At 62.8% G+C, this 222808-nt stretch carries 191 protein-coding genes, 1 tRNA gene and 5 pseudogenes (1 of these 197 running past the window's edge); 102 read left to right on the top strand and 95 right to left on the bottom strand.

Features of this window, described 5'->3' with window-relative positions; translation table 11 throughout:
• Nucleotides 1–32: 32 nt before the first annotated feature.
• Nucleotides 33–440, bottom strand: a complete 408-nt coding sequence (locus CKW37_RS32535) for a hypothetical protein (RefSeq protein ID WP_143502059.1) — start codon at nt 438–440, stop codon at nt 33–35.
• A 50-nt stretch (nt 441–490) separates the two neighbouring features.
• Nucleotides 491–799: a hypothetical protein gene (locus CKW37_RS20960; RefSeq protein ID WP_095158023.1), complete on the bottom strand. Its 309-nt coding sequence runs from the start codon at nt 797–799 to the stop codon at nt 491–493.
• A gap of 163 nt (nt 800–962) precedes the next feature.
• On the opposite strand from CKW37_RS20960, the gene CKW37_RS20955 reads away from it, so the two are divergent.
• Together CKW37_RS20955 and CKW37_RS20950 are read left to right on the top strand one after the other, a co-directional pair.
• Entirely contained in the window at nt 963–1292 is a 330-nt protein-coding gene (locus tag CKW37_RS20955) for a helix-turn-helix domain-containing protein (RefSeq protein ID WP_095158021.1), read from the top strand.
• A 210-nt stretch (nt 1293–1502) separates the two neighbouring features.
• Complete coding sequence (locus CKW37_RS20950) at nt 1503–2522, top strand: replication initiation protein (RefSeq protein WP_095158019.1); 1020 nt, start codon at nt 1503–1505, stop codon at nt 2520–2522.
• A gap of 97 nt (nt 2523–2619) precedes the next feature.
• Here the strand turns inward: CKW37_RS20950 and CKW37_RS20945 are convergent, their stop codons facing one another.
• The 12 genes and pseudogenes from CKW37_RS20945 to CKW37_RS20905 all read right to left on the bottom strand — a co-directional run bounded on the left by CKW37_RS20945 (nt 2620) and on the right by CKW37_RS20905 (nt 12226).
• On the bottom strand, nt 2620–2937 hold the full coding sequence (locus tag CKW37_RS20945; protein ID WP_095158017.1) for a hypothetical protein: 318 nt from the start codon (nt 2935–2937) through the stop codon (nt 2620–2622).
• A gap of 185 nt (nt 2938–3122) precedes the next feature.
• Nucleotides 3123–3500, bottom strand: coding sequence for a hypothetical protein (locus CKW37_RS32530; RefSeq protein ID WP_143502057.1), 378 nt, complete (start codon nt 3498–3500; stop codon nt 3123–3125).
• Nucleotides 3501–3537: 37 nt separating this feature from the next.
• The gene (locus CKW37_RS32525; RefSeq protein WP_143502055.1) at nt 3538–4125 is read right to left on the bottom strand and encodes a hypothetical protein; all 588 of its coding nucleotides are present in this window, start codon (nt 4123–4125) and stop codon (nt 3538–3540) included.
• A 125-nt stretch (nt 4126–4250) separates the two neighbouring features.
• Entirely contained in the window at nt 4251–4790 is a 540-nt protein-coding gene (locus CKW37_RS20940) for a type 4 pilus major pilin (RefSeq protein ID WP_095158015.1), read from the bottom strand.
• Between the two features lie 164 nt (nt 4791–4954).
• Nucleotides 4955–5380, bottom strand: coding sequence for a hypothetical protein (locus CKW37_RS32520; protein WP_143502053.1), 426 nt, complete (start codon nt 5378–5380; stop codon nt 4955–4957).
• 98 nt (nt 5381–5478) lie between these two features.
• Nucleotides 5479–7671, bottom strand: a pseudogene (locus CKW37_RS20935) (transporter substrate-binding domain-containing protein); the annotation flags it as partial.
• A gap of 7 nt (nt 7672–7678) precedes the next feature.
• Entirely contained in the window at nt 7679–8305 is a 627-nt protein-coding gene (locus tag CKW37_RS20930; protein ID WP_095158039.1) for a response regulator transcription factor, read from the bottom strand.
• Between the two features lie 229 nt (nt 8306–8534).
• Nucleotides 8535–9866, bottom strand: a complete 1332-nt coding sequence (locus CKW37_RS20925; protein ID WP_095158013.1) for a deoxyguanosinetriphosphate triphosphohydrolase — start codon at nt 9864–9866, stop codon at nt 8535–8537.
• Nucleotides 9867–9928: 62 nt separating this feature from the next.
• On the bottom strand, nt 9929–11092 hold the full coding sequence (locus tag CKW37_RS20920) for an EAL domain-containing protein (RefSeq protein ID WP_095158011.1): 1164 nt from the start codon (nt 11090–11092) through the stop codon (nt 9929–9931).
• Between the two features lie 100 nt (nt 11093–11192).
• A complete protein-coding gene (locus CKW37_RS20915; protein ID WP_095158009.1) occupies nt 11193–11537 on the bottom strand; it encodes a hypothetical protein in 345 nt (114 codons plus the stop codon).
• Nucleotides 11534–11902 (bottom strand): phage holin family protein, encoded by a 369-nt coding sequence (locus CKW37_RS20910; RefSeq protein ID WP_095158007.1) that lies wholly within the window; start codon nt 11900–11902, stop codon nt 11534–11536. Before CKW37_RS20910 ends, CKW37_RS20915 begins: the two co-directional genes overlap by 4 nt.
• Before the next feature lie 9 nt (nt 11903–11911).
• Nucleotides 11912–12226: a YqjD family protein gene (locus CKW37_RS20905; protein WP_095158005.1), complete on the bottom strand. Its 315-nt coding sequence runs from the start codon at nt 12224–12226 to the stop codon at nt 11912–11914.
• A gap of 311 nt (nt 12227–12537) precedes the next feature.
• On the opposite strand from CKW37_RS20905, the gene CKW37_RS20900 reads away from it, so the two are divergent.
• A complete protein-coding gene (locus tag CKW37_RS20900; RefSeq protein WP_095158037.1) occupies nt 12538–13746 on the top strand; it encodes an ammonium transporter in 1209 nt (402 codons plus the stop codon).
• Nucleotides 13747–13752: 6 nt separating this feature from the next.
• Here CKW37_RS20900 and CKW37_RS20895 read toward each other — a convergent pair whose 3' ends face one another.
• Nucleotides 13753–15711 (bottom strand): monovalent cation:proton antiporter family protein, encoded by a 1959-nt coding sequence (locus CKW37_RS20895; RefSeq protein WP_095158003.1) that lies wholly within the window; start codon nt 15709–15711, stop codon nt 13753–13755.
• A 168-nt stretch (nt 15712–15879) separates the two neighbouring features.
• Here CKW37_RS20895 and CKW37_RS20890 point away from each other — a divergent pair, with 168 nt between their 5' ends.
• The 4 genes from CKW37_RS20890 to CKW37_RS20875 all read left to right on the top strand — a co-directional run bounded on the left by CKW37_RS20890 (nt 15880) and on the right by CKW37_RS20875 (nt 18006).
• Nucleotides 15880–16116: a glutaredoxin family protein gene (locus tag CKW37_RS20890; RefSeq protein ID WP_095158001.1), complete on the top strand. Its 237-nt coding sequence runs from the start codon at nt 15880–15882 to the stop codon at nt 16114–16116.
• 117 nt (nt 16117–16233) lie between these two features.
• A complete protein-coding gene (locus CKW37_RS20885) occupies nt 16234–16665 on the top strand; it encodes a D-Ala-D-Ala carboxypeptidase family metallohydrolase (protein WP_095157999.1) in 432 nt (143 codons plus the stop codon).
• Between the two features lie 94 nt (nt 16666–16759).
• The gene (locus CKW37_RS20880; RefSeq protein WP_095157997.1) at nt 16760–17071 is read left to right on the top strand and encodes a transcriptional regulator; all 312 of its coding nucleotides are present in this window, start codon (nt 16760–16762) and stop codon (nt 17069–17071) included.
• A gap of 50 nt (nt 17072–17121) precedes the next feature.
• On the top strand, nt 17122–18006 hold the full coding sequence (locus CKW37_RS20875; RefSeq protein WP_095157995.1) for a pseudouridine synthase: 885 nt from the start codon (nt 17122–17124) through the stop codon (nt 18004–18006).
• A gap of 14 nt (nt 18007–18020) precedes the next feature.
• Here CKW37_RS20875 and CKW37_RS20870 read toward each other — a convergent pair whose 3' ends face one another.
• Entirely contained in the window at nt 18021–18803 is a 783-nt protein-coding gene (locus CKW37_RS20870) for a helix-turn-helix transcriptional regulator (RefSeq protein WP_095157994.1), read from the bottom strand.
• Nucleotides 18804–18917: 114 nt separating this feature from the next.
• Here CKW37_RS20870 and CKW37_RS20865 point away from each other — a divergent pair, with 114 nt between their 5' ends.
• On the top strand, nt 18918–19820 hold the full coding sequence (locus CKW37_RS20865; RefSeq protein ID WP_095157992.1) for an EamA family transporter: 903 nt from the start codon (nt 18918–18920) through the stop codon (nt 19818–19820).
• Nucleotides 19821–19877: 57 nt separating this feature from the next.
• Here the strand turns inward: CKW37_RS20865 and CKW37_RS20860 are convergent, their stop codons facing one another.
• Together CKW37_RS20860 and acnA are read right to left on the bottom strand one after the other, a co-directional pair.
• Nucleotides 19878–21443, bottom strand: coding sequence for a PAS domain-containing methyl-accepting chemotaxis protein (locus CKW37_RS20860; protein ID WP_095157990.1), 1566 nt, complete (start codon nt 21441–21443; stop codon nt 19878–19880).
• A 608-nt stretch (nt 21444–22051) separates the two neighbouring features.
• Complete coding sequence (gene acnA, locus CKW37_RS20855; RefSeq protein ID WP_095157988.1) at nt 22052–24751, bottom strand: aconitate hydratase AcnA; 2700 nt, start codon at nt 24749–24751, stop codon at nt 22052–22054.
• Between the two features lie 248 nt (nt 24752–24999).
• On the opposite strand from acnA, the gene rlmM reads away from it, so the two are divergent.
• Nucleotides 25000–26064 (top strand): 23S rRNA (cytidine(2498)-2'-O)-methyltransferase RlmM, encoded by a 1065-nt coding sequence (gene rlmM, locus CKW37_RS20850; RefSeq protein WP_095157987.1) that lies wholly within the window; start codon nt 25000–25002, stop codon nt 26062–26064.
• 27 nt (nt 26065–26091) lie between these two features.
• A complete protein-coding gene (tusA, locus tag CKW37_RS20845) occupies nt 26092–26334 on the top strand; it encodes a sulfurtransferase TusA (protein WP_095157984.1) in 243 nt (80 codons plus the stop codon).
• Between the two features lie 4 nt (nt 26335–26338).
• On the opposite strand, the gene CKW37_RS20840 is transcribed toward tusA, so the two are convergent.
• Nucleotides 26339–27730, bottom strand: coding sequence for an MATE family efflux transporter (locus tag CKW37_RS20840; protein ID WP_256587816.1), 1392 nt, complete (start codon nt 27728–27730; stop codon nt 26339–26341).
• A 159-nt stretch (nt 27731–27889) separates the two neighbouring features.
• On the opposite strand from CKW37_RS20840, the gene pdxB reads away from it, so the two are divergent.
• A complete protein-coding gene (gene pdxB / locus CKW37_RS20835) occupies nt 27890–29035 on the top strand; it encodes a 4-phosphoerythronate dehydrogenase PdxB (RefSeq protein WP_095157980.1) in 1146 nt (381 codons plus the stop codon).
• Between the two features lie 188 nt (nt 29036–29223).
• On the opposite strand, the gene CKW37_RS32990 is transcribed toward pdxB, so the two are convergent.
• On the bottom strand, nt 29224–29397 hold the full coding sequence (locus tag CKW37_RS32990; protein WP_177431578.1) for a PA1571 family protein: 174 nt from the start codon (nt 29395–29397) through the stop codon (nt 29224–29226).
• Between the two features lie 246 nt (nt 29398–29643).
• On the opposite strand from CKW37_RS32990, the gene CKW37_RS20830 reads away from it, so the two are divergent.
• From CKW37_RS20830 to CKW37_RS20820, 4 genes and pseudogenes are all read left to right on the top strand, one after another.
• A complete protein-coding gene (locus CKW37_RS20830) occupies nt 29644–31404 on the top strand; it encodes an ABC transporter transmembrane domain-containing protein (RefSeq protein ID WP_095157978.1) in 1761 nt (586 codons plus the stop codon).
• 215 nt (nt 31405–31619) lie between these two features.
• Nucleotides 31620–32312 (top strand): annotated as a pseudogene (locus tag CKW37_RS33725) (methyl-accepting chemotaxis protein); the annotation flags it as partial.
• Nucleotides 32313–32477: 165 nt separating this feature from the next.
• The gene (locus CKW37_RS33720; RefSeq protein ID WP_371864319.1) at nt 32478–33245 is read left to right on the top strand and encodes a methyl-accepting chemotaxis protein; all 768 of its coding nucleotides are present in this window, start codon (nt 32478–32480) and stop codon (nt 33243–33245) included.
• Between the two features lie 384 nt (nt 33246–33629).
• On the top strand, nt 33630–35213 hold the full coding sequence (locus CKW37_RS20820; protein ID WP_095157974.1) for a malate:quinone oxidoreductase: 1584 nt from the start codon (nt 33630–33632) through the stop codon (nt 35211–35213).
• Between the two features lie 109 nt (nt 35214–35322).
• On the opposite strand, the gene CKW37_RS20815 is transcribed toward CKW37_RS20820, so the two are convergent.
• The 3 genes from CKW37_RS20815 to CKW37_RS20805 form a co-directional block, all read right to left on the bottom strand.
• On the bottom strand, nt 35323–35691 hold the full coding sequence (locus CKW37_RS20815) for a glycine zipper domain-containing protein (RefSeq protein ID WP_095157972.1): 369 nt from the start codon (nt 35689–35691) through the stop codon (nt 35323–35325).
• 136 nt (nt 35692–35827) lie between these two features.
• Nucleotides 35828–35904: transfer RNA gene (locus CKW37_RS20810), tRNA-Pro, on the bottom strand.
• 140 nt (nt 35905–36044) lie between these two features.
• Nucleotides 36045–36266, bottom strand: a complete 222-nt coding sequence (locus tag CKW37_RS20805; RefSeq protein ID WP_095157970.1) for a YgdI/YgdR family lipoprotein — start codon at nt 36264–36266, stop codon at nt 36045–36047.
• 194 nt (nt 36267–36460) lie between these two features.
• On the opposite strand from CKW37_RS20805, the gene moaB reads away from it, so the two are divergent.
• Nucleotides 36461–37000 (top strand): molybdenum cofactor biosynthesis protein B, encoded by a 540-nt coding sequence (gene moaB / locus CKW37_RS20800; protein WP_095157968.1) that lies wholly within the window; start codon nt 36461–36463, stop codon nt 36998–37000.
• Nucleotides 36984–38210 carry a gephyrin-like molybdotransferase Glp gene (gene glp, locus CKW37_RS20795; RefSeq protein WP_095157966.1) on the top strand — a complete coding sequence of 409 codons (1227 nt, stop codon included), beginning with the start codon at nt 36984–36986 and terminating at the stop codon, nt 38208–38210. Before moaB ends, glp begins: the two co-directional genes overlap by 17 nt.
• A gap of 96 nt (nt 38211–38306) precedes the next feature.
• Here the strand turns inward: glp and CKW37_RS20790 are convergent, their stop codons facing one another.
• A complete protein-coding gene (locus CKW37_RS20790) occupies nt 38307–39545 on the bottom strand; it encodes a glycosyltransferase family 4 protein (protein WP_095157964.1) in 1239 nt (412 codons plus the stop codon).
• A 304-nt stretch (nt 39546–39849) separates the two neighbouring features.
• On the opposite strand from CKW37_RS20790, the gene yegS reads away from it, so the two are divergent.
• On the top strand, nt 39850–40749 hold the full coding sequence (gene yegS / locus CKW37_RS20785; RefSeq protein ID WP_095157962.1) for a lipid kinase YegS: 900 nt from the start codon (nt 39850–39852) through the stop codon (nt 40747–40749).
• Here the strand turns inward: yegS and CKW37_RS20780 are convergent.
• From CKW37_RS20780 to CKW37_RS20770, 3 genes are all read right to left on the bottom strand, one after another.
• Nucleotides 40733–41386 (bottom strand): response regulator transcription factor, encoded by a 654-nt coding sequence (locus tag CKW37_RS20780; protein ID WP_095157960.1) that lies wholly within the window; start codon nt 41384–41386, stop codon nt 40733–40735. The genes yegS and CKW37_RS20780 overlap by 17 nt on opposite strands.
• Complete coding sequence (locus CKW37_RS20775) at nt 41383–42288, bottom strand: sensor histidine kinase (protein WP_256587814.1); 906 nt, start codon at nt 42286–42288, stop codon at nt 41383–41385. Before CKW37_RS20775 ends, CKW37_RS20780 begins: the two co-directional genes overlap by 4 nt.
• A gap of 502 nt (nt 42289–42790) precedes the next feature.
• Nucleotides 42791–43228 carry a histidine kinase gene (locus CKW37_RS20770; RefSeq protein ID WP_095157958.1) on the bottom strand — a complete coding sequence of 146 codons (438 nt, stop codon included), beginning with the start codon at nt 43226–43228 and terminating at the stop codon, nt 42791–42793.
• A gap of 384 nt (nt 43229–43612) precedes the next feature.
• Here CKW37_RS20770 and CKW37_RS20765 point away from each other — a divergent pair, with 384 nt between their 5' ends.
• Nucleotides 43613–44548: a chemotaxis protein CheV gene (locus tag CKW37_RS20765; RefSeq protein WP_095157957.1), complete on the top strand. Its 936-nt coding sequence runs from the start codon at nt 43613–43615 to the stop codon at nt 44546–44548.
• 73 nt (nt 44549–44621) lie between these two features.
• Nucleotides 44622–45425, top strand: coding sequence for an MOSC domain-containing protein (locus tag CKW37_RS20760; protein ID WP_095157955.1), 804 nt, complete (start codon nt 44622–44624; stop codon nt 45423–45425).
• Between the two features lie 96 nt (nt 45426–45521).
• Here the strand turns inward: CKW37_RS20760 and CKW37_RS20755 are convergent, their stop codons facing one another.
• Nucleotides 45522–47447 (bottom strand): transglycosylase SLT domain-containing protein, encoded by a 1926-nt coding sequence (locus tag CKW37_RS20755; RefSeq protein ID WP_371864317.1) that lies wholly within the window; start codon nt 47445–47447, stop codon nt 45522–45524.
• A 205-nt stretch (nt 47448–47652) separates the two neighbouring features.
• Between CKW37_RS20755 and CKW37_RS20750 the strand changes: the two genes are divergently transcribed.
• Nucleotides 47653–49572 (top strand): ATP-binding cassette domain-containing protein, encoded by a 1920-nt coding sequence (locus tag CKW37_RS20750; protein WP_095157952.1) that lies wholly within the window; start codon nt 47653–47655, stop codon nt 49570–49572.
• A gap of 42 nt (nt 49573–49614) precedes the next feature.
• On the opposite strand, the gene CKW37_RS20745 is transcribed toward CKW37_RS20750, so the two are convergent.
• Nucleotides 49615–50058 (bottom strand): universal stress protein, encoded by a 444-nt coding sequence (locus CKW37_RS20745; protein ID WP_095157951.1) that lies wholly within the window; start codon nt 50056–50058, stop codon nt 49615–49617.
• A gap of 109 nt (nt 50059–50167) precedes the next feature.
• Between CKW37_RS20745 and CKW37_RS20740 the strand changes: the two genes are divergently transcribed.
• The 7 genes from CKW37_RS20740 (at nt 50168) to CKW37_RS20705 (ending at nt 58464) form a co-directional block, all read left to right on the top strand.
• Complete coding sequence (locus tag CKW37_RS20740; RefSeq protein ID WP_095157949.1) at nt 50168–50605, top strand: hypothetical protein; 438 nt, start codon at nt 50168–50170, stop codon at nt 50603–50605.
• Nucleotides 50606–51106: 501 nt separating this feature from the next.
• Nucleotides 51107–53254, top strand: a complete 2148-nt coding sequence (fadB, locus tag CKW37_RS20730) for a fatty acid oxidation complex subunit alpha FadB (RefSeq protein WP_095157945.1) — start codon at nt 51107–51109, stop codon at nt 53252–53254.
• A 31-nt stretch (nt 53255–53285) separates the two neighbouring features.
• A complete protein-coding gene (gene fadA / locus CKW37_RS20725) occupies nt 53286–54461 on the top strand; it encodes an acetyl-CoA C-acyltransferase FadA (protein ID WP_095157943.1) in 1176 nt (391 codons plus the stop codon).
• A 77-nt stretch (nt 54462–54538) separates the two neighbouring features.
• A complete protein-coding gene (locus CKW37_RS20720; protein ID WP_095157941.1) occupies nt 54539–54790 on the top strand; it encodes a DUF1653 domain-containing protein in 252 nt (83 codons plus the stop codon).
• Between the two features lie 100 nt (nt 54791–54890).
• Entirely contained in the window at nt 54891–57500 is a 2610-nt protein-coding gene (gene topA / locus CKW37_RS20715; protein ID WP_095157939.1) for a type I DNA topoisomerase, read from the top strand.
• A gap of 157 nt (nt 57501–57657) precedes the next feature.
• A complete protein-coding gene (locus CKW37_RS20710; protein WP_095157937.1) occupies nt 57658–58179 on the top strand; it encodes a DUF6586 family protein in 522 nt (173 codons plus the stop codon).
• A gap of 51 nt (nt 58180–58230) precedes the next feature.
• A complete protein-coding gene (locus tag CKW37_RS20705) occupies nt 58231–58464 on the top strand; it encodes a hypothetical protein (protein ID WP_095157935.1) in 234 nt (77 codons plus the stop codon).
• A gap of 57 nt (nt 58465–58521) precedes the next feature.
• Here CKW37_RS20705 and sulA read toward each other — a convergent pair whose 3' ends face one another.
• Both sulA and lexA read right to left on the bottom strand, forming a co-directional pair.
• The gene (gene sulA, locus CKW37_RS20700) at nt 58522–58995 is read right to left on the bottom strand and encodes an SOS-induced cell division inhibitor SulA (RefSeq protein ID WP_095157933.1); all 474 of its coding nucleotides are present in this window, start codon (nt 58993–58995) and stop codon (nt 58522–58524) included.
• Between the two features lie 13 nt (nt 58996–59008).
• Nucleotides 59009–59623: a transcriptional repressor LexA gene (gene lexA / locus CKW37_RS20695; RefSeq protein ID WP_095157931.1), complete on the bottom strand. Its 615-nt coding sequence runs from the start codon at nt 59621–59623 to the stop codon at nt 59009–59011.
• A 205-nt stretch (nt 59624–59828) separates the two neighbouring features.
• Between lexA and CKW37_RS20690 the strand changes: the two genes are divergently transcribed.
• Genes CKW37_RS20690 through nagZ form a run of 3 tightly spaced genes read left to right on the top strand, consistent with a single transcriptional unit; the run spans nt 59829 to nt 62133 of the window.
• Entirely contained in the window at nt 59829–60542 is a 714-nt protein-coding gene (locus CKW37_RS20690; protein ID WP_095157929.1) for a TetR/AcrR family transcriptional regulator, read from the top strand.
• A 45-nt stretch (nt 60543–60587) separates the two neighbouring features.
• Nucleotides 60588–61112: a L,D-transpeptidase gene (locus CKW37_RS20685; RefSeq protein ID WP_095157927.1), complete on the top strand. Its 525-nt coding sequence runs from the start codon at nt 60588–60590 to the stop codon at nt 61110–61112.
• 22 nt (nt 61113–61134) lie between these two features.
• Nucleotides 61135–62133, top strand: a complete 999-nt coding sequence (gene nagZ / locus CKW37_RS20680) for a beta-N-acetylhexosaminidase (protein WP_175653864.1) — start codon at nt 61135–61137, stop codon at nt 62131–62133.
• A 46-nt stretch (nt 62134–62179) separates the two neighbouring features.
• On the opposite strand, the gene CKW37_RS20675 is transcribed toward nagZ, so the two are convergent.
• The 3 genes from CKW37_RS20675 to mfd are packed head-to-tail and all read right to left on the bottom strand — an operon-like array spanning nt 62180 to nt 69513.
• Nucleotides 62180–65476 (bottom strand): DEAD/DEAH box helicase, encoded by a 3297-nt coding sequence (locus CKW37_RS20675; RefSeq protein WP_095157923.1) that lies wholly within the window; start codon nt 65474–65476, stop codon nt 62180–62182.
• Nucleotides 65477–65480: 4 nt separating this feature from the next.
• Nucleotides 65481–66053 carry a CsiV family protein gene (locus CKW37_RS20670; protein ID WP_095157921.1) on the bottom strand — a complete coding sequence of 191 codons (573 nt, stop codon included), beginning with the start codon at nt 66051–66053 and terminating at the stop codon, nt 65481–65483.
• Between the two features lie 10 nt (nt 66054–66063).
• The gene (mfd, locus tag CKW37_RS20665; protein WP_095157919.1) at nt 66064–69513 is read right to left on the bottom strand and encodes a transcription-repair coupling factor; all 3450 of its coding nucleotides are present in this window, start codon (nt 69511–69513) and stop codon (nt 66064–66066) included.
• A 169-nt stretch (nt 69514–69682) separates the two neighbouring features.
• Between mfd and CKW37_RS20660 the strand changes: the two genes are divergently transcribed.
• From CKW37_RS20660 to sthA, 3 genes are all read left to right on the top strand, one after another.
• The gene (locus CKW37_RS20660; protein ID WP_095157917.1) at nt 69683–71146 is read left to right on the top strand and encodes a glyceraldehyde-3-phosphate dehydrogenase; all 1464 of its coding nucleotides are present in this window, start codon (nt 69683–69685) and stop codon (nt 71144–71146) included.
• An 87-nt stretch (nt 71147–71233) separates the two neighbouring features.
• On the top strand, nt 71234–72256 hold the full coding sequence (locus tag CKW37_RS20655) for an FAD:protein FMN transferase (protein WP_095157915.1): 1023 nt from the start codon (nt 71234–71236) through the stop codon (nt 72254–72256).
• Nucleotides 72257–72430: 174 nt separating this feature from the next.
• Nucleotides 72431–73825 carry a Si-specific NAD(P)(+) transhydrogenase gene (gene sthA / locus CKW37_RS20650; RefSeq protein ID WP_095157913.1) on the top strand — a complete coding sequence of 465 codons (1395 nt, stop codon included), beginning with the start codon at nt 72431–72433 and terminating at the stop codon, nt 73823–73825.
• Between the two features lie 42 nt (nt 73826–73867).
• On the opposite strand, the gene CKW37_RS20645 is transcribed toward sthA, so the two are convergent.
• Nucleotides 73868–74590 (bottom strand): glycerophosphodiester phosphodiesterase family protein, encoded by a 723-nt coding sequence (locus tag CKW37_RS20645; RefSeq protein ID WP_095157911.1) that lies wholly within the window; start codon nt 74588–74590, stop codon nt 73868–73870.
• Nucleotides 74591–74617: 27 nt separating this feature from the next.
• Nucleotides 74618–75205, bottom strand: a complete 588-nt coding sequence (locus CKW37_RS20640; protein WP_095157909.1) for a PilZ domain-containing protein — start codon at nt 75203–75205, stop codon at nt 74618–74620.
• Between the two features lie 94 nt (nt 75206–75299).
• Between CKW37_RS20640 and CKW37_RS20635 the strand changes: the two genes are divergently transcribed.
• The 3 genes from CKW37_RS20635 to CKW37_RS20625 all read left to right on the top strand — a co-directional run bounded on the left by CKW37_RS20635 (nt 75300) and on the right by CKW37_RS20625 (nt 78552).
• Nucleotides 75300–76550 (top strand): lipoprotein-releasing ABC transporter permease subunit, encoded by a 1251-nt coding sequence (locus CKW37_RS20635; RefSeq protein ID WP_095157907.1) that lies wholly within the window; start codon nt 75300–75302, stop codon nt 76548–76550.
• Nucleotides 76551–76557: 7 nt separating this feature from the next.
• The gene (lolD, locus tag CKW37_RS20630) at nt 76558–77241 is read left to right on the top strand and encodes a lipoprotein-releasing ABC transporter ATP-binding protein LolD (RefSeq protein ID WP_175653784.1); all 684 of its coding nucleotides are present in this window, start codon (nt 76558–76560) and stop codon (nt 77239–77241) included.
• Between the two features lie 66 nt (nt 77242–77307).
• Entirely contained in the window at nt 77308–78552 is a 1245-nt protein-coding gene (locus CKW37_RS20625; RefSeq protein WP_095157903.1) for a lipoprotein-releasing ABC transporter permease subunit, read from the top strand.
• Between the two features lie 9 nt (nt 78553–78561).
• Here the strand turns inward: CKW37_RS20625 and CKW37_RS20620 are convergent, their stop codons facing one another.
• Nucleotides 78562–79905: a heavy metal sensor histidine kinase gene (locus CKW37_RS20620; protein ID WP_095157901.1), complete on the bottom strand. Its 1344-nt coding sequence runs from the start codon at nt 79903–79905 to the stop codon at nt 78562–78564.
• Complete coding sequence (locus CKW37_RS20615) at nt 79902–80582, bottom strand: heavy metal response regulator transcription factor (RefSeq protein ID WP_095157899.1); 681 nt, start codon at nt 80580–80582, stop codon at nt 79902–79904. The genes CKW37_RS20620 and CKW37_RS20615 overlap by 4 nt, the downstream gene beginning before the upstream one ends.
• Before the next feature lie 153 nt (nt 80583–80735).
• On the opposite strand from CKW37_RS20615, the gene CKW37_RS20610 reads away from it, so the two are divergent.
• Nucleotides 80736–81227 (top strand): plastocyanin/azurin family copper-binding protein, encoded by a 492-nt coding sequence (locus CKW37_RS20610; RefSeq protein ID WP_095157896.1) that lies wholly within the window; start codon nt 80736–80738, stop codon nt 81225–81227.
• A gap of 57 nt (nt 81228–81284) precedes the next feature.
• A complete protein-coding gene (queF, locus tag CKW37_RS20605) occupies nt 81285–82115 on the top strand; it encodes an NADPH-dependent 7-cyano-7-deazaguanine reductase QueF (protein ID WP_095157894.1) in 831 nt (276 codons plus the stop codon).
• A 47-nt stretch (nt 82116–82162) separates the two neighbouring features.
• Here queF and CKW37_RS20600 read toward each other — a convergent pair whose 3' ends face one another.
• Complete coding sequence (locus CKW37_RS20600) at nt 82163–82426, bottom strand: DUF4404 family protein (protein WP_095157892.1); 264 nt, start codon at nt 82424–82426, stop codon at nt 82163–82165.
• A 122-nt stretch (nt 82427–82548) separates the two neighbouring features.
• Nucleotides 82549–83139 carry a phosphonoacetaldehyde phosphonohydrolase-related protein gene (locus CKW37_RS20595; protein WP_095157890.1) on the bottom strand — a complete coding sequence of 197 codons (591 nt, stop codon included), beginning with the start codon at nt 83137–83139 and terminating at the stop codon, nt 82549–82551.
• Nucleotides 83140–83308: 169 nt separating this feature from the next.
• Between CKW37_RS20595 and CKW37_RS20590 the strand changes: the two genes are divergently transcribed.
• From CKW37_RS20590 to rssC, 3 genes are all read left to right on the top strand, one after another.
• Nucleotides 83309–84013 (top strand): VacJ family lipoprotein, encoded by a 705-nt coding sequence (locus CKW37_RS20590; RefSeq protein ID WP_095157888.1) that lies wholly within the window; start codon nt 83309–83311, stop codon nt 84011–84013.
• 317 nt (nt 84014–84330) lie between these two features.
• On the top strand, nt 84331–85515 hold the full coding sequence (gene rssB / locus CKW37_RS20585; RefSeq protein WP_095157887.1) for a two-component system response regulator RssB: 1185 nt from the start codon (nt 84331–84333) through the stop codon (nt 85513–85515).
• Nucleotides 85512–85994 (top strand): anti-sigma factor antagonist RssC, encoded by a 483-nt coding sequence (gene rssC / locus CKW37_RS20580; protein WP_095157885.1) that lies wholly within the window; start codon nt 85512–85514, stop codon nt 85992–85994. Before rssB ends, rssC begins: the two co-directional genes overlap by 4 nt.
• A gap of 36 nt (nt 85995–86030) precedes the next feature.
• On the opposite strand, the gene CKW37_RS20575 is transcribed toward rssC, so the two are convergent.
• From CKW37_RS20575 to CKW37_RS20560, 4 genes are all read right to left on the bottom strand, one after another.
• The gene (locus tag CKW37_RS20575; protein ID WP_095157883.1) at nt 86031–87932 is read right to left on the bottom strand and encodes an alkaline phosphatase D family protein; all 1902 of its coding nucleotides are present in this window, start codon (nt 87930–87932) and stop codon (nt 86031–86033) included.
• A gap of 90 nt (nt 87933–88022) precedes the next feature.
• The gene (tal, locus tag CKW37_RS20570) at nt 88023–88949 is read right to left on the bottom strand and encodes a transaldolase (protein ID WP_095157881.1); all 927 of its coding nucleotides are present in this window, start codon (nt 88947–88949) and stop codon (nt 88023–88025) included.
• 118 nt (nt 88950–89067) lie between these two features.
• A complete protein-coding gene (gene dusA, locus CKW37_RS20565) occupies nt 89068–90078 on the bottom strand; it encodes a tRNA dihydrouridine(20/20a) synthase DusA (RefSeq protein ID WP_095157879.1) in 1011 nt (336 codons plus the stop codon).
• Nucleotides 90079–90166: 88 nt separating this feature from the next.
• Entirely contained in the window at nt 90167–91051 is an 885-nt protein-coding gene (locus tag CKW37_RS20560; protein ID WP_095157875.1) for a LysR family transcriptional regulator, read from the bottom strand.
• Between the two features lie 104 nt (nt 91052–91155).
• On the opposite strand from CKW37_RS20560, the gene CKW37_RS20555 reads away from it, so the two are divergent.
• Complete coding sequence (locus CKW37_RS20555; protein WP_095157873.1) at nt 91156–92115, top strand: DMT family transporter; 960 nt, start codon at nt 91156–91158, stop codon at nt 92113–92115.
• A gap of 18 nt (nt 92116–92133) precedes the next feature.
• On the opposite strand, the gene CKW37_RS20550 is transcribed toward CKW37_RS20555, so the two are convergent.
• Nucleotides 92134–93753: a sensor domain-containing diguanylate cyclase gene (locus tag CKW37_RS20550; protein WP_095158033.1), complete on the bottom strand. Its 1620-nt coding sequence runs from the start codon at nt 93751–93753 to the stop codon at nt 92134–92136.
• A 389-nt stretch (nt 93754–94142) separates the two neighbouring features.
• Between CKW37_RS20550 and CKW37_RS20545 the strand changes: the two genes are divergently transcribed.
• Complete coding sequence (locus CKW37_RS20545; protein WP_095157872.1) at nt 94143–96734, top strand: EAL domain-containing protein; 2592 nt, start codon at nt 94143–94145, stop codon at nt 96732–96734.
• Between the two features lie 179 nt (nt 96735–96913).
• Here CKW37_RS20545 and CKW37_RS20540 read toward each other — a convergent pair whose 3' ends face one another.
• The 4 genes from CKW37_RS20540 to CKW37_RS20525 all read right to left on the bottom strand — a co-directional run bounded on the left by CKW37_RS20540 (nt 96914) and on the right by CKW37_RS20525 (nt 101636).
• On the bottom strand, nt 96914–98158 hold the full coding sequence (locus tag CKW37_RS20540; protein ID WP_095157870.1) for an OprD family porin: 1245 nt from the start codon (nt 98156–98158) through the stop codon (nt 96914–96916).
• A 91-nt stretch (nt 98159–98249) separates the two neighbouring features.
• Complete coding sequence (locus CKW37_RS20535) at nt 98250–99908, bottom strand: cation acetate symporter (protein WP_095157867.1); 1659 nt, start codon at nt 99906–99908, stop codon at nt 98250–98252.
• The gene (locus tag CKW37_RS20530) at nt 99905–100231 is read right to left on the bottom strand and encodes a DUF485 domain-containing protein (RefSeq protein ID WP_095157865.1); all 327 of its coding nucleotides are present in this window, start codon (nt 100229–100231) and stop codon (nt 99905–99907) included. Before CKW37_RS20530 ends, CKW37_RS20535 begins: the two co-directional genes overlap by 4 nt.
• A 490-nt stretch (nt 100232–100721) precedes the next feature.
• Nucleotides 100722–101636 (bottom strand): LysR family transcriptional regulator, encoded by a 915-nt coding sequence (locus tag CKW37_RS20525; protein ID WP_095158031.1) that lies wholly within the window; start codon nt 101634–101636, stop codon nt 100722–100724.
• A gap of 128 nt (nt 101637–101764) precedes the next feature.
• Between CKW37_RS20525 and lysA the strand changes: the two genes are divergently transcribed.
• The gene (lysA, locus tag CKW37_RS20520) at nt 101765–103003 is read left to right on the top strand and encodes a diaminopimelate decarboxylase (protein WP_095157863.1); all 1239 of its coding nucleotides are present in this window, start codon (nt 101765–101767) and stop codon (nt 103001–103003) included.
• A gap of 53 nt (nt 103004–103056) precedes the next feature.
• On the opposite strand, the gene CKW37_RS20515 is transcribed toward lysA, so the two are convergent.
• The 3 genes from CKW37_RS20515 to CKW37_RS20505 form a co-directional block, all read right to left on the bottom strand.
• A complete protein-coding gene (locus tag CKW37_RS20515; protein ID WP_095157861.1) occupies nt 103057–103575 on the bottom strand; it encodes a cysteine hydrolase family protein in 519 nt (172 codons plus the stop codon).
• Nucleotides 103576–103831: 256 nt separating this feature from the next.
• Nucleotides 103832–104269: an MAPEG family protein gene (locus CKW37_RS20510; RefSeq protein WP_095157859.1), complete on the bottom strand. Its 438-nt coding sequence runs from the start codon at nt 104267–104269 to the stop codon at nt 103832–103834.
• 43 nt (nt 104270–104312) lie between these two features.
• Nucleotides 104313–105599: an arsenic transporter gene (locus CKW37_RS20505; RefSeq protein ID WP_095157857.1), complete on the bottom strand. Its 1287-nt coding sequence runs from the start codon at nt 105597–105599 to the stop codon at nt 104313–104315.
• 142 nt (nt 105600–105741) lie between these two features.
• On the opposite strand from CKW37_RS20505, the gene CKW37_RS20500 reads away from it, so the two are divergent.
• The 4 genes from CKW37_RS20500 to CKW37_RS20485 all read left to right on the top strand — a co-directional run bounded on the left by CKW37_RS20500 (nt 105742) and on the right by CKW37_RS20485 (nt 109519).
• Nucleotides 105742–106890, top strand: a complete 1149-nt coding sequence (locus CKW37_RS20500) for a DUF1624 domain-containing protein (RefSeq protein ID WP_095157855.1) — start codon at nt 105742–105744, stop codon at nt 106888–106890.
• 177 nt (nt 106891–107067) lie between these two features.
• Nucleotides 107068–108324: a PAAR domain-containing protein gene (locus CKW37_RS20495; RefSeq protein WP_095157853.1), complete on the top strand. Its 1257-nt coding sequence runs from the start codon at nt 107068–107070 to the stop codon at nt 108322–108324.
• The gene (locus tag CKW37_RS20490) at nt 108296–108892 is read left to right on the top strand and encodes a hypothetical protein (protein WP_143502051.1); all 597 of its coding nucleotides are present in this window, start codon (nt 108296–108298) and stop codon (nt 108890–108892) included. Before CKW37_RS20495 ends, CKW37_RS20490 begins: the two co-directional genes overlap by 29 nt.
• An 87-nt stretch (nt 108893–108979) precedes the next feature.
• Nucleotides 108980–109519, top strand: a complete 540-nt coding sequence (locus tag CKW37_RS20485; RefSeq protein ID WP_095157849.1) for a hypothetical protein — start codon at nt 108980–108982, stop codon at nt 109517–109519.
• A gap of 130 nt (nt 109520–109649) precedes the next feature.
• Here the strand turns inward: CKW37_RS20485 and CKW37_RS20480 are convergent.
• Both CKW37_RS20480 and CKW37_RS20475 read right to left on the bottom strand, forming a co-directional pair.
• Nucleotides 109650–109796: pseudogene (locus tag CKW37_RS20480) on the bottom strand (TSUP family transporter); the annotation flags it as partial.
• Nucleotides 109797–109917, bottom strand: a pseudogene (locus tag CKW37_RS20475) (ArsB/NhaD family transporter); the annotation flags it as partial.
• Between CKW37_RS20475 and CKW37_RS20470 the strand changes: the two are divergent.
• The 3 genes and pseudogenes from CKW37_RS20470 to CKW37_RS20460 all read left to right on the top strand — a co-directional run.
• Nucleotides 109912–110514 (top strand): annotated as a pseudogene (locus CKW37_RS20470) (hypothetical protein); the annotation flags it as partial. The pseudogenes CKW37_RS20475 and CKW37_RS20470 sit on opposite strands and share 6 nt — an antisense overlap.
• A gap of 178 nt (nt 110515–110692) precedes the next feature.
• A complete protein-coding gene (locus CKW37_RS20465) occupies nt 110693–112147 on the top strand; it encodes a PAAR domain-containing protein (protein ID WP_095157848.1) in 1455 nt (484 codons plus the stop codon).
• The gene (locus CKW37_RS20460; protein ID WP_095157846.1) at nt 112144–112758 is read left to right on the top strand and encodes a hypothetical protein; all 615 of its coding nucleotides are present in this window, start codon (nt 112144–112146) and stop codon (nt 112756–112758) included. The genes CKW37_RS20465 and CKW37_RS20460 overlap by 4 nt, the downstream gene beginning before the upstream one ends.
• 198 nt (nt 112759–112956) lie before the next feature.
• Here the strand turns inward: CKW37_RS20460 and CKW37_RS20455 are convergent, their stop codons facing one another.
• A complete protein-coding gene (locus CKW37_RS20455; protein ID WP_095157844.1) occupies nt 112957–113742 on the bottom strand; it encodes a sulfite exporter TauE/SafE family protein in 786 nt (261 codons plus the stop codon).
• 109 nt (nt 113743–113851) lie between these two features.
• Here CKW37_RS20455 and kdpF point away from each other — a divergent pair, with 109 nt between their 5' ends.
• From kdpF to CKW37_RS20425, 6 genes are read left to right on the top strand one after another with little or no spacing between them, the layout of a single operon-like run.
• A complete protein-coding gene (kdpF, locus tag CKW37_RS33295) occupies nt 113852–114106 on the top strand; it encodes a K(+)-transporting ATPase subunit F (protein WP_095157842.1) in 255 nt (84 codons plus the stop codon).
• A 9-nt stretch (nt 114107–114115) separates the two neighbouring features.
• Complete coding sequence (kdpA, locus tag CKW37_RS20445; protein WP_095157840.1) at nt 114116–115825, top strand: potassium-transporting ATPase subunit KdpA; 1710 nt, start codon at nt 114116–114118, stop codon at nt 115823–115825.
• Entirely contained in the window at nt 115822–117876 is a 2055-nt protein-coding gene (gene kdpB, locus CKW37_RS20440) for a potassium-transporting ATPase subunit KdpB (protein ID WP_095157838.1), read from the top strand. Before kdpA ends, kdpB begins: the two co-directional genes overlap by 4 nt.
• A 15-nt stretch (nt 117877–117891) precedes the next feature.
• On the top strand, nt 117892–118452 hold the full coding sequence (gene kdpC / locus CKW37_RS20435; protein ID WP_095157836.1) for a potassium-transporting ATPase subunit KdpC: 561 nt from the start codon (nt 117892–117894) through the stop codon (nt 118450–118452).
• Nucleotides 118453–118461: 9 nt separating this feature from the next.
• Nucleotides 118462–121125, top strand: coding sequence for a sensor histidine kinase KdpD (locus tag CKW37_RS20430; protein WP_095157834.1), 2664 nt, complete (start codon nt 118462–118464; stop codon nt 121123–121125).
• The gene (locus CKW37_RS20425; protein ID WP_095157832.1) at nt 121122–121820 is read left to right on the top strand and encodes a response regulator; all 699 of its coding nucleotides are present in this window, start codon (nt 121122–121124) and stop codon (nt 121818–121820) included. Before CKW37_RS20430 ends, CKW37_RS20425 begins: the two co-directional genes overlap by 4 nt.
• A 12-nt stretch (nt 121821–121832) precedes the next feature.
• Here the strand turns inward: CKW37_RS20425 and CKW37_RS20420 are convergent, their stop codons facing one another.
• Nucleotides 121833–122897, bottom strand: a complete 1065-nt coding sequence (locus tag CKW37_RS20420; RefSeq protein WP_095157831.1) for a patatin-like phospholipase family protein — start codon at nt 122895–122897, stop codon at nt 121833–121835.
• A gap of 165 nt (nt 122898–123062) precedes the next feature.
• On the opposite strand from CKW37_RS20420, the gene CKW37_RS20415 reads away from it, so the two are divergent.
• From CKW37_RS20415 to CKW37_RS20405, 3 genes are all read left to right on the top strand, one after another.
• Nucleotides 123063–123341, top strand: coding sequence for a hypothetical protein (locus tag CKW37_RS20415; RefSeq protein ID WP_095157829.1), 279 nt, complete (start codon nt 123063–123065; stop codon nt 123339–123341).
• A 14-nt stretch (nt 123342–123355) separates the two neighbouring features.
• Nucleotides 123356–124123, top strand: a complete 768-nt coding sequence (locus CKW37_RS20410) for a CHAD domain-containing protein (RefSeq protein WP_095157827.1) — start codon at nt 123356–123358, stop codon at nt 124121–124123.
• Between the two features lie 84 nt (nt 124124–124207).
• Nucleotides 124208–125005 carry an acyl-CoA thioesterase II gene (locus tag CKW37_RS20405; RefSeq protein WP_095157825.1) on the top strand — a complete coding sequence of 266 codons (798 nt, stop codon included), beginning with the start codon at nt 124208–124210 and terminating at the stop codon, nt 125003–125005.
• Nucleotides 125006–125008: 3 nt separating this feature from the next.
• Here CKW37_RS20405 and CKW37_RS20400 read toward each other — a convergent pair whose 3' ends face one another.
• The 3 genes from CKW37_RS20400 to CKW37_RS20390 all read right to left on the bottom strand — a co-directional run bounded on the left by CKW37_RS20400 (nt 125009) and on the right by CKW37_RS20390 (nt 127889).
• Entirely contained in the window at nt 125009–125371 is a 363-nt protein-coding gene (locus CKW37_RS20400; RefSeq protein WP_095157823.1) for an Mpo1-like protein, read from the bottom strand.
• Nucleotides 125372–125508: 137 nt separating this feature from the next.
• Nucleotides 125509–126987: a methyl-accepting chemotaxis protein gene (locus tag CKW37_RS20395; protein WP_095157821.1), complete on the bottom strand. Its 1479-nt coding sequence runs from the start codon at nt 126985–126987 to the stop codon at nt 125509–125511.
• 95 nt (nt 126988–127082) lie between these two features.
• The gene (locus tag CKW37_RS20390; RefSeq protein WP_095157819.1) at nt 127083–127889 is read right to left on the bottom strand and encodes a TatD family hydrolase; all 807 of its coding nucleotides are present in this window, start codon (nt 127887–127889) and stop codon (nt 127083–127085) included.
• A gap of 165 nt (nt 127890–128054) precedes the next feature.
• On the opposite strand from CKW37_RS20390, the gene CKW37_RS20385 reads away from it, so the two are divergent.
• From CKW37_RS20385 to CKW37_RS20375, 3 genes are all read left to right on the top strand, one after another.
• Nucleotides 128055–129479, top strand: coding sequence for a transglycosylase SLT domain-containing protein (locus CKW37_RS20385; protein ID WP_095157816.1), 1425 nt, complete (start codon nt 128055–128057; stop codon nt 129477–129479).
• A 102-nt stretch (nt 129480–129581) separates the two neighbouring features.
• Nucleotides 129582–130016 (top strand): DoxX family protein, encoded by a 435-nt coding sequence (locus CKW37_RS20380; RefSeq protein WP_095157814.1) that lies wholly within the window; start codon nt 129582–129584, stop codon nt 130014–130016.
• Nucleotides 130017–130287: 271 nt separating this feature from the next.
• Entirely contained in the window at nt 130288–130596 is a 309-nt protein-coding gene (locus CKW37_RS20375) for a hypothetical protein (RefSeq protein WP_095157812.1), read from the top strand.
• A gap of 24 nt (nt 130597–130620) precedes the next feature.
• Here the strand turns inward: CKW37_RS20375 and greB are convergent, their stop codons facing one another.
• From greB to CKW37_RS20360, 3 genes are all read right to left on the bottom strand, one after another.
• On the bottom strand, nt 130621–131094 hold the full coding sequence (greB, locus tag CKW37_RS20370) for a transcription elongation factor GreB (RefSeq protein ID WP_095157810.1): 474 nt from the start codon (nt 131092–131094) through the stop codon (nt 130621–130623).
• A gap of 91 nt (nt 131095–131185) precedes the next feature.
• On the bottom strand, nt 131186–133693 hold the full coding sequence (locus CKW37_RS20365) for an ABC transporter permease (protein WP_095157808.1): 2508 nt from the start codon (nt 133691–133693) through the stop codon (nt 131186–131188).
• The gene (locus tag CKW37_RS20360; protein WP_095157806.1) at nt 133694–134377 is read right to left on the bottom strand and encodes an ABC transporter ATP-binding protein; all 684 of its coding nucleotides are present in this window, start codon (nt 134375–134377) and stop codon (nt 133694–133696) included. It lies immediately after the preceding gene.
• Nucleotides 134378–134387: 10 nt separating this feature from the next.
• On the opposite strand from CKW37_RS20360, the gene CKW37_RS20355 reads away from it, so the two are divergent.
• The 3 genes from CKW37_RS20355 to CKW37_RS20345 all read left to right on the top strand — a co-directional run bounded on the left by CKW37_RS20355 (nt 134388) and on the right by CKW37_RS20345 (nt 136412).
• Nucleotides 134388–134993 carry an arylesterase gene (locus CKW37_RS20355; protein ID WP_175653746.1) on the top strand — a complete coding sequence of 202 codons (606 nt, stop codon included), beginning with the start codon at nt 134388–134390 and terminating at the stop codon, nt 134991–134993.
• A gap of 56 nt (nt 134994–135049) precedes the next feature.
• Nucleotides 135050–135331: a hypothetical protein gene (locus tag CKW37_RS20350; protein WP_095157802.1), complete on the top strand. Its 282-nt coding sequence runs from the start codon at nt 135050–135052 to the stop codon at nt 135329–135331.
• Nucleotides 135332–135434: 103 nt separating this feature from the next.
• The gene (locus CKW37_RS20345) at nt 135435–136412 is read left to right on the top strand and encodes a L,D-transpeptidase family protein (protein WP_095157800.1); all 978 of its coding nucleotides are present in this window, start codon (nt 135435–135437) and stop codon (nt 136410–136412) included.
• Nucleotides 136413–136543: 131 nt separating this feature from the next.
• Here the strand turns inward: CKW37_RS20345 and oprI are convergent, their stop codons facing one another.
• Complete coding sequence (gene oprI, locus CKW37_RS20340; protein ID WP_037058464.1) at nt 136544–136795, bottom strand: outer membrane lipoprotei OprI; 252 nt, start codon at nt 136793–136795, stop codon at nt 136544–136546.
• 513 nt (nt 136796–137308) lie between these two features.
• On the opposite strand from oprI, the gene CKW37_RS20335 reads away from it, so the two are divergent.
• The gene (locus CKW37_RS20335; protein ID WP_095157798.1) at nt 137309–137590 is read left to right on the top strand and encodes a GNAT family N-acetyltransferase; all 282 of its coding nucleotides are present in this window, start codon (nt 137309–137311) and stop codon (nt 137588–137590) included.
• A 72-nt stretch (nt 137591–137662) separates the two neighbouring features.
• On the opposite strand, the gene CKW37_RS20330 is transcribed toward CKW37_RS20335, so the two are convergent.
• Nucleotides 137663–138736, bottom strand: a complete 1074-nt coding sequence (locus CKW37_RS20330) for a 3-deoxy-7-phosphoheptulonate synthase (RefSeq protein WP_095157796.1) — start codon at nt 138734–138736, stop codon at nt 137663–137665.
• A gap of 294 nt (nt 138737–139030) precedes the next feature.
• Between CKW37_RS20330 and CKW37_RS20325 the strand changes: the two genes are divergently transcribed.
• The 3 genes from CKW37_RS20325 (at nt 139031) to cysB (ending at nt 141617) form a co-directional block, all read left to right on the top strand.
• Nucleotides 139031–139939, top strand: a complete 909-nt coding sequence (locus CKW37_RS20325; protein ID WP_095157794.1) for a 5'-nucleotidase — start codon at nt 139031–139033, stop codon at nt 139937–139939.
• A gap of 84 nt (nt 139940–140023) precedes the next feature.
• A complete protein-coding gene (locus CKW37_RS20320) occupies nt 140024–140521 on the top strand; it encodes a universal stress protein (protein ID WP_095157792.1) in 498 nt (165 codons plus the stop codon).
• Nucleotides 140522–140642: 121 nt separating this feature from the next.
• A complete protein-coding gene (gene cysB, locus CKW37_RS20315) occupies nt 140643–141617 on the top strand; it encodes an HTH-type transcriptional regulator CysB (RefSeq protein WP_009394496.1) in 975 nt (324 codons plus the stop codon).
• Between the two features lie 285 nt (nt 141618–141902).
• On the opposite strand, the gene CKW37_RS20310 is transcribed toward cysB, so the two are convergent.
• A complete protein-coding gene (locus CKW37_RS20310) occupies nt 141903–142637 on the bottom strand; it encodes a phosphoadenylyl-sulfate reductase (RefSeq protein ID WP_095157790.1) in 735 nt (244 codons plus the stop codon).
• 146 nt (nt 142638–142783) lie between these two features.
• Here CKW37_RS20310 and thrH point away from each other — a divergent pair, with 146 nt between their 5' ends.
• On the top strand, nt 142784–143401 hold the full coding sequence (thrH, locus tag CKW37_RS20305) for a bifunctional phosphoserine phosphatase/homoserine phosphotransferase ThrH (RefSeq protein ID WP_095157788.1): 618 nt from the start codon (nt 142784–142786) through the stop codon (nt 143399–143401).
• Nucleotides 143402–143439: 38 nt separating this feature from the next.
• On the opposite strand, the gene pabB is transcribed toward thrH, so the two are convergent.
• From pabB to CKW37_RS20285, 4 genes are all read right to left on the bottom strand, one after another.
• Entirely contained in the window at nt 143440–144783 is a 1344-nt protein-coding gene (gene pabB, locus CKW37_RS20300) for an aminodeoxychorismate synthase component I (RefSeq protein WP_095157786.1), read from the bottom strand.
• A gap of 118 nt (nt 144784–144901) precedes the next feature.
• On the bottom strand, nt 144902–145882 hold the full coding sequence (locus CKW37_RS20295; protein WP_095157784.1) for an alpha-L-glutamate ligase-like protein: 981 nt from the start codon (nt 145880–145882) through the stop codon (nt 144902–144904).
• Complete coding sequence (locus CKW37_RS20290) at nt 145882–147414, bottom strand: inactive transglutaminase family protein (protein ID WP_095157782.1); 1533 nt, start codon at nt 147412–147414, stop codon at nt 145882–145884. Before CKW37_RS20290 ends, CKW37_RS20295 begins: the two co-directional genes overlap by 1 nt.
• A 5-nt stretch (nt 147415–147419) precedes the next feature.
• Nucleotides 147420–147956 carry an ATP-dependent zinc protease gene (locus CKW37_RS20285; protein ID WP_095157781.1) on the bottom strand — a complete coding sequence of 179 codons (537 nt, stop codon included), beginning with the start codon at nt 147954–147956 and terminating at the stop codon, nt 147420–147422.
• 285 nt (nt 147957–148241) lie between these two features.
• Here CKW37_RS20285 and CKW37_RS20280 point away from each other — a divergent pair, with 285 nt between their 5' ends.
• The 5 genes from CKW37_RS20280 to prpF all read left to right on the top strand — a co-directional run bounded on the left by CKW37_RS20280 (nt 148242) and on the right by prpF (nt 155187).
• Nucleotides 148242–148952: a GntR family transcriptional regulator gene (locus tag CKW37_RS20280; protein WP_095157779.1), complete on the top strand. Its 711-nt coding sequence runs from the start codon at nt 148242–148244 to the stop codon at nt 148950–148952.
• Nucleotides 148949–149839: a methylisocitrate lyase gene (prpB, locus tag CKW37_RS20275; RefSeq protein ID WP_095157777.1), complete on the top strand. Its 891-nt coding sequence runs from the start codon at nt 148949–148951 to the stop codon at nt 149837–149839. The genes CKW37_RS20280 and prpB overlap by 4 nt, the downstream gene beginning before the upstream one ends.
• A gap of 121 nt (nt 149840–149960) precedes the next feature.
• Nucleotides 149961–151088 (top strand): 2-methylcitrate synthase, encoded by a 1128-nt coding sequence (gene prpC / locus CKW37_RS20270; protein ID WP_095157775.1) that lies wholly within the window; start codon nt 149961–149963, stop codon nt 151086–151088.
• 176 nt (nt 151089–151264) lie between these two features.
• Nucleotides 151265–153850 (top strand): Fe/S-dependent 2-methylisocitrate dehydratase AcnD, encoded by a 2586-nt coding sequence (acnD, locus tag CKW37_RS20265; RefSeq protein WP_095157773.1) that lies wholly within the window; start codon nt 151265–151267, stop codon nt 153848–153850.
• A 146-nt stretch (nt 153851–153996) separates the two neighbouring features.
• Nucleotides 153997–155187 carry a 2-methylaconitate cis-trans isomerase PrpF gene (gene prpF / locus CKW37_RS20260; RefSeq protein ID WP_095157771.1) on the top strand — a complete coding sequence of 397 codons (1191 nt, stop codon included), beginning with the start codon at nt 153997–153999 and terminating at the stop codon, nt 155185–155187.
• A gap of 165 nt (nt 155188–155352) precedes the next feature.
• Here the strand turns inward: prpF and acnB are convergent, their stop codons facing one another.
• Complete coding sequence (acnB, locus tag CKW37_RS20255; RefSeq protein WP_095157769.1) at nt 155353–157953, bottom strand: bifunctional aconitate hydratase 2/2-methylisocitrate dehydratase; 2601 nt, start codon at nt 157951–157953, stop codon at nt 155353–155355.
• 405 nt (nt 157954–158358) lie between these two features.
• Here acnB and CKW37_RS20250 point away from each other — a divergent pair, with 405 nt between their 5' ends.
• Complete coding sequence (locus CKW37_RS20250) at nt 158359–158826, top strand: DUF1289 domain-containing protein (RefSeq protein ID WP_095157767.1); 468 nt, start codon at nt 158359–158361, stop codon at nt 158824–158826.
• Between the two features lie 55 nt (nt 158827–158881).
• Here CKW37_RS20250 and CKW37_RS20245 read toward each other — a convergent pair whose 3' ends face one another.
• Nucleotides 158882–159745, bottom strand: a complete 864-nt coding sequence (locus CKW37_RS20245; protein WP_095157765.1) for a universal stress protein — start codon at nt 159743–159745, stop codon at nt 158882–158884.
• Nucleotides 159746–159899: 154 nt separating this feature from the next.
• On the opposite strand from CKW37_RS20245, the gene CKW37_RS20240 reads away from it, so the two are divergent.
• The 5 genes from CKW37_RS20240 (at nt 159900) to CKW37_RS20220 (ending at nt 165370) form a co-directional block, all read left to right on the top strand.
• A complete protein-coding gene (locus CKW37_RS20240) occupies nt 159900–160505 on the top strand; it encodes a tRNA-(ms[2]io[6]A)-hydroxylase (RefSeq protein WP_095157751.1) in 606 nt (201 codons plus the stop codon).
• A gap of 171 nt (nt 160506–160676) precedes the next feature.
• Nucleotides 160677–161150: a MarR family winged helix-turn-helix transcriptional regulator gene (locus CKW37_RS20235; protein ID WP_095157749.1), complete on the top strand. Its 474-nt coding sequence runs from the start codon at nt 160677–160679 to the stop codon at nt 161148–161150.
• Complete coding sequence (locus CKW37_RS20230; RefSeq protein ID WP_095157747.1) at nt 161147–162628, top strand: efflux transporter outer membrane subunit; 1482 nt, start codon at nt 161147–161149, stop codon at nt 162626–162628. Before CKW37_RS20235 ends, CKW37_RS20230 begins: the two co-directional genes overlap by 4 nt.
• A gap of 19 nt (nt 162629–162647) precedes the next feature.
• Nucleotides 162648–163844, top strand: coding sequence for an HlyD family efflux transporter periplasmic adaptor subunit (locus tag CKW37_RS20225; protein WP_095157745.1), 1197 nt, complete (start codon nt 162648–162650; stop codon nt 163842–163844).
• Complete coding sequence (locus tag CKW37_RS20220) at nt 163841–165370, top strand: DHA2 family efflux MFS transporter permease subunit (protein WP_095157743.1); 1530 nt, start codon at nt 163841–163843, stop codon at nt 165368–165370. Before CKW37_RS20225 ends, CKW37_RS20220 begins: the two co-directional genes overlap by 4 nt.
• A 54-nt stretch (nt 165371–165424) precedes the next feature.
• Here the strand turns inward: CKW37_RS20220 and CKW37_RS20215 are convergent, their stop codons facing one another.
• The 3 genes from CKW37_RS20215 to CKW37_RS20205 all read right to left on the bottom strand — a co-directional run bounded on the left by CKW37_RS20215 (nt 165425) and on the right by CKW37_RS20205 (nt 167224).
• Nucleotides 165425–165694: a hypothetical protein gene (locus CKW37_RS20215; RefSeq protein ID WP_095157741.1), complete on the bottom strand. Its 270-nt coding sequence runs from the start codon at nt 165692–165694 to the stop codon at nt 165425–165427.
• A 307-nt stretch (nt 165695–166001) separates the two neighbouring features.
• Complete coding sequence (locus CKW37_RS20210) at nt 166002–166727, bottom strand: UDP-2,3-diacylglucosamine diphosphatase (RefSeq protein ID WP_095157739.1); 726 nt, start codon at nt 166725–166727, stop codon at nt 166002–166004.
• Nucleotides 166724–167224: a peptidylprolyl isomerase gene (locus CKW37_RS20205; RefSeq protein ID WP_095157737.1), complete on the bottom strand. Its 501-nt coding sequence runs from the start codon at nt 167222–167224 to the stop codon at nt 166724–166726. Before CKW37_RS20205 ends, CKW37_RS20210 begins: the two co-directional genes overlap by 4 nt.
• 237 nt (nt 167225–167461) lie before the next feature.
• Here CKW37_RS20205 and CKW37_RS20200 point away from each other — a divergent pair, with 237 nt between their 5' ends.
• A complete protein-coding gene (locus CKW37_RS20200) occupies nt 167462–169162 on the top strand; it encodes a glutamine--tRNA ligase/YqeY domain fusion protein (RefSeq protein WP_095157735.1) in 1701 nt (566 codons plus the stop codon).
• A 9-nt stretch (nt 169163–169171) separates the two neighbouring features.
• The gene (cysS, locus tag CKW37_RS20195; protein ID WP_095157733.1) at nt 169172–170554 is read left to right on the top strand and encodes a cysteine--tRNA ligase; all 1383 of its coding nucleotides are present in this window, start codon (nt 169172–169174) and stop codon (nt 170552–170554) included.
• Nucleotides 170555–170658: 104 nt separating this feature from the next.
• On the opposite strand, the gene CKW37_RS20190 is transcribed toward cysS, so the two are convergent.
• The 3 genes from CKW37_RS20190 to CKW37_RS20180 all read right to left on the bottom strand — a co-directional run bounded on the left by CKW37_RS20190 (nt 170659) and on the right by CKW37_RS20180 (nt 173893).
• On the bottom strand, nt 170659–172041 hold the full coding sequence (locus CKW37_RS20190) for a HAMP domain-containing sensor histidine kinase (RefSeq protein WP_095157731.1): 1383 nt from the start codon (nt 172039–172041) through the stop codon (nt 170659–170661).
• Nucleotides 172019–172699 carry a response regulator transcription factor gene (locus tag CKW37_RS20185; RefSeq protein WP_095157729.1) on the bottom strand — a complete coding sequence of 227 codons (681 nt, stop codon included), beginning with the start codon at nt 172697–172699 and terminating at the stop codon, nt 172019–172021. The genes CKW37_RS20190 and CKW37_RS20185 overlap by 23 nt, the downstream gene beginning before the upstream one ends.
• Nucleotides 172700–172873: 174 nt before the next feature.
• Nucleotides 172874–173893: a branched-chain amino acid aminotransferase gene (locus tag CKW37_RS20180; RefSeq protein ID WP_095157727.1), complete on the bottom strand. Its 1020-nt coding sequence runs from the start codon at nt 173891–173893 to the stop codon at nt 172874–172876.
• Nucleotides 173894–174225: 332 nt separating this feature from the next.
• Between CKW37_RS20180 and CKW37_RS20175 the strand changes: the two genes are divergently transcribed.
• The 5 genes from CKW37_RS20175 (at nt 174226) to CKW37_RS20155 (ending at nt 197157) form a co-directional block, all read left to right on the top strand.
• Nucleotides 174226–179514, top strand: coding sequence for a dermonecrotic toxin domain-containing protein (locus CKW37_RS20175; protein WP_095157725.1), 5289 nt, complete (start codon nt 174226–174228; stop codon nt 179512–179514).
• A 30-nt stretch (nt 179515–179544) separates the two neighbouring features.
• Nucleotides 179545–179784: a hypothetical protein gene (locus CKW37_RS20170; RefSeq protein ID WP_095157723.1), complete on the top strand. Its 240-nt coding sequence runs from the start codon at nt 179545–179547 to the stop codon at nt 179782–179784.
• Nucleotides 179785–180058: 274 nt separating this feature from the next.
• Nucleotides 180059–185656 carry an NEL-type E3 ubiquitin ligase domain-containing protein gene (locus CKW37_RS20165; protein ID WP_095157721.1) on the top strand — a complete coding sequence of 1866 codons (5598 nt, stop codon included), beginning with the start codon at nt 180059–180061 and terminating at the stop codon, nt 185654–185656.
• Nucleotides 185657–185794: 138 nt separating this feature from the next.
• On the top strand, nt 185795–191392 hold the full coding sequence (locus CKW37_RS20160; protein ID WP_095157719.1) for an NEL-type E3 ubiquitin ligase domain-containing protein: 5598 nt from the start codon (nt 185795–185797) through the stop codon (nt 191390–191392).
• Nucleotides 191393–191688: 296 nt separating this feature from the next.
• Nucleotides 191689–197157, top strand: a complete 5469-nt coding sequence (locus CKW37_RS20155) for an NEL-type E3 ubiquitin ligase domain-containing protein (protein ID WP_159985280.1) — start codon at nt 191689–191691, stop codon at nt 197155–197157.
• An 82-nt stretch (nt 197158–197239) separates the two neighbouring features.
• On the opposite strand, the gene CKW37_RS20150 is transcribed toward CKW37_RS20155, so the two are convergent.
• Nucleotides 197240–198250 (bottom strand): ABC transporter substrate-binding protein, encoded by a 1011-nt coding sequence (locus CKW37_RS20150; RefSeq protein WP_095158029.1) that lies wholly within the window; start codon nt 198248–198250, stop codon nt 197240–197242.
• A 102-nt stretch (nt 198251–198352) separates the two neighbouring features.
• Between CKW37_RS20150 and CKW37_RS20145 the strand changes: the two genes are divergently transcribed.
• The 8 genes from CKW37_RS20145 (at nt 198353) to CKW37_RS20110 (ending at nt 204866) form a co-directional block, all read left to right on the top strand.
• The gene (locus tag CKW37_RS20145) at nt 198353–199357 is read left to right on the top strand and encodes a hypothetical protein (RefSeq protein WP_143502049.1); all 1005 of its coding nucleotides are present in this window, start codon (nt 198353–198355) and stop codon (nt 199355–199357) included.
• Nucleotides 199358–199366: 9 nt separating this feature from the next.
• Nucleotides 199367–200692, top strand: a complete 1326-nt coding sequence (locus tag CKW37_RS20140; protein ID WP_095157713.1) for an endonuclease/exonuclease/phosphatase family protein — start codon at nt 199367–199369, stop codon at nt 200690–200692.
• 114 nt (nt 200693–200806) lie between these two features.
• A complete protein-coding gene (locus CKW37_RS20135; RefSeq protein ID WP_095157711.1) occupies nt 200807–201031 on the top strand; it encodes an MbtH family protein in 225 nt (74 codons plus the stop codon).
• Nucleotides 201032–201041: 10 nt separating this feature from the next.
• On the top strand, nt 201042–201761 hold the full coding sequence (locus CKW37_RS20130; protein ID WP_095157709.1) for a thioesterase II family protein: 720 nt from the start codon (nt 201042–201044) through the stop codon (nt 201759–201761).
• Nucleotides 201762–201846: 85 nt separating this feature from the next.
• The gene (locus CKW37_RS20125; RefSeq protein ID WP_095157702.1) at nt 201847–202398 is read left to right on the top strand and encodes a hydrolase; all 552 of its coding nucleotides are present in this window, start codon (nt 201847–201849) and stop codon (nt 202396–202398) included.
• Nucleotides 202399–202467: 69 nt separating this feature from the next.
• Nucleotides 202468–203136 (top strand): hypothetical protein, encoded by a 669-nt coding sequence (locus tag CKW37_RS20120; protein ID WP_095157700.1) that lies wholly within the window; start codon nt 202468–202470, stop codon nt 203134–203136.
• 17 nt (nt 203137–203153) lie between these two features.
• Nucleotides 203154–203726, top strand: coding sequence for a hypothetical protein (locus tag CKW37_RS20115; RefSeq protein ID WP_095157698.1), 573 nt, complete (start codon nt 203154–203156; stop codon nt 203724–203726).
• An 87-nt stretch (nt 203727–203813) separates the two neighbouring features.
• Nucleotides 203814–204866 (top strand): DUF1615 domain-containing protein, encoded by a 1053-nt coding sequence (locus CKW37_RS20110; protein WP_095157696.1) that lies wholly within the window; start codon nt 203814–203816, stop codon nt 204864–204866.
• A 59-nt stretch (nt 204867–204925) separates the two neighbouring features.
• Here the strand turns inward: CKW37_RS20110 and CKW37_RS20105 are convergent, their stop codons facing one another.
• The 11 genes from CKW37_RS20105 to pvdM all read right to left on the bottom strand — a co-directional run bounded on the left by CKW37_RS20105 (nt 204926) and on the right by pvdM (nt 214852).
• Nucleotides 204926–205846 (bottom strand): metal ABC transporter solute-binding protein, Zn/Mn family, encoded by a 921-nt coding sequence (locus CKW37_RS20105; protein WP_095157694.1) that lies wholly within the window; start codon nt 205844–205846, stop codon nt 204926–204928.
• Nucleotides 205843–206742: a metal ABC transporter permease gene (locus tag CKW37_RS20100; protein WP_095157692.1), complete on the bottom strand. Its 900-nt coding sequence runs from the start codon at nt 206740–206742 to the stop codon at nt 205843–205845. Before CKW37_RS20100 ends, CKW37_RS20105 begins: the two co-directional genes overlap by 4 nt.
• On the bottom strand, nt 206742–207491 hold the full coding sequence (locus CKW37_RS20095) for a metal ABC transporter ATP-binding protein (RefSeq protein WP_095157690.1): 750 nt from the start codon (nt 207489–207491) through the stop codon (nt 206742–206744). The genes CKW37_RS20100 and CKW37_RS20095 overlap by 1 nt, the downstream gene beginning before the upstream one ends.
• On the bottom strand, nt 207488–208402 hold the full coding sequence (locus tag CKW37_RS20090) for a metal ABC transporter solute-binding protein, Zn/Mn family (protein WP_177454453.1): 915 nt from the start codon (nt 208400–208402) through the stop codon (nt 207488–207490). Before CKW37_RS20090 ends, CKW37_RS20095 begins: the two co-directional genes overlap by 4 nt.
• A 16-nt stretch (nt 208403–208418) precedes the next feature.
• The gene (locus CKW37_RS20085; protein ID WP_095157688.1) at nt 208419–208988 is read right to left on the bottom strand and encodes a DUF6162 family protein; all 570 of its coding nucleotides are present in this window, start codon (nt 208986–208988) and stop codon (nt 208419–208421) included.
• Nucleotides 208985–209308 carry a hypothetical protein gene (locus CKW37_RS20080; protein ID WP_095157686.1) on the bottom strand — a complete coding sequence of 108 codons (324 nt, stop codon included), beginning with the start codon at nt 209306–209308 and terminating at the stop codon, nt 208985–208987. Before CKW37_RS20080 ends, CKW37_RS20085 begins: the two co-directional genes overlap by 4 nt.
• A complete protein-coding gene (locus tag CKW37_RS20075) occupies nt 209308–209850 on the bottom strand; it encodes a thiamine pyrophosphate-binding protein (RefSeq protein WP_095157684.1) in 543 nt (180 codons plus the stop codon). Before CKW37_RS20075 ends, CKW37_RS20080 begins: the two co-directional genes overlap by 1 nt.
• Nucleotides 209847–211049 carry a PepSY domain-containing protein gene (locus CKW37_RS20070; protein ID WP_095157682.1) on the bottom strand — a complete coding sequence of 401 codons (1203 nt, stop codon included), beginning with the start codon at nt 211047–211049 and terminating at the stop codon, nt 209847–209849. Before CKW37_RS20070 ends, CKW37_RS20075 begins: the two co-directional genes overlap by 4 nt.
• A gap of 259 nt (nt 211050–211308) precedes the next feature.
• A complete protein-coding gene (locus tag CKW37_RS20065) occupies nt 211309–212169 on the bottom strand; it encodes a formylglycine-generating enzyme family protein (RefSeq protein WP_095157680.1) in 861 nt (286 codons plus the stop codon).
• A 14-nt stretch (nt 212170–212183) separates the two neighbouring features.
• A complete protein-coding gene (locus CKW37_RS20060; protein ID WP_095157678.1) occupies nt 212184–213482 on the bottom strand; it encodes an aminotransferase class V-fold PLP-dependent enzyme in 1299 nt (432 codons plus the stop codon).
• A gap of 17 nt (nt 213483–213499) precedes the next feature.
• Nucleotides 213500–214852 (bottom strand): pyoverdine-tailoring dipeptidase-like protein PvdM, encoded by a 1353-nt coding sequence (pvdM, locus tag CKW37_RS20055; RefSeq protein WP_095157676.1) that lies wholly within the window; start codon nt 214850–214852, stop codon nt 213500–213502.
• A 170-nt stretch (nt 214853–215022) separates the two neighbouring features.
• On the opposite strand from pvdM, the gene CKW37_RS20050 reads away from it, so the two are divergent.
• Nucleotides 215023–215463, top strand: coding sequence for a hypothetical protein (locus tag CKW37_RS20050; RefSeq protein WP_095157674.1), 441 nt, complete (start codon nt 215023–215025; stop codon nt 215461–215463).
• A gap of 142 nt (nt 215464–215605) precedes the next feature.
• Here CKW37_RS20050 and pbpG read toward each other — a convergent pair whose 3' ends face one another.
• Nucleotides 215606–216532 (bottom strand): D-alanyl-D-alanine endopeptidase, encoded by a 927-nt coding sequence (pbpG, locus tag CKW37_RS20045; protein ID WP_095157672.1) that lies wholly within the window; start codon nt 216530–216532, stop codon nt 215606–215608.
• Between the two features lie 267 nt (nt 216533–216799).
• Between pbpG and CKW37_RS20040 the strand changes: the two genes are divergently transcribed.
• Together CKW37_RS20040 and CKW37_RS20035 are read left to right on the top strand one after the other, a co-directional pair.
• Nucleotides 216800–218131, top strand: coding sequence for an iron-containing redox enzyme family protein (locus tag CKW37_RS20040; RefSeq protein WP_095157670.1), 1332 nt, complete (start codon nt 216800–216802; stop codon nt 218129–218131).
• A complete protein-coding gene (locus tag CKW37_RS20035; protein ID WP_095157668.1) occupies nt 218115–219068 on the top strand; it encodes a class I SAM-dependent methyltransferase in 954 nt (317 codons plus the stop codon). Before CKW37_RS20040 ends, CKW37_RS20035 begins: the two co-directional genes overlap by 17 nt.
• A gap of 2 nt (nt 219069–219070) precedes the next feature.
• On the opposite strand, the gene CKW37_RS20030 is transcribed toward CKW37_RS20035, so the two are convergent.
• The 3 genes from CKW37_RS20030 to CKW37_RS20020 form a co-directional block, all read right to left on the bottom strand.
• A complete protein-coding gene (locus CKW37_RS20030) occupies nt 219071–219400 on the bottom strand; it encodes a hypothetical protein (protein WP_095157667.1) in 330 nt (109 codons plus the stop codon).
• Nucleotides 219401–219518: 118 nt separating this feature from the next.
• Complete coding sequence (locus tag CKW37_RS20025; protein ID WP_095157666.1) at nt 219519–219701, bottom strand: hypothetical protein; 183 nt, start codon at nt 219699–219701, stop codon at nt 219519–219521.
• 95 nt (nt 219702–219796) lie between these two features.
• Complete coding sequence (locus tag CKW37_RS20020) at nt 219797–220150, bottom strand: hypothetical protein (protein WP_095157665.1); 354 nt, start codon at nt 220148–220150, stop codon at nt 219797–219799.
• A 173-nt stretch (nt 220151–220323) separates the two neighbouring features.
• Here CKW37_RS20020 and CKW37_RS20015 point away from each other — a divergent pair, with 173 nt between their 5' ends.
• Entirely contained in the window at nt 220324–221136 is an 813-nt protein-coding gene (locus CKW37_RS20015; protein ID WP_095157663.1) for a shikimate 5-dehydrogenase, read from the top strand.
• Nucleotides 221137–221211: 75 nt separating this feature from the next.
• Here CKW37_RS20015 and CKW37_RS20010 read toward each other — a convergent pair whose 3' ends face one another.
• Nucleotides 221212–221856, bottom strand: coding sequence for a YceH family protein (locus tag CKW37_RS20010; RefSeq protein ID WP_095157661.1), 645 nt, complete (start codon nt 221854–221856; stop codon nt 221212–221214).
• Between the two features lie 94 nt (nt 221857–221950).
• Nucleotides 221951–222808: the 3' portion of a serine/threonine transporter SstT gene (gene sstT, locus CKW37_RS20005; RefSeq protein ID WP_095157660.1), read on the bottom strand. The gene runs 351 nt beyond the window's last position; 858 of the gene's 1209 nt are visible here — the last part of the coding sequence; the start codon falls outside the window, past its right edge — the gene reads right to left on this strand; it ends in the stop codon at nt 221951–221953.

Below are 222808 nucleotides of genomic sequence, written 5' to 3'. Positions count from 1 at the left end.
CTCGGCGGGTTTGCTTGCGCTTGCCGGCGTACTCAAAGTCGGAAAAGCTCATCTGGCTCATGGGCGGCTCGGATCAGGTGTTGCGGGGATTCTCGCATAACTGAAGGCTTGTTCGGAGATTCCTTAACACCGTTCGGGAGTCGAATGTTTGGATAGTTAAACAGTGGTTTTCTAAGCTGATAGAAATTAGCTGGAACCACTATATTCAATATTGCTTGGATGTTGTATTTGCCACCAACGGCAGGGGCGCCGCATTCTTTGACCATCCTTTCAATATCCGAGTGCTCTCGGCTATTTAGAAAAGCCTTATCGTCATAAACTTGCCAGCTTTTAACACTGGTCACGGTCAACGTTGGGCGATAGTAATAATATCTATCCTGACAAGCTGCATTCACTTGCCCAGCCAAAAGCACGCCAGCGGCAACTATTAAGCGCCTCATAATTGTTCCTCAATGAGGGGAAGCCCCATTTGGGGCTTCTCATCACTCGCTTAACGGCTGAAAGCACCACGGATGGCGGAGCGGATCGAAGAACTCACTTCATTTTTCAGCGTGCTGGTTGCCTCTTTAGCCATGTCAGAAGCCATAGACGACCCTTCCTGCGCTACGGCGTTCTGCACCGTGCCTTGGCTCGATTGACCACCGCCCAGTGTCTGGACAGGCTGACCGCCTTCCATTGCGACTTGCTGCGGCTGAGCCGGTTGTCCCAGGAGCGATCCGGCCTGCTGCTGCATTTCCGCACATCCAACCATTCCAGCCGCCCCACACCCCAGCACCAACGCCATAACTACCTGTTTCATAGCCTTTTTCTCCTGTCCCAGACGCCGGCCGTTGATCGGCAGGCGTAAAAACTCTACCTAAAAGGTCACATTATGAGAAGTACAAAATCATAAGGTGACTTTTAAGGGCGTTTTAAAGACCGCCACCGTGTCGTTAAGTGATTGATTCTTCAAGGGATTTCTCATGGCACGAACAGACATCGGCAAGGCGCTACGTCACTACCGCAAGCAGGCAGGTCTGACACAGGCCGAGTTCGGCGAGCTGACAGGCTTCGATCCGAAGACCATCAGCCGATTGGAGACGGGCGACCGGACGCCAAGCCTTGATGCACTTGATACATTCGCCCGTGTTTTGAAGGTCCAGGTTCGTGATTTCTTTGTCGAGACAAAGGTAGAACCGACCGAAGAAGAAATGCGTGCCTACCTACTGAACGTTATTTGTAAAGCAGATAAAGGCGAACTTTTAAAACTCAAAGCCGCTGTTGATAACGCCCTTGCATCCAAAACAGACTAATTCAATCTGAATCATAAAACAAAACCCCTTAAAGTTTGCACTTTAAGGGGTAAATGTTATCTTGCTTATAAAGGAGTAGAAATTCCGGGGCGACCAACCTTAACAATTTCTACGCTCAACACTTTGTATATTCAATATACCATTTAAAGTTGATGTAGCAAGAGCCAGTCTCGAAATTTTCTCCTGATAATAAAAATAATAGAGGAGAAAATGCACTGCAGTCAATTAACGCTCAAAAATACGCTTGAAGTATACAGGTCGAAACTTCCTAAGAAACCCTACCATACAAACAACTATTCATTTGGAAAACAAGTTGGCCCAGTAAGTTCAGCTATAAAATCCATCTACCTTCAACCTAACTCGCTCACTCACAAATATTTTATGATATTTGATTTGGATAGCGACATGAGCGTATTGGACTGGTCGGATAAAGGATTGCCAGCCCCGCACTTGATAGTCAGGAACTTAGACAACGGCCGCTCTCACCTAACCTACATCCTCAATACATCTGTTAAAACAGACGTTAGAGGGCTTTTAAAGCCTATTAAATATTGTTCGGATGTTGAGCATGGGCTTGCTGTGAGAATCGGTGCAGACATGAACTACAATGGGCTCTTAACGAAAAACCCGTTCAATACATCTGCTTTTAAGGTTTTTTCATTTCAAGATGAGCCATATGACTTAGATTATCTTAATGAGTTTGTAGATAAAGACCTTGTTAGGCACCAGAGGGAGGCTAAGAAAAAGAAGAATGTAGAGGACGGATTCGCATCTGGACGAAACTGCACCTTGTTCGAAACACTACGCTTATGGGCCTATTCGAATTGGCACAGGTTCCACCAGGTCGAGCTGCATGCCGAGATCCTTGACCAAGCGATGCTGTCCAACACTTTCGAGTGTCCATTAGGCATGAACGAGGTTAGAACTATTGCCGACAGTGTGTATCGCTTTATCACTCAGCACTTCTCAATTGAAAGGCTCAACGAACTGAAAAGCGAGCGAGCCAAGCAGTCAAGGAAAAAAAGCTCAGCGAATCTTATCTATGTAGACGGTAAGCCTTGGGAAGACGAAGGGATACCGAAACGAACCTACTATTATAGAAAAGAAAATAACGTCGATGCAGGTCGCACAGTAGAGGCCCAAGATAAGCCTTGGGAGAAATTAAATATGAGTCGTAGGACTTACTACAGAAAAAAGAGCCAAGGTCTAATTGAGGCGAGCAGTTTTTAATTTGGCACTAAAGTTGCACTTTTACTATATCAGGGATAATAGCCCAGTAGGGAAGTATCTCGGCGGGCGTTTCTCTCTCCTAATCCAATATTTTCGTCTAAACCGCAAAAATCTCCCTTCTACGGTCTATTACTTTTTGAATTTTCTCCCTGTAAGTTTTCCAGATAGGGATATCAAATGACATGCTTTGTTCAACAATTAGGCGTGCATGAGCCTTGCAATGCCCATTCAGCAGTCGCCAGGCATCCATTTTGATACTCAAATCATCTTGGTTAAATATTGCTGGATTGAAGGAAAGGAAAAACTCTAAAATCTTAACCCCTTCAATTCGGTCGGTAAGAATGACTCTTTCCAGCTCACGAATGGAGCTATTGATCTGAACTACTGCGCTTTCGTAATCACTTGCTTTATCCATTGTATTGCACTCCATTTCTACCGAATACTATACCTGACCCGACAAACTGTCAATTTTCACTCTGGCAGGGCGGGCCGGATGAGACAAAAGTTGGAATTTAACTATATCAGGGATAATAGCCCGTAGGGGAGTATCTTGGTGACGGCCACCCCTCCTGATCCAATGCGCTCAATACAATTGACTGATTAAGTGATTACTTCGAGATTATAGAATAATGATATAAATAACCCCAAAAAGCAAAATAACATTGCCGATGTAGGGTATTTCTTTACTATGCTTAGCTGATTCACTCTGTTGGGCCTATTAACTAATACGCATGCAGTTATAATCAAACAGGCAGTTGTTATCAGGCGCTCGAAATGAAATGGCTCATGCAAAGCACTTAGTCTGAGTCCAAGACCGTGATCAGGGCTGAATAACCTATCAGAAATAGCTTTGTAGGTGCTGATTAAGAAAATCAAAAAATCAAATGAACCCAAAAGAAAAAATAAAATCGCATAAAACGTTTTTGTTTTTGCATAGAAACTTGAAAGGGTGTTGTTGTTTTGTTGTGCTTGTGACATAAAATTTCGCTCCTGAGATTTGTATTAATAGCTCGAATTATATTTTCGCAATCCCATTTTTTCTTGCGCGTTTTTCGAAATATTCATCTTGATCTCTCACCAAAGGCGATTTAGTTTTATTAGAGAAGATATCGTTGTAGAGCTTATCCATTTTTTCTTTTGTTTCATGGCTTACTCCGTATTTTAATGCGTGCTCATTTAGAGAGTCATTAGCACCCTGAGCAGCCACCATCAGCTTTTTTCGTTCATCTTCTACATCACAAGACTTTATAAAAGTCTTATATTCCGCATTTTTTGCGCCAAGATGTGTTGCTATAAAGCCCGCTACTCCTGCATAGGCAACAGATAGTGCCGTAGTAAGATGAGGAGCTAAATCAGCGGTAAACCCAGTGTTATTTACAGCAGGACCGTAAGCCAATACGGCCATCATGCCAAATGTGCCTAATGCTAATGCGCCAATTGAAGAGTTTCTAACAGCCTGAAACCCTTTGCCTATTTTGTGCCACAGGTCGGCGTTTTTGTTCTGCTCTTGAAGAGCATCAAGTCTCGAACTCAAGTTATTTATTTTTTGATTGTGTAACTCGTCTAATGTTTCCTCTACCAGACGTCCTTTGTTTGTGTCCATATCTTGTATTTTTTGTTATATATAAATATTAGCATTTTTACACTGATGATTCTCCGCTGATAACCATCAACTAATCGTTCAAAAACAAAAAGCCCAACGAAGGGCTTTTGTAATTGTATGATTTGTTAGCTATTGGTGTTTGCTCTTACAAATACCAAGTCCAATGTTCCATTGCCACTGGGGCCGCACAAGGTGTTGGCGTCTGATATTTTATAGTCTTTGTCGTAATTCATTCCATTAACACTATCCCAGCCTACTGCCTTTTGCGCTCTGATAATATTGGCGCATACTTCACCTGTAGGGACTCGGTTATAGGTTACGGTGAATCCGCTGGGTGTTTCGCCCGTTATCGTAACGGCCCCACCAAAAACGTTATTGATACTTGAACCATTAGCGGATGACTTTAAGCTCTTAGGATAAATCCCAAGGTTCAACGCAAGGCTGTTCCCGCCGTCTGTCAGTTGTGCAGTATCTTCAGTGGCAAACAACTGCTCTGTTTGAGAGAAAATGGTGGATAGCTCTTTGTTTACAGTCGAGGCATTACCCGCATTTCGTGATTGTGAGTAAAGTGAGAAAACCCCGTAGAGAACGGCTGCGAAAATAGCAAACCATATTAGTGCCTCAACAAGAGTTACACCCGCAATACTTTTATTTCTTTTTATCATTGTTGTGATTTTTTGTTATATATTACATATTATCACTTATTTTTATAAATAGCCTTGTTATTGAAAATTGATATGTTAACCTGAATGTAGCTTGTGTTTTTTGTTGTTATTAAACTAAGCACTAAACCGCCGAAAGGCGGTTTCTTTATTTGGAAATGGTGCGGTTAATTCCCCTTGATATAATCCATAAGCTGTCTTGGGGTAATAATTTCTCGATTTAAAAAACCAATCAGCTCTTGTCCTCCTAACCTATTCCCCAAATCATAGTCTTTATTTCCTTGATAATTTAATGAGTCCATGGCAAAGGACAATCCATGCTTTTCACCTATGAGGGCAATATGACCACCAACAAGAAACGCCATTGTTGCTGTATGGTCTCCATAACCCTCAATTTTAAATGCTTGCATTGCGCCAGAAAAAACCCCGATAAAGTAGCCTCGGACGAAAGGGCTATGGAATAGCTCTTCAAACTCGGGTGTTCCTCCTACAGCCTTTAATTGAATATCAATGACAAAAGAGCCAGTTTCAATTGCTGTCTTTTTGAGGTCATTTTCTTTGCTTTTCTTGCTTCCAAGTTTCCAAAATGCCATTTCTCTGCATCCATATAGTAGGCGAACTTAGTCAATCATACCTCTTAGCTATGGCATCGGAAATGAGATCGAAGCTTGTGGTTTTTTCTACAAAAACATCCAATCATTGCATTCATCGGCGTGCGGATTTCGTGGCTCATGGTTGCGAGGAAGGTACTTTTGGCGCGGCTGGCGGCATCGGCCTGCTCCTTGGCCAGGCGCAGGTCGTGGACCAGTTGGCGGCGCTCGCTGATGTCCAGCCAGCCGCCGATGATGCCTTTGACTTCGCCGAGGGAGTCGCGGTACGGCAGGATCCAGTGATAGATCGTCAGCTCGACGTTCTTCATCATCAGCGGTCGGTCGAGGATCAGCGAGCGGCCTTCGTTCATGACCCGCAGGTAGTCGGCCTGGATTTTCCGCGCATCGTCCGAGCCACCCAGAGGGGCGTCGTCGATGGATTTGCCGAGGACATCCTCGGGCCCGGCGCCGAGGGCCTGCAGGTAGCTTTCGTTGCAGGTCTGCAGCAGGCCGTCGCGGTCGCGGACATAGATCGGGTGGGGCGTGCCGTTGACCATCGCGCGCATGAATTCGAGCTGGTCGTTGAGTGCGCGTTCAGCGGCCTCGCGCTGTTTGATCTGGCGGCGCATCCAGGCATTCCAGGCCAGTGACAGCAGCAGCAGGACCAAGGTGCCTAGGATCACTTTGAGGATGGTCTGCTGGTAGCTCTGCCAGTAGGAATAGGTGTTGCCGCTGTAGGCGCGCCAGCGACTGTTGATGATACCCATTTCCTCGGGGACGATGCTGGTCAGCGCTTTGTCGAGGATCGAGGCGAGTTCGTGGGCGTTGCGCGAGGTCGCCAGGGAGAACGTGGCCGAGGCATCGCTGACGGTGGAGCGGATCACCAGGTCGCGCTGGGTGGTCAGGTTGAAATTGGCGTTGATCAGGGCCATGACCATGCCGTCGACCTGACGGTGCGCCAGCAATGAGGCGGCCGCGGCGATGTCTTCGGTGGCCACCAGCTGGATGTCGGGGTACAGCTTGCGAATGTTTTCGTTGAGGATATTGCCGCGGGTGACCGCCAGGCGCCGGCCTTGCAGTTGTTCGAGGGACTGGGGCGCGTCCTTGCCGTCGCGGGTGACCAGCACGTAGGAGTTTTCCAGGTAGGGCCGGCTGATGGTCAAGGTGGCGGCGCGCTCGGGGCTGTAGGAGATCGCCGCGATCATGTCGGCATGGCCATGGTTCAACTGATCGATCATGTCGCTGATGCCGCTGCTGCGGCGGATTTCGAATTGCAGGCCGGTGCGCAGGCGAATCAGTTCGAGCAGGTCGGCGGCGATGCCCCGCAGGTTGCCGGACTTGTCGAAGAAGGTCAGCGGTGCGGCATGCTCGTCGACGGTCACCCTTACGACCGGGTTCTTCGCCAGCCAGAGTTCTTCGCTGGGCGACAATTGCAGCTTGCGGTCGGTCAGCAGGATGCTGCTGCCGGCACTCCAGCGCCGGAAGATGCTGGCGCGGGTGCTGCTGGTGACGGCTTCCAGGGTCTTGTTGACCAGCGTCAGCAGCACGGCGTTGCTCTGGTGGACGGCAAAGCCGAAACCCATGGCCTCATGCTTGGCGAAGTTGGCCATCTTGAGGTTTTGCAGGTGGCTCTGATTGAGCAGGTAGTGAGTCGACACGGTGTCGCCGAGGAAGACGTCGGCCTGGTCGAAGGCCACGGCATTCAGGGCGTGGTGGTAGGAGCTGTAGGTGCTGATGCTGGCGTGGGGGTAGGTGGCGCGGACTTCGGCGAGCGGCAGGTAGTGCGCGATCATGCTCAGGCGCAGGCCACTCAGGCCGGTATCCAGCGGCCGGGTCTCGTTTTCCCGGGTTACCAGTACCGGTTGGTCTTCGGCGTAGGGCTGGGACAGGGCCACGCCGGCAGTGGCGACGTCATAGCTGTTGGCGCTGCCCAGCAGGTCGATGTCGCCGTCCACCAGGGCTTGCAAGGCCAGGTCGCGACTGGCGTAGCGCTTGATCCTGATCGGTAGCCCGAGGGTCAGGCCCAGCAGCCCGGCGTAGTCGGCGGTGAGGCCTTCGTAGTCACGGCCGCTGGCGGTCATGTCGAACGGCGGGTAGTCCGGGGCCGAGGTGCCCAGCACCAGTTCACGGCGGGTCTGGATCCAGGCTTGCTGGGCCGGCGTCAGGGAGATGCCCAGCGGCATCTGGGTGCTTCGGCTGAGCAGCTTGTAGTGGGTCTCGCCGATGTCGTCTGCCAGCGCGGGGCTCAGGCAGGCCATGACCAGCAGCAGGCCGAGCAGCATGGACTTGAGCATGGTCGGGTCACACCAGTTCGTTGCGTTTGGCCATCTCGATCAGCTCTACCAATGAACGCGCCTTGAGTTTCTGCATCAGGCGTTTCTTGTAAGTACTGACAGTCTTGTTGCTGAGGAACATGCCTTCGGCAATTTCCTTGTTGCTTTTGCCTTGGGCGAACAGTTGCAGCACCATGAGTTCGCGATCATTGACCGACTTGAACAGTTCTATTTCTTCCTCGATTTCAACCTGTTGGCGCAACGGATAGACCGCCTGGCTGGGGAAGTAGTTATATCCGGAAAGAACCGCTTTGACGGCACTTAGCAGTTCACTCAGGTCTTCCTGTTTGCAGACGTAACCGCAAGCGCCGGACAACATGCAGCGAATGGCGAAGAGCGCCGGGGACTGTGCTGTCAGCACCAGTATTTTCAGGGGCAGCGACATGCTGTTGAAGCGCGAAAGGACTTCCAGGCCGTCGAGCCGTGGGATGCCGATATCGAGAATGACCAGGTCCGGCGGGCTTTCGCGGACCATCTGCATGGCGTCTACACCGTTATCGGATTCCCCGGCGATCCGATAACCCTCGTTCTCCAGCAGCAAGCGCAAGGCCAAGCGTATGACAGGATGGTCATCGACAATAAAAACAGAGTGCATGCTCATCTTCCAAAAGGGACTCATGTAGAGCCGGCACCATAGCCCAGATATGCAGCGTGCACTTAGATAGAGTGGGGTTGAGCTTTAATATAGGAATTTTCCTACTTTGTATTTTGCTATTTACTACAAAGTTTGTTTTTGAAGTTGCTTGGCTAATTATGGATTGGCATCAATATCGCCTGTTACCTCGATGTCCGGCCCGATGATGGGGCCGGACGGGCAGTGAGGTTCAGACCGGACTGGAACGCCCGGTCATTTCCCTGGCCATTTCGCTGGCATAGCTGTCGGTCATCCCGGCGATGAAGTCGATCATGCGCAGGAACGCCGCGTGCAGCGAGGCGTTTGGATCGGGAGCGTTGTTGCCGAGCAGGTCGAGGATGCGTCGATGCTTGAACGACGGCGTGCGTCCGCCATGCTGTTCCAGGGCGGCACCGCAGAAGGAGTTGAGGAGGATTTCCAGGGTCGTGTAGGCGCCGATCTCATGCAGCGTCTTGCGTTTGTCCTGGAAGATTTTCTTGCGCGCGATGTCCTTGGCCTGCAGCACGCAGCGTTTCGCCGGCCCTTCCATGTGTTCGACCAGATCGCCCTCCAGCGTGCCGGCCAGCAACGCCCGCTGCTGCTCGACGAACGCCCGTGCCGCGGCGTTGGTCAGGTGTTCGATGGCCTTGCCGCGGAGGATCGCCAGCTTGCGCCGCCGCGAGTCCTGCGGGCCCAGCTGGCGGTAGGTTTCCGGCAGATCGTCGCCGACCAGACCGAGGAGCAGCGACTCCACTTCGGCGTAGTCCAGCAGCTCCATCTCCAGGCCGTCTTCCAGGTCGATCAGCGCATAGCAGATGTCATCGGCCGCCTCCATCAGGTACACCAGCGGGTGCCGCGCCCAGCGCTGGTTGTCGAGCAACGGCAGTTCGAGCTTGTGGGCGATCTGTTCGAGCAGCGGCAGTTCGCTCTGGTAGCAGCCGAACTTGTGTTTCTTGTAGCCCAGCGAGTCGGCGTGGCGGGCGGTCCACGGGTATTTCAGGTACGTGCCGAGGGTGGCGTAGGTCAGCCGGGTGCCGCCGTCGAACTGGTGGTATTCGAGCTGGGTGAGCACACGAAAGCCTTGGGCGTTGCCTTCGAAGTTGAGGAAGTCGCCGCGTTCGGCCTCGCTCATCGCATCCAGCCAGCCGCGTCCGGCGGCCTGCTGGAACCAGTGGCGGATGGCGTCTTCGCCAGAGTGCCCGAACGGCGGGTTGCCGATGTCGTGGGCCAGGCAGGCCGATTGCACGACCATGCCCAGGTCGCTCGGCTCGCACCAGTCGGGCAGGGCGTCGCGCAGGGTTTCGCCAACGCGCATGCCCAGCGAGCGACCCACGCAACTCACTTCCAGCGAGTGGGTCAGGCGGGTGTGGATGTGATCGTTGCTAGTGACCGGGTGAACCTGGGTCTTGCGGCCCAGGCGGCGGAAGGCGCCGGAGAAGATGATGCGGTCATGGTCCTTGTGAAAGGGGCTGCGACCCAACTCTTCAGGGCTGTGCAGGGTTTTGCCGAGGCGTTCGCGGGTGAGCAGTGTGTGCCAATCCAAGGCCGGTTCTCCGTATCAGGGGCAGGGGCCTAGCTTCCCGTGTCGGCCGCCGGGCCGCAAGCTCAAAGTCCGGCGGCGTCGAGATCGATCAGCAGCAGGCGGCGTCCACCATCGAAGAATTGCCCGGCAGTCAGGCAGTACTGGTTGGTGGTGGCGTCGCGGTAGGTGCTGGAAAGGATCAGTCGGCGCTCGTCCCAGCCCTCGGCCAGCAGGTGATAGAAGTAAGGGCGCCAGGACCAGTTGTGGCCCAGGTAGCTGGAATCGACGTGCCAGCCCTGCTGGCGCCATTCCAGGTTCGGCGTCAGTTGGGTGCCGTGGCGGTCACACAGGAAGAAGCGCAGCAGCCAGGGGTAGGCCTGAAGGTCCGGCAGCGCTTCGATCGGCGCGTTGGTCAGTGCCCAGTCCTGCAGCCGTGGCATCAGTTCCACCAGTTGCTGGCGCCGCTGCATCAACCGCGCGCGCTCGGCCAGCTTGCCTTGCACGTACTGCTCGCGCAGTTGGGCGAAGCGCCCGGCGAAGGTCTGCGCCGGGAAGAAGCCGGGTTCGGCAGCGGCGAAGAGAAAGCCCTGCAGGTAGCGTGCGCCGCATTCCAGGGCGAAGTTCAGTTCGGCTTCCGTTTCGACGCCCTCGGCGATGATCCAGCAGCCGGTCTTCTCGGCCATCTGGGCCAGCGCCTTGACCACCTCGCTGCTCGGCCCGCCGCGGGCCGCGGCCTGGAACAGGCGCATGTCGAGCTTGAGGATGTCCGGTTGCAGCGACAACACCCGGTCCAGTTGCGAATAGCCGGCGCCAAAATCATCGATAGCAACGCGCGCGCCGGCTTCCCGGTAGTGCCGCACCACCATGGACAGGCGTTCAGGGTCGCCACCCAGCTCGGTGATCTCGAAGACCACTCGTTGCGGGTCGATGCCCTGTTGCTGCAATTGCATCAGGCTCGGCAGCGGCTGACCGGGTTGCAGTTCACTGACCCAGCGCGGCGAGATATTCAGGCTCAGGAACCAGTCTTCCGGTGCCTGGCGAAATTGTTTGAGGGCCTGTTCCCGCAGGGTCCGGTCGAGTTGCAGCAACTCGCTGGAGGGAATGTGCGGGTCACTGAAAAGGGGCCCTACCGAGCGCAATTGACCATCGCTTCGGCGCAGGCGACCCAGGGCTTCGACGCCAGCGATACGGCCTGTGGCGGTGTCGATGAACGGCTGGAAACAGGCGAGCGGTTGCTCGTCGGACACGGCGGCTCCTTGTTGAGTCAGACGCGGGACGCTCGAAAGCGCGGCGGCGGACCGGAGCCCGCCTTGAGGGCATCGTTCTGCAAGAATGCCGCCAGTTCGCTCAACGCTGGTTGGGCGGTGATTGCATGAACAGGCGAATTAGCGGCAAAAGGCTACTGGTGAGCTTGGTCAGCCGGCCGAGGTTGCCGCTGCGGGCACCTTTGCCCGTGAGAAAACCCAGCACCACCACCGCGCCGATGCCCCACAGCGGCGCGTGCTTGATGCCCAGTCCGCCCTGCAGGCCGCTTTGCAGGTTGTCGCCCATGCTGCGCAGACGAGTCAGTGGCTTGAGCGCCTGGCCCGCCTCGTGGCGGATTTCCTGGCGGTGCATTTCCATGCGCAGGCGCACCAGCGCCTTGCGCAGTTCGCGTCGATCGGTGGTTTGTGGAAGTTCTGTCAGGCTCATGGCAACAGGCGCTCCCGGTCCTTGGCAAGTTCTTCGAGGGTGCCGCTGAACGGCGAGGATTCGTCGTGCACCGCGGCTTTCAGGCGAATGGCGCAGAACACTGCGGCCAGGCTGTAGAACACGCAGAGGCCGATGATTCCGGCAAGACGGTAGCTGTCCCACAGCAACACCAGCAGCAGGGCCGACAGTGCGGTGAGCAAGAGCAGGGCGAACACCAGTGCCAGCCCGGCAAACAGCAGCAGGCTCAGCGTGCGCGCTTTCTGTTCCTGCAGCTCGATGCCGAACAGCTCAACATGGCCGTGCAGCAGGCCGAGGATGGCGGCGCCGAGGCGCCGCGAAGACGAGCCGGGGGTTTGGTTTTCCATGCCCGTTCCTCAGCGCCGGCTGGCCAGCAGGCCCACCAGGAAACCGACCCCGGCGGCGATGCCGATGGATTGCCATGGATTGCTCTGCACGTAATCTTCGGTGCTGGTCAGTGCTGCCTGACCGCGCACGCGCAGGTTGTCTTCGGTTTGTTGCAGGGTTTCGCGGGCGCGCAGCAGGCTGTCGTGGATCTGTGCGCGAAGCTCGTCGGCCTGGTCGCCGGCGAGGGTGGCGCTGTGTTCCAGAAGCTTCTCGGTGTCACGCACCAGCGCCTGGAAGTCGGCCTTGAGGATGTCCTGGGCGGTCTCTGCGGTTTTGCGGGCCATACGATTCTCCATGAGGGGTTTGGCAATTGGAATTTCGAGTGCGCGGTGCGGCTGAAGGTTCACTGCGATGTGGCTGGTACAGCATTTGCTTCGCAGTGGTGCGCCTGGCCGGGCGCCTGCGCCGTTTGCGGGCGTGGGCTGCTCTGGACGGCCGATAAACCATAACCCAATTCAAGACGAACCCAGGAAAAATCACCACGCAGCGGTCTTTCCGGCCACGGATGGGCGCCCAATTGATCCAGGTTGGTGCGCGCTGGAAGGCTTTCGAACCGCTTTGGTGCTTTTTTCCATTTTGCAGGTCTGCCGACTTCATGGAAAATTTGCAAAGCGCTGTGGACTCTCTGGTCCAGGGCTCTAATACCCTGTTCATCCTCCTCGGGGCGGTGATGGTGCTGGCCATGCACGCCGGTTTTGCCTTCCTCGAAGTCGGCACGGTGCGGCACAAGAATCAGGTCAATGCGCTGTCGAAGATCCTCAGCGACTTCGCCGTATCGACCCTGGCCTATTTCTTCATCGGCTACTGGCTGTCCTACGGCACGCACTTCCTGCACCCGGCTGCGACCCTCGGCGCCGAACACGGCTACGGCCTGGTGAAGTTCTTCTTCCTGCTGACCTTCGCCGCGGCGATCCCGGCGATCATTTCCGGCGGGATAGCCGAGCGTGCACGCTTCGCCCCGCAATTGTGCGCAACCTTCCTGATCGTTGCGTTCGTCTACCCGTTCTTCGAAGGCATCGTCTGGAATGGCAACTTCGGGGTGCAGGCATGGCTGCAGGAGCGCTTTGGCGCGGGCTTCCATGACTTCGCCGGCTCCGTGGTGGTGCACGCCATGGGCGGCTGGCTGGCGCTGGCGGCGGTGCTGCTGCTTGGCCCGCGCAACGGACGCTACCGCGACGGCCGGCTGGTGGCGTTTGCACCGTCGAACATTCCGTTCCTGGCGCTGGGGTCGTGGATCCTGATCGTCGGCTGGTTCGGCTTCAACGTGATGAGCGCCCAGACCCTGTCTGCGGTCAGCGGCCTGGTGGCGGTCAACTCATTGATGGCGATGGTTGGCGGCACCGTCGCGGCGCTGCTGGTCGGTCGCAATGACCCGGGCTTCCTGCACAACGGCCCGCTGGCCGGGCTGGTGGCGATCTGCGCGGGCTCCGACCTGATGCATCCGGTGGGCGCGCTCGCCACCGGCGCGATTGCCGGTGGCCTGTTCGTCTGGTGCTTCACCGCGACCCAGAACCGCTGGAAGATCGACGATGTGCTGGGTGTCTGGCCGTTGCACGGCATTTGTGGCGTGTGGGGCGGGATCGCCTGCGGCATCTTCGGCCAGGAACTGCTCGGCGGCCTCGGTGGCGTGAGCCTGGCCAGCCAGTTGATCGGCACCCTGGCCGGTGTGGTCGTGGCGCTGGCCGGCGGTTTTGTCGTGTACGGCAGCATCAAGCGGGTTCATGGCCTGCGCCTGAGCCAGGAGCAGGAGTACTACGGCGCCGACCTGTCGATCCACAAGATCGGCGCCACCAGCCAGGACTGATCGGCCTCAGCGGCCGGTGCGCAAACGCGACTCGCTGGCCTCGATGGCGGCCAGCGGGCCGCACAGCAGCACGGCATCACCGGCGTGCAGGCAGGTCGCGGTATCTACCGCCAGCTCGCTGCCGTTGCGCTGCACCGCGCGCAGTTCGACGCCCAGTTGCTCCAGCCCGAGATCCTCCAGCTTGCGCCCGCAAGCATAGGCGTCGGCGCCGAGATTGACCGCGTGCATCAGCACCTTGGGCTTGCCTTCGGCGTCGACCAGGTGGGTTTGCGCGCCGTGATAGAAACCGTGCAGCAAGCGGTAGCGGTTCTGCCGCACTTCGTCGATGCGCTCGCGGACCCGTGCTTCGGGCACGCCCAGCATGATCAGCGCGTGCGACGCCAGCATCAGGCTCGACTCCAGCAGTTCCGGGACCACCGCGCTGGCACCGGCGGCGCGCAGCTCGTCGCGCAGGCTGTCGTCGCGGGTGCGCACCAGGATCGGGATCTGGCTGTTGAGGTGGCGCGCGGCCTTGAGCACGGTCATCGCCACGTCGGTGTTGTCCACCGCGATCACCAGCAAGCGTGCCCGGTCCAGGCCAATCGCCTCCAGCAATTCGCCCCGGCGCGAGTCGCCGTAGTGCACGCAGTTTTCGCCGGCGGCGGCTTCCTGGACCCGCACCGGGTCATCGTCGAGGGCGATGAAGGCTTGCTGCTCGCGCCGCAGGAAACGGCCAATGGACTGACCGACACGGCCGTAGCCGCAGATCAGTACGTGACCGTCCATCGTGGCGCTCTGCGCTTCGATTTCTTCCAGGTGGACTTCTTCGTTGGGCTTGCGGTGCAGGCGCAGAGCGATGGCGGGCGCGGCGCGCAGCAGCAGCGGCGTGACCAGCATCGAGCAGAAGGTCGCGGCGAGCAGCAGGTGGCCGAGTTCTTCCGGCAACAGGTTGCTCAGTTGCATCTGCGCCATCAGCGCGAAGCAGAACTCGCCGCCCTGGGCCAGGGCCAGGCCGCTGCGCCAGGCGGTTTCCGCGTCACTGCCACGCACCCGTACCAGCGCCGCCACCACGCAACCTTTCAACAGCAGCAGACCCAAGGTCAGGCCGAGGATTTCCAGGCCATGGCTGGCGAACAGTTGCAGGTCGATGAGCATGCCGATACTGACGAAGAACAGACCCAGCAGGATGTCGCGGAACGGGCGAATATCCGCTTCGATCTGGTGCCGGTAGTTGCTTTCGCCGAGCAGCATGCCGGCGAGGAACGCGCCCAGCGCGGGCGACAGGCCGAGCAGGTGGGTCAACCAGGCGGTAAGCAGGACGATCACCAGCGCCAGCAACACGAACAGCTCCGCCGAGTGCGAGCTGGCCACCTCATGGAACAGCCGCGGCAACAGCCAGCGGCTGGCCAGCAGCAGACCGACGAACAGCACCACGGTCTTGCCCAGAGTCAGCGGCAGCGCCCAATACCAGGCCTGGCCGCCTTCGCCGGCGAACACCGGCACCAGGGTCAGCAGCAGGACCGCCACCACATCCTGGAACAGCAATACGCCGATCGCGTTCTGGCCGTGGCTGCTGAAGATCTCGCCGAGGCTGGTCAGCTCCTTGCTGACGATCGCCGTCGACGACAGCGCCAGCCCGCCGCCGAGCAGCAGCGCGGCTGTGCTGGGCATGCCGAGCAGCGACAAGACGCCGGCCAGGAGCAGGCCGGTGCAGGCGACCTGCAGGCTGCCAAGGCCAAACACCACCCGGCGCAGGGCGAGCATTTTCGACAGCGAGAACTCCAGGCCCAGGGAAAACAGCAGGAACACCACGCCCATTTCCGCGAGGTCCGGCAGTTCTTCACTTTCGTTGACCCAGTCCAGCGCCGTCGGACCGACGAACAGCCCGACACACAGGTAACCCAGCACAGGCGGCAATTGCAGGCGCCTGAACACGGCAATGACGACCAGTGACGACGCCAGGATGATCAGCAGGTTTGCAAACACACCACATACTCCATGTAAAAAACGGCAAAAAAACGACCAGAATACAGTGCTCCACGGGATTGCGAATTGATCCAGGTCAATCCGGGGTGTAGTCGTCCTGTGTGTCTCGACGGCGTTTTTTCGTGGCCCTAGAATGACGCCATCGTCCATTTTGTATCGGTATTTTTCATGCTTCCTGAATGCCAATTGTTCGGCACCCTGGGTTGTCACCTGTGCGAAGTCGCCGAAGCCTTGCTCATGCCGTTCGTCGAGCATGGGTTACTGGTCGAGTTGGTCGACATCGGCGACGACGCCCTCCAGGTGGAGCGCTACGGGTTGCTGATTCCGGTCCTGCGCCGCTGCGACAGCGGCGCCGAGCTGAACTGGCCGTTCGATGCGGACCAGGTGGTGGCTTTCCTGCGCTGAGCCGGTGATTAACATCTCGATGCACATGTGCGGGTGCATCCTTGGGGGGCGGGTTGGAGAATCCGCTGGCGCGGGTCTGTGGCCTGCGCCAATTCCCCAGCCAAAGGAGTGGCTCCGATGTTTCTCACCCCGCATTTCACCCTTGCCGAAATGACCGCCTCGCAAGTCGCCAGCCGCGAAGGTATCGATAACGTTCCTGATAGCCGGGCCATCGCCAACCTTGTGGAGACGTGCCGCAGCCTCGAAACGGTGCGCAGCCTGGTTTCGCGACCGATCCTGGTCAGTAGCGGCTACCGCAGCGAAGTGCTCAACCGCCGCATCGGCGGTTCCCGTTCCAGTGCGCATATCAACGGACTGGCCGCCGATATCATCGCCGTCTCCCTGACCCCCCGCGACCTTGCGCAACGAATCATGGACAGCGCTTTGTCGTTCGATCAATTGATCTTCGAGTTCGACGGCTGGGTTCATCTGGGCTTCGCCGAAGGCCGCCAGCGCCGCGAGGTGCTGACCATCCGCAAGGGCACCGGTTATCTGCCGGGCCTGCAATGAACCCCGGGCGTTGATTGACGCCCATGCTGCCGGCCTCCTATCCTGTATATAAATACAGTATTGGGGCCGGCTCTTTCGCGCCCGGAGAACAGCGATGGTCAACGTCGAACAACTGAAATACAGCGTCAACCACATGTCCGTCGAGCGTGTGAGTGAAGCCGTGCTGGACCTGCGCATCGACGGGCTGGTCACCGACGACCGTACGCCGTTCGGCAAGGTGCACTTCAATACCTGCTTTGCCGAGGTCGAGGCGTTGTTCCAGCGCGCCGGCTTCCACCGTCCGCTGGATGTGGTCGGCTATCAGGGCCTGGCCTACGCCCTGTACGACGCCAGCCGCTGGGAGGCGGTCGATGTGCTGCGCTGGTTGAAGACCGCGTGCGACCAGGCGGCGGTCGAGGCTGGCTGAGGTGGCGGTCATTCGCGATAATGGCCGGCCATCAGGTCGTGAGTGTTTCCATGAGTGCTTCCTTCAACCCGGCCCAGCATCAGGCCAGTACGGTTTGCCTGCCGCCGGGCAACTGGGTCAGCGTGCTGGATTGCCTGTGCGATCACTTCAAGGCGATCAGCCGGGAGCAGTGGCTCGATCGCATCGCCCGGGGGCGGGTACTGGATGCCCAGGGTCAGCCAATCGGCGTCGATCATCCTTATCGTCCGGGTTTGCGCATTCACTATTTTCGTGAAGTCCCCAACGAGAAGCCGATTCCGGTGCTGGAGCACATTCTCCATGTCGACGAGCATCTGGTGGTGGCTGACAAGCCGCATTTCCTGCCGGTGACGCCGACCGGCGAGTATGTCGAGCAGACTCTGCTGCGACGCCTGATCCGTCGCCTCGATAACCCTCATCTGGTGCCGCTGCACCGCATCGACCGGCACACCGCCGGGCTGGTGCTGTTTTCCGCCAACCCGGACAGCCGCTCGGCGTACCAGCAACTGTTCCCCACCCGGCGCATCGACAAGCAGTACCAGGCCATCGCCCCGGCCTTGCCGAATGTGAATTTCCCTCTGGTGCACAAAAGCCGCATGGCCAGCGGCGAGCCATTTTTCCGCATGCAGGAAGTGCCCGGCACGAGCAACAGCGAGACCGTGGCCGAGGTGCTGGAGAAAAATGGCGAGCTTTGGCGCTATGGCTTGTCGCCGGTCACTGGCAAGACCCATCAGTTGCGGGTGCATATGGCGGCGCTCGGTGCGCCGCTCTGCAACGACCCGTTCTACCCCGATGTGCTTCAGGGTGAGGACGATTACGCCAGACCGTTGAAGCTGCTGGCGCGGAGCCTGCGCTTCGAGGATCCGTTGACGGGCGAGGCGCGGTACTTCGAGAGCCGCTTGTCGCTGGATTGGTAGGCCCCTGACACCCGTCAGTACTGAGGCCCCTGAAAGTATCTGCTTGGGGTCTCACCAAGGGCGCTTTTGAACACTGTCGCAAAGGCGCTTGGGCTGCTGTATCCAAGATCCATGGCAACGCGCGTAACAGGTTCGCCATTCCCCAATCGAACGACGGCCGCCAACAAACACGCCTGTTGACGCCACTCAATGTAGCTAATCCCTGTATAGGTTCGGAATTGACGGGTGAATGTCCGGCGACTCATTCCAGCACGCTCTGCCATGTCGTCGATTCCGATTTCCAGGGAAGGCGCAGCAAGGAAGCCGTTACATGCCAGTGCAAGGCGCGGTTCGCCGGGAATGGGCGCATTGAGCGACAGCGCAGGCATATTGGCAATTTCATAGAGGAGCAGTCCCATCAAGTGTGCATCGCGCCCTTTTGATGAGTGATGGGCGGGAACATCAACAGCCTTCTCTAGCAGTTGCTGTACCAATGTCGAGACGCCAAAGACCTGGCAATGCTCGGGAAGTCCGACGCTTTGTGCCGCGTGCGGGCGAATGTAAGTGTTAAGCATGGTCACGGGACCACGCATCTGCATGGCATGGCTCAATCCAGCGGGCACCCAGATAGCCCGTAGCGGCGGGACGGCCCAGTTGCCTGCCTCGGTTTCGACGGTGATGACGCCGCAAGCGGCGTAGGCGAACTGTCCCCTCTGATGGCTATGCATCGGGAACAGTTCGCCGTCGGCATAGTCTTGCCTTGTCACAACCACATCACCGGGCGTGTCTTCGTAGGGATTGACCATAACTTTCATCATGGCCTGATTTTATCTTTGCATGACCTGAAATTGAAAGTGGGCCAATCGTAGGCGCGGCATAGTTCCCTACGTTTCCAGGCTACTTCCTGCCAGGACTAGAAAAGACCGCCGACCATGCAGAGAAAACATTTGCTCCTTGCTGTCCTTGTGACAGCTGTGTGGGGATTCAACTTCCCGATCACCAAGCTGGGATTGGCCCACATTGATCCGTTGCTCCTGACCGCCATTCGATTCGCGCTTGCCGCATTCCCCTGGGTATTTTTCGTGAAGCGTCCAAACGTCGCCATGCAGTGGTTGGTGGCCTATGGCTTGATTTTTGGTGTTGCCATGTGGGCGTTGATCAATCTCGGAATTGCCATGGGGGTGCCGCCCGGCAGTGCGTCGTTGTTGATTCAGTTCAGTGCGTTCTTCACGTTGGGGTGGGGGGTATTGTTGTTCCGCGAGAGTCTTACTTGGCCTCAACTTATCGGTATCGGGCTGGCTGCAACAGGGCTGGTCGGCATTCTGCTGGGCAGCCCCGGAAAAGCCACGTCTACAGGTTTCCTGTTGGTCATGATCAGCGCCGTGGCATGGAGTATCGGCAACATCATCATCAAGATTTCCAAGGTGAAGGAGATATTCGCCTTTGTCGTGTGGGCGAGCCTCTTTCCTCCGATACCGCTTCTGCTGCTGACGTGGTGGCTACAGGGGGCTGCACCCTTTGATGATCTCGCATCAGCGATGGATTCAAGCGCACTCTTTTCGCTGGCATTTCAGGTGTATGCCGCGACGCACTTTTGCTATTGGGGGTGGAATTTCCTTCTGCGTGAATATGCGGTCTCGAAGGTGGCGCCCCTGTCACTTTTGATTCCGGTATTCGGAATTGTCAGCTCGATCTTTATCGTTCATCAGGTTCCGAGCGGATGGGACTGGATATCCATCGCGCTGATCTTGTCTGCACTTGCTATTGGCATGAAGAAAGGGCGAGTGGCATTGGGGCGAGAAGTTCGGCGAAAGGCCGGGCTGGAGTCATCGTGAAATGAAAAAGGCCCGGGAAATCGCTTTCCCGGGCCTTTTCGTTTCACCGTTGCGCGCTTAGCGGTTGAAGCGTTCCACCAGCGAGTACTGGGTGGTGGCGGTGAGGGTCAGTTCTTCGCTGAGCAGGGCCGAATGCTGGGCCTGCTCGGAAGTCTGGTCGGCCAGCGCCGCGATGGTGCTGATATTGCGGCTGATTTCCTCGGCCACCGACGTCTGCTGCTCGGTGGCAGCGGCGATCTGGGTGGTCATGTCGGTGATATTGGCCACCGCCTCGCTGATGCCCACCAGCGCCTGGTCCGCTTCCATGACCCGGGCCACGCCTTCTTCGGCCTGACGGTGTCCGGCTTCCATGGTTTGCACGGCGTTGGACGCGGTCTGCTGCAGCTTGGCGATCAGGCTGTGGATCTGCCCGGTGGATTCGCTGGTGCGCTGTGCCAGTTGGCGGACTTCGTCGGCTACCACGGCGAAGCCGCGGCCCATTTCACCGGCGCGGGCGGCTTCGATGGCGGCGTTCAGTGCCAGCAGGTTGGTCTGGTCGGCGATGCCTTTGATGACATCCACCACGCCGCCGATTTCATCGCTGTCGCGGGCCAGTTGGGTGACGGTCTGGCCGGTCTCGCCCACGGCAGTGGACAGGCGCTGGATGGCGTCGCGGGTTTCCCCGGCGATGCTGCGGCCACGGTCGGTCAGGCGGTTGGCGGCCTGGGTCGCGTCGGCGGTGCGCTGTACGTGGTTGGCCACTTCCTGGGTGGTGGCGGCCATTTCGTTGACGGCGGCGGCGACCTGTTCGGTCTCGACGCGCTGGCGCTCCAGGCCCGACGAGCTGTTGTGGGCCAGGGCATCGGACTGCCGGGCTTGCTCGTTGAGGTGTTCGGCGGTGTCCTGCAGGCGGGTCAGGCAGGTTTTCAGGCGCGCGTCCTGGCTGAGCATGGCCATTTCCAGGCGAGCCTGGACGCCGCGGCTGTCGGTGAACATCTGCGCGATCAGCGGGTCGGACGTGGTCTGTTCGGCCAGGCGCAGCAGGCGCTTGAGGCCGCGTTGTTGCCAGCTCAGGCCCAGCAGGCCGAGCGGCACCGAGAGTGCGGCGGCCAGGGCGAAGCCCCAGGAGTGACCCAGCCAGATGCCGATCAGGAAGCCGATCTGGCTGACCATGATGAACGGCAGCCAGTCCTGCAGCACCGGCAGCCACTTGTCGCGGCGCGGGATGGCCGACTTGCCATCGTTGATGCGCTTGTACAGCGCCTCGGCGCGGCGGACCTGCTCGGCGGTCGGTTTCACCCGCACCGACTCGTAACCGACGATCTGGTTGTTGTCGTAGATCGGCGTGACGTAGGCGTTTACCCAGTAGTGATCGCCGCTTTTGCAGCGGTTCTTGACGATGCCCATCCAGGGCAGGCCTTGCTTGAGGGTGGTCCACATGTGGGCAAACACCGCTGGCGGCACGTCCGGGTGGCGAACCAGGTTGTGTGGCGCACGCATCAGTTCGTCGCGGGAGAAACCGCTGATCTCGATGAAAGCTTCGTTGCAATACGTAATGACACCCTTGGCATCGGTAGTCGAAATCAACCGTTGTTGGGCAGGGAAAGTCCGTTCGCGCTGGGTAATCGGCTGGTTGTTACGCATAAGCTGTTCAATCCGCAAGGCTTTCGTGTGGTATCGGCTAACGCACGAAATTATTGAATGAATATTTGGGTTTTATTGATCCCGCTCAATATTCGCTTGAGGCGGGTAAGTTATGTGAAGTCGTCACGTTCAAGTAATTTGCGCGCATTCTTTCACATTTTCGCAACATAAGTCAGTGAGTGACCGATGGTTCATAGTGGTGCGTGTCGCGGATGGGTGAAAAATACGAAGTGCAGCAGGCGCCAGTCAGGAAGCCGGGTAATGGCGACCAGGCGCTAACCGACAGGTTTTCAGCGCCCTCAAGATCGAGCGCCGCCCGCGCGGCGCATCGCGGATGAATCCGCTCCTACATTTGCTGCAACGTACCTATACCTGTCAGGCCATGGTTGACCGCCTTGGTGGTACGACACGGTATCGAGTCGACCTCAACAGCCGCCCCGCGATTCATCGTCGAAAGCCAAAGGCGGGCAACACCTCTCTGACAGGTCATGGCACGTTGCAAAAAATGTAGGAGCGGATTCATCCGCGATGCGCCGCGCGGGCGGCGCTCGATCTAGAGAGCGCTAAACAACTTCCGGCATGCACTTGGTAGCCATCACTCGCTCCTCTCAATGTGCAATCAATTGCCGCAACACGTAATGCAGAATGCCGCCCGCCTTGAAGTACTCCACTTCATTCAAAGTATCGATGCGACAAAGCACGGCAATGGTTTCCTGGCTCCCGTCCTCGCGGCTGATACGCAGGTGCAGGCTCATCCGCGGTTCGATATGCGCCCCGGTAAGGCCGAGGATGTCGATCTGCTCGCGTCCGCTGAGCTTGAGCAGCTTGCGGTCCTGCCCGGCGCTGAACTGCAGCGGCAGCACGCCCATGCCCACCAGGTTGGAGCGGTGGATGCGTTCGAAGCTTTCCGCCAGCACCGCCTTGACCCCCAGCAGGTTGGTGCCTTTTGCAGCCCAGTCGCGGCTGGAGCCGGTGCCGTATTCCTGCCCGGCGATCACCACCAGCGGGGTGCCTTCGTCGCGGTAACGCATGGCCGCATCGTAGATCGCCAGTTTTTCGCCGCTGGGGATGTGCAGGGTGTTGCCGCCTTCTTCGCCGCCGAGCATTTCGTTGCGGATACGGATATTGGCGAAGGTGCCGCGCATCATCACTTCATGGTTGCCGCGCCGCGAGCCGTAGGAGTTGAAGTCGCGTGGCTCCACGCCCTTGTCCCGCAGGTAGCGCCCGGCCGGGCTGTCGGCCTTGATATTGCCGGCGGGCGAGATGTGGTCGGTGGTCACCGAGTCCCCGAGCAGGGCCAGAATCCGCGCGCCATGGACATCTTCGATCGTCGGCGGCGGGCCGGAAATCCCTTCGAAGAAGGGCGGATGCTGGATGTAGGTGGAATCGTCCTGCCAGACGTAGGTCGCGGCCTGCGGCACTTCGATGGCTTGCCATTGCTCGTCGCCGGCGAAGACCTCGGCGTATTCCTTGTGGAACATCGCCGTGTCCACCCGCGCCACCGCCGCGGCGATTTCCTGCTGGCTCGGCCAGATATCTCGCAGGTACACCGGCTGGCCGTTGGCGTCGGTGCCCAGCGGATCGCGGCTCAGGTCGACGCGCACGCTGCCGGCCAGGGCGTAGGCCACCACCAGCGGCGGCGAGGCCAGCCAGTTGGTCTTGACCAGCGGATGAACCCGGCCCTCGAAGTTGCGGTTGCCCGACAGCACCGATGCCACCACCAGATCGGCCTTGGCGATGGCCGCCTCGATCGGGTCGGCCAGCGGCCCGGAGTTGCCGATGCAGGTGGTGCAGCCGTAGCCCACCAGGTCGAAGCCCAACTTGTCGAGATAGTGGGTCAGGCCGGCTGCGTCGTAGTAATCGGTCACGACCTTGGAGCCGGGAGCCAGCGAGCTCTTCACCCAGGGTTTGCGTTGCAGGCCCTTTTCCACGGCCTTTTTCGCCAACAGGCCGGCCGCCATCATCACGCTGGGGTTGGAGGTGTTGGTGCAGGAGGTGATGGCGGCGATCACCACGGCGCCGTCTTTCAACGTGTGTTCCTGGCCGTCGAGGCTGAAGCGGGTTTCGCCGGGTTGGTCGCCGTTGGCGCCGCTATTGGCGCGCCGCACGTTCAAGCCGAGGAAATCATCGAAGGCCTGGCTGACGCCGGGCAGGGAGACCCGGTCCTGCGGTCGTTTCGGCCCGGCCAGGCTGGCCTGGACCTCGTGCATGTCGAGCGCCAGGGTGTCGCTGAACAGTGGCTCCTGGCCGGGCAGGCGCCACAGGCCCTGAGCCTTGCAATAGGCTTCGACCAGTTCCACGGTTTCCGTCGGCCGGCCCGACAGGCGCAGGTAATCCAGGGTGACATCGTCCACCGGGAAGAAGCCGCACGTGGCGCCGTACTCGGGGGCCATGTTGGCCAGGGTGGCGCGGTCGGCCAGCGGCAGGTCGGCGAGGCCGTCGCCGTAGAACTCGACGAATTTCCCCACCACGCCTTTCTTGCGCAGCATTTGCGTGACCGTCAGCACCAGGTCGGTGGCGGTGATGCCTTCGCGCAGCTTGCCGGTGAGTTTGAAGCCGATCACCTCGGGAATCAGCATCGACACCGGCTGGCCGAGCATCGCCGCCTCGGCCTCGATACCGCCCACGCCCCAGCCGAGTACGCCAAGGCCGTTGATCATGGTGGTGTGGGAGTCGGTGCCGACCAGGGTGTCGGGGAAGGCGTAGGTGCGGCCGTCTTCCTCGCGGGTCCAGACGGTGCGGCCGAGGTATTCCAGGTTGACCTGGTGGCAGATGCCGGTGCCGGGCGGCACCACGCGGAAATTGTCGAACGCGTTCTGGCCCCAGCGCAGGAAGGCATAGCGTTCGCCGTTGCGCTGCATTTCGATATCGACGTTTTGCGCGAAGGCGCTCGGGGTCGCGTAGCGGTCCACCATCACCGAGTGGTCGATCACCAGGTCTACCGGCGACAGCGGGTTGATCCGCTGCGGATCGCCGCCGGCCTGGGCCATGGCCGCGCGCATGGCGGCGAGGTCGACCACCGCCGGCACGCCGGTGAAGTCTTGCATCAGCACCCGCGCCGGGCGGTACTGGATCTCGCGGTCCGAGCGGCGCTCGCGCTGCCAGTCGGCGAGGGCGGTAAGGTCGGCGCCGGTGACGGTCTTGCCGTCTTCCCAGCGCAGCAGGTTTTCCAGCAGCACCTTCAGCGACATCGGCAGGCGCTGCAGGTCGCCCAACTGGCGGGCGGCCTCGGTCAGGCTGTAGTAGTGATAAGGGCGGCCATTCACCGCCAGGGTCTTGAGGGTTTTCAGGCTGTCGAGCGAGGGCATTGACCAACTCCTTCTGAGTCGGTGAGCGGCCTTGCTGTCGCCGCTTCACCGGCTCTGTGACGATCCGCACGGCACGGACCTGGCTGAACAGTCAGGTTAGTCCTGTTTCATCAACCTGACCCTTTACTGGACCGGCGGGGCATGTCGCCAGTTCCGAAACTCCTTTATCATTCGCCGATTTTCACCGGGGCTGCTTGTCCCCGGTCAGGGCTGGGGCGCATCGGCTGCCAGCCGTTCTGGAGTGAGTGATGAATACCCTGTTCATGCATTGCCGGCCCGGTTTCGAGGGCGAGGTCTGTTCCGAGATCAGTGAACACGCCGCGCGTCTTGGCGTTGCCGGCTATGCCAAGGCCAAGCCGCAGAGCGCCTGCGCCGAGTTCATCTGCAACGACGCCGAAGGCGCCGAGCGGATGATGCGCGAGCTGCGTTTCAACCAGTTGATCTTCCCTCGCCAATGGGCGCGGGGCAGCTTTGTCGAGCTGCCGGAAACCGACCGCATCAGCGTATTGCTGGAGCATCTGGCGGATTACCCGGTGGCCGGCAGTCTCTGGCTGGAAGTGATGGACAGCAACGACGGCAAGGAGCTTTCGACCTTCTGCCGCAAGTTCGAAGGCCCGCTGCGCAAGGCCTTGCTCAAGGCCGGCCGTCTGGTCGAGGACGGCCCGAGCGCGCGGCTGTTGCTGACCTTCGTCAGCGGTCGGCGGGTGTTTCTCGGCGTGGCCGACGCGGGCAACTCGGCGATGTGGCCGATGGGCATCCCGCGCCTTAAATTCCCCCGCGAGGCGCCAAGCCGCTCGACCCTCAAGCTGGAAGAGGCCTGGCACCACTTCATCCCGCGCGACCAGTGGGACCAGCGCCTGTCGGATGACATGACCGGCGTTGACCTCGGGGCCGCGCCGGGCGGCTGGACCTACCAACTGGTCCGCCGCGGCATGCTGGTGACCGCCATCGACAACGGGCCGATGGCCGAAAGCCTGATGGACACCGGGCTGGTCCAGCATTTGATGGTCGACGGTTTCACCTGGAAGCCCAAGCAGACCGTGGACTGGATGGTCTGCGACATCGTCGAGAAGCCGGCGCGCACCGCGGCGATGGTCGAGGAATGGCTGGGCGGCGGGCACTGCCGCGAGGCGGTGGTCAACCTGAAACTGCCGATGAAGCAGCGTTACGCCGAGGTCCGCCGTCTGCTGGACCGCATCGAGGAAGGCTTCAAGGCGCGCAAGGTGAAGGTCTCGATCGGCTGCAAGCAGCTCTATCACGACCGTGAGGAAGTGACCTGCCACCTGCGCCGTCTCGACCTCAAGCCGCGCTGAATTCGCTTACTGATTACGGAGTCCCGAATGACCGATCTCACCCCTGATGCCGTGCTCGACGCCACCGGCCTGAACTGCCCGGAGCCGGTGATGATGCTGCACCAGCACGTGCGCGACCTCGCCGCGGGCGGCCTGCTCAAGGTCATCGCCACCGACCCCTCGACCCGCCGCGACATTCCCAAGTTTTGCGTATTCCTCGGTCACGAACTGGTGCAGCAGCAGGAAGAGGGCGGCACCTACCTCTACTGGATCCGCAAGAAGCTCGACTGAACCTTCAACGCCCCGCCCGGCGAATATGCCGGCGGGTGCTGCGCGCCAGGCGGATCGACAGCATCAGCGCCGCGCAGGTCAGGCCGGCGATCAGGCCTTGCCACAACCCGCTCGGGCCGCTGGCCGGGCCGAAGACATCGGTCAGGCCGAGCAGGTAGCCGACCGGCAGACCGATGCCCCAATACGCGAACAGGGTCAGGATCATCGTCACCCGGGTGTCCTGATAACCGCGCAGCGCACCGGCGCAGATCACCTGGATGGCGTCGGAGAACTGGTACAGCGCGGCGAACACGATAAGCATCGCGGCAATCTGGATGACCGTGGTGTCCGGCGTGTAGATCGCCGCGATCTGCTCGCGCAGCAACAGGATCAGGCTGGCCGAGAACGCGGCGAACACCAGCGCCGTGCCCAGCCCGACCAGTGAGGCGAAGCGCGCCTGGTACGGGTCGCCGGCACCCACCGCCTGACCGACCCGCACGGTCACCGCTATCCCCAGCGAATACGGAATCATGAACAGCAGCGAACTGATGTTCAGGGCGATCTGGTGCCCGGCCACCACGGTCGGGCCGAGGCTGCCGATCAGCAGGGCGATCACCGCAAAGATGCTCGATTCGGCGAATACGGCGATGCCGATTGGCAGGCCGATGCCGAGCAGGCGCTTGATCACCGCCCACTGCGGCCGGTCGAGCCTGACCAGTACGCGGCTACTGGCGTAGGCCGGGGCCCAGCGGCTCCAGGCCGCCATGCTCAGGGCCATGAACCAGCCGACGATGCCGGTGGCCCAGCCGCAACCGACACCGCCCAGCGCCGGCATGCCGAAGTGACCGTAGATCAGCACCCAGTTCAGCGGAATGTTCAGCAACAACCCGCACAGACCGATGACCATGCTCGGCCGGGTGCGGCCCAGGCCATCGCTGTAGCAGCGCAGCACGTAGTAAAGGGCGATGCCGGGGAAACCGAAGGCGATGCCTTGCAGGTAGCCCATGCTCGGGCCGATCAGTTGCGGATCGACCTTCATCAGCCGCAGGATCGGTTCGGCGCTGAGCAACATGGCGCTGGACAGCAGACCTACCACCAGCCCCAGCCACAGTGCCTGGCGCACCAGCGGGCCGATTTCGCCGTGCTGGCCGGCACCGAAGCGCTGCGCCACTTTCGGCGTGGTCGCCAGGAGGATGCCGGTCATCAGCAGGTACACCGGAATCCAGATCGAGTTGCCGAGCGCGACCGCCGCCAGATCTTCCGGGCTGACCCGGCCGGCCATCACCGCATCGACGAAGCCCATGGCGGTGGTCGCCAGTTGCGCGACGATGATCGGCGTGGCGAGGTGCAGCAGCCCGCGTGTTTCGGCGCGTATTCGGGCGGGGCGGGAGAGGGTGGTTGTAGCGGAAAGGGTCACTAGGCGGTCGTCCGGTGGCAGTGTGCGGAAAACCGGGCAGTCTACGCCCTGACGCATTGGTCAGGAAATGGGTGGGTTGGATGTGCAGGTCGATCGCAACACCTTGTAGCCCCTTACCCACTCCCGGCCCTACACTGCGCTCCCCCACAGGAGAGCACCATGCTGATAGTTGCCGACGAAAACATCCCGCTGCTCGATGCCTTCTTTGCCGGGTTTGGCGAGATCCGCCGTTACCCCGGCCGGGCCATCGACCGCGACTGCGTGCGCGATGCCGACGTGTTGCTGGTGCGCTCGGTGACCAAGGTCGACCGTGCGTTGCTGGAGGGCAGCCGGGTGCGCTTCGTCGGCACCTGCACCATCGGCACCGATCACCTGGACCTGCCGTATTTCGCCGAGGCCGGCATTCACTGGTCCAGCGCGCCGGGCTGCAATGCCCGTGGGGTGGTGGATTATGTGCTGGGCAGCCTGTTGACCCTCGCCGAGCTGGATGGCGCGGACCTGGCGTCGCGCACCTACGGTGTGGTTGGCGCCGGTGAAGTCGGCGGGCGTCTGGTCGAAGTGCTGCGCGGGCTGGGCTGGAAGGTGCTGGTCTGCGACCCGCCGCGGCAGGCGACGGAGGGTGGTGAGTATGTCGGGCTGGAGCAGATTCTCGCCGAGTGCGATGTCATCAGCCTGCATACCCCGCTGACCCGCTCGGGCGAGCAGGCCACCTGGCATTTGCTCGACGCCGAGCGCCTGGCGAGCCTGCGCGAGGGCGCCTGGCTGATCAACGCCAGCCGTGGCCCGGTGATCGACAACATCGCGCTGCGTGAGCTGTTGCTGGATCGCGAGGATGTGCTGGCGGTGCTGGACGTCTGGGAAGAAGAGCCACAAGTGGACCCGGAGCTGGCCGACCTGTGCGTTATCGCCACCCCGCATATCGCCGGTTACAGCCTCGACGGCAAGCAGCGCGGCACGGCGCAGATCTATCAGGCGTTCTGCGCCTGGCGTGGCGAGGCGGCGCAGGTCTGGCTTGCCGATTTGCTGCCGCGCCCGTGGCTGGCGCGGCTGGAGTTGCAGGGCGACAGCGATCCGGTCTGGGCGCTGGCGACACTGTGCCGGGCGGTCTATGACCCGCGACGCGACGATGCTGATTTCCGCCGCAGCTTGAGCGAGGATCCGGCGCAGCAGCGGGCGAACTTCGACCTGTTGCGCAAGGGGTATCCGGTGCGGCGGGAAATCGAAGGGCTGCGGGTACGGATCGACGGGGAGTCGGCGGCGCTGCGCCAGATTGTGCGGGCGTTGGGGGGTGTGCTGGAAAACTGACAGGTCTGCGAGCTTATCCATTCGCTGTGGCGAGGCTGCTGGCTCCTGTATCCGGCAGCGTGAGTGACGACTTCTGAAGCGACGCCGTTTTTGCGGGAGCTTGCTCGCGTAGGGCCGGAGGCGGGAGCCAGCGGTTTTCGTCAATAAAAAACCCGGCGCAGGCGCCGGGTTTCGAATGAGGTGGAGCTTCAGCTCTTCTTCGCCGGGGCGACCCGGCTTTTTTCCAGTTCGCTGCACGCTTGCTGGATCATCTGCTCGGTGATCGGGATCTCGCGCCCTTGGGCGTCGATGATCGAACCGTGCACCGGTACAGGTTGTGCCGAACGTTGCTGGGTATTCGCGCTGCTATGTTGCAAGCTCATTTCCTGTCTCCTCTTCAGGTGGCAAGCCTAGATTAAATCCGCGTGATGACCGGTCTGTTACAACTCCATCGCCGTTCACATCATGCGAGCAATCAGTCCACCAGAAAGTTCAGTGCAGAGCCAGAGGTGCTTTAGACCGATCCGGTCTATGGCCTGCGCCCCTGCGTTGTAAACCCCCGCGCTCAATGGCGGCAATGCGCCTCCCGGGTGTAGGCTGCACGGCAGATCCGACAGACGGCAGCCCTCATGTTCAATCCGCTTTCCTCGCGTCAGCGCCAGGCCCTGCAACTGGCCTGGCGTTTCGTTCGCCCGTACCGCAAACAGTCGTTGCTCGCCTTGCTGGCGCTGGTGGTGACAGCGGGCATCACCTTGTCCATGGGCCAGGGCATCCGCCTGTTGGTTGACCAGGGTTTCGTGACCCGCTCGGCCGACCTGCTCGGGCAGTCCATCGCGCTGTTCATGGCCTTGGTGCTGGCCCTGGCGGTGGGGACGTTCGCCCGTTTCTACCTGGTGTCGTGGATTGGCGAGCGGGTGGTGGCCGATATTCGCCAACAGGTGTTCGATCACCTGATTGGCCTGCATCCCGGCTTTTTCGAGCACAACCGCAGTTCCGAAATCCAGTCGCGGCTGACCGCCGATACCACGCTGCTGCAGTCGGTGATCGGCTCGTCGCTGTCGTTGTTCCTGCGCAACACGCTGATGGTCCTGGGCGGCATCGTGCTGCTGTTCGTCACCAACCCCAAGCTGACCAGCATCGTGGTGCTGGCGCTACCGTTGGTGGTGGCGCCGATCCTGATCTTCGGCCGCCGGGTGCGCTCGTTGTCCCGGGAGAGCCAGGACCGCATCGCCGATGTCGGCAGCTACGTCGCCGAAACCCTCGGCCAGATCAAGACCGTGCAGGCCTACAACCACCAGCCACGGGATCGCCAGCGTTTCGGTGAAACGGTGGAGGCGGCGTTCGCCACGGCGCGCAAACGTATCGTCCAGCGCGCCTGGCTGATCACTCTGGTGATTGTGCTGGTGCTGGGTGCGGTGGGGGTGATGCTCTGGGTCGGCGGGATGGATGTGATCGCCGGGCGTATCTCCGGTGGCGAGTTGGCCGCTTTTGTGTTCTACAGCCTGATCGTCGGCAGCGCCTTCGGCACCGTCAGTGAAGTGATCGGGGAGTTGCAGCGCGCCGCGGGCGCCGCCGAGCGTATTGCCGAGTTGCTTGCCGCGCGCAGCGAGATTGTCGCGCCGCAGGACGGTGGCATGCGTCTGCCGCCACGGGTGAGCGGCCGGCTGGAGTTGCAGGCGGTGCGCTTTGCCTACCCGTCGCGGGCCTCTCGACCTGCGATTGATGGCCTTGACCTGACCGTCGAGCCGGGCCAGACCCTGGCGCTGGTGGGGCCGTCCGGCGCGGGCAAGTCGACGCTGTTCGACCTGCTGCTGCGTTTCTACGATCCACAACAAGGGCAGATCCTGCTCGACGGCCAGCCGCTGACCCGGCTCGATCCGCAGGAGCTGCGCCGGCATTTCGCCCTGGTGGCGCAGAACCCGGCGCTGTTCTTCGGCAGTGTCGAGGACAACATCCGCTACGGCCGCGCCGACGCCAGTTTCGCCGAGGTCGAAGCCGCCGCCCGCAGCGCGCATGCTCACGAATTCATCCTGCAATTGCCCAACGGCTACCAGACCCACCTCGGCGACGCCGGCCTCGGCCTTTCCGGCGGTCAGCGCCAGCGCCTGGCGATTGCCCGGGCCTTGCTGGTGGATGCGCCGATCCTGTTACTGGATGAGGCCACCAGCGCCCTCGATGCGCAGAGCGAGTACCTGATTCAGCAAGCCCTGCCGACCTTGATGGCCGGGCGCACGACGCTGGTGATCGCCCACCGCCTGGCCACGGTGCAGCATGCCGATCGCATCGCGGTGATCGATCAGGGCAAGGTGGTGGCGGTGGGGACGCACCTGCAGTTGATCGCCGAAAGCCCGCTGTATGCGCGGTTGGCGGAATTGCAGTTCGGCCCCTGAACCGGTTTTTTACAGTTATGTGACAGCATTTGTATCGGCTGTCACATTTCTGTAGCAATCCCCTGAGAGTATCGATTTCAACTGTTGCGTAAGTGCTCGATGCAGTTTCGCTGCCGTCCCCTGATGGCAGCTTTTTTTTGCCTGTGATTCGAGGACATGGATGTCTTTGCTCGGCCATTGCCGCCGTTTCCATCCTTTGTTCCGAGATCCCGCCGATGCCTCTGCGTACCTCCCTGAGAATGCAAATCCTCGCCCTGCTTGCCGGCAGCCTGTTGGCGATGCTGCTGATTGCCCTGGTCTGTTTCCGCCTGCTGTCCGCCAGTGTCGATGGCTACAGCCAACTGGTCGGCGGTCCGTTGCGGGCGTCGCAGCAGATCGATGAAGCCAACCTGCAATTCAAGATCCAGGTCCAGGAGTGGAAGAACGTGCTGCTGCGCGGCAAGCAGCCGGCGGACCTGGACAAATACTGGCAGCAGTTCCAGGCCCAGGAGCGCCAGGTGCAGGACATCCTCGGCCAGTTGGTGCGGGAAAACGCTGGCGATGCGCCGTTGCACAACAGCCTTGTGCAGTTGAAAGACAGTCACCGGCAGTTGGGCGAGGCCTATGCCCGCGGCCGCGAGGCGTTTCTCGCGGCGGGCGCCGATCCGGCGGCGGGGGACTTGGCGGTCAAGGGCGTGGACCGTGCGGCCAGCGAGCAGATGAGCGCACTGGTCAGCCAGTTGCGCGCCGCGTCCACGGCGCAGGCCGGGGAACTCAGCGAGCAGGCGCAGCGCACCGTCTGGCTGGGCCTGTCGATCATGTTGCTGTCGGCGCTGGCGATTGGGCTGTTCAGCCTGTGGCTGGTCAACCGCAGCTTGATCGAGCCGATCCGGCGCCTGATCGAATACGTCGCTCATCTCAGCCAGGGCCGTTTCGATGCCCGCGTTGCCAGCGATCGCCAGGACGAACTGGGCCGGCTGGCGGTGGCGGCCAACACCCTGCGTGACTTCCTCGCCGACACCGTTGGCCGCCTGCAGGACAACGCCGGTGAGCTGGAAAGTGCCAGCGGCGACCTGCGCACCCTGGCGGGCGGCATGGCCCGTGGGACCGACGACCAGTTCCAGCGCACCGACCAAGTGGCCACAGCGATGCACGAGATGTCCGCCACGGCCCAGGAAGTCGCCCGCCATGCCGCGGAGGCGGCGCGGGCGGCGGATGATGCCGACCACAGCGCCCAGGCCGGCGAGCAGGTGATGCAGGCGACCATCGACACCATTTCCCGGGTAAACCGGGAAATCGCCGGTACTGCCGGGGTGATCCGGCATCTGGAGCAGGACAGCGCGCGGATCGGCAAGGTGCTGGAAGTGATCCGCGGCATCGCCGAGCAGACCAACCTGCTGGCGCTCAACGCGGCTATCGAAGCGGCGCGGGCCGGTGAGGCCGGGCGCGGTTTTGCGGTGGTGGCCGATGAAGTGCGCAATCTGGCGCAGCGCACGGCATCGTCCATCGCCGAGATCAATCAGATCATCAGCGCGGTGCAGTCCGGCGCGGTGGAGGCGGTCAAGGCGATCGAGGCGGGCCAGGCGCAGAGCGAGGAGGGGGCCGAGCAGGTTCAGCGCGCGGGCGACATGTTGAAACGCATCACCCTGGCGGTGGAGGAGATCCGCGACATGAACCGGCAGATCGCTACCGCCGCCGAGGAACAGACCAGCGTTGCCGAGGATATCTCCCGCAATCTGGTGGAAATCACCCGTATCGCCACCGACAACCAGGGCGCCGTGCAACGTACCGAACGCGCCGGCCATCGCCTGCATGAACTCTCCGGGCAACTGGGTGCAGTCACCGCGCGTTTGTCCGCTTGAACGTTTAAGCCTGGGGGAAATCCGCCACTTGCTGGCTAAACAGGCAGCAAGCCTGGCGGGATCCCGCCATGAAAACCGGCAAATATGGGGTGCGACCACACGCCTCTCCTATTAGCCGTTGGTCGAGCTGAAGTTGGCCCGCTTCCTGCTTTAGGCCGGACAGCGCGGGCCATGTCCCGTGTTTAGACCAGAGGCTGCCGCGGCAGCCACGGCAAAAGACCGCTCCCCGCTTCTCCGATACCCCAGCCATTCGCCCGTGCTGGGTCCGGCGCAACCGTCCGGGCCTTGTGCATGTTCGGCATCGTGTGAGCAAAACCATAAAACCAGGGCGTGCACCCGGGTGCGGCGGTCAGGCCAATCACTTCACTTCAATTGGATTGAAATATGAAAAAAATCCTTTTGGCGCTCCTGTGCCTGAGCGTCATTGGTTGTTCCAAGCCCAGTGAACCGGAAAAGACTGTCGATGTGCTGCTGATCGGCGGCGGCATCATGAGTGCCAGCCTCGGGACCTACCTCCACGAACTCGAACCCCAGTGGTCGATCAACATCTATGAGCGCATGGATCAGGTCGCCGAAGAAAGCTCCAACGCCTGGAACAACGCCGGTACCGGCCACTCTGCGTTCTGCGAGCTGAACTACACCAGCGAAGGCGCCGACGGCAAGATCGACATCAGCAAGGCCGTGGCGATCAACGAACAGTTCGAAATCTCCAAGCAGTTCTGGGCCTATCAGGTCGAGCAGGACGTGCTGCGCAACCCGACGTCGTTCATCAACAGCGTGCCGCACATGAGCTTCGTCTGGGGCGACAAGAACGTCGAGTTCCTCAAGAAGCGCCATGAAGCCCTGCAGCACAGCTCGCTGTTCCGCGGCATGGAGTTCTCCGAAGACCACGCCCAGATCGCCAAGTGGGTGCCGATCGTGATGGAAGGCCGCGCCGCCGACCAGAAGATCGCCGCGACTCGCATGCCGATCGGTACTGACGTGAACTTCGGCGAAATCACCCGCCAGCTGGTGGGCTCGCTGACCAAGAGCGAGAACGTCAAGCTGCACGTGCGTCACGAAGTCCGCGACATCAAGCGCAATGCCGACAACACCTGGACCGTGGTCGTCGCCGACCTTGGCAACAAGGGCGTCGAGTCCAGCGTCAAGGCCAAGTTCGTCTTCATCGGTGCCGGTGGTGGCGCGCTGAAGCTGCTGCAGAAGTCCGGCATTCCTGAAGCCGAAGGCTATGCCGGCTTCCCGGTGGGTGGCCAGTTCCTGATGACCGACAATCAGGACATCGTTGCTCGCCACAAGGCCAAGCTGTACGGCAAGGCGTCGGTCGGCGCGCCGCCGATGTCGGTTCCGCACCTGGACACCCGCGTCATCGATGGCAAGGAAGTCCTGCTGTTCGGCCCGTTCGCGACCTTCTCCACCAAGTTCCTGAAAAACGGTTCGCTGCTGGACATGTTCGCGGCTCTGACCAGCCACAACATCATGCCGATGACCCATGCCGGTATCGACAACATCGACCTGAGCACCTACCTGATGGGCCAGTTGATGCTGAGCTTCGACGACCGCATGGCGGCGCTGCGCGAGTACTTCCCGCAGGCGAAGAACGAAGACTGGAAATTGCTGCAGGCCGGCCAGCGCGTACAGGTAATCAAGAAAGATCCGGTGCACGGCGGCATTCTGCAGTTCGGTACCGAGATCGTTGCGTCTGAAGACGGCAGCATTGCCGCGCTGCTGGGTGCTTCGCCAGGTGCTTCCACCGCTGCGCCGATCATGCTCAGCGTGCTGGAAAAGACCTTCAAGGACCGCATCAAGACCCCTGAATGGCAGGAAGGTCTGAAGAAGATCGTTCCGACCTACGGTCAGAAGCTCAACAACAACCTTGAGCTGACCAACCAGACCCGTGAGTGGACCAGCTCGCGTCTGGGTCTGACCTTCATGCCGGTGTTGCCGGAAGAAGTGGCGGCTGCCCAGTAAGGCAGTTGGACCGCTTCGCGAGCAAGCTCGCTCCTACGGGGATAGGCAAATCCTGTAGGAGCGAGCTTGCTCGCGATCAACGGCAAAGCCTGATCAGCTCACTCCACAATCAGTGCTTTTTCTTCTTGTCCCCCAGGTGATTGCCCAGTGCACCACCCGCGGCCCCGCCCAAGCCGGCGCCAATCGTCGCACCGGTGCTGCCACCGAGCTTGTTGCCCAGCAACGAACCACCTGCCGAACCCAAGCCACCACCGACCGCTGCCTTGGCCTTGTTGCCTTTCTTCGCCGCTACGGCACCACCCGCCGCACCGCCGACACCGGCACCGATCGCCGCGCCAGTGCTGCCACCGATCTGCTGGCCGACCACATTACCCAGTGCACCGCCCAGGCCACCGCCCAGTGCAGCAGTGCCATCGCCCGCGACGGCGCCTTGTGCGAACAGCAGGCCCAGAGTGACGGCGACAAAAGTCTTGCGCATGAAAAACAACCTCAAGGAAAAAGCGTGCGATCAGGCACGCGAAATGAAGCACTCCGGGCTTGCCGGACCACTCCAGGAAAAAACGGGGGCGTACACGAAAAAGCCCGCGAGATGCGGGCTTGGACGATGAGCGATCTGGTCGGAGAGACAGGATTCGAACCTGCGGCCTTCTCGTCCCGAACGAGACGCGCTACCTGGCTGCGCTACACTCCGATGAGGAAAATTTTACTCAAAATATTTCCATCTACAAGCCCCGCGGAGCCGCTTCGCGCTGGAAGCTTCAAGCCGCAAGAAAGCGCGGGATGGGACGCGGTCTTCTCTTGCAGCTTGGGGCTTGAAACGTGTGGCTGCTCTTAGAGCTCTTTGACGGTGCGGATCTGGTCCTTGTTGACGCGGGTGCGCTTGCCGTCCAGTTGTTCGAACTCATAGAAGCCGGAATCTTCGTCGAAGCTCGGGGTGTCGACGGCTTGAATCTCACGGCCATCGTTGAGGGTAATGACGGTCGGCGAAGCGCAACCGGCGAGGGCGCCAATACCGAGGGCGAGCAGGAAAGCGGGAAGGGTCCGTTGAATCATGGTGAATCTCCAATAGGTGAAGGCCGGGTATTGTTCTTCAGACGCATACGGTTACAGCAAGTTCCTTGCGATCATTAGCGTAGCGGTTAATCGCGTCATTGACCGGGCGCAATACCCGGTCGGCTAGGCTGCGCGGGGCCTCTTTCCCTGTGATATAACACCGCCCATTCCCATTCTTCAACGGACCCAATGCCATGAAAGCCAAGGCAGACGCCCCCTTCGTGCCACTCAATATCGCCGTGTTGACTGTCAGCGACACGCGCACGCTGGAAACCGATACCTCCGGCCAGGTCTTCGTCGATCGCCTCACCGAGGCCGGTCACAACCTCGCTGAGCGGGTACTGCTCAAGGACGACCTGTACAAGATCCGCGCCCAGGTCGCCACCTGGATCGCCGAAGAGGTGGTGCAGGTCGTGCTGATTACCGGCGGCACCGGTTTCACCGGTCGCGACAGCACCCCCGAGGCGGTCACCTGTTTGCTCGACAAGCAGGTCGATGGCTTCGGCGAGCTGTTCCGGCAGATTTCGTTGGCCGATATCGGCACCTCCACCGTGCAGTCCCGCGCCTTGGCCGGTCTGGCCAATGGCACGTTGGTGTGCTGCCTGCCGGGTTCGACCAATGCGGTACGCACCGGTTGGGACGGCATCCTCGCCGAGCAACTGGACAACCGTCATCGCCCGTGCAATTTCGTTCCGCACCTGAAGCAGGCCGCGCCCTGTGAAAGCCGTGGCTGAGTTGCCGGCGGCCAAGCCGCTGCTGCCGGTCGAGGCGGCGCTCGAACGCCTGCTGGCGCTGGCCGAGGCGGCGCCGATTACTGAAGTCGAAGACGTCACCCTGGCGGATGCCGAGGGTCGGGTGTTGGCCAATGACCTGCACGCCACCCTCGACCTCCCGCCCTGGCCGAACAGCGCCATGGATGGCTACGCCCTGCGCGTGAGCGACTGGCAGGGCGAGCCGCTGCCGGTCAGCCAGCGGATCTTCGCCGGGCAATCGCCCGAGCCGCTGCAACCTGGCACGTGCGCGCGAATCTTCACCGGAGCTCCGGTGCCCGCGGGCGCTGATTGCGTAGAAATGCAGGAAAACGCCGAAGTGCTGGATGACCAGCGCGTGCGCTTCACCGAAGCCTTGAGCACGGGCCAGAACATTCGCCCGCAAGGCCAGGAAACCCGCGCCGGCGAGTTGGTGCTGGTGGCCGGAACCCGTCTTGGCCCGATCGAGTTGGGCCTCGCGGCCACCCTCGGCTATGGCCGAGTCACGGTGGTGCGGCGGGTGCGGGTTGCGGTGTTGTCTACCGGGGATGAGCTGGTCGAGCCGGGTCAGCCGCTGGGTCCGGGACAGATCTACAACAGCAACCGCCGCCTGCTGTGCAGTTGGTTGCAGCGTTTGGGCTGCGAAGTGGTGGATGCCGGAATCCTCCCGGACGATCTGGAAAAGACCCGGCAATGCCTGGGAGGGCTCGGTGATGTTGACCTGATCCTGTCCACTGGCGGTGTTTCCGTGGGGGAGGCCGATTACCTGGGTGTCGCCCTGCGCGAGGCGGGGGAACTCGCGTTGTGGAAGCTGGCGATCAAGCCCGGCAAGCCTCTGACGGTTGGCCAGTACAACGGCGTGCCGGTGATCGGCCTGCCTGGCAATCCGGCTTCGACGCTGGTCACTTTCGGTTTGCTGACCCGGCCTTATCTGCTGCGCCGTCAGGGCGTGCAGGAGGTCAAACCATTGCAGTTCGCCGTGCCGGCTGGCTTCGACTGGCCGAAGTCTGGCAATCGCCGCGAATACCTGCGTGCTCGCCTGGAGCAGGGCAAGGCGCTGATCTACCGCAACCAGAGCTCCGGCGTGCTGCGCAGCGCCGCCTGGGCCGAGGGGCTGGTGGAAGTGCTGGAAGGCACGACGCCGATGCAGGGGGATATCGTGCAGTTCATTCCGCTGAGTGAGTTGCTTGGCTGAGGTCGCATCGCGACGGTCTGGCGGCCTTATCGCGAACAAGCTCGCTCCAGCCTGTAGGAGCGAGCTTGCTCGCGATGCGGTGTAGCCACCCCATTTTCAGGTCAACGGCATGATCCCGCCCATCACATCCCCAATCGCCACTGGCCGACTGGCCAGCCGCGCATGAACCCCTTCCAGTTGTGCCGCCGCCACGCTCCAGTCATGCCGCTCGCGAACAAACACTCGTCCTGCCTCGGACAACTGCTGCATCCGCTGGGGCTGGTTGAGCAGTTGGGTGATGGTCAGGGCCAGGTCATCTCCCGCATCACCACCCAGGTAATGCTCGCCACAACGAACCTGCAGCCCCGAAACGCCCTCGCGGGTGGTCACCACTGGCAGTCCTGCGGCCATGGCTTCGAGCAGCTTGATCTTGCAGCCGCCACTCTGGCGCAGCGGGGCGAAGAAGATCGCTGAGTGTTTTTGCAGTTCGCGCAGGTCCGGCAGGTAGCCGACCCACTCGATGCGCGGGTCGTCCCAGCGCAGTTTCCAGTGATCCGGCAGCGCATGGCCGGCGATGGCGAGGCGTACCGCCGGGTTGCTTTGCCAGACTTGCGGCAGGATCTCGTCCAGCGCCCATTCGATGGCTTCCTGGTTGGCGCAATGCTCGAAGTTGCCGACGAACAACAGGCGCTGGCTGCGCGGGCAGAAGCGGATGTCCTGGTAGTGGTCGCAATCGACGCCGTTCACCACCACCTGCGTCGGCCGGCCGGTCATTTCGCTGATCTGCCGGGCATCGTAGGGGCTCACTGCTACCACTTCGCTGGCCTGCTTCAGTACGCGGGTTTCCCAATGGCGGTAGCGCCAGCCGTCGAAGCTGTTGAACGGGCGCAGCCATAGCGGCAGGCGGTCCTGGCAGGCGGCGCCCTTGCGCCATTCGACCTGATGTTCGCTGACGATGAACGGCAGGCCGCTGGCCTGCAGTGCCCGTTCGAACGGCTGGAAGCTGTAGCTGTGCTCGATCTGGATCACGTCCCAATGCTCCTGCAGTAGCGCTTCGAAGCGGTGACGCAGGTGTGGAGCGAGGCCATTGATGCTGGTGCGCATCGGGTAGCTGACATTGAGCGCCGCCAGCAGATTGAGCGGGCTGTGCAAAGGACGGCGCGGCAGTACGATCAGGCGTTCCACCAGCGGCATCAGCGCCTGTCGCGCCGGCTCGGTCAGGGGCACCCTGGACTGGGTCAGCAGAGTGATGCGATGACCTCGCTGCGCCAGGCCGCGCAACAGATTGAACTGGCGGGTCTTGCTGCCACTGGTGGTGGGCCAGGGGAGGTAGGGCAGTGTCCAAAGTACGCGCATGACACTTCCTCGCTTGCCGGAGGGGCTTGGGCGGGTGGAATGAAAACGCCCGCGGCGTCAGCTCGGTGCTGGCTCCGACGTGACGACGCTGCGGGCATCACGGATCATCTTTCGTCAATTAAGTGACTTGTCTGATTGGCTTGGTGAATTTAGCCAATTATTTGTCGAAGCATGGTCGTGCTTGGGGGATCTTTCAAATGTCATTCGTAAGATTGCAGAACTTTACGTGTGCGATGTGCAGCAACTGCCTGTCGCTTGTGGTCGAGATAGGGAGTTGAATGTCCGGCCGAGAAGGGGTCTATCGATGAGCGAACGCAAAGCGCTGCTGATTCTGCATGGCAAGCAGGCGATGAACGAAGACGTCCGCGCCGCAGTGCAGGGCATGCGCGAGCGCGGTTGGCAACTGGATGTGCGCCTGACCTGGGAGGGCGGAGATGCCCAGCGGCTGGTGCATGAAGCGCTGGCGGCCGGTTATCCGCAGCTGATCGCGGGTGGTGGCGACGGCACGCTGCGGGATGTGGTGCACGCCATGGCCGATGCCGACAGCGATGCCAGCCTGGTGCTGTTGCCGCTGGGTACCGCCAACGATTTCGCTCGCGCCGCCGGCATTCCGCTGGAGCCACAGGCAGCGCTGGCGTTGCTGGAGGGCGAGGCGACGTCGATCGATCTGGGTGAGGTCGGCGGTGAGGTGTTTCTCAATATGGGCACCGGTGGCTTTGGCAGCCAGGTGACCGCCAACACCTCGGAGGACCTGAAAAAGGTTCTCGGCGCCGCGGCCTATCTGTTCACCGGTCTGTCGCGTTTCAGCGAATTGAGCGCCGCCTCCGTGAGCCTGCAAGGGCCGGATTTCCATTGGCAGGGCGAGTTGCTGGCGTTGGGCATCGGTAATGGCCGCCAGGCCGGCGGTGGCCATGAGCTGTGCCCGGAGGCGCTGGTGGATGACGGGCTGCTGGACATCAGCATCCTGCCGGCGCCGCAGGAGGTGGTCGGCACCCTGCGCGACCTGCTCAGCGGCGGCCTGGGGCTGGACAGCATGTTCATCCGTGCCCGGCTGCCGTGGGTCGAGGTCAAGGGCTCGCAAGGGCTGGACATCAACCTCGACGGCGAACCGCTGCAAGGCGAAAGCCTGCGCTTCCGGGTGCTGCCCGGCGCGTTGCGGGTGCACATGCCGGCAGGGTCGCCGCTGCTCAGTCGTCGAGGCTGATGATCTGCTCGCGCACGGCGAACAGCACAAGACCGGCCACGTCGTAGATCTGCAGGCGCTTCATGATCTGCGAGCGGTGGGTTTCCACGGTCTTGACGCTCAGGCCGAGGCCGTTGGCGATTTCCCGGGTGGACTTGCCGCGCACGATCAGGCGCAGGATTTCCAGTTGGCGAGCGGTGAGGTTGTGGTTCTCCGCCGGTTCCACCTTCTGCGTGCGCAGCAGCGCCTGGTTGATCACCGTGTGGGCGATGGCCGGGCTGAGGTAGCGCTCGTCATTGCTCAGGGCAGCGAGGGCCTGTTCCAGCTCGGTGGCGGTGGTGTCCTTGAGCAGGTAGCCATGGGCGCCGGTTTCCAGCGCCTGCATGATCAGGTCCGGGTCGGTGTGCATCGACAGGATCAGCACCTTGCAGCGGCTGCCTTCGGCCTGCAGGTGGCTGAGGGCCTCAAGGCCGCCGATGGCGCGCATAGACAGGTCGAGCAGGACGATGTCCGGGTCCAGTTCGTGGATCAGGTCGACCAGTTGGCTGCCATCGCTGGCTTCGCCCACGACGGTGTAGCCGGGAATATCGGATACCAGGGCGCGGACGCCGGCACGGATCAGGGAATGGTCGTCAACCAGCAGCAATTTACAAGTCATGAAGTCTTACTTGAGTTGGCGCGCTCGCGCGAGCGGGGTGCCCAGGGAAGGAGCGCGTCGATCCGCGAGCCTTTGCCAGGCTCGCTGTGGACCGTCAGGCTGCCATTGAGCAGGTGCGCGCGTTCGGCCATGCCGGCCATTCCGCACTGGCCTTCCTCGCCGGGGTGGGAAGAGGGCAGGAAACCCTGGCCATCGTCACTGATCGATAGCGACAGGCCTTCCGGCTTGCGCTGAAACTGCACGATCAGGTTTCGCGCCCGGGCATGGCGCAAAACGTTGGTTATCGCTTCCTGCGTGATACGGAAGGCGGCCATGACCATCTCTTCCGGGAGGCCGTCCAGGCGGCTTTTGCATTCGAGGCTCCAACGCACGTCGGTGTTGTCCAGCGTGCGCGAGAGGTGCGTGCGCAGGCTGGCTTCCAAGCCGAGGCTGTTGAGCTGGCGCGGAGCGAGGCTGGTGGCCAGGCTGCGGGCGTGGGAAAGGGTTTCGTCAAGGGTATCGCGCAAGGCGGCGCACGAATCCTGCAGGGTTTCCGGCAGGCGCCGTTGCAGCCATTCGGCCTGCAGCTTGGCGGCGGTCAGCAGTTGGCCGATGTCGTCGTGCAGTTCGCGGCTCAGGCGCAGCCGCTCGCTTTCCTGCACCTTGAGCAGGCGGTCGGCCAGCTCCTGCGGGGTCATGACGATCACGTCTTTGGGTTTGCGTATCGTGACGAGCACGCCCAGCAGGGTGATGGCCTGTAGCACCAGCAGGATCGGGGGCAGTGGCGTGGCGCTGAAGTAGCAGGCCAGGGCAACCGCCAGCGAAGCCAGGCAAGTCAGTGCTATCGCACGCTGCAACAGGGCCGTGCCGCGTGGGTGCCGGGTGAAGGTCTTGAGGCTTGAGTGCACGGAAAATGAAGCCACTGGAGTATCACTTTTCAAAGCCAGTTCGGGGTTGATTGAAAGGCTTTTTAGAGGGGCCTTCAACAACTTTTATCATCATGTTGCAACGGGCGGTCAGGCACTTTTTTAGTGCGCTGAAAGCGCCATGTTCCAGCAGTGGCAACAGTCGGCAACCGGCTCGGAGCGGCGCATGGTATCACTTCGGGGTCGAATGGTCGCGGGCCGATAATTGGTCTGAATAGTCAGGTTTTGCGGGCTGGTACGGGCGTTCCGCCTGGCGCGGATTCTAGCACTTTGCCACTACGACTGGCGAACTTAAACGTTCATTAAAAAGTCGGATGTACTTTTTCCAAATCGGCAGAGTTGTTTTAGACGGCTGTGCTTAGTTACACGTTAGTGCACGCAAAACACTAGCATGCTGTATGCCGGACAAGTTTTTCGTGTGAGCTTAGTTGTCGTTTGTTTGTCTTCGATCATCTTTCCGTGCGCTGCTGAAGGCTCTGGGATGCAGCGCGCGAGCTGATCAGACGTTTTCGACGGATTGATTGCACGGCGTCCGCGCAGGATCGAGTGCCTTGTCCAGATGTGTGAGCAACTCCTGTTGTTCTTCACTATCCAGATTCAGTGAACCGGTAAACGGATCGATCAACTCGATCTGCCAGGCCAGCAGGCTCAGGCATGCTTCAAGGATACCCAGCGCCGTTCCACGCAGCGGGTTACGGGGATGGCCCGGTTCCAGCAGGGCAATCAGTTGCTCGCAGAAATCGGCGATCTGCACCTGCTCCCGAGGCCCGGCTTTTTCCATAAGGGTGCGGAGGGTGCTGATCAGGCAATCACTGGCATCCGCATCCTCGCCAATCAACTGGAAATGTTGCAAGCAGTCGTGGGCGCGGCTCAAGAGTGCGTGGGCGTCATCCAGGAAATCGTGTAGCGGGCTCATATCCGGTGAGTCGTTCAGCATCAGTCGGCTCCTGGCTGGCATAGGCAACAGGCCTGGAAGCAGACGGGTGACAGGTCAGGGACAGAGGCTGGCCACAGCGAAGTGATAGCGAACAAGGGCCCGACTCCATTCATGCATTGAGAATGGCGTCACATTAATGGCTAACTGATTTCACGAACATCAGGTCCCTCCCGATTGATGGTAGGGGTTTCCCTGATGAGGAATTTAAGGTGTGGCCCCGTTGCGGAGCGGGATGGCAGGAAAAACTGTGAGTGCAGTAAAGCATGATGCTAAAGTGATATCAACGCTTCACGCAGCATTTTCTTCATAGGGTCAAGCTGTCGCATAAGCGGCCGATATAAGGCCGATGCATATTTACCTTTTGCAACAAGCCTGGGGGATTCAATGGCTGGCATTCTCGACTCGGTAGACCAAAGGACACAGCTGGTAGGCGAGAACCGCCTGGAAATCCTCATGTTTCGCCTCGCGGGGCGGCAGTTGTTCGCGATCAACGTCTTCAAGGTGCAGGAAGTCCTGCAGTTGCCCAAGCTGACCCTGATGCCCCAGCGCCACACATACGTCTGCGGCGTGGTCAACCTGCGCGGCCAGACCCTGCCGGTTATCGACCTGTCGCAAGCCATTGGTATGCGTCCCCTGGAACCGGGTCCGAACAGCACCATCATCGTCACCGAGTACAACCGCTCGGTGCAGGCCTTCCTCGTCGGTGGCGTCGACCGCATCGTCAACATGAACTGGGAAGCCATCCTGCCGCCGCCAACCAGCGCGGGGCGTCAGCATTACCTCACCGCCATCAGCAAGGTCGACGAGCAGTTGGTGGAAATCATCGACGTAGAAAAGGTGCTGGCGGAAATCGTGCCGTACAACGCCAAGGTTTCCCGGGAAAAGCTCGACGATCCGGTCCTGCGCCGCGCCTATGGCCGCGAAGTGCTGCTGGTGGACGACTCCACTGTGGCCCTGGCGCAATTGCGTGAAACCCTCTCCCAGTTGGGTGTGAAGTTGCACGTGGCCAGCGATGGCCTCAAGGCCCTGAAAATGCTCAAGGGCTGGGCGGATGCTGGCGAGGATGTCTGTGAAAAACTGCTGATGATCTTCACCGACGCCGAAATGCCGGAAATGGACGGCTATCGCCTGACCACGGAGATCCGCAACGATCCGCGTCTGCGCGCACTGTACGTGGTACTGCACACCTCGCTGTCCGGCAGCTTCAACGAATCCATGGTGAAGAAGGTCGGTTGCGACAACTTCCTCTCCAAATTCCAGCCTGACCGCCTGGTGGATGTGGTTCGCCAGCGCCTGATGCTTGACGAAGCCACCGTCTGACCCCACGCCTGCCCGGCAGCCATTGCCGGGCATCGGGTGTAAGCTGCGCTTTTTCGTCAGGGAGCATCGGCTCATGCGTTTGAGTGCGCTTTATCGTTACCCGGTCAAATCCGCGCAGGGCGAAGCGCTGCAGCAGTCGCCCGCCGGGCTGCTGGGCCTGGCCGGTGATCGTCGCTGGATGCTGGTGGATGCTGGCAACAACCGTTTTCTGACCCAACGCGCTTTCCCACAGATGAGCCAGTTGTCGGCGCTGTATGCGGCTGACGGCGGACTGCTGCTCAATGCACCGGGCCAGCCAACGCTGCATGTCGCGGTGCCGAGCCCGGACGATGCGCTGCGTGGCGTGACCATCTGGCGCGATACCCTCCAGGTTCCGGATGCCGGCGATGGGGCGGCGGAGTGGCTGAGCGCCTTTATGGGGCGTGCGGTGCGCCTGGTGCATGTGCCTGAAAAGCGCACACGCTACTTGCCTTCTGGCTATGGCGAAAACAGTGACCGCGTGGCCTTCGCCGACGGTTTCCCGCTGCTGCTGATTGGTCAGGCGTCGCTTGATGACCTGACACAGCGGGTCGGTCGCCCCATGGAAATGATGCGTTTTCGTCCGAATCTGGTTATCGAGGGCAGCGAACCATTCGCCGAGGACGGCTGGAAACGTATTCGTATTGGCCAGCAGACTTTCCGCGTGGTCAAACCGTGCGGGCGCTGCATCCTCACCACCATCGACCCGGCCACCGGCGAACGCAGCCCGGACCGCGAGCCGTTTGCCACGCTGATGAATTATCGGCAGAAAGAAGGGGAGGCCATGTTCGGCCAGAACCTGGTGGCTGATGGCGAGGGTGTGCTTGAGGTGGGGATGGCGATTGAGGTGCTGGAGTAAAAGCTTGGGCCCATTCGCGAGCAAGCTCGCTCCTACAGGGGCATTGTAGGCGCGAGCTTGCTCGCGAAGGCCCGCTAAAGCGGGCCCCGAGTCCAATCACTGGTCGTCGAAATAACGCTCATGCCAATCCACCAGCGGCTGCGGCGAATTGAGCTTCTGCCCGTAGATCACCGCATAAGACAGCACGTTCTGCACGTACTGGCGGGTTTCGTCGAATGGGATCGATTCGACCCAGACGTCGAAACTCAGGTGGTCCGCACCGCGTAGCCACTGACGCACGCGGCCGGGGCCGGCGTTATACGCCGCCGAGGCGAGCACCCGGTTGCCGTTGAACTGACCATGGACCTGGCTCAGGTACGCCGCGCCGAGCTGGATGTTCTTGTCCGGGTTGAGTACTTGGGCCGGCGAAGCCAGCGGAATGCTGAACTTGCGTGCGGTTTCCTTGGCGGTTGCCGGCATCAGTTGCATCAGGCCGCTGGCGCCGACGCTGGAGCGGGCGTCGTCCATGAACGCACTTTCCTGGCGGGTGATGGCGAATACCCAGCTCGAATGCAGGCCGCGCACCTTGGCTTCGCGTACCAGCGTGTCGCGGTGGGCCATCGGGAAGCGGATATCCAGGTCATCCCAATATTGCGCCTGGCTGATGGTGCGAATGGCCGGGAAGTACCAGCGCAGGTCGTAGGCGATGCGCGCCTGGGCGACCATTTCGTCGCGGTTGAAGTGACGGCTGACGTGGTACCACTCGCGGCGACCGTCAACGATCTGCCCCCGCTCATGGAATTCCAGCGCCCGGCGCACGCCCGGGGTATTGCGCACCTTGTTCATCAGTTGCTGGCTGATCACCAGCGGCTTGTTGTTCAACTGGTACGGCGTTTGTGCGCGGTCGGCGGCGAGGAAACCATAGAAGTCACGCTCGCGCGCCACGGTCTTGTACAGCAACGGGATTTGCGGGTTCTGCGGCTGGGCCAGCTCCAGGCTGCGGGCCTGCCAGTAGCGCCAGCGGTTGGTGGTGGCCAGATCCTGCGGCAGGCGCTTGGTCAGTTCGTAGGCATCTTCCCAGCGACCCAGGCGCAGCAGCAGGCGCAGGCGCCATTCGCTGACGGTGTTGTCGCGCAGTTGCGGGTCGTAGCGGGTCATCAGGTCGAGGCCGCGCGGGTCGTAGCGGCGGGCCAGGGTCAGGCCGATTTCGCGGGCGATGGCGACTTTTTCGTCGCTGGAGAAATGCATGCGGGTGGCGTAGTCGTCCAGCAGCGCCATGGCCCGGTCCGGGTCCTGACGGGCCAGGCGGCGCAAGCCGAGGCTGACCACATCGGACATCGCTTCGTTGACCGGCACGAAGCGCGACGGCTGATTGAGCAGTTCCGGCTTCTGCGCGACATCGATCAGCAGGCGGCCTTGTTCGCCGAGGGTCGGCAGGGTCTTCACCAGATTGGTGGCCAGCGCGTAGTTGCGCGCCTGGGCTGCCAGCTTGGTGCGCTGCCAGCGCTTGGCTTCGGTCAGTTGGCCCTGGGCGGCCCACTGGTCGAACAGTACGTCACAGGCGGCCGGTTGCGACTTGCCTACCAGCCAGAGTTTTTCTGCGGTGGCGAAGCCTTCGGCGCGCAGGCCGTGGCCCAACTGGTATTGGCCGTTGAGGCAGTCCAGTTCGGTGAAATTGAGTTTGGGATCGTAGTACTTGATGAAGGTCTGCCACTCGCCGCGCTCGGCGAGCCAGCGCAACCAGCGCAACTTCATCCAGTTGGCCTGGGGCAGGTCGCCATTCTTGGCCAGGAAGCTCTCGATCTCGGCATTGCTGGAGGTCTTGAGTCGCGCGGTCAGCTCGTCGTAGGCCAGGTACGGCTCCAGCGGATAATCTTGCAGGGCGGCGGCGTAACGTCGGTAGGGCCCGGTATCGCCCTTGGCCAGCGCGCGCTTGGCTTCGTCGTACATCTGGCGTTGTTGGGCGAGGTCGGCAGCCTGCACGGCACCGGCCACGGAGGCCGAGAGGAGCAGGCAGGAAACGATGTTGAGCAGGCGGCGCATGATACTTCCAGACAGTTGACCAAAACGAGTGTCGGCGTCGCCAGCACTGTGGGTTCACGGGCTTAAGCTTAGCCGTTTGCCCGCGCCGGATGAAAGCATTGTGCTTGCATCCGGATGTAACGCGCTGCGGGCTGGCGGACGGCCATGTGTACTGTGTTGCCCGGTCAAGTCAGGTAGAATGCGCGCCCGCTTTCTGGAGAACAACATGACCCTGCTCAAATTCAGCGATGTGTCCCTCGCTTTTGGCACCATGCCCTTACTGGACAAGGTGTCCTGGCAGATCGCCCGTGGTGAGCGGGTCTGCATCATCGGCCGCAACGGCACCGGCAAATCGAGCATGATGCGCCTGGTCAAGGGCGACCAAAAGGCCGATGACGGCGAAATCTGGCGTGCGCCGGGGCTGAAAATCGGTGAGCTGCCGCAAGAATTGCCGGTAGCCGACGACCGTACCGTGTTCGACGTGGTTGCCGAAGGCCTGGCCGGCGTCGGCGCTTTGCTCGCCGAGTACCACCACCTGAGCCAGAACATCCATACCGATGCCGATCTGGAAAAACTCATGCACGTCCAGCAGGACCTGGAAGCCCGCGACGGCTGGCGCTTGCAGCAACTGGTGGACAGCACCCTGAGCCGCCTGCAGTTGCCGGCCGACAAAACCCTGGCCGAGCTGTCCGGTGGCTGGCGCCGCCGCGTACTGCTGGCGCAGGCGCTGGTGTGCGAACCGGACCTGCTGCTCCTCGACGAGCCGACCAACCACCTGGACATCGGTGCCATCGCCTGGCTGGAAGATGCCCTCAGCGGTTTCGGCGGCGCGGTGCTGTTCATCACCCACGACCGTTCCTTCCTGCAGAACCTGGCCACGCGCATTCTTGAACTGGACCGTGGCGGCCTGATCGACTGGAACGGCGACTACGCCAGCTTCCTGGTGCACAAGGAGGCCGCACTGGCCGCCGAGGAAACCGCCAACGCGCTGTTCGACAAGCGCCTGGCCCAGGAAGAAGTCTGGATCCGCCAGGGCATCAAGGCCCGGCGTACCCGTAACGAAGGCCGTGTGCGTGCGCTGAAGGCGCTGCGGGTCGAGCGTAGCGAACGTCGTGAGCGCCAGGGCAAGGCCAATATCCTGATCGAGTCCGCGGAGAAGTCCGGCAAGCAGGTGATGGTGCTGGAAAACGTCAGCTTCGCTCACCCCGGCGGCCCGACCCTGGTCAAGGATTTCTCGATGGTCCTGCAGCGCGAGGACCGTATCGGCCTGCTGGGTGCCAACGGTACCGGCAAGACCACGCTGCTCAAGCTGATGCTGGGTGACCTGGAGCCGACCGCCGGCAAGGTTGATTCGGGTACGCGTCTGGAAGTGGCTTACTTCGACCAGTTGCGCAATCAGCTGGAGCTGGAAAAGACCGTTATCGACAACCTTGCCGAAGGTCGCGACTTCATCGATATCGACGGCCAGAGCCGCCATGTCCTGAGCTACCTGGGTGACTTCCTGTTCAGCCCGCAGCGTGCGCGCACGCCGGTCAAGGCGCTGTCCGGGGGCGAGCGTGCGCGGTTGCTGCTGGCCAAGCTGTTCAGCAAGCCGGCCAACCTGCTGGTACTCGACGAACCGACCAACGACCTCGACGTGGAAACCCTGGAGCTGCTGGAAGAAGTACTGGCGGGCTACAAGGGCACCGTGCTGATGGTCAGCCACGACCGGGCATTCCTCGACAACGTGGTGACCAGCACCCTGGTGTTCGAGGGCGAGGGCAAGGTACGCGAGTATGTCGGCGGCTATCAGGACTGGATCCGCCAGGGCGGTTCGCCGCGTCTGCTGGGCGTCAGCGAGAGCAAGTCCGGCAAGTCCGAGCTGAACACCGCGGTGGTCACCGCGCCTGTGGCCGAGGCTGCGCCGGTTGCAGCGGCTGCGGATACCAAGAAAAAGCTCAGCTACAAGTTCCAGCGCGAGCTGGAAGCCCTGCCGGGCCAGATTGAGGCGGTTGAACAGAAGATCGCCGCGATCCAGCTGCAGATTTCCGATGCGGGCTTCTATCAGAAGTCCAGCGAGCACACCAGCAAGGTGCTGGCTGACCTCGAGCGGATGCAGGCAGAGCTGGACGTGCTGGTCGAGCGCTGGGCCGAACTGGACGGTTGAGGCGGGAAGGGGCCCGGAGCGAAAGCTCCGGGCCTTTTTGCGTTACTCGGCTTTCTTCTGCAGGCGGACCGCCAGGACATCGCACGGCGCGCCGTGCAGCACGTCATTGGCGGTTGAGCCGAGCAGCAGGGCCAGGCCGTGGCGGCCATGGCTGCCGACCACGATCAGGTCGCATTTCTGCTCCTTGGCCAACTGGTGGATCTCCTGGCGTGGCTGGCCATAGGTCAGGTGCGAATCGCCGCGATTGATTTCCGGGTATTTGTTGAACAGACGCTCCAGGCGCTCCTTGGCCTGGTCGAACTGCTGCTGTTGCAGTTGCGACAGGTCCATCGGCACGTCGCCACCAAACGCCATGGCCATCGGCTCGACGATATGTACCAGCGACACTTTGGCATTGCCCGGGGTGGCCAGCTCGCGGGCGCGTTTGATGACCGGGTCGCATTCTTCGGTCAGGTCGACGGCGACCAGTATGTGTTCGTAGGGCATGAGAGGCTCTCCTGACAATCGCGATAGTTAAAGTATGGTCCGTTTCAGGCTGATCGCATCCAGTGCGGCTAACCAGCTCATTTGCAAAGTCTTGATAGGAATAACAGATATGACGGTCTGGGTAGTAGTGTCAATCCTCGCGCTGATCCTCAGTCCGCTGGCCTGGCTGTTGCCTTCGCGGCGCATGAGCGGGCGTATGGCGCTGCGCCTGGAGGCTCGACGCATGGGGCTGGCGATGCAGCTTGCACCGCAGACCTGGCCGCACTGGCTGCCGGAAGAACCACCGGGCACCTGTGCGCAATACCATCAGGGCCGACGCCGTGGCAGCAGCGATGTCTGGTGTTATTGGCAAACCACGCCGGGCACCTGGCTCAACCAGTGGCGCGAGCCCTGCGTCGATGAGCGGGTGCTGGAACAGCTCAAGCGGTTGCCGGCGAGTGTCTATAAAGTCGAGGCCACTGCGCAGATGGTCGCCCTCTGCTGGGGTGAGCGTGAGGATGCCTCGGTGTTGCAGGATGTTGCTGATGCGTTGAAAACCCTCGCATGAAAAAGCCCGCCAGGTTTCCCGGGCGGGCTGCATGCATCGAAAAAAAGGCCAGGCAGGCCGGGAAGTGCTTCAGTAGCTCGCAGTGTAGTGCGCGATTTATTTTCGTGCCCGGTAAAACGCCCTTCTTTTTTCTCCTCCACGCTGTTTATGCACCGGATCCATTTGCCGCGCGCAACGTCTAATCGCTTACGTGAATGATGGTGGATCACCGTCATGGCGAGTTGCTCAAGTCTCAACCAGAAATGACCGGAAAGTCGCGTTTGTCCAGCGCTCATGGGGGTTTGACAAAGCCGACCATTTCGGTAACTGTGTGCACACCCGAATCAAACGGGCGTATGAATTGAGCGTTTGTATCGTCAGAAAGCTCGTACAGAATCCCGACTATCGCGCTGACGGGTATGTCTGGGACAACGGATCGACATCCAACGGCCATGAGCCGGTCGACCGTCGTCACAGCGATCAGCGTGTACAGTTCAGCTTCCATATCGTGGAGATCAGTTGATGATTTACGAAGGTAAAGCCATCACGGTTAAGGCTCTTGAAAGCGGCATCGTCGAACTGAAGTTCGACCTCAAGGGTGAGTCCGTCAACAAATTCAACCGTCTTACCCTGAACGAACTGCGTCAGGCGGTGGACACCATCAAGGCCGACGCATCGATCAAAGGCGTGATTGTCAGCAGTGGCAAGGACGTCTTCATCGTCGGCGCGGACATCACCGAGTTTGTCGATAACTTCAAGCTGCCCGAGGCCGACCTGGTCGCCGGCAACCTGGAAGCCAACCGCATTTTCAGCGACTTTGAAGACCTCGGCGTGCCGACTGTCGTTGCCATCAACGGCATCGCCTTGGGCGGCGGCCTGGAAATGTGCCTCGCGGCCGACTTCCGCGTCATGTCCAGCAGCGCCAAGATCGGCCTGCCGGAAGTCAAACTGGGTATCTACCCGGGCTTCGGCGGTACCGTTCGCCTGCCGCGCCTGATCGGCGCCGACAACGCGGTCGAGTGGATCGCATCGGGCAAGGAAAACCGTGCTGAAGACGCGCTGAAAGTTGGCGCTGTCGACGCTGTTGTCGCCCCCGAGAAGCTGGCTGAAGCAGCTCTGGACCTGATCAAGCGCGCCATCAGCGGCGAGTTCGACCACAAGGCCAAGCGTCAGCCGAAGCTGGAAAAACTCAAGCTCAACGCCATCGAGCAGATGATGGCCTTCGAAACCGCCAAGGGCTTCGTTGCTGGCCAGGCCGGCCCGAACTACCCAGCGCCGGTCGAAGCGATCAAGACCATCCAGAAAGCCGCCAACTTCGGTCGGGACAAGGCGCTGGAAGTCGAGGCCGCCGGCTTCGCCAAACTGGCCAAGACTTCGGTTGCCGAAAGCCTGATCGGCCTGTTCCTGAACGACCAGGAACTCAAGCGCAAAGCCAAGGCCCACGACGAAATCGCCCATGACGTGAAGCAGGCCGCCGTACTCGGCGCCGGCATCATGGGTGGCGGTATCGCCTACCAGTCCGCGGTCAAGGGCACGCCGATCCTGATGAAGGATATCCGCGAGGAAGCCATCCAGCTGGGCCTGAACGAAGCCTCCAAGCTGCTTGGCAAGCGCGTCGAAAAAGGCCGTCTGACCCCGGCCAAGATGGCCGAGGCGCTGAACGCGATTCGTCCGACCCTGTCCTACGGCGATTTCGCCAACGTCGACATCGTCGTTGAAGCCGTGGTCGAAAATCCGAAAGTCAAGCAGGCCGTTCTGGCCGAGGTCGAAGGCCAGGTCAAGGACGATGCGATTCTCGCCTCGAACACCTCGACCATCTCCATCAACCTGCTGGCCAAGGCGCTCAAGCGTCCGGAAAACTTTGTCGGCATGCACTTCTTCAACCCGGTGCACATGATGCCGCTGGTCGAAGTCATCCGTGGCGAGAAGTCCAGTGAAGTGGCCGTCGCCACCACCGTGGCCTACGCCAAGAAAATGGGCAAGAACCCGATCGTCGTCAACGACTGCCCGGGCTTCCTGGTCAACCGCGTGCTGTTCCCGTACTTCGGCGGTTTCGCCAAGCTGGTCAGCGCTGGTGTGGACTTCGTCCGCATCGATAAAGTCATGGAAAAATTTGGCTGGCCGATGGGCCCGGCGTACCTGATGGACGTGGTCGGCATCGACACCGGCCACCACGGTCGCGACGTAATGGCCGAGGGCTTCCCGGACCGCATGAAGGATGATCGTCGTTCGGCTGTCGATGCGCTGTACGAAGCCAACCGCCTGGGCCAGAAGAACGGCAAGGGCTTCTACTCCTACGAAACCGACAAGCGCGGAAAGCCGAAGAAAGTCGCTGACGCCTCGGTCCTCGAAGTGCTCAAGCCGATCATTTTCGAACAACGCGAAGTCACTGATGAAGACATCATCAACTGGATGATGGTCCCGCTGTGCCTGGAGACCGTGCGCTGCCTGGAAGACGGCATCGTCGAAACCGCGGCCGAGGCCGACATGGGCCTGGTTTACGGCATTGGTTTCCCTCCCTTCCGGGGCGGCGCGCTGCGTTACATCGATTCGATCGGTGTGGCCGAATTCGTTGCCCTGGCAGACAAGTACGCCGATCTGGGTCCGCTGTACCACCCCACCGCGAAGCTGCGTGAAATGGCCAAAAATGGTCAGAGCTTCTTCGGTTAAGCGCCCAACGGTATAGAGCGAGAGAAAATATATGAGCCTGAATCCAAGAGACGTGGTGATTGTCGACTTCGGTCGCACACCGATGGGCCGCTCCAAGGGTGGCATGCACCGCAATACCCGCGCCGAAGACATGTCCGCGCACCTGATCAGCAAGGTCCTGGAGCGCAACAGCAAGGTCGACCCGGCTGAAGTCGAGGACGTGATCTGGGGCTGTGTGAACCAGACCCTGGAGCAGGGCTGGAACATCGCGCGCATGGCGTCGCTGATGACCCAGATCCCGCACACTGCTGCGGGCCAGACCGTCAGCCGCCTGTGCGGCTCGTCCATGAGCGCGCTGCACACCGCCGCTCAGGCGATCATGACCGGCAACGGTGATGTGTTCGTCGTCGGTGGTGTCGAGCACATGGGCCACGTCAGCATGATGCACGGCGTCGATCCGAACCCGCACATGTCGCTGTACGCCGCCAAGGCGTCGGGCATGATGGGCCTGACCGCCGAGATGCTCGGCAAAATGCACGGCATCAGCCGTGAACAGCAGGATCTGTTCGGTCTGCGCTCCCACCAGCTCGCCCACAAGGCGACCGTGGAAGGCAAGTTCAAGGACGAGATCATCCCGATGCAGGGTTACGACGAGAATGGCTTCCTCAAGGTCTTCGACTACGATGAAACCATTCGTCCGGACACCACCCTGGAAAGCCTGGCTGCACTGCGCCCTGCGTTCAACCCGAAAGGCGGGACCGTGACTGCGGGTACTTCCTCGCAGATCACCGATGGCGCTTCGTGCATGATCGTGATGTCGGCCCAGCGTGCCCAGGACCTGGGCATCCAGCCGCTGGCCGTGATCCGCTCGATGGCGGTGGCCGGTGTCGACCCGGCGATCATGGGGTACGGCCCGGTGCCGGCGACCCAGAAAGCGCTCAAACGCGCGGGTCTGAGCATTGCCGACATCGACTTCTTCGAGCTCAACGAAGCCTTCGCTGCACAGGCCCTGCCGGTGCTGAAGGATCTGAAAGTGCTCGACAAGATGGACGAGAAGGTTAACCTGCACGGCGGCGCGATTGCTTTGGGCCATCCGTTCGGTTGCTCGGGTGCACGGATTTCCGGCACTCTGCTCAACGTCATGAAGCAGAACGGCGGTACCTTCGGCGTGTCGACCATGTGCGTCGGCCTCGGTCAGGGTATCACCACGGTCTTCGAGCGCGTCTGATCGCGTGGTTGACCAAACCGGGGCCTGGTGCCCCGGTTTTTGTTTTTTCGGAATTTTTTTTCAAGAGGGCCAGCGGCATGCAGATACAACCAGGCGTATACCGGCACTACAAGGGGCCTGAGTACCGTGTCTTCAGCGTTGCACAGCATTCCGAGACCGAGGAGTGGGTGGTGTTTTACCAAGCCCTGTACGGCGAATTCGGTCTTTGGGTCAGGCCTCTTTCGATGTTTCTCGAGTCGGTCGAAGTTGACGGCGAGCAGGTGCCACGCTTTGCTTTGATTGAGGCGGAAACGACACTGTTTTCCCGTCCGGATGGTGCAGGCGGCTGAACTCCCGCGCTTGACCTCATTCTATAGCCACTATATATAGCGGTGCCGCGTCAGGTACCTGCCGTGTTTTTATTTTCAGTATTCAGGAATTTTCCGATCCATGGGCAAATCGCTGGTCATTGTGGAATCCCCGGCTAAGGCCAAGACCATCAACAAGTACCTGGGCAACCAGTACGTGGTGAAGTCGAGTATCGGCCATATCCGAGACCTGCCCACCAGCGGTTCGGCCAGTGCCACCAAGGAACCGGCTGCCAAGCGTGGCAAGACCGCGGGCGAGGCCCCGGCGCTGTCGCCCAAGGAAAAGGCGCGCAAGCAACTGGTCGCCCGCATGGGTGTCGATCCCGATCATGGCTGGAAAGCCAAGTACGAGATTCTCCCGGGCAAGGAGAAGGTGATCGAGGAGCTGCGCCGCCTCGCCAAGGATGCCGACACCATCTATCTCGCAACCGACTTGGACCGCGAAGGGGAAGCCATTGCCTGGCACCTGCGGGAAGCCATCGGTGGGGATGACAGCCGCTACAAGCGCGTGGTGTTCAACGAAATCACCAAGAAGGCCATCCAGGAAGCTTTCTCCCAGCCAGGCGAGCTGGATATCGACCGGGTCAACGCGCAGCAGGCCCGCCGCTTCCTCGACCGCGTGGTCGGTTACATGGTCTCGCCGCTGCTGTGGCAGAAGATTGCCCGGGGCCTGTCGGCCGGCCGCGTGCAGTCGGTAGCCGTGAAGCTGGTGGTGGAGCGTGAGCGGGAAATCCGTGCCTTCATCCCGGAAGAATACTGGGAAGTCCACGCTGACCTCGGTACTGCCAAGAACGCCAAGGTGCGCTTCGAGGTTGCCCGGGAAAAAGGCGAGGCCTTCAAGCCGCTGAACGAAGCACAGGCCATGGCGGCCCTGGAAAAGCTCAAGTCTTCCAGCTACACCGTGGCCAAGCGCGAAGACCGCCCGACCAGCAGCAAGCCGTCGGCACCCTTCATCACTTCGACCCTGCAGCAGGCGGCGAGCAATCGCCTCGGCTTCGGCGTGAAGAAGACCATGATGATGGCGCAACGGCTCTATGAAGCGGGCTACATCACCTATATGCGTACCGACTCGACCAACCTGTCGACGGACGCACTGGAGATGGCGCGCAGCTACATCGAAAGCGAATTCGGCAAGAAATACCTGCCCGAGGCCCCGCTGGTCTACGGCAGCAAGGAAGGCGCCCAGGAGGCGCACGAAGCGATTCGTCCTTCCGACGTCAATACCCATCCGAGCAAGCTCAGCGGCATGGAGCGCGATGCAGAGCGCCTGTACGAGCTGATCTGGCGTCAGTTCCTGGCCTGCCAGATGCCACCGGCGCAGTACCTGTCGACCACTGTCAGCGTTGCCGCAGGTGATTTCGAGCTGCGCGCCAAGGGCCGCATCCTCAAGTTCGACGGTTACACCCGGGTGCTGCCGCAGCAAAGCAAACCGGGCGACGACGACGTTCTGCCGGAAATGAACCAGGGCGAAGTGCTCAAGCTGATCCAGATTGATCCGAGCCAGCACTTCACCAAGCCGCCTGCGCGTTACTCCGAGGCAAGTCTGGTCAAGGAAATGGAAAAACGCGGTATCGGTCGTCCATCGACCTACGCGGCAATCATTTCCACCATCCAGGACCGCGGCTACGTGACCCTGCACAACCGCCGCTTCTACTCCGAGAAGATGGGCGACATTGTCACCGAGCGCCTGTCGGAGAGCTTCTCCAACCTCATGGACTACGGCTTCACCGCCGGCATGGAGGAGAACCTCGACGACGTGGCCCATGGCGAGCGTGACTGGAAGAACGTGCTGGACGAGTTCTACGGTGATTTCAGCAAGAAGCTGCAGGTCGCCGAGGCCAGCGAAAACGGCATGCGCGCTAACCAGCCGACCCCGACCGACATTCCATGCAAGGAATGCGGCCGGCACATGATGATCCGCACCGCGTCCACCGGTGTGTTCCTCGGTTGCTCGGGCTACAGCCTGCCGCCGAAAGAGCGCTGCAAGGCCACCGTGAACCTGGTGCCGGGCGACGAGATTGCCGCGGATGACGAAGGCGAGTCCGAATCCCTCGTGCTGCTTGGCAAGCACCGTTGCCCGATCTGCTCGACGGCGATGGATGCCTACCTGCTGGACGAGAAGCGCAAGCTGCACATCTGTGGCAACAACCCGGACTGCACCGGCTACGAGATCGAGGAAGGCAACTACCGGATCAAGGGCTACGAAGGTCCGAGCCTGGAATGCGACAAGTGCGGCAGTGAAATGCAGCTCAAGACCGGGCGTTTCGGCAAGTTCTTCGGTTGCACCAACTCGGAGTGCAAGAACACCCGCAAGCTGCTCAAGAACGGCGAAGCAGCGCCACCGAAGATGGACAAGGTGGACATGCCGGAGCTCAAGTGCGAGAAGGTCAACGACACCTACGTGCTGCGTGACGGTGCTTCCGGGCTGTTCCTGGCTGCCAGCCAGTTCCCGAAAAACCGCGAAACCCGCGCGCCGCTGGTGATCGAGATCATCCCGCACAAGCATGAGATCGATCCGAAGTACCACTTCCTTTGCGAAGCGCCGCAGAAGGATCCGGATGGTCGCCCGGCGGTGATTCGCTACAGCCGCAAGACCAAGGAGCAGTACGTGCAGACCGAAGTGGAAGGCAAGCCGACCGGCTGGCGTGCGTTCTATGACGGCAATGCGTGGAAGATCGAAGACAAGCGCTAAGCGCTGATCTTCGCGTTCGAGGGCCGTGTCTGACAGTGTCGGACACGGCTTTTTTGTTTGTCTGGACGGACCTTATCCATCACAGATCCTTGCGCGGGGGAAACGCTTCCCCGAAACTGACAGACCTCGCCCCGCAGCCTTATCGGAGAGCGCCTTCATGGCCCAGGAACTCTATACCCGTACCAATCAGAAAATTTTCTTCGCTGGCCTTGCGCTTGAAGGTATGGGCAAGGCTCAGGAGAGTCGGGCCATGAACGCCCAGGCGCTGCTCCAGGCCGAGCGCGAGTCAGCGTTGTTTCACCTCTACGGTGCACTGCTGGGGCTGTGCCATGAAATCGCCGGCTTCTATCGGTTGCCACAGGCCGCCGCGCCACGGGCTGAGGCCTTGCTGACCCCTGAGGTGCTGGAAGCGATCGCCATTCCGGAAATGGCCGAACTGGTGGAACTGGCCCAGCAATCAGAGACCTGGCTGGCACGACTGTTAAAAGCTTATTCCGATTTGTTCAAACCGCCGGTCGCAACAAAAGCCCCGAAAGGCGATGTTACTCAGCCGTTGATTCATGCTGTCAGCCTCGACGCACCCGAGGTGGCACCGCTTTCTCGGGAGGAATTGGAGGAGTGGCGGCAGAATCTGAAGAAGCTTACCGTCCGTTTTCGCGAGGGGTTGAGTGAGTGCTGATCGTAACGGTCACTGTTACAATGCCGGTCTTTCCTGGAGAACATTCCTGATATGCCCACGTCCTTTCTAGAAATTGTCGAGTTGCCTGATGGCCGGATCGAGCTGCGCCGTGCCGAGGACGAGGGTTCGTTGGTAACCCTGAACTTCTCCGAAGATGCCAAGGCGTTCCTGCAGGGCCAGCATGTAGAGGTGGCCAAGGCCATGCTCAGCGTTGGCGTGCAGATGGCAGGTCGTCTGGTGGAAGGTGAGATCGAGCGGGACGAAGGTCCGCGGGTCCTTCATTGATGGTGACCGGGCTTCCTCGCAATGAGGAAGCCGGACTCTCGCGGGTCAATTCAAGTATCAGCCCAAACGAATATTCAGGCTTTGCGCGCTACCGGCGCGTGCGGCACGGGTCAGTTGTTGCCGCGCGGCGGCGCTGACCGGGTTCAGCCAGCTCACCACGGTGTGGCTGCGGCCCAGGCGCAGGGCGTCGCAGGCCAGTTGCATCGCGCTTTGATTGCCGCGTGGTTGCAGGATCAGGATACGTTCGCGGTTGAGCCCGGCTTCGCGCAGCCAGGTCTGCGTCAGGCTGGCGGGCGGGGCGATCAGGGTCAGCCAGCGGGCATCCTGTTCTTCACTCAGCTCACGCAGGATCGGCGCCAGCAGATTCTGGCAGTGCTCCAGCGCACCACGGAAAGACAACTCGCTGAACGCGTCCGGGGTGCTGCTGACGCGTGCGGGCGCTTCGGTTTTCAGCTTCGGCAGGACCGGCTGGGCCAGGAATGCCTCGAACAGGGTTAACTGTACTTGCTGTGGTGCGTGTGGAAACTGCATGACGCCTCCTGATTTATCGGCGAATGACGCCGACACTCAAACCCTCGATCACCAGATCCTGTTCTTTCAGGTTCACCTCGATGGGCGCGAATTCGGGATTCTCCGCAAGCAGCCAGACCTTGCTGCCTTCACGTTTGAAGCGCTTGACCGTCACTTCGTCACCCAGTCGGGCTACGACGATCTGACCATTGCGCGCTTCACGGCAGGTGTGTATGGCCAGCAGGTCGCCGTCGTAAATGCCGACGTCCTTCATGCTCATGCCGTGCACGCGTAGCAGGTAGTCGGCGCGAGGATGGAAGAAGGTGGGGTTGATGGCGCAGGATTCCTCGATGTGTTGCTGGGCGAGGATCGGCGCGCCGGCGGCCACGCGACCGATGATCGGCAGCGAGCTGTCGTCCTGGCTCTGGCGTGCTTCGAAGCCGGGGATGCGAATGCCGCGGGAAGCACCGGGGGTCATTTCGATGGCGCCTTTTCGCGCCAGCGCCTTGAGGTGCTCCTCGGCGGCGTTGGGAGACTTGAAGCCCAGTTCCTGGGCGATTTCAGCCCGGGTAGGGGGGAAGCCGTTGTCTTCCAGGCAGCGCTTGATAAAAGCCAGAATCTCAGCTTGGCGTGGCGTCAGTTTTAGCATGTCGATGGCTCTGTCTTTTTATACAGTGACTGGGATTATATACAGTAGAAGGGCAGCTGCAAGCATCAAGCGGCAAGCGGCAGGAAAAAGCCTGGTGATCTTTGCCTGCCTGGCGTCTGAAGCTGTGATCTAATTGCCCGCCTGACTTGACAGTCACGACCATGAAACGTATGTTTCAAACAACTGTTTGTCAGGTGGATTACCCATGGCCCAATCGGAAACCGTTGAACGCATTCTCGATGCTGCCGAGCAGCTGTTCGCGGAAAAAGGGTTCGCTGAAACGTCGTTGCGGCTGATCACCAGCAAAGCCGGAGTCAATCTGGCCGCGGTCAACTATCACTTTGGTTCGAAGAAGGCGCTGATCCAGGCGGTCTTCTCGCGTTTCCTCGGGCCTTTCTGCCAGAGCCTCGAGCGTGAGCTGGATCGCCGACAGGCGCGTCCGGAGCACAAGCCGAACCTGGAAGAGCTGCTGGAGATGCTGGTGGAGCAGGCGCTGGTGGTGCAGCCACGCAGCGGCAACGACCTGTCCATCTTCATGCGTTTGCTGGGCCTGGCCTTCAGTCAGAGCCAGGGGCACTTGCGGCGTTACCTGGAAGACATGTATGGCAAAGTGTTCCGCCGCTACATGCTGCTGGTCAATGAAGCCGCTCCGCGCATCCCGCCCATCGAGCTGTTCTGGCGCGTGCACTTCATGCTTGGTGCCGCGGCGTTCAGCATGTCGGGGATCAAGGCGCTGCGGGCCATCGCGGAAACCGATTTCGGCATCAACACCTCCATCGAGCAGGTCATGCGCCTGATGGTGCCGTTTCTCGCCGCCGGCATGCGTGCCGACAGCGGTGTCACCGACGAGGCCATGGCTGCCGCGCAACTGCGTCCGCGCAACAAGTCAGGTAGCGCGCCGGCACCGGCCAAGGCCTGATTCGCGACTGGGCGCGACGACTGGCTTCGGCTAAGCTAGCGCCCCATGTCTACTCTCGATCTGCTGCATATTTCCCTCGCTGACCAATGCCTCTACGGGTTCTCCCAAGGCCGTCTGGTCGTGCGTCTGCCGGTGTCCACGGCGCTCAATGGTCCAGGTGAAAACAACGGCTCCGGCTGCACGCCGCGCGGCCTGCATCAGGTGCGCGCGAAGATCGGCGTCGGGCTGCCTCAAGGCGCGGTGCTTCGCGGGCGACGCTGGACCGGCGAAACCTGGACCCCCGACCTGCACGCACAATTTCCCGGGCGCGACTGGATCCTCTCGCGAATTCTCTGGCTCAGTGGCTGCGAGCCCGGCCGCAACCGCCTCGGTGCGGTGGACACCTTCCGTCGTTATATTTACCTGCATGGCACACCTGACACGGAACCCATGGGCGTGCCGCTGTCCCATGGCTGCGTGCGCCTGCGCAATGCCGATCTGGTGAGCCTGTTCGAGCGGGTTCCGGTGCATTGTCCGGTGCAAATAGAAGAAGCCGCCTGCCCGCAGTGGGCCAGCGGCCCCGTCAACTGAAGGATCATTTATGAGTGCCAGCCTGCAAGGCTCCCTGATGGTGGATATCGCCGGTACCTGGCTGACCGCCGAAGACCGCCACCTCCTGCGCCAGCCCGAAGTGGCCGGCCTGATCATTTTTGCGCGCAATATCGACAGCCCGCGCCAGGTGCGCGAGCTGACCGCGTCGATCCGCGCCATTCGCCCTGAGCTGATCCTTGCCGTCGACCAGGAAGGCGGCCGCGTGCAGCGCCTGCGCCAGGGCTTCGTGCGCCTGCCGGCGATGCGTGCAATTGCCGACAATCCCAATGCCGAGTACCTGGCGGAGCAGTGCGGTTGGCTGATGGCCACCGAAGTCCTGGCGGTCGGCCTGGACCTGAGCTTCGCGCCGGTGCTGGACCTCGACCACCAGCGCAGTGCCGTGGTCGGCAGCCGCGCTTTCGAAGGCGATCCTGAGCGGGCGACCGCGCTCGCCGGCGCTTTCATCCGCGGCATGAACGCCGCCGGCATGGCCGCCTGTGGCAAGCACTTCCCCGGCCACGGCTGGGCGGAAGCCGACTCCCATGTGGCTATTCCTACTGACGAGCGCAGCCTGGAGCAGATCCGCGCGGCGGACCTGGTGCCGTTCACCCGTCTGAGCGGCCAACTGGCCGCAGTGATGCCGGCCCACGTGATTTATCCACAGGTCGACAACCAGCCGGCAGGCTTCTCCCGCCGCTGGCTGCAAGACATCCTGCGTGGCGAGTTGGGCTTCGACGGGGTGATTTTCAGCGATGATCTGTCCATGGCTGGCGCCCATGTGGTCGGCGATGCCGCCAGTCGCATCGAGGCCGCGCTGACTGCCGGTTGCGACATGGGTCTGGTGTGCAATGACCGGGCGGCGGCCGAGCTGGCCCTGAGTGCTGCCCAGCGCTTGAAGGTCACGCCATCGCCGCGCATCGCGGCCATGCGCGGCCAGGGCTTTGCCCGTACCGACTACCGCCAGCAGCCGCGCTGGCTGGAAGCGCTGGGCGCCTTGAAACAGGCCCAGTTGGTCGACTGATTGCCGAGCATGCCCGCCGTCGAGAGGCGGCGGGCTGTTGCCTTCATCACTTGGCTTTCTTGCTTTCCGGCAGCGGCGCGAACAGCGCTTCGATATCGTCCGCCGCCAGCTTCCACTGACCCGCCTCATTTCCTTCAAGCAGCCCTGCAGCCAGGGCGGCTTTGTCTTTTTGCAGCTTCTGGATCTTCTCTTCCACGGTTCCGCGGGTGATCAGCTTGTAGACGAACACCGGTTTGTCCTGGCCTATGCGGTAAGCGCGGTCGGTCGCCTGGTTTTCCGTGGCCGGGTTCCACCAGGGGTCGTAGTGAATCACCGTATCGGCCGCGGTCAGGTTCAGCCCGGTGCCGCCGGCTTTCAGGCTGATCAGGAACACGGGCGTTTCGCCGTTCTGGAACTGCTGCACGGGCGTGCGACGGTCCTTGGTGTCGCCGGTCAGCAGGCTGTAGCTCACCTTGCGCTTTTGCAGTTCTTCTTCGATCAACGCCAGCATCGAGGTGAACTGCGAGAACAGCAGGATGCGCCGGCCTTCGTTGAGCAACTCATCGAGCATGTCCATCAGGCTGCCCAGTTTGCCCTTGTCGGACTGCGGACCTTTGACATTGGCGTTGGCCACCAGGCGCAGGTCACAGCACACCTGACGCAGCTTCAGCAGGGCATCAAGGATGACGATCTGGCTGCGCGCCGCACCGCTGCGGGTGATTTCGGCGCGGACCTTGCTGTCCATGGCCACGCGCACCGTTTCATAGGTATCGCGCTGGGCATCGCTGAGGTCGACCCAGTGGATGATCTCGCTCTTGGCCGGCAGTTCCTTGGCCACCTGCTCCTTGGTGCGGCGCAACAGGAACGGACGAATGCGGCCCGCCAGGTGGCTCATGCGTTCGCCGTCGCCATGTTTTTCGATCGGGGTGCGGTAGTCGCGGGCGAAGCGTTTGCTGTCGCCCAGCCAGCCCGGCATCAGGAAGTGGAAGATCGACCAAAGTTCGCCGAGGTTGTTTTCCATGGGCGTGCCGGTCAGGCACAGGCGCTGGGTGGCCTTTAGCTCGCGCGCGGCTTGTGCGGCCTTGCTGGTGGCGTTCTTGATGTTCTGCGCTTCATCGAGGATCACCAGGTGCCAGTCGATCGGGGTGAAGTGCTCCAGGTCCCGGGGCAGCAGCGCGTAGGTGCTGAGTACCAGGTCGTAGTCCTTCAGATTGGCGAAGTGCTTGGTGCGGCCCGGCCCGTGCAGGGCGATCACGCGCAGTTGCGGGGTGAAGCGCTCGGCTTCGTCCAGCCAGTTCGGGATCAGGCTGGTGGGCATGACGGCAAGTGCCGGACTCTGCAGGCGGCCGGCGTTCTTTTCCGTCAGCACATGGCTGAGGGTCTGCAGGGTCTTGCCCAGGCCCATGTCGTCGCCAAGCAGGCCGCCGATGTCCAGGCTGCGCAGTGTTTGCAGCCAGCTGAGGCCTTCCAGTTGATAGGGGCGCAGCGTGGCATTGAGGCCTTCCGGTGCCTGGACTTCGGTGTACTGGGCGCTTTTAAGGCGCGTCGCGAAGTCGCGTACACGTTCGCCGCCGAGCCAGGTGAGGGGCACCTCGTCCAGGTTGCTCAGGCGCGCCGCATCCGGTGCGGCAAGGCGCAGTGAGCGGCCATCATTTTCGGTCAGGTACAGCTCGCCCAAGGTGGCCATCAGCGGCTTGATGCGCGCGTAGGGCAGGGCGACGCGGGCTGCGGCGCTGCCATGGCGGTGGCGATTCAGGTCGATCAGCAGGTGTTCGTCGTCACCGCGTCTGGCCAGTTCGCCGGACCGAAGCAGTTCGGGGTTGCTGCGCAGCAGGTGCAGGAGGATCGGCAGAAGGCTGTGACGCTCGCCGTTGACGACGATGCCCAGTTCCAGGTCGAACCACTGTTGGCTGGGATTTTCCTCGATATCGGCGTACCAGTCGTCGACCTCCTGCAGGATGAACGCGAAGTCATCGTGGATCTCGAGTTCCCAGCCGGCCTCGCGCAACGCCGGGATGCCCTCGCGGGCGAATGCCAGCCACTGCTGGTCGGTGTCGAGCAGGAGCAGTTCCCCGGCAGTCTCCGGCAGCGCCTTGCTTTGCCGGGTGGCGACCTTGAAGCCCCAGCGTTGCAGGGTTTTCCTGAACACCTGTTCGGCCTGTGTGTCGCGCTGAATATGTTGGGTGGTGCTGCCGACCAGGCGGGTCGGGGATTTTCCGTCGGTGCCGCTGGCGCGGACGCCGTCATAGTTGAAAGAGAGCGCGGCGCGGTGTTGCAGTTGCCGTTGCATGCGCCCGGTTTTCGGGGCGTAGGCGCTGAATTCGTGGCTGCCCAGGATCAGGTGGGCAGCGGGGCTTAGATGGTCGATTGTTTCTTCCTGCAATTTTGTCGGGGTCGGGACCTGTTGATTCAGCGCGCTCAGGCGGTGGCTGAGCTGTGCCACCAGCGGCTCCGGAACGTCCGGGGCGCGGGTCAGTTGCAGGGCGACGTATGGGTCCAGGTCGTGCTGGAGCAGGCCGGCCTGCAAGGTCAATCCGCTCAAGTAATACAGCGGCTGGAAGGGGAGTGTCATGCCTACCGGCTCCTCGCCGTCATACCAGTCGCCGCGGTAGTTGCCGTTGTTCATGCGTACCCAGCGAAACTCGCCGTGCCGGGAAGGGCCGGGCTGCACGGGAGGCATGTCCTCGTCGATCATCAGTCGGCCGGTGTCCAAGGCTTGCTGGAACAGTTCGCCGTCATGTGGGTCGTCTAGCGGGAAGCTCATCTGGTAACTGCCGGGCTTGCGGTTGAGCCGCAGAAGAATCTCGCGGTCCTCGGGCATCACATACTTCGGCGGTTCGTACAGCAGGTCATAGATCGAGTGCAGCCGGGCAACCTGGATGCGGCCATCGGGTTGGCGCGTGCCCTTCTTCACATTGAGGAAGGGTGTACCGTTTTCGAGGCGGATGAAGTAGTAGACACCGCGACCTTGCCGGTCCGGTTTGGCCGCGCCGCTGTCTGCGCGAGGCTTCTCGAGGCCGTCCAGCCAGGTTTGCAGGTCGCTGGGCATTTCCTGCCCTGTGCCGGCCGTGAGCTTTTGCTGGGCATGGAACAACACGGCGGCGCAGTGCTTGCAACTCTGGCTGACCGGGCACGAGCAGCGGCAGGTAAGCCCGGGACGTCCCGCGCGAGTGAAGGCGGAAATGGTCTGCTGGTAACGATTGCCGCCTGAGCCTGCGCAGGTGGCGAGGATTATGTCGCCGCCGTTGCTCTTGATGCTGACACGCTGATCTTCTGCATAACGTAGTCCTCGACTCAGGGCGTTGTGGCTGAATCCCTCTTTCCACTTGCCGTCGGCAAGCAGCGAATCGAGCGGCCCCGGCATTCCGTTACTGCTCCATCAGTGCAGGGTCGGGCGCTGCGTTGGCGGGAGTACCGGCCTTGCGAATCTTCAACACCAGCGCCAGGTGTCCGCCATCGAGGTAGGTCAGCTCGGCGTTCTTGACGTTGCTGTTGCTTTGCTTGAACTGCTCGCTCTGAAGCACGCCGCCATTGGCGTCGAACTGGTTGACCCACAGAGTGGCTTCGACGCCGATGAAGCGGCCTTCGCTCACGCTCAGGTTGCCCTCGATGGGGAAGTGGCCGAACTGTTCCTGGCCATCGCTGAAGGCGATTTTCGAGCCTTCGGCGCCGACGTTCTGCTGCCAGGCCTTGTGCAGCAGCACGCTGTACTGGCTGTCGGCGGCAAGGCGCTCGGCCTGCTCGGTGAGGAGCGGCTGGCGAATGTCGTAGTCGGCGACCGGCTTGGCGCCATCGCTCCAGTTTTCCGGGGCGAACTGGCTGGTGACGGCAGGCACGGCGTTCTGCCGCACCAGGATCATCTCGATCAGGTATTGGGTGTCGGCAAAGGCTGCTGGCGAGCACAACGCCAGCAGCAGGCTCAGGTTACGAATGGCGCGCATGGATCTTCCTTCAAGCGGTTTTCGGTGTCAGGCGCTCGAACAGCGCTTCCAGTGTGGTGAATCGTTCATCGGCGCGCTCCATGGGCACCATGAACTTGAATTGCGTGGCGCCTTCGAACTTGTAGCGCTTGGGCTGACCCTGGATCAGTTTGATCAGCACCAGCGGATCGACCGGTGTCTCGGCCTCGAACTCGATCTTGCCGCCATTGGGGCCGGCATCGACTTTCTTGATGCCGAGCTTTTCCGCCTGCAACTTGAGCAGGGTCAGGCGTACCAGGTTCTTGGTCGGCTCGGGCAACAGGCCGAAGCGGTCGATCATCTCCACTTGCAGGTCCTTGAGACCTTCCTCGTCCACCGCCGAGGCGATGCGCTTGTACAGGATCAGGCGGGCATGGACGTCGGGCAGGTAATCCTCGGGAATCAGTGCCGGCAACCGCAGGTTGATTTCCGGCCCGCCGCCCAGCGGCTGGTCGAGGTTCGGCTGGGTGCCCTTGCGGATGGCCTTGACCGCGCGTTCAAGCATTTCCATGTACAGGGTGAACCCGACGGCCTGGATCTGCCCGCTCTGGCCTTCGCCGAGCAGCTCGCCGGCGCCGCGGATCTCCAGGTCGTTGGTCGCCAGGACGAAACCGGCCCCCAGGTCCTGGGTGTTGGCGATGGCTTCCAGGCGTTTTTCCGCGTCGGCGCTGATCTGCTGGCGCGGCGGTGTCAGCAGGTAGGCGTAGGCCTGGTGGTGACTGCGTCCGACCCGGCCGCGCAACTGGTGCAACTGGGCCAGGCCGAACTTGTCGGCGCGCTCGATGACGATGGTGTTGGCGCTCGGCACGTCGATGCCGGTCTCGATGATGGTCGAGGCGATCAGCACGTTGAAGCGCTTGTGGTAGAAGTCGCTCATCACCTGTTCGAGTTCACGTTCGCGCATCTGCCCGTGGCCGATACCGATGCGCGCCTCAGGCACCAGCTCGGCGAGGTCGGCGGCGCATTTTTCGATGCTCTTCACGTCGTTGTGCAGGTAGTAGACCTGGCCGCCGCGCAACAGCTCGCGCAGCAGCGCCTCCTTGATGGTGCTTTTGTTCTGCTCCATGACGAAGGTGCGCACCGACAGGCGCCGCGCCGGCGGGGTGGCGATGATCGACAGGTCGCGCATGCCCGACACCGCCATGTTCAGCGTGCGCGGGATCGGCGTGGCTGTCAGGGTGAGGATGTCGACTTCGCTGCGCAGGGCTTTGAGCTGCTCTTTCTGGCGCACGCCGAAGCGGTGCTCTTCGTCGATGATGACCAGGCCCAGGTCTTTGAACTTGACGTCGTCCTGCAGCAGCTTGTGGGTGCCGATGACGATGTCGATCTTGCCCTCGGCCAGTTCGGCCATGGCGCTGCTGATTTCCTTGGCCGATTTGAAGCGGCTCATCACTTCCACGCTCACCGGCCAGTCGGCGAAGCGGTCGCGGAAGCTGTTGTAGTGCTGCTGGGCGAGCAGGGTGGTCGGCACCAGGATCGCCACCTGACGGCCGCTGTGCACGGCGATGAACGCCGCGCGCATCGCCACTTCGGTCTTGCCGAAGCCGACGTCGCCGCAGACCAGGCGGTCCATCGGCTTGGCGGCGAGCATGTCTTCGCGCACGGCTTCGATGGCGGACTGTTGGTCCGGGGTTTCCTCGAAGGGGAAACCGGCGCTGAAGGTGGCGTAGTCGGCGGCCGGGTCGGCGAAGGCGTAGCCTTTGCGCGCGGCACGGCGGGCGTAGATGTCGAGCAGTTCGGCAGCCACGTCACGGACCTGTTCGGCGGCCTTGCGCTTGGCTTTCTGCCAGGTCTCGGAGCCGAGCCGGTGCAGCGGCGCCAGGGCATCGTCGCTGCCGGTGTAGCGGGCGATCAGGTGCAGGTTGGCGACGGGTACATAGAGCTTGGCGCCCTCGGCGTATTCGAGGGTGAGGAACTCGGCGACCTGGCTGTCGATTTCCAGCGTCGCCAGGCCCAGGTAGCGGCCGACGCCGTGGTCGATATGCACCACCGGCGCGCCTTCGCGCAGCTCGGTGAGGTTCTTGATGACCGCGTCGTTGTTGACGTCGCTGCGCTTTTCCCGGCGCCGGCGCTGCATGACGCGCTGGCCGAACAGCGGGCTTTCGGCGACCAGCGCCACGGCCGGGTCGTCGAGTACCAGGCCATCGTCCAGCGGCGCGATGGTGATCGCCAGGCGGTCCTTGCCGGTGACGAAGTCTTCCCAGCCTTCCACGGTCTGCGGACGCAGCTTCAGGCGTTCGAGCAGCTCCAGCAGCACTTCACGGCGGCCCGCCGACTCGGCGGTGAACAGCACCCGGCCGGGGAAATCATCGAGGAACGCCGACAGCGCGGCCAGCGGCTGGCTGGCCTTGGCTTCGATGGCCAGGTTCGGCAGCTTGCGCGCGGGGAAGCGCTCACGGCCGCCACCGCCCTCGATGTCGTCCGGGCTGGCGACGATGCGCGGCCAGCCTTTGAGCCGGGCGAAGCAGTCTTCCACCGGCAGGAACAGCTCGGCGGGTGGCAGCAGCGGGCGGGTCGGGTCGATGCGGCGCTCTTCATAGCGGCCACGCACATCGTTCCAGAAGTGTTCGGCGGCCTGTTCCACGCCCGGCAGGGAAAACACCTGGGTGTCCTGGGGCAGGTAGTCGAACAGGGTCGAGGTTTCGTCGAAAAACAGCGGCAGGTAGTACTCGATGCCGGCGGGGATGATCCCGCTGGTCAGGTCCTGGAAGATCGCACTGCGGCGGAAATCGACGTCGAAGCGCTCGCGAAAGCGCGCCTTGAAGCGGGTGACGGCGTCCTTCTGCAGCGGGAATTCCCGCGCGGGCAGCAGGCGCACCGATTCGACCTTGTCGATGGAGCGCTGGGTTTCCGGGTCGAAGGTGCGCAGGGTTTCGATTTCATCGTCGAACAGGTCGATCCGGTATGGCAGCTTGCTGCCCATCGGGAACAGGTCGATCAAGGCGCCGCGAACGGCGAATTCACCGTGCTCGTAGACCGTGTCGACGCAGCGGTAGCCGCTGGCTTCCAGGCGCGTGCGCATTTGCTCGACGTCGAGCTTCTGGCCGATGTCCAGCACCAGGCTGCTGCCCAGCAGGAAGCGGGTTGGCGCCAGGCGATGGAGGGCGGTGGTGATCGGCACCACGAGAATGCCGTGGTCCAGCTCCGGCAGCCGGTACAGGCTGGCGATCCGTTGCGAAATGATGTCCTGGTGCGGCGAGAACAGGTCGTAGGGCAGGGTTTCCCAGTCGGGGAACGGCAATACCGCCAGTTCAGGCGCGAAGAAACGCAGCTCCTGCTCCAGCCGGTCAGCGCTCTGGCTGTCGGCGGTCAGCAGCAGGGTGAAGCGTTTGGCGGCACTGGCAGCTTCGGCGATGGCCAGGCTGAGTGCGGCGCCGGGCAGGTTGCCCCAGGTTTGTTTGCCGGCAGTGGCCGGAAGGTGCGGTAGACGCAGAACAGGCACGGGAGGTCGAGCTCCAAGCGTTGCGACAAAGAGGCCGATTGTAACGGGCCAATGCCCGTGCTGTCAGGCGTGCAGCGGGCAAAATCCTTTCAGGTGGGACTGTCGACAGGCGCTCATTGCTCGAAGCGATATGCGGCGTCATAATGTAGCCCCTTTTTTCTGTCCCTACATGTGGAAGGTTCCCGTGACTCAGAAGCCCGACCAGTGTCTTGGTGAGTGGATCGATCGTGAAGCGCTTGCAGAAGCGATGATCCCGCTTATCGGTCAGCTCTACCGCAATAACAACGTGGTGAGCTCGATCTATGGCCGTAGCCTGATCAACCGTTCGGTGATCGCGATCCTCAAGGCTCACCGCTTTGCTCGCCATCGCCAGACTGACGAAACCGAACTGTCCGTCCACGAGACATTCCCCCTGCTCAAGGCCATGAGCGAGCTGAAACTGGGCGCTGCCTCGGTTGACCTCGGCAAGCTGGCCAACAAGTTCAAGCTGGAAGGCAATGGCCGTAGCGCCGAGCAGTTCGTTCGCGAAGAACTGGCTGAAGTCGTCGGTCAGCAGAACGCTTCCGCACGCAAAGGCACCGACGTTGTCCTGTACGGCTTCGGTCGCATCGGCCGCCTGTTGGCGCGCATCCTGATCGAGAAAACCGGTGGCGGCGACGGCCTGCGCCTGCGGGCCATCGTTGTGCGCAAAGGCGCCGAGAACGATCTGGTCAAGCGTGCCAGCCTGCTGCGCCGTGACTCGGTTCACGGTCCGTTCGATGGCACCATCACCATCGACGAAGAAAACAACACCATCACCGCCAACGGCAACCTGATCCAGGTGATCTATGCCAAGAGCCCGAGTGAAGTCGACTACACCCAGTACGGCATCAACAATGCCCTGATCGTCGACAACACCGGTGTATGGCGTGACGCCGACGGCCTGGGCCAGCACCTGGCCTGCCCGGGCGCTGCCCGTGTGATCCTCACCGCACCTGGCAAGGGCGCGCTGAAGAACATCGTTCACGGCATCAACCACGGCGAAATCACCGCCGACGACAAGATCATCTCCGCCGCTTCCTGCACCACCAACGCCATCGTGCCGGTGCTGAAAGCCGTGAATGACAAGTACGGCATCATCAACGGCCACGTCGAAACCGTTCACTCGTTCACCAACGACCAGAACCTGATCGACAACTTCCACAAGGGCAGCCGTCGTGGCCGCGCCGCGCCGCTGAACATGGTGATCACCGAGACTGGCGCTGCTACCGCCGCCGCCAAGGCTCTGCCTGTCCTGAAGGGCAAGCTGACCGGCAACGCCATCCGCGTTCCGACGCCGAACGTCTCCATGGCCATCCTGAACCTGAACCTGGAAAAGGCGACCTCGCGCGACGAGATCAACGAGTACCTGCGTCAGACCGCCATGCACTCGGAACTGCACAAGCAGATCGACTACGTGAGCTCCCAGGAAGTGGTCTCCACCGACTTCGTCGGCTCCCGCCACGCGGGTGTGGTCGACGCCGAAGCGACCATCTGCAACGACAGCCGCGTTGTTCTGTACGTCTGGTACGACAACGAGTTCGGTTACAGCTGCCAGGTAGTGCGCGTGATGGAAGACATGGCTGGTGTGAACCCGCCTGCATTCCCACGCTAAGCTTCTTGGTGTGTTGAAAAGAACGGGAACCTACGGGTTCCCGTTTTTTTTGAGCGTTGTGAAGCCGGCCGAGTAAGGAGGAGCGTTTTGAAAGCAGCCTTGGGCACCCTCTGTGCTTTGTTGATGTTGGCCGGCTGCGAAAAGGACGACCCGGTCGAGCGCATCAGCGGCCCCACCATGGGCAGCAGCTACACCGTGCAGTACGTGCGGCCCGCCGAGGGGCCGGATGCGGAGCAGGTGCAGCGCGAGATCGAGGGCATTCTCGCGAGCATCGACCAGCAGTTTTCCACCTACCGTAGCGATTCCATGGTCGCGCGCTTCAATCGTCTGCCCGCAGGCAGCTGTCAGGTCATGCCGGAAGGTGTGCTCAAGCTGGTGCAACTGGGTGACACGCTGTGGCGCGAAAGTGGTGGGGCCTTCGACCTGAGTGTCGAGCCGCTGCTGGACCTGTGGGGGTTCGGTCCCCAGGCGCGGGAGGAAAAGATCCCCGATCCGAACCGGCTGGCAGAGGTGCGCCAGCGTATTGGCCAGGGCCATCTGCGCATCGACGGCGAGCAGTTGTGCAAGGACATCGCCCTGGAGCTGGACTTCAACAGCATCGCCGCCGGCTACAGTGTTGATCTGATCGTCGAGCGCCTGCGCGCCCTGGGCATCAACAATATGCTGGTGGAGGTCACGGGCGAGCTCAAGGCCGTGGGGCACAAGCCTGACGACAGTCCCTGGCGGGTCGCTCTGGAACTGCCGCGCGAAGACCGCCAGATTGCCCAGCAGGTGCTCAGTATCGACGGCCTTGGTGTGTCGACGTCGGGTGACTACCGCAACTATTTCGAGGAGAATGGCCAGCGTTTTTCCCACACCTTCGACGCCCGTCTTGGCCGGCCGGTCGCGCATGCGCTGGCGGCGGTGACGGTGTTCGATCCCTCCGCGCTGGTGGCTGACGGTTATTCCACGCTGTTGCTGATACTGGGCCCGGAGCAGGGCTGGGAGTTTGCCGTGGCACAGGACCTCGCCGCCGTATTTGTGGTGCGGGCCGAGGCGGGGTTCATTGCCCGTGTGACCCCGGCATTCGAGCGAATCGTCGGAACGGGCGACGCAACGAACGAGAAATGAATGTCTTGCATGTAGTGCAGAGAAAAATAGCCTACGACGCGACCAAGGGTTAATGTGCGCGCCGTTCAAGCTTGATTAGACTGCACCCGAATTTTTTCATGGCGCCCCCCGAGGCGTCATGATCGAAGCCCCGGCCGCTGACGTGGCGCCCGGGCCTGTTCTGAAGGAGTACGCATGGCTGTCTACAACTACGACGTAGTGGTGCTGGGTTCCGGCCCCGCAGGAGAAGGGGCGGCAATGAATGCCGCCAAAGCAGGACGCAAGGTAGCGATGGTCGATAGCCGTCGTCAGGTCGGCGGCAACTGCACCCATCTGGGCACCATCCCGTCCAAGGCCCTGCGTCACTCGGTGCGCCAGATCATGCAGTTCAACACCAACCCGATGTTCCGGGCCATTGGTGAGCCGCGCTGGTTCTCGTTCCCTGACGTGCTGAAAAGCGCGGAAAAGGTGATCTCCAAGCAGGTCGCTTCGCGTACCGGCTACTACGCCCGCAACCGCGTCGACGTGTTCGTCGGCACCGGCAGCTTCGCCGACGAGCAGACCATCGAAGTGGTCTGCGCCAACGGTGTGGTCGAGAAGCTGGTGGCCAAGCACATCATCATCGCCACTGGCTCGCGTCCTTATCGCCCGGCCGATATCGATTTCCACCACCCGCGTATCTACGATAGCGACACCATCCTCAGCCTCGGCCACACCCCGCGCAAACTGATCGTCTACGGCGCTGGTGTGATCGGCTGCGAATACGCGTCGATCTTCAGCGGTCTCGGCGTGTTGGTGGAACTGGTGGACAACCGTGGCCAGTTGCTCAGCTTCCTGGACTCGGAAATCTCCCAGGCCCTGAGCTACCACTTCAGCAACAACAACATCACTGTTCGCCACAACGAAGACTACGAGCGTGTCGAAGGCCTGGACAACGGTGTGATCCTGCACCTGAAATCGGGCAAGAAGATCAAGGCCGACGCCTTGCTCTGGTGCAACGGCCGTACCGGCAACACCGACCGCCTGGGCCTGGAAAACATCGGCATCAAGGTCAACAGCCGTGGCCAGATCGAAGTCGACGAAGCCTACCGGACCCAGGTGCCGAACATCTATGGCGCCGGTGACGTGATCGGCTGGCCAAGCCTGGCCAGTGCTGCCCACGACCAGGGTCGCTCGGCGGCCGGCAGCATCGTCGACAACGGTAGCTGGCGCTTCGTCAACGACGTGCCGACCGGGATCTACACCATTCCGGAGATCAGCTCGATCGGCAAGAACGAGCAGGAGCTGACCCAGGCCAAGGTGCCTTACGAAGTCGGCAAGGCGTTCTTCAAGAGCATGGCGCGTGCGCAGATCGCCGGCGAGCCGCAAGGCATGCTGAAGATCCTGTTCCACCGCGAAACCCTGGAAATCCTCGGCGTGCACTGCTTCGGCTACCAGGCGTCGGAGATCGTCCACATCGGCCAGGCCATCATGGACCAGCCGGGTGAGCGCAATACGCTGAAGTACTTCGTCAACACCACCTTCAACTACCCGACCATGGCCGAGGCCTATCGGGTGGCTGCGTACGACGGCCTCAACCGGCTTTTTTGAGCGGCTCCGGCCGGTGGCCTGAGCCGGCCGGGGAGACCGATTTCAGCGATTCTCGAGGGTGGCAGTGGCCAAACCGGGAAAGTCTGTAATCAGGCTGTCTACGCCGAAGTCAGCGAGCCGACGCATCAGCGCCGGTTCGTTGACCGTCCACACCGACACATGCAGCCCCTGGCGCTGGGCCTTGGCCAGGCGTTCGGGGCTGCAGTGCGTCCAGTTCAGTGCCAGCAATTCACAGCCATAGTTCTGCGCGACCTTCAGTGGGTCGAGCCAGGTGTATTCCGCTACCAGTCCACGTGAGATGTCCGGCGTCAGTTCCAGGGCAGCGGCGAGCACTTCCCGCGAGCTGGAGGTGATGGTCACCTTGTCGAGCAGGCCGAAGCGCTGGGCCATTTCCCGGATGGCCAGGACCGTGGTGGCGGCGCGGGTGCGCGAGGCGCTCTTGACCTCCAGTTGCCAGTGCTCGAACGGGCATTTCTCGAACAACTCTTCCAGGCGCGGGATCGGGCACGGCTGCACCCAGCCCGGACCACCGTTGCGTGCGTCGTAGGTCACAAGCTCCGCAGCGCTGTGCTCCACCACCTTGCCGCGACGGCCGGTGGTGCGCTTGAGGGTAGGATCGTGGATCACCATCAGTTCGTTGTCGGCTGACAGGTGCAGATCGAGTTCGCAACGCCGCACGCCGTGTTTCAGGCACTGCTGGAAGCTGGTCAGGGTGTTTTCGGGGGCTTCGCCCTTGGCGCCACGATGGCCGTAAATCTGGGTCACGTTTGTTCCTTCAAGAAAGACTGAAGCTCAGGAGGCTGCCGGGCCGTTCTGTTCCAGGGCCTGGCGGCGCTGTTGCGCCTGCCGTTGCAGGATGTAGCGCGCCAGCAGTTGACGCTGGGCGTCACTGATATCGACGAATTCGGTACCGATCTCGTAATGGCCGTCGGCCTTCTTGTCACAGTGCGTGACTTTCGCTCGCAACAGCAAGCCCGAGGCCCGCGGCATCAGCACCATTTTCAGTGCCACGCGGCTGCCGGGCGTGAACGCGCTGGCGTGCGTGAACTCGACACCGCCTTCGGACAGGATGACCGGCTGCGGCGCGCCAATCTCGCCGATCAGGGTCTGTGCCACCACTGCACTGAGCAGGTCGATGCGTTTGTTCTGGGCCTTGAGGAAGGCCGCCAGGGTGCGATCCTTTTCGCTGAGCTGGCGTAGCAGGTGCTGGGATTCGAACTCGCTGAGGTGCAGTTCGCTAAGCAGATTGAACAGCGGTGAATCATCCTGCAACAAGTCTGTGCCAAGGGCTTCAGCCGCGCTCAGCGGGGTAATTTCCAGTGCGATCCGGTCCTCGATACGGTAGTATTCGCGGCGATCTTCTTCATCTATTGTCGACATGGCGAACCCATGGTAGCGGCGGTGGTCTGAGTGTAAATCCGCCGTCCTGGCCCCGCCACAAGGACGTTCCTCTTTCATCCGAACAAGCCCCGACATGTTCAGACCTCTTTTCGTATACATCGGTACGCGCTACACCCGTGCCAAGCGGCGCAATCACTTCGTTTCGTTCATTTCCCTGACCTCGATGATCGGCCTCGCCCTCGGCGTGGTGGTGATGATCGTGGTGCTCTCGGTCATGAACGGCTTCGATCATGAGATGCGTACCCGCGTACTGGGCATGGTCCCTCATGCCACGCTGGAGACCGGTCAACCGCTGAGCGATTGGCCAGCCCTTGCCGATAGAGTTAAGCAGAATCCGTCCGTGCTGGCAGTGGCGCCATTCACTCAGATGCAGGGTTTGCTGACCCACGAAGGCAAGGTACAGAAGGTACTGCTCAACGGTGTTGACCCCGCGCAAGAGCGCAAGGTTTCGATTATCGGCGACTTCATCCGCGAAGGCCGCCTCGAAGACCTTGAGCCCGGCAGCTTCGGCATCATGATCGGCGACAAGGCGGCCGCCAAACTGGGCGTCAGCGTCGGCGACAAGCTGACCTTCGTCGCGCCCGAGGTCACTGTCACCCCGGCCGGGATGTTCCCGCGCATGAAGCGTTTCACCGTGACCGGCATCTTCCATGTCGGCGCCGGTGAAATCGACGGCTACCTGGGCCTGACCAACCTCTCCGACCTGTCCCGCCTGCACCGCTGGAAAGCTGATCAGGTCCAGGGTCTGCGGCTGAAATTCGACGACCTGTTCGAGGCCCCGCGCAACGCCTACAACATCGCCCGGCAACTGGGCGAGCAGGAGTTCTACGCCCGCGACTGGACCCGCAGCTACGGCAACCTGTACCAGGCGATCCGAATGGAAAAAGCCATGATCGGCCTGTTGTTGCTGCTGATCGTCGCGGTGGCGGCGTTCAACATCATTTCCACGCTGGTGATGGTGGTGAACGACAAGCGCGGCGATATCGCGATCCTGCGGACCCTCGGTTCGACGCCACGGCAGATCATGGCGATCTTCATGGTCCAGGGCACGGTGATCGGCGTGGTCGGCACGGCCATCGGCGCCGCGGTCGGGATTCTCGCGGCGCTCAATGTCAGCGCCGCCATCGCCGGCCTCGAGCGGCTGATCGGTCACAAGTTCCTCAACGCCGATGTCTACTTCATCGACTACCTGCCGTCGCGGATCATGGCCGAAGACGTGTGGATGGTCTGTGGCGCGGCGCTGGTCCTGAGTTTCCTCGCCACCCTGTATCCGGCCTGGCGTGCGGCACGCACCCAGCCTGCGGAGGCGCTTCGTTATGAGTGAGTTGGGCATGAGTGATAAAGCCGTACTGAGTTGCCGCAACCTGGGCAAATCCTATGAGGAAGGCCCGGAGTCGGTGCAGGTGCTGTCGAACCTGCAACTGGAACTGCTCCCCGGTGAGCGGGTCGCGATCGTCGGCAGTTCCGGTTCGGGCAAGAGCACCTTGCTCAACCTGCTGGGCGGCCTCGATACGCCGAGCCAAGGCAGCGTCTGGCTGGCCGGCGAGGAGCTTTCGGCCCTCGGCGAGCGTGCCCGCGGCCTGCTGCGCAACCGCGCGCTGGGCTTCGTCTACCAGTTCCATCACCTGTTGCCGGAATTCACCGCGCTGGAAAACGTGTGCATGCCGCTGCTGATCGGCCGCACGCCGATCCCGGAAGCCCGCGAGCGCGCCGAGGCGCTGCTCAAGCGTGTCGGTCTCGGTCACCGCCTGAGCCACAAGCCGTCCGAACTGTCCGGTGGCGAGCGCCAGCGCGTGGCCATCGCCCGCGCCCTGGTCAACCGGCCGGGCCTGGTGATGCTCGACGAGCCCACCGGCAACCTCGACCAGCACACCGCCCAGGGCATCCAGGACCTGATGCGCGAGCTGAGCAGTTCGTCGCAGACCGCGTTCCTGGTGGTGACCCATGACCTGAACCTGGCGCGGCAGATGGATCGTGTGCTGCGCCTGGAAGAGGGTCACCTGGTTCCGATCTGATTCGAGGAGGGCGCCCGTGCCGATGCCGGGCGCCTTGGCCGTTATTCTTGCTGGGTGCATCCGTTCATGTTCAGACCCTTGTCTATTTTCATCGGCGCGCGCTACACCCGCGCCAAGCGCCGCAACCATTTCATCTCGTTCATTTCCATGACATCGATGATCGGCCTGTCCCTGGGCGTGCTGGCGATGATCGTGGTGTTGTCGGTGATGAACGGCTTCCAGCGCGAGATGAGCTCGCGCATCCTCGGCATGGTGCCGCACGCCACCATCGTCGGCGTCAAGCCGCTGGACGACTGGCAGCCGGTGGCCGCCGCCGCGCTGAAGAATCCCGAGGTCATCGCCGCAGTGCCCTTCACCGAAATGGAAGGCATGCTTTCCTACAAGGGTTCGATGCAGCCGATCAAGATCAACGGCATCGACCCGGAACAGGAAGGCAAGGTTTCGATCGTCGCCGAGCACATCGTCCAGGGTCGCCTGGAAGACCTCAAGCCGGGCGAGTTCGGCGTGGTCATCGGCGAAATCACCGCGCGGCGTTTCCGCCTGAGCGTCGGTGACAAGCTGACCCTGATCGTGCCCGAGGTGAGCAGCGAAGCGGGTGGCATCACCCCGCGCATGCAGCGCCTCAACGTGGTCGGGATCTTCAAGGTCGGCGCCGAGCTGGATGGTTCCATGGGCATGATCCATGTGGCCGACGCCGCGCAGATGCAGCGTTGGGAGCCGAACCAGGTGCAGAGCGTGCGCCTCAAGCTCAAGGATCTGTACGCCGCGCCGGCGGTGTCCGCGGCGATTGTCGCGGGGCTTGGCGATCAGTACCGCGCCGACGACTGGACCCACACCCAGGGCAGCCTGTTCAGCGCCATGAAAATGGAAAAGACCATGATCGGCCTGTTGCTGCTGATGATCATCGCGGTGGCGGCGTTCAACATCATCGCCACCCTGATCATGGTAGTGAACGACAAGGGCGCGGACATCGCCATCCTGCGCACCATCGGCGCAACACCCGGGCAGATCATGGGCGCGTTCATGGTTCAGGGCAGCCTGATCGGCGTGGTCGGCACCCTGATCGGCGGTGTGTTCGGGGTGTTAGCGGCGTTGAATGTCAGCGCGCTGGTGGGTTGGCTGGAGCGCATCAGCGGCCAGCATATCTTCACCTCTGACGTGTATTTCATCAGCTCGCTGCCATCGGAGTTGCAGTGGGGCGATGTGGCGCTGATCTGCAGCGCCGGCCTGGTGATGAGCTTCCTCGCGACGATTTACCCGGCCTGGCGTGCATCGCAGGTCGAGCCGGCCATGGCGCTGCGCTACGAGTAAACGGCGTTGTCAGGCGGCCGGTAGCTGGATGATGAAACGCGTCCAGCCATCGGCCGATTCGGCGCGCAGCGTCCCGCCATGGGCACGGACGATGGATTGGGTGATGGCCAAGCCCAGCCCCGCATGTTCGCTGCTGCCAGCCCGGCGTGCCGGGTCGGCGCGGTAGAAACGATCGAACAGCCGCGGCAGCAGCGCCGGATCGATCGGCTCGCCGCGGTTGGCCACTTCCAGGCGTAGTTGCCCGCTACTTTCCGCGATACCTACCTGAATATCCCCTCCCTGTGCGGTGTAGCGCAGCGCATTGTCGAGCAGGTTGGACAAGGCGCGGCGCAGCATATGCCGGTCGCCGTCCAGCGTGGCGGCGCCGTTGCGCGCCAGCCGGACCTGGGCGTCCTCGGCCAGTGGCGCGTAATACTCCAGCAGCGCATCGACTTCTTCGTGCAACGCCAATGGCTCACGGTTGGGCATCAGCAGGCCGTGGTCGGCCTTGGCCAGGTAAAGCATGTCGTTGACCAGTTGCGCCATCCATTGCAGCTCTTCGAGGTTGCCGTGCAGCGCTTCGCGGTATTCGTCCAGGCTGCGCGGCCGGGTCAGGGTGACCTGGGTGTGGGTCAGCAGGTTCGACAGCGGCGTGCGTAATTCATGGGCGATATCGGCGGAGAAGGCCGAGAGGCGCTGGAAGGCGTCGTCCAGTCGCTCCAGCATGGCGTTCATCGTGGTTGCCAGTTCCGCCAGTTCCACCGGCATCTGCCCCACCGGCAGGCGGGTGGTCAGCGAGCGCGCGGAAACGCTGGCGGCAATCTCGCCCATCTGGCGCAACGGGCGCAGGCCGCTGCGCGCAGCCCAGACCCCGAGCAGGGCGGTGGCCAGCGCGCAGAGGCCGACGGTCAGCCAGATCAGCCGCTGCATGCGTTGCAGGAAATGTTGGTGGTGGGTGATGTCGAGCAGCAGCGTCAGTTGCAGGTCTGGCAGTTGCACGCCGAGGCTGCGGTAGTCGGCATGTTCGGCGCGCAGGGTGTTCAGGCCAGGCCCTGCCGGCGCATCAGGCAGGCCCGCGCGGCTGTCGAACCAGATCTCGCCGTCGGTGCCGCGGATACGCAGGGCCAGATCGGACTGGTGGCTCAGCTCGCTCTGCAGGGCGGGCAGGCGCAAGGCGAGGTCGGCGCTGCTGTGCACACCCTCGAGCATGCGCTGCAGGACCGGCAGGCGGCTGTTGAGCAATTGCTGGTCGAGTTCGATGAAGTGGGTTTCGCTGGCGCGGCTGAACAGGATCCCCGCCAGCAGCGACACCACGGCGGTGCAGGCGGCGAACAGCAGGGCGAGGCGGGCGCCGAGGGACAGCCGGAGCATCAGGCCGGACGCTCTTCGAGCACATAGCCCATGCCGCGCACCGTGTGGATCAGCTTATTGTCGTGGGCATCGTCGATCTTCAGGCGCAGCCGGCGGATCGCCACTTCGATGACGTTGGTGTCGCTGTCGAAATTCATGTCCCAGACCTGCGAAGCGATCAGCGATTTGGGCAGCACCTCGCCCTGGCGCCGCAGCAGCAGTTCCAGCAGGGCGAACTCCTTGGCGGTCAGGTCTAGGCGCTGGCCGCCGCGTTCGACCCGGCGGCGGATCAGGTCCAGGCGCAGGTCGGCCAGGCCGAGGGTGGTTTCCTGAGCCGGGTTGAGGCCGCGACGCAGCAGGGTGCGGACCCGCGCCAGCAGCTCGGAGAAGGCGAACGGCTTGACCAGATAGTCGTCGGCGCCCAGTTCCAGGCCGTGGACCCGGTCTTCCACGGCATCGCGGGCGGTGAGGAACAGCACCGGCACATTGAGGCCGGCGTCACGCACAGCCTGGAGAATCTGCCAGCCATTGCGACCGGGCAGCATCACATCGAGGATCAGCAGGTCATAGTCGCCGGTCAGCGCCAGGTGCTGGCCGCTGTCGCCGTCGTTGGCCAGCTCGGTACTGAACCCGGCCTCGCTGAGGCCCTGGCGCAGGTACTGGCCGGTCTTGGCCTGGTCTTCGACGATCAACAGTTTCATGGGGTTCTCGGAGGCGGTGGGGCAGGGACGTTATACCTTTCCTGCATTCAGGCAGGGCGAAGCTGACAAAGTTGTAATCTTTTCGTCAGGTGGACGCCAGCGCCGGCTTTGCACTATGGCGGCATGAAGCAATCGATGATGAGGAACACCCCGATGAAATCCCTGATAACCGCTGCCGTCCTCGCACTGCTCAGCCTTCCGGCCATGGCCGCGCCGGGCGCACACGAGTTCGCTTTCGGCCAGCCAGCGCCAGCGGCCAAGGCCACGCGCACCGTCGAGGTGGTGCTGGGTGACATGTACTTCGAGCCGCGCAGCCTGGAAGTGAAGGCCGGGGAGACGGTGCGCTTCGTGGTGATCAACAAGGGTCAGGTGGCCCACGAGTTCAACCTTGGCGATGCGGCCATGCATGCGCAGCACCAGAAGGAAATGCTGGCGATGGCGACCATGGACCACGCCAGCATGGGCCATGGGGGAATGGAGCACGGCGCGATGCAGCATGACGAGCCGAACATGGTGATGGTCGCGCCGGGCCAGCGCGGTGAATTGACCTGGAGCTTCAGCCAGTCGACCCCGATCGAGTTCGCCTGCAACGTGCCGGGGCACTATCAGGCCGGGATGGTTGGCAAGCTGACCATCGCGCAATGACCAAAGGCAGGCGCAAACCCGATAAACTACGGCAATTTCGTCCTTCAGGTTTGAGCCATGCACCCCGCTGCAGAACATTCCCCGCTGGGTAAATCCAGCGAATACGTTTCCACTTACACGCCTTCGTTGCTGTTCCCTATCCCGCGTACCGCCAAATGGGCCGAGCTGGGCGTCAGCGCCGAGACCCTGCCGTGGCACGGCACCGATTTCTGGAACTGCTTCGAGCTGTCCTGGCTGCTGCCATCGGGCAAGCCGGTGGTGGCCATCGGTGAGTTCGCCATTCCTGCGGATTCGCCGAACATCATCGAGTCCAAGTCGTTCAAGCTCTACCTCAATTCGCTGAACCAGACCGCCTTCGACTCGCCGCAGGCGCTGCAGGCCTGCCTGGAGAAAGACCTCGGCGCGGCCGCCGGCAAGCCGGTGAGCGTGCGTATCCGCACCCTGGGTGATGTGGAAAAAGAGGGTGTGGCCGGGTTGCCGGGCCAGTGCATCGACGAGCTGGACGTGAGCATCAGCAACTACGAGCAACCGCAACCTGAGTTGCTGCGTTGCAACACGGACAAGGTGGTCGAGCAGACCCTGCACAGCCATTTGCTCAAGTCCAACTGCCCGGTGACCGGTCAGCCGGACTGGGGCAGCGTGGTCGTCGAGTACCGCGGCCCGGAGCTGGATGCGGCAAGCCTGCTGACGTACCTGATCAGTTTCCGCCAGCACGCGGACTTCCATGAGCAGTGCGTGGAGCGCATCTTCCTCGACCTCAAGCGCCTGCTCGATCCGCAGCACCTGACGGTGTACGCGCGCTATGTGCGCCGTGGCGGGCTGGACATCAACCCGTACCGCAGCCTCGGGCCGGTGAGTCCGGACAACCGTCGGTTGGTCCGGCAGTAACGAAAAAGCCCCGTCTAGACGGGGCTTTTTATTTGAGCGGGGTGGGTTCAGATCCCCATGCTTTGCAGGCTCTGAACGATATTGCGTAAGGTGGCGGTCAGGCCCGGGTGATCGACCTCGAAGCGTTCCACGGCGAGGTTGACGCCGTCGACCAGGTTGGTGTCCTGGGTTGCCGCTTCCAGTTTGATCTGGGCATCGATTTGCTGCATCAGCACCTGGAGTTGCTCACGCTCTTCCAGCGACAGCGGCGGGTTTTGCTCCAGTTGCTCGCGCAGGGTGTTGAGCTGTTCTTGCAGTTCGCGGGCAGGCATGGTGATCTCCCTTTATCAGTAGGCACAGCCATGGACCCCTGCCTTGTGCGAAAGGTCCATGCATGGCTGACAGATTAATCCACACGGGCCGGCTTTGCATGATCCGGATCAAGCGCGGGTGGTCAGGGTTTTTCGCCCTTGAGCCGGCGCTGGCTGATATCGGCGAGGCAGTCGGCCAGTTCCTGCAAATGATCGATCACCGAATGCACGCCGAGGCTGAACAGTTGCAGGGTGGCCTTGCCGCGTTTGTGCTCGCGCTGCTTCTCGTCCAGCGCTTGCCACTCGGTTTCGGATAACCCGCACAACGGGCCGCAGGCCGCCAGGCCGATGGTCCACAGGCCGGCATTGAGGCCGGCCTGGAGCAGCCGCGGTTCGCCGCTGATCAGCACACAGCCATCCAGTTGCCTGGCCTCGATGGCCATCAATGCCCGCCAACAGGCGTCCGGCGCGGGCCAGGGCTTGGCGTCGTGGTGCGGCGTTGCCGCCAGCCAGTCGGGCAGGGCGCGGCTCAGGTGTTGGCCGGTGTGCGCCGGCACTTCGTCCAGCCAGGCGCAGGGCACGCGATGGCGGCGTAGCCAGTCGAGTACGTCGAGGGCACCGGGGGTGGGGAGAACGGGGAGGTCCGGCGCGCTGTCCAGGCTACGGCCGCCGAAGTCGACCAGGCAGCCACGAAGTCCGAACAGGAGCGCGGTGAAGGCGGGCGCGTGAGGCATGGCAACATCCCTGAAATATCAGGACACTACTGGCCGTTCGTGACGATTTGGTGACGGGCGTTTGACGCGCGTGGCGTCAACTATTTGCGACGCAAACGTTACTAGGCTTTATACTCGTCCACTTTGGCGCGGAGCTGTTTCGCGCGTTGCGTTCATCAGGAGAACATCTATGCGTGGGATCGGTGCGAGCGTGCTCGATCGTTTGTTCCGGGCCAGCGTGTGCGCAACTGCGCTGCTGGCGCCTTTCGCGGCTCAGGCGGCTACCGAGGAAGACCCTTGGGAAAGCATCAACCGGCCGATTTTCCGTTTCAACGACACGGTCGACACCTATGCGTTCAAGCCGATCGCCCAGGGCTACCGGTTTGTAACGCCGCAGTTCGTGGAAGACGGCATCCATAACATGTTCCTCAACCTGGGTGATGTGACCAACCTGGCCAACAACATCCTCCAGCTCAAGCCCCATGCGGCCGGTGTCGATACCGCCCGGCTGATCGTCAACACCACCTTCGGTCTTGGCGGCTTCTTCGATGTGGGGACCAAAATGGGCCTGCAGCGCAATGATGAAGACTTCGGCCAGACCCTGGGCTACTGGGGTGTACACAGCGGTCCTTACGTGATGCTGCCGTTGCTGGGTCCGAGCACCGTGCGCGATGCGCTGGGCAAGTATCCCGATACCTACACCGAACCCTACCGCTACGTGAATCACGTGCCGACCCGCAACACCGCGATCGGCGTCGACCTGGTCGACACACGCGCCAGCCTGCTGTCGGCGGAGAAGATGATCCAGGGCGACAAGTACATCTTCATCCGCAACGCCTACCTGCAGAACCGCGAGTTCAAGGTCAAGGACGGCGACGTCGAAGACGATTTCTGATCGTCGGCAAGTAGAAAAGGCGACCTCCGGGTCGCCTTTTTCATTGGGGCATCCTTCCATTGAGTTGCCACAAACCGGGTTTTTATAACCACCGGTGATTTGCACTGCAAACAGCCGCACGCGAGCGGCGGTGCATGCTTGAAACGCCTGGCGGATGGGAGTACCGTCTGCGCCTTACAGGGCACCTCTGCAAGTTGCCGGTCGGCTTTTTCTGACCTACAACTCAGATAGACAGAGTGGCTAGAAGAGAATCCAGTACGTGTGCTCCAACCTGTCGAGCCGCTTACGCCAACCTATTTCTGGCGCCGTTTGCCCACATGCAGAAAACCAGTGCAACGCTGCTGATAATCGATGACGACGACGTGGTGCGCGAGAGCCTCGCCGCCTACCTGGAAGACAGCGGTTTCAGTGTCCTGCAGGCAAGCAATGGCCAGCAGGGCCTTCAAGTCTTCGAGCAGGATCGTCCCGACCTTGTGCTCTGTGACCTGCGCATGCCGCAAATGGGCGGTCTGGAGCTGATCCGACAAGTGACCGAACGTGCGCCTGACCTGCCGGTGATCGTGGTTTCCGGTGCGGGCGTGATGAACGATGCTGTCGAAGCCCTGCGTCTGGGCGCTGCCGATTACCTGATCAAGCCGCTTGAAGACCTCGCAGTGCTCGAGCACTCGGTTCGCCGCGCGCTCGATCGTGCGTACCTGATCAAGGAAAACCAGCGCTACCGGGAAAAGCTCGAAACCGCCAACCGTGAACTTGAAGCCAGCCTCCACCTGCTTCAGGAAGACCAGACAGCGGGTCGCCAGGTGCAGATGAACATGCTCCCGGAAAGCCCGTGGAGCATTGGCGAGTTTTCCTTCGAACACCAGATCATCCCGTCGCTGTATCTCTCTGGCGACTTTGCTGATTACTTCCGCGTCGACGAGCGGCGGATCGCCTTCTACCTGGCGGACGTGTCCGGCCATGGCGCGTCCTCGGCCTTCGTGACCGTACTGCTGAAGTTCATGACCACCCGCCTGCTGTTCGAATTCAAGCGCAGCGGCACCCTGCGGGACTTCAAGCCGTCGGAAGTGCTCGGGCACATCAACCGCGGCCTGATCAACTGCAAGCTGGGCAAGCACGTGACCATGGTTGGCGGTGTCATCGATGAAGACAACGGATTGCTGACCTATGCCATCGGCGGCCACCTGCCGCTGCCGGTACTGTATACCCCGGAGCAGAGCCTTTATCTGGAAGGCCGAGGATTGCCGGTCGGTCTGTTCGACGAAGCAACGTACCAGGATCACGTCCTGGAGCTGCCGTCGCAGTTCAGCCTGACCCTGCTATCTGATGGCATTCTGGACCTTTTGCCCGGCGCAACACTCAAAGAAAAAGAAGCATCCCTGCCTGAGATTGTCAGGGACGCGGGCGGCAGCCTGGATGGCCTGCGGCAACGATTCGGATTGGCTACGCTTGGGGAGATGCCGGATGATATCGCCCTATTGGTGTTGAGCAGGAACCTTCAATGAGTACCGGTAGAATCCAGTTCGCCGAACAGAGCGGCACCTTTGTTCTGAAGTTTGTCGGTGAAGTGCGTCTGACCCTGTGTTCGGCGCTGGATGCAACTATTGAGAAGATCTTCACCGCGCTGAATTTCTCGGCGATCGTCATCGATCTCACAGAAACCCAGAGCATCGACAGCACCACGCTCGGCCTGTTGGCCAAGCTGTCGATTCTGTCGCGGCAGAAGGTTGGCCTGCTGCCGACCGTGGTGACCACCCACGCCGACATCACTCGCCTGTTGCAGTCGATGGGCTTCGATCAGGTGTTCAACATCGTCGACCGGCCGATTCCGTGCCCGGAATGCCTGACCGACCTGCCTTCCCAGGACCAGGACGAAGAGGTGGTGCGGGCCAAGGTGCTGGAGGCGCACAAGATCCTGATGGGCTTGAATGACTCCAACCGTGAAGCCTTCCATGACCTGGTGAACGCGCTCGAGCGTAGCTGAACCCTTCAGGGCCTCATCGCCGCGATGAGGCCCTTGTCATTCCCGCCGCGGAAACTCCGTCGCCTCTGACCCATCCGCATTCAATTGGAACACCCGCTCCGGTTGCCCCTGTTCATTGAAAAACACCTGGCCCAGACCCGCGCTGTTCCACAGCCGCTCGCCGGCTTTGCTGTGGCTGGGTATGCGCGGCACCACTTCCATCAGTCGCCGGCGGGTGAACCAGTTCAAGGGCGAGCGCGGTGCGTAGAGCCAGCGGTTGAGGCGGTCGAAGGTGTCCAGCAGGCGCGCGGGGAAGCGGTTCTTGATGCCGCTGCTGGTGATCTGCCACAGGTGCGGACTGCGTTGGCGGTGGCGGATCAGCACTTCGTAGACGAAGGAATAGTGCACGTCGCCGGAGAGGATCACGTAGTGTCCCGGCGTGCGCGAGTGGCGGAAGATGTTCAGGATCACCTGTGCCGCGCCGCGGTGAGCCATCCAGTTTTCCGCGTCCACCAGCAGCGGGTAACCGCACCAGCTGAACACCTTCTGCACCGTCTCGATCAGCTTGACGCCGAAGATCGGTGCGGGCGAAACGATGATCGCCGACGGGTGGTCGAGCAGCGCTTGCTGCAACTCGCAGAGCGCTTCCCAGTCCAGCAGGCCTGAAGGTTTCTTCAGATTGCTTTCGCTGCGCCAGCGCCGGGTGCGGGTGTCCAGCACCAGTAGCGCTGGGCTGGTCGGGAGTTGGTAATGCCACTGCTGGAAGCGCAGCAGGTCGTTGATCAACTGATCCTGCTGCGGACTGTCTAGGTGGCGGTCGTCCGCGGTGCTGGCGAAGAGTTGCCGGCATTTTTCCAGGAGATCACCGAACACGTCCGGGTTGTTGCCCCAGGCCTGGCAGAGCAGGTAAGCCAGCAGGGCGTTGCCGATGATCCGGCGCGAGAACGGATGGCCGTAGGCGGTTTCCTCCCATTGCGCCGAAAGGTTCCAGTCATCGGTGATGTCGTGGTCGTCGAAAATCATCAGGCTCGGCAAGTGCGCCAACACCCGGGCGACCCCGCCCAGCCCGGCGACGAAGCCATCCAGGCAACCCTGTTCCAGCCTGTAGCGCGTTTGGTGTTCGGCGTTCAGCGGCGGCATGTCCGGCGCAATCAGCGTCCACGGCACGGGCGACCAGACCAGCAGGTACATCGCCAGGGTTTCGCCGAAGGTCACCAAGTGGTTGTCGGCATTGCTGCTGGTGAAGATCGGTTTGCGCACGCCACCGAAGAAGCGCTCGCGCAGAGTTTCGTTGCTTTTCAGCGCTGGCAGCAGGTCGCCACGGTGGTAGTAGCTGGCGGGATGGCCATAAAGCTCGACGCTGTCACGGATCACCGCGCCGTCCAGGCATTCCTCGAACAGGCCGAGCCGTGCAATCAGCGTATGAATGGCGCGCAGCATCGGCCCGGCGACATCGTCGGCGTAGACCTGATCGCCGCTCATCATCAACAAGGCTGGGCGCTGTGCGGGCTCATGCGTGCTGGCCAGCAGCCGGTCGGCGCAGAGCAGGCCGTCTTCGGCGGGAAAGTGAGGTTTGCGGCAGGAGCCGTGGAGCAACTGATCCAGCCGTTCGCGGACGACGAAGTTCGCACGCTGTGCGCCGTCATAAAGCAGATGCGGCGCCCACTCGGCGATGCCGTGGCCATCGAGCAGCAGGTCGTAGTCGATCCGGGTGTCGCAGGGTAGCGGTGTTTCCAAAGACACATCGATCAGGTGCACGAACGCCTGGCGACCCACCGGAATGATCTGGCAGCGAGTGGCGTCCAGTGGCAGGACCAGCGGATCGGAATGTGCAACATGAAGGTGCAGTTCGGCGTTCAGCGGCTGCGAGGCGACCAGCCAGAACACCATGCGCGTCGGCTCCAGGCGGCGAAGCAGTGGCCCGGCCAGGACCAACGGCAAAAAAGAAGAGTCGGACATCAATGCGGGAACACGAGGCTGTTTGCCAGTAGTTGCGGAAGAGGCGGGACTTTCCGCGCTGTCGCGACTACTGGCAAACCGAGATTTGTATCAAGCCTTTGCAGAAAGCAGGGCTTCGAGTTTTTCCTGGTCACGGGCGAACAGGCGAATGCCTTCGGCGAGTTTTTCGGTGGCCATGGCGTCTTCGTTGAAGGCCCAGCGGAACTGGCTTTCGTTCAGCGTCAGGCGTGGCTCGGCGCTGGCGCCGGGGGCGAGTTTGCGGGCCAGGGTGCCCTGGTCTTCGCTGAGTTTCTGTAGCAGGTCCGGGCTGATGGTCAGTCGATCGCAGCCGGCCAGCTCTTCGATCTGGCTGAGGTTGCGGAAGCTCGCGCCCATGACCACGGTGTCGTAGCCATTGGCCTTGTAGTAGTTGTAGATGCGGGTGACCGACTGCACGCCCGGGTCTTCGGCGCCAACGTAATCCTGGCCGCTGGACTTCTTGTACCAATCGTAGATGCGGCCCACGAACGGCGAAATCAGGAACACCCCGGCATCGGCGCAGGCGGCAGCCTGGGCGAACGAGAACAGCAGGGTCAGGTTGGTCTGGATGCCTTCCTTCTCCAGGGTTTCGGCGGCGCGGATGCCTTCCCAGGTGGAGGCCAGCTTGATCAGCACGCGATCACGACCAACGCCGGCCTTGTCGTACAGCTCGATCAGTTGGCGGGCCTTGGCCAGCAGCGCCGGCTCGTCGAAGGACAGGCGCGCGTCCACTTCGGTGGAAATGCGGCCGGGGATCGCTTTCAGGATGCCGCTGCCCACCGCGACGGCGAAGGCATCGCAAGCCAGATCGACATTGCCCTTGCTGCTGGCGATCACCTGCTTCAGCAGGTCGGCGTAGCCGGGCATGGCGGCCGCTTTGAGCAGGAGGGAAGGGTTGGTGGTGGCATCGACCGGCTTGAGGCGGCTGATCGCGTCGATATCGCCGGTGTCGGCGACGACCGTGGTGAACTGCTTGAGTTGTTCCAGCTTGGAAGTCATGAGCGTGCTCTGTCCTGTGCGGTGCGACGACATTACCCGAGCGCCGTCAGCGGCTCAAGGGCCGTGCCGGCGGGCGTCGGGAGGGTATGTCTTCGAGTGCCGCGGAGCGCGCCGGTTCCTAGTGGCCCTTTAACAATTCAGCAGCTTGATCGAGCAGGGCCAGCGGGTCGTTGGTCTTGTGCACATCCACCGAAAGCAACTGACGGAACTTGCGCGCGCCCTTGAAGCCCTGGGCCAGACCGAGGATATGTCGGGTCACGTGGTGCATGGCGCCGCCGGCCTGCAGATGGGCGGCGATGTATGGCTTCAACTGCTCCAGCACCTCGCTGCGGGAAATCACCGGGGCATCGCTGCCGAACAGTTGCTGATCGACCTCGGCCAGCACATAGGGATTGTGATAGGCCTCGCGGCCCAGCATCACGCCGTCGAACGTCTTGAGGTGCTCGTGGCATTCCTCGAGGGTCTTGATCCCGCCATTGAGGATGATTTCCAGGTCAGGGAAGTCCGCTTTCAACTGCGCGGCGATGTCATAGCGCAGCGGCGGGATCTCGCGGTTTTCCTTCGGCGACAGCCCTTCGAGGATGGCGATCCGGGCATGCACGGTGAAACTGCGGCAACCGGCATCGCGGACCTGACCGACGAAATCGCACAGCTCGCCGTAGCTGTCGCGGCCGTTGATGCCGATCCGGTGCTTGACCGTCACCGGGGTCGACACCGCGTCCATCATCGCCTTCACACAATCGGCCACCAGCGCCGGGTGACCCATCAGGCAAGCGCCGATCATGTTGTTCTGCACCCGGTCGCTGGGGCAGCCGACGTTCAGGTTCACTTCCTGGTAGCCCGCCACCTCGGCCAGCTTCGCGCAGGCGGCCAGATCGGCCGGCACGCTGCCGCCCAGTTGCAGCGCCAGCGGGTACTCGGCGGCGTCGTGGCCGAGGAAGCGCGCGGCATCGCCGTGCAGCAGGGCGCCGGTGGTGACCATTTCGGTATAGAGCAGGGCGTGGCGGGACAGCAGGCGCAGGAAGAATCGGCAGCGGCGGTCTGTCCAGTCCATCATCGGGGCGACGGAAAACCTCCTGAGTACCGGACTCGAAGGATTGCTCGGGTTTTCCGCGGGGGTATTGTGCATGCCGGTGGTCTCGTCTGCTGCCGTCTTCGGATGCATTACGCACCCTGAAAAAAGGCGGCGGAGTTTAACAGGAATGCGCTTTGCCGGCTTATCGCCCCGACAAAAACGTCACCAACTGCCGCCCATGTGAACTCAGCTTCTCCCACTCACGAAAACAGATCCTCAGCTCCAGCGTCGCCCAGCGCTCTTCCAGTGGCAGGCAGCGTACGGGCAGTTCCTGTTCCAGGCGGCGTGCGGTGGTTTCCGGGAGCATGGCGATGCCGGCGCGCTGGGCCACCAGTTGCGCGATGGCTTCGAAGCCGGGGGCGCGGACGCGGACTTTGAGCGGCATCGACAGGTTGATCGCCAGTTCTTCGACGAAACGCTGCATGGCCCGCTCCGCCGGCAGGCAGACGAAGGCGTAGTCGAGGGCGTCGCGCAGGCGCAAGGCGGTCCGTTCGGTCAGGGGGTGGTCGAGCGGCACCAGCAGCACCAGGCGCTCGGTGCGGAAGGGCAGGGACACCACGCCGTCATTGACCAGGTTGCCGTCGTAGACGCCGATCTCGCATTCGCCGGCGAGGACCATGCGCAGGATGTCGACGCTCTTGTGTTCCACCAGTTGCAGGTCGATTTCCGGGTAGTCGAAGAGGAACGGCCCGAGCACCGTCGGGAGGATGGTGCTGTTGGTCACGGTGGATGCCGCAAGGTGCAGGTTGATGCGTTTCTGCCCGGCCAGTTCCTTGAGCGTGTCGTGCAGCTTGCGGGCTTCGCCGAGGACGCCGCGCGCAGATTCCAGCACCAGCCGGCCCGCCGGTGTCAGGTGCATGCCGTCGGCCTTGCGCACGAACAGGGTCAGGCCGCTGCGTTCCTCGAACAGGCGCAGGCGTGTGCTGGCGGCCGATACCGCCACCGGAAAGCTCGCCGCCGCCTTGCTCAGGCTGCCGGTTTCGGCGATGGCGGCGATCAGGCGCAGGTCGGGCAGGTCGAAGTGCATCAGGGGGGTTCTCCAATTCAGAAAGCCTGCTTCGTTAAAAAGCGATTCTGGCGTACTGGCTTTCTGTTCAGAATAAAGCCTGTCACATTTTGGTGCGGACCTCCATGATCAGCTTTCCTCCTCGGATTCAGCGTTACATCGATAACGGCAGCCTGTTCGCAGTGCTGTCGGCCTTGGGTTTCAGCTTCAAGGCGATCTTCGTCAAGCTTGCCTACGCGGCGGGTCCGGTGGATGCGATCACCTTGCTCGCCCTGCGCATGGCCCTGTCGTTGCCGTTGTTTCTCTGGCTGGTGTGGTTCAGTCGCGGCCACGCCAATGCACCGTTGAGCTGGGGCAGTGCCGGGCGGGTGCTGTTGCTCGGGCTGTTCGGCTATTACCTGGCGAGCCTGTTCGACTTCTACGGCTTGCAATACATCAGCGCCGGGCTGGAGCGGCTGATCCTTTTCACTTATCCGACCCTGGTACTGATCTTCCAGGCCGTGGCCCTGCGCGAGCGGCCGACCCCACGAGTGCTAGTGGCGATGGGCATCTGCTACCTCGGCCTGGGCGTGGCCTTTGTGCATGACGTCAGCGTTTCGGGGGTGGGCGATCAGGTGATTCTCGGTTCGCTGTGGGTCTTTGCCAGCGCCGTGACCTACGCGCTGTACTACTCCGGCACCGGCGTGATGCTCAAGACCATGAGTTCGATGCGCCTGGCCGGCCTGGCGGGCACGGCCTCGTCGCTCATGGTGCTGGGCCACTACCTGTTGACCGGGGATTTCTCGCAACTGGGCCAGTTGCCCGCGGCGGTCTGGGTGAATGCCGCGTTGATGGCGCTGTTTTCCACGGTGTTGCCGATTTACTGGGTGGCGCTGGCGATCCAGCGCATGGGCGCCACGCAAACGGCGGCGGTGGGCAATCTCGGGCCGGTGCTGACGGTGCTGGCGTCCTGGGCGCTGCTCAACGAGGACATTTCCGCGTATCAGATCGCCGGGCTGGCGCTGGTGCTGTTCGGGGTGTCGCGGTTGAAGCCGGGCAAGGCCAGGGTTGCGCCGCAGGCCCAGGGCAAGGATGCCCCGGCCTGACACCCTGGCCTGTGAGACTTAGACCTGATGGGCAACCTCTGCTGCGTCGGCCACGCGGACCCGGTTGCGCCCGCCGATCTTGGCCTGATAAAGCTGCTCGTCAGCCACTTCGAAGACCCGCGCGGCGTTGTCCGAGTGCAGCGGCCAGTTGGCCACGCCCATGGACAGCGTGAGGTTGCCGACCGTTTCGAATTCCATCTGCTCGACCCGATGGCGCAAGCGCTCGGCCACCCGCGCCGCCGTGTCCGGGCGGGTGCCCGGCAGCAGCATGAAGAATTCCTCGCCGCCGGAACGGCAGATCACGTCGTGGTCCCGTGAGCAGCCGCGCATCACCTCCGCCAGCGCTTGCAGCACCTCGTCCCCGGCGGCGTGCCCGTAGGTGTCGTTGACCTGCTTGAAGTGGTCGATGTCGATGGCGATCACCGAGAACGGGCGTTTTTCCGCCTGCCACAGCGTCACCGCGAGGTCGAGGCCGCGGCGGTTGCGCAGGCCGGTCAGCGGGTCGGTCTGGATGTCGTGATTGAGCTTGCCCAGGCGCTCATGCAGCAGGTTGAGGCCAATCAACAGGGCGCGCTTGAGTTCCGATGACTCGAAGTACCAGGAGCGTACGCTCTCGATTTGCGCGCTGGTTTCCGGCTCGTTGATCTTCTTCGCGCCAGCGGCCAACTGCCTGAGCGGTTGGGCGATGATCCGCGAGAACCACCAGATCAGGATGAAGCTGACGATCGCTAGCGGGATGGTCTTGAAGATCACGCTCATCAGTAACTGGTCGAGCCCTTCGAGGGTCGACTCGGTGGAGCGTTGGGCGACGATGCCCCAATGCGCCGAGGGCACGGAGGCGAAACCGGCGAGCATGTCCATGCCCTGGCTGTTGACTACCCGTTGGGTGCCGTTGTCCCGCGTGCCGAGGGTGTCGATCAGGCTGTTGCTGCCGACGATGCTGCCGACCCGGTCGGCATCGGGGTGATAGAGCAGGCGGCGGTTGCTGTCGACCACGTACAGGTAGGAGCCGTTCTTGTAGTAGTGCTCGCCGAGCAGTTCGTTGAGGATGCTCTTGTGCTTGAGGTAGATGCTGCCGCCAATCAGTCCGCGGTAGCGACCGGCTTTGTCGAACACCGGTTGCGAGATGAAGATGATCAGGTTGTTCGCCGCCGACATGTACGGGCTGGAGATCAGTGGCCGGCGCTCGCGCAGGGCCGCCAGGGCACCCTCCGATTGCAGCTTCTTGCCGAGAATCTGCAGGGTGTCCGGCGAGGTGGAGCGCACCACGCCTTCGTCGTCGGTAATGACGATGGAGTTGAAGGTGTTGGTCTGCAGGCGCAGGCGCACGGCTTCGCGGTTCAGTTGTGCGAGGTCGTCGAAGTGCTCGCCGAGCAGGTCGGCGGCGTAGGCCAGTTGTTGCTGCGAGGCTTGCAGGTAGGTCTCGGTGCTCGACGCCAGTTTGGAGGCATAGGCGTGGTTGGCTTCCAGGGCGTTATCGATCAGCAACTGGTACTGCACGCGATAGCTGGCGTAGAAACTGTTGAGCAGGGTGACCAGAGCGGTGATCAGCGTCAGCAGCAGAATCAGGCTGCGCAGATCCCAACGGAAGAAATGTCTCAACTGCACCGAAGTCCCCTTGCCCCGATCCTGAATCATTTGAAGGCGCGCACGGTCATGGCAAACCGCCATGGGCCGTGACGAAGCGCGGCATACTGCGCCTGCGGCCCGAAGTTGTCGCGCGAAGGGTAATGAGACTTTAGTCGAATAGCCACAGTGTATACGTGGTCATGAATTTGACTGATGGGTCACGCAGTGAACCGAAAACCACGCTGATTCAGACAGTTGTGTTGTTTCGGTGAGGCCGGCAACTGCGCCGAAGGGCTTGTTTTGCACGGTGGAGAGATGGACCGCCATGCGGGAGGGGTAATATCATGCTGACATCAATGCATGTGCCATGGATGCGGCCGCAGGTTTCGGGCGCCGCAGTGGGCACAGGTTCCTGGTCTATCCCGGCCACTGCCTGGCTGGATTCTCTTGAGTAGAACATGACGTCTCACGACAACCGTTCCATCGAATTGTCGCTGGCTCAACTGGCCGCCCTCGACCGGGTGATGTCCATCGCCGAGTTCGCCCCGGATGGCACGCTGCTGCGGGCCAATCAGAACTACCTGGTGCTGCTGGGGTACTCGCTGGAGGACATCCGCGGCCGCCACCACAGCTTCTTCTGCCCGCGCACGCTGGTGGAGAGCCCGGCTTACGAATTGTTCTGGCCACGCTTGCGCGAAGGCAGCGGAAGTTCCGGAATCCAGGAACGGGTGCGCAGCGACGGCAGCAGTTGCTGGCTGGAGGCGACCTATACGCCGGTGTTCGACGGCAACGGTGAGGTTGTCCAGGTACTCAAGCTGGCCACCGATATCAGCGCGCGGCTGGAGCAGGAACGGGTCCAGCAGGAACGCCTGCGCATGCTGTCGCTGGTGGCGGATGCCAGCGACACCGCGGTGATGATCAGCGACAGCCAGCGGCGCATTGCCTACACCAACGCCGGCTTTGGGCGGATGTTCGGTTGGCGTGGCGACGAGATCAAAGGCCAGAGTCCGATGGCGCTGTTGGTGCCGGACCGGGACGAGCAGACCATCGCTGAGTACTACGCCGAGATGTACGCCGCCGGCGCCATGCAGCGCGAAGAAATCGTCACCGGCAAGCACGGCCAGCGCTACTGGGCGAAGGTGGTGAGCAACCCGATCTTCGACAGCGCCGGCCAGTTGCAGCACACCGTGACCCTGTTCACCGACATCACCCAGGCCAAGATGCACGAAGCCTTGCAGCACCGGGTGCTGGAGTCCATGGCCCGGGAGCAGCCGCTGACCGAAGTGCTGGAGCTGATCTGCCTGGAAGTGGAGCGCATCGCCCCGGAAATCACCGCCTCGATCCTCAAGGTCGACGAAGAGGGGCAACTGCATTCGCTCGCCGCGCCGAGCCTGCCGAGCGATTACAGCCGCCAACTGAATGGCGTGCGTATCGGCCCGATGGTGGGTTCCTGCGGTACCGCCGCCTGGCGCAACGAATCGGTGCTGGTGGACGATATTGCCAGCGACCCGCTGTGGGCCGGCTATCAGGACCTGGCGCGACCGCTGGGCTTTCGCAGTTGCTGGTCGACGCCGATCCGCAACAGCCAGGGCGAGGCCATCGGCACCTTCGCGTTCTATTTCCGTCAGCCGCGCAATGTCGCCTCGGCGCTGTTCCACCAGCGTTTGGTAGACGCCTGCGCGCACCTCTGTTCGCTGGCGCTGGAGCGGGAAAACTCGCGTCAGCGGATTCGCCAACTGGCCTATTACGACGCCCTGACCGGCCTGCCCAACCGCAGCCTGTTGCAGGCCAAGGCCGACCAGGCTATCGCCACCGCCGCGCGCAACAACGAGCAACTGGCGGTGCTGTTCATCGACCTCGACCGCTTCAAGCAGGTCAACGATTCCCTTGGTCATCCGGCCGGCGACGAACTGCTGCGTAACGTGGCGGCGAAAATGCGCCGTGAACTGCGCGGCTCGGATATCGCCGGGCGGCTGTCGGGCGACGAGTTCGTGGTGATCCTGCCGCAGTGCGACGGCGACCATGCCGCTGACGCGGTGGAGCGCATCCAGACGCTGCTGTGCCAGCCGATGACCATCGCCAACACCAACCTGTCGATTTCCGCCAGCGTGGGCGTCGCCATGTACCCGTCCGATGGTTGCGACGTGGAAACCCTGCTGCACCGCGCCGACATGGCCATGTACCAGGCCAAGAGCAGCGGCCGCGGCTGCTTCAGTTTCTTCAGCAGCGAAATGAACAAGTTGGCGCAGGAGCGCCTGGCGCTGGAAAACGCCCTGCGCGAGGCCCTGCAGAAAGGCCAGTTGCGCCTGCATTACCAACCGCAGATCGAGATGTCCACCGGGCGCCTGTACGGCGTCGAGGCGCTGGCGCGCTGGACGCATCCGCAGTTCGGCGACGTATCGCCGGCGCGTTTCATTCCGCTGGCCGAAGAGTGTGGCCTGGTGGCCGAACTGGGACGCTGGGCGCTGCGCGAGGCGTGCCGGCAGTTGTCCGAATGGCGCGCCCGGGGCCTGGTGGTGCCGGCGGTGGCGGTCAACCTGTCGCCGACCAGTTTCCACAACCTCGACCTGCCGCGGATGATCGCCGACACCCTGCGCAGCCATCACCTGGCGCCGGCGGACCTGACCCTCGAACTGACCGAGAACATCCTGCTGGACACCAACCCCAGCACCATGAAGACCATCGAGGAAGTACATGCCCAGGGCATTCGCCTGTCGATGGACGATTTCGGCACCGGCTATTCCAGCCTCAGCTACCTGCGGCGCCTGCCGGTGTCGGAGTTGAAACTGGACCGCAGTTTTGTCGCGGATCTTGAGCATGACGAAGCGGCGCGGGCGTTGAGCAATGCCATTCTCGGCATTGGCAAGAGCCTGCACCTGACGGTGGTGGCCGAGGGTATCGAGACCGACTCGCAGAGTGTCTGGCTGCAGGAGCAGGGTTATCCGGTGGCCCAGGGCTATCTGTTCTCGCCGCCATTGGCGCCGGATGCGCTGGCGCAGTGGCTGGAGGAACGGGTGGTGATCGAAGAAGAGGCGGGGGTTGTGGGGTAGGACTTCGGGGTGGTGCGCATCGCGAGCAAGCTCGCTCCTACAGAATCGCGCAAAGTTTTGAATCAGCGCTTTAGTGCAGGAGCGAACTTGTCGGGGCGCCGAACCGCCGCGAAGCGCCGCGCGGGCGGCGCTCGATCTTCAGAACGCTGAAGATCTGTCGGCTAGCGACCGGATGCGATTTACCAAAGCGCCACGGTGTAACTCACAATCAGCCGGTTCTCATCCAGGTCATTGCCGAAATTGGTCGAGCGCACGGTCGCGTTGCGCCATTTCACCCCCAGGTTTTTCAGCGGTCCGCTCTGGATCACATAGCCGATATCCATGTCCCGCTCCCATTCCTTGCCGTTCGGCCGCGCCGCGCCGAGGTCGACGTTGTCGCCGCTCAGGTAGCGGGTCATGAAGGTCAGGCCGGGGATACCGACGCTGGCGAAGTTGAAGTCATACCGCGCCTGCCACGAGCGCTCGTCCTTGTTGGCGAAGTCGCCGATCTGCACGAAGTTCACCAGGTACGCGTCGGCGCCGTTGAGGTAGGCGAAGCCCGTATCGCCGCTCATGCGCTGGTAACCCAGGCCGAACGCGTGGCCCTTGAGGCCGTAGGTGAACATCGCGCCCAGCGCCTTGTTGTCGATATTGCTGCCGCCGTCGTCCAGCGAGCGGGCGAAGCGCAGGTCGCTCTTCAGCGTCTGGCCGTCGCCCAGCGCCCAGGTGTGGGTGAGCCCGAGCATGTGCTGGCGATAGAGGTTTTCCAGGCCGCCGTAGCTGTAGCTGGTGCTCAGACTGTCGTTCCACTTGTACAACGCGTGGCCGAAGTCGAAGCGGTCGGTGGTGGTCTGGCGCACGACGATGTTCTTCGCCGCGCCAGTGGTGACGCTCATGTCCTCGTAGTCCTGGGAATCACGCTGGTTGACCTGGCGCAACCGGCCCAGGTCCACGCTGAGGTTGCTGATTTCCTGCAGCGTCACCTGGCCGCCCTGGAAGACCTGCGGCAGCAGGCGCGAATCGTTGGGCATCAGCACCGGCAGTTTGGGGATCAGTGTGCCGAGCTTGAGCACGCTGTTGGACGCGCGGACCTTGGCGGTCAGACCGAGGTCGCTGGAGCTGTCCTGGGCGCGCTTCGGTGCTTCGCGGTCCCGTTGCAGCAGGCCGCTGCCGGCGCGGTCGGGGCTGGAGTCGAGCTTGAGGCCGAGCAGGCCGATGGCATCGACGCCGAAACCAAGGGTGCCTTCGGTGAAGCCGGATTCGTAGCGCAGGATGAAACCTTGCGCCCATTCCTCGGCTTTCGATTGGGCCGCGCCGTCCTGGCGGAAATCGCGGTTGAAGTAGAAGTTGCGGGCTTCGACGCTGGCCTTGCTGTCGTCGAGGAAGGCGGCGTGGGCGTTGCTGCAGAGGATGGCCAGGGCCAGTGGGGTCAGGGTGCGGAGCATGTTGGGTTCTCTTGTTGTTATGTGTGGGGCGGGGCCTGCTGGCGCAGGCCTTCGCGAGCGAGCTCGCTCCTACAGGGGGATGTGACAGGGATCAGTGGTTGGATGCGGCGGCGGCGCCGAGGCCGGTCTGGGCGCGGACGAACTGGTCGTCGAAGGCGTCGCGTTCACGGGCGGCGCGGGCGCTGGTGTCCAGCAGCGAGACCACCACGGTGACGAGGAACGCCAGCGGCATGGAGAACAGCGCCGGGTGGTCGTAGGGGTAGATCGCCTTGGCATTGCCCAGCACGGTCACCCACACGGCCGGCGACAGGATCACCAGCACCAGCGCCGAAATCAGACCGGCGAAGCCGCCCGCCAGGGCGCCGCGGGTGGTCAGGTTCTTCCAGTACATGGCCATGATCAGCACCGGGAAGTTGGTCGACGCGGCGATGCCGAAGGTCAGGCCAACCAGGAAGGCGATGTTCTGGTTCTCGAAGAGGAAGCCCAGCAGGATGGCGATCACGCCCAGACCCACGGTGGCGAAGCGGGTGACGCGCATTTCCTGCGCTTCGCTGGCGGTGCCTTTCTTCAGCACGGTGGCGTACAGGTCGTGGGAAATTGCCGAAGCACCAGCCAGCGCCAGCCCCGAAACCACCGCGAGGATGGTGGCGAAGGCCACCGCCGAGAGGAAACCGAGGAACAGGTTGCCGCCCACGGCCTTGGCCAGGTGCATGGCGACCATGTTGCCGCCGCCGATCAGCGCGCCCTTGAGGTCGCCGCCAACATAGAACTGCGGGTCGGTGCCGACGATGACGATGGCGGCATAGCCCAGCACCATCACCACAAGGAAGAAGAAGCCGATGAAGCCGGTGGCGTAGAACACCGATTTACGCGCTTCCCTGGCGTTCGGCACGGTGAAGAAGCGCATGAGGATATGCGGCAGGCCGGCGATGCCGAACACCAGGCCGAGGGACAGCGACGCGGCGTTGATCGGGTCGGCGAGCATCGCGCCCGGGCCCATGATGTTCCAGCCGATGGCGTGGGCTTCGACGGCGCGGGTGGCGAGGGTCTCGAAGCTGAAGCCGAACTCGGCCATGGCCAGCATCGCCAGGGTGGTGCCGCCGGCGAGCAGCAGAACGGCCTTGATGATCTGCACCCAGGTGGTGGCGATCATGCCGCCGAAGATCACGTACACCAGCATCAGCGCGCCGACCACGATCACCGCGGTGCGGTAGTCGAGGCCGAACAGCAGCTTGATCAGTTGCCCGGCGCCGACCATCTGCACCACCAGGTAGCAGCACACCACGGTCAGCGAACCGAAGGCGGCGAAGGTGCGCATGCGGGTCTGGTCGAGGCGGTAGGAAACGATGTCGGCGAAGGTGAAGCGGCCGAGGTTGCGCAGCCGCTCGGCCATCAGAAAGGTGATGATCGGCCAGCCGACGAAGAACGCCACGGTGTAGATGAAACCGTCGTAGCCCTTGGCGAAGACCAGGCTGGAGAGGCCCAGCAGGGTGGCGGCGGACATGTAGTCACCGGCGATCGCCAGGCCGTTCTGGAAGCCGCTGATACCGCCGCCGGCGGTGTAGAAATCGGAGGTGGATTGGGTCTGGCGGGCGGCCCACCAGGTGATCGCCAGCGTGCCGAGGACGAAGACGAAGAACATGCCGATGGCATGCAGGTTGACCGGTTGTTTTTCGGCGACGATGGGCGCGGCGAAGACCAGTGCCGGGGCCAGCAGCAGGGCGCCGAGGGCGAGCAGGCGTGGGTTCATTTCAACTCCTCCAGCAGGTCGGCGCTCATTGCGTCGAAGCGGGTGTTGGCGCTGCGCACATACCAGCCGGTGAGCAGCCAGGACAGCACGATCAGCGACGCCGCCACGGGAATCCCGAGGGTCAGTTGGCGGCCTTCGGCCAGTGGGGTGTGCAGCCATTGCGGCTGGAAGGCGACCACCAGCATGAACAGGTAATAGGCGGTCAGCACTGCGGCGCTGAGTGACCAGGACAGCCGCGAACGGCTGCGCACCAGGTGCTGGAATTTCGGATTGGCGCGGATCCGCGCACATCGCTGGCTATGGGACAGTTCAGCATTGCTCATGGGTGGGGCTCCTTGGCTTTCTTATGGTCTTGCACGCCACGCACGGATTTCAGGGTGCGCGACACCGGGGCGGCGGGCGTGGCCCGTCACCGGAGGGAAACGTGAGAAGTGCTGGCGCGTCAGCGCGCGCGGTTATTCGCGGCGATGTGGATCGTCGTGGACGGGTGTTCGGTGTGAGAGGTGACGGCGGTCGCGAACAACGGACGGTCGCGCGGACGTACTGAGGGCGGCAGGGGCGAGGCCCTGGGCAAGTTTCGACATGTGTGGCACCCGGTGGCTGATTGTTAGCTCTTTATGTTTGCCGTTTCCGTGTCGACGGGAAGCGGCGCAGATGGCTCCGGGGGCTTTATATATCATTCCGGTGCAGGTATGGAAGTGTTACCTGTTTGATATGGTATTTGTACTATATGTGTTTGTGGTTTTCAGGCTGATTCGAGGCTGATCGGGTGTAGCTGAATGGATTAGTCGCTAGTCGGAGCGCCTTGTGCAGTCAGTCGAGTCGCGCCAGACGCTCCATCAGGCTCGCCGCCTCGTTGTGCAGGGCTTGGCAAAAGGCTTCGACGAACACCGATGACGGTCGGAATTCCGGGCGGATCAGCATCACCCGGTAGGGGATCGACACCGTCAGGCGCCGCACCGCCAGGCCCCGGCCAGCTTCCTGCAAGGCGCTCAGCGGGTTGATGATCGCCACGCCAAGGCCCTCGCGGACCATGGCGCAGACCGATGCGGCGTTGGTGGTTTCGATCACCGTATGGCGCTCCACCACGGCAGTGCGAAAGTGCTCGTCGAGGCGCTGGCGGTAGATGTCGCGCCCGGCGAGGTTGATGAAATCGACCCCGTGAAAATCGCTCATCGCCAGTTGCTCCCGCGCCGCCAGCGGATGGCCGTCGGGCAGTACGCAGAGCATGTCGGCGCTGAACAGCGACTCGCCGCGGGTGCCGCGCGGCACCTGCTCGCCCTCGGTCAGGCCGAGGTCATGGCGCTGGGCGCTGAGGGATTCGTCCAGCAGCGGTGATTCCTGGGCGCTGATGCACAGGCTGATGCCCGACTGCTGGCGCTGGAACTGTTTGCACACCCGCGGCAGCAGGGTCTGCGAGAACAGCGGCAGGCAGGTCAGGTGCAACTGGCCGTGCTCGAAGCGGCGGATCGACTGCGCCAGGCTGTTGATCCGCTCCAGCCCGACGTAGGAGCGCTCGACTTCCTCCAGCAGCATCAACGCCTGTGCCGTCGGCAACAGGCGACCGCCCTGGCGGTCGAACAGCTTCAATCCGCTGAGGCTTTCCAGGCGCGCCAGTTCCCGGCTCAAAGTCGGCTGCGAGGTGAACAGCAAGCGCGCCGCGCCGGTGACGCTGCCGGCCAGCATGATGGCGCGGAACACTTCGATGTGGCGGACGGAGATGCTCACGGCGATGGTCTGCTCTGGAAAAGTGGTCATATCAAAACTGAATCGACTGACAAAGAATAGATATTTTTCTGAATGGAAGGCGTTGGGCATGATGGCGTCATTCTCATCGCCCGCAGGATTCCCGCGTCATGACCCTTCCTTTCGCCCAGCAGACCCTGGTTGCCGCCGCGCAGCAGTTCCCCACGCCGTTCTGGACCTATGACGCCGCCATCATCCGTGACCGCATCGAGCAACTGCGCTGCTTCGACGTGGTCCGTTTCGCCCAGAAAGCCAGCTCCAACCTGCACATCCTGCGGCTGATGCGCGAGCACGGCGTGCGCGTCGACGCGGTGTCCGTTGGTGAACTGGAGCGGGCGCTGCTGGCGGGCTACAGCCCGGAAGGCGACCCGGCCGGTGTGGTCCTGACCTGCGACCTGCTGGACAAACCGACCCTGCGCCGGGTGGTGGAACTCAAGGTTGAAGTCAACTGCGGCTCCATCGACATGCTGCGTCAATTGGGCGAGCACTCGCCGGGCCATCGCGTCTGGCTGCGTATCAACCCCGGCTTCGGCTACGGCCACAGCCGCAAGACCAACACCGGCGGCGAGAACAGCAAGCACGGTATCTGGCACGACGAAATCGGCGACGCGCTGGCGGTGATCCGTGCCAAGGGCCTGCACCTGGTGGGCCTGCACATGCACATCGGTTCGGGCGTCGATTACGGCCACCTGGCCCAGGTCGGCGGGGCGATGGTCGAGGTCATCAAGGCCCTGGACCACGATATCGAGGCGTTCTCGATTGGCGGTGGCCTGTCCACGCCGTACCGCGAAGGCGATGTGGCGGTGGATGTCGAGCGTTATGCCAGCACCTGGCAGAAAGCCAAGGAAGAAATTGAAGCCTTCCTCGCGCATCCGGTGCGCATGGAAATCGAGCCGGGGCGTTTCCTCGTCGCCGAATCGGGCCGTCTGGTGACCGAAGTGCGTGCGGTGAAACGCGCGGGCAGCCGCCAGTTCGTGCTGGTGGACGCCGGCTTCAACGACCTGATGCGCCCGGCCATGTACGGCGCCTATCACCACATGAGCGTGCTGGATGCCCAGGGCCAGGCGGTCGAGCGGCCGTTGGTGGAATGCGTGGTGGGCGGTCCGCTGTGCGAGTCCGGCGACGTCTTCACCCAGGACGATCAGGGCCTGGTCCCCCGCCTGCTGCCGCAACCCCAGGTGGGCGATCTGCTGGTGATGCACGACACCGGCGCCTATGGCGCGTCGATGTCGTCCAACTACAACAGCCGGCCACTGCTGGCCGAAGTGCTGCTGGACAACGGCGAGGCGCGGCTGATTCGCCGGGCCCAGCCGCTGTCGGATCTGCTGGCGCTGGAACAGGGTCTCTAACCCGAGGCCCTTGTAGGAGCGAGCTTGCTCGCGAAGTGCGAGCCGCTCCTTCCTCAAAACTGCCAGTCAGCCGCCTTCACCACGCGACAGAACGGCCCCGCCAGCGTCGCGTTGTGATGAGCAACGATCGCCTCGGCGCTCAGTTGCGGCGTGTCGGAGCAGGTGTGGCCGTCCTCGATCAGTACCGCGTCGAACCCCAGATCCCGCGCCACGCGGCAACTGCTGTCGACGCAGTACTGGGTCTTCATCCCGGCGATCACCAGCCCGCTGGCGCCGGCGTCCTTGAGTTTCTCCAGCAACCCGGTGCCGGCAAAGGCACTGGGGCGCTGTTTCTCGAATACCGTCTCGCTGCCGTTCAGGTCCAGTTCCGGAATCAGTTGGGTCAGCGCGCTGTCCGGCGCCAGCGGCGAGCCGGGCGGGCCGACATGGCGGGCGAGGAAGATCGGCGCACCGGCGGCGTGGGCCTTGGCCAGCAGGCTGTTCACTGCGGCAAGCAGCGCGTCGCCGCGCCATGGCTGCTCCGGGCCGTGGAACAGGCCGACCTGCAGATCGAGAATCAAGAGTGCATGCATGGGTGTCGCTCCTTGTGATGAGCCAGCGACACGGGACAACGAAAAAGGCCCCGTCCATCGCTGGCGGGGCCTTTCGGGTGTGGCATCAGACGCTCACGAACACCCGCACGGCCCGCCGGTGGCGGTAGTGGTCAGGGTGGTCGAGGTGCTGCGGAACCGATTCATGGGGCTGACAGTAGCGTTACTGGCGGGGTGATGGCAAGTGCGCTGAATATCTGTTGGACAGCACATGGCTGCCACTCCATGAGATGGACGATCAACCCAGCAGCGCCTCGCTGGCACTGGCCACGATCATCCCGGCCATGCCCAGCAGGCAAACCAGCGCCACGGCGTAGAACATCGTCCGCCATGGCTGCCACTGGTTGAGGTACGCGAGAGTGTGCGCCACTCGCGCCAGAGTGAACACGCAGAACAACAGGATAGTGACGCTGACGCTGGTCTTGAGTACTACGCACAAGCCGCCGAGGACGAAGAACAGCGGGATGTTTTCCAGGTCGTTGCCCCAGGCTTTCGTCGCCCGGATGACCTCGGGCAACTCCTGCGGGCTGGCGGCACGCCCCACGAAGCGGGCGTCCTCGGGGTTGGCGAAGGTCAACCGGCTGATCCGGTGAAAGCCCTGGTAGCAGGAGATACCGAGCATTTTCAGGAACAGGACCACGACACACAGGGCGTAAACCGATAGGGTAAGGCTCATATTCACTCCTTTGAGAAACATCAGGCCTGGCTGAGTCTTTCGCTCAGCCAGGCAGGCTCAGGCGCAGCGCCAGCGCGGCCAGCGTGACCAGCAACACCGGCAGTGTCAGCAGGCTGCCGACCTTGAAGTAGTAACCCCAGGTGATGCGGATATCCCGTCGCGCCAGCACATGCAGCCAGAGCAGGGTGGCGAGGCTGCCGATCGGGGTGATCTTCGGGCCGAGGTCGCAGCCGATCACGTTGGCGTAGATCATCGCCTCGCGGATCACCCCGCTGGCCTCGGCGCCGTGGATCGACAGGGCGCCGACCAGCACGCTGGGCAGGTTGTTCATCACCGACGACAGCAGCGCCGCGAGCAGCCCGGTGCCGAGGGTCGCGGCCCACAGGCCGTGGCTGGCGAGCAGGTCGAGCAGACCGCTGATGTGCTCGGTCAGCCCGGCGTTGCGCAGGCCGTAGACCACCAGGTACATCCCCAGCGAGAACACCACGATATGCCAGGGCGCGTGACGCATGACCTTGCGCGTGGAAATCACCTTGCCGCGCCCGGCCACCAGCAACAGGACCAGCGCGCACACGCCCGACACCAGGCTGACCGGAATTCCCAGTGGCTCCAGGGCAAACAGCGCCAGCAGCAGGAACACCAGCACCACCCAGCCGGCGTAGAAGGTGTGCACGTCGCGGATGGCGTCGCGCGGGGCTTTCAGGGTCGGCTCGAAGTGGCGCGGGATGTCCTTGCTGAAGAACCACCAGAGCACGCCCAGGGTGGCGGCGATGCTCGCCAGGTTCACCGGCCACATCACTGACGCGTATTCGCCGAAGCCGATGCCGAAGAAGTCCGCCGAGACGATGTTCACCAGGTTCGACACCACCAGCGGCAGGCTCGCGGTGTCGGCGATGAAGCCTGCGGCCATGACGAAGGCCAGGGTCGCCGCCGGCGAAAAGCGTAGGGCCTGGAGCATGGCGACGACGATGGGAGTGAGGATCAGCGCCGCACCGTCGTTGGCGAACAGCGCCGACACCGCCGCGCCGAGCAGCACCATCAGGGTGAACAGGCGTGCGCCGCGGCCCTTGCTCCAGCGCGCCATGTGCAGTGCGGCCCATTCGAAGAAGCCGGCTTCATCCAGCAGCAGACTGATGATGATCAGCGCGATAAAGGTCGCGGTAGCGTTCCAGACGATGGCCCAGACCGCCGGGATATCGCCCGGATGCACCACCCCGGCGAGCAGCGCCAGGACCGCGCCACCGCTGGCGCTCCAGCCGATGCTCAAGCCCCGCGGTTGCCAGATCACCAGCACCAGGGTGAGGACGAAAATCGAGACGGCGATCAGCATGGCGTGGGCTCGGCGGGGTGAGTGATGGGCGCAAGGCCGGCCAATGTAGCGGGGATCGGCCAATCGGCAAAGTGACAGGGTGCGCGGCTACGTGCCATCATGTGTAACACTATTACATTGCACAAAAGAGCCTTGCAGTCGTATGTCTCCCACACCTTCAACGCGTCTCCATTCGATCGATGCCCTGCGCGGGCTGGTGATCCTCTTCATGTTGCTGGACCACGTCCGGGAAACCTTCTACCTGCACCTGCAGGTCGCCGACCCGATGGATGTGACCCAGACCGATCCCTCCTTGTTCCTCAGCCGGACCCTGGCGCACCTGTGCGCGCCGGTGTTCATCCTGCTGACCGGCTTGTCGGCGTTTCTCTATGGCGAGAAATACCAGGGCAAGGCCGCCGTCTCAGCCTTCCTGTTCAAGCGCGGGTTGTTTCTGGTGGTGCTGGAATTCACCCTGGTCAACTTCGCCTGGACCTTCCAGTTGCCGCCGAGCGTGGTCTACCTGCAGGTCATCTGGGCCATCGGCCTGAGCATGCTGGCGCTGAGCGCGTTGCTGTGGCTGCCGCGCGGTGTGCTGATCGCCCTTGGCGTGTTGCTGGTGGCCGGGCACAACCTGCTCGACGGCGTGCATTTCGCGGTCGGGCACTGGGCTCATGTGCCGTGGGCGGTGCTGCATGACCGCGGCTGGATCGAGGTGTCCGAGGGGTTGCGGTTGCGCACGTCGTATCCGCTGTTGCCGTGGATCGGCGTGATTTCGCTGGGCTATGCCATCGGTCCGTGGTTTGCGCGGGGCACTGAGGCGGGGCAGCGTCGTCAGCTATTGCTGGGGACTGCCATCGGGGCCTTGGGCCTGTTCCTGGTGTTGCGCTTGCTCAACGGCTATGGCGAAAAGCCCTGGTTCAGCGGCGACACGGCGGTGCAGACGCTGATGAGCTTCTTCAACATCACCAAATACCCGCCGTCGTTGTTGTTCCTAGCCCTGACGCTGGGGATCGGCCTGCTGCTGCTGGTGCTGTTCGAGCGCCGCAACGACGGACGCGCGGTGCGCTGGCTGGCGGTGTTCGGCGCGGCGCCGATGTTCTTCTACTTGCTGCACTTGTATGTGTTGAAGCTGCTGTACCTCGCCAGCGTGGCGATCTGGGGTACCAATCATGGGCAGTATTTCGGCTTTGATTCGGTGCTGGCCGTATGGATCGCGGCGGCGCTGCTGGCGTTGGCGTTGTACCTGCCGGTGCGCTGGTTTGCCCGGCTGAAGGCACGGCGACGGGATATTGCCTGGTTGAAGTATTTATAAGCAGGATCACTGACGGCCTATGGGCTCAGGGCCGTCAGCTTTCACTACCTCGGAAGTATCCTACGTACCGCTAAGAATCGCCCTGCTGACTATCAAACTGTCCCGCTGCAAGCATCTGCCGTTCGCCTTGGGAGCTATTTCCCGGAAGGTTTGAACAAAGCAGAAGGACGCAGATTCATGATGCTCGGCTACCTCATTCGAATGTGCGACAAGACCACCTGTGGTGGTCAGGTGCTAACCGGCGACAGCGAATTCATCATCGAGGGCTTGCCTTCGGCCCGTCAGGGCGACTCGGTGACGTGCGGCGTGACCGGGAAGACCTATCAGATCCACGGCGGCATTCCGTCATTTATCAACGAAGGCGTACTGGTCGCGGGAAGCCTGGACAGCTTCAGTGGCTGCCCGTGTTACGCCGGGTTGATTCCCTCGGACTTCGGCTTCTCTTACGAGTCCACCAACAGCGTCATGGCGCCGAGGCACAATCAGCCCTCGACCACGGCTTCAAGCAGCCCGGCCAATCCAGCCTGGGGGCAACAATCCTTCGCTCAGCACCAGCAGGCTGTGATTGCTTCGGCAGGGGCCAATAAGTCGCGTTCGATAACGTCTGGCAAACCACTGACGCCTGAACTGATCGCCGTCGCCGGGAGCCAGCACGACAATGGCTCGGGCAACAAGATGATATTCATCGGCCAGGCTGTGCGCGAGCTCGCCCAGTTCAAGCGTTTCAATCCTGCGTTGACCCGGACGCTGGTGGTGTTCACGCCTTCGTACAACGAAGACATGCTCATTGAGGCACGCGGCTCCGCTGATGTTTATGGTGCGGACATCGTCGAAATCACAACGACTCAGGAATTCATTGACTATCTGAACCATGGAAAGGAGAGGCGGCAGTCGCCGATCGAGCAACTGTCGATTTTCAGCCATGGCGTACCCCAGCAAATTGCCTTTGGCTACCAACTCCCGGGGCACTTCCAGATGTCGCTGGATGTGCTGGATTACCACAACATCTCGCCGGAAGCCTTCTCCGAAACGGCCCGGCTCGACAGCTATGCCTGTCGCACGGGCATGGGCAATCTCTCGGACTATCCAATCGAAGACGGTGTTCAGTTATTCCCGCAGACCAATGAAAGCCTGGCCCAGTTGCTGGCTAATCATCTGCGGATCAAGGTGGGCGCCTTCATTCGGCGGTCGGACTACAAAAATACTTGGGGGTCGTTCAATGAGCGTCGGATGGGGAATGTTTGTGACGTCACTCATAACGTTGTACCTCACCAAGAGTGGTGTGGTAGCTGGGAGTTGTTGAAAGACGAGCGCAAATTGAAAGATGAAGACTTCGACTTCACTTACCAAGCGCGCGGAGCTCTTAACCCTGTTATATCAGGTGATACTCCATTTGGCGCACCGGATGGGTACTTTGAATTTCTTCCCAAATAAAACCTTGTCGATCGCAATCATGGTTTTCTCTTCGTTTCTGCTGGTTGCGATCGACTATGGGATAAGAGTTTTGACCAGCGTATACAAAAAAGATTTGGGCAATGGCGTGGTGATTTACGGGGATGACTACGTGAGAAGTGGTCTTTGGGTATTCGACTGCAAATATTCCCGTGCAATAAGTCGCGAGCGCTTGTCCGTACCATTAGCGGAGCTGAGTGCGCTAGGTGAGGTAACTGTCGGGCGAATAAAATATTTAAGTCGTCGTGACGCCGATTCTGTCAAGGAGGTGATCAGCGCTATTGTTGAGCGGCCTGAGTGGTATAAAAATCTTCAGTATGCTTACTCTGGGGTCGACGAAAGCAGCGAGATCTGGAGCCACACGTTCTTTTTGTTGACCGACCATGCAGGCTTTAGATGGGTTTTGGAAGTCGATCAGATATTCTATTCGGGTAAAACCGATCGCTTCGTTGTAACTGGAAAGCCCTACAATCCCGAAACCTATGTTGATCACAACAAGGCAATCGAGGCGGCCGTGAAGACCTGTCCTGCCCCGCAGCAAGGTCTCTGATCCGTCGCTTTCCGTTGCGGCGGGGCTCTTTAATGCATCGGGGGTCCTTTGAATTTCTTCCCAAATAAAACCTTGCGGATCGCAATCATGGTTTTCTCTCTGTTTCTGCTGGTTGCGATCGACTATGGGATAAGAGTTTCGACCAGCGTATACAAAAAGGACTTGGGCAATGGCGTGGTGATTTACGGGGATGATTACGTGAGAAGTGGTCTTTGGGTATTCGACTGCAAATATTCCCGTGTAATAAGTCGCGAGCGCTTGCCCGTACCATTAGCGGAGCTGAGTGCGCTAGGTGAGGCCGCTATCGGGCGAATAGAATATTTCAGTGGTCGTGACGACGATTCTATCAAGGAGGTGATCAGCGCTATTATTGAACGGCCTGAGTGGTATAAAAACCTTCAGTATGCTTACTCTGGGGTCGGCGAAAGCAGCAAGATCTGGCGCCACAAGTTCTTTTTACCAACGGACCATGCGGGCTTTAGATTGGCTTTGGAAGTCAATCAGATAGTCTATTCGGGTAAAACCAATCACTTCGTTGTATCTGGAAGGCCCTACAATCCAGAAACCTACGTTGATTACACCAAAGCATTCGCAGCAGCCGTGAACAGCTGTCCTGCCCCGCAGTAAACCCCCTTCCGTTGTCATCCGACAACACCGGCCTGGAAACTGCCAAGCCAACTCCCCCCACCTGCACCCAAACCCCAAAAATGCAAAAGGGCCGCAATAGCGGCCCTCTTTCATTCACATCTGCGGCATCTCAAAACGCCAACTTGTACCCGATCAACAACAGCATCGTCGCCAGGCAAGGGCGCAGCACGTTGTCCGAGATCCGCCCGGTCAGGTGGCTGCCGATGTAGATCCCCGGCAACGAGCCCAACAGCAGATAACCCAGCAGCGACCAGTCTCGCCAGGTTCACCGGCCACATCACTGACGCGTATTCGCCGAAGCCGATGCCGAAGAAGTCCGCCGAGACGATATTCACCAGGTTCGACACCACCAGCGGCAGGCTCGCGGTGTCGGCGATAACGAGGGCCTGCGGTTGCGCACGTCATATCCGCTGTTGCCGTGGATTGGCGTGATCTCGTTGGGCTATGCCATCGGCCCGTGGTTTGCGCGGGGCACTGAGGCGGGGCAGCGTCGTCAGCTATTGCTGGGGACTGCCATCGGGGCCTTGGGCCTGTTCCTGGTGTTGCGCTTGCTCAACGGCTATGGCGAAAAGCCCTGGTTGAGCGGTGACACGGCGGTGCAGACGCTGATGAGCTTCTTCAACATCACCAAATACCCGCCGTCGTTGTTGTTCCTCGCCCTGACGCTGGGGATCGGCCTGCTGCTGCTGGTGCTGTTCGAGCGCCGCAATGACGGACGCGCGGTGCGCTGGCTGGCGGTGTTCGGCGCGGCGCCGATGTTCTTCTACTTGCTGCACTTGTATGTGTTGAAGCTGCTGTACCTCGCCAGCGTGGCGATCTGGGGTACCAATCATGGGCAGTATTTCGGCTTTGATTCGGTGCTGGCGGTGTGGATCGCGGCGGCACTGCTGGCGTTGGCGTTGTACCTGCCGGTGCGCTGGTTTGCGCGGTTGAAGGCACGGCGACGAGACATTGCGTGGTTGAAGTATTTATAAGCTGGATCATTTACGGTCCCTGGGTCCAGGGCCGTCAGCGATTGCTACCTCGGAAACATCCTACATATCACTAAGAATCGCCCTGCTGACTGACAGCCTGCGCCCAGCAAGTATCTGCCCTTTGCCCGGTGAACCCTTTCCCGGGAGCTCTTGAGCGAACCTACAAGGACGCAGATTCATGATGCTCGGCTACCTCATTCGCATTGGCGACAAGACCACCTGTGGTGGTCAGGTTCTAACCGGCGACAGCGAATTCATCATCGAGGGCTTGCCTACGGCCCGTCAGGGTGACTCGGTGACGTGCGGCGTGACCGGGAAGACCTATCAGATCCACGGCGGCGTTCCGTCATTTATCAACGAAGGCGTACTGGTCGCGGGAAGCCTGGACAGCTTCAGTGGCTGCCCGTGTTACGCCGGGTTGATTCCCTCGGACTTCGGCTTCTCTTACGAGTCCACCAACAGCGTCATGGCGCCGAGGCACAGTCAGCCCTCGACCACGGCTTCAAGCAGCCCGGCCAATCCAGCCTCTATCCACCAAAACTTCGCCTCGGCCCCTATCGCCTCCTCCGGGCTCACGGAAACAATCGAGTCCGCCTGCGAGAAAAACTGGCGTTTTTACCAGAAACAAGCCGAAGACTTCATTGCACCTGGCGGAAAGTTGATAGCCGATCCCAAGGTGCGTAACCAGATGATCAACGCTGCCTACGCCCAGCTATGGCAATCCGATAACCGTTTTCAATGGGCTGGCCTCGCCGCGTTTGCATCCAAACAAGTGGGCTGCGGCTTGTTGCATGCGTCTGAATCCATCGAGAAAATTCAGGCGGAATATGAGGCTGCGGAGCATTTGAGGACAAGTGCCAGAGCAGGTGTGTGGGGACTGTTCAGCACCGAAGAACGCGAAAGACGGGCCAAGTTTCTGGAGTACGGGAAAAGACAAAAGGAGTATGAAAAGGCTAACCGTAATAATCCGGTGCCAAGCGTTGATATACGGAGTGAAGGTGAGCCGTTGTCCAGCGTGCAACAGCTTTATCAGCATGTGTACGAAATGATGGCGATGGGTAATACAACGCTGTTTTTGGATGTGTTTCCGTTGCATGCGTTTTATAAAGATAAGGGATTTCAGTCGCTTAAAACGTGCTTACGCTTGCGCAAGAATATTTATGGAAATGCCCAATCTCCAGTGCTATGGCCCATCGAGCAAGATAAATTAAGGTTCGGTACTGACTATAGGGAAATCCTGCAAGCCTTCGAAGCTATTGATGCTGGCAATATCGCTAAAAGCGTTGAGTATCTAGCTGACCATGAGCAACGAAATATCCTTCAGCCCACGATGTATACCGACCCCAAACTGGTAAGCCTGTTACGAGGCAACCATCTTTCCTACGTCACGGGCATACCGTCCGGCGTAGCTCAAGCGATTGAGTTGACGCTCGCAAGCCAATGCCGCTCCCTCAACGATGGCCGCACCATTGAGTTCAGCAACAACCCCATCGCTAACCTAGCCGATATCAACCAACGCATGACTTTCGTGCTTAAAGCAGCTGCGGAGTTTGAAGGATTGTTGCACAGCACTGAGCGGCATCGAATCGAACAGGCCATTGACGATATCGCCAAAGGCCTGGGTGTCCGATGAACCGGCTCGGGCCGATAGGTTGGCAACGTGGCGGGCTTGGTCTATTCGTTGCCGCACTTCTGGTCTTTGGGGGCGTGCGTCTTTTTGCAGATGAACCCGAAATCGCATTGACGCCTGGCGAACCTTGGGAAGACATGCGTCAGCGCTCCAGCGCAGCGATCGACCCCGCCATTCCTGGGCATCACTGGTTCATGGTGCCAAAGACTGATGCCCGACTGCGACTCATAGACCCTCAATATGGATTTGTAACCCCTCTGGCCCGCTTCTTCACGATAGGTTTCACTGATGAGCTGGTCGACGGCATCCGCATGTCCCCTCAAATTGAGCCGCTAGTGCTCGACGACACCCTAAGGGTCGTGCTGGATTTGCAGGAGCAATGGCGCAAGGCTGGTTGGATTTCCATCGGGACAGAAAAAGACCCTCCGTTCGCCGACACGCCTGAGTGGCGTGCCCGATTGCGAGACGTCAACCGAGGCGGTAGTGCTTACTGGCGAGCGAGTAACAAATATGAAGTGATGCTGGTAGTCGGACGCTTCAGAGATGATAGTCGCCCAACAGAGGAGCGTTACCTCATCACGCTACAACTGGCCACCCCATGGGGATATCCATAAGCCGGTATCGTTTCCGAGTTCAAAACGGCATTCGAGGCAGCCGTGAAGAGCTATCCTACTTCGCAGTAAAGCCCTTCCTGTTGTCATCCGACAACACCGGCTTGGAACTGCCAAGCCAGCTCCCCCCACCTGCACCCAAACCCCAAAAATGCAAAAGGGCCGCAATAGCGGCCCTCTTTCATTCACCTCTCCGGCATCTCAAAACGCCAGCTTGTACCCGATCAACAACAGCATCGTCGCCAGGCAAGGGCGCAGCACGTTGTCCGAGATCCGCCCGGTCAGGTGGCTGCCGATGTAGATCCCCGGCAACGAGCCCAGCAACAGGTAACCCAGCAGCGACCAGTCCATGTTGCCCATGCTGGCATGGCCCAGGCCGGCGACCAGGGTCAGCGGCACGGCGTGGGCGATTTCGGTGCCGACCAGGCGGCGGGTCACCAGGTACGGGTAAAGCAGGAACAACGCCACGGTGCCCAGCGCGCCGGCACCGATGGAGGTCAGCGAGACCATCACGCCGAGGACCACGCCGGTGATCACGGTCAGCACATTCAGGCTGCGCCCGCTCAGGTGGTAACGGTCACCGGCATGCTTGCTGGCAAAGGCTTGAAGACGGGATTTGAACAGGATCGCCAGCGCCGTGAGGATCAGCACCACCGCCAGACCTTGCTTGATGATGGCGTTCAGCGCCGCAGTGTCGGTGTGCAGGGTGCTGAGGAACCACAAGGTCGCCGCCGCCGCCGGCACGCTGCCCAGGGCCAGCCAACCGGTGATCGCCCAGTCGATGTTTTTCTGTTTGCTATGGACCCAGACGCCGCTGGCCTTGGTGATGGCCGCGTAGAGCAGGTCGGTGCCGACCGCGGTGGCCGGGTTGATGCCGAACCAGAGCAGGATCGGGGTCATCAGCGAGCCGCCGCCGACACCGGTCATACCGACAATGAAACCGACTACCAGACCAGCAATGGTGAAGCCAAAAGAACCGACATCCATACGTTACCTGACACGCTCTTGAATCGAAGGGCGCGCGCAGCATAACCACTTTTTTTATACCCAAATATATTCATATCGAATTAGCTTATAACCGATATCGATTCGCTCTATGCATATGCGTGCAGGTCTGATTGTGCCGAGCGCATCAAAATCGCCGGCAGGCGCTGGTTTTACGCTTTCTTTATGCGCAACAAGCATCCTCGGTCTCGTCCCTTTACTCGCCTCAGCCAGAGAATTTCCCTACGCGGCAGGTGCCGTTGGACGGAGATTTCTCATGAGCATTCTGGACGGGGTGTCACTGCTGCTGGCAGTGGCGTTGTTTGTGTACCTGATGGCCGCGTTGCTGCGCGCCGATCGCGGCTAGGGAGCGGCCATGCACAGTTACGATTACGCATTGCTGCTGGTGTTCTTCGCCTTGGTGCTGTTGCCGGCACCCTCGCTCGGTCGCTTCTATTACAAGGTGATGGAAGGCCAGCGCACCTGGATGACGCCCGTGCTGGGACCGGTCGAGCGCGGTTGCTACCGTATCGCCGGGGTCAAGGCCGAACAGGAGCAGAACTGGAAGCAGTACGCCCTGGCGCTGCTGGCGTTCAACCTTGCCGGCTTCCTGCTGCTGTTTACGGTGCTGCGCCTGCAGGCGTTCCTGCCGCTGAACCCGCAGCACCTGCCGGGCCAGGAGTGGTCGCTGGCGTTCAACACCGCGGTCAGTTTCATGACCAACACCAACTGGCAGTCCTACAGTGGCGAAGCCTCGGTCAGCTACCTGAGCCAGATGATCGGCCTGACCGTGCAGAACTTCGTCAGCGCCGCCACCGGCCTGGCCGTGCTGGTCGCGCTGTGCCGCGGCATCGCCCGGCGTTCCGTCGGCACCCTCGGCAACTTCTGGGTCGACATGACCCGCGCCACCCTCTACGGCCTGTTGCCGCTGTGCCTGGTGCTGGCGTTGCTGCTGGTCTGGCAGGGCGTGCCGCAGACCTTCAGCGATTACGTTCACGCGATCACCCTGCAAGGTGCTGACCAAGTCATCCCGCTCGGCCCGGCCGCCAGCCAGATCGCCATCAAGCAACTGGGTACCAACGGTGGCGGCTTCTTCGGCGTCAACTCGGCGCACCCGTTCGAGAACCCAACGGCCTGGAGCAACCTGTTCGAAGTCGCGTCGATCATCCTCATTCCGGTGGCCCTGGTGTTCACCTTCGGCCACTACGTCAAGGACCTGCGCCAGAGCCGCGCGATCATCGCCGGCATGCTGGCGCTGTTCCTGATCGGCGGCGCTACAGCGCTGTGGTCGGAGTACCAGGCCAACCCGACCCTGAGCAACCCGCAGGTCGAGCAAAGCGCGCCGCTCGAAGGCAAGGAAAGCCGCTTCGGCACCACCGGCAGCGTGCTCTGGACCGTGACCACCACCGCCGCCTCCAACGGCTCGGTCAACGCCATGCACGACAGCCTCAATCCGCTGACCGGGATGGTCGCGCTGGTCAACATGATGGTCGGCGAAGTGATCTTCGGCGGCGTCGGCGCCGGGCTCTACGGCATGTTGCTGAACGTGCTGATCGCGGTGTTCCTCGCCGGCCTGATGATCGGCCGCACCCCGGAATACCTCGGCAAGAAACTCCAGGCCCGCGAGGTGCAACTGCTGGTCGCGACCTTGCTGGTGATGCCGGTCGGCGTGCTGGTCCTCGGCGCCCTCGCCACCGCGTTGCCCGGTCCGGCGGCGAGTGTCAGCAACCCCGGACCTCACGGTTTCAGCCAGTTGCTCTACGCCTACACCTCGGCCAGCGCCAACAACGGTTCGGCCTTCGCCGGGCTGGGCGCCAACACCACGTTCCACAACCTGATGATCGGCCTGGGCATGTTGATCGGGCGCTTCGGCTACATCCTCCCGGTGCTCGCCCTGGCCGGCAGCCTGGCGCTGAAGAAGACCGCGCCGGTGGGCCTGAACAGCTTCCCGACCCACGGCCCGCTGTTTGTCACCCTGCTGGTGGTCACCATCCTGTTGGTCGGTGGCCTGACGTTCCTGCCGGCCCTGGCCCTGGGTCCGGTCGCTGAATTCCTGAGCCTGGGCTTGCAAGGAGTGAATCCATGAACATGCCGATTCCCGAAGTGAACACGGCAGCCAACAGCAGCCCGCGGACCTCGTTCGCCGCACTGTGGCGTCCGGCGTTGCTGCAGGCCTTCGTCAAGCTCGACCCGCGTCAGCTCAAGCGTGCCCCGGTGATGCTGGTGGTGGAGCTGACCGCGATTTTCACCACGGTGCTGTGCCTGTTGCCCGACAGCGGCGTGCCCACTGGCGTGTCGCTGCAGATCGCGGTGTGGCTGTGGTTCACCGTGCTGTTCGCCAACTTCGCCGAAGCCCTCGCCGAGGGCCGTGGCAAGGCCCGCGCCGACAGCCTCAAGGCCGGCAACCAGGGCCTCAGTGCCCGGCGCCGGACCAGCAGCGGCGGCTTCGAAGTGGTGGCCGCCACGGCCTTGCGCAAGGGTGACGTGGTGCGGGTCGAAGCCGGCGAGATGATCCCCGGCGACGGCGAGGTGATCGAAGGCATCGCCGCGGTCAACGAAGCGGCGATAACCGGTGAATCCGCGCCGGTGATCCGCGAGTCCGGCGGCGATCGTTCGGCGGTCACCGGCAGTACCCGGCTGGTGTCCGACTGGCTGTTGGTGCAGATCACCAGCAACCCCGGCGAGTCGACCCTCGACCGCATGATCGCCCTGGTCGAAGGCGCCAAGCGGCAGAAGACGCCCAATGAAATCGCCCTGGACATCCTGCTGATCGGCCTGACCCTGATCTTCCTCGTGGTGGTGGTCACGCTGCAGCCGTTCGCCCATTTCGCCGGCGGCAGCATTCCCATGGTGTTCCTCGTGGCGCTGCTGGTGACGCTGATCCCCACCACCATCGGCGGCCTGCTCTCGGCCATCGGCATCGCCGGCATGGACCGCCTGGTGCGCCTGAACGTCATCGCCCGCTCCGGCCGCGCGGTGGAGGCGGCGGGTGACGTGCATGTGCTGATGCTCGACAAGACCGGCACCATCACTTTCGGCAACCGTCGTTGCAGCGCCGTGTTCGCCGCGCCTGGCGTCACCGCGCGGGAGCTGGCCGAGGGCGCCTTGCTCGCTTCGCTGGCCGACGACACCGCCGAAGGCAAGTCCATCGTCGAGTACTTGCGCCAGTTGCATGACTTCGCCGAGCCGTCGATGGCGGAGCTGGTGCCGGTGCCCTTCAGCGCCGAGACGCGGCTGTCCGGCGTCGATTTCGGTCCGCGCCGCTACCGCAAGGGCGCAGTGGATTCGCTGCTCGCGTTCGTTGGCCTGCAACGCCTGGAAATGCCGGCGCCGCTGGCCCGCGAAGTGGACAAGATCGCCCAGAGCGGCGGCACGCCGTTGCTGGTCTGCGTCGACAAGCGCCTGCTCGGGGTCATTCACCTCAAGGACGTGGTCAAGCCGGGCATCCGCGAGCGTTTCGCCGAACTGCGCAAGCTGGGCATCCGCACCGTCATGGTCACCGGTGACAACCCGCTGACCGCCGCCGCCATCGCCGCCGAAGCCGGGGTCGATGACGTGCTGGCCGAAGCCACGCCGGAGAAGAAACTGGCGCGCATTCGCCAGGAACAGGACGACGGTCGTCTGGTCGCGATGTGCGGCGACGGCGCCAACGATGCCCCGGCGCTGGCCCAGGCCGATGTCGGCATGGCGATGAACGACGGCACCCAGGCGGCCCGCGAGGCGGCCAACATGGTCGACCTCGACAGCGACCCGACCAAGCTGCTGGATGTGGTTCAGGTCGGCAAGGAACTGCTGGTCACCCGTGGCGCGCTGACCACCTTTTCCATCGCCAACGACGTGGCCAAGTACTTCGCCATCCTGCCGGCGCTGTTCGCCGCGATCTACCCGCAACTGGGCGTGCTCAACCTGATGCACCTGGCGAGCCCGCAAAGCGCGATCGTCTCGGCGATCGTGTTCAACGCGCTGATTATCGTCGTGCTGATTCCGCTGGCCCTGCGCGGGGTGCGGGTCAAGGCCGCGAGCGCCGCTCACCTGCTGCGGCGCAACCTGCTGATCTATGGCCTGGGCGGTCTGCTAGTGCCGTTCGCCGGCATCAAGCTGATCGATTTGCTGCTCAACGCCCTGCACCTGGTCTGAACCGAGGAATTACCCATGACGACTCATCTACGTCCGGCCCTGAGCCTGTTGTTACTGATGACCCTGCTGACCGGGGTCGGTTATCCGCTGCTGGTCACCGGCATCGCCCAGGTGGCCTTCCCCGAGCAGGCCAATGGCAGCCTGATGCGCGACGAACAGGGCCAGGTCCGTGGCTCCTGGCTGATCGCCCAGCCGTTCAGCGGCGACGCCTGGTTCCAGTCGCGGCCGTCCGCCGCCGACTACGCTACCGTGGCCAGCGGCGCGAGCAACCTGGCGCCGAGCAACCCGGCGCTGGCCACGCGGATCGACGAGGCGGCCGGCGGTCTCTATCGCGAGGCGCAGGGGCCGGTGCCGCTGGCCTTGCTGACCACCTCCGGCAGCGGCCTCGATCCGCACCTGCCGCCGGCGGCGGTGGCGTATCAACTGCCGCGGGTGGCGGCGGCGCGGCAGATCTCGCAACAGACGTTGCAAGCGCTGGTGGAGCAGGCCACCCTGCAACCCTTGATCGGTCCGCCGGTGGTCAGCGTGCTGGCGCTGAACGCGGCCCTCGACCGGCTCGCCCCGCTTTCGAAATAAGGACACAGCGTGACCCACAGTGATTCGCAGCGCGCCGACGCGCTGCTTGCCGAACTGCCGCGCGAAGGCCGCGGCCGGCTCAAGGTGTTTCTCGGCGCCGCCCCGGGGGTGGGCAAGACCTACGCCATGTTGCAGGCCGCCCATGCGCGCCTGCGCCATAACGTGCGGGTGCTCGCCGGGGTGGTGGAAACCCACGGGCGCAGCGAGACGGAGGCGCTACTCGGCGGTATTCCGCAGCAGCCGCTGGTGCGCTCGGAATACCGCGGCGTGACCCTTGAGGAAATGGACCTCGACGGCCTGCTCAAGGCCGCGCCGGAGCTGGTGCTGGTGGACGAACTGGCCCACAGCAACGCCCCCGGCAGCCGTCACGCCAAACGCTGGCAGGATGTGCAGGAACTGCTGGCGGCGGGCATCGACGTTTACACCACGGTCAACGTCCAGCACCTGGAAAGTCTCAACGACCATGTGCGCGGCATCACCGGCGTGCAGGTGCGCGAAACGCTGCCGGACTGGGTGCTGCAGGAAGCCTTCGAACTGGTGCTGATCGACCTGCCACCGCGAGAACTGCTGGAGCGCCTGCGCGACGGCAAGGTCTACGTGCCGGAACAGGCGAGGGCGGCGATCGATGCCTTCTTCACCCAGACCAACCTCACCGCCTTGCGCGAGTTGGCGATGCAGACCGCCGCGGCCCAGGTCGATGCCGACCTGGCCCATGGTTATCGTCGTCTCGGCCAGGATGCCCCGGCGCTGCGCGGGCGCTTGCTGGTGGGGGTGGATGGCGACGCCCAGGCCGAGCGTCTGGTGCGCCATGCCAGTCGGGTCGCCCAGCGGCGTCATCTACCGTGGAGCCTGGTGCATGTCGACAACGGCCGCCTGCGCGACGAAACCGCTCGCCAGCGCCTGCAAGCGGCGCAGCAACTGGCAGAGCGCCTGGGCGGCGAAGTGGTGGTGCTGCGCGCCGGGGAAGTGGCGCGCACGCTGATCCAGCATGCCATCGAGCGCCGCGCCAGCCTGGTGCTGGTGGGGCAGTCGCGGGATCGCCTGCGCCGCCGCCTGTTCGGCGCGGGCGTGGCGACCCGCCTGCTGCGCGAGGCCCACGGCCTGGAAATCAACGTCCTTGACCGCGATGCCCAGCCGGAACCGACGCGGACGGTCGCGCCTCGCGTCTGGGTCTGGCGTCACTACGCCCTGGCGCTGCTGGCGACCTTGCTCGCTACCGGGCTGGCTTCGGCGGTGGCGCGGGTCATGGACCTGCCGAACATCTCGCTGGTGTTCCTCGCTGCGGTCCTGCTGGTGGCGGTGCGCAGCAGCATCGGTCCGGCGCTGGCCTGTGCGGCGATGTCGTTCCTGGCGTATGACTTCCTGTTTATCCCGCCGAATTTCTCCTTCGCCATCCAGCGCGAAGAAGACGTGCTGACCTCGCTGTTCTTCCTGTTGATGGCGGTGCTCACCGGCAACCTCGCCGCGCGGCAGCGTCGGCAACTCAAAGCGCTGCGCGAGACTCAGGAGCAGACCGGGCAACTGCTCGACCTGTCGCGCAAACTCACCGCGGCCACTGACCGCCAGGCGGTGTTCAGCGCCGCCGGGCAACACCTGGAAGGCTGGTCGGACTTGCAGGCGTGCCTGCTGGAGCGCGACGCCGAAGGCCGTTTGCAGGTGGCCAGCGGCGGCGTGCTGCAATTCAGCGACAACGAGCGCGCCGCCGCCGAGTGGGCATGGCAACACGACCAGGCGGCGGGGCAGGGCAGCGACACGCTGCCCAACGGCCGCTGGTGGTGGTGGCCGCTGTCGGTGGACGAAGGCCCGTTGGCCCTGCTCGGCGTGCGCGCCCGTGCGGGCGACGAGGCGCTGGCCCCGCAACGTCGCCGTCTGCTCAAGGCGCTGAGCCAGCCGCTGGCCCAGGCGCTGGCCCGGGCGCGGCTGGCGGATCAACTGGAAGCCGCGCGCCTGCACGGCGAAACCGAGCAGTTGCGCAGCGCCTTGCTCGCCTCGGTGTCCCACGACTTGCGCACGCCGCTGACCGCGATGCGCGGCAGCATCGACAGCTTGCTGGCGCTAGGCGATGCGATTCCCGCCGCGGACCGTCGCGAACTGCTGGAAGGCACCCGCGATGAAGCCGAACGGCTGGACCGCTACATTCAGAACCTGCTGGACATGACCCGCCTCGGCCACGGCGGCCTCAAGCTGGCGCGGGACTGGGTCGCCCCGGCGGACATCGTCGGCAGCGCCTTGAACCGCCTGCGCGTGGTGCTGGCGCCGCTGCAACTGCACACCGAGGTGCCGGCGCACTTGCCGCTGCTCTATGTGCATGCGGCGTTGATCGAGCAGGCGCTGGTCAATGTGCTGGAAAACGCCGCGCGGTTTTCTCCGCTCAATGGCCGGCTGGAGATGCGCGTGAGTGTCGAGGACGAGCACCTGTGCCTGGCCGTCGCCGACGAAGGCCCGGGCATCGCCCCGCAGGACCGCGAGCGCATCTTCGACATGTTCTACACCGCCGCCCGTGGTGATCGCGGCGGGCAGGGCACCGGGCTCGGGCTCGCGATCTGCCAGGGCATGATCGGCGCCCATGGCGGGCATATCCGCGTCGATGACGGCCTCGATGGTCACGGCACCTGCATCACACTATGCTTGCCGCTTCCGGCCCAACCCGAACTGGACAGCGAGACCCCATGAGCCAGACCGCGACCCTGCTGGTCATCGACGATGAACCGCAGATCCGCAAATTCCTTCGTATCAGCCTCAGCTCCCAGGGCTACAAAGTGCTCGAAGCGGGGACCGGCGCCGAGGGCCTGAGCCAGGCGGCGTTGTCCCGCCCGGACCTGGTGGTGCTCGACCTCGGCTTGCCGGACATGGACGGCCAGGACGTATTGCGCGAACTGCGCGAATGGAGCGCGGTGCCGGTGCTGGTGTTGTCGGTTCGGGCCAGCGAGGGCGAGAAAGTCCGGGCGCTGGACAGCGGCGCCAATGACTACGTGACCAAGCCGTTCGGCATCCAGGAGTTTCTTGCCAGGGTCCGCGCGCTGCTGCGCCAGGTGCCCCAGGCGGCTGCGCCGCAGGCGGCGTGCAGTTTCGGCGCGTTGACCGTGGACCTGGCGTACCGGCGCGTGACCCTCGACGGCGAAGAGGTGGCGCTGACCCGCAAGGAATACGCCTTGCTGGCGCAACTGGCACGGCATCCCGGGCGGGTCATCACCCAGCAGCAGTTGCTCAAGGACATCTGGGGACCGACCCATGTCGACGACACGCATTACCTGCGCATCGTCGTGGCCCATGTGCGGCAGAAACTCGGGGATGACCCGACCGCGCCGCGGTTTATCGTGACCGAGCCGGGGGTGGGGTATCGGTTGGTTGGGCAGGAGCCGGTCTGAGGCTTGGTGGCCTCACCGCCGCTCCGCCTCATAGTTATCCAGCGTATCCCGCGCAATTTCCCGCCCCAGTGCGATCAGCTCCGGCGCTTTGTAGAACTCGAAAAACCGGCACACCCGCTTCGGCACGTTGATCAGCACATCCGGCGGATAGCCGGCGATCTTGTACTGTGCCAGCGAGGTCTGCATCACTTCGAAACTCTGGTTGATCAGATCCAGCAACGACGCCGGCCCGACGTTATCGACAATGAACGACCCGGTCGCTGACTTCGGCGCGCCGTCGCTTTCCGGCGCCGCCGAGGGCTGCTGGGCCTTGGGGCTGGCGGCGTCTGCCAGCCAGGGATTGGGCACTTGCGTCGCCTCGATCGCCAGGTCCTGTTCCAGCTCTTGCGCCAGCTCCTTTTCCAGCCCGAGCAAGACCTCGGCCTGTTTGCGCCGGAACGGCAGGCGCGAGCCCAGCGAACTGATCAGGTTGTCGAAGCGCAGCTTGAACGCCGGCGGCCGCTCGATCACCGGCAACTGGTATTGCTTCTGGTTGGTGGAGTTGAGGTTGACCGCGATGATCAGGTCACTGTGGCTGGACACCACCGGGATGATCGGCAGCGGATTGAGAATGCCGCCATCGACCAGCGTGCGGTTGCCCTGGACCACCGGGGTGAACAGGCTGGGAATCGCCGCCGAGGCCCGCATCGCCTGATGCAGGCAGCCTTCCTGGAACCAGATTTCCTGCTGGTTGGTCAGGTCCGTGGCCACCGCCGTGTAGGGAATGCGCAACTGCTCGATATTGATTTCGCCGACGATCTTGCGGATCTGTCCGAAAACCTTGTCGCCACGGATCGCGCCCAGGCGGAAACTCACGTCCACCAGGCGCAGCACGTCGAGGTAGTCCAGGCTCTCGATCCAGTTGCGGTATTCGTCCAGCTTGCCGGCAGCGTAGATCCCGCCAACCACCGCGCCCATGGAGCAGCCGGCGATACAGGAAATCTCGTAACCGCGCCGTTCGATTTCCTCGATCACGCCGATATGCGCATACCCCCGGGCCCCGCCCGAGCCCAACACCAGCGCTACGCGCTTTTTCATGATTGCGCCCCTAGGTCGATCGCCGTTTTGATGACCCGAGAATGCGCCTGTTTCGGGTTGCGCTTCAATCGTCGTCTGCGCTGGGCTACGCTGAACAGGGCACTTTTGCGTACGCCCGCCGTCGAACATGCCGACACGACTTTTCCCATCTTCGAGGTAACACCGATGAAAGCCCTGATCACCCTGTCCCTGATTGTTGTGGCCCTGGCGGGTTGCGCGGGCAAGACGGCCTATCGCGACAGTTGCGGCAGCCAGCTCGACGCCGCCTGGAAGGAGCTCGACCTGGCCAAGGCCGAGGGCTTCGCCGGAACGGTCAGTTATTCCAAGGCCCTGTCGCTGCTGACCGGCGCCAAGACCCAACAGCAGTTCGAAGCCTTCGAAGGGTGCACCCAGAAAGCCGAGAAAGCCCGTTTCTATATCCGTGAGTCCCGCGCCGGACGTTGATGAGGTACGGCCCCATGTCGCAGATGTTCGATCATGTCGTTGCCCAGGTGCTTGGCTTGCACGTTCGTCTGCTGGCCTGTCAGGCACGCCTCGCGGAAAACACTGACAGCGAAGCGTTGCACGACCTACGCACCAACGTGCGGCGCCTGCGCAGCCTGCTGCGACCGCTGCGCGGCTTGCCCGGGGTCGATCAACTGGAGAGCGCGGCCAAGGCGGTGGGCGACATGACCACGCCGCTGCGCGACCGCGAAGTGCTCGCCGAGCAACTGTTCGAACGCCAGCAGCCGGATGCGGCGCAGCGGCGTCTGGCGGGCGAGGGCGCGACCTTCGCCGCCGTGGCGGCCAGCACCCAGTTGCACAAACTGCTGGCGATCATTGATGCCTTCCCGGCTTTCCTCCGCGCCATCGAACATCAGAAGCTGGTGCCGGACCTGCGCAAGCGCATCGAGAAGCGCCTGGACAAGCAATGGAAGAACATCGTCAAAGCCATGCACGACCCGGCCCATGACCGCCATCGCCTGCGCCTGCTGATCAAGCGCTCGCGTTACGGCGCCGAAGCCTACCCGCAACTGGGACGGCTGAAGCGTTCGATGCGCGCCTCGCTCAAGCGCGCCCAGGACGACCTCGGCCACTGGCACGACCTGCTGCAATGGCTGACCCAGGCCGAAAAGCAGCCTGACCTGGCCGCCCTCGTGCCGCAGTGGCAGGCGCAGCTTGTCGAAGCCGAACAGCGCGCGGACAAGACCCTGAACGCCCTGCTGAAGCATATCGACGAACGATAATGCGCTGAATTGGCAGTTATGCGGCCTGCTGGGGCGGGCTATCTCCTCTTAAGATCGTGGGACTTTTCCGTAGGCGAGGTCCGCATGAATTTTTCCCAGCTGCTCACCGCTGTCCGTCAGCGCCCGCAGGAAGTGGTCATTCCCGCCGAGTGGGCACAAGGCCGCGCCTGTTTCGGCGGTCTGATGGCGGCGCTGGTCTATGAGGCCATGCACGCCAAGGTGTCGCCGGAGCGTCCGGTGCGTTCGTTGGCCATCACCTTCGTCGGCCCCGCCGAGCCGGGCGTGCCCATCAGTTTTGAAGTGGAAATGCTCCGCGAGGGCCGCGCAGTGAGTTCGCTGCTGGGCCGGGCAATCCAGAACGGCCAGACCGTGACCCTGATCCAGGGCAGCTTCGGCGCCGGGCGTACCTCGGTCATCGATGTGCCGGCGTTGCCGGCGAGGGAAATGAAAAGCCTGGAAGACTCCAGTCCGGAACTGCCGTACATCCCCGGCGCAACCCCGGAATACATCCGCTACCTGTCCATGCGCTGGGGCATCGGCGCCATGCCGTTCAGCAACAAGCCGCTGCGCAGCATGGGCGGTTGGGTGCGTTTGAAGGACGCGGTGGAAGAGCCGGTGACCGAAGCGCATCTGCTGGCGCTGGTGGACGCCTGGCCGCCGGCATTGTTGCCGCACCTGAGCAAACCGGCAGCGGGCAGCACCCTGACCTGGACCATCGAATTCGTCCAGCCGGTGGCCAGCCTCAGCACTTTGGACTGGTGCCAATACTGCGCAGACATCGAGCACGCCCGTGATGGCTATGGCCACACTGCTGCAGCCATGTGGGACGCACGTGGCGAGCTGTTGGCGATCAGCCGGCAGACGGTGACTGTGTTCGCCTAAGTGTCAGTGACGGTGGCGTTCGCGCCAGGCGCGCCACCACGCACCACTGAAGAGAAAGCGCGGGAAGGTGACGAACTGCTCGGTGAGCAGGCGCTTCACTGCATCCTGCCGGTTGCTGAACGGCTCCGGCTGTTCGGCTTCCAGGCGATGCCCGTGGCGTTGCAGCCCCAGCCCCGCCAGCAGGCCGATCACACCCACGGCGATCTCGCCCAGGTCCAGTTCGAACAGTCCCGACAACACCAGCAGCGTGCCGATGATGAACAGCGGCACGGCGATCAGGTGCAAGACCAGATTGGTCGGGTTGCGGTGATTGTTGGAGTAGCCACGCCATTGCCAGGCGGGCAGGTTGGGCAGGCGTTTGCTCATATGAGATGTCCTCAGACTTTTCGGTGGTGCGTGTCTGAAGAGTAGTTCTGGCCTTTGGGAGAGGCCAATTGACGGGATTGATGACGGAAAGGGATAGGTGAGGGCGCCGAACCGCAGCGGTGACGCCCTCGAACGCTCTACAACTTCAACTGCCCGATCACCTTGTTCAATTCCCCGGCCAGGGTTGCCAGTTCATCGCTGGTGGTCGCCGACGACACCGTCTGCTGCACCGTGTCTTCGGTCACGTCGCGAATGCTCACCACGGCGCGATTCATTTCCTCGGCCACATGGCTCTGCTCTTCGGCCGCCGCGGCGATCTGGGTGTTGCTCTCGCGCATCTGCGCCACCGCCGCGGTGATTTCTGCCAGGGCTTCGCCGGCTTCCTGCGCTTGTTTGACGCAATCGTCGGCCTTGAACGAGCTTTCGGTCATGAACTCCACTGCGTCGCGGGTCCCGGCCTGCAAGGCCGAAACCATATCGGTGATTTCGTCGGTCGAGCTTTGTACCCGCTTGGCCAGGTTGCGCACTTCATCCGCCACCACCGCGAAGCCACGGCCCAGGTCGCCGGCACGGGCAGCCTCGATGGCGGCGTTGAGGGCGAGCAGGTTGGTCTGTTCGGCGATGCTGTGGATCACATTGACCACGCCGTTGATCTTCTGGCTGTCCTCGGCCAGTTGGCGAATCATCTCGGCGGTCTGCTGCACGCCGCTGGACAGCCCGGCGATGGAGGTCTGCACCCGGCTGACCACTTGCTGGCCGCTGCCGGCCAGGGTGTCGGCGGTCTGCGACAGGTCGCGGGTGGCGCCGGCATGCTGGGCGATGTGGTAGACGGTCGCGGACATCTCGTTGATCGCCGTGGCTGCCTGGTCGGTTTCGCTCTGCTGGCCAAGCATGCCGTGGCGCACATCGCTCATGCTGGAGGCCAGGCGCGCGGCACCGGAATCGAGTTGCGCGGCGGTGAGCGCGACGGTGTTCACCACGCGGTGGTAGGTGGTCTGCATGGCGTTGAAGGCCGTGGCCATCTGCCCGATCTCGTCGTGGCAGGCCAGCGGCACCCGGGCCGAGAGGTCGCCGGTCTTCTCGACGTGCAGCATCACGTCCTTGAGGATGTTGAGCTGGGCGAGCAGGAAACGGATCAGCAACTGGGAGGCGCAGAGCATCGCCAGCATCAGGATCAGCACGCACACCGCGTAGTTGCCGAAGCGGTCGCCGTAGACCTGCACGAAGCTCGGCGACGGCGCCAGCACGGCGACCCGCTGGCCGTCACGGCTGATGACCTGGGCACCGGCCAGCGGATCATCGCCGAAGACCGCATAGGGCTCGATCGTCACCCAACCGCTGGCGTTGGCCACGGATTCGAGGGGCTTGCCCTGGTAGTTGGGCACCTGACCGGGGGTGAAGGTCAGGACGTGCGGGCTCTGCGGCAACGCCTGTCCCGCCGGCCAGGCGGCCAGCAAGCGTGCTTCGGCGACGGCCCGGCTCTGGGCTTCTTCCACACGCGCCTGCTGTTCGAGGAACACCGCGTACAACACCAGGAACAGCGTGGTGACGAAAGCGACCGCGTTGACAGCCCAGAACTTGTACTTCAGGGAGATATTGCTAAGCCAGGCACCCATGGTAGGTCTTCTCTGAGTTAAGCGTTTAAGCGGAAAGTTTTTTGGCAAGGTGCCAGCATTCTGTTCGACTAATCAGCAATAAATCTTGATATGTGTCAAGCCAGCTCGGGCAGGCTGAAAAAGCGCTGTGCACAGTGGGTCGTGTGGGCTGCCACCTGCTCCACTGACTCACCCCGATGGAGGGCAACTTCGCGCAACACTTCCGGGAGAAAGGCGGGTTCGTTGCGCCCGCTTTTCGGCTTTGGCCGCAGGCTGCGCGGCAGCAGGTAGGGCGCATCGCTTTCCAGCATCAGCCGGCCTTCGGGGATGCTGGCCACCAGTGGATGCAGGTGGGTGCCGCGGCGTTCGTCGCAGATCCAGCCGGTGATGCCGATGTGCAGGTCGAGGTCGAGGTAACCGAACAGTGCCTCGCGCTCGCCGGTGAAGCAGTGCACCACGGCGGCGGTGAGGTGGTCGCGGTAGTCCTTGAGGATATGCAGCAGGCGCTCGCTGGCGTCGCGCTCATGCAGGAACACCGGCATCTGCAGTTCAACCGCCAGGGCCAACTGGTCTTCCAGGGCTTTTTCCTGTTGCGGGCGCGGCGAGAAATCGCGGTTGAAATCCAGCCCGCATTCACCCACCGCCCGCACCCGCGGCTGCTCCAGCAACTGGCGCAAACGGCGCGGGCTTTCGGCGTCCCAGTGGCTGGCGTCGTGGGGGTGAACACCCGCGGTGGAAAACAGCCGCTGGCCGCTCTCGTCCAACTGCTGGCACAGCTCCAGCGCCTCTTCGCTGCCCGCCAGGCTGGTGCCGGTCAGCAGCATTTGCCGCACGCCCGCAGCCTCGGCGCGCTCGAGAATGGCCTGGTGTTTGCCGGCGAAACTGGAGTTGGTCAGATTGACGCCGATGTCGATGAGTTGCATGGTGCTACCTCGGAATTTGCCGCAGATGGGCGCTGGTTGCGCCAAAAAATATCAATAAACACAAGAACTTCAATGAGTTGTCGCGGTCTTTTGCGGTCAATTGTCATGGACCGGCTGCAGAATATGACCCCTGACACCCCATCGCGGCCAGTGACCGGAGCCCGGATGACGCGAGCGTTACTGATGATTCTGCTGTGTACCGGACTGCTGCTGCCAGGGTCGGCCAGCGCGCGCCTGCCCGGTCCGCCGCAGGTGGTCAGCAACGACAAGACCCGCGACCTCGCACAAATCCGCGCCAGCCGCGAACTGCGGGTGCTGGTCAACCAGAGCCGCAACAGCTCCGGCGAGGTCAAGGGCCAGTCCTATGGCGTTGAATACCACCGCCTGCGCGCCTTCGAACATTACCTTAATGCCCGCGCCCGTGACGGCCAGGAACTGCGTCTGAAGTTGATTCCCAAGGCCAAGGACCAGTTGATCAGCGCCCTGCAGCGCGGCGAAGGCGATCTGGTGGCGCCGGGTGAGTTGCTCGATCCGGTGTCGATCCGTGGCGTCAGCTCCAGCGACCCGGTGATGACCCAGGTGCCGCTGGTGCTGGTGGGGCGCAAGGGCGAGCGGGTCTACGGCAAGGTCGAGCAGCTTGCCGGCCGCAGCGTGGCCCTGCCCAGCGCCAGCGCCGCCGGCGACACCTTGCACGAAATCAACCAGAAACTGGCACTGCGCAAGCTGGCGCCGATCAAGGTGGAATGGATCGACCCCAGCCTGGCGGTCGAAGACGTGCTGGAGATGGTCCAGGCCGGGATCCTGCCGCTCACCGTGGTGGAGCAGCCGATCGCCGAGCGCTGGAGCAAGGTCATGCCCAAGTTGCAGATCCAGCGCCGGGTCAGCCTGACCGCGCCGGAGAACATGCACTGGTACATGCGCCGCGACGCGGTGATGCTGCACGCCAGCGTCGACCGCTTCCTTCAGGAATACCGCGTGCCGGCGGACCAGGACGTGGCCTTCGAGCGCATCTACCGCCGTCTGTACAAGGTTCACTACCCGCTGGCCAAGGCCAACCGCCAGCGCCTCGACAACCTGCGTCCGGTCCTGCAGAAGCACGCCGAGGCGCAGAACCTCGACTGGCTCAACCTCGCCGCGCTGGCGTTCAAGGAGTCCTCGCTCAATCCCGCCGCCCGCGGTGCCGGTGGTGCCCACGGCCTGATGCAGATGACTCCGAGCGCCGCGCAGCGGGTCGGGGTCAGTGATATCAACAGCGTCGACGGCAATGTCCAGGCCAGCGCCCGCTACCTGGCGCTGATCCGCCGCAAGTTCTTTGCCAGCAACCAGCTCAACGAGCGCGAGCGCATGGCCTTCGTGCTGGCGGCCTACAACCTCGGGCCCGAACGGGTCCAGGCGATGCGCGCCGAGGCCCGCCGCCGCGGCCTCAATCACAACCAGTGGTTCTTCCAGGTGGAGCGGGTGGCCCTTGAGCAGGTAGGAATGGGGCCGGTCAGCTATGTTAATAGCGTCAACAAGTACTTCCTGGCCTTCGACCGGGAGCGGGAGGCGTTGGAGTCCTCCCGGACGCGCAAGGTGGCGAATCGCAAATAATCAAATTATTCGATTCTAATGATGGGTCAATTGCGATTTTCATATTGAGTAATATGATTATTATGGCGCCAACACCACATCACACCTTGTAAGGAACACAGCATGAACGCCCTCCATTCCGTAATGACCACCCGCGCTGGCTGGGGTATGACCGTCCTGCGCATCTTCGTCGGCATCATCTTCATGGCTCACGGTTCGCAGAAGCTGTTCGGCTGGTTTGGCGGCGGCGGCCTGGCGGGCACCGCGCAGTTCATGGAAAGCCTCGGCCTGACCCCCGGCACCCTGATGGCGGCCTTGTCCGGCGGCGCCGAATTCTTCGGCGGCCTGGCCCTGGTGATCGGCCTGCTGGCACGGCCGGCGGCGGTGGCGCTGATCGGCCTGTTGCTGGTGGCGATCTTCTCGGTACACATCCACAACGGCCTGTTCATGGCCAACAACGGTTATGAGTTCGCCCTGGCGCTGCTGGGTGGCGCGGTGGCGGTGCTGTTCGAAGGGGCAGGGCGGGCTTCGGTGGATGCGGCCATCTCCAAGAGTTGAAGGTTTGCCCGGGGGCCGAATTGCGGTCCCCGGGCAAGCTCGCTCCCACAAGCGATGCCCGGATGAGGCTGGCAGATGTAAGCCTTTTGCCATAAGTCGTGTTGACAGTCCGCCAGCCGCTTCTCTAGGATTCGCACTTGCGCCGATTTAAACAGCTACTTGCGGGGCGCAGGAGAGCCCTTCGAGGTGATCCGAATACCGCTAAAACGCTGGTTCGGTGATGCCTCCCACCGCAGCCCAGCGGGATCTGCGAGGCGGAGAATATGACTCCATGAGTTGCCCACGTTCCATTGTCTGTCTGACCCCCCTGTCTTCCAGCCAGTCGGCCCGCGCCCCGCGCGTCCTGCTGATCGGTCCGCACCAACCCACCCTCGTTCGCCTCCTCGATGGCTGGCCTCGTCGCAAAGGCCGCGCTACCGCATTGTTGATCCAGTTCGTCGATAACGTTGCGTCCCTCGCCGACTACGCCAATGACCGTTTCGACCTCGCCGTGGTGCAGTCGCCAGCCCGCGAAGACGCCGCCGAAATGATCGGCCACCTGACCCGCATCGCCCGCCAAGGGCTGATTACCCGCGCCTGAGGTCGTTGCCGCGGCGGCGAAGCGTCACTGTGGATAGCTGATGCTGTTCACGTACCAGACCGCCTCGCCACTCGGCGTCTGCACCACCACCTCGTCGCCTTCTTCTTTCTTCAGGAGGGCGCGGGCCATGGGTGAGTCCACCGAGATGTAGTCGTTACGGCCATAGATCTCGTCATAGCCGACGATGCGGAATTTCATCTGCTCGCCGGCGTCGTTCTCGATCTCCACCCAGGCGCCGAAGAACACCTTGCCTTCCTGCTCTGCGCGGTAGTCCACCACTTTCACGTCTTCCAGGCGCTTGCGCAGATAGCGCACGCGGCGGTCGATTTCGCGCAGCAGTTTCTTGTTGTACTGGTAGTCGGCGTTTTCGCTGCGGTCGCCAAGGGAGGCGGCCCAGGTGACTTTCTGAGTGATTTCGGGGCGGTACACGCGCCAGAGGTGATCCAGCTCCGCCTTCAGCGCCTCATGGCCTTTTCGGGTGATGATGTTGGTAGCCAATGCCTTCTCCTGGGCGGGCGATACGTCAGGCCGCAAAGAGTACCCGCCGAACCGGCAGCGGTACAGGCTGCCGGTGGCGGGCACGCAGGGCTCAGCCTTCGCGCAGCACCGTCAGCGGGCTGGCGTTGAGCGCGCGGCGGGTGCCGACCACGCCGGCACCGCCGACCAGCAGCGCGCCGGCCAGCGGCAGCAGGAGCAGCGACGGGTGCGGGCTCCAGTGCAGGTCGAAGGCGAAGCGGTAGAGCACCCAGGTAATCAGCTCGCAACCGATCGCCGCGAGCAGGCCGCTGGCCGCGCCGAGCAGGCCGAACTCGATCCGCCGCGCCTTGACCAACAAGGCCCGGCCTGCGCCCAGTGCACGAAGCAGGGCGCCCTGGCGGATGCGCTCGTCGAGGGTCGCCTGCAGGCCGGCGAACAACACCGCCAGCCCGGCCGCGAGCACAAACAGCAGCACGTACTGCACCGCCAGGGTGACCTGCGCGAGGATGCTGCGCAGTTGCTCCAGCAAGGCATCGACCGGAAGGATGGTGGTCGCCGGGAAGGCGCGGGACAGGGCCACCACTTGCTGGTCGTTACCCGGTGCGAGGTAGAAGCTGGTCAGGTAGGTGGTCGGCAGTCCCTGCAGGGTGCCGGGCTGGAAGATCATGTAGAAGTTCGGCTGGAAGCTGTCCCAGTTGACCGTGCGCAGGCTGCTGACCTGGGCCTCACGCTCCTCCCCGCCGATGACGAAGGTCAGGCGGTCGCCCAGTTTGAGCTTGAGGCTTTCCGCCAGCTCCGACTCCACCGACACGCCGGGCAGCGCGTCCGCCGCCGGTTGGCCCTGCCACCACTGTCCGGCGCTGAGGCTGTTGCTTTCGGGCAGGTCGGCTGCCCAGGTCAGGCTCAGGTCACGTTGCACTGCGCGGTCGCCGGTGGATTCCTTGCTGACGATCTGGTTCACCGCCTCGCCGTTGATTTGCGTCAGGCGGCCGGGGATCACCGGATAAAGCGGCGCGGCATGGCTGGAGAAGCCTTCCAGTTGGCTGGCGAAGCTGGCCTTGTCGTCCGGCAGGATATTCAGCACGAAATAGTTGGGCGCATCTTCGGGCAACTGGTTGTGCCAGGTGTCCAGCAACTCGATGCGCAGCAGGGTGATCAGGCCCATCGCCAACAGGATCAGGCCGAATGCCAGCGATTGGCCGGCCGCCGCCAGCGGGTGGCGCAGCAGTTGTCCGAGGCCCAGTCGCCAGGCCAGCGGCGCTCCGGCCAGCAAGCGGCGCAGGCTGCGCAAACCGAGCAGGAGCAGGCCGCCCAGCAACAGCGCGGCGATCAGGCCGCCACCGAGCAGGGCGAAGGTCAGCAGCAGGTCGAGGCTCAAGCGCCACATGATCAGGCCGAGGGCGAGGATCGCCGCGCCGTAGACCAGCCAACTGCTCGCCGGCACCGGCAGCAGATCGCGACGCAGCACCCGCAGTGGCGGAACCCGGCCCAGCGCGGCGAGCGGGGGCAGGGCGAAGCCGGCGAGGGCGACCAGGCCGGTGGCGATCCCGGCCAGCGCCGGGGTGATGCCGCCGTCGGGAATCTCCGCCGGCAGCAGGCCGTCGAGCAGGGCGAACAAGCCCAATTGCGCCAGCCAGCCGAGCAGGGCGCCGGCCAGGGCGGCGAGGCTGCCGAGGATCGCCAGTTGCAGGCAGAACAGGCTCAGCGCCTGACGCCGCGACAGACCCAGGCAACGCAGCAGGGCGCTGGCATCGAAGCGTCGCACGGCGAAGCGGCTGGCGGACAGCGCCACGGCCACACCGGCCAGGAGCACCGCGACCAGGCTGGCCATGTTCAGGTAGCGCTCGGCCTTGCCCAGGGCGCCGCCGACCTGCTGGTTGCCGTCGCGGGCATCGCGCAGGCGCTGGTTGGGCGCCAGGGTGGCTTCGAGCGCCTGGCGGTAGTCGGCGAGTATCAGGTTGTCGCCGCGCCACAGTTCGCGGTAGGTCACCCGACTGCCGGGCTGGACCACGCCGGTGGCGTCGAGGTCGGCGAGGTTGATCATCACCCGTGGGGTCAGGCTGTAGAAATTGCCGGCGCGGTCCGGTTCGTAGGTCAGCACCCGGCTCAGGCGCAGGGTTTTCATGCCGACGTCGATGCTGTCGCCGATCTTCAGGTCGAGGGCCGCCAGCAAGCGCGGCTCGGCCCAGGCTTCGCCGGAGGCCGGGCCGCCGCCTGTGGTTTCGGCGGCGTAAGGCTCGGGCGCGCTGCGCAGTTCGCCACGCAACGGATAGGCTGCGTCGGCGGCCTTGACGCTGGACAACTGGATACCGTTGTCGGTGGCAATCACGCTGGAGAATTCAACCACCCGCGCATGGGCCAGGCCCAGCGCGGTGCCGCGGTCGATCTGCTCGGCGCTGGCCGGCGAGCTGCCTTGCAGCACTAGATCGGCGCCGAGGAATTCTGTCGCGCGTAGCAGCATGGCGCCGTTGAGGCGGGCGCCGAAGTAGCCGATGGCGGTGCTCGCCGCCACCGCGATCAGCAGGCCGAAGAACAGCACCCGCAGTTCACCGGCGCGGGCATCGCGCAGCAGTTGTCGTAGAGCAAGGTTGAACAGGCGCAGAAAGGACAGGCGTGCCATCTAGGGCTCCATCGGGCTGACCAGATGGCCGGCGTCCAGGCGGATCTGGCGGCGGCAGCGCCGGGCCAGGCGTTCGTCGTGGGTCACCAGCACCAGGGTGGTGCCGCGCTCCTTGTTCAGTTCGAACAGCAGGTCGCTGATGCGTTCACCGGTATGGCTGTCGAGGTTGCCGGTTGGCTCGTCGGCGAACAGCACATCCGGCTCGGCGGCGAAGGCCCGGGCGATCGCCACCCGTTGTTGCTCGCCGCCGGAGAGCTGGCGCGGCGAATGGCTCAGGCGCTGGCCCAGGCCGACCCGCTCCAGCAGGGTGCGGGCGTGCTCGCGGGCATCGCGGCGGCCTTCCAGCTCCAGCGGCAGCATGACGTTTTCCAGGGCGTTGAGGCTGTCGAGCAACTGGAACGACTGGAACACGAAACCGACGTGTTCGGCGCGCACCTTGGCGCGCTGGTCTTCGTCCAGCGGGCCGAGGTCGTGGCCGGCCAGGGTGACGGAGCCTGCGCTGGGCTGGTCGAGCCCGGCCAGCAGGCCGAGCAGGGTGGACTTGCCCGAGCCGGACGCGCCGACGATGGCGAGGCTGTCGCCTTCGTTGAGGTCCAGGGACAGTTCGTGGAGGATGGTGAGGTTGCCTTCCGCGCTGGGAACCACTTTGCTAAGGTTCCGCGCAGTGAGAATGCTGGGGCCCATGGAGAATCCGATGCGAGTGTGGTTATTGAGTGCTGGTCTGGCCTTGCTGTGCATGGCGCAGAGCGCAACGGCGGGTACGGTATTGATCGTCGGCGATAGTATCAGTGCCGCTTTTGGCCTGGATACCCGACAGGGCTGGGTCGCGCTGCTGGAACAGCGGCTCAGCAACGAGGGTTACAGCGACAAAGTGGTCAATGCCTCGATCAGTGGCGATACCAGTGCCGGAGGCCAGGCGCGGCTGCCGGCGCTGCTTGCAGCGCACAAACCGAGCCTGGTGGTGCTGGAACTGGGAGGCAATGACGGCCTGCGGGGACAGCTTCCTGCGCAATTGCAACAAAATCTTGCTTCGATGGTAGACCAGTCCCGCAAGGCTGGGGCCAAGGTCGTGCTGCTGGGCATGCAACTGCCGCCCAACTATGGCCAGCGTTACACCAAGGCCTTCGCTCAGGTCTATACCGACGTGGCTACCCAGAAAAACATCGCGCTGGTGCCGTTTTTCCTGGAGGGCGTCGGGGGTGTTCCCGAACTGATGCAGGCGGATGGCATCCATCCGGCGCAAGGGGGCCAGTCCAGGTTGCTGGAAAATGCCTGGCCGGCAATAAAACCGCTGCTTTGACGCTTTTATAGTGACCGGCTTTCGGCTAATGTTGCGCCCCCGATTTGGAGCCCCCGATGCCGCGTCCCGCCTGGTCCCTGTATGCCTATCAATTGATCGAACCTGACGAACAGCTCGATCTCTTCGCCTGCCAGGAAATCCGTGTGCATCTGGTCGCCCGTCAACTCGAACTGGCGGGCTCGGCCGACCGCACCCTGTGCGGCACCCTGCTACCGGCGCAGCCGCGCTGGTCGGGGGTGCCGAACACGATTTACCGTGATCGCCGCCTGTGCCCGTTGTGCCGGGCCATCCTCGAGGCCCAGCGCCGCGGTACGCGACCTGTCTGGCCGGAACTTTAAGCACCGCTCCGCCCTCTCACCATCCAGCGGCGATGCCTCCCGATTGTTTCGGCAGAGGTGTACAATTGCCGCCTTCACCCCGAATTTGCGAAGGATTTCCCGGATGTTGCCGCGCTTTCCCGCCGTCACCCGTTGCCTGTCCCTGGCCGCCCTGCTGTCGGCAGGTCCCGTTGCCGCGTTGGAGTTCCCACTGCCGCCACCTGGCGAAGACATCATTGGCCAGGTCCAGGTGATCAAGGCCAAGTACGAGGACACCTTCGCCGATATCGGCACGGCCAGTGACCTGGGCTACCTGGAAATGGTCGCGGCCAACCCGGGTGTCGACCCCTGGTTACCGGGCGCCGGCACCGAGATCATCCTGCCGACCCGCTTCATCCTGCCGCCGGGCCCGCGCGAAGGCATCGTCATCAACCTCGCCGAGTACCGCCTGTACTACTTCCCGAAAGGGGAGAACGTGGTGCATACCTACCCGCTGGGTATCGGTCGTGAAGGCTGGGGTTCGCCCATCGCCCAGACCAAGGTGACGGCCAAGACGCCGAACCCGACCTGGACCCCGCCGGCCTCGATCAAGGCCGAGCACGCTGCTGACGGTGACCCCCTGCCGAACGTGGTGCCGGCCGGCCCGGACAACCCGCTAGGTCCGTTCAAGTTCACCCTGGGCGTGCCGGGCTACCTGATCCACGGCTCGAACAAGAAGTTCGGCATTGGCATGCGCACCAGCCACGGCTGCTTCCGCATGTTCAACAACAACGTGCTGGAACTGGCCAAGATGGCGCCAGTGGGTACTCCAGTGCGGATCATCAACGAGCCGTACAAGTTCGGCATGAGTGGCGGCAAGGTTTACCTCGAGGCGCACACTCCGCTGGACGACAAGGGCGATCCGTCGGTGGTGGACAAGCACACCGCGGTGATCAACGCGCTGCTCAAGCGTGAAGACCTGGCCAAGAACGTGCAGATGAACTGGGACATGGTTCGCGATGTGGTCGCGACCGAAGACGGCATGCCGGTAGAAATTGCTGTACCGAACGGGGTAGGTGGCGAAGTGCCAATCATTTCCAGCGCACCTTACCAAGAGCAGTAAGTTTCATCGGTGTTACACCAAGGCCCGCCTTAATGGCGGGCCTTGTCGTTTGAGGGTGTTGTTATCTTGCTGGCAATAAAAAAGCCGACCCACAAGTGGGTCGGCTTCTAAATAACAACCCCGAAGGATTATTACTTGCGGCTGGCTTTTTCCAGCATACGCAGAGCGCGCTCGTTGGCTTCGTCAGCAGTTTGCTGAGCCTTCTGAGCGGCAGCCAGAGCGTCGTCGGCTTTGCGATACGCTTCGTCAGCACGAGCTTGTGCACGAGCTGCTGCGTCTTCGGTAGCAGTCAGACGAGCTTCGGTTTCTTTGGAGACGCTGCTGCAACCGGTAGCCAGAACTGCGGCCAGAGCCAGAGCAGAGAATTTCAGAACGTTGTTCATCGTGTTCCCCTTCAAGGACTTTCTATTAAAGAGCCATCTCTCAACAAAGAGAAACTGGCCGGCGTACATAGTACCCATTACTTGTAGTAAGTAAACTGACTGAGCGCAAGAATTGGAAAAAAATTGCGCCGCGCTTGCTCTTGACAGTCAGGAACCGCGAAAACCGTGCAATTGTTGCGTCTGGAGGCTGTAACGCATTCTTGTAAAAGTAGTTTTTCTTGAACTAATGGTGACTTTAAATGTCAGGTTGCGTCATAAGCACTAGATCATCCGGTTGCTGTTCTCAGGACGTTGCCCGCTGGCATCGTCGGCCGGTCTCAAGTGCGGAAATTTTCCGACCAGTACCTTGAGCATCCCCGCGTTGGGCGCCTACTATTTGTTACGTGCTCAGTTGCCCGAGAACGATCAGGCTCTTCTCGCTGTCCAACGGGGCACGGGGTGGCGTAGAGGTTCCTTCGCCGGACAAACATCGGTTAAGGTAGGGTTTTATTACAAGACCCGCGAGGAGTAGTGATGAGCGAGGCGTTGTCCATCCACCATGACCAAAAGGGTCATCAGTTCGAGACCAATGTGGACGGTCATCGTGCTTACCTGACTTACATGGACCTGGGTAAGCAGACTCTGGATATCTATCGCACCTTCGTGCCCAACGCCCTGCGTGGTCGCGGTATTGCCGCGGCATTGACCGAGCGGGCACTGGCCTACGCCGAAGAGTGTGGCTACACCGTCATTCCTTCCTGCTCTTATGTCGAACGTTACATGGAACGACACCACAAGCATTCTTCCAAGGCCTGACCTTTCCAGGCTTGCACCCTACAGACACGAAAACGCCGGGCAATTGCCCGGCGTTTTCGTTTGTGGCGTATATCAGCCGCGACGTTTCGGCAGCACGTCCTTGAGCTTGGTGCGCATGTTGCGCAGGGTAGTGGCGGTTGCGTCCCAGTCGATGCAGGCATCGGTCACGGAAACGCCGTACTGCAATTCGCAGAGGTCCTTCGGAATGGCCTGGGCGCCCCAGTTCAGGTGGCTCTCGACCATCAGGCCGATGATCGACTGGTTGCCTTCGAGGATCTGGTTGGCGACGTTCTCCATGACCAGCGGCTGCAGGGCCGGGTCTTTGTTGGAGTTGGCGTGGCTGCAGTCGACCATGATGTTCGGCTTGATCTTGGCCTTGTTCAGCGCCTGTTCGCACAGGGCGACGCTGACCGAGTCATAGTTCGGCTTGCCGTTGCCACCGCGCAGCACCACGTGGCCGTAGGCGTTGCCCTTGGTGGTGACGATGGAGACGCCGCCTTCCTGGTTGATGCCGAGGAAACGGTGCGGGCTGGAAACCGATTGCAGGGCGTTGATGGCCACGGTCAGGCCGCCGTCGGTGCCGTTCTTGAAACCGACTGCCGAAGACAGGCCGGAGGCCATTTCGCGGTGGGTCTGGGATTCGGTGGTACGGGCGCCGATGGCCGACCAGCTGATCAGGTCCTGCAGGTACTGCGGGGAGATCGGGTCGAGGGCTTCGGTGGCGGTGGGCAGGCCCATTTCCGCCAGGTCCAGCAGCAGTTGGCGACCGATGTGCAGGCCGTCCTGAATCTTGAAGGAGTCGTCCAGGTACGGGTCGTTGATCAGGCCTTTCCAGCCCACGGTGGTGCGCGGCTTCTCGAAGTAGACGCGCATCACCAGATAAAGAGTGTCGGAGACTTCCGCAGCGAGAACCTTGAGGCGCTCGGCATATTCATGCGCGGCCTTGATGTCATGGATCGAGCAGGGGCCGACCACGACAAACAGGCGGTGATCCTTGCCGTCGAGGATATTGCGCACCACTTCACGGCCCGCGGTCACGGTCTGAAGCGCGGTGGCGCTGAGTGGAATCTCCTTCTTGAGCTGATCAGGCGTGATCAGGGTCTCGTTGGAGGCAACGTTTAGGTCGTCGATCGGTAAATCAGCCATCGTGTTACTCGTCAGGTCACGGATGCCGGCCGCCAGCGATCCCCGTGCGGCGGAGCAGCATGATTGAGCTCAGCGGGGAGCGGAACCTTAGCGCGTAAACCCTTGGCTCGACAATGGGCATGACCCCGTTTCCGGTGTGGGATGGTCCTTTGAAAGCGCCTTTTTACGACTAAAGTGGCTGGAGGGTGGCTGGACCTGCGATGGAAGGCATAATCGGCTGCGAATCGAATGTTTCACTGGGCCAGTGCGGCAGCCTGGCGCAGCGGAGGTAATGACAGGTAGCGGGGGCGAGGCATGAGCAAGGGGTTGGGCGACAAACTGGTAGTGGCGATTTCCTCACGGGCACTCTTCGATCTCAGTGAGAGCCACCGGCTGTACCTGGCCGAGGGCGTCGAGGCTTATCGCCAATACCAGATCGAGCATGAAGACGAATACCTTGAGCCAGGCGATGCTTTCCTGCTGGTGGAAAAGCTGCTGGGCCTCAATGCCGCCCTCGGCCAGCAAAGGGTCGAAGTGATACTGGTGTCGCGCAACAGCGCCGACACGGGCCTTCGGGTATTCAATTCCATCGAGCATTACGGCCTGGGTATTTCCCGCGCGGCGTTCGCCGGCGGGCGTAGTCCGTATCCTTATCTGGCGGCGTTTGGTTGCCATCTGTTCCTGTCCACCGATGCCGATGACGTGCGCAGCGCTCTGGAGGCCGGCTTCGCTGCTGCCACGATTCTTTCGGGTGGTGCCCGGCGGGATGCCATTACCGAGTTGCGGATCGCCTTCGACGGCGATGCCGTGCTGTTTTCCGATGAATCCGAGCGGGTCTATCAGTCGGGTGGTCTGGAAGCGTTCCAGGCCAGCGAGCGGCAATCGGCCCGCGATCCGTTGCGCGGCGGGCCGTTCAAGCCGTTCCTGGCGGCACTCAATCAATTGCAGCAAGAGTTTCCCAGTGGCGCCTGTCCGATTCGCACCGCGCTGGTCACCGCGCGCTCGGCGCCGGCGCACGAGCGGGTCATCCGCACCTTGCGCGAGTGGGATATCCGCCTCGATGAATCACTGTTTCTCGGCGGCCTGGACAAGTCGGCGTTCCTCGAAGCCTTCGCTGCAGATGTGTTCTTTGATGACCAGGCCGGACACTGCGACCGGGCCAGTCGGGTTGTGGCTACCGGCCATGTTCCGCACGGCATCAGCAACGAACGCACGCCCGGCTGAGCCCCGCTGGACGGGGCCTGCGCATCAACAGGGCGCTGCTAAGCTGAAGCTTGCTCTGCCGTTTCGGCAGTCGGAGGAGGCTCAATGATCCGTTCGATGCTGTATGCCACGGACCTTGGTGTGTACGCGCCTTATGTCATGCAACACGCGCTGGCCCTGGCGCGGACTTTCAATGCGGAGCTCTATGTGATCCATGCCGTGGAGCCGATGGGGCAATTCGCCGAATCACTGCTGCAGAGTTACCTGGATGAACAAACCCTCGACCAATTGCACAGCCAGGGCGTGAACACCGTCATGGCCAATATCGAGCAGCGGGTGCTGGAAAACTTTCGCGAAGAGTTGGGGGATCAGGAAGATCTGGCGCTGATACGCGCGGTGCGGGTACGCCAAGGGGATCCGGCCCAGGTGATTCTCGAGCAGGCCCAGCGGCTGAGTGTCGATCTGCTCATTGTCGGCAGTCACACCCACGGGGCCGGGGTGGAGATTCCGATCGGGCGCACGGCGGTGCGCATTCTGCAGTTGTCCCCGGTGCCGGTGTACATGGTGCCCCTCGCCCAGCACCTCGGTCGCAGAAAGGTTTGAGGAATTTTCCGTGGTGCTTGTAAGAAAACTGATGAAATTGTTCTAGATTTATTCTCCTGACCACTAATATAGTTATAACTCGTCGCTGTTGCCGGTGACGCCCAGCATCTGAGGGATACCTATGAAGCTTCAACAATTGCGCTACATCTGGGAAGTGGCGCACCACGACCTCAACGTTTCCGCGACAGCGCAGAGCCTGTACACCTCCCAACCGGGGATCAGCAAGCAGATTCGCCTGTTGGAAGACGAGCTGGGCGTGGAAGTGTTTGCCCGTAGCGGCAAGCACCTGACCCGCGTGACCCCGGCGGGCGAACGCATCATCAATACCGCGGGCGAAATCCTGCGCAAGGTCGAGAGCATCAAGCAGATTGCCCAGGAATTCTCCAACGAGAAGAAGGGCACCCTGTCGATCGCCACCACTCACACCCAGGCGCGTTATGCGCTGCCGCCGGTGATCAGCTCGTTCATCAAGCAGTACCCGGAAGTTGCCCTGCACATGCATCAGGGTTCGCCGATGCAGATCGCCGAGATGGCTGCTGACGGCACCGTCGACTTCGCCATCGCCACCGAGGCGCTGGAGCTGTTCGGTGACCTGGTGATGATGCCGTGCTACCGCTGGAACCGTTGCGTGGTGGTCCCGCAAGGTCACCCGCTGACCAAGCTGCCGAAGCTGACCCTGGAAGTGCTGGCCGAATACCCGATCGTCACTTACGTGTTCGGCTTCACCGGCCGTTCCAAGCTGGACGAAGCCTTCAGTCACCGCGGCCTGACGCCGAAAGTGGTGTTCACCGCCGCCGACGCCGACGTCATCAAGACGTACGTGCGCCTCGGCCTGGGTGTCGGCATCGTCGCCAAGATGGCAGTGGATCCGAAATTGGACAGCGACCTGGTGGTTCTGGATGCCAGCGAACTGTTCGAATCCAGCATCACCAAGATCGGTTTCCGTCGCGGCACCTTCCTGCGCGGCTTCATGTGCGATTTCATCGAGAAGTTCGCGCCGCACCTGACCCGCGAAGTGATGGCCAAGGCGATCCAGTGCCACAACAAGCAGGAGCTGGAAGAGCTGTTCGAAGGCGTGGAACTGCCTGTCCATTGATGGCAGCTCCAAGCGCTCAGCTATAAGTTGCAAGAGAAAAGCGGTCCGCATGCGGGCCGCTTTCTTTTTGGGCCTTTGAAAGCCGCAAAGAAAAAGCGGCCCTGATAAGGATAATTTCAGTCGGTTAGCGTTTCATGCAGCCCTTCGCGAGCAAGCTCGCTCCTACAGTGTAGGAGCGAGCTTGCTCGCGAAGGGCGCCAACAGGCTTAGCTGACAGGCATTACCCTGATAAGGACCGCTTCTACTTGTAGCTTGCCACTTGAAGCTTGCAGCTAAAAAAAGCCGTCAGGCTTTGGAGATGAGGTTGCCGGCGTGCAACCCGCATTCCTTCTGGGTCGACTCTTCCCACCACCAGCGGCCTTCGCGTTCGTGCTGGTTCGGCAGCACCGGGCGGGTGCAGGGCTCGCAGCCGATGCTGATGAAGCCGCGTTCGTGCAGGCTGTTGTACGGGATTTCCATCATGCGGATGTAACCCCAGACTTCCGCGCTGCTCATCTGCGCCAGCGGGTTGAACTTGTACAGGGTGCGCTCCGGGGTGGAGAAGGCGCTGTCGATTTCCAGCGCAGCCACCTGGCTGCGGGTGCCTGGGCTCTGGTCGCGGCGCTGGCCGGTGGCCCAGGCGCTGACGGTGCTCAGCTTGCGGCGCAGCGGTTCGATCTTGCGGATGCCGCAGCATTCGCCATGACCATCCTTGTAGAAGCTGAACAGGCCCTTGTCCTTGACGAACGGGTCGAGCTTTGCGCGATCCGGCGAAAGGAGCTCGATCGGCAGCTTGTACTCTTCGCGGACCCGGTCGATGAAACGGTAGGTCTCCGGGTGCAGGCGCCCGGTGTCGAGGCTGAACACCTTGACGTTCTTGTTCAGTCTCCAGGCCATGTCCACCAGCACGACGTCTTCGGCGCCGCTGAAGGAAATCCACAGGTCATCGCCGAAGTGTTCGAAGGCGAGCTTGAGGATGTCCTGGGGGGACTTGTTGGCGTAGGTCGCGGCCAGTGCGGCGACGTCGAAGGATTGGCTCATCAGGCGGCTTCCGGTCATTGAATGGCGCTTGGCGCTCGTAGTGGGGCAGATGTTACCAAAAAATGCCCGGCCAGACGGGTCGCAATGCCAGACAAGCATTGCTAGAGTGCAGCTCCCATTTTTTGGCGTTGTTCGAGGAGTGTGTTGTGGAAATTGCCTGTCTCGATCTGGAAGGCGTATTGGTCCCGGAAATCTGGATCGCCTTCGCGGAGAAAACCGGAATCGAATCGCTGCGGGCCACCACCCGCGATATTCCGGACTATGACGTACTGATGAAGCAGCGCCTGCGGATTCTCGATGAGCATGGCCTGAAGCTGTCGGATATCCAGGCGGTGATCGCCACCCTCAAGCCGCTGGACGGCGCCGTCGAATTCGTCAACTGGCTGCGCGAGCGCTTCCAGGTGGTGATCCTCTCCGACACCTTCTACGAGTTCTCCCAGCCGCTGATGCGCCAACTGGGCTTCCCGGCGCTGTTGTGCCACCGCCTGATCACGGATGAGACCGATCGCGTCGTGAGCTACCAACTGCGTCAGAAAGATCCTAAGCGTCAGTCGGTCCTGGCCTTCAAGAGCCTGTACTACCGGGTGATCGCAGCAGGTGATTCGTACAACGACACCACCATGCTGGGCGAAGCGGATGCTGGCATCCTGTTCCATGCGCCGGAAAACGTGATCCGCGAATTCCCGCAGTTCCCGGCGGTGCATGATTTCGAGGCGCTGAAGAAAGAGTTCATCAAGGCTTCGAATCGTTCTTTGAGTCTGTAAGACGAGGGCCTAATCGCTGGCTTGCCAGCGATGAGGTCCTATAGACCCTGCAAGGTTTCCAGCAACACCCGCACCTTGGTGATCGACTCCTGATACTCCGACTCCCAATCCGAGTCCGCCACCACCGCGCCACCACCCCAGCAGCAGACCTGCCCGTCCTTCACCAGCAGGCTGCGAATAGCGATCGAGCTGTCCATCTCGCCGCGCACGTCCACATACAGCAATGACCCGCAATACAGCGCCCGACGGCTGGGCTCCAGCTCGTCGATGATCTGCATCGCGCGGATTTTCGGTGCGCCGGTGATGGAGCCGCCAGGGAAGCTGCCGGCGATCAGGTCCAGCGCGTCCTTGTCCGCCGCCAGCCGGCCGGTCACCGCGCTGACCATGTGGTGCACGTTCGGGTAGCTTTCCAGGCTGAACAGCTCCGGCACACGCACCGAACCGATCTCGCAGGTGCGGCCGAGGTCGTTGCGCAGCAGGTCGACGATCATCAGGTTCTCGGCGCGGTCCTTGCTGCTGGCCAGCAGCGCTTCGCCGTTGGCGCGGTCTTGCAGTGGGTCGGCGCTGCGCGGGCGGGTGCCTTTGATCGGGCGGGTTTCCACCTGGCCGGCACTGACCCGGATAAAGCGCTCGGGCGAGAAACTCAGCAGGGTGCTGCCGTCGTCCAGCGTCTGGAAGCCGGAAAACGGCGTCGGGCACGCCGCCCGCAGCGCCTGATAGGCGTGCCACGGATCGCCCTGACAGGGCGCGCGGAAACGCTGGGTCAGGTTGATCTGGTAGCAATCGCCGGCCTGGATGTACTGCTGGACCCGTTCGAAGGCCTCGCGGTATTGCTCGGCACTGATGTCGCCGCGCATCGGCGCGTCGAGGTGGAAGCGTTCGCTGGGGCTTGGTGTAACCGGGTTGAACCGTTCGATCAGGCGTTCGCGTTCGGTCTGCGCCAGGGTCGGGTGGAACAGCAACTGGCTGGTGCCCGTCTGGTGATCGCTGATCAGTGCCCACGCATACAGGCCGAGGGTCGCGTCCGGCAGGCCGAGGTCGTCCCGCGCCAGTTCCGGCAATTGCTCCAGCCGTCGGCCGAAGTCATAGCTCAGGTAGCCGATCAGGCCGCCGGCGAAGGGCAGTTCCACGCCGTCCGGCAACTCGGCCGGGCCCAACTCGGCAAGGCTGTCGCGCAGCCGTTGCAGGTAGTGCTCGCCCGACTCGCCCGCTTGCACCACCAGGCTGCGCAGCGGCCAGGCGCTGAGCAGGTCGAAACGGCCGCGTTCGGCGCCCGGACGGGCACTGTCGAGCAGCACGGCGCCGGGTGCCTGGCGGATGCAGTCGAAATAGCGGGCGGGGTCGGCCTGGTAGGGCAGGGGGTGCAGTGTGCAGGTTGGCATTCGTTTGAACGGCTTGTAGGCGGGGGAGGCATTGTAGACCCGTGTAGGAAATGCTCCTAGAGGTCCTACAGGAAGAAACCGACCGCCCCGACGGCAAAAGCGACGGGGCGGTCGAGGTTCACTGGGCCGGCACGTGGCCGAACAGATCCTGGGCAAAGCGCACGCGATCTTCGACGCTTTCCTGGACACCGTCTTTCGCCAGCTTTTCCAGGTGCGCCTCGATGGCGTGGGTGCGCTGGGTCAGGCCGCAGTCGTTGGCGATCTGGATGTTCAGGCCGGGGCGGGCGTTGAGTTCGAGGATCAACGGGCCTTTGTCCTGGTCCAGCACCATGTCCACGCCGATGTAGCCCAGGCCGCACAGTTCGTAGCAGCCGGCGGCGAGCTTCATGAAGCCGTCCCAGTTCGGCAGTTGCACGCCGTCCACCGCGTTGGTGGTGTCCGGGTGCTTGCTGATGATGTTGTTCAGCCAGGTGCCGCGCAGGGTTACGCCGGTGGCCAGGTCGACGCCGACCCCGATAGCGCCCTGGTGCAGGTTGGCCTTGCCGCCGGACTGGCGGGTCGGCAAACGCAGCATGGCCATGACCGGGTAACCCATCAGCACGATGATGCGGATGTCCGGCACGCCTTCGTAGCTGATGCTTTTGAAGATCTGGTCCGGGGTTACCCGGTACTCGATCAACGCACGGTCGCGGTGACCGCCGAGGGAGTAGAGGCCGGTGAGGATGCTGGAAATCTGGTGCTCGATTTCCTCGTGGCTGATGATCTTGCCCGAGACGGTGCGGTAGCGGTTCTCGAAGCGGTCGGCGATCACCAGGATGCCGTCACCGCCGGCGCCCTGGGCCGGCTTGATGACGAAGTCGCTGCGCCCGCCGATGATCTGGTCGAGTTTCTCGATCTCTTTCTCGGTGGAGATGATCCCGTACATCTCCGGCACATGGATGCCGGCCTGGATCGCCCGTTCCTTGGTGATGATCTTGTCGTCGACGATGGGGTACAGGTGGCGCTTGTTGTACTTGAGGACGTAGTCCGCGTTGCGCCGGTTGATACCCATGATGCCCCGGGCTTCCAGGGCCTTCCATGTCTTCCAGAGTCCGAACATCAGGCGTCAGCCTTCACGAAAGCCTTGAAGCGAACCAGCTCCGTCAGGCGGTAGCCGCGGTAGCGACCCATCGCCAGCATGAAGCCCACCAGGATCAGCAGCACCGCCGGGAAGGTGAAGATGAAGTACACCAGTTCCGGCACGGTCATCAGCAGGTGCGCCAGGGAGGCGGCGAACAGGGTGCCGATGGCGACTTTCATCGCATGGCCACCACCGCGCTCTTCCCAGGTGATCGACAGGCGTTCGATGGTCATGGTCAGAATCACCATCGGGAACAGTGCCACCGACAGGCCACGTTCCAGGCCCAGCTTGTGGCTGAACAGGCTGATGGCGGCGATCAGCACCACGACGAAGGTCAATACCACCGACAGGCGCGGCAGCATCTGCAGCTTGAGGTGTTCGAGGTAGGAGCGTAGTGACAGGCCCAGCGCGGTGATCACGGTGAACAGCATGATGCCGAAGCCCAGCTGCGTTTCGCGGAAGGCCAGGGCGATCAGTACCGGGGTGAAGGTGCCGAGGGTCTGCACGCCGATCAAGTTGCGCAGGATCAGGATCACCAGCACGCCGATCGGGATCATCACCATGATCATGAAGGTCTGCTGGGTCTGCAGCGGCAGGCCGTAGAGCGAGTATTCGAGGAAGTCGGCGTCGGTGTTCTCGTCGGTCAGCTTGGCCAGGCGGATGGCGTTCATCTCGCTGTTGTTCAGGCTGAAGCTGACGCTGACTTTCTTGCCGCCGTCGACGGTGATCAGGTTGTCGTCACCGGTCCACCACAGCAGGCGGTCGCTTGGCAGGCCCTGCTCGCCGGTATCCGGGTTGAAGTACAGCCAATCGTTGCCGTTGAAGCTGCGCAGCCAGAGTTCCGGGGTCTGCGGCTGGTCGGCCACCAGGCGGATGGTTTGCACGCGTTCGAGCGGAACGTGGGCGATGGACAACAGCAGGTCGATGACCTTGGCCTTCTTCTGCACCGAGGTGTCACCGGCCAGCAGCAGCTTGACGTTGTCGTCGTTGAGATTGTTGACACGCTTGATGGTTTCGCCGACGAAGGTCTCGACGTCCGCCGAATGCTGGCGGATCGGCGCCAGCAGCGCTTCGGCAGCGATCTTCTCCGGGCCTTCCACGGGCAGGCTGTCGCGGAAGGTCGGGCCTTTGATCTTGGGCTTCTCGGTGCTGTAGCGCTTGGTCAGCACCAGGCGGTAGTAGAGCGTCTGGTTGCCGCTGGCGCGACGGGCCGACCAGGTCACCTTGCGGTTGCCGTCGACGCGGTTGACGCTCACGCCATAGTTGTTGGAGATGAAGCTCTCGTTGAGGCTGACGTAGTCACGGCTCAGCGGCGGCACGTACATCTGGACCTTGACCGGGTCTTTTGGACTGGCGACGAACTCGACCTTGGCGTCGATGTTCCACAGGTCGTCGGTTTCGTCCTCGGTCACCGGGATGCCCAGGAAGAAGATCTGATAAGCCGTGATCAGGATACCCAGCAGCACCAGTACGGTGATCAGGACTTTCAGATGAAGGGTAAGAGAGCGCATCGGGGTTACTCTGCGGTGTGAGCGTCAGTGGCGCAGGCGGGTTTGCCGGCAGCGTATTTAAGGCTTGGATCGACCAGCGCATCGAAGTGCTTGAGCGCCTCGGAGCCGATCAGCAACGGGTACTGGAAGGCGCTGCGATCGGTCAGGTTCACTTCGATGCTGCGCAGGGCGGTACCCATGCAGATATTCAGGCTGATCACCGGACGGGCGGTGTAGCCCTTGCCCTCGTCCGGGTTGTAGTCGCCGGCGCGTCGCTTGATCTTGCTGACGCGCGCCAGAGGGCGTTCTATCGGATGGGAATGAGCGGCGTCAATGGCCAGGTAGAAGCGTACCCAGGATTCGCCGTTACGCTTGAAACGCTTGATGTCGCGGGCGCTGAGGGAGGCGGTCTTGGCCCCGGTGTCGAGTTTGGCGGCGACTTCCAGGTTGATATCGGCAAGCCGGGCGTATTCGTTCAGGCCGTAGACGGTCTTGCCCGCCGCCTGGCCCAGGGCCGGTAGCAAACAGAGGCTGAGCAACAGTAGAAGGGGCGAAAGTCTCATAGATCCTGGCGCAATGCTGTGGGTGTTCAGGTCAAGGCCACTGGCAGTTCTGCGCAAGCTCCTCGTTGGTCTGACAGAAAAACATGACAGACACACTATCCATACCCCAAAGAGGCGGCGGCATTCTATCACGCTGGTATTCCGGCGCCAGCGGCGCAACTCAGACAACACGCGGTCCCTTGAAGTTCGTTCTTAGACGATTGTCGACAATATTGAATTTGTCTTTGACTGCAATGGCGTATTTAGCTAATTTCAGCGCATTGGATTTTCAAGGTGTCGACAATCATGCTGGACACAGCTCAAGCACCCGGCGTAACCCAGGATGACTCGGAAACCCTTTCCGAAAACGTCTTTCGACGCATCCAGGCCGCGATCGTCAAGGGTGAGATTGCCCCGGGCAGCAAGATCTCCGAGCCGGAACTGGCGCGCACCTACGGCATCAGCCGCGGCCCGCTGCGTGAGGCCATCCACCGCCTGGAAGGCCAGCGCCTGCTGGTGCGGGTGCCGCATGTCGGCGCCCGGGTGGTGTCACTGAGCCATGCCGAACTGATCGAGCTGTACGAGATCCGCGAATCCCTCGAAGGCATGGCCTGCCGCCTGGCCGCCGAGCGTATGAGCGTAGCCGAGATCGATGAGCTGCGCCGGGTGCTCGACACCCACGAGCGCGACGCCGCGTTCCAGGCCGGGGTCGGCTATTACCAGCAGGAAGGCGACTTCGACTTCCACTACCGGATCATCCAGGGCAGCGGCAACCGCACCCTGGTGCAGATGCTCTGCGGCGAGCTTTATCAGCTGGTGCGCATGTACCGCATCCAGTTCTCGGCGACGCCCAATCGGCCGCGCCAGGCCTTTACCGAACACCACCGGATTCTCGACGCCATCGCCGACCGTGACGGCGAACTGGCGGAACTCCTGATGCGCCGCCACATCGGCGCTTCCAAACGCAACATCGAGCGTCACTACCTGGACGCCACTAACCCACGAGGTGAGTCATGAGTCAGAAAAGCAGTCCCGGCCAGCGTTTTCGCGATGCAGTAGCTGCCGAGCACCCGTTGCAGGTTGTCGGCGCCATCAACGCTAACCACGCGCTGCTGGCCAAGCGTGCCGGGTTCAAGGCCATCTACCTCTCCGGTGGCGGTGTTGCTGCAGGCTCCCTCGGCCTGCCGGACCTGGGTATCACCGGCCTGGATGACGTGCTCACCGACGTGCGCCGCATCACCGACGTCTGCGACCTGCCGCTGCTGGTGGATGTCGACACGGGCTTCGGGTCCTCGGCGTTCAACGTCGCCCGTACCGTGAAGTCGATGATCAAGTTCGGCGCCGCCGCCATCCATATCGAAGACCAGGTCGGCGCCAAGCGTTGCGGCCACCGTCCGAACAAGGAAATTGTCTCGCAGCAGGAGATGGTCGACCGCATCAAGGCCGCCGTCGATGCCCGTACCGATGACAGCTTCGTGATCATGGCGCGCACCGACGCGCTCGCCGTGGAAGGTCTGGAAGCCGCGCTTGATCGCGCCGCCGCCTGCATCGAAGCCGGCGCCGACATGATCTTCCCGGAAGCCATCACCGAACTGTCGATGTACAAGACCTTCGCCGAGCGCGTGCGTGCGCCGATCCTGGCCAACATCACCGAATTCGGCGCTACTCCGCTGTACACCACCGAGGAACTGGCGTCCGCCGACGTCTCCCTGGCGCTGTACCCGCTGTCGGCGTTCCGCGCCATGAACAAGGCCGCCGAGAACGTCTACAACGCGCTGCGCCGCGACGGCACGCAGAAGAATGTGATCGACACCATGCAAACCCGCATGGAGCTGTACGACGCCATCAACTACCACGCGTTCGAGCAGAGCCTCGACGCCCTGTTCGCCCAGAAAAAAGCCTGACTCACATGATCCTGCAGGAGCGGGCTTGCTCGCGAAGGCGTCAACCAGGGCGCCGTGTCCTCAGGATCCGAAACACGATTAGCCAAAGCTTCCATAACAAATTCAAGAAAGGAGATATCCCATGGCCGAAGCAAAAGTACTCAGCGGAGCCGGCCTGCGTGGCCAGGTGGCCGGGCAGACCGCACTGTCGACAGTCGGTCAGGCGGGCGCCGGGCTGACCTACCGCGGCTATGACGTCCGTGACCTGGCCGCCAACGCCCTGTTCGAAGAAGTCGCCTACCTGCTGCTTTACGGAGAACTGCCGAACAAGGCCCAGCTCGCCGAATACCAGGCGCGCCTGAAAACCCTGCGCGACCTGCCGCAGGCGCTGAAAGAAGTGCTGGAGCGTATTCCGGCCAACGCCCATCCAATGGATGTCATGCGTACGGGCTGCTCGGTGCTTGGCACCCTGGAGCAAGAGCTGAACTTCGACCAGCAGCGTGACAAGACCGACCGCCTGCTGGCGCTGTTCCCGGCGGTGATGTGCTACTGGTACCGCTTCAGCCACCACGGCGTGCGCATCGACTGCACCAGTGACGAAGACACCATCGGCGGCCACTTCCTGCACCTGCTGCACGGCAAGAAGCCGAGCGAGCTGCACGTCAAGGTGATGAACGTTTCGCTGATCCTCTACGCGGAGCACGAATTCAACGCCTCGACCTTCACCGCGCGGGTGTGTGCTTCGACCCTGTCGGACCTGTACTCCTGCGTCACCGCCGCCATCGGTTCGCTGCGCGGTCCGCTGCACGGCGGCGCCAACGAAGCGGCGATGGAACTGATCGAACGCTTCCAGAGCCCGCAGGAAGCCGTGACCGAACTGCTGAAAATGCTCGAGCGCAAAGACAAGATCATGGGCTTCGGCCATGCCATCTACAAAGAGTCCGACCCGCGCAACGAAGTGATCAAGGGCTGGGCCAAGAAGCTGGCCGATGAAGTGGGTGACACCGTGCTGTACCCGGTCTCCGAAGCCATCGACAAGACCATGTGGGAGCAGAAGAAGCTGTTCCCGAACGCCGACTTCTACCATGCCTCGGCGTACCACTTCATGGGCATCCCGACCAAGCTGTTCACCCCGATCTTCGTCTGCTCGCGCCTGACCGGCTGGGCAGCGCACGTCTTCGAGCAGCGCGCCAACAACCGCATCATCCGTCCGAGCGCCGAGTACACCGGCGTCGAGCAGCGCACGTTCGTGCCGATCGAGCAGCGCTGATAAAGAGCCCGCCGCACCTGGCTCTGTTTCTGTAGGAGCGAGCTTGCTCGCGATGGCGATGAATCTGTCAGTGGGTTTGATCCCGCTGACGCTATCGCGAGCAAGCTCGCTCCTACAGGGCGGGGCAGGGCAGACAGGGTCTATCCACCGAACACCGTGACCGAGCCGACCTGACCATGAACACCGAATTCCGCAAGTCCCTGCCAGGCACCGGCCTGGACTACTTCGACGCCCGCGCGGCAGTCGACGCGATCGCGCCGGGCGCTTACGACCGGCTTCCCTACACCTCCCGCGTGCTGGCAGAAAACCTGGTGCGTCGTTGCGATCCCGCGACCCTCAACGCGTCGCTGAGCCAGCTCATCGAACGCAAGCGCGACCTCGACTTCCCGTGGTTCCCGGCGCGTGTGGTCTGCCACGACATCCTTGGCCAGACCGCCCTGGTCGACCTCGCCGGCCTGCGTGACGCCATCGCCGACAAAGGCGGTGACCCGGCCCAGGTCAACCCGGTGGTGCCGGTGCAGTTGATCGTCGACCACTCGCTGGCCGTGGAGTGCGGTGGCTTCGATCCGCAGGCGTTCGAGAAGAACCGCGCCATCGAGGACCGTCGCAACGAAGACCGTTTCCACTTCATCAACTGGACCAAGAAGGCGTTCAAGAACGTCGACGTGATCCAGCCCGGCAACGGCATCATGCACCAGATCAACCTGGAGAAAATGTCGCCGGTGATCCATTCCGAGCGCGGCGTGGCCTATCCCGACACCTGCGTCGGCACCGACAGCCACACCCCGCACGTCGATGCCCTGGGTGTGATCGCCATCGGTGTCGGCGGCCTGGAAGCCGAGAACGTCATGCTCGGTCGCGCGTCCTGGATGCGCCTGCCGGAAATCGTCGGCGTCGAGCTGTCCGGCAAGCCGCAACCGGGTATCACCGCCACTGACGTGGTGCTGGCCCTGACCGAGTTCCTGCGCAAGCAGAAAGTGGTCGGCGCCTACCTTGAATTCCACGGCGAAGGTGCCCGCGCCCTGACCCTGGGCGACCGCGCCACCATCTCCAACATGGCCCCGGAATACGGCGCCACTGCGGCGATGTTCGCCATCGACGCGCAGACCATCGACTACCTGCGCCTGACCGGTCGTGAAGAGGAGCAGGTCAAGCTGGTCGAGACCTACGCCCGTGAAGCCGGCCTGTGGGCTGACAGCCTGGTCAATGCCGAATACGAGCGCGTGCTGCGTTTCGACCTGTCCAGCGTCGTGCGCAACATGGCCGGCCCGTCCAACCCTCATGCCCGCGTCGCCACCAGCGACCTGGCGGCCAAAGGCATCGCCGGTGCCTGGGAAGAGGTGCCGGGGCAGATGCCGGACGGCGCGGTGATCATCGCCGCCATCACCAGTTGCACCAACACCAGCAACCCGCGCAACGTCATCGCCGCCGGCCTGCTGGCGCGCAATGCCAACAAGCTCGGCCTGGCCCGCAAACCGTGGGTCAAATCGTCCCTGGCGCCGGGTTCGAAGACCGTCGCCCTGTACCTGGACGAAGCCGGCCTGACCGACGAACTGGAGCAGTTGGGCTTCGGCATCGTCGCCTTCGCCTGCACCACCTGCAACGGCATGTCCGGTGCACTGGATCCGCAGATCCAGCAGGAAATCATCGACCGCGACCTGTACGCCACCGCCGTGCTGTCGGGTAACCGCAACTTCGATGGCCGTATCCATCCGTATGCCAAGCAGGCGTTCCTCGCTTCGCCGCCGCTGGTGGTGGCCTACGCCATCGCGGGCACCATCCGCTTCGATATCGAGAAGGATGTGCTGGGCGTGGTCGACGGCAAGGAAATCCGCTTGAAGGATATCTGGCCGAGCGACGCGGAAATCGACGCGGTGGTCCGCGCTTCGGTGAAGCCGGAGCAGTTCCGCCAGGTCTACATCCCGATGTTCGCCATCGAAGAAGACAAGGGGCCGAAGGTTCCGCCGCTGTATGAATGGCGCGAAATGAGCACCTACATCCGCCGTCCGCCGTACTGGGAAGGCGCCCTGGCCGGTGCGCGTACGCTTACCGGCATGCGCCCGCTGGCGGTGCTGCCGGACAACATCACCACCGACCACCTGTCGCCGTCCAACGCCATCATGCTGGACAGCGCCGCGGGCGAGTACCTGGCGAAAATGGGTCTGCCGGAAGAGGACTTCAACTCCTACGCAACCCACCGCGGCGACCACCTGACCGCCCAGCGCGCCACCTTTGCCAACCCGAAACTGTTCAACGAGATGGTGCTGGAAGACGGCAAGGTCAAGCAGGGTTCGCTGGCCCGGGTCGAGCCGGAAGGCAAGGTCACCCGCATGTGGGAAGCGATCGAAACCTACATGGAACGCAAGCAACCGTTGATCATCGTCGCCGGTGCCGACTACGGCCAAGGCTCGTCCCGCGACTGGGCGGCCAAGGGTGTGCGTCTGGCGGGAGTCGAGGCCATCGTCGCCGAAGGCTTCGAGCGCATCCACCGCACCAACCTGGTCGGCATGGGCGTGCTGCCGCTGGAGTTCAAGCCGGGCGTCGATCGCAAGACGCTGGGGCTGGACGGTAGCGAGCTGTATGACGTGGTCGGCGAGCGTACCCCGCGGGCGACCCTGACCCTGGTCATCACCCGCAAGAACGGCGAGCGCGTCGAAGTGCCGGTGACCTGCCGCCTGGATACCGCTGAAGAAGTGTCGATCTACGAGGCCGGTGGTGTGTTGCAGCGCTTTGCCCAGGACTTCCTGGAAGGCGCGGCCTGATATCGGCACGGCGCGGGCAGTGATGTTGACTGCCCGGGCCTTATCGCTGGCAAGCCAGCTCCCACAGGTACGGTGAACGCCGCACCTTGTGGGCGCTGGCTTGCCAGCGATTGGGGTTTCACCTATTGAACTGACAGGACAAATCCATGGCGCATGTACCCCAGATCAAAATCCCCGCCACCTACATCCGTGGCGGCACCAGCAAGGGTGTGTTCTTCAATCTCCAGGACCTGCCCGAAGCCGCGCAACTGCCCGGCGCCGCCCGCGATGCGCTGCTGCTGCGGGTGATCGGCAGTCCCGACCCCTACGGCAAGCAGATCGACGGCATGGGCGGAGCGACCTCCAGCACCAGCAAGACGGTGATCCTGTCCCGCAGCATCAAGCCGGAGCACGACGTCGATTACCTGTTCGGCCAGGTGTCGATCGACAAGGCCTTCGTCGACTGGAGCGGCAACTGCGGCAACCTCTCGGCGGCAGTGGGTTCCTTCGCCATCAGCGCCGGCCTGGTCGACCCGGCCCGTGTCCCGGCCAATGGCGTCGCCACTGTGCGTATCTGGCAGGCGAATATCGGCAAGACCATCATTGCCCACGTGCCGGTCACCAACGGCGAGGTGCAGGAAACCGGTGATTTCGAACTCGACGGCGTGACGTTCCCGGCGGCTGAGGTGCAACTGGAGTTTCTCGATCCGGCCGCCGATGAAGACGACGGCGGCGGGGCGATGTTCCCCACCGGCAATCTGGTCGATCAGCTTGATGTGCCGGGTGTCGGCAGCTTCGAAGTGACCCTGATCAGCGCCGGTATCCCGACCATCTTCGTCAACGCCGAGGCCATCGGCTACAGCGGCACCGAGTTGCAGGACGCGATCAACGGCGATAACGCGGCCTTGGCCCGTTTCGAAACCATCCGTGCCCATGGCGCGGTGCGCATGGGGCTGATCAAGCACATCGACGAAGCCGCGGGCCGGCAGCACACGCCGAAGGTCGCTTTCGTGGCGCCGCCGGCGGACTACCTGTCGTCCAGTGGCAAACAGGTGAAAGCCGGTGATATCGACCTGCTGGTGCGGGCGCTGTCCATGGGCAAGCTGCACCACGCCATGATGGGCACCGCGGCCGTTGCGATTGGTACGGCGGCGGCGATTCCGGGAACGCTGGTCAACCTCGCGGCCGGTGGCGGCGAGCGCGAAGCGGTGCGCTTCGGGCATCCTTCCGGGACCCTGCGGGTGGGTGCGCAGGCGCAGCAGGTGGGCGGGCAATGGACCGTGACCAAGGCGATCATGAGCCGCAGTGCGCGGGTGTTGATGGAAGGGTGGGTGCGGGTGCCGGGGGATTCGTTCTAAGGCATTTTTCGCAGGCTTCGGCTTTGAACAGCGGTGTCCGTCGAGAGGCGGGCACCGTTTTTTTGTTTCCGGGGCCGCGTAGCGGTCCTAGAACCATCAATCACGAATGCAGCAGACATAAAAAAGCCCCGCTTTTCAGCGGGGCTTTTTCAACGCAGGTTCTGCTTAGATCTGAACAGCGGCGATCTTGGCGTTCGCGGCGACCTCGCGGAACTCGGCGATCTGGTCGAAGCTCAGGTAGCGGTAAACGTCGGCAGCCATGCTGTCGATGTTCTTCGCGTACTCCATGTACTCCTCGACGGTCGGCAGCTTGCCGAGGATCGAAGCGACCGCGGCCAGTTCAGCCGAAGCCAGGTACACGTTGGTCGCGTCGCCCAGGCGGTTCGGGAAGTTACGGGTCGAGGTGGAAACCACGGTCGAACCGGTCTGTACGCGAGCCTGGTTACCCATGCACAGCGAGCAGCCTGGCATTTCCATGCGCGCGCCAGCCTTGCCGTAGATGCCGTAGTAGCCTTCTTCGGTCAGTTGGTGAGCGTCCATCTTGGTTGGCGGAGCCAGCCACAGACGGGTAGGGATGCCACCCTTGACCTTCTCCAGCAATTTACCGGCAGCGCGGAAGTGACCGATGTTGGTCATGCACGAACCGATGAACACTTCGTCGATCTTCTCGCCCTGTACGGTCGACAGCAGACGGGCGTCGTCCGGGTCGTTCGGCGCGCAGAGCACAGGCTCTTTGACGTCGGCCAGGTCGATTTCGATGATTTCGGCGTATTCGGCGTCGGCATCGGCGGCCAGCAGTTCAGGGTTGGCCAGCCAGGCTTCCATGGCTTGCGCGCGGCGCTCCAGGGTGCGTGGGTCGCCGTAGCCTTCGCCGATCATCCAGCGCAGCAGGGTGATGTTGGAGGTCAGGTACTCGGCGATGGCTTTTTCCGGCAGCTTGATGGTGCAACCCGCGGCGGAACGTTCGGCCGAGGCGTCGGACAGCTCGAAGGCTTGTTCGACGGTCAGATCGTTGAGACCTTCGATTTCCAGGATGCGGCCGGAGAAGGCGTTGATCTTGCCCTTCTTCTCGACGGTCAGCAGGCCTTGCTTGATCCCGTAGTAAGGGATGGCATGAACCAGGTCACGCAGGGTGATGCCAGGTTGCAGCTTGCCCTTGAAGCGAACCAGGATCGATTCCGGCATGTCCAGCGGCATGACGCCGGTGGCGGCGGCGAAGGCGACCAGGCCGGAACCGGCCGGGAACGAGATGCCGATCGGGAAGCGGGTGTGCGAGTCGCCGCCGGTGCCGACGGTGTCAGGCATCAGCATGCGGTTCAGCCAGCTATGGATGATGCCGTCGCCAGGACGCAGGGACACGCCGCCACGGGTGCGGATGAAATCCGGCAGGGTGTGGTGGGTGGTGACGTCGATCGGCTTCGGATAGGCCGCGGTGTGGCAGAACGACTGCATGACCAGGTCAGCGGAGAAGCCCAGGCACGCCAGGTCTTTCAGCTCGTCACGGGTCATCGGGCCAGTGGTGTCCTGGGAACCGACGGTGGTCATCTTCGGCTCGCAGTAGGTGCCCGGACGAACGCCGGTCACGCCGCAGGCCTTGCCGACCATTTTCTGTGCCAGGGTGTAGCCTTTGCCGGTGTCGACAGGCTGCTCTGGCTTCTTGAACAGGTCGGAAGCGCCCAGGCCCAGTTCGGTACGGGCTTTCTCGGTCAGGCCACGGCCGACGATCAGCGGGATACGGCCGCCAGCGCGGACTTCGTCCAGCAGGACTTCGGTTTTCAGCGCGAAGTTGGTGACCAGCTCGTCGCTACCGTGACGGCGTACTTCGCCTTTGAACGGGTAGACGTCGATGACATCGCCCATCGCCAGGTTGGTGCAGTCGAATTCGATCGGCAGGGCGCCGGCGTCTTCCATGGTGTTGTAGAAGATCGGGGCGATCTTGGTGCCGAAGCAGAAACCACCGGCGCGCTTGTTCGGCACGTACGGGATGTCGTCGCCGAAGAACCACAGCACGGAGTTGGTTGCGGATTTACGCGAGGAACCGGTACCGACCACGTCACCGACGTAGGCGACCGGGAAGCCCTTGGCTCTGACCGCTTCGATCTGCTTCAGCGGACCGACCGAACCTGGTTGCTCTGGCTCGATGCCGTCACGGGCCATTTTCAGCATGGCCAGGGCGTGCAGCGGGATGTCAGGGCGCGACCAGGCGTCTGGAGCAGGGGACAGGTCGTCGGTGTTGGTTTCGCCAGGCACCTTGAACACGGTCAGGGTGTATTTCTCGGCGATAGCAGGACGGGTGGTGAACCACTCGCCGGCAGCCCAGGAGTCCAGTACAGCCTGGGCGTGCGCGTTGCCGGACTTGGCTTTTTCGGCCACGTCGTGGAAGGCATCGAACATCAGCAGGGTGTGCTTGAGCTGTTCGGCCGCGACGGCGCCCAGTTCGGCGTCATCCAGCAGCTCGACCAGGGTGGCGATGTTGTAGCCGCCCTGCATGGTGCCCAGCAGCTCGGTGGCACGCTTGCGGTCGATCAGAGGGGATTTGGCGTCGCCTTTGACGATGGCGGAGAGGAAAGCGGCCTTGACGTAGGCGGCTTCGTCGACTCCCGGCGGAACGCGGTCGGTGATCAGTTCAACGAGGAAGGCTTCTTCGCCGGCCGGCGGGTTTTTCAGCAGCTCGACCAGGCCTGCAGTTTGTTCGGCGTTAAGCGGCTGGGGAACGATACCCAGGGCTGCGCGCTCTTCGATATGTTTGCGGTAGGCTTCAAGCACAGTTATTACCCTCATCAGTGGTCCCAAATGGGTGTCCGGGACGCTCATCCAGAAAATCCGCACTCATGCGCAAATACGGCTTTTTGAGCCGCGTAGCCAGAGTTGCAGGAAATCCTTACAGAAGCTGCTTTCAAAGTTTTACGCCTGCAGAACGGGGAGCTGATGAGGGCTGGCACGGGACATTCACAGGTGAATCTCCCGAGCCAACGCCGTTCTACCGGATAACTGTGCTCGTGACGCTTTGAAAACAGCTTCTAACGGACATTTGGCGCCTTAAAAGGCCGGGTGATTCTACGGCAAATTCAAAATAAAGGTAAGGCAGCGGCGAAGACTTTAGCGGGTGACCCTCGTTAGACAAAGGGCTAACATGGCCGTCTGTTCCGTTGCCATGCTGTCGATTTGCCCATGTCCAATCAGTCCATCAAGACGCCTTGCGTCGGCCTCTGTTCCACGGTTTACGGGGATCTGGTGTGCCGCGGCTGCAAGCGATTCCACCATGAAGTGATCCACTGGAACGGCTACAGCGAGGATGAAAAACGCGCGGTGTGGTTGCGTCTGGAGCAACTGCTGGTCCAGGTGATGACCGCCAAGCTGGAGGTTTTCGACGCCGGGCGGCTGCGCCAGCAACTGGAGCAGCGCAAGATCCGCTACGTCCCCCATCAGTCCGAATATTGCTGGGCCTACCAGTTGATCGCCCGCGGCGCGCGGGTGATCCGCGAGCTGGAGGCCTACGGGCTGGTGTTGTTGCCGGAGTTTCGCGAGTGGGAATTGCCGGAACTGCGGGATGCCATCGATACCGAGTTCTTTCTTCTTTCTGAAGCCCACTACCAGCGGTATATCGCGCCGGGTTTCTTGAAGGATGCGTTGGGCTAGTCCGTTTTGGCCTCATCGCTTGCCAGCGATGAGGCCCTCAAGGTTTCCTCAAGAATCAGCCTTGTGCCAATTCATTCAACTGCGCCGCCACTTCCGCCGTCTTCAGCACCAGCACATCGCATTCCAGCGAATCCAGCACCACTTCCGACGTATTGCCGATCAGCGCGCCGGTGATCCCGGTGCGGGCCACGGTCCCGATCACCGTCACCACCGCGTCCAGCTTGCTGGCGGTGTACGGAATCAGCACGTCCGCCGGGCCCTCGGCGACATGCAGGCGCTCGTCGCTGATGTCGAACTCCGCCTGGAAGGCGGCGCAGGCCTCGCGATAGCGTTGCTCGATGGTTTCCTTGAGCTGATAGACCGGGTCCGCTGCCGACAACATGGGCGACGGGTGGGCGCTGATCACGTGCAGGTTGCCCTTGGCCAGGTCGGCGATGGCGTAGCCGTGGTCGACGATATCGCCATGCAGCACGCGGTGGTCCTGGTCGTTGTTGCCCACGTCGACGGCGGCGAGGATCACGCCGCCGGTCCATGGCCGTTCGGTCTTGACCATCAACACCGCCGCCGGGCACAGGCGCAGCAGTTTCCAGTCGGTGGGGGTGAGCAGGGCCTTGCGCAGTGGGTTGTCCGGGCGGTGCTCCTTGATCACCAGCTCGCAGCCTTCGGCCTGCTGCACGTCGATGATCGATTCGTGAAGGGTGTCGTGCCACGCCTGCTCGAAGGTGACGTTGTCGTAGCCATCATCGTGCAACTGGCTGGAGAGCAGGCTGAGCAGGGCGCTGTGGTCGTGTTTCTTGTCGCACATCAACAGGTGAAGGCGTGCGCCGGTCGCCTTGGCGATGAGTTTGGCCCGGGTCAGGGCCCGGCTGTGGGCGTGCTCGGGATCGAGTACCACCAGGATGCTGCGTACGGCTTGCATGAACGAGAACTCCCTTCGGAAATGGCGACCAATGCCTGACTATAGTCGGCGCTCGATGCGACGCGGCTTGATACATATCAAAGCATAGTCACTGGTGATAGTTGCCCGCGCCGGTATAATCGCCGGCCCTGTCGCCCTCTGCCGTTTGTGAATCATGGAACTCATCCCCGAAATCGAAGCCTTCCTCGGTTGCCGCACGCCAGATGCCTGGGTGCAAGCGGCGCTGGCCGATCAGGAAACAATGCTGATCGACCACAAGAATTGCGAGTTCAAGGCCGCCAGTACGGCGCTGAGCCTGATCGCCAAGTACAACACCCACATCGACCTGATCAACATGATGTCGCGCCTGGCCCGCGAGGAACTGGTGCACCACGAACAGGTGTTGCGCCTGATGAAGCGGCGCAAGGTGCCGTTGCGTCCGATCAATGCCGGTCGTTATGCCTCGGGCCTGCGCCGGCTGGTGCGTTCTCATGAGCCGGTCAAGCTGGTCGACACCTTGGTGGTCGGCGCCTTTATCGAAGCGCGCAGTTGCGAGCGGTTCGCCGCACTGGTGCCGCATCTCGACGAAGAACTCGGCAAGTTCTATCACGGCCTGCTCAAGAGCGAGGCGCGGCACTATCAGGGCTACCTGAAGCTGGCCTATCAGTACGGCGATGCCGCTGATATCGAACGCACCATCGAGAAAGTCCGTGAAGCCGAGGCGGAACTGATCGTCTCGCCGGACGAGGAATTCCGCTTCCACAGCGGCGTTCCGGCCTGAATCCCTGCGGCGCGCGGGTTCTCTGCGCGCCGATGTTTCCCTGCCTGAATCCCGACTGCTCCGCTCGGCCTTTCGTCGTCAAAATAGCAAGCAAGCTAATAAATGCCTGGACAATTAATGTCTGGGCAGTAATATCTGCTTACATCACTGCCTAAGCAGGTTTCTCCCTTCATGTCCCACTTCACTCCGGAAAACTTCCAGACCTGCACCATCGGCCTGCTCCTCGGGCGTGCCGCGCTGGTCAAGGACCGCATTCTCGATAGCCACCTGCAGGATTACGGCGTCACCGCCGCGCAGTTCAAGGTGCTGATCATCGTCGCCCAGTACGGCGTCGACACCCCCGCCGAGCTGTGCCGTTACCTCGGCCTGGACAGCGGTTCCATGACCCGCATGCTCGACCGCCTCGAACAGAAAGACCTGATCGCCCGCAGTCGCTGCCCCGAGGACCGCCGGCAAGTGCGTGTCGAGTTGACCGGAGAAGGACAGAAACTCGCCGATCGTCTGCCGCATATCGGCGCCGAGGCGATGAACGAACTGGTCGGCGTGCTGGCTGCTGATGAGCTGGCCACGCTCACCGCGATTCTTACCAAGGTCCTGCTCAATGCCGGCGATTCGCTGACGGCGCTGCGGGTGAGTGACAAATGAGCACAACCACCTTGCGCAGCAGCCTGAGCCTGCTGGTTATCGCCCTGACTCTGGCCGGTTGCGCCAGCTACCGCGGCCTCGCGCCGGAAGGCCAGCGCCTGGCGGCCAGCGATCTCAAGTCTGAACAGACCCTCAAGGGCGTCACCCTGTCGCCGGCCGCCTGGCCGAAAAGCGACTGGTGGCGCAGCCTCGGTGATCCGCAACTGGACGGCCTGATCGGCGAAGCCCTGCGCGACAGCCCGGACATGCAAATCGCCAGCGCCCGCGCCCATCAGGCCAGCGCCGCGGCCTATGCCGCCGACGCCGACCGCATGCCGAGCCTGGACGCCAACGGCAGCGTCAGCCGCTCGCGGCTGGCCCGGGACCAGGATCCGGCCGGGCAGGGTGGTCGCTATTCGACCCTGCGCAGCCTGAGCCTCGACTTCAATTACACCTTCGACCTCTGGGGTGGCCAGCGCGCCGCCTGGGAAGCCGCGTTGGGCCAGGCCCGCGCCGCCGAAGTCGATCGCCAGGCCGCCAGCCTGACCCTCGCCGCCGACGTGGCCCGGGCCTACAGCCAGTTGGGCCAGGCCTATATCGTCTACGACCTGACCCAGGATGACCTCAAGCGCACCCGGCAGATGCTCGACCTGGGCCAGCGTCGGCTGTCCGCCGGGATCGACAGCGAATACCAGCTCCAGCAGACCGAAAGCCTGGCCGCCAGCTCCGAAGAACAGGCGATCAATGCGCAGAAACAACTGCACAGCGCACAGATCGCCCTTGCGGTATTGCTCGGCAAAGGGCCGGACCGTGCCCAGCAGATTGCCCGGCCCGCGGTACTCAAGCCCGGCGCGGTGGCCTTGCCATCGGTCCTGCCCGCCGAACTGCTCGGCCGGCGTCCCGATCTGGTGGCGGCACGCTGGCGGGTCGAAGCGGCGAGCAAGTCGATCGACGCGAGCAAAACCCGCTTCTACCCCAACCTCAACCTGAGCGCCGCCGCCGGCACCCAGGCACTGTTGGGCGACGCGATCTTCGGTGCGCCGAGCCGCTTCTTCAATATTGCCCCGACCATTTCGCTGCCGATCTTCGACGGCGGCCGCCTGCGCGCCGACCTCGATGCCCGCGACGCCGACTACGACCTTGCCGTTGCCCAGTACAACAAGAGCCTGGTCAACGCCCTCGGCGAAGTCAGCGACAACATCGACCAGTTGCATGCCCTCGGCGAGCAGGTCGCGACCAAACAGCGCGCCACCGACATCGCCCAGCAGTCCTACGACACCGTCATGCAGCGCTACGGCTCCGGCATCGGCAACTTCCTCGACGTGCTGAGCATCGAGCAGCAACTGCTACAGGCCCAGCGCCAACTGGCCGAGCTCAATGCCGAGCGCATCGACCGTTCGATCCTGCTGATGCAGGCCCTCGGCGGCGGTTTCCAGCCTGATGCGGCATCCCAACAGCAGCAGGCCGCGGCAGCATCGCCGGCCTCCCGTCACCCTTAACCCGCCAAGGTATTCGTCAATGGCTACCCCAACTTCGGACACTGCCGTCAACGAGCAGGACGTTAACAATCAGCGCAAGCGCAAGACCTGGCTGCTCGGGCTGCTGCTCGTGGTGCTGGCCATCGGCGCCGGCACCTGGGCCTGGCACGAGCTTTACGGGCGCTGGACTGAAAGCACCGACGACGCCTACGTCAACGGCAACGTGGTCGAAATCACCCCGCTGATCAGCGGCACCGTGATCAGCATCGGCGCCGACGACGGCGACCTGGTGCACGCCGGCCAGGAGCTGATCCGCTTCGACCCGAGCGACGCCGAAGTCGGCCTGCAGGCCGCCGAGGCTAAACTGGCCCGGGCGGTACGTCAGGTCCGCGGGCTGTACAGCAACGTCGACGGCATGAAGGCCCAGGTCGCGGCGCGCCAGGCCGAGCTGCAAAAGGCCCAGGAAAACTACAACCGGCGCAAGACCCTCGCCGCTGGCGGGGCGATTTCCCAGGAAGAGCTGTCCCACGCCCGTGACGACCTGTCGTCGGCGCAGAGCGCGCTGAGCAATGCCCGGCAGCAACTGAACACCACCACCGCGCTGGTGGATGACACCGTGGTGTCGTCTCACCCCGAGGTCCAGGCCGCCGCCGCCGAACTGCGCCAGGCTTACCTGAGCAATGCCCGCACCACCCTGGTGGCGCCGGTCACCGGTTATGTCGCCAAGCGCACCGTGCAACTCGGCCAACGGCTGGAGCCGGGCACCGCGACCATGGCGGTGATCCCGCTGGACCAGTTGTGGATCGACGCCAACTTCAAGGAAACCCAACTGCGCAACATGCGCATCGGCCAGCCGGTGGACATCAGCACCGACCTCTACGGCAGCGACGTCAAGTACAGCGGCACCATCGACAGCCTCGGCGCCGGCACCGGCAGCGCGTTCGCCCTGCTGCCGGCGCAGAACGCCACCGGCAACTGGATCAAGATCGTCCAGCGCGTCCCGGTGCGGGTGCACATCAATGCCGAGCAACTGAACCAGCATCCGCTGCGCATCGGCCTGTCGACCACGGTCGACGTCGATCTGCATGACCAGAGCGGTCCGGTACTGGCGCAGCAGGCGCCGCAGAAGGCGACCTTCGCCACCCAGGTGTATGACCGTCAACTGGCCGAGGCTGACACGTTGATCGCCCGGTTGATCCACGACAACAGCGCCAGCGACAAGACTGCCCAGCGATGAGCAACCAGGCTTCGTTCACCCCGCCGAGCCTGCTGCTGACCACCATTGGCCTGTCGCTCGCGACCTTCATGCAGGTGCTCGACACCACCATCGCCAACGTGGCGTTGCCGACCATTTCCGGCAACCTCGGCGTCAGTTCGGAGCAGGGCACCTGGGTCATCACCTCGTTCGCGGTGAGCAACGCCATCGCCTTGCCGCTGACCGGCTGGCTCAGCCGGCGCTTTGGCGAGGTCAAGTTGTTCATCTGGGCGACCCTGCTGTTCGTGCTGGCGTCGTTCCTCTGCGGTATCTCGCAGTCGATGCCGGAACTCGTGGGTTTTCGCGTGCTTCAGGGTGTGGTCGCCGGGCCGTTGTACCCGATGACCCAGACCTTGCTGATTGCCGTCTATCCCCCGGCGAAACGCGGGATGGCCCTGGCGCTATTGGCGATGGTCACGGTGGTGGCGCCAATCGCCGGGCCGATTCTTGGTGGCTGGATTACCGACAGCTATAGCTGGCCGTGGATCTTCTTCATCAATATCCCCATCGGCTTGTTCGCCGCCGCCGTGGTTCGCCAGCAGATGCGCACGCGGCCGGTGCAGACCAGTCGCCAGCCGATGGACTATATCGGTCTGCTGAGTCTGATCATCGGAGTCGGCGCCTTGCAGATCGTGCTCGACAAAGGCAACGACCTGGACTGGTTCGAGTCGAACTTCATCATCATCGGCAGCCTGATTTCCGTGGTGTTCATCGCGGTGTTCATCATCTGGGAGCTGACCGACAAGCACCCGGTGGTCAACCTGCGGCTGTTCGTGCACCGCAACTTCCGCATCGGCACCATCGTGCTGGTGGGCGGCTACGCCGGTTTCTTCGGCATCAATCTGATCCTGCCGCAATGGCTGCAGACCCAGATGGGCTATACCGCGACCTGGGCCGGGTTGGCGGTGGCACCGATCGGCTTGCTGCCGGTGCTGCTGTCGCCTTTTGTCGGCAAGTACGCGCACCGCTTCGACCTGCGCCTGCTGGCCGGTCTGGCGTTCCTGGCGATCGGCGCGAGTTGCTTCATGCGGGCGGAGTTCACCCATGAAGTGGACTTCCAGCACGTAGCCCTGGTGCAGTTGTTTATGGGGATTGGTGTGGCGCTGTTCTTCATGCCGACCTTGAGCATCCTGCTCTCGGACCTGCCGCCGCAGCAGATTGCCGACGGCTCCGGCCTGGCGACCTTCCTGCGCACGTTGGGCGGCAGCTTCGCCGCGTCGCTGACCACCTGGATCTGGATCCGCCGAGCCGACCAGCACCATGCTTACCTGAGCGAAAGCATCAGTACCTACGAGCCGGCGACCCGCGAAGCGCTGAACCAGATGGGCGGGGCAGGGGGCGCGTCATACCGGCAACTGGAACAGATGCTCAGCAGTCAGGCGTACATGATGTCGACAGTGGATTACTTCACCCTGATGGGCTGGGTGTTCGTCGGGTTGATCTTGCTGGTGTGGCTGGCCAAGCCGCCGTTCGCGGCGAAGGCAGGGCCGGCTTCGGCCGGGCATTGAGGAAGGAATCGGCTGAAACCCGCGGGCGCGGTTAACGCGCCCGGGGCAGAGCATTCAGATCTGCTGAATGCCGGTGATGTGCGGCGCGCCGTTGGTCGGTGCGTAGATCGACACGATTACTTTGTAAATCAGTTCGCTGCCCGGTACTTGGGCATTGCTCAGGTAGCGGTAGTTGGTACCGTTGACCACCTGAGTTGACACTTCCAGCGGCGTGTACTGCACGCCGACGAAGCCGTGCAGGGCTTCCTGGAATACTTTTTTGTCCTGAGCAGTCAGTGGGTGATAAGCAGACCAGCCACCAACGATTTGCGCTTGAGCACTCATTGCATCTCACTCCTTGATTAAGTTCCTACTCATCTGGCTTTTCGGAATTCGCCCCGTCTATTCGATGGTTTCCGGCATCCATGTTCGCGGATTTCGTGTGATTCAGTTCACACGGTGGCGCTACGATATCACTGGCAAGCAGCGTGTCTGTCCGCCATTGACAGTGCGCAACGTAAGCGATTGGCGAAGACAGATACGCACCTGAAGCTGCGTGCGCAAAGTGCTGTGGCCCGAGGCAGAAGGCCGTCGTGGACGACTTTCGGAGGAGGGCGGAGAGCGCTTCGCGGGCTGGCCGCGAAGCGGAGGGTCAGGCGAACGCGAACGGGGCCAGTTGAAAGCCCTGCTCATCCACCTGCAAGGCCCAGCCTTGTCGGTCCCAGTCGCCCAGGACGATGCGCCGGCCGGCGCTGCCGTCATCAAGGGTGAGTTTGTGGATCGCCGGCCGATGGGTGTGGCCGTGGACCAGGGTGTGCACGCCATGCTGCTGCATGATTCGCGGCACTTCCTCGGCGGTCACGTCGATGATGTCGGTGGCTTTCATGCGGGTCTGCGTCTTGCTTTCGCTGCGCAGCTTGCGCGCCAGCTTGCGCCGGGTGCTCAACGGCAGGTGTCGCAGGATCCACAGGCTCAGCGGGTTGCGCAGGGTGCGGCGCAGCTTCATGTAGGCTTCGTCGCGGGTGCACAGGCTGTCGCCGTGCATCAGCAGCACTGGCTCGCCGCCCATCTCGACCACGCTGGGGTCGCGCAGCAGGGTGACGCCCGCGGCCTTGCAGAAGGCCTTGCCGATCAGGAAGTCGCGGTTGCCGTGCATCAGGAACACCTGGGTGCCGCTGTCGCTCAGCGTACGCAGGGCCTGGCAGATGGAAGCCTGGAATGGCGTCATGCCGTCGTCGCCGATCCAGGCCTCGAAAAAGTCGCCCAGGATGTACAACGCTTGAGCATCGCGGGCGCGTGTTGCCAGCAGATCAAGAAACGCCCGGGTAATGTCCGGGCGTTCTTCTTGCAGATGCAGATCGGAGATCAGCAGTATCACTCAATGATCTCGGCTTTCTCGATGATCACGTCTTCTTTCGGCACGTCCTGGTGGCCGGACTTGGAGCCGGTGGCCACGCCTTCGATAGCGTCGACGATGTCCTGGCCTTCGGTCACTTCACCGAACACCGCGTAACCCCAGCCCTGCACGTTCTTGCCGCTGTGGTTGAGGAAGTCGTTGTTGGAGGCGTTGATGAAGAACTGCGCAGACGCCGAATGCGGCTCCATGGTGCGGGCCATGGCGATGCTGTACTTGGTGTTCTTCAGGCCGTTATCCGCTTCGTTCTGGATGGTGGCGCGGGTTTTCTTCTGGGTCATGCCAGGCTCGAAGCCGCCGCCCTGGATCATGAAGCCCTTGATGACACGGTGGAACACGGTGTTGTCGAAGTGGCCTTCTTTAACGTACTGGACGAAGTTTTCCACGGTTTTCGGGGCTTTCTCGGCATCCAGTTGCAGGATGATGTCGCCGTGGTTGGTGCTCAGTTTGACTTTGGCCATGCTGAAATTCGCTCTCTCAAGGCATGTGGGAAGGAGGGGTGTACAACGGTGTATTTGACCCTGACGCCCGCTCTGGCGTCGGCGATACGTTCATTGCGCAGATTTTTTTGCGGTGCCTGCCCATATTAGCGCCGGTTTGTCGGCGCGGTGCTGTCGGCAGCGCGACCGCTTCGGCTATGATAAGCGCTTTGTTTGACGCGGCCTACCCGGGCCGAAGACCAGAATTCCAAGGATCCTATGAGCAAGCCCACTGCTGACACCGCTCCCAATGCCGCCAAAGGCGCGCCCGCCGTTCCCGTCAATTTCCTGCGCCCGATCGTGCAGGCCGACCTGGACTCGGGCAAGCACAGCAGCATCGTCACCCGTTTCCCGCCTGAGCCCAACGGTTACCTGCACATCGGTCACGCCAAGTCGATCTGCGTGAACTTCGGCCTGGCCAAGGAATTCGGCGGTGCCTGCCACCTGCGTTTCGATGACACCAACCCGGCCAAAGAGGACCAGGAGTACATCGACGCCATCCAGGAAGACATCAAGTGGCTGGGCTTCCAATGGACCGGTCCGGTGCGCTACGCCTCGCAGTACTTCGATCAACTGCACGACTGGGCCGTGGATCTGATCAAGTCGGGCAACGCCTATGTCTGCGACCTGACCCCTGAGCAAGCCAAGGAATACCGCGGCAACCTGACCGAGCCGGGCAAGAACAGCCCGTTCCGCGAGCGCAGCGTCGAGGAAAACCTGGACCTGTTCGCCCGCATGAAGGCCGGCGAGTTCAAGGACGGCGAGCGCGTGCTGCGGGCGAAGATCGACATGGCCTCGCCGAACATGAACCTGCGCGACCCGATCCTCTACCGTATCCGTCATGCCCATCACCACCAGACCGGTGACACGTGGTGCATCTACCCGAACTACGACTTCACCCATGGCCAGTCCGATGCCATCGAAGGCATCACCCACTCCATCTGCACCCTGGAGTTCGAAGGTCATCGTCCGCTGTACGAGTGGTTCCTCGACAACCTGCCGGTGCCGGCCAAGCCGCGCCAGTACGAGTTCAGCCGCCTGAACCTGAACTACACCATCACCAGCAAGCGCAAGCTCAAGCAACTGGTCGACGAGAAGCACGTCGAAGGTTGGGATGACCCGCGCATGTCGACCCTGTCCGGTTTCCGCCGCCGCGGCTACACCCCGGCCTCGATCCGCAACTTTTGCGAAATGATCGGCACCAACCGCTCCGACGGTGTGGTCGACATGTCGATGCTGGAATTCAGCATCCGTGACGACCTCGACCGCACCGCGCCGCGTGCCATGTGCGTGCTGCGCCCGCTGAAAGTGACCATCACCAACTACCCGGAAGGCCAGGTCGAGAACCTCGAACTGCCACGCCATCCGAAGGAAGACATGGGCGTGCGCGCCCTGCCGTTCGCCCGCGAGCTGTACATCGACCGCGACGACTTCATGGAAGAGCCGCCGAAGGGCTACAAACGCCTGGAGCCCGCCGGTGAAGTGCGCCTGCGCGGCAGCTACGTGATCCGCGCCGACGAGGCGATCAAGGATGCCGACGGCAACATCGTCGAACTGCTCTGCTCCTACGACCCCGACACCCTGGGCAAGAACCCCGAGGGCCGCAAGGTCAAGGGCGTGATCCACTGGGTTCCGGCCGACGCCAGCGTCGAGTGCGAAGTGCGTCTGTACGACCGCCTGTTCCGCGCGGCGAACCCGGAGAAAGCCGAAGAGGGCGGCAGCTTCCTCGACAACATCAACCCGGATTCGCTGCAGGTGCTCACCGGTTGTCGTGCCGAGCCGTCGCTGGGCAATGCCCAGCCTGAAGACCGCTTCCAGTTCGAGCGCGAAGGCTACTTCTGCGCCGACCTGAAAGACTCCCGTCCAGGCCGTCCGGTATTCAACCGCACCGTGTCCCTGCGTGACTCCTGGGGCAGCTGAGGAATTTTCGTGCTTAACATCTACAACACCCTGAGCAAAACCAAGGAAGTTTTCAAACCGCTGGACGGCAACAAGGTGCGGATGTACGTCTGCGGCATGACCGTGTACGACTTCTGCCACCTCGGCCACGGCCGCAGCATGGTCGCCTTCGATTTGGTCACCCGCTGGCTGCGTTACAGCGGCTACGACCTGACCTACGTGCGCAACATCACCGACATCGACGACAAGATCATCAACCGCGCCAACGAGAACGGCGAGACGTTCGACGCCCTGACCGCGCGCATGATCGACGCGATGCACGAGGACGAGCGGCGCCTGAACATCCTGCCGCCGGACCTCGAGCCGCGTGCCACCGACCATATCCCCGGCATGCACGCGATGATCCAGACCCTGATCGACAAGGGCTACGCCTACGCGCCGGGCAACGGTGACGTGTACTACCGCGTCGGCAAGTTCGTCGGCTACGGCAAGCTGTCGCGCAAGAAGATCGAAGACCTGCGCATCGGCGCGCGGATCGAAGTGGACGAGTCCAAGCAGGACCCACTGGACTTCGTCCTGTGGAAAGCCGCCAAGCCGGGCGAGCCGAGCTGGGCGTCGCCGTGGGGCGCGGGTCGTCCGGGCTGGCACATCGAGTGCTCGGTGATGTCCACCTGCTGCCTGGGCGAGAGCTTCGATATCCACGGCGGCGGCAGCGACCTGGAGTTCCCGCACCACGAGAACGAGATCGCCCAGAGCGAGGCCGCGACCGGCAAGCAGTACGCCAATGCGTGGATGCACTGCGGGATGATCCGTATCAACGGCGAGAAGATGTCCAAGTCGTTGAACAACTTCTTCACCATTCGCGACGTGCTCGAAAAGTATCACCCGGAGGTGGTGCGCTACCTGCTGGTGTCGAGCCATTACCGCAGCGCGATCAACTACTCCGAGGACAGCCTGCGCGACGCGAAAGGCGCGCTGGAGCGTTTCTATCACGCCTTGCGCGGCCTGCCGGTGGTGGCGCCGCAAGGGGGCGACGAGTATGTCGAGCGCTTCGCCGCGGCGATGAACGACGACTTCGGTACGCCGGAAGCCTGCGCCGTGCTGTTCGACCTGGTGCGCGAGATCAACCGTCTGCGCGAGAGCGATGCACAGACTGCCGCCGGCCTGGCGGGTCGCCTGCGTGAGCTGGCGGGGTTGCTGGGTGTGCTGCAACTGGACGCCGATGATTTCCTGCGTGCCGGTGCCGAAGGCAAGGTTGACGCGGCTGAAGTCGAAGCCCTGATCCAGGCGCGCCTGCAGGCGCGGACCGACAAGAACTGGGGCGAGTCCGACCGGATTCGCGATCAGTTGGCGGCCATGGGTGTGGTGCTGGAAGACAAGAAGGGCGAAACCACCTGGCGTCTGGCTGACTGATCCCGGCTTGGGGCGCAAGGCCCTGTAGGAGCGGGTTGACCCGCGATTGCGATAGTGACTCCACCAACGCAATCGCGGGTCAACCCGCTCCTGCAGGGACCGCGCTACACCTGGCCTCTGCAGTGCACCACCAACCGCGCACCACCCCACTCGCTTTCCCCCACCTCCAACTGATACCCGTGCAGGTCGACGATCGCCGCGACGATCGACAGCCCCAGGCCGAAGCCCGCATGGCGGTGGCCTTCCTCACTGCGGTAGAAGCGTTTCAATACCGTCTCGCGTTCCTCTTCGGGAATCCCCGGACCGCTGTCTTCCACCGCGATATGCACGCCATCGGCATCGCTGTCGGCGCTGATGCGCACCCGTCCGCCGGCCGGGGTGAATTTGATGGCGTTGCCCACCAGGTTGGCCAGGGCCTCGAACAGCAGTTCATGGTCGCCGAACAGCGCCGGTAGCGGTTCGGCGACACGCAGTTCAAGCGCGATCTCGCCATCTTCCGCCAGCGGCAGGTAGAAATCGTGGAGCTCTTCCAGCAGCGCCCGGGCCTGCAGTTCGACGAAGCCGGCGCGGCGTTGGCGGTCTTCCAGTTCGCTGATCCGCAGCAGCCCGCGGAAGCGCGCCATCAGCGTGTCGGTCTCGGCGATGGCCTGTTCCATCGCCTCGGCCTGCGGCGCGTCATCGCCGGCCTGCTGGCGGATGCGGTAGAGCTGGGCGCGCAGGCGGGTCAGCGGGGTGCGCAGGTCGTGGGCAATGTTGTCGCAGACGCCCTTGACCTCGTGCATCAGCCGTTCGATACGGTCGAGCATGGCGTTGACGATGGCGGCGAGCATGTCCAGTTCGTCGCGCCGTTGTGACAGCGGCAGGCGTCGGGTCAGGTCGCCGGCGACGATCTGCTCGGCGGTGGCCTGGATTGCCCGGATCCGCTTCAGCGGACGGCGTCGCAGCCAGTACCAGCCGGCGATGCCGGGAATGATGGTCAGCGACAGGCCCCAGAGCAGGGCATGCAGAATGATCCGGGTGACCACGAACAGCGAGCCGTTGTCCCGCATCAGTACCAGCCAGCGACCATCGTGGACCTTGATCGCCACGGCGTCGCAACTGTCTCGCGGCAGGCGCGGGTCGTCGGCGTCGAGACAGCGGCTGATTTCATGGATGCGCCCGTCCAGGCCCAGTTCGGCGGGCATCTGGCGGATCTGCCCGCCCAGAGGGTTGAACTGCGGATCGAACAGGCCGTAGGCGTCGAAGCTGCGTTCTTCGAAGGCCTGACTGGCGATCAGCGCGTCATCCAGTTGCTTGCCGCTCATGTGGGCGAACAGGTGCTGGCGTTGCAGCAACGAATGACGGGTGAGTTTGTTCAGGTAGCTGGAAACTTCGAAATACAGCACCCCCATGAGGATGCTGCTCCAGGCCACGAACAGAAAACTGTACAGCGCCAGCAAGCGGCTGGTTGACGAGCTCCAGCCTTTAGACGGGTTCGGCAATGGCATAGCCGGAGCCCCGCACGGTGCGAATCAGCGGTGTCTGGCCGGGCGCGTCGATCTTCTTGCGCAGGCGACCGATATGCACGTCGATCAGGTTGGTGCCGGGGTCGAAGTGATAGCCCCAGACTTCCTCGAAAATCATCATCCGGGTGATGACCTGGCCGGCGTGACGCATGAGGAATTCCAGCAATTTGTATTCGGTGGGCAGCAGGTTGAGCGACTGCTCGCCGCGCCGGGCTTCGTGGCTGATCAGGTCCAGTTGCAGGTCGGCGACCTGCAGGCGGGTCTGGGTCATCGGCACGCTGTTGCGCCGCAGCAGCACCTCGACGCGGGCGGCCATCTCGTCGGAGGCGAAGGGTTTGGTCAGGTAGTCGTCGCCGCCGGCACGCAGGCCGCGGACCCGTTCATCGACATCGGAGAGGGCGCTGATCATCAGGATCGGCGTGGCGATCTTCAGGTTGCGCAGGGTGGTGACGATGGTCAGGCCATCGACCTCCGGGAGCATCCGGTCGACGGTGATCAGGTCGTAGCCACCGGCGATTGCACGGGCCAGACCTTCGCGACCGTTGTCGACCCAATCGACCTCCAGGCCGTGGCTGGAAAGTTCGGCGACGATTTCCTGGCCAGTGACGGCATCGTCTTCGATAGTCAGTACGCGGGGCATGCTTTTACCTGGGCGGCGGGTGGAGACTCGATTGTGCCAAAGAATAGACAGCGCCCGTCCTAAAGAAAAATTCATGTAAGAAAGCCGCTGAGCGGCGACCTTGCTGTGTGGAAAACAGCCTGATCGCCGCTCAGCGGCTTTTTGTCCAGCTATCGGACTATCGAGGGAAGAGCGTCAGGCGACCTTGACGATCCAGCCCGCTGGCGCTTCGACGTCACCGCTCTGGATGCCGGTCAGCTCGTTGTAGAGCTTCTGGGTGACCGGGCCGACTTCGGTTTCGCTGTGGAACACGTGCAGTTTGTCGTTGTACTGGATGCCGCCGATCGGGGTGATGACCGCGGCAGTACCGCAGGCGCCGGCTTCCTTGAACTTGGCGATTTCGTCGATCAGCACATCGCCTTCGATGACTTTCAGGCCCAGGCGCGAGGCGGCCAGTTCCATCAGCGACAGGCGGGTGATGCCTGGCAGCACGGACGCCGATTTCGGGGTGATGAATTCGTTGTCGCCAGTAATGCCGAAGAAGTTGGCCGAACCGACTTCCTCGATCTTGCTGTGGGTCATCGGGTCCAGGTAGATGGCATCGGCGAAGCCGGCTTTCTTGGCTTCGGAACCTGGCATCAGGCTGGCCGCGTAGTTGCCGCCGACCTTGGCCGCGCCGGTGCCTTGTGGTGCGGCACGGTCGTAGCCGGAGATCACGAAGTTGTGCGGGGTCATGCCGCCCTTGAAGTACGAGCCGACCGGGATGGCGAAGATCGAGAAGATGAACTCCGGCGCGGTCCGCACGCCGATGTTGTCACCGACGCCAATCACGAATGGACGCAGGTACAGCGCGCCCTTGCCGTGTGGCGGCACGAAACGTTCGTTGGCCTTGACCACTTGCTTGCAGGCTTCGATGAAGGCTTCGGTCGGCACTTGCGGCATCAGCAGGCGAGCGCAACTGCGCTGCATGCGCAGGGCGTTCTGGTCAGGGCGGAACAGGTTGATCGAGCCGTCCTTGCAGCGGTAGGCCTTGAGGCCTTCGAAGCACTGTTGGCCGTAATGCAGCGCGGTGGAGCCTTCGCTGATGTGCAGGGTGTTGTCTTCAGTCAGGGTGCCCTGGTCCCACTCGCCGTTACGGAAGTAGGAAAGGTAGCGCTTGTCGGTCTTGATGTAGTCGAAGCCCAGCTTGTCCCAGTTAATGCTTTCGTTGCTCATGGCACCCTCGATCGGTTGGCAAATGCCTGAATGGTCAGGCCACGCATCTTGCGCAAGCAGCCACGATAATACATCCCGTGCGGATCGGAAACGCCTCCGGGCAGATTCCCGCCGCAAGGGCTGGTCGTGCCGCGGGTCGCGGGGGGAGGGCGAGCGGGTTTATCGCGATCGAATGGGCGCGATAAAGTTATTAAGTTCGGGGTGTTATTTATAGTCGATATACGTTTGAAGTCTTGATCCAATACTCATGATTTCAATGAGTTATTTGAGCTTTTTATTACCGGGGCGGCCGTTACGCTGGAGTGCCTGTCAATGTGATAAAGGCCGCTCTAATGTCTGAAGTTATGGGTGCTGCAACGGCGTTGGTAAATGAAGACTCTGCGGAAAGTGAACACTTCGCTACGGTCGAAGGCAAGATTCCCGACTGGCTTAAACAGGCCTCTTCGCAAACCCGCCGAGCATTACGCGAGGCACATGCCACCGCGCCGTCCTGGTTCGAACAGGCTCGGCTACGCCGCCCGGACGTTGCCCGCCAGATGCAGGACATCTACGCCGGTCATTGGCGCGACGAACAACAGGTCAATCAAGTGCTGGCGCATTTGCCGACAGCCGAGGTGTTTGCCGAACCGCTGCTCAAGGCGGCAATCAAGGAGGCGTTCGGGCTGGATCTCGAGGTGCGCACCAGCTATTTGTTCCATGCCCGGCGCGCCGCCGTGGAGGTTCCCTTCGAAAGCCTCTCGCAAGATCCGGCCGTGTTGGCGCAGCGGCTGTTGAAGGCGGCCACCCAGTCATTGCTCACCTCGGCATTACAGAACTTCGAGGCCTGGGAAACGGTGGCGGGGGCAATGGACAACGGGCGCATTGCCAGGGCGGCGATTTTCTCCGCGTACCCGCTTCACGGGGTGGAGATTGATGGCCCGGTAATCGATATCGCCCCTGAACGGTTCGCGGCATTGTGCCGGAGCCTCGATTTGGGTGGCCAATATCAAGCGCTGATACAGGCGACGCTCAATCCTGTTTCCAGACCTGGCGATACCGCGACAAACCCGCGCGATCTTTTCCAGCGTTTCGAACAATCGGCCTTTGAACTTCAAGTGCAGATTGCCTATTTAAAGAACGCCATCAGCCAAACGACGCAGTTGGCACTGATGGCGCTGGCGAAAGAGACGTCCCTTGAACATCCTCGTTGCAGTTATTTGCAACTTTGGGACGTGAGGTTGACCGGCGTCGTGGTCTTTCGCCTGGGCCGGGAAACGCACGCTGGTGTGGAAAACCTGGTGGTCTACCTGCCCGATGATCCGTATAACCCGCTGCGCGAATATGACTCGTCGGTGCAGTTTCTCCATGTGCTGCGCGAGAGCATGTTGCAGCCAGGCTACCTGGACTTTTTCCAGCGCTTCGTCCCCGCGCGCCACCGCGGCGTGGTGTTCGGCAAGCTTGACCAGGCGTTCCATCCAAAAATCTGGAACAGCCAGTTTGGCTGGTATGAGCCGACTCTGGACCGCGAGGCGAGGCTGCACCTGAGAGATGAAGCCTTTTCCGGGACGTTGATCTTCCGGCTGTGCGAGCAAAAAGCTGCCGTGCTCAGGGACGACGGGCTGTTTCATGCGGTGCCGACCGCGGAGCAAGACCACAAGTCGCTGATGGATAAGCTGGCGTACTTTTTCGAAAAAGCCTTCGACGTCCTCAATATCGCCGCGTTCGTGGTGCCGGGCCTGGGCGAGGTGATGCTGGGCGTGATGGCCGCGCAGTTGAGTTATGAAGTCTATGAAGGTATCGAAAGCCTGGCTCAGGGCGAAAAGGACCAGGCCTGGGGCTACCTGATGGATGTGGTGGACAATGTGGCGCTGGTCGTCGCCTTGGGCGCCGTTTCTGCCGGGGGCGGGCGGATTCCCGCGGTGGCGGTGCCCGAGGCGGTGACGCCGATGCGGCCGGTGCGGCTGGCGGACGGCAGTACCCGCTTGTGGAAACCGGACGTGCGGCCCTATGCCCACGACATCGTCCTGCCCGCGGACCTCAAGCCCGACGCGCTGGGTTTGTATGAGTATCAAGGCAAGCAGTGGCTGGCACTGGACGGGCAGACCTATGCGGTCAAGCCGGAGCCGTACCGGCTGGAGCACCCCACTCGACCTGACGCGTATGAGCCAGGCGTGCGCCACAATCAGGCGGGTGCCTGGCTGCATGAGGCGGATCAGCCGCTGGAGTGGCAGGGCGTCAGGTTGTTGCGGCGGCTGGGCGTTGCCAGCGATGAGTTTTCCGATGAGGAAGCCCTTCGTGTCCTGCGAATCAGCGGCAGTTCCGAGTCGGTATTGCGCCACGCCTTGGCGGAAGGCCTGCGCCCGCCGGCCTTGCTGGTAGACACGGCGCAGCGTTTGAAACTCGACCGTGAGTCGGTGGCAGCCATCGGCGCAAGTGCTGCCGAGTCGCAGGGCGCCATCAGCGCGAGAAGAACCTGGTTCAACACGCGCTACCGGGCCCTTCGTCCGAGTGAGACGGCACAGGTGATTCAGCGCACGTTCCCCGGCTTGCCCACCCTGGTCTCCGAGGAACTGCTGCAGCAGGCAAGCCCCGCCGAGCTTGAGCGCCTGCGCACCGAGCAGCGGGTGCCCCAGCGGGTGGCCGAAGAAGCCCGCGCGTACCTGCAAAGTACTCGCCTGGCCCGTGCATACGAGGGCGTGTACCTGGAGTCGGTGTACAACCCCGACAGCGACAGGTTGCTGTTGCACACCTTGGAAACCCTGCCGGGCTGGTCGCCTCAGGTGCTCCTGGAGGTTCGCGATGGCACGTTTCATGGGCCGTTGATCGACAGCGTCGGCCCCGCCGATGCGCCGGTGCGCAAGGTGCTGGTAAAGCAGGGCGAGGGTTACCTGGCGCGTGACGCCGAGGGTCGGCACCTGCACGGCAGCGACGACTTCTACGCCGCGCTGTTGCACGCCCTGCCGGACCTGCAACGGGCTCAACTGGGATTCCCTCATGTCGGCCAGGGCGCGGCGCTCAAGCGGGCGGTACAGGCGCAGCCGCTGTTGCCGAGGCACGTGCTGCGCAAGGTGCTGAACATGCAGCCACTCAAACCGTCCAGCAAATCGCCGATGCGCCTTGCCGATGGCCGGTTTGGCTATCCGTTGAGCGGGAGAGGCGTGTTTCCCGGGGTCATCAGCGAAGACACGCTGCTGGACAAGATCCGCCTGCTCGAATTTCGCAGCGCCTATCCCGAAGAGGTGCTGAGGGCGCTGTATACCGCTGGCCTGGACCGTGCCGCCATCGACATCCGGTTGAACCAGTTGCTGGACGAGGAGCGCGCGCTACGCGGCAGTCTCGACGAGTGGGCGCTGGCCTCGTCCTCGATTACAGATCCGAATCCCATGCGGTTCATCAGTCGTAGAGACATTGGCGAGGCGATCTGTAATCACTGGGAAGCCAATAGCTTGCCCGAGCGCGGGGGGCCGGCGCCGTTGCTGCTGGAGCGTGTCGACCTGGCCGACTTTCCCGAGCAGCTACCGGACTTTTTCCATGAACGTGTGCAAGGCCTGGAGTTGAATGGCTGTTCCATCGGCATGGTCTGGAAAGAAGAACAGCTTTTTCTGTCGCGTTTCCTCAGTCGTTTCCCCCGCTTGACCTCCCTGGCCATGCGCCAGGGAACCATCAGGGATGTCTATCGGGTGCAGCGCGCTCTGGAAACCACGGAGCTGCACTTGAGCAATCTTGAGTTGACCGACATGGGCACCTTTTTCACCCAGGAACAGTTCGACCTTTTCGGCCGGCTGAATCTGCGGCGCCTGGACCTGAGTGGCAACCAGATGAGCTATCTGCGGCAGATCCAGACCGTCAACTTCGACCTGGATTACCTCGGGTTGAACCGCATGCATTTTGGCGTGTGGCCGCGCTGGCTCAACAGCGACACGCTGGGCACTATCGCCGAGGTGTCGTTGATGGATAACGAGATCACCATTCTTCCCGGCGATATTCTGGAAAATCATCCCGGAGCGCCTCGCTCCCGCCTGTCGCTCCAGGGCAATCCACTCTCGACCCAGACGATCAAGACACTCCGATTGAGCGAGGGTGCCGATAACCGGTTCAGCTTCGACCTGGATGTTCCCGTGTACCTGGAACAAGAACTGAATCGGCTGCTGCGAGAGCGTGAAGCATTGTCCGACATCCTTGAGCAGTGGGCCGAGGCGTCTTCGTCGGGCGCGCCCTTGAGCGCACAGCAGTCGATCATGCGCCGACGCATAGGCGACAACATTCTTGAGTTCTGGAGGGGCGAACCCACTGCATTGAACCATCGGGTTCTACGGCTCAATGAGATCGAGTTGGCTGAGTTTCCCCCGGCGCTGCCGAGCGCTTTCTATGAGGTCGTTTATCGGTTGGAGTTGGTGCGACCGACGCTGACCACACAACAGCTCAACCGGTTCTTGCGTTATTTCCCGAGGCTCGATGCGGTGACATTGACCGACCACGTCACGCCGCTGCTTGAACTCCCCGACGCGCTGCTCGAGTTGCCTGAGTTGAGGTCACTGTCGATTTGCTTCCAGGGTTTCACCATTGACCAGGCGGCCATAGAGTTTTTCGGGCGGATCACGAAACTGGCTAACCTGGAACTCGATGGCAACACGATGGGAACCGTTTTGGATGCCAGCCTACTGGGGCATCGCATTCCACTGCTGACCTTGAGCCTGAACGATGTCGGCCTGCAGTCCTGGCCCGCGTGGGTCGACCCCTTGCTGCCCGGATCGATAGACATGCTGTGCCTGGAAAACAACCAGATCCGCGAGTTGCCGGAATACCTTCTGGTCAATCTTCGCAGTGAAGTTGGCCACACCGATATCGTCCTCAGGGGCAATCCGCTGACCCATGAAATGATGGTTCGCGCCCATGTCTCCGAATCGTACAACCGACCTTACTCCTTCAATATGGATTTGCCGGATGAGATCCGCAGGCTGCCCCCTGAAAGCCATGATTCGGATTCGGAGGTGTCGGATTCCGATACCGAGAATTTCGGCCACTCCCATGGTGGTGGAATACAGGACGAGATGGTCAGCTCCATCGAGCCATGGCTGAGCGCCGCGGGCGACGAAGATCAACTGCGCCGCGGCACCTGGCAGCAACTTGACAGGAGCGACAGTGCGCGGGACCTGCTGGGGATGGTGGCGCACCTGCGCAATACCGCGGATTACCGGCGGGTGACGACGCGCCCGGAGTTGGTCGAGCGCGTATGGGGCGTGCTGGATGCGGCGGCTCGTGACCCCGAGTTGTGCCTGATCCTCAATGGCATGGCCGAGGAACCGCTACGCCAGGTGCAGAACTACGACACCTGCCCTGATGGCATCCGGCTGGAGTTCAACCAGATGGAAGTTCAGGTATACATCCGCCAATCGCTGCGCGATGTCTCCGAGCAGGACCGCGGGCAAACCCTCTATCGACTGACCCGGCGCCTGTACCGCTTGCAGGTGCTGGATGACATCGCGCGTCGGCAGGCCGGTAGCCGCGACGAAGCCGAGGTCCGTCTTGCCTATCGCCTGCATTGGGCCGAGCGCCTCGATCTGCCGGTTCCGCCGAGCAAGATGCTGTATCAGTCCCATGCCGATATCCGGCCCGGAGAGTTCGACAGCGTATTGCTCTAGGTTGAGCAGGGCGAAAGCGGCCAGGGCTTCATGGACTACGCTGCCCAGCGCGATTTCTGGGTGGAATACCTGCATGAAATGCACGCCGATCGTTTCAGGGCGTTGAAGGACGCCTTCGAAGCCCGGGTGCTGGAAGTGACCGATCTTTATCCCGGTGATCTTCCCGACCAGTTCAGCGCGAGGATCAAGGTATTGGAAGAGCAATTGGCCAGGGATGAACGCAGCCTGATCGAAGAGCTGAGCAACAGAGAAGGCCTGAAGTACGCATAGCGTTTGCGTGCATCCGTGGTCATATGAGCCGGCGATAAAAACAGGTGAGGAAGTTCTGCGGGATTGATTTCGCGGACATTCGCACCTGTTTTTTATTGCGCGACATGCGTTCGCGGGTCAGTACAGGGAACGTTTGAACAGGGTGTTATTTATAGTGTGAATGCGTTTGAAATAATGATGTTGGCGGTGGGGTTTCTATAAGTTATTTGAACCGTTTGTCGAACTTTCGCTGGTTATTCTGGACGGCCCGTCAATAACGTTGAAGGTCGTTCTCATGCCTGAAGTCAACTTATCCGCCGCGTCAAAGAATGGCGATGCTGCCATCAGCGAACAGTACGCCACGGTTAAAAACAAAATACCCGAATGGTTGTTGAACGCCTCTTCCGACACCCATCGGGCGATGCGTCAGGCGGGGGCGAAACCCTTGCCCTGGTTCGAGCAGGCGCGCCGCGCCGATCCGGGTGCCGCCCGGCAATTGGCCCGGCTGTACGCCGACCACCGCTTCTACGAGCAGCAGGTGAATGCGCTGCTGGCGTGCCTGCCGAGCGCGGAAGCGTTCGCCGAGCCACTGCTTACCGCCGCGATACAAGACACCTTCGGCCTGCGGGTCGATGTCCGTAATAGCCATCTTTTTCATGCCCGGCGGGCCGCGGACGCGGGGGTGGGATTTCCTCCCAACCCACCGCTGTTACCGCCGGGCGCGATGGCGGCGGCGGTGCAACCGCTGCTCAAGGCGGCCTTGCAGAATTTCGAGGCGTGGGAAACTTCGCCCGGTGCCATGGACAGTGGCAATACCCGGTCGGTTATTGTTTTCAAGGCGCGCATCGAGGGCATAGCAATTGAAGGCACGGTGATTGATATTGCGCCGGAAAAATTTGCGGCGATGTGTCGAACACTGGACCTGGGGCGCAAGTATCAAGCCTTGATCGCGTCGGTATTGAACCCTTCTTCCCGTCCGGGCGACGCACCGGACGCCGCGGCATTCAACTTGCGTGGTGTATTCAAAAGTTTCGAACAGTCGGCCTTCCTGCTTCAGGTGCAACTGGCCTCGATGCGCAACCTTATCGATCAGGCAACAAGCGAAGCCCTGCGGCAGATCGCGAAAAACAAGCCGGCCACGCTGAACGGAAAACCGCTGACCTGCAAACTTCTGCGGTTATGGCAAGTTACCCTCACGGGCATCGTGGTCATCAGTCCGGACCGCGAGTCCAGCACCGCTATCGAGCCCGTGCTGGTGTATATCCCCGACGATCCGTTTCACCCGTTGCAGGCGTACGCCTCGTCCCAGCAGTTCATCGAAGCGTTGCGTGACAGCATGCTTCAGCCTGGCTACCTGTCTTTTTTCGAGCGCTTCGTGCCCGCCCGCGAACGCGCCCTGGTGTTCGGAAAAATCCACCAGGCGTTCTACCCCAAGGTCTTGAACAGCTTGGGCTGGTACGAGGTGAAACTCGACAACAAAGCCCGACTGCGGGTGGAGGAGCAGCCGTTCGCGGTCGGTTTCCTCTCGGAACTGTTCCGGCAGAAGGTGGCCGTGCTGAAGGACGATGGGCTGTTCCATGCGGTGCCGACGGCGCTTGAAGACCAGAAATCCTTCGACGCGGCAACGCGGTACTTTTTCGAGAAGGCCTTTCAGGCCCTGAATATCGCCGCGTTCGTGGTGCCCGGCCTCGGCGAGGTCATGTTGGGGGTCATGGCCGTCCAGTTGAGTTATGAAACCTTCGAAGGCATCGACAGCCTGGCCAAGGGCGAGCGTGATCAAGCCTGGGGCTATTTCATGGATGTGCTGGAAAACGTCGCCATGGTCGCGGCGCTCGGAGCGCTGGGGGCGAGTGGCCGTGGCGTTCCGGCATTGGAGGTGCCGAGCGCGGTCGGGCAGATGCGGGCGGTGCGCGTGCCCGATGGCAGCACCCGACTCTGGAAGCCGGACCTGACCCCGTTCGCCCACGACATCGTCTTGCCGGCGGGGCTCACGCCCGATGCGTCGGGGCTCTTCGAGTATCAGGGCAAGCAGTGGTGGCCGCTGGACGGGCGGACTTACGTGGTCAAGCCGCCCTCGACAACGGAGCCCTATCGGCTGGAACACCCTGTGCGAAGTGATGCCTATGAACCGCGTGTGCGCCACAACGGCGCGGGCGCCTGGCTGCACGAACTGGATCAGCCTCGGGACTGGCAAGGGCTGTACCTGTTCCGCCGGCTGGGCTACACCCCGGCACGTTTTTCCGATGAAGAAGCGCTGCGGATCTTGCGGATCAGCGGCACTCCCGAGTCGGTCTTGCGCCATACGCTGGCGGAGGCGCAGCGCCCGCCGGCGTTGCTCGACGACACCGCGCAGCGCTGGCAACTGGACCGCGAACTGGGGCGTTTCATCGAGCAAGAGGAAGCCGGCGATGCGCATGCCCGCAGAACCGAACTGTTCAACCGCCGCTACGACGCGCTCTACGCCTCAAGGCCCGCCCAGGACGTGGTTCGCCGCAGTTTTCCCGGCTTGCCCGTGCCGGTCGTCGACGAGGTATTGCAGCACGCCAGTCCGGCCGAGTTGCAACAGATGGCGGCGACCCAGCGAGTGCCGGCGCGCCTCGCCGAAGAGGCCCGTGCCTATCTGCACAACGTGCGTCTGGCCCGCGCCTACGAAGGCATGTATCTGGACTCGGTCGAAACGGCCGACAGTGAACAACTGCTGCTGCACACCATCGCCAGGTTGCCCGGCTGGTCGCCCCAGGTCCGTCTGGAACTGCGTGAGGCGCGGTTTCACGGGGCCTTGCTCGACCGGGTCGGCCCGGCCGATGCACTGATTCGCAAGGTGCTGGTCAAGCAGGAAGGCGGGTATCAGGCGCATGACGCGGACGGCCAGCCGTTGCACGGTCGCGAAGACCTTTACGCGTCGCTGCTGCACGCGTTGCCCGACCGGCAGCGCAGCGAGCTGGGCTTCCCCCATGTCGGCCAGGGCGCGGACCTCAAGCGTGCCGTGCAACACCTGCCGCTGCTGCCGCGCCCTGTGGCGCGCGAGGTGTTGCGCATGCAACCGCTCAAGCCGTCCGCGCGTTCGCCGATGCGCCTTGCTGACGGTCGGCGCGGTTACCCGCTGAGTGGCAGGGGCGTGCTGCCCGGGTTCGTCAGCGAAGACAGCGTGCTGGACAAGATCCGCCTGCTCGAATTCCAGGAGGCTCACCCCGAGCAGATCCTCGACGAGCTTTATCGTGCCGGCTTGAGCCGTGCCGCCATTGATACGCGCCTCAATCAGTTGCTGGAGGAGCACCAGGTGCTGCGGCACAGCCTCGACGCATGGGCGCAGGCATCGGCATCCTTCGCTGACCTGGGCGAGCTTCGCTCGATCAGCCGGGCGCGGATTGGCGAAGCGCTCTGGCGCCACTGGGAAGCCAATTGCTTGCCGGAGACCGGGCGCTCCGCGTCCTTGCGGCTGGAGAGCGTGAGCGTGGGGGACTTTCCCGAGCAGTTGCCGGCGTTTGTCTATGACCGTGTGCACAGCCTGGAACTGATCCATGCGGACAGCGCTACAGGCCCCGCGCTCGCGGATTTTTTCCGGCGTTTTCCTCAGGCGGCGTCGCTGGCCGTGCGCAGCGTCAACGGTCTGAACAGCCGCGAGCTGATAACCACGGTGCTGGAGGCGGCGCCTCAGGTGCGCAGCCTGGCGTTGACCGATGTGGCGCTCAACGTCACGCAGGAGGCGCTCGACCGCCTGCGCGGCCTGGCGCACCTGGAGCGGCTCGACCTGAGCGGTAACAGGCTGGGCGCAGCCGGTGACGCCGCCGACCTGCCTGGCCAGGGCGAGACGCCCCTGACGGTCATGAACCTGAACCTGCGCTACCTCGGGTTGCAGCGCATGCACCTCGCGAGCTGGCCTGAATGGCTCGACAGCACCGCGCTCGGCCATCTTGCCGAAGTCTCCCTGGCGGACAACGCGATCAGCCGCTTGCCGGCGTGGCTGCTGGACAACACGGTCATGGCGGCAACGCCGGCGACCCGGCTGTCACTGGTGCGCAATCGCTTGACGGTCCCGACCATCCGGCAACTGCGGTTTGGCGAGGGAGCGGATCGCCGGTTCAGTTTCGACCTCGACCCGCTTCAGTCTCAGCGTGACTTCGAGCAGTTGAAGGACGAGCACAGCGTATTGAACGAGGCGCTGGAGCACTGGGTCGAGGCGTCGACCTCAACCACCGCGCCGAGCGAGGAGCAATTGCTGGCGCGTCGTCGCGTCCGCGACACGCTTCTGGCGTTCTGGCGCGAAAGGAGTGCGCTGAACGTCCCGCGCCTGCGGCTGGACGCGATTGCCCTTCACGATTTCCCGCAGACATTGCCTGCTTTTTTTTACCAGGGCGTGGAGCAAATGGAGTTGATCCGGCCTGTCGCGGATATCGAACAATTCAATCAATTCCTGCGGCGCTTTTCCAAGTTGAGAGGCTTGAAGCTGACGGGCCATGTCACGCCGTTGACGGTACTGCCACCGGCGCTGCTCGAATTGCCGGAACTGACCGCCCTGGCGCTGAACGACCAGGGCCTGACGATCGATCAGACGGCCATCGCGTTTCTTTGCAGCATCCCCGAGCTCACCTACCTGGGCCTCGACGGCAACATCATGGGCAACATCCTGGACTGCACGCCGATGCTGGACCGCTATTGGACGCTGCTGAGCCTGAACAACGTCGGGTTGCAGGCGTGGCCGGTCTGGCTCGACGAATTGCTCCCGGAGTTGGTGGAAATGCTCGGCCTGGAATACAACTCGATCAGCGAGCTGCCGCAATACCTGCTGGATAACCGCCGCAATTCCAATCCCAATATCCATGTCGAAATTGCCCTCACCGGCAACCCATTGACGGACGACATGATCCGCCAGGCGTATGTCTCGCAGTCGTGGAACCGCCCTTACACCTTCCACATGGATGTGCCCGAGGAGATCCGCAGGCTGGTCCCGGATCGCCACGACTCGGATTCGGAATTCTCCGAATCCGACGTCGATGGCTCTGAGCAGTTGCACAGCAATGGAGAGCCGGGGCCGAGGGCGTCCGCCGTCGAGCCGTGGCTGGCGGGCGCGGAGGACCGGAGCGAAGGGCGTCGTGACATCTGGCGGCAGCTCGACGCCGGCCATGATGCGAAGGATTTGCTGGGGCTGGTTGGCCGTTTGCGGCATACCGCGGACTACCGTGACGCCAGCACCCGACCTGAACTGGTTGAGCGTGTCTGGCGGGTGCTTGCCGCCGCGGCGCAAGACACTGAGTTTCGCCTGACCCTCAACGGCATGGCGGAGGAACCGCTGCGCCAGGTGCGCAGCCATGACACCTGCCCGGACGGCATCCGGCTGGAGTTCAACCAGATGGAACTGCAGTTGCACATCCGCCAGTCGCTGCGCGATGTGCCCGAGCAAGCGCGTGGACAAACCCTTTATCAATTGACTCGGCGCCTGTTCCGCTCGCAGGCACTGGACGATTGCGCGCGGCGCGAATCGGGCGGCCGGGACGAGGCCGAAGTGCGCCTGGCCTACCGCCTGCATTGGGCGAACGAGCTCGATCTGCCTGTCCCTCCCGGCAAGATGCTCTATCAATTCGCCGCGCATATCCGGCCGGGTGAGCTGGATAGCGCTTTGATGCAGGTGCACCAGGCCGAGCAGGGCCAGGCTTTCCTGGATTTTGCGAGCCAGCGGGATTTCTGGGTGGAGTACCTGCGGGAAACCAACAGCGATCGTTTCAACGACCTCAAGGACAACTTCCAGGCCCGGGTGCTGGAGCTGACAGACCTGTATCCCGGCGACACCGCGGATGAACTCGGTGCCCGGGTCAAGGCGCTGGAAGAACAGCTTCGCAACGATGAACGGCAACTGATCGGGGAACTGACCCGCCGCGAAGGCGCGAAGTACTGACCCATGGCGGGGTGTTATTTATGTGCTTGAAGCCGCTGAATTGCTGATGGAAGTGCGGGGGTTTCCAGGGGCGGATTGACGTTGTTTGGCGAGGCGGCGGGCTTATACCCTCCGCCAACCCAACCAACGCCAGCAGGTATGCTCATGGCCGATTCACAACGTTCTGCGACGCGCAAAACAGAACCCGCAGCCCCGCACGATGCCCGTGTTGAATCCATTGGACGCAACGTCCCCGACTGGTTGCTCGACTCACCGCAAGCGACACGGCAGGCGTTGCGTTCAGCCGGTCGGGAGGCTTCGCCCTGGATCGAGAAGGCCCTGCGTGACAAGCCTCACGTCGGTGCGTACGTGCAAGAGGCCTACGCGCAGCACCGTCGTTACGAGGCGCAGGTCAATGCGCTGCTGGCGCGGATTCCCACCCTCGAAGCCTTTGCCGAGCCGCTGCTCAAGGCCGCGATCAGCCAGCAGTTCGGCATGGACCTCGATGTGCGCGGCACCTACCTGTTTCATGCCGGCCGCGTGCACGTCGATGGTTCATTCGTTGCCGCATCCCGGGACCCGGTGGTGGCGAGCTACAACGCCGTAAGGGCGGCGACCCAGCCGTTACTGCTCGCCGCGCTGCAGAACTTCGAAGCGTGGGAAACCGAAGCGTCGGGCATGGCCAATCCGCCTCATGAATCGATGGTCTACGTTGCGCTGAGTGCTACCGAGACCCTGCAAGGCCCCACCCTCGATATCGTGCCGGAACAATTTGCCGCCCTCTGCCGCACCCTCGACCTGGGAGGGCAATACCAGGCGTTGATCGAATCGGTGCTCGCCGGGGCATCGGCACCTGCCGGTGAAGCGACTCAGCGCCTGTTCGAGGACTTCGAGCGCTCGGCTTTTTTGCTTCAACTGCATCTCGCCTGCCTGAAAGGCGATATCAGCGATCGCATGTATGACGCCGTCAAATCATTCAGCAATGGACCGGTGCTTTCCGGCGCGCCGCTGGTGAGCGGCTTTCTCGGTGCGTGGGATGTTGAACTGAAAAGCATCGTGATCATTGGCAGCTACTCGCCTGGTTCGCTGCCGACCAGTTACCCACGCTGGGATGGCCTGAATCGCAATGAACCGCTGATTGTTTACATTCCCGACGACCCGTTCGGGCCCCTCAGGGAATATGCCTCGTTCGCCCACTTCAGCGAGGCGCTGCGGGACAAATTGCGCGAGCCGGACTATCTGAAGTTCTTCCAGCGGTTTGTGCCGGCGCGCCACAGCGCGGAACTGTTCGGGACGTTGCAGCGCGCTTTTCATCCCAAGGTCTGGAACAGCGGGGGCTGGTATGAAGAGGGCGAGGACAACGACGCCAGCCTCAAACTGAGCGATCTTCCCTTCGGCCGCAGTATTTTTTTGAAACTGGTGCAGCAGAAGATCGCGGCCCTGAAGGACGATGCCTTGTTTCACGCCGTGCCGACGGCCGACGAAGACCACAAGTCGTTGATGGACAAACTGCGCTACTTCGGCGAGGTCAGCTTCGCCGTGCTGAACGTCGCGGCTTTTGTGGTGCCCGGGTTGGGCGCGGTGATGATGGCGGTCGCGGCCGTGCAGTTGAGTTACGAAGTGTACGAAGGCATCGACAGCATGGCCGCGGGCGAGCGCGAGCAGGCCTGGGATTATTTGATGGACGTGGTCGAGAACCTGGCCTTGATGGCGGCGTTGGGCGGTGCTTCGTCAGGCGCGGGTATCGCGGCGCTGGAAGTACCGTCGGCGGTCGCGGAGATGCGCCCGGTGCGCCTGCCCGATGGCGCGACCCGCTTGTGGAAACCGGACCTGGCACCCTTTGCCCACGATATCGTCTTACCCGCGGGGCTCACGCCGGATGCGCAGGGGCTCTACCACTTTCAAGGCAAGCAATGGCTGCCTCTGGAAGGGCGCACTTATTCGGTCATGGACGGGGAAAACGGCAGCTATCTGGAGCACCCGGGGCGCGCCGATGCGTACCGCCCCGCCGTGCGCCACAACACGGCGGGCGCCTGGCTGCACGAGCTTGACGAGCCGCTGGAATGGGAAGGGCTGACCCTGTTCCGGCGCTTGGGCGCAGAGGGCGACGAGCTGTCCGACGAGGCCGCCCAACGCGCCCTGTATGTCAGCGATACCCATGAGGCGCAGTTGCGTCGCGCCTTGGCTGAAGGGCAGCGGCCACCGGCGCTGCTCAGCGACACGGTTGAGCGTTTCCGGCTCGATCAGGTGCTCGAAACGGTGGGCGAAAGCGTAAGCCGGGCACAACGGGCGCAGTTGTTCAACGGCGCGTATGAACGGCTCAACCCGACCCTTTCGGTGGAGGCGCGATTGTTCAAGCACAGCTTTTCCAGCCTGCCCGCCAAGGTGATCGAGGAACTGCTGACGCACGCCGATGCCGCGGAACTGGCGCACCTGCGCAGCGAACGAAAGATTCCGCTGCGCCTTGCCGGGGAAGCCCGTGCCTACCTGCAAAAAGTGCGCTTGGCGCGGGCTTATGAAGGGCTGTTCTTGCGCTACATAGACAACCCCGACAGCGCCAAGCTCATGCTGCACAGCCTGGAGCGGCTGCCGGGCTGGCCGGCGGCGATGCGTATTGAGGTCAGGGCCATGACGTTCGACGGCGAACTGCTCGACAGCCTCGGCCCGGCCGATGCGCCCGCGCGCCGCCTGCTGATCGAGGATGCCGAAGGCTATCGCGTGCACGGCGCCCCGCCGACGTCGGCCTCGGTCGATCTGTATGCCGGGGTGCTACAGGCGCTGACAGCGCCCGAGCGCGAAGCCCTGGCGCTGGTCGGGGACAATCCGGCGCTGGCGTTGAAACTCAAGGTGCAGGCCCAACCGTTGCTGTCGCGCCAGGACCTGCGCGCGCTTTTGAAGATGCAACCGTTGCGCCCCGCCGCCCGCTCGCCGATGCGCCTGGCCGACGGCCGATCGGGTTATCCGCTGAGTGGGCGCGGCGTCCTGCCCGGCTACATCACCGAAGACACCTTGCTCGACAAAGTGCGCCTGCTCGAACTCGAGGACGCCTTTCCCGAAGACGTCTTGCGCGATCTCTACAGCGTGTGCCTGAGCCGGGCCGCCATCAACGAGCGGCTTGACGTCTTGCTTGAGGAGCGGCGCGCGCTGAGTGACAGCCTGGCCGAATGGGCGAACGCCAGCGCAAACCAGGCCAGCCCTGGCACTGAGCGGGTCGCCAGTCGCGAGCGGATCGGCGAGGCGTTGTGGGCGCACTGGCGAGGCAATGCTCTGCCCGAGATCGGTCGCAGCGGCAGGCCTTTGCAATTGCGCTCGATCTATGTGGACGACTTTCCCGAACACTTGCCGGCCTTTGTCTACCAGCGGGTGCACACGCTCGAGCTGGAGGACCTGACGGCGCCGGCGCTCAGAGTGTCTGTCGAAACCAATGGCAGCGTGCGCCAGGACCAGCAGTTGTCGGGCTTTTTGCAGCGGTTTCCCGAGGTGACCTCGCTGAGCCTCAATCGCGGCACGGGATGGCTGGCCAATGACTTGCCGCAGATTGTGATGCAAAGTTTCCCGTGGTTGAGGGAGCTGCGCCTGACTAACCAGCACCTGACCGTGAACCAACGTGTATTCGACGACTTTCGTGCAATGAGGGACTTGCGCCGACTTGATCTCAGCGGCAACCCGCTTGACGTCGATTCGGTCACCCAGCTCAACGAGCCGGAGCTGGACTATCTGGGGCTGAATAACATGGGCCTGACGCATTGGCCGGACTGGCTCGACAGTCGGGCACTGGAAAACATCAGCGAAGTGTCCCTGGTCGACAACCACCTCACTGAGCTATCGGAACCGATGCTGCGCAACCAGGGCAATTCGGTCTATCACACGCGGGTGTTGTTGCGCGGCAATGTGCTTTCCCGGCAAACAATCTTCAATGTGCGGCTGAGCGAGGGCGTGGGCAGACGGTTCAGCTTCGACCTCGATGTTCCCGCCAGGCTGCAGGCCGAACTGGATGCGTGCATAGCGCAGACCCGGTTGTTGACCGAGTCCATCGAGCAGTGGCGTGAAGCGCCCGGATCGACGCCGCTTCAGGGTGAGCAACAGGCCCGGCTGCGTGGACGCATCAGCGACGTCATCATGGATTTCTGGGGTGAGTACGTTCAGAGCTTCTTCACCCCGCTGCTGCGACTGGATTCGATAGCGCTCGCTGACTTTCCCGGGCAATTACCCGACTTTTTCTATGAACAGGTCCGTCGCCTGGACCTGCTGCGCCCGAGCGGGACAGTGGATGAACTCAACCAACTGCTGCTGCGGTTCCCGCAACTGGAAGAGCTGAATATCAGCGCGCAGGTGACGCCGATGACCGTGTTGCCGGAGGCCTTGCTGCAACTCAGGGAACTCCGGTCCCTTGCCCTGATTGACCAGCAAATACTCCTTGACCAGGGCGTGGTCGACTTCATCGCCCTTTTACCGGAACTGTGGTCGCTGGAACTGGATGGAAACACCCTGGGGACCATCACCGATGTGTCCGCGCTCAGCAGCCGTTACCTGAATATGCTGAGCCTGTCGGGTGTCGGTATGCAGACCTGGCCGGACTGGCTCAGCGAGTTGATTCCGCATCAGGTCCAGGTGCTGTGCCTGGACAACAATCTTCTGACCGAATTGCCGGAGTACCTCCTGCAAAACCACCGCAACCTGAATGACTCCTCCGAGATATCGCTGCTAAACAACCCGCTGAGCTACGAGACCATGCGCCGTGCCTTCATTTCCGAGTCGGGGCATCGGCCCTTCGTGTTTCGCATGAACGTTCCCGAGGACATCCAGAGGCTGTCAGCCGATCCGCACTCATCGGACTCGGAGGAGGTTACCGGGCCAGGGCAATTCAGCCGCAGCTCCAGTGAAAGCTCTGATGAGGGCTACAACAGTTCCGCCCCCTGGTTGCTTGACAGTGCAGAGCAGAACGAAGCGCGGCTGGGTGTTTGGCAGCGATTGGAAAGCGCGAACGATGCCTCGGACTTGTTGAGGTTGATCGGCCGTTTACAGTTCACGGCCGACTATCGCAGCGCCAGCGTCCGGCCCGAACTGGTCGGCCGTGTATGGCGAGTGCTGGAGGCTTGCGCCGAGGACGAGCAATTACGCCTGGCGCTCAACGGCATGGCGCAGGAGCCGCTGCTCCAGCTCAGAAACTACGACACCTGCCCGGACGGCATTCGCCTGGAATTCAATCAGATGGAAGTCCAGGTTTTCACCCAGCAGTCGCTGCGCGATGTGCCCCAGGAACAGCGTGGACCGGCACTGTATCGGTTGGTCCGGCGTCTTTATCGGCTGCAGGAACTCGACAGCATTGCGCGTGAGCAGACCGGCGCGCGCGACGAGGCGGAAGTGCGGCTGGCGTATCGGCTGCAGTGGGCCCAGGAACTGGACTTGCCGCTGCCGCCGGTACGGATGTTGTTTCGCCCGGTGGCGGACCTTCAGCCGGGAGAACTGCAGCGGGCACTGGTGAGGGTCCAGCAGGGCGAGGGCGGCCAGCCGTTCATGAGCTACGCGGCGCAGCGAGACTTCTGGGTGGCCCACCTTCGCGAGGCTTACGCCGAACGCTTCAGCGCACTCAGGGAGATGTTCCAGTCACGGGTGCTGGAGTTGCTGGATTTGTATCCTGGCGATGCGCCGGAGCGGGCCAGTGAGCGGGTGCGGACACTGGAGACGCAGTTGCAGAGCGACGAACTGAACCTGATTCATGAGTTGACCAACCTCGAGGGACTGGAGCTCGTATAGACAGCGGCCGCCGCGGGCCTGGCCCGCGCAAGACCAGGGGGCAGTGAAAATATTCTTGTATTCAATTCAGCCCGATCGTTGTCGCTACGCTGGGATTCCTATTGATGACCCGAGGCAGTCCCATGTCGAATTCGATCGGCGCTCTCATACCGTTGAGCGAAAAACCGGTGGTGGAAAGTTCGCAGTATGAGGCGGTTAAAAACAAGATTCCGCTATGGCTGACAAAGGCCCCCGCTGACGAGCACCGAGCACTCCGTGCTACGGGGCCGAACGCCGCGCCCTGGTTCGTCAAAGCCATGCAAGAACATCCGCGAGTGGCCAGGTTATTACCGCGGGCCTATGCGGTGCATCGCCGTCTGGAGAAGACGCTTGCCACCCTGTTGGCCCGGATTCCCGACATCGAAGTGTTCGCCGAACCGTTGCTCAAGGCCGCGATTCAGCAACAGTTCAACCTCAGCCTCGATGTGCGCACTACCTGGCTGTTTCATGCCGGGCGCGTACAGGGCGATGGCTCGTTCGTTGCCATCTCCAGGGACCCGCTTGTCGAGAGTTCCAGGTCCGCGAGAGCCGCGACCCAGACGTTGTTGCGCGCCGCCCTGCAAAACTTCGAAGCCTGGGAAGCCGAGCCAGGCGGCATGCAATATTCCCGGCTGAAGTCGAGCATCTATACCGAAGATGCAACGACGCAACGCAGCAGCCCTGTCGCGATCGAGCCTGAAGCGTTCGCTGCACTCTGCCGGACCCTGGACCTGGGTGGGCAATACCAGAAGTTGCTTGATGCGGTACTGGATGGCGCCGTGGCGGATGCCGATAAAAAATACATCCCCTTTGCGCGCTGCGAGGGGTCGGCGCTGATACTTCAGGCGCACATGGCGTATTTGAAAAATGACATCAGCGCGCTTCTGTACAACACCTTATTGAAGCGTCTGACCCGGCCGGACCCGTCACCGATAGCGACGCCGCTGCGCTGCGGTTTTCTGACGCTATGGGGGGTCGAACTGACGGGCATTGTGATCGCCGGTGAATACCGCCTGGTCCAGTATGTGATCGGCCATCCGCAATGGGTGCGTGATAGCAGTAAGAAAGCCATCATCGCCTACATACCGGGCGACCCCTTCAGCCCGATCAAAGAGTACGCATCGTTCCAGCATTTTCATGACGCGTTGCGCGACAAGTTGCTGCAGCCGCAGTACCTGAGGTTTTTCGAGCGTTTCATTCCTGCGCGGCAACGTAATGAAGTGTTTGCCAAGATCCGCAAGGCCTTTAACCCAAAGGTCTGGAACAGTGGCGGCTGGTATGAGGAGCGCAAGGACAGCAATGCCAGTCTTGTCCTGGGCACACAGATCATTTCTGGCGCCGTGCTGACCAGTGTCGTGCGGCAGAAAATCGCCGTGCTCAGGGATGATGCCCGGTTCCATGCGGTGCCGACCGCGGACGAAGACCAGAAAACCCGCGATGACCGGCTGCGCTATTTCGTCGAAGTGTCGTTCAGTGCGCTCAATATCGCGGCCTTCGTGATTCCGGCGGTGGGTTTGGCCATGCTGGCGGTTACCGCCGCGCAACTGGGTTATGAAGTCTACGAAGGTTTCCACAGCCTGGCGGAGGGCGATCGCGACCAGGCGTGGGCGTACCTGATGGATGTGCTCGAGAACCTCGCCGAGATTGCCGCGTTCGGTGCGTTCTGGCACGCCGGGCGCGGCATCCCCGCGCTGGAGGTGCCACCGGCGGTGGAGCCGATGCGGACGGTACGCCTCGAGGATGGCAGTCACCGGCTGTGGCAACCCGACCTGCGGCCCTTCGCCCATGACATTGTTCTGCCCGGGGGGCTCAAGCCCGACGCCGTCGGGCTCTACAGCTACCAGGGCAAACGCTGGCTGGCGCTGGAGGATCGCACTTTTTGCGTCAAGTCGGACTCGCCGGGTTCCGCGCATTACCTGGCGCACCCGAACCGGGCCGACGCTTACCGGCCCTTATTGCGCAGCAACGGCGCCGGCGCCTGGTTGCATGAGCTAGACCAGCCGCTGGAGTGGGAAGGGCAGACCCTGTTCCAACGGCTGGGTCCGTTGGCGGAGGGGCTGCCGGAACCCACCACCCGCCGCCTTCTTCACATCAGTCACACCCACCCGGCGCAATTGCGGCGCGCATTGGCCGACAGTGAGCGACCACCCGCGTTGCTCATCGATAGCCTCCAGCGCTTGCGACTTGACCAGGCGCTGGGCGCTGTCAGCGAAGGCATGAGCCGTTCGCAGCGGGCGGCGTTGTTCGCTGCCCGGTATGACGCACTGCAGGCGGAGGCGTCCGCCGAAGCGCTGTTGTTGACGGAAACGTTCACCGGGTTACCCGTGGTGGTGGCCGACGAATTGCTGGCGCATGCCGACGCGACCGAACTGGCGCAACTCAAGGATGAGCGCACGGTGCCGTTGCGACTCGCCGAAGAGGCCCGCATTTATCAGCGCAACGTGCGTCTGGCGCGGGCCTACGAGGGCCTGCATCTGCAACATGTGAGCAGTTCCGACAGCGACATTCTTGTTCTGCACAGCCTTGAAACCCTGCCGGGGTGGTCGCCGCTGGTGCGCCTGGAAATCCGCGAAGGCGCCCTCGACGGACGCGTGATCGATAGCGTGGGGCCCGAGGATGCGCCGCTTCACAAGGTGCTGCTCAAGGGCGACGAAGGCTATCAGGTTGCCAGCCCCGACGATCCGCTCGCCGTAGCGCCCCCTGATGATTTGTATGCGGCGGTGCTCGAGGCGCTGCCGCTGGCGCAGCGGGAAGCACTGGGCGTCGTACCGGGCGGGAAAGCGGCGCTTCGTCTTCATCTGCATGAGCAGCCATTGCTGCCCCGGCCGCAGGCACTGGAGGCGTTGCACATGCAGGCTGCCCAGCCCGGCGCCCGTTCACCGATGCGCCTTGCCGATGGCCGGGTCGGTTACCCGCTGAGCGGTCGGGGCGCCCTGGCAGCCTATGTCACCGAAGACACGCTGCTGGACAAGATCCGTCACCTCGAATTCCCGGACATCTTTGCCGAGGCCATCCTCCAGGCGTTCTACAGCGCTGGTTTTAGCCGGGCAGCCATCAGCGAGCGCTTGGACCAATTGATCGTGGAGCAGCATGTCCTGCTCAGCAGCTTGAGCCACTGGCGGCAGGACCTGTCCGCGGTTGGCCGTGCGAGCGAAGCGCACGTCATCTGCCGGGATCGCATTACCCTGGCGTTGTGGGAGCACTGGCGAGGCAACAACTTGCCTGAGATCGGTCGGACCGACCGGGCGCTGCGGCTGGAGTCGATATTTGTATCGGACTTTCCCGAGCAGTTGCCAGCGTTCGTCTACGAGCGCGTGCAAGCCCTGGTGCTGCGCGAGTTCATCGTGGAGGCGCCGGCGGCGGTCTTCGGCGCGGACGGTGCACTCCAGTACCACGGCATGCTGCCGCAGTTTCTGCAGCGTTTTGGCCGGGTCCGCGTTTTGGAACTCCACCACAGTATTGGCTGGCCGGTCAGGGACCTGCCCCGGGTCGTGGCCCTCAGTTACCCGAGGCTCAGGCGCCTGCACCTGAACAACCTGCAACTGTATTTGGACTGGCAAGCGCTGGAACCGCTGGCCAGCTTGACCGAGTTGCAGCACCTGGACCTCAGTGGCAACTTCCTCGCGGATGCGCCGAACATCCATTTCACCGGGCTGCATCTGCAAAACCCGGAGCTGAACCTGCATGCTCTGGGGCCGAACCTGAGCTCCCTGGCGCTGGACCGCGTGGGCATGACGCGTTGGCCAAATTGGCTCGATAGCCAGGCGCTGAGCCGGATCAGCGTGCTTTCCCTGGTCGACAACCGCCTCCTCGAATTGCCGGCGCATATCCTGCGCAACGACATCAATGCGCATCACACCCGGGTCGCGCTGCGAGGCAATGCGTTTTCTCGCCAGGCGACGCTCAATGCGCGGTTGAGCGAGGGCGCTGGCCGCCGCTTCAGTTTCGACATGGATATTTCCGAAACACTCCAGGCCGATCTGAACCTGCACCAGCACGAACGCGGTCAACTGATCGAGGCCCTTGAGATGTGGCGCGAATCCTCAACCTCGACGCGGCCGTTGAGCGAGCAACAGATAGCCGCACGTCATCGCGTGTCCGACAGCCTTGTGGATTTCTGGCGAGATAAAGCGCAGGGCAACGCCTCCCCGCTGCTGCAACTGGAATCGCTCGCGCTCGATGACTTTCCGCCGCGTTTGCCGGACTTTTTCTATCAGCGGGTGCGTCGTCTGGAACTGACGATGCCCATTGGCACAACCGAAATGCTCGACCGCTTTCTCACCAGCTTTCCGCAACTGGAAGAGCTTGCCATCAGTGGCCGCGCGCCTCCGGCTACCGACTTGCCGGGCTCACTGCGAACAATGCACGCCTTGAGGAGCCTGGCCTTGACCTATCAAGGGCTGCATATCGACCAGGGGGCGGTGGATCTGATCGCCAGCTTGCCACAGCTTTCGTCACTGGAACTCGATGGGAATACCCTGGGCACGATCACCAACGTGTCGGGTCTGACCGCGCGTCACTTTGACCTGCTGAGCATGAACGAGATGGGCATCGACACCTGGCCGACCTGGCTCGACCAACTGATTCCACAGCGCGTGGAGGTGCTGAGCCTGGAGAGCAACCGGCTCACCGAGTTGCCTGAATACTTGCTGGAAAACCGTCGCAACCCCGAGGGCCTGACCGAAATTTCACTGCTCGATAATCCCTTGAACTACGAGACCATGCGCCGTGCCTATGTTTCGATCGCGGACAATCGGCCGTTTGTATTCGAAATCGACTTGCCCGACGAGATCCGGCAACTCCACGGTGATGCGCACCTCTCGGACTCGGAGGAGTCTCTCGGCAGTCTGGCGCATTCCCATGGCGGCAGCGCGAGTTCCGGGGAGGAAGACTTCCCGGTCGATAACTGGCTGATCGGCAGCGTGGATGAAAACGAAGCGCGGCGTGGCACATGGGAGCAGCTTGAAGGTTTCGAAGATGCTCCTGACCTGCTGCGGATGATCGGGCGGCTACGCTACACCGCCGACTTCCGCAACGCCGTCAGCCGGCCTGAACTGGTCGCCCGCGTGTGGCGGGTGCTTGATGTCACGGCCCAGAATATCGAGCTGCGCCAGACCCTCAATGGCATGGCGCAGGAGCCACTGGACCAGCTCAGAAGCTACGACACCTGCCCTGACGGTATCCGCCTGGAGTTCAACCAGATGGAAATCCAGGTCTTCACCCTCCAGTCGTTGCAGGAGGTGCCGGAGGGCCAGCGCGGGTCGACGCTGTATCGGCTGGTACGGCGTCTGTACCGCTTGCACGAGCTGGATACGATTGCCCGCGATGAGGCCGGCACCCGCGACGAAGCGGAAGTGCGCCTGGTGTATCGCATGCACTGGGCTGAAGAGCTCGACCTGCCGCTGCCGCCGAGCCGGATGCTGTACCGCACCGTTGCCGATGTGCGGCCGATCGAACTGGACCGGGCGCTGGACCGGGTCCGTCAGGGCGAGGGCGGGCAGCCATTCCTGGTCTATGCGGCGCAGCAGGACTTCTGGGTGGCGTACCTGCGCGAAGTCTATGCCGAGCGTTTCAACCTGATCAACAACATGTTCCAGGCGCGAGTGCTGGAGCTGCTGGACCTGTATCCGGACGATATACCGGAGCGCGCGAGTGAACGGGTCCGCGAGTTGGAGGCGCGGGTCCGGCAGGATGAGCGCAGCCTGCTGGACGAGCTGACCAACCTTGAGGGCCACGCAAACGACTAGGCTTTATACGGAAAGTGCCTGCGCGACGATCATGCTGCGTTGCCTGATCGCCGCTCGGCGACTTGTCGTACAAACCCCAGGTTTACAACTGGGCCTGGACCTTGTCACCCACGTCGGCGGGCACCCATTGCCGCCAGATCTGCGGGTTGGCTTTGAGAAAATCCCGCGCCGCCGTCGCCGGCTCCTGGCGTTGCTGGCTCATTTGCGCCAGGGCCTTGTTCAGGCGTTCGATCGGCAGGTCGACCTTGGCGAAGAAAGCCACCAGTTCCGGATAGTGTTGGCGAAACGCTGCTGACACGCCGATGGACAGCTTGGCCGGCAACGAGCGGCTGCCCTTGGGGTCGGTGTTTCTGGCATCGGTCAGGGTGGCCCAGGCGGCGGGGTCGAAGGCCGGCTCTTCCAGGCGCACCAACGGGAAACGCCCCATCAGCGGGGTTGGCGACCAGTAGTAGAACAGCACCGGCTTGCCGCGGCGGATCGACGAGGTGATCTCGGCATCCAGTGCCGCGCCCGAGCCGCTGCGAAAGTTCACGTACAACCCGTCCAGGCCATAGGCCTTGAGCTTCTGGCTGTTGACCGTCTCGGAGGTCCAGCCGCTGGGGCTATTGAGAAAACGCCCCTTGTCCGGCACCTCGGGATCCTGGAACACGGCGGCATAGCGCTTGAGGTCGGTGACCGAGCGCAGCTCCGGGGCCAGCGGTTCGATGCCGCGTTGCGCATCGCCCTTGATCACGTATTCCGGCACCCACCAGCCTTCGTCGGCGTTTTTCACCGTATCGCCGATCGCGAACACTTCACCGGCTTGTTCGGCCTTGATCCAGGCCGGGCTGCGCCCCGCCCATTCTTCGCCGATCACCTGGATATCGTTGCGCGCCAGCGCGACTTCCATGCTCACCGTGCTGCCCGGCAGGGTGTCGGTGGGGTAGCCATAGCCGTGCTCGACGATGAAGCGCAACAGCTCGGTGGTGAAGCTGCCGCTTTCCCAGGTGATGTCACCGAAGTAGATCGGCGCGTTCGGCGGTGCGGCGCTGGCGGGGAATACGCTGGCCACGGAAAGCAGCATGCCGCAGATCAGGGAGGTGAGCCGGTTCATCATGTCTCGCTCGTGTTCGCTAAGTGAGCCAGTGTAGTAGAGCGCCATAAGGTCAACGGAGAATGTTCCAGGGCAGGGCGCGGGCAGTATTCGAATGGCCCATTGGCGAAGCCGAAGTTGCTCTGGCCGGGCAGTGGGTTTTCTTACGCCAATAAGCGCGCGCATCTGGCTGAACAGCCGGGTTGTTGCTGTTGTACTGGCGCTTCATTCAGTTGCGCGAATACCGGCATGCATATTTTCTACACCTCCAGCGCTCACGGAATATTCAATCACTCGTTGCAAACCCCCGCGTCGACGCGAGGCGGCTGCGGGGTAGCGGTTCATGGCGGGAAGCTGTTCTGCGTGTATATCGATGAGTTCGATATATGGGGGCAGATCAAGGTCATTACAAAAACAGAGCGGGGGGCCTGGAGTGCGCCGATGGACCTGGGCCCGCGGATCTACGCGAGCCAGGCGCCGGCAATCTTCACCGGGGGTGAAAACCTGTATGTCTTCGTGGTGGTCAAGGGGGCGGACGGAAGTTCGGCCTGTTGGCGCTTCCTCTATGACGATGTCACCGGCGTATTCATCATGGGGCCGTTGCCGAACCTCAAGAACATTACCCGGCCACCCGCATTCGTGGAAATGGACGGCATGCTCTACATGTTCTACAGCCGCCCCAACAAGATCATCGCCTGGCGCAAAACCAGGGATTTCACCACGTGGTCCGATGAACAGTGGATGTATGAAGAAAGCGACAAGCCGTTGCTCTGCGATAACCCGCCCACGGTGATCTGGTATCAGGGCCTGATTCATGTATTCGCCACCAACAACCAGGGCAATCACCTGTTATTGAAGTTCGACGGTGGCACCAACTGGACGCGGCCGCGGTTGTTCGTCGCGGAAAAATACACCAACGCGCCCGCTGCCGTTGTCCACAACGGTCTGTTGAAAGTCGTGTTCAATGGCCCGGTCTCCGCGCCAGACAATCGTGATCTTTTCCAGTATGGCTACGACGGCAATTCCACCAGCCCGCCGACCGTCAGTTCAAACCTCATGGCCACTGAACGCGTTGGCCTGGGTGTATTGGCTGACCGCCTGTATGTGTTGTATCGCGGTTCACCCTGAGGTTGCGTCATGCCTGTTGATAGAACCATTGCTGACTATATTGATGCCCATTTAACCCCTGGCCTTGCCGATACGGAACTGCAAACGCAGTTTGAAGTGATCGTCAGGGACATCGTCCTGTTGTTGCCGACGGCCGCTGAAACCGCCCAGCACACGGCTGCCTACCTGTCGTATGTGGTGTCCTTCCAGTACATGCGAAGCCGCAATGAAACGGAGCAGGCTTACTTTGCCAAAGCGCTGTCCGAGTCATTCGCCAGGCTCTACAACGACAACACGCTCATGCGTGCCATTCATGCGGCACCGCGGGCGCAGCTGTATTCGACGCTGTTGAGTTTCTACCACCTGCACCATGCGCTGATCATGAACGGCCTGAGAAGCCACGCCGGCCCGTTCTTCCTCGATGCCAGCGATCCCCTGCGCCGCTTGCAGCATATCGTCGGTGCGGCGTGCGGTCCCTGGCATGCCCATATCCGCCTGCAGGGGAGTAACGACTACCCCGCGCGGGTCATGGTCCATAACGGCTCGCCGCAGATTGAAATCGGCAGACCCGAGGAGAGCGGGCCGACGCTCAGTTTCGCTATCGCCACCTGGAACATGCAGGGCGCTTCGGCCTCCACGGAGTCGAAGTGGCGCACCCGGGTGCTGCAACTGGCGCGGGCCAATGACATCGTGGTCCTGCAGGAGGCGGGCAGTGCGCCCGCCTCCGCGACGCTCAGCGCGCAGTTGCAGATCAATGACCAGTTCGGCGTTGCCCACCAGATCGACCATTACCTGTGGAACCTGGGGACGGTCGCGCGTCCTGAGGTCTATCACGTGTTCTTTCTCGATGTTCAGCGCTTGCGGGTCAACCTGGCGATCGTTGTGCGGGGAACCAGCGATCTGGACATCCATGACATGGTGGTCGTCTCCGATGGCGTCACCGTGACCGCCCCCGTTTACCGCCCGGCACTGGGCATCCGGGTGAGGCGCTGGTCGGCGCTGCACCATGAGCACGTGACGGTGTTCAACTTCCACGCCATTTCGGGAGGCGGGGCCAATTCATCGTGGGTGCTGCGTGAGGTGAGCTGGCATACCGAGACGCCGTTCGTGATGCTCGGCGACTTCAACCGCGACCCGCGGCCCGGCACCTCCCGACCCAACGCGGGCAACTGGATATCACCGCCGGACATCGCCCGGCTCGAGCTGGCCAACGGCCCGACCCATCCCGCTGACCAGCCGCAGGCCATGCTCGATTATGCGGTGTCCAACGGCACGGCAACGCCGACCGCGCCCGGTATCGTCGGGCTGCCAGGCCCGTCGAACCACTCGGATGTGAGTTACCGCTTCAGCTTTTAGCCTCATCCCCACCATGCCCGCTGGGGCGGGTTAATTTCCGGCCCGCCTCGCTCGTTCATAGATCATCGACGCACGCCCCGGCGGTGTGCGGTCATTCAATGAAGGAGACAAGCAATGACTTCCGTTTTCGATCGCGACGACATCGTGTTCCAGGTTGTGGTCAACCACGAAGAGCAGTATTCGATCTGGCCCGACTACAAAGCGATCCCCGAAGGCTGGCGCACCGCCGGCAAAAGCGGCCTGAAGAAGGACTGCCTGGCCTGGATCGACGAGGTCTGGACCGACATGCGCCCGCTGAGCCTGCGTCAGAAGATGGCCGCCGCAGCGGCGGCATCCTGAGGGGCCTGGCGTGTCGTCACTGACCCTGTTGTGCCTGCCGTACTCTGGCGCCAGCGCCATGGTCTACAGCCGTTGGCGGCGCAAATTGCCGGCCTGGCTGAACGTGCGTCCGGTCGAGTTGCCGGGCCGTGGCGCCCGCCTGGCCGAGCCGCTGCACACCGACCTGGCCGCGCTGGCCCGGCAACTGGCGGCCGAACAACGGCTGACCGCCAACCAGCCCTACGCCGTGCTGGGCCACAGCCTCGGCGCGTTGTTGGCCTTTGAGCTGGTACATGAACTGCAGGCGCTGGGCTGTCGCCCGCCGGTGGCGTTGTTCGCCTGCGGCACCGCCGCGCCGAGTCGCCGCGAGGAGTATGACGGCGCCCGTTTGCGCGAGGCGAAAAGCGATGCCGAGCTGATGGACGAGTTGCGCACCTTGCAGGGCACGCCCGAGGAAGTGCTGGCCAACGAAGAGCTGATGAGCCTGATGCTGCCGATCCTGCGCGCCGACTTCCTGCTCTGCGGGCATTACGCCTATCGCCAGCGTCCGGCCCTGCGCTGTCCGCTGCACGTCTTCGGCGGCGAAGACGACCGCGCCAGCGAGGAGCAGTTGCTGGCCTGGCGTGCGGAAACCCAGAGCGATTTCTCCCTGGAGGTGTTTCCGGGCGGGCACTTCTTCATCCACGAACATGAAGACCGCGTGCTGGGTGTGCTCAGCGCTGCGCTGGAGCCCCTGCGCCTGACGGCCTAGCCCGGCGATGCCGGCCCGGCGGTTGCCATCGGCACCCCGGGCTTGCATAGTCGGACACCCCCCGACTGCAAGGAGCCACCACGCAATGCTGATCGATTCCTCCCAGGCCACGCTGCTGGTCATCGACGTTCAGGAAAAACTCATCGGCGCGGTCAGCGACCCCGCTGGCACCCTGGCGCGCACCCGCTGGCTGCTCGCCGCCACCGCAGAGCTTGGGCTGCCGACGGTGATTTCCGAGCAATACCCCAAGGGCCTCGGCCACACCGTCGCCAGCCTGCTGGACGTCGCAGCCAGCGCCACGGTGGTGGAGAAACAGCACTTTTCCTGCGTGGCCGGCGAATGCCTGCCCGCCACGCTGCTGGCCCGCGAGCAGGTGATCGTGTGCGGTATGGAAACCCATGTCTGCGTGCTGCAGACCGTGCTCGAACTGCTGGCCCTGGGCAAGCAGGTGTTCGTGGTGGCCGATGCCTGCGACAGCCGCACCTCGTTCAGCAAAGCCACCGGCCTCGAACGCATGCGCGATGCCGGCGCGCAGATCGTCACCCGCGAAATGGTGCTGTTCGAACTGATGCGCAGCGCCGGCCACGAGAAATTCCGCCAGATCAGCAAGACCTTCCTGGTCGGGGAGCAGCCCTGAGGTTGATGGCAATTCGATATTCCCTGCTTTAAAGTGCGCGCTGGATTTCCACACTGACAGGATGTATCGATGGCTTCCCGCGCACTGGCTGTTCTCGGTTCGACCCTTACGCTCGCTTGCCTGCCAACACTGGCTCAGGCCCAGGCCACGGTGGCCCAGGTCTTCAATGGCGAGATGCTTGGCACCAACCTGCGCTATTTCGAATCCATCGCCGGGATTGCCAGGACCTCGGTGGGGGATGTCCACAGCTACCGCGTGCAGGGCTGCGAAATCTCCGCCAACGCCGCGGGCGGCACTGTCAGTGAACTGCGCCTGCAGCTTTCGCCTTCGTGCAAGGCCGATCTTTCCAGCTTCATCGGCACCTTCGCGCCGCCCGCCAACAAGCCGCTGACCTTCGGCGCGATGAGTGAATCCAGCGGCGGCCAGCTGGAGTTCTATGCCGACTGCCTGCACCTGTGCGGCAACGCGGCTGATCCCTCGGTGTACGCGCTTTGGCAGGGACCGCACGCGGTCAACTTCACCGAGGTTCTGCTGGAGGCTGTGCTGGCCGACGATGCCGCCATCAACGCCTCGAACCAGTGGAGCGAGGCCATGCAAAAAACCAAGGGCCAGGATTTCGTCATCGACACCCGCTTCAACTGCGAGCGCGACTTCGACGAGGTCGCCAACCAGAGTTTCAAGGGGGTGAAGGTGACTGCGGTGACCATCGGTACCGAACTGAACAAACCGGGTTGCTGAACAGGAGACCCAAGCGAATGGCACGTAAATCGGGCAAGACACTGGAGCGCACCTTGCGTGCGGATTACGGCAAGAACAACCCGCTGCCGAAGAAACTGCAGTTTCTCGCCGGGGTGAAATTCACGGCGGTGGCGTCGGTCATCCTGCCGGACGATGAGCGTGCCACTGATCTTGTCGAGTTCAAACCGGCGGTGTTGAAGAAGTTGCTCGGGCAGTTGGCCGATGCCAGCGCCGAACACTCCAGCGAGCAGGAAAAGGCGCTGCGTGCGAGCAAGCGGGCGCTGGGCAAGGCGGAAAAAGAGCTGCTGCGCAGCCAGGCGGATTTCGACGAACTCAAGGGCGAGGCGATCCTGCAGGAACAGTCCATTCTCGACCTGAAGGATCAGTTGCGCGACTTGCGCGCCCGCTGCCAGGACCTGGCCAGCGATCTTGAGCGGGAACAGTCGGCGCACCAGGTGGTCAAGCGAAACTACGAGCAGGTGCTGGCGAATCTCGAGGACGATTCGATCCCGCTGAAGTCGGACATACCGGGCGCCAGGGGACTTGAGGAAATCACCAACCGCAGGCGCGTGCCGGGCAGTTTCAAGTAGCGTCTTGCCCTGGGCCGCTGGCCCCCGCTACCGTGTTCGCATTGTCCGGGCAGGGGAGTGAAGCCAGTGAGCCGATTGACGGGGTTGATGCTGGTGCTGTTGCTGCTGGCCGGTTGCGCTGGCCAGCAGGCGAAACAGCAGGTGACACCGGAGCAGGCCCGGGCGCGCATCGCCGCGCTGCTGCCGGCCAGCGTCAGTGATCGTCAGGGCTGGGCCCGCGACATCGAGACGGCGTTCACCACTCAGAAGCTCGACCCCAGCCAGTCGAATATCTGCGCGGTGCTGGCGGTGACCGAGCAGGAATCCACCTTCAGCGCCGACCCTAAAGTGCCCAACCTTGGGCGTATCGCCCGCGAAGAAATCGACCGCCGCGCCGCCCGGGTGCTTGTGCCGAAAGCCTTGGTGGACGCCGCCCTCGACACCCGCTCGGCCAATGGCAAAACCTGGAACCAGCGCCTGGCGGCGGTGCGCAGTGAGCGGGAGCTGAGTCAGCTTTATGACGAACTGACCGGCTCGCTGCCGTTGGGCAAGTCGCTGCTCGGCGGCTTGAACCCGGTGCGCACCGGCGGGCCAATGCAGGTCAGCATCGATTTTGCCGAGGCCCATGCCCGTGACTATCCCTACCCGCATGACGGCAGCCTGCGCAACGAGGTGTTCAGCCGGCGCGGCGGGATGTATTTCGGCATCGCCCATTTGCTTGGGTATCCGGCCAACTACGACCAGCCGCTGTATCGCTTCGCCGATTTCAACGCGGGCTGGTACGCCAGCCGCAACGCCGCGTTTCAGAGCGCGCTGAGCCGGGTCACTGGCGTGGAGTTGGCGTTGGATGGCGACCTGATCGCGCCGGGTTCGATTCTGCCGGGGAGTACCGAAAAGGCGGCGCGGCGGCTGGGCGAGGAGTTCGGCATGCGCAACCCGACCCTGCGTAGTCAGTTGGAGAAGGGCGACCGTTATGAGTTCGAGGAAACCCGTTTGTACCAACAGGTCTTTGCCCTGGCCGACAAGGCGGCAGGTAAGCGCGTGCCGCGGGCGGTGTTGCCGGGGATCGAGCTGAAGAGCCCGAAGATTACCCGGCAATTGACCACGGCGTGGTTCGCCAAACGGGTGGATGAGCGGTATCAGCGGTGTATGAAGCAATAAAAGGCGAGGGCCGCCGTGCGGCCCTTCGCGAGCAAGCTCGCTCCTACAGGGCCCTTGGTTTAACCCTGACTCCCCGCCAACGCCCCCACCACCTGTTCCACCCCAGCCTTCAACCCGGCCAATGTGTCGTCACTGTCGGTGTCCACCACCACCAGCTTCGCGCCGGACGCGGCGATCACGTCCGCCACGGCCTGGCTCGGCTGTTTGTGGTGCAGCACCACGGCAACATCCTGCCCTTTCAACTCGTCCCCAAGGTGCTTGAGCTGTTCGGCCGTCCATTGGTCGTCGGCCACTTGCGGGTGGTCGATCAGGTCCAGGTTCAGCCCGCCGATCAGGTAGCCCAGGCGATCCGACAGGTTGACCACGCTGAGGTTGTCGGCCTCGGCCAGCTTCGCTTCGCTGCTGGCGCTGAGGTCGAGCAACTGGCGTTTGAGGGCGGCGAGGTTGCTCTGGATTTTCGGTTGGTCCGCCGGCGACAGGCGCCCGAGGTCGCTGGCCAGGACGTCGGCCATGCGCCCGAGGTTGGTCGGGTTCAGCCACGGGTAACCCGAGAACACGTTGTTGCCCTGTACGGCGATACCCGGCAGGGCACCGTCCACCGGCCGCGCGGCGTCGATTTCGACGATGCGGATATTGCTCCGGCGCGCCACCGGATACAGCGGGTCGTCGTTCCAGATCGAGCGCAGGCCGATCACCGCGTCAGCCTTGCCCGCAGATTTCTGCAGGCTCGCCAGGCCGCGACCGCTGAAGTAGGACGGCTGGCGGCTGGCGGGGATGTTCGCCGGCGCCGCCCGTTGCAGTTTGACCGAGGTGCCGTCCAGCAGCAGGCTGCCCAGGCCGTAGGTCACCGGCAGCGAGGCCAGCACGGTGACGCCGGCGGCCTGTTGCGCGGCGGGTTTCGCCGCGCTCTGGGCGTGGCTGGCGAGGGGCAGGCCGGCCAGCAGCAGGGCCAGGCTCAGGTGCTTGAGGGTTGGAGTCATGCCGGGTTTCCTTGCAGGCGTGGAACCAGGCCGCGTGCCAGCGCGGCGAGGGCGAAGAAGCTGCCGGCGACCAGGATGATCGCTGCGCCCGAAGGCACCGGCAGGTCGAAGACGATGGGCAGCAGGATGCCGATCAGGGTGCTGAAGGTGGCGATCAGCACCGACGCCCAGAAGAAGCCCTTCAGCGACTGGCTGACCAGCCGCGCCGCCGCCGCCGGAATCACCAATAGCGCGCCGACCAGGATGGCGCCGATGACTTTCACCGCCGCCACCGTGACCAGCGTCACCAGCACCACGAACAGGTAGTCCAGGCTCTTCACCGCGACGCCACGCACCGCCGCCAGTTGCGGGTTGAAGCTGGCCAGCATGATGCGGTTGTACAGCGGCAGCGCCAGCCCCAGCACCAGGCTGCCGACGATACCCAGCACCACCAGGTCCTGGCCGCTGACGGTGAGCACCGAGCCGAACAGCACGTTTTCGAGGATGTGCACGTTGATCTTGCCGGCCAGCATCAGCAGCAGGCTCGCGCCCAGCGCCAACGACACCGAAAGGAACACGCCGATCAGGGTGTCCGGCGACAGGCCGGTGCGGTTGCGCAGGAAGTTGAGCAGGATGCCGAACAGCAGGCAGTAGCCGAACAGGCTGCCGTAGGGGCCGGTGTAGGGTTCGCCGAGGAGGATGCCGATGGCCACGCCGGTCAGCGCCGCGTGACCCACGGCCTCGGAGAAGAAGGCGAAGCGCTTGACCACCACCAGCGTGCCGAGGCCGCCGAGCACCGGGCCGATCATCAGGCCGGCGAGCAGGGCGTTGACCACGAAACCGTAGGCCAGGGCTTCGGGCAGGTAGCCTGAGGACGCCCAGCCCTGGATCAGCAGGCGGAATTCTTCGTAGTTCATCAGGCGGTGCTCTCGCTGCGCGGGTGAATGGAAAACAGCCCGAGCAGCCGCTCAGGGGTCAGCGCTTCTTTCGGCGGCGCGTCGAACAGCACTCGCCGGCTCAGCCCGGTAACCCGGTCGGCCAGGCGCGCCACGGCTTCCAGGTCGTGCTCGATCCACAGCACGGTGGTCCCGGCCTGGCGCCACTCCTGCAGCAGGCGTTCGAACACTTGGGCACCGGCTTCGTCCAGCGCCGACATCGGTTCATCCAGCACCAGCAGTTGCGGCGCCGGGATCAGCCCCTGGGCCAGCAGCACCCGCTGGCGTTCGCCGCCAGACAGCGCGCCCATGCGCCGCTTGCGTTTGTCCTGCATGCCGACCCGGGCCAGGGCCGCGTCGATGGCCGGCGTCACCCGCCGCGACAGGCCGAGGAAGGCCGGCGTGCGCTGGCACATGGCGGCCATGAAATCGTCCACGGTCATCGGCAGGCCGCGGTCGAACTCCAGGGCTTGCGGCACGTAGCCGATCACCTGGCCGTTGTCCGGCCAGTTCAGCGCCAGGCGGCCCTGGTGCGGCATTTGCCCGAGCAGGGTCTTGATCAGCGAACTCTTGCCGCCGCCGTTGGGGCCGACGATGGCGTGCACGCTGCCGGCCGCGACCTGGAAGCTGACCTGATCGAGAATCCGCGTGCGGCCCAGGGTCAGGTCGATGCCGCTGAACTCGATGGACGGCCCGCGCGGTGCGGCGACGACGTTCTCGGCCACGGTCATGCCTGGTTCTCCTTGATCGCCCGGACCACGGTATCGAGGTTGCGCTTCATCTCCACCTCGTATTTCTCCTTGGTGTACTCGCCGTAGGAGATGTGGGTGAGCGGGTAGAGCTTGACCCCGGCCTCGCGCTGGATGGTCTCGACGTAGGCCGACGGGAAGTCCATCTCGGAGAAGATCACTTTGACGTCCAGCGCATGCAGTTGGTCGATGGTCTTTTTCAGTTGCGCCGGGCTCGGCTCGATGCCGTGGGCGGGTTCCACCACCGCGGTGACTTCCAGGCCGAACTCGCGCACCAGGTAGTCATACGCCGCGTGGATGGTGGCGACGCGGAAGGACGGGTTTGGCGCTTCGGTCAGTTGCGCCAGGGCGTCGGCGCGCAGCTTGCGCAGGCGCTTGGCGTAGTCGCGGGCGTTCTTGCTGTAGTACTTGGCGTTGTCCGGGTCGAGCTTGCCCAGTTCGCGGGCGATGTTGTTGATCTGCGCGATGCTGGCGCTGATCGACAGGAAGGTGTGCGGGTTGACCACCTTGCCGGCGCCACGGGCGGCGATGCCGGTGGCGGCGAGCAGCGGCACGTTGGCGTTGGATTCGATGGTGGCGATGTTCGGTTTTTCGCTGGCGGCGATCATGCGGTCGGCGAAGTCGTCATGGCCCACGCCGTTGAGCACCACCACGTCCAGCGAGCCGATGCGCTTGATGTCTTCGGCGCGCGGCTCGTAGGCATGCGGGTTGAAGCCGGCGGGAATCAACGGCACCACCTCGGCGCGGTCACCGACGATATTGCTGACGTAGCTGTAGTACGGGTGCAGGGTGATGCCGATGCGCAGCGGCTTGCCGTTTTCGGCGAGGGCCAGGGCGGGCAGGGCAAGGGCGACGAACAGACTGAGAACGCGGACGAGGGCGGAGCGGAGCATGGGCATTCCTTGGCGGTCAGTGCTGATGCTGGCGGGTGACACCGGCGTCATAGTGGGCGGCGATCTGTTTCCAGCCGGCGTCTTGCAGGGCGCTGGCCGACAGTTCGGCGGGCAAGGCTGGCTGGGCGGTGCGGTTGAGCCAGACATCGGCGTTGCCGTCGTGCGCCTCGGGTACCAGCAGCAGGAAGCTGCCAGCGGTTTCCGGGCGCGGGCTCAGGCCCAGGTAGGCATTGCCCGGCACCTGACGCCACTGGTGTTCGCCACGGGTGACGCTGCTGGCATCGGCGACGAAGGGAGCGAAGCCTTCCTCCACCAGCAACTCGATGCTGACCAGCCCCGGCTCTTCTTCGCGGCGCGCCTGGATTTCGTCGAAGGCCACCCGCAGGTCGGTGTAGATGCCCTGTTCGGCGGCGTTGAGATCGCGGCGGGCATCCAGTTGATGGGCCTCGATCCGGGTTTCGTCCTCGCGCTCGCCGCGCAGCGCCACCACCGTGGCGGCCAGAGCCAGGATCAGCAGGGCGACCAGCAGCACGTAGAGGGTTTCATGCCCGGCGCCGGCCGGGCGGACCACCTGGACCCGGCTCATGGCTCACCGATGTCGGCGTAGTCGATTTCCACGACGTGGCCGGGGCCCGCGTCGAACAGCACATAGAACTCGCCGGCCGGGCGCTTGAAGGTCAGGGTCGAATCGTCGCCGAGCTTGCCGGGGACCAGCACGCTTTCGTCGTAGCCGATCACGTCCAGGGTCACCCCCGGTGCGCCGCTGCCGTCGGAGAAGCCGCCGGTGCACTTGATCTGCTCGCCGTCGATCGGCTCGCACTGGCACATCGGGTTGTGCGCCAGGGCGGGGCCGGCGAGCGCCAGCAGGAACAGGGGCAGGGCAAGCCTGCCGGCCTTGAGTTTCATCATTTGCCTCCTTGTTTGTTCAGCCAGGCGACGGTGGCGGGCGAGGCCTTGGCCAGGGGGACCGAGGCCTGGTGCATGCTGCCGTCCCAGCCTTCGAGGGTGATCCACAGTTCGGCGTCGGCGCGGGTGCGCTCCGGCACCGGCAGGCTGGTGCCCATGCGGTACGGCGTGCCGAAGAAAATCGTGCCGGCGGCGCGCAGGCTGCGCGGCTTGCCGATGCGCAGGTAGGCGGCCTTGACCTCGCCGATGCAGGTCTTGCACAGCGCCGCGTTGAACGACTTGAAGTAGCCGGCCGGTCCGTCCTGGCGCGGGGCTTCGTCGCGCAGCTCGGCGAGGGTCAGGCTCCACGGGCCGACCTGGATATCGTCGATCGGCGTCGCGCCCAGGCCGCTGTCGCCGCGAAACAGCGCGGCGTCGGCGAAGTACTTGGGCATAAAGCCCAGCGGGATCAGCAGCAACAGGATGTTCAGGTGGAAACGCCACTTCAGCCACGCCTGCTTCAGCGGGCTCGGCTTGACGGCGGCATTCAGGGTCTGGCTCATGGTTGCACCTGCGTGGCGGATTCCTGGGCGACCTGGCGCGATCGCGGTTTCTTTTCGCTGCGCTTGAGCGCGGCGGCGGTGGCCTGGGCGGTGCGCTTGGTCCAGATCAGCAGGCCGCTGAGCACCATCATCGACAGCAACAGGCCGAAGAAGGCCCAGATCAGCTTGATGGCCAGGCCGCCGAAGTCACCGGTGTGCAGCGGGCGCATCGACTCGGTGACGAACTCCAGCGCCGAGCGGTCCGAGACCAGGAACGAGGCGTCGACATTCCGGGTGTAGGGGTTGACGTTGGCGGTCTGGAACATCAGCGGATACCAGCCGCGGCCGCCGAGGTAGATGTGCCCGTAGGCGTTCGACGGCAGTTGCGCGAAGGTGACGTCGAGGCCGGGAATCTGCGTGGTGGCGATGCGGGTGGCTTCGTCGAGGTCGATGCGCGGCACTGGTTTCAGGCTGTCCGAGAGCGGCACGTCTTCGCGGGCGATCACCGGGGTGACTGGCTCGGTGGAAATCGTGATGTGGTTGTCGCCGAGGATCGCCTGGATCAGGAACCAGGTGCCGGTGATGGAAATCACCGCGATGAACCAGATCGACCAGATGCCGCTCAGGCGGTGGAAGTCGCCCCAGAAAATCCGCGCGCCGTGGTTGAAGCGCAGCACCGGTTTGAAAAAGCCCTTCCAGAATTTCTTGTAGACCACCAGCCCGGTGACCAGCGAGGCCAGCATCGGCAGGCCCAACAGCGACACCAGATACCAGCCCCAGCTATAGCCGTTGGTGAACGGCACCAGCCACCAGCCATGCAGGGCGCGGGTGAAGGCTTCGAAGTTGAACTCCGGGCTCTTGCCCTGGATCGCCCCGGTGTACGGGTTGACGTAGAGCGTCGGCGCGGTGCCGTCGGGGAAGGTTACTGCCGCGGTCAGGGCGAAGTGCGAACCGTCCGGCTGGCTGATGAAGCGCACGGCCATGTCCGGCTCGGCCTTGTGCAGCACGTCGAGTACCTGCTGGAAGCTCAGGCGTTCGGCATCACCGTCAGGCTTGCTGGCGCGCACGTCGGGGTTCGCCAGCCAGACGATCTCCTGGCTGACCACCGCCAGGGTGCCGGTGACACAGACGATCAGCACGAAGAACCAGATCGGCAGAGCGAGCCAGCTGTGGACGAGGAACCACAACCTGGATTTGGACTTTTTCGATTGTTGGGCCATTGCTTCTGTCTTGTTCGTAAAAAGTGGGGTCGAGCCGACGCTCAACCTGAGGGCTGCACTTATAAGGACGAACGAGAATTGAAAACCCACCAGTAGAAATGTAAGCAAATGCTTCGGAGGCGGGTTTTCTGGCCAATTTTCGAGCTTTTTGCAGGATGGTGTGATTGCTCACTGCTCCTTGTGCGGGTCTCTGGGGCCTCATCCACAGAGCCCTTCTGCGCATAAACGAAACCACCCCGAAAAAATTTACCGCCGTTGGTCAGAGCTCCCGCGCCACCCGGAACCCGATCCAGTCGCCGCGAGCGGTGGCATGGGCATTGTTGCGATTGCCCGAGCGGGAAAAGATCGGCGCTTCGCCCCAGTCGTTGCCGCGAATATTGACGATGTCGCAGCCTGCCGTGGCCCAGGCGCTGCCATCGGCCGGCGCCCCGACATAACTGTCGTGATAACAATCGGCGACCCACTCGTAGACGTTGCCGTGCATGTCATACACACCGAAGTCATTCGGCGCGTAGCTGCCCACCGGCGAGGTGAAGCTGTAGCCGTCCTTGGGGCCGTAGACGTTGGCGTTGCGGCTGATTTCGTACTCGGCGTCCGGGTCCAGCGGGAACGGGAACGGCCCGGTGCTGCCGGCGCGGGCGGCGTACTCGCGTTCTGCCTCGCTGACCATGCGGTAGTGCTTGCCGGTTTTCTTCGACAGCCACGCCACATAGTTCTCGACGTCGTGGTAGCTCATGCACACCGCCGGCTGTTTCGGCCCCTGCTTGTAACGCGGCTTGCTGGCCTTGCATTCGCGGCCCGGGCGGGTGTCGCCGTCGGCGATCTTCGCTCCGGACTCGCGCACGTAGGCGTCCCACTCACCCGCAGTGACCTGGTAGCGGCTGATGGCGAACGGCTTGGCGAAGGTCACTTGGTGCAGCGGCCCTTCGTCGGGCTGGCGACCGACTTCGTCGTCCGGGGTGCCCATCATGTAGCTGCCGGCCGGCAGCACGACCATGTCCGGGCAGGCAGCCTTGCAGTCGCGCAACACGGCGCCGGGCGTGGCGTCGGCGGCCAGGGCGGGCAGGCTGGCGGCGCCGAGCAGCGCGGCCAGGGTCAGGCGGGAGAAGGTGGAGGTCATGAGGGGGCCTTATTTCAGAGTTTCTGGGTCAGCAGGGCCATGGCCCGGTCGATTTCCTGCTCGTTGTTGAGCAGGCTCGGCGCGAAGCGGATCACTGGGCCGACATCGCGGTACACGGCGTCCACCATCACCTTGTTGTCGCAGAGGAAGGCCGCGACGGCGTCCGGGTCGCGGTCCTTGATGCGGAAGAAGGTGAAGCCGGCGGAAAACTCGCGGCTTTTTGGCGTGACCAACTGGATCTGCTTGTGCTCCAGCAGGCGCGCCTTGAGTTGGTCGTTGAGCTGGTGGATACGCTCCTGCACGTCGGCCTTGCCCAGTTGCAGGTGCAACTCGAAGGCCTTGCCCACCGCCCAGCGGTGCTCGAAGGCGTGGTAGCCGCCGGGGGTCATGATGGTGGCGAAGTCTTCTTCCTGGGAAAACGTGGCGAAGGTCGGCGTCAGGTGCTGCATCTTCTCCGACGCGGCGCAGATGATCCCGGTGCCGCGAGGGCCGAACATCCACTTGTGGGTGCCGGAGATGAAGTAGTCGCAGTTGAAGTCGGCGAAGCGCACGTTGTCGACGCCGAAGCCGTGCACGCCGTCCACCACGTAGATGATCCGCCGCGATTCATCGCGGTTGCGGTTGTGCTGGCGGATCAGTTCGCCGATCTCGCCGGCCGGCAGTTTCACGCCGCTGCCGGAGTGCACCCAGGTCATGCCGACCACGCGGGTTTCCGGGCGGATGTTCTTGTCGATGGTGCTCAGCACCTGATCCTTGGAGATGTCCCACGGGTTGTCGAACAGGCGCAGCTTGCGCACCTTGGTGCCTTGGCGCTGGGTGCGGAAAGCCAGGGATTTGTGGGTCGAATAGTGCTCGTGTTCGGTGGTGAGGATTTCCTGGTTGGCGGACACGTTGAGGCCGCCGTAGATCATGCCCAGGCCCTCGGTGGTGCTGCCGGTCAGGGCGATCTGCCTTGGGCGTACTTCCAGGTAGCGCGCAGCCCATTCGCGGACTTCGCCTTCGCGGTTCCACTCGTACTGGCTTTCCCAGTCCATCAAGGCGGCGGGGTTGCGGTCGATTTCGCGGCGGTAGTAGTCGATGGCGTCCTGCACCGGGCGCGGGTGGGCGGTGACCAGGAAATTGGCGAAGTGCGCGGTCTCGCGGTCCAGCGGGAACAGGTCGCGCAGGTTGCGCCATTTGTCCGGGCCGCTCAGGGGCGCGGCGGCGCGGGCGGTCTGCGGTATGGGTTCGGCGGCGCTGGCCAGGGTGCTGGCCAACGGCAGGCCGGCGCTCAGTACGGCGGCCTGCTTAAGAAAGGTGCGGCGGTCGGTCATGGCGCGGGCGTTCCGGTTCAAGGCGTGAGGGAGGCGACGGGGCGGGCGGCTTTCTGCACTTGCTCCCAGGCCCGCAGGAAGTTGCCGCCCCAGAGCTTGGCGATATCGGCCTCGCTGTAGCCGCGGGTCAGCAGCTCGGCGGTGATGTTGCGAATCTCGCTGACATCTTTCCAGCCAGCCAGGCCGCCGCCATCGTTGAAGTCGGAGGCGATGCCGACGTGATCGATGCCGACTTTCTTCACCGCGTAATCGATGGCGTCGCCGAACGCCTTGAGGCCGGCCTTGGGTTCCGCCTCGACGATGCCATAGAGGTTGCTGGCGTATTCGCCGAAGCGCGATTCCGGCCAGATGGCGATCACCGCGTCACCCGGCATCAGGGCATTGGCCAGGCCTTGCAGCGGTTGCAGGTCGAACCGGGCACGCAGCGCTTCGAGCTTGTCCAGGGTCGGCTTGCTCAGCGGCTTGAGGTAGGTGGGGAAGCCGACGATCTGGATCACGCCGCCGCTGTCCTTGATCAGTTGCATTTCCTTGTCGCTGAGGTTACGCGGGATGTCCACCAGCGCCCGCGGCGCCGAGTGCGAGGCGACCAGCGGCGCACGGCTCAGGCGGGCGACGTCTTCCAGGGCCAGGGTCGACATCTGCGACACATCGATGATCACGCCCAGGTCGTTGAGCTTGGTCACGGCCTGCTCACCCAGCGGCGACAGGCCGCCGAGGGCGTCGGCGGTGTCGTTGAAGAACGGCAGCGGGCGCGAAGAGTCGGCCCAGGCGTTGTTGCCGACGTAGCTGAAGCCGAACATGCGCATGCCGCGCGCGGTCCACAGGTCCAGTTGCGACAGGTCGGTGCCCAGCGGGTAGGCGTTGAGCATGCTGATGAAGATGGCGAACTTGCCTTCGCCGTGCAGGCGGCGGAAGTCGTCGGGGGTGTAGGCGACGCCGACCTGGTTGGGGAAGTCGCGAACCATGCCGCTGATGATCTGGTAGCGCACTTCCTGCTGGTGCCGCGCTTCGTCGACGAAGCCGGGCGTGGGGCGGTGCGGGGCGTTGGGGCCGTTCCACAGCTCCGGCCAACCGAAGATGGTCAGCGCGGCGCCGGACAGCCGGCCGCGCCCGGCCTTGACCAGGTCGAACTGGCCCGGGCCGTCCTTGTCGGCTTCGCGGCCGGCGCTGCCGAATTCCAGCGGGACGGTGATGTGGCTGTCGAACGAGATCATGTGTTCATGCAGGGCGTTGGCCTGCTCGACGATCTTGCGCGGGTAGCCGGTGTCGTCTTTCCAGTACAGCCAGCCGGCGGCGGCTGCGCCGAGGCTCACCGCCAGGGCGAGCGGCAGGCCGATGTACAGGGCTTTGCGGGAACGGGGTCTGGTCATTGCCATCTCGGTCCGGTTCAGGAGGGCGATCCCGCCGGTGCGCGGACAGAGATCGGTATCAGGGGAAGGACGAAGAACCGGGCGGGAAATTTATGGGGGACGGGCGGCCTAAAGTTTTGTTTGTAACGGCCGATGTCATGACAGACCTTAATTTCAGGACGTTTTCTCTCATGGCCGATCTTATCCAGTCCCTGGCGTCGAACCTTTCGATTGCAGGTGTGCGTAGCAATGTGACTGCGAAAACCAACGTTGACGGTCAGGCGACCCCGGTCGAAGGCACTGTGAAGGCTGATCTGTCTGCTGTGCGCAGCGAAGGCAAGGCCGCGGCGACCCAGTCCGAGACCGCTGATTCGAACGAGTCGCAGGAGGTCAAGCAACTGCGCGAGCAGGTCAAGCAGTTGCAGAAGCAACTGGCCGAGCAGCAGAAGCAACTGCAGGAAGCCATGGCCAGCAAGGAAGACGACCGCACCAAATCGGTCAAGGTAGCGGCCGCCCAGGCGGCGGTGGCGACCACCACCGGGCAATTGCTGCAGGCGACCGGTGCGTTGCTGCAGGCGCTGACCGAGGCGGGTGATAGCTCGGCGGGAAGTTCGGTGAATACCACCGCTTGATAATGAAAAAAGGCCCGGTCAGATGACCGGGCCTTTTTTCATTGGGGTGCGCATCGCGACGGTTCGGCGCCCCGACGAGCTCGCTCCTACAGAGGGGCAATGTGCTCTGTAGGAGCGAGCTTGCTCGCGATAAAGCGTCCGATCAATCCGCCTGCGGCCGATTCTGGCTGCGATCCGCCTTGTAACGAATCGCCACCGCCGGCGCCGGCTTGGCGTTGCCGGTCTCCAGCCATTGGCGCATGCGGCTGGCATCGGCGAAGTGGGTGTATTTACCGAAGGCATCGAGGATCACCATCGCCACCGGACGGTTGTCCATCTTGGTCAGCAGCACCAGGCAATGCCCGGCATCGTTGGTGAAGCCGGTCTTGGTCAGCTTGATGTCCCAGTTGGGCTTGTTCACCAGATGGTCGGTGTTACGGAAGCCCAGGGTGTAGTTGGGCTTGCGGAAGGCGACGGTCTTCTCGCGGGTGGTGCTCAGCTCGCTCAGCAGCGGGTAATTGCGCGCGGCCATCAGCAGTTTGGTCAGGTCGCGGGCGGTGGAAACGTTGTTCGGCGACAGCCCGGTCGGTTCCACATAGCGGGTATTGCTCATGCCCAGGGCCTTGGCCTTGGCGTTCATCGCCTTGATGAACGCGCCATAGCCGCCCGGATAGTGGTGGGCGAGGGTTGCTGCGGCGCGGTTCTCCGACGACATCAGGGTAATCAGCAGGGTTTCCCGGCGATTCAGCTCGCTGCCCAGGCGCACCCGCGAATAGATGCCTTTCATTTCCTTGGTCTGGGCAATGGTCATGGTGAGCATTTCATCCATGGACTGCTTGGCGTCCAGCACCACCATCGCGGTCATCAGCTTGGTCACCGACGCGATCGGTCGCACCAGGTCGGGATGGCTGGAATAGAGCACTTGGTTGGTTTGCAGATCCACCAGCATGGCGCTGCCGGAGGCCAGGTGAAGGGTGGAAGGATCTCGTTGCGCCTGGGCAGTGGCAGGCTGGGCAACAGCATTCGACGTAACGCTGGCGGTGCCGGTGAGCACCAGCAGCAGACTGAGAATCGAAAGAGAGGTTTTCACGTAAGTGCTCACTAAAAGAAGGTATGTCGTTGGCTGTGCAAGAGTTTTTATTTTTCTAATCGTGACATTCTGGAGTATGGCTCAGAGCCTGTCGATTGCTCTCCAGCCCTTAGCTCAAATATGAATAATCTTTAATCGATCCCGCACTGGCAAGCCTAAGGTAAGCCGCCTCCCGCCCATCCTGACGTGGCGCAATCGTTCTGAACTTCCCCTGCGCGCAGCGCCTCCCTTGGATAAGCAAGGTCAGCGCGTGGAAGAGGGGTGGTCATGAATCAAATGTCAGATCTGGCGGGTGTCATTGCCACTCCCGCAGCACAGGCCGACAGCCTGGAGGCCCGCTATCGCGCCTTGTTGCGCGGCGACTGCCCTGACACTGCCGCGTGGTTGAACGGCCAGTTGCGTCGCGCCGATGCCCTGGCCGATGACTTGCCGGCGTCTCCCGAGCAACTGGAGGCGTGGAGCCAGGAACATGCGTTGCAGGTCGCCCGGCAGTACGCCGACTACCTCGCCGAACGTCGTGACGGCGCGCCCCGGCGCATGTTCGGCAGCCGCGCACATGCGCTGTATTTTCTCCAGCAGGTCACGCCGACCAAGTGCGTCGACGGCGCCTGGCTGCAGGGCGCCCTGCATCACTGGGACGACCCGCGTTACCACGGGCTGATCCGCATCTATCTGGAAGAACTCGGCGATGGCCAGCCGGCCTGCAACCACGTGGTGATTTTCCGCCGCCTGCTCGCCGGCCTGGGCTGTCACGAGCAGCTACCGCTGGCCGACGAGCGCTATCTGCAAGGGGCACTGCAACTGGCGCTCGGCCAGGAGAGCGAGCGTTTCCTGCCCGAAGTGCTGGGTTACAACCTTGGCTATGAACAGCTTCCCCTGCACTTGCTGATCAGTACCTTCGAGCTGGAGGAACTGGGCATTGACGCGCAGTACTTCCGCCTCCACGTCACCATCGACAACGCCAGCACCGGTCATGCGCGCAAGGCCCTGGAGGCCCTGCGCCAACTCTGGCCAGAGCAGGACGGCGAGGCGTTCTATCGGCGTGTCGCCCGCGGTTATCGGCTCAATGACTTGAGCGCCGGCTCCATGGACATCGCCGCCGGGTTCGACCTGGAAAGCGAATTGCTCGCGGCGCTTGAGCGCAAGCGGATCTTCGGCCAGCACCTGCATTCTGACCACTGCCGCTTGGACGGGCGCACGGTCAATCAGTGGCTGTCCGCGCCGGGCAGTTTCCCGGCGTTTCTCCAGGTGTTGCAGGACAAAGGCTGGATCCTGCGCGATCGCGACCCGGCTGAAAGCCGTTTCTGGCAATTGATCGAGGGCCCGAAGGCGGTGATGTTCGGCGTGTTAAGTCCCTACGAGAAGCAACTGCTGCACGACTGGATCGCCGGCGACTGGCAGCCGCAGAAGCGCCGGCACAGGCCGGTCGCCCTCGCCGAGCCGTTGTTGCCGGCTTTGCCGGATGGGCTGTCGGTGACGCAACTCATCGACGCCATGGGCAAGGACCGCCATGCCAGCCCACGCGGGCTGGCGGCAACCCAGCGCTACGTGCAACTCACCGGGCTGAAAGGAGGCCACAGCCATGCAACTGACCGATGAGCAACGTCAAACTGATGAGGCCCTGCTGCACCTGGGGCGTCGTCTGCACGCCGATGGCTATCGTTTTATCTGCGCCACGCCACTGACCCACCAGCGCTACAGCGGGCGCGTCGAGCAACTGCCGGCCCGGACGATGCGCGAAGTGTTCGGCTGGAACCGGCCGTTCGAAGCCTCGCTGCTGTCGCCGGATGAACTGGAGCACATGCGCCAGGCCGGAATCATCAGCACCAGCGACCAGACTCTGCGCAGCCAGGTGCGCTGGTCGACCGTCGATGGCTTGCTGCTGGTGCATTCGGGCTTTCCCACCGACACCGCTGACGCGGTGTTTTTCGGCCCGGACAGTTACCGCTTCGCCCGTGTGGTGGAGGCGCACCTGCGCGACAGTTGCGCGCCGATCGAGCAAGCGGTGGAAATCGGCTGCGGCACGGGCATCGGTGCGCTGCTGATCGCCCGGGCGCGGCGCCATGCTCAGGTCAGCGCGCTGGACATCAACCCGCTGGCGCTGCGCTACGCCGCGATCAATGTGGCGTTGGCCGAGTTGGGCAATGTCGTGGTGGATTACAGCGATGTGCTGGAGGGCGTCAATGGCAGCTTCGACCTGATCGTCGCCAACCCGCCATACATGCTCGATGCCCGCAAGCGCACGTATCGCCATGGTGGCGGGACGTTTGGCGAGGGGTTGTCGGTGCGCATGGTCCGCGAGTCGCTTGAGCGCCTGAGTCCGGGCGGCAGCCTGGTGTTGTATACCGGCGTGGCCATGGTCGACGGCAGCGACCCGTTCCTGGCGGCGCTGCGCGACACCCTCGACGCGCCGCAATGGGCCTGGTTCTACGAGGAAATCGACCCGGACGTGTTTGGCGAGCAACTGCTGGAGCCTGGCTACGAGCGGGTCGAGCGTATCGCCGCGGTGGCCCTGACGGTGACCCGCCGCGGTTGAACCTAAAGCGTTTTACCCATGGACAGCATTGCCCGCTCCCGGGTCAGTGGGCGAAGCACGCCGGGGCTGTCGCTGATGTGGATGTAGAGGTAGTGATTGCCTTGGCTGTCGCGCAGGATCCGTCGCACTTGCAGCAGTTCCATCAGACTGGCGGGGGTGATCTGTTCCTGGAGGATTTCGTGGTCACCGACGCCCTGGCGCTTCAGCGCCGCCGCGAATTCGTCCGCGACACTGCGCTGGCGCTCGCGTATCCGTCGGGCGCTGATATAACCGGTGACGCCGAGGGCGCCAATGAATACAGCGGTAAATAGCAGATTGCTGGCGATCTCCACGCCGAAGTTCCTTCATCCTGAAAGCGGGCCGCTATCCTGCCGCAAATAAAAAGCCCCGCCAAGAAGGCGGGGCAAGGGAGGTGTGCGGAGCAAACGCACAAGGGAAAGAAGGTTGACCTCAGGCTCTGAAGCCTTCGCCGGCAATACGCTGAGCAAGCGCCTCGGCATCGGTGAGCGAGGTGATCGGGCCGCCGATCTTCTCGCCGTCACGTATCAGGTACCAGCAGGCCAGCAGCCCCAATTCCCTCAGCGCCGGCGGAACCGCGCTACCGATAACGGACATGATGCTGATACTGGCCATGGTGAGTGCTCCCTTTGGGTCATGGCGCGTACCTTACGTGTGGATCCGGCCAGCGAGAAATCAGTGTTCTCAATAGTGTTCATTGATAAAACCCACTACCAGCGCGGGTGGCCGTAATAGACGGGCGGCGGGCCGTAGTAGCGTTCGCGGTAATACGGCGGCGGCACCGGTACATAGCGTTCCACGACCGGATAGGGCTGGTAATACACCGGCGGTGGCGGCGGCGGTTGGTAATACACGGGCTGCGGCGGGTAATACGCCGGGGCACGTTCGACGACCACAGTACGGTCGTGACCACCGGAAACGGCGGCGCCGACCACGGCACCCACTACGGCCGCGCCGAGTATAGGGCCCGCACCTTGCCAGCCACCGCCGCCATGGGCGGAGGCTTGTCCGGACAGGGCCAGGGCGCCGATCAGCAGGGCGATACCGGGGATATGACGGTTCATGTTGATTCCTCGCAGGGCGTTACCCCGACCGGAAAGACGGGCCGGGGATATCACTATGACCGCGGCCGGGAGCGGAGTTGCGGGGGGCTGAGTAAAGGTTATGTAAGGGCCGATCAACGGTCTGCGGCGAGGTTGGGCATACTGTGCCTTTCGCCGTTTCCAGGAGTCCGTTCATGACCCCCAGCAAAGACACCATCCTGTGTATTTCCCTCGCCGGCCGCCCCGGCACCTTCGGCGTGCGCTTCCACAATCACCTGTATGAGCAACTGGGGCTGGATTACTACTACAAGGCCATGACCACCGCTGATCTGCCGGCCGCCATCGGTGGCATCCGCGCCCTGGGCATCCGCGGCTGCGGCGTGTCGATGCCGTTCAAGGAAGCCTGCATTGCCCTGGTGGACGAGCTGGACCCATCCGCCGCGGCCATCGATTCCATCAACACCCTCGTCAACAGCAACGGCCACCTCAAGGCCTACAACACCGACTACCTGGCGGTGCGCCAGTTGATCGAACAGCACCGGCTTGACCCGGCGCAGCCGTTTGCCCTGCGTGGCAGTGGCGGCATGGCCAAGGCGGTGGCCAGTGCATTTCGTGATGCCGGCTTTACGCGCGGCACCGTGATTGCCCGCAACGAAGCGGCGGGCCGGAGCCTGGCGCAGAACTGCGGTTATGAATGGCGGGCTGAGCTGGACGAGCTTCGACCGACGCTGCTGGTCAACGTGACGCCCATCGGCATGGCCGGCGGTGCGGAGGCGGAGGCGTTGTCGTTCGACCCTGAGGCCATCGACGCGGCGCGGACGGTGTTCGACGTGGTGGCGATGCCGGCGCGCACGCCGCTGATCGCTGCGGCCGAGGCGCGCGGCAAAGCGGTGATTACCGGGCTGGAAGTGATCGCCTTGCAGGCGCTGGAGCAGTTCGTGCTCTACACCGGAGTGCGGCCGACGGCGGAGCAGGTGGCGAAGGCGGTGGCGTTCGCTCGGGGTTGAGTGTGGTGCCTGCCGGCCTCATCGCTGGCGTGTCTGGGCGCCGAACCGCAGCGATAAGGCCCTTGAAGCGCTGGCTTATTCGAGCAGCGCCAAACGCTCTTCCAACGCCGCAATCCGCGCCTCCAGCGCCTCGATCCGCTCAGCCGACACGCCACTGACCCCGCGTTCCCCCGGCCCTTGCTGGCGCGCGGCGAGAATCGCCTCGATTTCCGCCGGGTCGCCCAGCGCGTGGGTGTAGCGGTCTTCCCGCTGGCCCGCCTGACGCGGCAGGTGCAAGGCATAGCCGCGGGCGATCAGGCGGTCGAGCTGGTGCAGCACCTGGTCGTTGTCGTCGAAGTCATGCATGCGCTGGCTGCGGGTCAGCAGTTCGTTGATGGTCTGCGGCCCGCGCAGGAACATCAGGCCCATCAGGATCAACTGCGCCGGCACCAGTTCCAGCGCCTTGTCCACGCGCTGTTCCCAGCGGTCGGCGCGGCTGCCCATCTGCAGGCGGACCAGGCCCTGGCCTTCAAGGGCACGCAGGCTTTGGCCAATCTGGCCCTGGGCGAGGTTCATTACGGGTTCGCGGCTGGTTTTCTGGTTGCAGGCCAGCATCAGCGCGTTGAGGGTCAGGGGATAGGTTTCCGGGTTGCTCGCCTGCTTTTCGATAAGCGAGCCCAGGACGCGGATTTCAGTGGCGTTGAAGCGGGCAGTGGCGGGGGATTCTTGCTCTTCGGACATGACCCTGTCTCTGTGCATGGAAAGCCCCTAGCCTAGGGCTGTGACAGGGTTAACACAAGCGACCGGCGGCACGATGCCACCGGTCGTGATGGCATCAGCCGCGGCGAGCTTCCGCTTCGCAGGCGGCCGCAGTGAACAGGACGTCGGTGGAGGAGTTGAGCGCGGTTTCCGCCGAGTCCTGCAGCACGCCGATGATGAAGCCCACCGCCACCACCTGCATGGCGATCTCGCTGGGGATGCCGAACAGGCTGCAGGCCAGCGGGATCAGCAGCAGCGAGCCACCGGCCACGCCCGAGGCGCCGCAGGCGCAGACCGCCGCGACCACGCTGAGCAGCACGGCAGTCGGCAGATCGACGGCGATGCCCAAGGTGTGTACCGCCGCCAGGGTCAGCACGGTGATGGTGATCGCGGCGCCGGCCATGTTGATGGTCGCGCCCAGCGGGATCGACACCGAGTAGGTGTCTTCGTGCAGGCCGAGCTTCTCGCTCAAGGCCAGGTTGACCGGAATGTTCGCCGCCGAGCTGCGGGTGAAGAAGGCGGTGATGCCGCTCTCGCGCAGGCACAGCAGGGTCAGCGGGAACGGGTTGCGGCGGATTTTCCAGAACACGATCAGCGGGTTCATCACCAGGGCGACGAACAGCATGCAGCCGATCAGCACCGCCAGCAGGTGCAGGTAGCCGACCAGGGTGCCGAGACCGGACTGGGCCAGGGTCGAAGCGACCAGACCGAAGATGCCCAGCGGGGCAAAGCGGATCACCACACGGACGATCAGGGTCACGCCGTTGGACAGGTCGTCGAGCACGGTGCGGGTGGTCGGGCCAGCGTGCCGCACGGCAATGCCGAGGCCGATGGCCCAGGCCAGGATGCCGATGAAATTGCCGGTGACCAGCGCGTTGACCGGGTTGTCCACGGCGCTCAGCAGCAGGCCCTGGAGCACTTCGGCGATGCCGCC

The sequence above is a fragment of the Pseudomonas sp. Irchel 3E13 genome (assembly GCF_900187455.1).
GTDB lineage: Bacteria > Pseudomonadota > Gammaproteobacteria > Pseudomonadales > Pseudomonadaceae > Aquipseudomonas.
Note: the sequence above shows the minus strand (reverse complement) of the source record. Positions and strands in the feature narration are given on the sequence as shown.

Coding starts and splice junctions, on each gene's coding strand:
- pvdM (WP_095157676.1), bottom strand. CDS start 214,852: ATGACCAGACCCCGTTCCCGCAAAGCCCTGTACATCGGCCTGCCGCTC.
- CKW37_RS20750 (WP_095157952.1), top strand. CDS start 47,653: ATGACCCTGCTCAAATTCAGCGATGTGTCCCTCGCTTTTGGCACCATG.
- CKW37_RS20940 (WP_095158015.1), bottom strand. CDS start 4,790: ATGATAAAAAGAAATAAAAGTATTGCGGGTGTAACTCTTGTTGAGGCA.
- CKW37_RS20155 (WP_159985280.1), top strand. CDS start 191,689: ATGCAAGAACATCCGCGAGTGGCCAGGTTATTACCGCGGGCCTATGCG.
- lolD (WP_175653784.1), top strand. CDS start 76,558: ATGAGTGATAAAGCCGTACTGAGTTGCCGCAACCTGGGCAAATCCTAT.
- prpB (WP_095157777.1), top strand. CDS start 148,949: ATGAGTCAGAAAAGCAGTCCCGGCCAGCGTTTTCGCGATGCAGTAGCT.
- CKW37_RS20185 (WP_095157729.1), bottom strand. CDS start 172,699: ATGCCCCGCGTACTGACTATCGAAGACGATGCCGTCACTGGCCAGGAA.
- oprI (WP_037058464.1), bottom strand. CDS start 136,795: ATGAACAACGTTCTGAAATTCTCTGCTCTGGCTCTGGCCGCAGTTCTG.
- CKW37_RS20805 (WP_095157970.1), bottom strand. CDS start 36,266: ATGATTCAACGGACCCTTCCCGCTTTCCTGCTCGCCCTCGGTATTGGC.
- CKW37_RS20240 (WP_095157751.1), top strand. CDS start 159,900: ATGGAACTCATCCCCGAAATCGAAGCCTTCCTCGGTTGCCGCACGCCA.
- CKW37_RS20100 (WP_095157692.1), bottom strand. CDS start 206,742: ATGAACTACGAAGAATTCCGCCTGCTGATCCAGGGCTGGGCGTCCTCA.
- CKW37_RS20770 (WP_095157958.1), bottom strand. CDS start 43,228: ATGCTGAACGACTCACCGGATATGAGCCCGCTACACGATTTCCTGGAT.
- CKW37_RS20380 (WP_095157814.1), top strand. CDS start 129,582: ATGAACGCCCTCCATTCCGTAATGACCACCCGCGCTGGCTGGGGTATG.
- kdpF (WP_095157842.1), top strand. CDS start 113,852: ATGCATATGCGTGCAGGTCTGATTGTGCCGAGCGCATCAAAATCGCCG.
- sthA (WP_095157913.1), top strand. CDS start 72,431: ATGGCTGTCTACAACTACGACGTAGTGGTGCTGGGTTCCGGCCCCGCA.
- CKW37_RS20875 (WP_095157995.1), top strand. CDS start 17,122: ATGAGTGCTTCCTTCAACCCGGCCCAGCATCAGGCCAGTACGGTTTGC.
- CKW37_RS20870 (WP_095157994.1), bottom strand. CDS start 18,803: ATGATGAAAGTTATGGTCAATCCCTACGAAGACACGCCCGGTGATGTG.
- CKW37_RS20120 (WP_095157700.1), top strand. CDS start 202,468: ATGGCTTCCCGCGCACTGGCTGTTCTCGGTTCGACCCTTACGCTCGCT.
- kdpC (WP_095157836.1), top strand. CDS start 117,892: ATGACGACTCATCTACGTCCGGCCCTGAGCCTGTTGTTACTGATGACC.
- CKW37_RS20095 (WP_095157690.1), bottom strand. CDS start 207,491: ATGACCGTGGCCGAGAACGTCGTCGCCGCACCGCGCGGGCCGTCCATC.
- CKW37_RS20575 (WP_095157883.1), bottom strand. CDS start 87,932: ATGTCCGACTCTTCTTTTTTGCCGTTGGTCCTGGCCGGGCCACTGCTT.
- CKW37_RS32530 (WP_143502057.1), bottom strand. CDS start 3,500: ATGTCACAAGCACAACAAAACAACAACACCCTTTCAAGTTTCTATGCA.
- CKW37_RS20200 (WP_095157735.1), top strand. CDS start 167,462: ATGAGCAAGCCCACTGCTGACACCGCTCCCAATGCCGCCAAAGGCGCG.
- CKW37_RS20160 (WP_095157719.1), top strand. CDS start 185,795: ATGCTCATGGCCGATTCACAACGTTCTGCGACGCGCAAAACAGAACCC.
- CKW37_RS20295 (WP_095157784.1), bottom strand. CDS start 145,882: ATGTTCGGACTCTGGAAGACATGGAAGGCCCTGGAAGCCCGGGGCATC.
- CKW37_RS20550 (WP_095158033.1), bottom strand. CDS start 93,753: ATGATTCAGGATCGGGGCAAGGGGACTTCGGTGCAGTTGAGACATTTC.
- CKW37_RS20610 (WP_095157896.1), top strand. CDS start 80,736: ATGAAATCCCTGATAACCGCTGCCGTCCTCGCACTGCTCAGCCTTCCG.
- dusA (WP_095157879.1), bottom strand. CDS start 90,078: ATGCACAATACCCCCGCGGAAAACCCGAGCAATCCTTCGAGTCCGGTA.
- CKW37_RS20355 (WP_175653746.1), top strand. CDS start 134,388: ATGCGAGTGTGGTTATTGAGTGCTGGTCTGGCCTTGCTGTGCATGGCG.
- CKW37_RS20710 (WP_095157937.1), top strand. CDS start 57,658: ATGGCCCAGGAACTCTATACCCGTACCAATCAGAAAATTTTCTTCGCT.
- CKW37_RS20020 (WP_095157665.1), bottom strand. CDS start 220,150: ATGAACCGTCATATCCCCGGTATCGCCCTGCTGATCGGCGCCCTGGCC.
- CKW37_RS20190 (WP_095157731.1), bottom strand. CDS start 172,041: ATGCCATTGCCGAACCCGTCTAAAGGCTGGAGCTCGTCAACCAGCCGC.
- CKW37_RS20040 (WP_095157670.1), top strand. CDS start 216,800: ATGAATCAAATGTCAGATCTGGCGGGTGTCATTGCCACTCCCGCAGCA.
- CKW37_RS20385 (WP_095157816.1), top strand. CDS start 128,055: ATGACGCGAGCGTTACTGATGATTCTGCTGTGTACCGGACTGCTGCTG.
- rlmM (WP_095157987.1), top strand. CDS start 25,000: ATGAATACCCTGTTCATGCATTGCCGGCCCGGTTTCGAGGGCGAGGTC.
- CKW37_RS20510 (WP_095157859.1), bottom strand. CDS start 104,269: ATGAGCCTTACCCTATCGGTTTACGCCCTGTGTGTCGTGGTCCTGTTC.
- CKW37_RS20765 (WP_095157957.1), top strand. CDS start 43,613: ATGGCTGGCATTCTCGACTCGGTAGACCAAAGGACACAGCTGGTAGGC.
- CKW37_RS20555 (WP_095157873.1), top strand. CDS start 91,156: ATGATCAGCTTTCCTCCTCGGATTCAGCGTTACATCGATAACGGCAGC.
- CKW37_RS20115 (WP_095157698.1), top strand. CDS start 203,154: ATGGCACGTAAATCGGGCAAGACACTGGAGCGCACCTTGCGTGCGGAT.
- CKW37_RS20080 (WP_095157686.1), bottom strand. CDS start 209,308: ATGAAACTCAAGGCCGGCAGGCTTGCCCTGCCCCTGTTCCTGCTGGCG.
- CKW37_RS20110 (WP_095157696.1), top strand. CDS start 203,814: ATGCTGGTGCTGTTGCTGCTGGCCGGTTGCGCTGGCCAGCAGGCGAAA.
- CKW37_RS20530 (WP_095157865.1), bottom strand. CDS start 100,231: ATGAGCAATGCTGAACTGTCCCATAGCCAGCGATGTGCGCGGATCCGC.
- tal (WP_095157881.1), bottom strand. CDS start 88,949: ATGACTTCCAAGCTGGAACAACTCAAGCAGTTCACCACGGTCGTCGCC.
- CKW37_RS32535 (WP_143502059.1), bottom strand. CDS start 440: ATGAGGCGCTTAATAGTTGCCGCTGGCGTGCTTTTGGCTGGGCAAGTG.
- CKW37_RS20690 (WP_095157929.1), top strand. CDS start 59,829: ATGGCCCAATCGGAAACCGTTGAACGCATTCTCGATGCTGCCGAGCAG.
- CKW37_RS20540 (WP_095157870.1), bottom strand. CDS start 98,158: ATGCTCCGCACCCTGACCCCACTGGCCCTGGCCATCCTCTGCAGCAAC.
- CKW37_RS20670 (WP_095157921.1), bottom strand. CDS start 66,053: ATGCGCGCCATTCGTAACCTGAGCCTGCTGCTGGCGTTGTGCTCGCCA.
- CKW37_RS20245 (WP_095157765.1), bottom strand. CDS start 159,745: ATGCAAGCCGTACGCAGCATCCTGGTGGTACTCGATCCCGAGCACGCC.
- CKW37_RS20780 (WP_095157960.1), bottom strand. CDS start 41,386: ATGACTTGTAAATTGCTGCTGGTTGACGACCATTCCCTGATCCGTGCC.
- CKW37_RS20905 (WP_095158005.1), bottom strand. CDS start 12,226: ATGGCCCGCAAAACCGCAGAGACCGCCCAGGACATCCTCAAGGCCGAC.
- CKW37_RS20960 (WP_095158023.1), bottom strand. CDS start 799: ATGAAACAGGTAGTTATGGCGTTGGTGCTGGGGTGTGGGGCGGCTGGA.
- CKW37_RS20230 (WP_095157747.1), top strand. CDS start 161,147: ATGAGCACAACCACCTTGCGCAGCAGCCTGAGCCTGCTGGTTATCGCC.
- CKW37_RS20330 (WP_095157796.1), bottom strand. CDS start 138,736: ATGGCTGATTTACCGATCGACGACCTAAACGTTGCCTCCAACGAGACC.
- CKW37_RS20910 (WP_095158007.1), bottom strand. CDS start 11,902: ATGGAAAACCAAACCCCCGGCTCGTCTTCGCGGCGCCTCGGCGCCGCC.
- acnD (WP_095157773.1), top strand. CDS start 151,265: ATGAACACCGAATTCCGCAAGTCCCTGCCAGGCACCGGCCTGGACTAC.
- CKW37_RS20065 (WP_095157680.1), bottom strand. CDS start 212,169: ATGACCTCCACCTTCTCCCGCCTGACCCTGGCCGCGCTGCTCGGCGCC.
- CKW37_RS33720 (WP_371864319.1), top strand. CDS start 32,478: ATGGCCCGTGGGACCGACGACCAGTTCCAGCGCACCGACCAAGTGGCC.
- CKW37_RS20390 (WP_095157819.1), bottom strand. CDS start 127,889: ATGCAACTCATCGACATCGGCGTCAATCTGACCAACTCCAGTTTCGCC.
- CKW37_RS20890 (WP_095158001.1), top strand. CDS start 15,880: ATGCTTCCTGAATGCCAATTGTTCGGCACCCTGGGTTGTCACCTGTGC.
- CKW37_RS20250 (WP_095157767.1), top strand. CDS start 158,359: ATGTCCAATCAGTCCATCAAGACGCCTTGCGTCGGCCTCTGTTCCACG.
- CKW37_RS20495 (WP_095157853.1), top strand. CDS start 107,068: ATGATGCTCGGCTACCTCATTCGAATGTGCGACAAGACCACCTGTGGT.
- CKW37_RS20320 (WP_095157792.1), top strand. CDS start 140,024: ATGATCCGTTCGATGCTGTATGCCACGGACCTTGGTGTGTACGCGCCT.
- yegS (WP_095157962.1), top strand. CDS start 39,850: ATGAGCGAACGCAAAGCGCTGCTGATTCTGCATGGCAAGCAGGCGATG.
- kdpB (WP_095157838.1), top strand. CDS start 115,822: ATGAACATGCCGATTCCCGAAGTGAACACGGCAGCCAACAGCAGCCCG.
- CKW37_RS20135 (WP_095157711.1), top strand. CDS start 200,807: ATGACTTCCGTTTTCGATCGCGACGACATCGTGTTCCAGGTTGTGGTC.
- CKW37_RS20345 (WP_095157800.1), top strand. CDS start 135,435: ATGTTGCCGCGCTTTCCCGCCGTCACCCGTTGCCTGTCCCTGGCCGCC.
- lysA (WP_095157863.1), top strand. CDS start 101,765: ATGACCCTTCCTTTCGCCCAGCAGACCCTGGTTGCCGCCGCGCAGCAG.
- CKW37_RS20955 (WP_095158021.1), top strand. CDS start 963: ATGGCACGAACAGACATCGGCAAGGCGCTACGTCACTACCGCAAGCAG.
- CKW37_RS20640 (WP_095157909.1), bottom strand. CDS start 75,205: ATGTCGACAATAGATGAAGAAGATCGCCGCGAATACTACCGTATCGAG.
- CKW37_RS20455 (WP_095157844.1), bottom strand. CDS start 113,742: ATGGATGTCGGTTCTTTTGGCTTCACCATTGCTGGTCTGGTAGTCGGT.
- CKW37_RS20465 (WP_095157848.1), top strand. CDS start 110,693: ATGATGCTCGGCTACCTCATTCGCATTGGCGACAAGACCACCTGTGGT.
- CKW37_RS20880 (WP_095157997.1), top strand. CDS start 16,760: ATGGTCAACGTCGAACAACTGAAATACAGCGTCAACCACATGTCCGTC.
- CKW37_RS20815 (WP_095157972.1), bottom strand. CDS start 35,691: ATGCGCAAGACTTTTGTCGCCGTCACTCTGGGCCTGCTGTTCGCACAA.
- CKW37_RS20015 (WP_095157663.1), top strand. CDS start 220,324: ATGACCCCCAGCAAAGACACCATCCTGTGTATTTCCCTCGCCGGCCGC.
- CKW37_RS20830 (WP_095157978.1), top strand. CDS start 29,644: ATGTTCAATCCGCTTTCCTCGCGTCAGCGCCAGGCCCTGCAACTGGCC.
- CKW37_RS20180 (WP_095157727.1), bottom strand. CDS start 173,893: ATGAGCAACGAAAGCATTAACTGGGACAAGCTGGGCTTCGACTACATC.
- moaB (WP_095157968.1), top strand. CDS start 36,461: ATGAAAGCCAAGGCAGACGCCCCCTTCGTGCCACTCAATATCGCCGTG.
- CKW37_RS20705 (WP_095157935.1), top strand. CDS start 58,231: ATGCCCACGTCCTTTCTAGAAATTGTCGAGTTGCCTGATGGCCGGATC.
- CKW37_RS20215 (WP_095157741.1), bottom strand. CDS start 165,694: ATGAGTGCTCAAGCGCAAATCGTTGGTGGCTGGTCTGCTTATCACCCA.
- CKW37_RS20220 (WP_095157743.1), top strand. CDS start 163,841: ATGAGCAACCAGGCTTCGTTCACCCCGCCGAGCCTGCTGCTGACCACC.
- CKW37_RS20930 (WP_095158039.1), bottom strand. CDS start 8,305: ATGCACTCTGTTTTTATTGTCGATGACCATCCTGTCATACGCTTGGCC.
- CKW37_RS20050 (WP_095157674.1), top strand. CDS start 215,023: ATGGCCGATCTTATCCAGTCCCTGGCGTCGAACCTTTCGATTGCAGGT.
- CKW37_RS20335 (WP_095157798.1), top strand. CDS start 137,309: ATGAGCGAGGCGTTGTCCATCCACCATGACCAAAAGGGTCATCAGTTC.
- CKW37_RS20590 (WP_095157888.1), top strand. CDS start 83,309: ATGCGTGGGATCGGTGCGAGCGTGCTCGATCGTTTGTTCCGGGCCAGC.
- prpC (WP_095157775.1), top strand. CDS start 149,961: ATGGCCGAAGCAAAAGTACTCAGCGGAGCCGGCCTGCGTGGCCAGGTG.
- CKW37_RS20560 (WP_095157875.1), bottom strand. CDS start 91,051: ATGCACTTCGACCTGCCCGACCTGCGCCTGATCGCCGCCATCGCCGAA.
- CKW37_RS20915 (WP_095158009.1), bottom strand. CDS start 11,537: ATGAGCCTGACAGAACTTCCACAAACCACCGATCGACGCGAACTGCGC.
- CKW37_RS20140 (WP_095157713.1), top strand. CDS start 199,367: ATGCCTGTTGATAGAACCATTGCTGACTATATTGATGCCCATTTAACC.
- rssB (WP_095157887.1), top strand. CDS start 84,331: ATGCAGAAAACCAGTGCAACGCTGCTGATAATCGATGACGACGACGTG.
- CKW37_RS20165 (WP_095157721.1), top strand. CDS start 180,059: ATGCCTGAAGTCAACTTATCCGCCGCGTCAAAGAATGGCGATGCTGCC.
- CKW37_RS32520 (WP_143502053.1), bottom strand. CDS start 5,380: ATGGCATTTTGGAAACTTGGAAGCAAGAAAAGCAAAGAAAATGACCTC.
- CKW37_RS20415 (WP_095157829.1), top strand. CDS start 123,063: ATGAAAGCCCTGATCACCCTGTCCCTGATTGTTGTGGCCCTGGCGGGT.
- CKW37_RS20350 (WP_095157802.1), top strand. CDS start 135,050: ATGCCGCGTCCCGCCTGGTCCCTGTATGCCTATCAATTGATCGAACCT.
- CKW37_RS20280 (WP_095157779.1), top strand. CDS start 148,242: ATGCTGGACACAGCTCAAGCACCCGGCGTAACCCAGGATGACTCGGAA.
- CKW37_RS20425 (WP_095157832.1), top strand. CDS start 121,122: ATGAGCCAGACCGCGACCCTGCTGGTCATCGACGATGAACCGCAGATC.
- CKW37_RS20225 (WP_095157745.1), top strand. CDS start 162,648: ATGGCTACCCCAACTTCGGACACTGCCGTCAACGAGCAGGACGTTAAC.
- CKW37_RS20125 (WP_095157702.1), top strand. CDS start 201,847: ATGCTGATCGATTCCTCCCAGGCCACGCTGCTGGTCATCGACGTTCAG.
- CKW37_RS20595 (WP_095157890.1), bottom strand. CDS start 83,139: ATGCCTCACGCGCCCGCCTTCACCGCGCTCCTGTTCGGACTTCGTGGC.
- CKW37_RS20325 (WP_095157794.1), top strand. CDS start 139,031: ATGAGCAAGGGGTTGGGCGACAAACTGGTAGTGGCGATTTCCTCACGG.
- lexA (WP_095157931.1), bottom strand. CDS start 59,623: ATGCTAAAACTGACGCCACGCCAAGCTGAGATTCTGGCTTTTATCAAG.
- CKW37_RS20235 (WP_095157749.1), top strand. CDS start 160,677: ATGTCCCACTTCACTCCGGAAAACTTCCAGACCTGCACCATCGGCCTG.
- CKW37_RS20515 (WP_095157861.1), bottom strand. CDS start 103,575: ATGCATGCACTCTTGATTCTCGATCTGCAGGTCGGCCTGTTCCACGGC.
- CKW37_RS20075 (WP_095157684.1), bottom strand. CDS start 209,850: ATGAGCCAGACCCTGAATGCCGCCGTCAAGCCGAGCCCGCTGAAGCAG.
- CKW37_RS20400 (WP_095157823.1), bottom strand. CDS start 125,371: ATGAGCAAACGCCTGCCCAACCTGCCCGCCTGGCAATGGCGTGGCTAC.
- CKW37_RS20085 (WP_095157688.1), bottom strand. CDS start 208,988: ATGAGCCGGGTCCAGGTGGTCCGCCCGGCCGGCGCCGGGCATGAAACC.
- CKW37_RS20360 (WP_095157806.1), bottom strand. CDS start 134,377: ATGGGCCCCAGCATTCTCACTGCGCGGAACCTTAGCAAAGTGGTTCCC.
- CKW37_RS20500 (WP_095157855.1), top strand. CDS start 105,742: ATGTCTCCCACACCTTCAACGCGTCTCCATTCGATCGATGCCCTGCGC.
- CKW37_RS20070 (WP_095157682.1), bottom strand. CDS start 211,049: ATGGCCCAACAATCGAAAAAGTCCAAATCCAGGTTGTGGTTCCTCGTC.
- CKW37_RS20545 (WP_095157872.1), top strand. CDS start 94,143: ATGACGTCTCACGACAACCGTTCCATCGAATTGTCGCTGGCTCAACTG.
- CKW37_RS20175 (WP_095157725.1), top strand. CDS start 174,226: ATGTCTGAAGTTATGGGTGCTGCAACGGCGTTGGTAAATGAAGACTCT.
- CKW37_RS20410 (WP_095157827.1), top strand. CDS start 123,356: ATGTCGCAGATGTTCGATCATGTCGTTGCCCAGGTGCTTGGCTTGCAC.
- CKW37_RS20600 (WP_095157892.1), bottom strand. CDS start 82,426: ATGCCTGCCCGCGAACTGCAAGAACAGCTCAACACCCTGCGCGAGCAA.
- CKW37_RS20485 (WP_095157849.1), top strand. CDS start 108,980: ATGGTTTTCTCTCTGTTTCTGCTGGTTGCGATCGACTATGGGATAAGA.
- CKW37_RS20615 (WP_095157899.1), bottom strand. CDS start 80,582: ATGAAACTGTTGATCGTCGAAGACCAGGCCAAGACCGGCCAGTACCTG.
- queF (WP_095157894.1), top strand. CDS start 81,285: ATGCACCCCGCTGCAGAACATTCCCCGCTGGGTAAATCCAGCGAATAC.
- CKW37_RS20625 (WP_095157903.1), top strand. CDS start 77,308: ATGTTCAGACCCTTGTCTATTTTCATCGGCGCGCGCTACACCCGCGCC.
- tusA (WP_095157984.1), top strand. CDS start 26,092: ATGACCGATCTCACCCCTGATGCCGTGCTCGACGCCACCGGCCTGAAC.
- CKW37_RS20860 (WP_095157990.1), bottom strand. CDS start 21,443: ATGCGTAACAACCAGCCGATTACCCAGCGCGAACGGACTTTCCCTGCC.
- CKW37_RS20290 (WP_095157782.1), bottom strand. CDS start 147,414: ATGCGCTCTCTTACCCTTCATCTGAAAGTCCTGATCACCGTACTGGTG.
- CKW37_RS32990 (WP_177431578.1), bottom strand. CDS start 29,397: ATGAGCTTGCAACATAGCAGCGCGAATACCCAGCAACGTTCGGCACAA.
- CKW37_RS20660 (WP_095157917.1), top strand. CDS start 69,683: ATGTGGAAGGTTCCCGTGACTCAGAAGCCCGACCAGTGTCTTGGTGAG.
- CKW37_RS20490 (WP_143502051.1), top strand. CDS start 108,296: ATGGGTACTTTGAATTTCTTCCCAAATAAAACCTTGTCGATCGCAATC.
- acnA (WP_095157988.1), bottom strand. CDS start 24,751: ATGCCCTCGCTCGACAGCCTGAAAACCCTCAAGACCCTGGCGGTGAAT.
- CKW37_RS20060 (WP_095157678.1), bottom strand. CDS start 213,482: ATGACCGACCGCCGCACCTTTCTTAAGCAGGCCGCCGTACTGAGCGCC.
- CKW37_RS20720 (WP_095157941.1), top strand. CDS start 54,539: ATGCAGATACAACCAGGCGTATACCGGCACTACAAGGGGCCTGAGTAC.
- CKW37_RS20375 (WP_095157812.1), top strand. CDS start 130,288: ATGAGTTGCCCACGTTCCATTGTCTGTCTGACCCCCCTGTCTTCCAGC.
- fadB (WP_095157945.1), top strand. CDS start 51,107: ATGATTTACGAAGGTAAAGCCATCACGGTTAAGGCTCTTGAAAGCGGC.
- CKW37_RS20740 (WP_095157949.1), top strand. CDS start 50,168: ATGACGGTCTGGGTAGTAGTGTCAATCCTCGCGCTGATCCTCAGTCCG.
- CKW37_RS20170 (WP_095157723.1), top strand. CDS start 179,545: ATGGACTACGCTGCCCAGCGCGATTTCTGGGTGGAATACCTGCATGAA.
- CKW37_RS20635 (WP_095157907.1), top strand. CDS start 75,300: ATGTTCAGACCTCTTTTCGTATACATCGGTACGCGCTACACCCGTGCC.
- CKW37_RS20105 (WP_095157694.1), bottom strand. CDS start 205,846: ATGACTCCAACCCTCAAGCACCTGAGCCTGGCCCTGCTGCTGGCCGGC.
- CKW37_RS20865 (WP_095157992.1), top strand. CDS start 18,918: ATGCAGAGAAAACATTTGCTCCTTGCTGTCCTTGTGACAGCTGTGTGG.
- topA (WP_095157939.1), top strand. CDS start 54,891: ATGGGCAAATCGCTGGTCATTGTGGAATCCCCGGCTAAGGCCAAGACC.
- CKW37_RS20820 (WP_095157974.1), top strand. CDS start 33,630: ATGAAAAAAATCCTTTTGGCGCTCCTGTGCCTGAGCGTCATTGGTTGT.
- CKW37_RS20025 (WP_095157666.1), bottom strand. CDS start 219,701: ATGGCCAGTATCAGCATCATGTCCGTTATCGGTAGCGCGGTTCCGCCG.
- CKW37_RS20310 (WP_095157790.1), bottom strand. CDS start 142,637: ATGAGCCAATCCTTCGACGTCGCCGCACTGGCCGCGACCTACGCCAAC.
- CKW37_RS20205 (WP_095157737.1), bottom strand. CDS start 167,224: ATGGCCAAAGTCAAACTGAGCACCAACCACGGCGACATCATCCTGCAA.
- CKW37_RS20505 (WP_095157857.1), bottom strand. CDS start 105,599: ATGCTGATCGCCGTCTCGATTTTCGTCCTCACCCTGGTGCTGGTGATC.
- kdpA (WP_095157840.1), top strand. CDS start 114,116: ATGCACAGTTACGATTACGCATTGCTGCTGGTGTTCTTCGCCTTGGTG.
- rssC (WP_095157885.1), top strand. CDS start 85,512: ATGAGTACCGGTAGAATCCAGTTCGCCGAACAGAGCGGCACCTTTGTT.
- CKW37_RS20790 (WP_095157964.1), bottom strand. CDS start 39,545: ATGCGCGTACTTTGGACACTGCCCTACCTCCCCTGGCCCACCACCAGT.
- fadA (WP_095157943.1), top strand. CDS start 53,286: ATGAGCCTGAATCCAAGAGACGTGGTGATTGTCGACTTCGGTCGCACA.
- CKW37_RS20285 (WP_095157781.1), bottom strand. CDS start 147,956: ATGAGACTTTCGCCCCTTCTACTGTTGCTCAGCCTCTGTTTGCTACCG.
- prpF (WP_095157771.1), top strand. CDS start 153,997: ATGGCGCATGTACCCCAGATCAAAATCCCCGCCACCTACATCCGTGGC.
- CKW37_RS20745 (WP_095157951.1), bottom strand. CDS start 50,058: ATGCCCTACGAACACATACTGGTCGCCGTCGACCTGACCGAAGAATGC.
- CKW37_RS20755 (WP_371864317.1), bottom strand. CDS start 47,447: ATGCGCCGCCTGCTCAACATCGTTTCCTGCCTGCTCCTCTCGGCCTCC.
- CKW37_RS32525 (WP_143502055.1), bottom strand. CDS start 4,125: ATGGACACAAACAAAGGACGTCTGGTAGAGGAAACATTAGACGAGTTA.
- CKW37_RS20675 (WP_095157923.1), bottom strand. CDS start 65,476: ATGCCGGGGCCGCTCGATTCGCTGCTTGCCGACGGCAAGTGGAAAGAG.
- sulA (WP_095157933.1), bottom strand. CDS start 58,995: ATGCAGTTTCCACACGCACCACAGCAAGTACAGTTAACCCTGTTCGAG.
- CKW37_RS20900 (WP_095158037.1), top strand. CDS start 12,538: ATGGAAAATTTGCAAAGCGCTGTGGACTCTCTGGTCCAGGGCTCTAAT.
- cysB (WP_009394496.1), top strand. CDS start 140,643: ATGAAGCTTCAACAATTGCGCTACATCTGGGAAGTGGCGCACCACGAC.
- CKW37_RS20150 (WP_095158029.1), bottom strand. CDS start 198,250: ATGAACCGGCTCACCTCCCTGATCTGCGGCATGCTGCTTTCCGTGGCC.
- CKW37_RS20365 (WP_095157808.1), bottom strand. CDS start 133,693: ATGGCACGCCTGTCCTTTCTGCGCCTGTTCAACCTTGCTCTACGACAA.
- CKW37_RS20010 (WP_095157661.1), bottom strand. CDS start 221,856: ATGTCCGAAGAGCAAGAATCCCCCGCCACTGCCCGCTTCAACGCCACT.
- CKW37_RS20535 (WP_095157867.1), bottom strand. CDS start 99,908: ATGAACCCACGCCTGCTCGCCCTCGGCGCCCTGCTGCTGGCCCCGGCA.
- CKW37_RS20945 (WP_095158017.1), bottom strand. CDS start 2,937: ATGGATAAAGCAAGTGATTACGAAAGCGCAGTAGTTCAGATCAATAGC.
- pdxB (WP_095157980.1), top strand. CDS start 27,890: ATGCTGATAGTTGCCGACGAAAACATCCCGCTGCTCGATGCCTTCTTT.
- CKW37_RS20950 (WP_095158019.1), top strand. CDS start 1,503: ATGCACTGCAGTCAATTAACGCTCAAAAATACGCTTGAAGTATACAGG.
- CKW37_RS20685 (WP_095157927.1), top strand. CDS start 60,588: ATGTCTACTCTCGATCTGCTGCATATTTCCCTCGCTGACCAATGCCTC.
- CKW37_RS20090 (WP_177454453.1), bottom strand. CDS start 208,402: ATGCTCCGCTCCGCCCTCGTCCGCGTTCTCAGTCTGTTCGTCGCCCTT.
- CKW37_RS20460 (WP_095157846.1), top strand. CDS start 112,144: ATGAACCGGCTCGGGCCGATAGGTTGGCAACGTGGCGGGCTTGGTCTA.
- CKW37_RS20395 (WP_095157821.1), bottom strand. CDS start 126,987: ATGGGTGCCTGGCTTAGCAATATCTCCCTGAAGTACAAGTTCTGGGCT.
- pabB (WP_095157786.1), bottom strand. CDS start 144,783: ATGCCAACCTGCACACTGCACCCCCTGCCCTACCAGGCCGACCCCGCC.
- CKW37_RS20405 (WP_095157825.1), top strand. CDS start 124,208: ATGAATTTTTCCCAGCTGCTCACCGCTGTCCGTCAGCGCCCGCAGGAA.
- CKW37_RS20420 (WP_095157831.1), bottom strand. CDS start 122,897: ATGAAAAAGCGCGTAGCGCTGGTGTTGGGCTCGGGCGGGGCCCGGGGG.
- CKW37_RS20760 (WP_095157955.1), top strand. CDS start 44,622: ATGCGTTTGAGTGCGCTTTATCGTTACCCGGTCAAATCCGCGCAGGGC.
- CKW37_RS20035 (WP_095157668.1), top strand. CDS start 218,115: ATGCAACTGACCGATGAGCAACGTCAAACTGATGAGGCCCTGCTGCAC.
- CKW37_RS20885 (WP_095157999.1), top strand. CDS start 16,234: ATGTTTCTCACCCCGCATTTCACCCTTGCCGAAATGACCGCCTCGCAA.